The following is a 179,166-nucleotide window of genomic DNA, read 5'->3' as shown; positions in this document are numbered from 1 at the left end:
GAGCGCGATGCGACCGGGTTGTATTACTACGGGTTCCGCTATTACGCGCCGTGGCTGGGCCGCTGGCTCAACCCGGACCCGGCCGGCACTGTTGATGGACTGAACCTGTTTCGGATGGTAAGGAATAACCCGATCACTCTTAAAGACTCAGAGGGACTGCTACCGATTTACCCCGTTCTTGGATCGTTTCTTAATGATATTTTTCACGATAGCGCCTATGCCCGGATTGGTAGCTACTTAGTCAAGCCAGGCCAATCTGTAGATTATGCCCCAATAGCTATCTGGGATAAACGAATGTACGCGGGTACGGCAAGTCGGCATATGGGAATTCGGCCAGCAGCAGAAGTAGGATTTCCTGACTTCGCGGGTGAGATTTCGGGTAAAGAAATCACCAATGATTCTGGTCATTACAGACCGCCAGCCGGCGCAGGACAAGAAATCCCTGAAGGGTACACATATAAAGAAAAGCACATTGGGGAGGCAGACTCTTATATCCGCCTCACCATGTTTTCATCTCCCGATGAATATATTGCAAAGGTGACTGAGTTCAGATCGCTCAATAACGATCGCACAAAAGCAGAGGGAGTATTAGCATTCCTGGAAGAACACTCACTATATGAGCGGGCAAGTGCTGCCGCATTTACTTATGAGAACATGCATATTACTGGGCTGTTTAGAACAGCTGGTATCGATATTGAGAAAAGCTTTGGAGAAGTACTTTCTGACTTTAAAGAAAGTCTTGCGGGAGTTGAACAATCATCTGCCTTTTTTGGAGCAACAGGTGAACGTATCGCGAAAGCAGGAATTTTAACTAAAAAAATTGAGACGATGTCAACAATAGAGGCGAATGACAGTACCGCTCCCGGCAAACCTTATTCTATGTTTCAAGAACTTATTGAGCCAAAACCAAAACCTGCTACAGCAGTCGCTATGGCAGCGAGTAATACTACTGCGGCCAGTTCGTTAACCGCCGCCTCAGGCAAAAAAAGTTTTCTTAAATCGTTATTTAAGCGTACTGGTACAAAAAAATAGGATAAATCACGGGATGGGTACCACAAATTACTTTTAGGTTCTGTACGAAAAGGACTGTCGCAAACCCCGCATGGCACGAGCTAATGAGACCATCGCCGCAAAACCTGTCACGAGTTTGTCAAAGCGCGTAACGATGCGGCGGTTCTCTTTCAGCCACCCGAACATGGGCTCAATGATATTGCGCTGCCGGCATTTGGGGCGATCGAACAGCCTGGGCAAGCCCGGCTTGGGTTTGCGCTTCATGCTGCGCCGCGGGATCACTGGTTGCATTCGATAACGATCACAGTAACGGCGCAGAGCTTCAGCATCGTATCCCTTGTCGGCCAACAGCCATCGCCAGCGTTTGCGAGGACGGCCGCGCACGCTTGGGATGTAAGCCTCATCCAGTAATGGTTGAGCGTAGGTAATATCGCTGGCTTTCCCGCCTGACAGCAGGAATCGCAACGGCACACCATTGACGTCGCACAGCATGTGGATTTTGGTCGTCAGAGCGTGCGAGGAAGTGCAATCTCCTTACGAACGCTTTAGCTGGACTATGACGCCGAGGACAACGGTCTATGCCCGGACGACCGTCCTATGGCGCTTTCACCTGCTCGATTTACCTCTCATGCAGATTACAGCGAGAAAAATGCATGTCGTATTGTGCGTCTCAACGACACACTACATGATTCGAGATGTTGCTCCATCACTCGCCCCCCCAACGGCCGAGGCTGGTCCACAAGATGGGGGCAATAGGGGGGGCGATAAACGGATCGGGTCAGGCATCTTGCAAATCAGATCGGCGCCTTTCTCCGCCAGCATCAACACCGCCGCATGGGTATTGCCCGAGGTGACGTTAGGAAAATCGACGCGTTCCCGCAGGCAGAGACACAACCTCATCGCAGTGGGCACAAAACGCGTAACGAACCTTACCGTCGTCGGGCCAGTACATAATTGGGATGGGCATCGAAGTTTGTTGCGCATTGAGTGCAGTTGACATTCTGAACCCAAAAATGGTGTAGAACGAGCTCATCACCTGAACTATGGTACTCACCTATTTGACGCCCCACTCCTTGAGCGCTTCGAACACGGGCTGCAGATCTGGCATTTCGAAAGCGTCTAACTCAAGCTGGCTGACCGCACACGCTACTGGATCGACATCGCAACCATGTACGCTTGCGCCGAGGCGTGAGGCCTCGAACACCGAGGTTCCTCCTCCCACAAAAGGGTCGAGCACTGTGTAGCCTCGTAGGTCAGCATCACCGTAGTAAAGTGACTCGAAATCTTCACCGGGTGGGCTCGTCACGCCAATCAGCAAACTGCGAAAGACGGACGGCAGACGACGGGCAAACCATTTGTGGGCGGTGTAAATAGGTCTTGGTCGGCGGCCGTCACGCAGCGCAAAGCGCACTAGCGTCTCGACCGGAATCTCGTCCGCTTCAGCGAGCGTTAAAGAGGGTATGGATAGGCGTTTTGAGGCGGACTGGGGCGGACTGGGGCGGAGCAAATGCTGCGTCTTGAGTGCTTACATCACGCACTAATAATTCTCGCTTTAAAAATGAAGCAACCAAGACTAGCCAATACAACTGCTGGATAGGACGTCACCTGTCCCGCATGCCGCTCGCAGTCCAACAATAACCGTCGATTTTATCCTGAAGGTCGCTATGGGTCACGGTTAGCTTCAGAATATCTTCACTTGGTCCCACAGTGTTGCCCAACCACAGGCATTCCGACCTTGATCTGAGTCCGCTCGATCCCGATCCGACAGCCACAATCACCGAGTGCGTTGACGATCATTCAATAGCTGATCGATGACCGGCTGCTAAGAAATCGGCTTCGAATCTCAGATTTCCCTGCGTATCGCTTAGCTCGGCAACCTCAATCATCCTTATCCAAGCTAACAAACTTATCCAGCCACTCACTGGTCCACAGGATCGAGAACGTCGCGGCCAACATCGAAAAAATCGCATAAATAAAGATAAGAAAACCGATGAACCAAGCTAAAGGAGTGGCCCATGCCATGATCCAATAGAACCAATCAGGCATACCCGGCAACTCGAAGTATAAGGACTTACACACTATGGCGTAGATCAGAGATAACACTTGGAGAACAACGAAATGCACGAATGTGGAAATCATGCGGACGAATGGTGACGGCCCACCATTGCTCCCAGGGCCGGATATAAATTTGCTAAATTTAGAGTCCATGCCAAGCAGGACAGCAAGGCCCGCTAAAGTGAAGCCGAGCATGGTGGGCACTGAAGCGATAACCGTATCCCACCACGCTGGCGCCCGCCACACATTAAAGCAGGCCAGCGCGACCACTACAGATAGGCCAAAATAGAGTGAATTAACAACCGCCTTGATGCCACCGTAATATTTCCAGTAGCGCCCCCAAAGCGTAAAAGTATTGGCATAAGACTGCTTTATTTCTTCAAACATATCCTCACCTCGGCATCAGCTCCCGTGCGGCCTGAACCAGAGCTTCCCGCTCAGCTTGAAGGTCAGGATTGAAGGTCACCGGCACTGTCATGGGCATGCTTTCTGTAGAGAGCTTTATGACGGAACCTTCTACATCGCGCCCCTTGGCATAAACCTTGCCATTGGACGCGGCAACATCCGCTAGGGCTTTGAGCTCAGCATCCGGTTGCAAGCCTTCAGGATTAGCCTCGACCAGGATGACAATTTCCTTCTTTGCATTCAGCCGGCGCAAACGCTCTTGCATTTCTACGTCCAAACCGGCTAAGTCATCTGGATTTGGCTTATTAATTTCCATTTCTAACCGAGAAATGCGAGGAATCGAGAAAATTTGCTCGGTAGAGTCTATCCGTGGCTCGACGGTCACGGTCAACGGACCAAACTCAGCAAGCACCGCCGACTCAGAGGCGCCCTCGAAAAATTTTTTCAGCAGTCCAGGAGATAACGCATCGGATCCGCTACGCGACACGTAAAATAGCCTGTGTTTGCTGGGAAAAAACGCATATTGAAACCTTTTGAAATGCGGCTTCAAATTTTCTGGAATGACAATCCCACTGACGTCGTTCCTAGAAGCCATTTCCATGCTCAGGGTATTGAACCAATCCTCCGCAGCATTGAGCTTTAGAAACTTGAAGATTTCCCCGACATAGACATCGCCTTCCTCGCCCTTGAACACGGATCCCAACATGACCGCGTCGTCCCCACGAACTTTAATGTCCAGCTTGTTCGCATGAATTGTCCTCAACAGGTTGATGTAAAGTCCCTGAGAGTGAGGGTGCAGCACCAAATTCAGGCAGCTGACCTCCAGCTTGCGATCACGAGAGTAATTTTCACCAGCCGACTCACGAGTTTTGCTCATAACAGCCAACACCGTCCATGATTACGAGGATTGCCAACGCAGTTCCACAGCATCCCAGAAATGATAGCAAAATGCATCTACTACCCAGCTGCGGAGGCTTCTTGGTCCCTGATACCTTGAAACTAGCGAAACCGGTACCGTCATAACCGTCACCAGCCAACATATCAGTGTTGGACCGCCGGCATATTTGTCACCAATCGATGCTTTGGTTCTTGCTGGAGGGAACGACATCCGCCTTGGTGCCAGCGCGCGAACCGGTAGCGCGACGCCGCTTTTTGCCCTCCATCTGCATGATTTGCAGGGGGCTGGGCTGCACCTCTTCCAACAACGAACTCAGGCGTTCTAGTTCGCCGAGCGCGCGTAAAACGGCGATCAGATTGATCAGGGTCCCTTTGCCCTGACTGAGTAACAGATGCAACGTCTGCCGGCTGATCGCCGCATTTTCGGCCGCCGCTTCCAAGCTAATGTTGCGCTTCAACCTCAGCGTTTGCAGGCGCGCGCCGATGGTTTCCGCGAGAACTTGATCCGATTGCGCGCGAAGTCTCATAGCGTCAGCATTCCTAGACATTAACTGGCAATTTCACACTTTACGTCAACAATTCTAGACAGTACAGGAGACGTACCTGATCTGCCCATTACCACTGCAGTTCTGTCGTTAATACCGACATGCCACACACTGCGGGGGCCGATTCGTTCAGCTCAGCAGCATTGGCGATGAGGCGCTAAAACTGAGCTCAGTTTGCCCTGCCGTACCGCACACCGAGCTGTTCCGGGTACAAGATGTTGATGAAGCTTGAGAAATTTGCATTCTCAAACCTGTTAAACCGCTGACTTCCAGCGGAAAATCACCACGTTTACATCTGTAATAACGTAGGCGTAGCTCAGTACGAAATCGTTACACGCGCAGTCATGTTTATTAATCCGGGTGACGCCCCTAATCACCAGACAATGCGTCAGTGTCCAATTGCTGTAAGCTATCTGCTGACTCAAAAAAATCTTTTACATTTCTCATCACTTCTACAGGCGTAGAAAGATTTATCAATTGATCAATCCCTGGTGTTAGCACCGGCAACCAAGCCTCCATTTCAACTCGCATAATTGTTTTTATGTATTTTTTAGTAACCTCCAAATCCGAGTGCCCTAGCTGCTGCCTAAGCTGCTCATGAATATCATGAGCGTATGCCAAGTTAGGCTTCAAACCGTGGACTTTAAAATAATTATAAATTATATATGTAGCATAGGTATGTCGCAAAAAGTGGGGAACAATACGTCTACCTAGAATTTCAGAAGCATTTCTAAATGCTAGCCAAACATCATGTGAAGAAATCACTTTACCTTTTGCGTTAAGCCAAAGCGGAGCAATATCTTTGCTCTCATTTTTTTTTAAATAAATCTCTCCGCGACCTTTGTGAAAACTACGAATATATTGTTCATGCACAATTTTCAGCGCATCTGTCAACACTATACAGCTTAACAAGCGCTTCCCGCCTTTAGGAATATAAATCATTTTCTGAAAAACTACTTTCCGATGCAGGAGTTCTGGATACCTCAGCCAATTTTTATTCCTTGCGTCGGGCCCGAGCGGCATCTGAAGAACTCCGCCGATACGTAAACCTGTTGTGAGCATCACAAAGGCAATCATCTCATACACAGGATCAATCTTCCTAAGCTCTGAAGCTAGCGCGCTATAATCGACGGAATTCAATATGCAATCTTTATAGTCAGCAACAATCTCCACAGACTCGAGCCCAGGATCCGCTGCTATCAAGTTAGAGCTCTTCCAAAATGAAGCTGACGACCCTGCAGGAACATTCTTTAGGATTTTAGTCGGAAATACCATCATATGCGGGACCCCCTCTAAGTCACACCACTCGTAGAAAGAGCGCCAAGTACGATAATACAAATTTAATGATTGAGGTTTTACCTCGCGCTGAAGAAGTGCTTTTTTAAGAAGCGCAACATAGGGATCGAAAGTCAACTCATCAAACCTGAGCTGTACGTCGATACAATAATCAAATAAAATTTTCATATGATTATATATGTTAATTATTGTCTGCGGTTCTCGCCGACCGCCCTTTTTCTTATATGTGCTCCGCAAATGAATCAGAAACCGGGCTAAAGGGTAATGTATTCTGCCGCCAACATGAGGGATGGGCGTACCATCTGTATGCGTTACAAATTCTAAATACACAATTCCACCTCAAGACTCAACAACGCAGATTCCAAATCTCATCAAAGACCTCAACATCATCAGAAAAGGCAGGGAATTCCAGCGACTCGTACATAACTTTGAGCAAGTCATTACAAACTTGCTTGGATCGCGATCTGGATGAGTTTCTAGCAATAACAGTACTTAAGGAGCCGTGAAATACGACAGCAATCGTTCTAACATTAGTTTCAGAATGAGCCAAAGCTAACAGCTCATATCGATCAGCACGGGTTAAATTGCATGCGTCAAAGATCACGACTAGTCTACCGCTCCCTGCAAAACTTGAACTCCACGAGCTTTTCCCGCAACCAGGTACCCCAACCGTAATAAATAAATCCTTCTCTAACGGCCTGGCAAGAAACTCCCTCAATTGATTCACTGCCATCACCCATGATTGTTTACGAGAGAGTGGGTCTGACCCTTTCTGCAACGCATCGGGGCTGATAACAACTGGCTTAATACTAAACTGGCGAACTGAATACCTATCAAGTTTTTTAATAGACTCCAATTGGCGTATTTGAAAAAGCATTTTTTCATTTGCCAACCTTGCATCAGTTAATATTTTTTCTAACCGAAATTTTTCCTTCGTCAAATTTATATTACTTTCAACTAAATCATAGTTCTCAACCAGTGATGCCTTTAGCTTATCTTTTAAACTTAATGAAACATTGACTTCAATCGCTTCGCGCGTCGAGAGTTTGAAGCTTTTGATCTCTCGACCAAAATCTGCCCACGCTTGCTTGAGTTTTTCATCAGGAGTATTAATTACGCCATAAAAATATTTTCTATCTATACCGCATTGTCTGGAAACTGCAGAAATTGTAACTATCTTTCCCCTCCCATCAAACTCTTTTTGCATATCAATAAAAGCTTGTTTTGCAAAGGATAATTTTTCATATAGATTACTCATTTAACTTTGGCCAACACCGGAGTGTACCTATCGACAAAATCCTTAGCCATCCCAACAAAGTGAACGTTGCTTGTATAATTTTTTAGTGCTCCACCCACTAACTCTCGGTAAAACTCCAAAGACTGCTCAAGCTGCCTTGACATGCTTTCAGTCACCAAACAATTAGAGCAGTCCAAACCAACACACTTATCAACGAGCGGTATCCCATTAGTATCTCCTACATTGAGAGCTGAATTAGATCCAGTATTCCTAATCATCTTCGCACAAGGTTTTTCCTCTTCATCATCGGGATCAAAGACGCATATAGCGAGAGGCGTTAGCAGAAAATGCACTGAACCCTGTAGAGCACGCTCCTTTAAATATTGTTCCATTGTCGTCCCCAGCGCATCTCCTGTAAGGCCTTCAAATATTGCGGCAGAATTAATACCCTGTTTCATTTTGTCACCGGCCCCACCGGCCAACTTATCTTTTTGAATAGAATTAGCAATTCCACCTATCAGAGATAACGATTGCTGCACCAACATTTCCTGCCGCGCGCTTTTGATCAGCTGATTATTACGAAGATAGAGTTCCGTCATAGCGAGCGACTTGTGTGAGAATAAACGCATCACAAGCAGCGGGCCGAGTACAGGACTATTCAATACAAACCACCCAGCTATGGTCTTTCGAAATTGGTGCGGATGAGGTCGATAAGACACGCCTGCATTCTTTGCGAATGAAACGGTATAGTTCCATATCGATTGACTCGAGACTCTTCCGGTGGTTGCTCCACTATCATTTCGCGCTTGCAAGGGTGCGACAAGGAAATCTTTACGTCGTTTAGTTGAACCCAACACCTCCAACACACGAACGGCATCATATGTTATTTTAGGAACTGGTATCGTAACAATTTGGCCTTGAACATATTCATTGCTTGTCTTGCTTATTATCACTGTCATTCTGTAAAACTCGTCAACCCCCATTGAGTAATCCGGAACGCAACATCCCAATCGCAAATCCCTCAACTCTCCACTGCGCATACCGGTTGTAAACAAAATAATAGTAATGGCAGCCTGCTGTATATATTTAATACTATACCCAGCCTGCTCTTGCCGAAGCGAATATGTAAACTTACTTGCATCCGAAGGACTTGTGTACTTTTCAAATATCAAGTCGAACGGTAATTGCTCACCAAGCTCTTCTACCGATACACCCTGAGCTTTACATTCCTTGTAAAAAGCAAACCTACTAACAAAGTGACCTATATTTTTTCTTAGAATCACCTCATGCACAATTTTATGATACGCAAAGAGAGAAGATGAAAATTTCTCTATATAGTTAATCGCTGTATTTGCCAAAGGAAATGCATAGTCTAGTGGAATTGGCAGCCAGCCCGAATCATCCTCTGGCGAGGAGGTAATTGACTGAGGTATTACATCAGATATTAGATTTCCTACGAAAGGGTCTTCAGGAAGCTTGAGAAAAGATGGCAGATAATTAGGTATAGCCGATATTCTCCACCACTCTTGAAGCAACCTAACTTTATCTCTCTTGGTATTAAGATGTTGATCATACGCATTTACTTGAGAAAAAAAATCATCAAAGAACTCTGTGTGCGTTTCAGCCATACTTCTGAAATGGCCACCCTCACAAGGAGCAATCAAAAATCCTTTCTTAGCGATCCAGGCTATCATCTGCTTACCGGAGTCATAAACGTTCTGCACTCTGCGGGCTGACCGCTCCTTAACGGAGTTTTGTCCTAATAGATTGCTTAGAATAAGCTTCAAAAGTAGCAGCAATGGTAGATTCCCTCTATCGCCCCCTCCTATCGCGCGTTCGAAATACATTGGATTTCTAGCCCCTTCGAATCGGCAATCCCAAACATTATCGCCAAAGCTACTTAAGTGACTAACTTTCAAATTATTAAATTTATGTTCAATCTCTCTCAAAGTCCTCCATTGAAAATCATTAGATTCAGCCTCTACATTAGAAACGGTTGTCGCTTCAATATTAAACTCAGTTTGAAAATTCATTCCCCGCCCCAGACACTAACAATTCAGGCAGCATAACGCTTCCACTTTCGGCATGTTCGATAGCGCTTTCAACTGCGCCTCTATCCGACCAAGTCTTCAGAACATCTTCGGCACGAGCCAACTTCCTACCATATTGTGCCTCCCAAATATCAATAGGCATCATCGTCTTTATTTTTTTGTATTGGGTAATTCGCTTTGCAATTCTAGGCAAATGAACTTCGAAAACTCGACTTTGAGTACACCCCAGACACATATCATATTCAACACAGCCGTTCAAAACTCTATCCGGTGCACCTTCGTAATCAGGTGTATTTGGGGCCGCGCACGCGGCATATAAACCCGCTACCTCATCGACCTGACCCCCAACCACTTTTTCGCCTCTAAACTTTCGAGCCTCTTCAACATATCTGAGTTGCAGAGAAAAAATCCCGACATCAGTGACATTTTTAGAAGCACCTAATGCCATATAACTACCTAAAGTAGTATCAAACTTCTTATGATCCAACGCAAAAGCCAAAGACTCGCTTAATTCTTTATAGTTTTGACTTTGCGCTACAGCTTTAAAAAGTTCTCTCGATGCAAAAACCTTTCGAAACCGACGTGAATCTAATGTCATCAACTGTTGCCTTACTAATTCCCCATTAGAATCGACACTGACATCCCATATTTGATGTCGAGCGAGAAAGGCCCTACAGCCCTTTAAGAATGATAATGGACCAAACGAGTCCACCTCTCCTTCTCCAACATATAGCCACATGCTATCTTTGTGTGACTCTACTGCACTATTTCCTAACGGTTCAACATACCAAAGCAAAAATTGCAGAATGGGATAAACCCCCTCATTAGATATCTTAATATAAGTATCTTCGGCCACAGCAATCCCCCGTCCTTTCCCACGTTTTTTATAGCCTCTAACCCAGCACTTATCGGATGAAAGTGGATCCTTACATTCTGTGGGTGGCACTAACGACCCTCTAACTTTTTGCTTGCTTTTCCAAGACATAACAGTTTCTTTATTTTTGCCAGAAAATATCAAAAAAAGAAGAAAAAAAGGCAGTAATGAGTCACGCGTGGGGACCTGCTTCTCAGTCATCCGCTTAAACAACAAAGCGTGTCCAACTGCGGAAGTAGAAGTTATAATCGGCACACTATTAAGAAAACTATCACGATCTAATTCCGAATTTCTGAATATCTTTTCTCCCAATCTATTTAACTTTTTCTTATCTGCAGGACTTGGAAAAAACCCATCAACTTTCGCATTTCTAAAGGATGTACTTTCCAAAAATAGTTTAGGCAACCTTCTCCAATCGTATATACCTAGCTTTTCTTGCCTCCCCAACAAATCCTGAGCAAAAAAATCAAAATCTGCAGCCGCCACCATTATCTGCTGTACATCACTGATACAGGCACTGATCAACTGATACATAACAGCATCACTATATGAAGGTAAATGCTCAGGGCTGTCATACGAATATACAGGCATTGTAAACTTAGCGGGTAAATTCTTAGTCCCTGAAATTCTTTCTACAACTCGACACACTGATCTGTATTGCCTCGCTTTCTCTCGACTTAGTTTTCTTTGAGATTTTAAATATGATCGCCACTTACAAAAAAGCTCAAAATCACAGTCCAATGAATTATTTAGCGGCACATTATTTTTTTTGCAAAATCCAAGAAACTCTCCGACTGCGCTGCGTAAGCTGTCACTAATAGAGCGGGTGGGAAGCGATTCAAGGCATATAGTTTTCAAGGCTTGCGCAAACACTTTTACTGCCCACGGAAAGTCATCCAAAAATGCCGAATAAAAGAATCGATTCGGGTTATAGCGCTTGTTCTTTAGGAACCGCTCAGACACATTCTTGCTGTCTACAGTGAGAGAAACAGCTTGATCTTTTTCACCGGAGTTTTTAGGTAACCATTCCCAGCTAGTAGAGAAGGGGTAAAGCCCCTCATCATCTTTTGTCTCAAAACGCTTTTGTATGAGATCGAGCTCAATTTCTTGCGTTATATCGATTGTTAACCGCTTGCGGCCCATCGGAAATCCTAGATCAACATTTCACAGTAATATAACTTTATGAGCCAGGGCGCCAAGCCCGGCCACGGTGGCATCCTGCCCAAGCACAAGGTCACCAAAGAAATCGCCGAAACCCGCGGCATCCTGATGGGCGAGGACTGCGTGTCACCCTCGCGCCACACGGCGTTTTCAACGCCGATCGAAATGATGCATTTCATCGCACAACTGCGTGAGTTGTCCGGCGGTAAACCGGTGGGCTTCAAGTTCTGCCTCGGCCATCCGTGGGAGTTCATGGGCATTGCCAAGGCCATGCTGGAAACGGGCATCCTCCCGGACTTCATCGTGGTCGATGGCAAGGAAGGCGGCACCGGCGCCGCGCCCGTGGAGTTCACCGACCACATCGGCGTGCCGATGCGCGAAGGCCTGCTATTCGTGCACAACACCCTGGTGGGCCTGAACCTGCGGGACAAGATCAAACTCGGCGCCAGCGGCAAGATCGTCAGCGCCTTCGACATCGCCAGCGTGCTGGCCATCGGTGCCGACTGGGCCAACTCGGCACGCGGCTTCATGTTCGCCATCGGTTGCATCCAGTCGCAGAGCTGCCACACCAACAAATGCCCGACCGGCGTCGCCACCCAGGACACCCTGCGCCAGCGCGCGCTGGTGGTGCCGGACAAGGCCCAGCGCGTATTCAACTTCCACCGCAACACCCTCAAGGCCCTGGCGGAAATGCTCGCTGCCGCCGGCCTCGAACATCCGTCGCAGTTGTCGGCCAAGCATCTGGTGCGACGCATGTCGGCGACCGAGATCAAGCTGTTCTCGCAGCTGCACGTGTTCCTCAAGCCGGGGGAATTGCTGACTGGCGAAGTGAACGGCGAGTTCTACTCGCGGATGTGGCAGATGGCCCGGGCCGACAGTTTCGAGCCCAACGAGGTAGCCGCCGCCTGACTCTGTAGGAGCTGCCGCAGGCTGCGATCTTTTGATCTTCGCCCGTCACCACCGCAGCGTTTTGCTCCGGGCCGGCTCCTTCATCACGATAAAACCGTAATCGCCAATCAGGTAAATCCGGTAGAACTGGCTGTCCACCAGCGCCGGATAGCCCTGATAACCAACCCGCGTCGCATTGCGCCGCTCGCGCTCCGCCACCACATTGGTGATGCCCGCTTTCGGCAGGTTCTCGGCCAACATGTAGAAATCGGTATTGAGCAGATAGTGCAGCACCGGCAGTTGTTTGAACGAGCCTGCCGCCGCCACCAACCAATAGTCGGAGTAAGTCACCGAGAGGTAGATCCGCCTGGCCTCGCGCAGCGACTGATGGTTGGCGATGTCATACGCAAGGCTGGCCAGTGCCGTGGACGCAAAGGTTTTCTGCATCGTCAGCACCCGGCCATAGGCGAACGACAATGACAGCATGGCCAGCAGCGGAATGATCAACAACAGTGGCAGTCGCTCATGAATCGACGCCAGCGCCAGATGGCTCAAATAGCACAGCAACACCAGCAGCACGGCGAAGCCCATCAAGGTGCGGGCGCCCTCATTGAAGTCGCGAAAAAACAGCGCGACACCGGACACCAGCAGCGTCACCACCGGCAATGTCAGCAAGCACATCAGGCCGATCAACAGCTTCTTCGGCCCGTCGTCCTGACGCGCCGCTACGTTCAGACCCAGCCGCACCGCCCCGGCTATCGCCACCAACAGCAACCCGCCGAACACCCAGAGCCATCCGCCATGGAACAGCAGCACGACTTTCTCCAGGACCCGGTCAATGTTGATCTGGATCTGCAATAAAGGATGCGCCGTCCATTCCAGCAGCAACGTGCGATTGGAGTCCATGAACGGATAAGCGCTGACGCTGTAGATCAACCCGCCGAGGATGACCTGGGCGGCTTTCCAGCCCAGCAGGTCGCGCCATGGCACCGGGGCGGTTTTATCGTTGGCAGCCCTGAGCAATTCCAGGCAACACAGACCCAGGAACACATTCAGGCTGATCTGATACAACCCCAGCGCCAGTGCAATCAGAAACGAAGGCACCAACCATTGCACGCCGCGCCACGGGTGACGAAAGGTGATGGCGTAAATCACCGCCACCAGACTCAGGGTCGTGGTGGGACCGTCGTATTGATAGGACAGGTTCTGCAGGAAGAACGGGTTGTACCAGAGCGGCAACAGCACCAGGCAACAAGCAACGGTCGGCTGGCGAAAATAATGGAAGGTCAGGCTGGTCAGCGCGGCCGCCATGGCCAGCGTGGCGATCAACAGGGGCAAGGGAAAGATGTTCGGCGCCGCATGGCTGAAGGTCAGCGCGTTGTAGAACAGCTGGGCGAAGAGTCGGCCCTGTTCGGACCAGGCCATGCCCGCCGCCAGCGAGCGCCAGTTGTCATCGATGTAGGGATAATCCGCGAGGATCAACGGCAGGACATACACCAGGGTGGCGAGCAGAAAAAACCGCCAGACCTGATGCCGGCTGAGCTCGCGAACGAAAAAGTCGCTGAACCGGCCCATGCTAGTGCCCGCCCCGGTCTTTGCCGCCGACGATGTCCTTGATCACATAACGCGGCCGGTGCTTGGCCTCGATATAGATGCGACCGATGTATTCGCCGAGGATGCCGATGCCGATCAGTTGCACGCCACCGAGAAACAGGATCGCGGTCATCAGCGACGGATACCCGGGGACGTTGTTGCCGAAGAAAATCTTGTCCAACACCATGTACACCGCGTAAAACACCGCGAAAATCGAAATGCCGCCACCGACATAGGTCCACAAGCGCAGCGGCACGGTGCTGAACGAGGTCACCCCTTCCAGCGCCAGGTTCCACAGCTTCCAGCCATTGAACTTGCTGCTCCCCGCCACCCGCCCTGCCCGCTCGTACTCCACCACCACGGTGTTGAACCCGGCCCACGACAACACGCCTTTCATGAACAACTGGTGCTCGGGAAGGGAACGGATCACGTCGACCACCTTGCGATCCATCAGCCGGAAATCCCCGACGTTTTCCTCGATCCGGGTGTAGGCGATGCGATTGAGCACGTGGTAGAAAATCGACGCGCTGTGGCGCCTGAGGTAGCCGTCGACGTCCCGATTGCGGCGCTTGGCGAGCACCACATCGGCACCCTTCTGCCATTGCTCGACCAACAGCGGGATGACGCTGATCGGGTCCTGCAGGTCGACATCCATGGGAATCACGGCATCGCCGCTGGCGTGCTCCAGGCCGGCAAACAGGGCCGGTTCCTTGCCGAAGTTGCGCGAGAAATTGATCAGCAGCACCTGCTCATCCGCCTCGGCCAGTGCCGTAGCCTGTTCGGCCGTGCGGTCGGAGCTGCCGTCGTTGATGAAGACGATTTCAACCTCGGCATCGCCCAGTTTCAACTCGCGACGCACCGCCAGGTAAAACAGGTTGATCGACTGCTCCTCGTTGAATACCGGGACGATGAGCGAGATTTTCATTGATCACGCTCGCGAAACACCACGTATTTGGAATACAGGAAGCCAAACACCAGGCTCAACGCGGAAAACAGCACGACGGTGAGCAGGCCATGCAGGCGCCACACATCACCCAGGTGACCGACGCCCAGGCTCAGTGTCCCCATGCCCAGAAGAAACAGCAGATAACCGGCGATCGAGGCACTGGCGGCAAAGGTAAATTGCGCGTTCATGTAGAAGGAAAACGACGCAGCCACGCAGAAGGCGCTCAGGTTGCTGATCGCCTGACTGAGGCCGGCCGCCACGCTCAACAGGAAAAAGATCTGCCAGTGAATCAGGGTGTTGGCGACCCCGATCACCGTGTAACTGGACAGCCCTTTCCACAACAGTCTCATGTGAGGCTCCCGTTTCAGGAACGTTGCACCCATAAAGTATTTGAGCCTGTCTACTGTCAGAAATCGCAGATTTTTGAACCTTTCAGACCAGCGGTTGAGCCTTGGAGCAACGCCCGAGACATCCGGTAATATCCCGGTTTTGCAATTCCCTGCGAATCACGCCACCCTGCGCGCCGCCGACTTGGCGCGCGGCCCTTTGCGCCCGCAGCCAATCCCATTTTCACTCGCTGATACGAGCCTGCTGTCATGACGTTAGCGCGCGATCACCGGATCGACTTTTTTCGTGGCCTGGCACTGATCTTCATCTTTTGGGATCACGTGCCCCACAACCCATTGGGGCAAATCACCCTGCGTAACTTCGGTTTCAGCGATGCGGCCGAGGTTTTCGTGTTTCTGGCCGGTTACGCCGCGGTGCTGGCGTACGGCAAAGTCCTGGCGCGCGAAGGCTTTCTGATCGCCTGCGTGAAGATCCTGCGCCGGGCGTGGGTGCTCTACGTGGTGCATATCTTCCTGCTGGCGATGCTGATGGGCATCGTGTTTTTCGCCAACAGTCACGTGGAAACACGGGATCTGGTGGAGGAAATGGGCATGCATCATTTCATCAGCAACCCTCAGCAGGCCCTGATCGATGAACTGCTGTTGCGCTTCAAGCCGAACCTGATGGACCCGTTGCCGTTGTACATCGTGCTGCTGGCCGGGCTGCCCCTGGTGCTGCCGATACTGGTGCGCAAGGCCTGGGTGGTGGTCGCGATGTCAGTGGCGTTGTACCTGATGGTGCCACTGGCGGGCTGGAACCTGGCGGCCATCAAGGACGGCGTCTGGTACTTCAACCCGGTCGCCTGGCAATTGCTGTTCGTGCTCGGCGGCGCCGCTGCGATTCACAGCCAGCGCCCGCGCTTGCCCGAGACCCGCCCATTGGTACGCCAACCCTTGTTTGTGAGTGCGGCGCTGTATGTCGTGGTCGCGGGGGTGTTGACCGTCCTGTGGCGTTGGCCGGACCTGCACGATGCCGTGGTGCCGGCGAGCCTGCAAAACTTCTTCTACCCCATCAGCAAGACCAACCTGTCCCCCGTGCGCCTGCTGCACTTCCTCGCACTGGCCTACGTCACGGCGAAACTGATTCCCGACAGCGGATGGACACAAAACTGGCTGGCACAGCAAAGCTGCCGCATGGGCCGCTTCTCGCTGGAGATTTTCTGCCTGGGCGTGCTGCTGGCGCCCCTGGCGGACATGGTCAACGCCCTGACCGACGATGCGTTTGCCATGCAGATCTTCACGGCGCTGGTGGGTGCCGGGTTGATGGCGTTGCTGGCAACCTGGCTTGAGTTCAACAAGCGTTTGAACCAGCCAATCAAAAGATCGCAGCCCGGCATGTCCTTGTAGGAGCTGCCGCAGGCTGCGATCTTTTGATCTTCAAAAAAGCCCCGGTCAAATGGACCGGGGCACATTCACGAAACCGAACGCACCGCACCCTGCGACACATTGGTCGGTTGCAGCTTGAACACATAGAACAACACCGTCAGCAGCACCAAAAACGCAGGCCCCACATACAACGCCACGCGGGTGTCCGGGAAATACGCCATCAGGCCGACCACCAGCACCAGGAACGCCAGCGCCAGGTACGAACTGACCGGGTACAGCCACATGCGATATTTCAGGCCGGCCGCTTCGCTGGCGCTCAGGCCTTTGCGGAACTTGAGCTGGGCCAGCAGGATCATCACCCAGGTCCAGATCGCGCCGAAGGTGGCAATGGCCGTCACCCAGACAAACACCTTTTCCGGCACCAGATAGTTCAGCAATACGCCCAACAGCAACGCGCCAATCGACAGCAGCAGTGCACGACGCGGCACGCCGTTGCTCGAGGTCTTGGCAAAGCCGGCAGGGGCCTGGCCGTTCTGCGCCAGGCTGTAGAGCATGCGCCCGGTACTGAAGATGCCACCGTTGCAGGACGACAACGCCGCCGTGATCACCACGAAGTTGATGATGCCGGCAGCGGTCTTGATACCCAGACGCTCGAAGGTCATCACGAACGGACTGCCCTGGGTACCGATTTCATTCCACGGGTAGATCGACAGGATCACGAACAACGCACCGACGTAGAACAGCAGAATCCGCCAGAACACCGAGCCGATGGCGTTCGGAATGGTCTTCTGCGGGTTCTTCGCCTCACCGGCGGTCAGGCCGATCATCTCCACGCCGAGGTAAGCGAACATCACCATTTGCAGGGACATCAACACGCCTTGCACGCCGTTGGGCATGAAGCCGCCGTGGGTCCACAGGTTGGAAATCCCCAGGGCCACGCCGTCGTTGCCGAAACCGAAGGCGATGATGCCGATGCCGCCGAACACCATCGCAATGATGGTGACGATCTTGATCAAGGCAAACCAGAACTCGAACTCACCGAAAGCCTTGACCGCGATCAGGTTGATCGAACCCATGCTGATCAACGCAGCGAGCGCCCAGATCCAGCGCGGTACATCGGGAAACCAGATACCCATGTACACCGCCACGGCCGTGATTTCCGCGACGCAGGTCACCAGCCACAGGAACCAGTAGTTCCAGCCGGTCAGGAAGCCCGCCAACGGGCCCAGGTAGTCTTGGGCGTAACGGCTGAACGAGCCGGCAACCGGGTTGTGCACGGCCATCTCGCCGAGGGCGCGCATGATCACCAGGATCGCCAGACCGCCGATGATGTAGGACAGCATGATGGCCGGGCCGGCCATTTCGATGGCCTTGGCCGAGCCCAGGAACAGGCCGACGCCGATACAGGCACCGAGTGCCATCAGGCGAATATGCCGCTCGCCGAGTTCACGTTTGAGCGGACCGCCCTGAGCGGTCTCGCCTTGGGGCAGGTGATTGCCTACAGGCATGGGGGACAACCTCGTCTTGTTATTGGATATGACCACCGAGTGGCGAAGCGAAGGCCGATAAGCCATCGCTTCCCGAACCGGCCCTGCCTCGTGGGCAACGCCGTCCTGTAGGAAAAACCCGCAAGATCAGTGGGAAAAGCGGCGCCGAGTATTGCACAACAATGGTGCAACGTCATGCCCCTGCAAAAGCCTGGAAAGCTCTAACTCAGGTGTTTCAGACAGCCACCCTACTGTGGCGAGGGAGCTTGCTCCCGCTCGACTGCGCAGCAGGCGCAAAACCGGAAAGTCGGATCATCCAGACAAATCGCACTTACCGGGCTGGGGGCCGCTTCGCAGCCCAGCGGGAGCAAGCTCCCTCGCCACAACAGCGCTACCCGGATCCGAATCCTTCAATGAGTTGGGAGATTTCACTCAGCCAATACAGGTTCAAGCAGGAAAACGAGGAGCTAGCGTCCTTAGACAACAGTTAAAGGACGCAACGGAATGCACCCACATCCAAACTCTCATCGACTGCGTTACGGACGGTACTCAGAACCAGGTCGGGGCTATCTGATAACCGCAGTCGTGCATCAGCGCCGCCGAATATTCGCAAACTGGCGGGTTGGACGCCTTTTGGTTGAAGAGCTCAGGCGAGCCCATGATCAAAAATGGGTCGATTCGATGGCTTGGGTCATCATGCCGGACCACTTCCACTGGTTAATCCAGCTTGAGCAGCAAACGCTGGCGCGACTCATGCAAGCCATCAAATCCCGGAGCACCCTCACCATCAACCGGGCACTGAACGAAAGTGGAGCCTTCTGGCAATCCGGCTACCACGACCGGGCCATTCGCGATGGAGAGGAGCTTCTACCGTTCGCCCGTTACATTGTTGCCAATCCACTCAGGGCTGGGCTTGTGGATAAAATTGGCGACTACCCGCTCTGGGATGCGTGCTGGCTCTGAATAGAGCTCCCAATGTCTGCTCCTTTTTGTGGCGAGGGAGCTTGCTCCCGCTCGGCTGCGCAGCAGTCGTAAAACCAGAGAACCAGATCAACCGGACGAATCGCATTTATCAGGCTGGGGGCCGCTTCGCAGCCCAACGGGAGCAAGCTCCCTCGCCACAGGAAACGGCAATAACCCGACATTTTGCCCTTCACATTTTTTTCACCCTCGCCAACCACCGTCTAAGCTTCAGACAAGTCCGATCAATCTGCGTGAATGGATCAATCGACTATGGGCGCTTTGTGGCAAACCGATTCGAGTAAAACCGTGGTTCCGACTGAGAGTGTGGATGAAGCGCCTATACCTGAAAAACCCCGTCGTTCCAGGCACGGATGGGGAGCGTTCTGGCTATTGCTGTTGATTATCGCGATTGTCGTGGGGTTGGCCGCCATGAGGGAGATGCGCACCTCGAGGTTCCAGGCCCGGGAAGTCAGCAAATATGCCGCCTCCCTGAACTATGAGCTCAAACCCGGCCCCAGCGATGCGATTCGCTATCCGGGCGACGGCCCGTTCGATCGGCGCCTGGGCTACAGCTCGCTGGATGAGTTCCTGCCGCGCCTGATCAAGCGCAATTTCGTCGTTGAGGCGCAAACCCGCTTTTCTCCAGAGCTGTTGAAGTACACCGACAAGGGCCTGTTCGTGCCTTATGCCGAGAAAATCCAGGCCGGGCTGTCGATCACCGATTGCCGCGCAGCGCCGCTGTACCAGTACAACTACCCGCAACAGCTTTATTCAACCTTTGCCTCGATCCCGCCGGTGGTGGTCAACAGCCTGCTGTTCATCGAGAACCGCTTCCTGCTCGACCCCAGGCAGCCGCTGGCCAACCCGGCGGTGGACTGGCCGCGGTTCGGCATGGCGGCATGGTCCCAGTTGGCCAAGATGTTGCACGTGCCCGGCCAATCCGCCGGTGGCAGTACCCTGGCCACGCAACTGGAGAAGTACCGGCATTCCCCCGATGGCTTGACGGTCAATGGCGCGGAAAAAATTCGCCAGATGATTTCTGCCACCGTGCGCGCCTATCAGGCTGGGCCTCAAACCCTGGAAGCGCGGCAGAACGTGGTTCGCGACTACCTCAACAGCGTGCCGTTGTCAGCCGTACCGGGCCACGGTGAAGTGCATGGCATGGCTGAGGGTTTGCGTGTGTGGTACGGCTCCGATTTCGATAGCGCCAACAAGGTGCTGAACAGCCAGGCAACGGATCCAAAGACCATGGCGGAAAAAGGCCTGGCCTTGCGTGAAGTGCTGTCGTTGATGATTGCGCAGCGCCGCCCGTCGCATTACCTGACCAAGGGCCATGATGAACTGGCCGACCTCACCGACAGCCATATTCGTCTGCTGGCGCAAAACCATGTGATCGACGCCGAGTTCGCCGCGGCTGCCCTGGCCAGCAAAGTGACCTACCGCGACTGGGCCACCCAGCCGACCATGCAACCGATCGAAACCAACAAGGGCATCAGCGTGGCGCGCAGCCGTCTGGCCGGCATGCTCAATCGCCCGCTGTATGACCTCGACCGCCTTGACCTCTCCGCCACCAGCACACTGCAAGGCGAGTTGCAATCCGAGGCCACCGCGTACCTGAAAAAGCTCGCCGACCCTGAGTTTGCCACGCAAATCGGCCTGATCGGCGAACGCCTGCTGACCACCACCAGCACCACCCAGGTGCGCTACAGCTTCACTTTGTTCGAACTGACACCGGACGGCTCGCGGGTTCGGGTACAGACCGACAGCACCGACCAGCCTTTCGACATCAATGAAGGCAGTAAACTGGAACTGGGTTCCACCGCGAAAATGCGCGTGCTGACCACCTACCTGCAAATCATCGCCGAGCTGCACGACAAATACGCCGGCATGGCCGTTCCGGAACTGAAGAAAGTCGAGGTGCCGGATCAGGACCGCCTGAGCCGTTGGGCGGTTGATTACCTGATCGAAAACAAGGACCGCGACCTGCAAAAAATGCTCGGCGCCGCCCTGGACCGCAAATACTCCGCCAGCCCCGGCGAGGCGTTTTTCACCGGGGGCGGCCTGCATGTGTTCCACAACTTCCGCAAGGAAGACAACGGCCGGATACCGACCCTGCGCGACGCCCTGCGCGAGTCGATCAACCTGCCGTTCATTCGTCTGATGCGTGACCTGGTGCGCTACACCACCTACTCCGGCCCGAACAGCAGTGCCGAACTGCTCAAGGACGACCGCGACCCGCGGCGCCAGGAATACCTGGCCGAATTCGCCGACCGCGAGGGCACTTCGTTCCTGCTCAAGTTCTGGAAGAAGTACAGGAACAAGGACACCCAGGAACGGCTCGAAACCTTCCTGGACAGCATGCGCCCGACGCCGATCCGCATGGCCGCCGTCCATCGCTACCTGCTGCCACAGGCCAGCCAGGAAAGCTTCAACGCCTTCGTGCGCTCGCACCTGACGGGTGCCAAGCTCACGGAAAAACTCACTGACGAACGTCTCGTGCGGCTCTACGAAGCCTACGGTCCCGGCGCCTACGACTTGCCGGACCAGGGCTTCATCGCCAAGGTTCACCCGCTGGACCTGTGGATGATGGGCTACTTGCTCAATCACCCCGACGCCAAGTGGGGCGACGTCGTCAAAGCCAGCCAGTTCGAGCGCCAGGAGGTCTACAGCTGGCTGTTCAAAAGCCGGCACAAGGGCGCTCGTGACAGTCGCATCCGCACCATGCTGGAGATCGAGGCATTCCTCGACATTCACCAGCGCTGGCAGAACGTCGGTTATCCGTTCGACCACCTGGTGCCGTCGCTGGCCACCGCCATCGGCAGCTCTGGCGACCGCCCTGCGGCCCTGGCCGAATTGATCGGCACCATCCTCAACGATGGCGTGCGCATGCCGACCCTGCGTATCGACAGCCTGCATTTCGCCGCGCACACACCCTATGAAACCCAGTTGATCAATGACCCCGACGTCGGCAAACGGGTGATGCCATCGGAAGTCGCCACGGCCATGCGCGAAGCCCTTTCGCAAGTGGTGGATGCCGGTACGGCCAAACGCGTGTCCGGCAGTTTCAAACTGGCCGACGGCAGCCCGCTGGCGATGGGCGGCAAGACCGGCACCGGTGACAACCGCATCGAGGCCATCGGTTCGGGCGGGCGGATCCTGAGCTCCAAATCGCTCAACCGCACGGCCACGTTCGTGTTCTACATCGGCGATCACCATTTCGGCACACTGACGGCGTTCGTGCCGGGCCGCTCGGCGGAGAGCTTCACCTTCACCTCGGCGTTGCCGGTGCAGGTGCTCAAGGGCATGGCGCCGATCCTGACGCCGTACCTGCAACCCGGCACCCACACGATGTGCCAGCCAACCGCGGCAACCGAGGCAACTGCCCGCCGCTAGGCATGGATCGGCAGATACGCACGCGTGGCAGTAACTATGTATTTTTCACTCTTGATTTTTACCGGGTTCGGGGCGCAATCGACGTCGTTCCGAACCGGTTTTTGCGCTTTTTTTGGGGGCTACCGCCGGCCTAGTCTGATCGCTCCATCCATGATCAACGGACGATCAGGCAATGCCCCACCCACATCGAATTTCAGACCCGGATCAAAGCATTCACTTCGACCTGGTGAAGCAGGCCATTCCCTCCTGGCTATCAGAGGCTTCACTCCCCCGTATCAACGCACTGAAAACTGACCGGGTAAGCATTCCCGACTGGCAGGCTGACGCCGCAAAAGCGTTACAGGAGCGTTTGAAACAGGGGATCAAGCTCGGCTGGAGCGCGCAAAATGATGTCGATAGAGCGTTCAGTAAACTGCAGGATGTCTACGCCTTCGCCAAACCCTTGTTGCAACAGGCACTGAACGAACGTTTCGGCGTTGAAGATGACGTCGAAGAGACCTGGTTGCGACTGTATGCACCGGCAGAAACGTCATGGTGGGTGCATGATTTTTCCGGCGGAACCACCAGCCGTACCGTCTCGCTGCTGGATGCCGCCCTGCACAATTTTTCCCGTGACGAGGCGTTCACCCAGGACTCCGAATTCATCACCCGCCCCGACGAACGCGGGCATTTCAGCGTGGTACAACTCAAGCACAAGCTGAGTATCGAGCAGTTCAAGTCGCTGTGCCGCGAACTGGATATCGGCACCCGTTACCAGCAACATCTGAGGGATTTTCTGCTGCCGGATAACCCGGTGGCCAGCAACGTCCTGCGCCACAAAGTCAGCCTCAGCCACAAGACCGCGCTCAACATCGCGGCGCATATGGCGCTGATGAAAAACGACATCGGGCAGGACGCCTTTGACCTGGTGCAGGGACTGCTCGATGACCGCAAGAACCTGCGCTGGAGCGGCCGCTCCGTCGACTGCTACAACCTGTCGATGATGGACATTCACCTGACCGGCATCGTGCTGATCGCCCCTGATGCCAACACCGCGACCGATCCCGTGCCCGTGATCGCCTATGTTCCCCAGGACCCGCAGCACCCGCTCAAGCAGTACCCGTCGTCGCTCGAATTCATGGCCGAACTGACACGCCAGCTGCGCGATGCCAGCGCCCCCGGCAGCTACCAGCAATTCTTCAGCCAGTTCGTGCCCCATCAGCAGCGCGGGCATTTCTTTGCCGGGTTGAACGACCGACTGAGCAAGGTCAAATGGCAACCGGCCCCGGCCGGTTCCAACTTGCCGAGCTGGCGGGACACGCCGGTGGATAACCCCAACCTGCAATTTCACCTGTCGAGTGTCAGGAACGATCGGGACACTGTTTTCAACGGCGATCTGTGGGGTTACTTCCACCGACAAAAAATCAACAAGGTACTCAACGACGCGCAGGACATCGCGATTTCCACCGAGTACGCCGACCGCATGGCCCGCTGGGCCTGGTGGGACAACCTGGAGAAAATGCTCTCGGACATTCTCAATGCCGCATTGCTGGTGGTGACGCCACTGGTGCCCGGCATGGGTGAACTGATGCTGGCGTACACCGCCTATCAACTCACCGATGAGGTGGTCGAGGGCCTCGTCGATCTGGCCGAAGGCCGCGTCGCCGAGGCCGGCGAGCAAGCCATCGGCGTGCTGCAAAGCGTGGTGCAACTGGGTGCGTTCGCCGCGGGAGGCGCGATCGGCAACGCCGCAAGGGCGCAACTCTCGCCGTTTTTCGAAAGCTTGAAACCGGTGCAGTTGGCGAACGGCGAGACCCGTCTGTGGAACCCTGACCTCAGCCCCTATCAGCGAACCGACGTGGATTTACCCGCGCACGCCCGGCCCGATGCACAGGGTCTTCACCAGCATCAGGGCCGGCGCATCCTGCGCCTGAACGATCAACACTTCGAAGTGCTGGAAGATCCGCTCACCGGACAACAGCGCATCCGCCATCCGCAGCGTTTCGATGCCTACGCACCGACCCTGCGCCACAATGGTCACGGGGCCTGGGTCTGCGAAACGGAAAACCCGCGCGAGTGGCAAGGCTCGACCCTGATGCGGCGCCTCGGCCACAGCGTCGATGGTTTCAACGATGAACAACTGGAACAGATTCGCCAGATCAGCGGCACCCATGAGGCCGCCCTGCGGCGGATGTACATGGACAGCTCGGCACCGCCGCCATTGCTGACCGATACCCTGCAACGCCTGGGTTCACCGCTGCCGGCCAGCACCCCGCTACCCGCCGACACCCTTGCGCTGTTCAGCGAATTCCCCGACCTGCCCGACACGGTGGCACAAGGCATTCTCGCTAACGCCAGCGCCGCGGAACGTCAACAGATCGAACAGAAAAAGCGCCTGCCGCTGCGCCTGAAAAGCCTGGCGCGGGAACTGCAATTCGAGACGCAATCGGTACGCGCCGCCCATGGTCTGTACGATGACGCGTTGATCAACATCGACACGGAACGCCTGGTGCTCGGCACCTTGCGCATCAACAGCGACACCTTCGGTGGGCTGCGCGTCGAGATCAGGGAAGGCGCATTCGACGGTGAACTGCGCGGCAGCGCGGGGCCCGAGAGCGCTGCGCGGGTCCGGGTGTTGATTCATGATGACGCGGGAAAATATGAGGTGCGTGACGGGTCGAATCAGCCGATCCATGCAGCGGATGGTTTTTTCGAAGCCTTGCTGCAGGCGACCGCGCGCAATGGGCAAAACGCGCTGGGCTACGGGCCGGGCGATGGCGAACGCTTCAGGCAGTGGATCATGGTCAAGATCGAGCCTGCCAGCGAACGACGTACGATACTCGCCGCGCCGCCCATCCGCGCCGTGCCCGAGCTCGAAACACTGCTGCTGCTGAGAGGTGCGTTTACCAGTCGGGCCGGCGAAACCCTGCACGAGCGTATCCTGGACCTGCACGAGGATTTCAGTGAGCGCGAAGTCGACGCCTTCGCCAATGCCCTGATCGCCAAAGGTGAGCCGATGCAAGCCATCGAGCAGCGGGAAAACGATCTTGATGAACTGCGCATAATCCTCAATCGCTGGGAATACCAGCAGGAACCCGCCTGGGGGCCGGGCAGCAATGCTTTTCGTGATCAAGGCGGCCAACATATCGCCGATTGCCTGCGCAGGAGCTTCGAGCGAAAGCACAGGGACATCGGCAACCGTAGCGACCCGGACAGCTACGCGCTGGATCTCTCTACCGATATGCAGCTCCTGAACCTGGAAACCTGGTGGTCAAAACGCCCGCCGGAGCTGCAAAAATTCCTCGACAGGATCACGGTCCTGAAACTCGCCAACACGCGGTTTTCCAGCGAGGCGAACGGCTTGCTCAACGCCTTCCCGAACCTTCGCGAACTCAGCGCCAGACGTTGCGACCTGACAAGTCTTCCACACAGCATCGGTTCCCTGCACCGCCTGGAACGCCTGCAACTGAGCGATAACACGATCGTGCTGGAGGCCGGCGCCGTCAAACAGCTCAAGGACCTGACCTACCTGGAAATCCTCCGGCTCGACGCTAATCCGCTGGGGTTGCCGCCAGACATCAGCCGCATGCCAAGGCTGAAAGTCGTGGGCCTGAAAAAAACCGGCCTGACGACTTGGCCCGAAGGCACGCTGGCGAAAACCAGACCGCGCGGCTTCTTGCTGGACCTGCGGGAGAACCCCGTCGAGCTGATCCCCGAAGTCGTCCCCGGCTCGGCACACGCCTGGGTGATCGCGCGGACCCGACTGGATGTCGCCAGTCTGTCGGAGCTGAACCAGCTGCGATACCAGGAAGTCCGCCGCTCACTGAATTTGCCGCCGGAGCCCCTCGTGGCCTCCCCCAATCCGACAAACGTGACCGTCATCGCCACCGATCCGAACAACTGGACCGATGTGCCCGGCTGGGGAATAGACCGGCAGACCCACTGGCTTGAACTGACCGACGACCCGCAATCCCATCGGTTCCTGAGCGTGGTGCACGCAACGAGAAACTCCGCCGACTATCGACTCAGTGACGAATCCCGCAACCAACTAGGGCAGCGCGTGGTGCGCATGCTCGATGCCGTCTACATCGACACCGCACTGCGGGAAAAGCTCTACACCATGGCCATCGCCCCGGTCGATTGCGCCGATGCCGGGGCGCAGTTGTTCAACAACATGGGCATTCAGGTGCTCGTATCCGAGGCTTACTCCTACTCCACGGACCCCGCGGAGCTGGAACGCAAACTGGTCACCCTCGCCCGAGGCGCCGCGCGACTGGAGCATGTCAACGAGATTGCCCGCGCCGATGTCGCCAGTCGTGGCGGTAACCCGGACGATGTCGAGGTCTATCTGGCTTACCAGACCGGCCTGGCTGATCGCTTGCAGCTGCCCTGGCAATCCGAAGGCATGCTGTTCAGGCCGGTGTCCGGTGTCACCGACGCCATGATCGATCAGGCGTACCACACGGTTCTGGCGCTGGGTGAAGGTGATGGCCTGGTGAACAAAATGCTTGAGCAGGCATTCTGGGAAACCTGGCTGGGTGAAACCTTCCCGATTCAGATCGAGGCGAACAAACGGGAGTATCTGAACAAATACGAGTTGCTGGAGACCTTGCGATCCACCCAGCGCGAATGGGTTGAATCCGCACAATTGACCGACGTGGAACGAGCGGCACTGCGCAACAGGCTCAAAGATCTGGCCAACCAGCTGCCGGTCCCCGAGTCGGTTGTCTTTGCCGATGAACCGATAAGTGAAGCGAACTTCGACCGGTTCCTCGTCGATCTGTGGGACGGCGAAAAAGAACTGTCCAGGCGTTTGACGCGCGCGGCGTTGAGCAGGGCCGGGTTGTAATAGCGGTTGCAGCGTGAGGCAAACCTGACGGCATACAGTGCGCTCAGGTTTGCCGCAGCCACGTCAGATTTCCGAATCCCAGATCACATAAACAGGGCTGGAATAGCGGCTTGCCACGCCAGGCCGCAACATCTGTTCCACCCAAACTGGCGGGATTTCGAAATGCAACGTGCCAGGTGCCCGGTCCACATAAAAACCGGGTTTGAACCGCAGGGCATTCTCCGGACCCGGCCGCAATAGCTGGCGCCGGACCGGTTGCCCGGAGAGGTCGGTCAAGCCGGCAGGCAGGCTGACGCTGACGTGCACCGCGACTCGACGATTTTCGGCAGGATTATCAATCGCACATTCAGTCCTCTCATTTATGCTGACGCCACATCTCAGCTGCATCTTGAAATGCGATGAGGCGGAAATATTGAAAGTCTGGTCGCGGAACAACGTCACCGGGCGGCGCCCTGCCGCCAGCCAGCTTTGCCAGCCACCGGCCGGCACCAATTGGACTTTCTCACCGCCAGGAGGAATATCGACCTTGAGCGTGTGCTGGACATCAAGGACGAAATTCAGCGTCAGGTCGGGATCATCGGGCACCATCACATCGCCCATATCGAAGTCGCCATTGGGACCTACCCGGTAACTCAGGCTCCCTGTGTAGAGCCCCGACGACATCCCGAGCGGGTTCGGCGTCCTCAACTCGTAGGCAAAATCCAGATACTCGTAGGACATCGCCGGAATCTCGAATTGGACCAACTTGACGCAGTCCGCTTCGACCGGGGTTTTCCAGAAAAATCGATAATGGCTGTCCGTGTAAGCCCCCACGCCACTGTACTGGCAGGGAGGTGACGGATTCACCCAACTGCCGAGCGTCCCTCCGGACCACAAACGCCGATGACCTTCCAGCGCAGACGGTGCGCCCGTGAGATTGGCGGCGGTATCACTCAGGGAATATTGAGATCCGAAGCCGGCGATACGCACCTCGACTTTCTCGGTATCTCCCGTATCGGCGTTGGTCACCGTCAATGCACGCCACTGCGCGGGCACCCTGAACATCGCGTTTCTGCGTGGTGCGGCATTGGGTTGCAAGGCATTGGTCGATTGGAAACGCATGGGCAGGCGGATGCTGAAGGTCTCGTTGTCCTGACACTGACTGGGATAATCCGCGCAGTAACCACTGACCGGGGTCTTGTTGACGAAGATGTTTCGCTGCGGATTCGCCGAATCCGGCGTGAACAACGCTCTGATTTCCTGATGCGCAGCATCGGCCGAGGGCGCCACAAACAACGCCAGCAAGCACAGCCAGCCCGGCAGACAAGTATTGAGATTCATGAAAGCTCTCTCCGATATTACAACGAATGGCCGGGATCAAGGCGCCGCCGCACTGAAGACCAGATTCACGTTGCCGTAGTAGCGACCCGGCTTGTACCCGCCTGCGGGCACCTGCGGCTGGATCTGCAGGGCAAAGCGTCCGCCCGCGACAGCCTGCTCGCGCGAAAGCACTTCAAGGGGTTGCGGGTCGTGGCTCAACGTCTTGCCGTTGAAGCTGACGTGCAAGTAGATGTTCTGCTCGTCGCGGCCGTTGGACAGGTAGGGCTCGCTCTCCAGCCGCGCGTGGATGGCGCTGGTGTCGTGCTTGACGTCGAAGTTCTTGCGCAGTCCTTCCAGCGTCGAGGTGTGGATGTTCCACGGCAGAACTTGCTCGCGATGAATCCAGTCCGACTCGGCCGGTATCACGTAGAAACCCAAGGTCGGGATATCCACCGACACTTCGAATCGGTGCTCTTCGCGAGCGGCGAATGCGGGGGAACTCATCAGTGCCGCGACGCCTGTCCACAGGGCGATGGCCGATAGCTTGATCATTTCAGGTACCTGTTACGTCAAAAAAAGCGGCGGGCAACGGCGGCCACGTGCCGGTGGTTACTGGCTGGCGATGTGCAAGGCCTTTTTCGATGCGCCCTCGACCAGGTTGAAGCGGTATTCGCGTCCCGGCTTCTTGTCGAACGCGAACTCTTTTCCCGCGCGTATGTGGTGCTTGGTGGTGGGTTCGCACTCGTTTTCCTGCTTGATCGAGCAGTTGCGGAATTCGTCGACCACCACCGACGTGTTGCCGTTGTTGCGAATGCGATAAGTGCTGGCGCCGTTCTCGATCAGGCTGTCGTACCGGCTGTTGTTCGGCCTGACGAAGAACACCGTGCCAAACCCGGTCATGACATTGACGCCGGCCGAGAGGTTTTTTTTGTAGTCCTCGCGCTCGTCGCTGGACACCGCGAATTCGTCTTCCTTTTCCGGCACCACCGGGATGAAGCGCACGCGGAAATAGCGCTCGGTGTCGCGCTCGCCCATGAATAACAGCCGCGTGCCCTGCATGCCGTTGGCCGGAACGATCAGGCGCGCGGGGCTGGCCATCAGGCCGTCGCGCGATGTCGCGCCCGGGTCGCTTTTGACCGGCACTTCGCTAGGGGTGCCCTCGGCGTCGTAGACGATTTCCAGAATGTTGACCTTGACGAAGGCCGTGCTGTCACCGCTGTTGAACACGCGCTTGAGGTAGGTGCTTTTATCGCCATCCAGATAGTCGTACACCGTTCCGACATTGATTTGCGGCCCGGCCTGAAGCCCCAGGGAAAACCCGCTCAAACCCACCATTAGCAACAAACGTTTCATAACCTTAAAATCCCACGACATTGAACACAGTGCTGGCTCGTTTTTTTGATGCGCAGCCCGTCAGACTTCCGAATCCCAGATCACATAAACAGGGCTGGAATAGCGGCTGGCCACCCCAGGCCGCAGCATCCATTCCACATAATTGGGAGGAATCTCGAAATGCAACGTGCCAGGTGCCCGGTCCACGTAAAAACCGGGTTTGAACTGCAGGGCATTCTCCGGACCTGGCAGCAATCGCTGGCGCCGGACCGGTTGTCCGGAGAGGTCGGTCAAGCCGGCAGGCAGGCTGACGCTGACGAACACCGGGGCTCGACGATTCTCGGCAGGATTAGTAATCGCACATTGGGTCCTCTCATCCATGCTGACTCCACATCTCAGCTGCATCTTGAAATACGATGAGGCGGAAATATTGAAAGTCTGGTCGCGAGACAACGTCACCGGGCGGCGCCCTGCCGCCAGCCAGCTTTGCCAGCCACCGGCGGGCAACAACTGAATCTTTTCGCCACCGGGCGGAATGTCGACTTTGAGCTCATGCTCTACGTCGAGGCGGAAGTCCAGGACGATGACGTCATCATTCGGGACCATGACGTCACCCAGGTCAAAGTCCTGATTCGGCCCTATTCGAAACACATGCTGCCCCGTGTATTGACCCGATACCATTTCCAGGGGGTTGGGAGTAATGAGCTCGTACGTGAAGTCGAATGTTTCGTACTTGAAGGGCTGGGGAATGTCGAACATCGCTCGCTTGGCGCAGATGCCCGCGTCAATCGGATGCCTCCAGAAACTGTTGAACCCGATGTCGTTGCCCGCACCCGCCAGGCCTGTGCATGGGGGCCCGGCATAACTCCAGATCCCCCCTGCAAAAAGATAATTGTGCCCTGCCCCGTTCGTCAGCACTGGCGCGGGCAGCGGTAGCGTGTAAGCCACACCCATTCCGGCAACGCGAAATTTCACGACCTGCGGCGGGGCGGTCGGATGAGTGACGGTAATCGTCTCCCACTGCGATGGAATATTGAACATCGCGCCCTGCCGCTCATTGCTATGGCCGCCCTGAATGGTCGAATTCGAATGGGATTGAATGGGCAAACGCAGACTGAACAAATTGGTAGCTTGGCATTGACTCGGGTTATCAAGACAAAAACCACTTAATGGGGTCCTGTTCTTGAATTCGTTGAATTGAGGATTTGCAGGGTCCGGTTTGAACACCGCCCTGATTTCCTGAGTGACGGCCTCGGCGGATGAAGGCAACAACACCATCAACACACCCAGGAGGGTGAAGCGGCTCATTAGCGAGCCCGTTGTTCCTGACATATGCATCATTGATCCAACCCTCGAAATTCTTTGCATCGGCTGTCGCTCAACCTGACTTCTGCGTGCTGAAACCGGCATCCGCCAACGTATCCGGCGAGCAGCGCAGATCGCCGATCATCAACACGTTGTTTTCACTACGGTGCTTGTCGGTATCGAGCCGGAACTGGCACAGCAACTGGTCGGCGTAGCGCACTTCCAGCGTCGGCGAACCGGCGTTCATTTCCATCGAGAAAAAGCCGTCGACTTCACTCACCCCACGACTGGCGTGGTTGATCACGTGGTGGCCCTTGAGCGGCCGGCCTTGTGGGTCAACGAGACGTCCGAGCACGGTCAGGGTTTTCATCACATAGACCTTGCGGTACTCCACGCCACCCTTGTTCAGGTGATAACGGGTGCGTGCCGGCTCGATGCTGGCCGCTGGCGCGTGATTGCCGTCGAAATCGAAGCTCACGGAGCTGTTCCTGTAGGCTGTCAGCGGAATGAAGTTGCGCCCCGGACGCAATGCCGCGCTGCCACCGCTGAGGTCGTCGGCGCGTAACGCAATGCCGTCGATATCGGACTCGACATCGACAATCATCCCGGCCCCCCGTCCTTGATGCTGACTGGTCAGGGCCATGCGTTGGCCGCCGACGACCACGGTGCTGTCCAGGTTCAGGCCGCCGGTGAAGTTGTCGTTGAACGAGGAGCGCTGGATAAAGCCGTCGCCGTTGATCGCGTCGGTACGAAAGTTCGCCAGGCTCGACAGGCCGACGCCGTAGGTGTCGGTCAGCGCAGTCACCGCGACACTCTGCAGGATGTGGTCTTGCAGGTCTTTGCGATAACCGAGCGAGGCGTTGGTGTCGCGACTGCCATCACGGGCGGTGCGGCTGCCGATGCTCCCGGAAACCTGTTGACCCGGCCCGCCGAGCGCCATGCTGATGCTCAGGTCGACCCCGCGATTGCGCGCGTCGCCGCTGCTGTAGCTGCCGGGACGATCGAACAGTGACAACCGCCAGCTGGCGTCGCTGCCCAGCAGCATGGTGCGTTGCGTCCAGCCCAGATCGGCGCCGACGCCTTCGACGTTGCCCTCACTGTGGGAGACCCGCGCGTTGAGCGAACTCTTGCGGCTGATGCGGTGGTTCAGCGCCAGCGATGAATTGCTGGTCTCGCCGGTGAACACATTGCGTTGGCGCACGCGGGTGCCGTCGGGCAGCGTTTCGAAGGTGTTGGTGGTGTCGAGCCAGCTGCGGTTGTGGCTCACCACCAGACTGCCGGAACCATAGTTGTAGAGCGCTTGCAGATCGGCGCCGGTGCCGTGGTCTTCGGTCTGGTACAGATTGGCATAGAGGCTGACGCTGTTGGCCAGGCTCCAGTCGATGGAACTGCCGTACTGCAGCGTGTTGCGCACCTGACGTGCCGAGAGCCCGAGGATGACCCGTGGGTGCAGCAGGTAATTGATCGCGGCACCCGCCGTCGCATCGCCACTGTCCTGTTGATCCCAGTTGCTCAGCAGTTTGCTTTCCTGGCCGGCGAACAGGTTGTAGCGCCAGCGCTCCTCAACGTTGCGCCAGTTGGTCGGTTTGTAGATCAGCTCCTGAGTGGTCGAGGTGACCTGGCCGTCCTCTATCAAGCGCACTTCCACATCGTAGATGCCGCCGGGCAACGGGCGGGTATCGAGGGTTTGCAAACCGGCGGGCACCGCTTGGGTGTTGAGCAGCAGACCATCGCGATAAATCTCCACCGACGCCTGGCGATTGGCAGTGACATAGATCGGATAAACGCTGGGTTTGGGGCTGTCGATTGCCAGGCTGTCGGAACTGCCGTACATCACGCCCACGGCGGTGTCGGGGCTGGTGCCGAACGAACGGGGCTGGCGGCTCAGGCCCTCGGAATTGGGGGTGAAGTAGCCCAGGCGGAAAAAACTGCCTTGCAGTTCGCGCTGGGTGTAGAGCTCGTGTACGGCGTGATAGGTCTTGTCGTCCGGCCCGCCAAGGCGTGCCAGTTGCATGTTGAAGGTCTGGCTCCAGTTGCCCAGGCTGCCGCTGGCCTCCAGGCCATAACGTCCGCCCAGGTCCTGACCCTGGCCGCCGTTGAGATTGAGTTGGTTGCGCACCATCAGGCCGCTGCTGCCGCCTTCGGGCTGGTCGTAGAAACGCTTGGCCTCAGTGTCGCGCTCGGCGTTTTCGGTGACGATCGACAGCAGTGAGTTTTCCAGGTTGTAGTGCACCGCCAGCATCTGCTCGGGGCATTGGCCGCTGCAGGTGCCCAATGCCACGCCGGGTTTCAGAATGCTGGCCCAGGTGTCGCGTTCGCCGACGCTGAATCGGCTGTCGCTGGTGTCGGTGAATTCGAGCAAGGTGACCCGGTCATCGCGGGATAACACGATCATCGCCTCGCCGAGGGGTTGTTGATCGAGCTCGATCCGCACGGCCAATGGCACATCGAAGAAATGCTCCTCGAAATCGGCCGGCAGACCCTTGGCCTGGGCCAGTAAACTTCGAGGCGTATTATCAACGGAAGTCGGCGCCGCAAATGCGCTGCTACATAACAGCAACGCAAGCGTTGCCGCGATGGGCGTCATCGGGAACATGAACAAATACTCTGATTACAAGGAAGTCAAAGCCCGGTCGGCAAACTGGATAGTTTGCCGACCGGTTACGTTACTTTGAGCAAGTAAACGTTTTACCGTCGCAGTTGTTACTTATACGGAAGGTTCAACGACCAGCATGACGACACCGGTGTAATCACCCGCATCAGGTTTACCGCCCAGCGCACTGATCTTGAACGGTGCGCGATAGCGGACGTTGGATTCAGCTTCGCCAACAACTTCCTGTGAAGTGGTGGTCAGCGTCTTGCCGTTGAGCTCGACTTTCAAGTCGATGGTCTTGTTCCCGGCGATCAATTTCGGCACGCCTTCCAGACGGGCGTTCACCTTGCCGGCGGTGTGCAGCACATCAAAGTGCCCGTCGACGGTCTTCATGGAGTCAGTGCCCGGGTTGTAGCTCATGTCCTGGTCTTTGTTGACCAGGTCCGAATCAACCGGCACCGCGTAGAAATCGTCGGATGGAACATGGGCCACAATGCTGATGGAGTGCTTGGCTTCGGTGGCGGCAAACGCCATCGAGGAACTCAGTGCCAGAACAGCCAGAGGAGCAGCGAATGCGATTTTCTTGAACATCTTTCAGTACCTGTCGTTTAAATAAAATGATCTAAGTATTGAAAGTTTCGCTGAAGCAAAACAGTCACGAGCAGTGATGTTCCAGCGCAACTTTCAACGCCGAAAGATGATCGTTCAAAGAATCTGGAAAGTAAGCAGGCAAGTTCCTCAAAGGGCGTAGCCAAAGTGCTGCGACAGCGGCAAGAAGAATACAGGAATATTGATAAAGTCACTGTTCGACTGTCAGATTCAGACTACATAAAGCCAATACACTGGCGACTAAGGTCGACAACGACACAGTAACTTCTGTAGGAGGGATATTACAAAACCAATGTTTTAAGGCGTGAATCGTCAATTTAGAGAGTTAACACTAATTTCAACTTGTTCGCCTGTTTTAAAAGCCTTTTTCGGCGCCGCGAAAGCGCCATTTTCAGTGGCGGTTTCGCCTGGCGTGGTGATCAGCCGTTGGTCGGGGGGTCTTGCGAACCAGTAAAGATATATCTTAAGTTGTATCTAAACACGACGAGAGAGAACGTAAAAATGAGAGACCATCATTCCCCCCACCGCGAACACGGCGACGGCCGCGACGGCTTCGAGAAACGCCCTGGTCGCGAACGCGGTGGTCGTGGCCCGCGAGTATTTGCCCCCGGCGACCTGAAATTGCTGCTGCTGGCGTTGATCGCCGAACAGCCGTGCCACGGCTACGACCTGATCCGCCAGATCGAAGGCATGTTCGACGGCGCCTACAGTCCAAGCCCCGGCGTGATCTACCCGACCCTGACGTTTCTTGAAGAAAGCGAATTGATTACCGGCGACGCCGAAGGCGGGAAAAAACGCTACAGCGTGACCGACGCCGGACGCCAGTCCCTGACCGAGCAAGCCGTCGCCCTTGAAGGTGTGCGGGTGCGCATCGATGTCAGCAAGCGTTCGTTGCGTGGCCATGATCGCCCGGCCGAAATCCACGAGGCGGTGCACAACCTGCGCCATGCCCTGCAACTGCATCACGGCCGCTGGAGCGCGGAAGAAATCCAGCGCGTCGCAGCCCTGCTCAACAACACCGCCAAAGCCATCGTCGACGGCCCGGCCGTTCAACCCGTTCAGGAGAAAGCCGAATGACTGAAGTGATCACGCAATCCATTCACCGCGTCATGCACGAAATCAAACGCCGTCGCCTGGAAGTGTTGCGTGTGGTCGACCTGACCCCGCGCATGCGCCGGATTACCCTGGGCGGGCCGGAGCTGGCGGGCTTCGTCAGCCTGGGTACGGACGATCACGTCAAACTGTTGTTCCCGCAGAACGCCGAGCAGACTGCGGCACTGGAAACCCTGGTGCTGGGCGCCGGCAAGGACAACGGCCCGCTGCCCGAGATGCGCGACTACACGCCGCGCCGCTATGACCTGACCACCCTGGAACTGGACATCGACTTCGTGCTGCACGGCGACGGCCCGGCCTCGACCTGGGCCGAACAGGCCAAACCGGGGCAGTTCCTGCACATCGGCGGGCCGCGGGGTTCGATGATCGTGCCGGACATGTTCGACAGCTACTTGCTGATCGGCGACGAAACCGCCCTGCCCGCCATCGCCCGGCGGCTCGAAAGCCTGGCGGCCAACCGCCGTGCGCTGGTGATCGTGGAAGTGGAAAACGGCAAGGAGCAGCAAGTGCTGGAAAGCGCTGCCGAGGTCAATGTGATCTGGGTGCTGCGCGAAGGTGGCAAGGACAATCTGCTGACCACCCTGCGCCAGATCCAGGTGCCGGCGGGCAGCCTGTACGCGTGGGTGGCGACGGAGAGCAAGGTGTCGCGGCAGATTCGTCGGGTGTTGCTCGATGAGCATGGGTTGGATGAGCAATTCGTCAAAGCGGTGGGTTACTGGCGGCTGGATGACACTGACGAGGAGTGACCACCGTACCTGTGGCGAGGGAGCTTGCTCCCGCTCGGCTGCGAAGCAGTCGCAAAATCAGCAACCGAAGTTATCCAGACACAACCCGGTTGCAGGTTTTAGCACTGCTGCGCAGTGCAGCGGGAGCAAGCTCCCTCGCCACAAAAGTGCCTACATTCGAGCGCGCCACCGATCCAGCCCCACCACCCACAACGCAATCACCACAAACCCCGCCAACAATCCCCCGGCGTTGATGAACACCTGTGGATAACCCAGTTTGTCCACGTCAATGAACGGGTACGGGTAAGTCGCCAGCAAATGCCCGCGCAGCAACGAATAGGCGAAGTACACCAGCGGATAAATCACCCACAACGCGGTATGCCCCCAGCGCAACGAGCCTTTCGGTACGCAGAACCACCAATACCCCAGGAACAGCAGCGGCATGACGTCATGCATCAGCTCATCGGCCAGCCATTGCCAGCCTTCGGGATGCCATAGATGGCGAAGCAACACGCTGTACGCCAGGCCGACGACAGTGATGCTCACAGCAACGCCACTCATGACCCAGGGCTGTAAGAACCAGCGTCGCGCGGCGGACTCGCGGGACGTCAGTTCACAGGTCAGCACCGTCGCCACCAGGGTGTTGCTCAACACGGTGAAATAGCTGAAAAAACTCACCAGCCCACCGATCAGACTGGCCCCCAGCGTCCAGCGCGAATAGAAAATCAGGTACATCTGGATGCTCAATCCCGCCCAGCCGAGCATGGCAGCCACGACCACAAAACGGCGGCGCAACGCGCACTGATTGACCATGTTCAGAGCGGTCGTTTGGTGCGCATCAACTTCACATACAGGCGTTCGACCTTCTCCCGCGCCCACGGGGTTTTACGCAGGAACGTCAGGCTCGACTTGATGCTCGGGTCGCTCTTGAAGCAGCGGATATCGATGCGTTCGGCCAGCCCCGACCATTCGTAGTGTTCAACCAGGGCGTTGAGGATTTGCTCCAGCGTCACGCCGTGCAGCGGGTCGATGTTGTGTTCGGTCATGCCGGGCCTTCAAGCAGAGTGGGAATTGGAAGTCGCGCACCTTACGTTAAATGTAGGTGAAACGGAAAAGATCGCAGCCTTCGGCAGCTCCTACATTGGAATGCGATCTCCCTGTAGGAGCTGCCGAAGGCTGCGATCTTTTGTCACTGTTACCAAATCCGAAAGGCTGCATGTCAGCAAAAGCACTTTCTCTATTTGTAACAGATCATTATCCTTGCGCCCGCTTTAGCTGAAACGCTTCTGCTAGCCATTTCTTCCGTTTATCCCCAGAAAAAGATCAAGAATTTCTTCTCTATGCCTGATTTCCAGCTTTCGAAAGACAGCGCTGTCTTCAAACCTGTTGCCTGCCGAAAAACCTTCAACCTGATAGGCGGACTCACCGCTTTGGGCCTTGCCACTTGCGCTCACTCGGCTCCGGCCTTCGATAGCGACTCACCGTGGATGCTCGGCGACTGGAACGGCACTCGCAGCGAACTTGCGGAAAAAGGCTACGACTTCAAAGTCGACTACACCGGTGAAATGGGCAGCAACCTGCACGGCGGTTACGACAACGACCGCACAGCCCGCTACAGCGACCAGTTCGGCCTGGGCACCCATCTGGACTTGCAGAAAATCCTCGGCTGGGACGACGCCGAGTTCCAGCTGACCATCACCGAACGCAGCGGCAACAACATCAGCAACGACCGCATCAACGACCCGCGTGTCGGCGGCTTCACCTCGGCCCAGGAAGTCTGGGGCCGCGGCCAGACCTGGCGCCTGACGCAGATGTGGTATCAGCAGAAGTTCTTCGACGAAAAACTCGACATCAAGGTCGGCCGTTTCGGCGAAGGCGAAGACTTCAACAGCTTCCCCTGCGACTTCCAGAACCTGGCGTTCTGCGGCTCCCAGGTTGGCAACTGGGCGGGCGACATCTGGTACAACTGGCCGGTCAGCCAGTGGGCGATGCGGGTCAAATATCACCTGACGCCAGAGCTTTATGCACAGGTCGGCGCGTACGAGCAAAACCCGTCGAACCTGGATCGCGACAACGGCTTCAAGCTCAGCGGCAGCGGCACCCAGGGCGCGGTCCTGCCGGTGGAGCTGGTGTGGACGCCGAAACTCAACGGCCTGCCGGGTGAATACCGCGCCGGTTACTACTACAGCAGCGCCAACGCCACCGATGTCTACAAGGACAGCAACGGCCAGCCTGCCGCCCTGAGTGGCGAAGCCTACCGCAGCGCCTCGAGCAAGCACGGCATGTGGCTGGGCCTCCAGCAGCAAGTCACCAGCCTGGCCAGCGATCATTCCCGCGGCCTGAGCCTGTTCGCCAACGGCACGATGCACGACAAGAAGACCAATGCCATCGACAACTACGTCCAGGCCGGTCTCGTCTACAAAGGTCTGTTCGATGCCCGGTCCAGGGACGACATCGGTTTTGCCATGGCCCGCGTCCACGTCAACCCGGCCTATCGCAAGAACGCCGAGGCGACCAACCAGGCCAATGCCGTTTTCGACTACGACAATCCGTCCTACCTGCCGCCCCAGGACACCGAATACAGCGCCGAACTCTATTACGGCGTGCACGTGACCAACTGGCTGACCGTGCGCCCGAACCTGCAATACATCCGCCATCCCGGCGGCGTGAACGAGGTCGACGACGCGCTGATCGGCGGGATCAAGGTCCAGTCGTCGTTCTAAAAAACACCGCAAACCCCTGTAGGAGCGAGCTTGCTCGCGATGGTCGTCAACGATAACGCTGCGAGCCTGACTCCCCGCGGCGTTCTCGGGTTTTTCGCGAGCAGGCTCGCTCCTACAGGGATTGCGTCAACCACACCGGTTTTATGAACCCTGCCCGCGCCGGATCGTCATCTACAGTGAACTGGCGCAGGACTACTTGAAACATCACGGAGAATCACACTATGAGCACTGATGGTGCCTTGGGTCGAAGCCGTCTGTTGCCGACCCTGCTCGGCATACTGCTTCTGCTAATGGGCCTGGCCATGCTGGCCGGGGGGATCAAGCTGAGCATGCTCGGCGGGTCGTTGTACTACCTGCTGGCCGGCATCGGCATCGCTTTGAGCGGCGTGTTGCTGATCGCCGCCCGCCGCGCGGCGCTGGGCCTGTACGCACTGGTGCTGTTCGCCAGTACTGTCTGGGCGCTGTGGGAAGTCGGCCTCGACTGGTGGCAACTGGTGCCGCGCCTGGCGCTGTGGTTCGCCCTCGGCGTGGTGATGCTGCTGCCGTGGTTCCGTCGTCCATTGCTGATCAACGGCCCTGCCCCTCTGGGTACGGGCGCCTTGAGCGTGGCCGTGGTCCTGGCCGGTGTCACCGCCGTGGCCAGCCAGTTCACCCACCCGGGCGAGACCTTGGGCGAACTGGGCCGCGACACCGCGGACATGACCAGCACCGCGCCGCAGATGCCCGAAGGCGACTGGCAGGCCTATGGCCGCAGCGAATTCGGTGACCGCTACTCGCCGCTCAAGCAGATCACCCCGGCCAACGTCGGCAAGCTGCAAGAAGCCTGGCGTATCCAGACCGGCGATCTGCCCACCGCCGATGACCCGGTGGAACTGACCAACGAAAACACCCCGCTCAAGGCCAACGGCATGCTCTATGCCTGCACCGCCCACAGCAAGGTGCTGGCGCTGGACCCGGACACCGGCAAGGAACTGTGGCGTTTCGACCCGCAGATCAAGAGCCCGGTGGGCTTCAAGGGCTTCGCCCACATGACCTGCCGTGGCGTGTCGTACTACGACGAAGCGGCCTACGCCCAGTCTGAAAACGCTGCCTCCGCCGTGATTTCCGAGGCCGGCAAAGCCGTCGCCCAGGCCTGCCCGCGTCGTCTGTACCTGCCAACCGCCGATGCACGCCTGATTGCACTCAACGCCGACACCGGCAAGGTCTGCGAAGGTTTCGGTAAAAACGGCGTGGTTGACCTGACCCAAGGCATCGGCCCGTTCACCCCCGGTGGCTACTACGCCACCTCGCCGGCAGCGATCACCCGTGACCTGGTGATCATGGGCGGCCACGTCACCGACAACGAGTCGACCAACGAGCCCTCCGGCGTGATCCGTGCCTTTGACGTACACGACGGTCATCTGGTGTGGAACTGGGACAGCAACAATCCTGACGTGACCGAACCGCTGCCAGAAGGCGAACACTACAGCCGCAACTCGGCCAACATGTGGTCGCTGGCCAGCGTCGACGAAAAACTCGGCATGGTCTACCTGCCACTCGGAAACCAGACCCCTGACCAGTGGGGCGCAGACCGCACCCCGGGCGCCGAGAAGTTCAGTGCCGGCCTGGTCGCGCTGGACCTGGCCACCGGCAAGGTGCGCTGGAACTACCAGTTCACTCACCATGACCTGTGGGACATGGACGTCGGCAGCCAGCCAACCCTGCTGGACATGAAGACCGCCGACGGCATCAAGCCGGCCGTGATCCAACCGACCAAGCAAGGCAGCCTGTACGTCCTCGACCGTCGTGACGGCACGCCGATCATCCCGATCAAGGAAATCCCGGTTCCGCAAGGCGCCGTGAAAGGTGACCACACCGCGCCGACGCAGGCCCGTTCGGACCTGAACCTGCTGGCCCCGGAACTGACCGAAAAAGCCATGTGGGGTGCCAGCCCGTTCGACCAGATGCTGTGCCGCATCCAGTTCAAGGAATTGCGCTACGAAGGCCAGTACACCCCGCCATCGGAACAGGGCAGCCTGATCTATCCGGGTAACGTCGGCGTCTTCAACTGGGGCGGCGTTTCGGTCGACCCGGTTCGCCAGATGCTGTTCACCAGCCCGAACTACATGGCCTTCGTCTCGAAAATGGTGCCTCGCGCCGAAGTCGCAGCCGACAGCAAGCGCGAAAGCGAAACAGCGGGCGTGCAACCGAACACCGGCGCACCTTACGCGGTGATCATGCACCCGTTCATGTCGCCGTTCGGCGTACCCTGCCAGGCGCCGGCCTGGGGCTATGTAGCCGGCATCGACCTGACCACAGGCAAAGTCGTGTGGAAACGCAAGAACGGCACCAGCCGCGACAGCTCGCCATTGCCTATCGGCCTGCCACTCGGCGTGCCAAGCATGGGCGGTTCGATGGTCACCGCCGGCGGCGTCGGCTTCCTCAGCGGCACGCTGGATCAATACCTGCGCGCCTATGACGTCAATACCGGCAACGAGCTTTGGAAAGCGCGCCTGCCGGCTGGCGGTCAGGCTACGCCGATGACCTACACCGGCAAGGACGGCAAGCAGTACGTGCTGTTGGTCGTCGGTGGCCACGGCTCGCTGGGCACCAAAATGGGTGACTATGTGATTGCGTACAAACTGTCCGAGTAAGTTTCAGCGGCAGTAAAAAAAGGCGACGCCCGTGAGGACGTCGCTTTTTTTGTGGCCGCAGATTTCACATCACCCCCGCCCCCCTGTGGGAGCGAGCTTGCTCGCGATAGCGGTCTGACAGTCACTTCAAGGGTGTCTGTCATGCCCCCATCGCGAGCAAGCTCGCTCCCACAGAGGATAGTGTCGCCGCAAAATCCAGCTAACCTGTCTCTGCGCTGAACACGCCTTCGAAACACTGCATTGCAGAAAATGACCGTTGAAACCACCGCCAACCTGCCCCATCTAAGACCCATACCCATTGTGCAGGTGCCCCCATGAGCGACCAGCAAGAATTCCCCGAAGACCCGAGCGAATACGCCGATCCGCAAAGCGCTCCACAGCACAAACCCGGCAAAGGCCTGGCCCTGCCCGGCCAGAACCTGCCGGACAAGGTCTACATCATCCCGATTCACAACCGGCCATTCTTCCCGGCCCAGGTCCTGCCGGTCATCGTCAACGAAGAGCCGTGGGCCGAAACCCTCGACCTGGTGGCCAAGTCCGAACACCACTCCCTGGCCCTGTTCTACATGGACACGCCCCAGGAGGATCCGCGCCACTTCGACACCTCGGCCCTGCCGCTCTACGGCACCCTGGTCAAGGTGCACCACGCCAGCCGCGAAAACGGCAAACTGCAATTCGTCGCCCAGGGCCTGACCCGTGTACGTCTGAAAACCTGGCTCAAGCACCATCGTCCGCCGTACCTGGTGGAAGTCGAATACCCGCACCAGCCCACCGAGCCGACCGACGAGGTCAAGGCCTACGGCATGGCGCTGATCAATGCGATCAAGGAACTGCTGCCGCTCAACCCGCTGTACAGCGAAGAGTTGAAGAACTACCTCAACCGCTTCAGCCCCAACGACCCGTCGCCCCTGACCGACTTCGCCGCCGCGCTCACCTCGGCCACCGGCAGTGAACTGCAGGAAGTGCTCGACTGCGTACCGATGCTCAAGCGCATGGAAAAAGTCCTGCCGATGCTGCGCAAGGAAGTCGAGGTTGCGCGTCTGCAAAAAGAGATTTCCGCCGAAGTTAACCGCAAAATCGGTGAACATCAGCGCGAGTTCTTCCTCAAGGAGCAACTCAAGGTCATCCAGCAGGAGCTGGGCCTGACCAAGGACGACCGCAGCGCCGACCTCGAACAGTTCGAGCAGCGGCTGGTGGGCAAAGTCCTGCCGGCGCAGGTGCAGAAACGCCTCGAAGAGGAAATGAACAAGCTGTCGATCCTCGAGACCGGTTCGCCGGAATATGCGGTCACCCGCAATTACATCGACTGGGCGACCTCGGTGCCGTGGGGCGTGTACGGCGAGGACAAACTCGACCTCAAGCACGCGCGCAAGGTGCTGGACAAACACCACGCCGGCCTCGACGACATCAAGGACCGCATCCTCGAATTCCTCGCAGTCGGCGCCTACAAAGGCGAGATCAGCGGCTCCATCGTGTTGCTGGTCGGCCCGCCGGGCGTGGGCAAGACCAGCGTCGGCAAATCCATCGCCGAATCCCTGGGCCGGCCGTTCTACCGCTTCAGTCTTGGCGGCATGCGCGACGAAGCCGAGATCAAGGGCCATCGCCGTACCTACATCGGTGCGCAGCCGGGCAAGCTGGTGCAAGCGCTGAAGGACGTCGAAGTGATGAACCCGGTGATCATGCTCGACGAGATCGACAAGATGGGTCAGAGCTACCAGGGCGACCCGGCCTCGGCCTTGCTGGAAACACTTGACCCGGAACAGAACGTCGAATTCCTCGACCACTATCTGGACCTGCGGATGGACCTGTCGAAGGTTTTGTTCGTGTGCACCGCCAACACCCTCGACTCGATCCCCGGCCCGTTGCTCGACCGCATGGAAGTGATTCGCCTGTCGGGCTACATCACCGAAGAAAAAGTCGCCATCGCCAAGCGTCACCTGTGGCCCAAGCAGCTTGAGAAAGCCGGCGTGTCCAAGGGCAGCCTGAGCATCAGCGACAGCGCGCTCAAGGCGCTGGTCGACGGCTATGCCCGTGAAGCCGGCGTGCGCCAACTGGAAAAAAACCTCGGCAAGCTGGTGCGCAAAGCGGTGATGAAACTGCTCGACGAGCCGAAAGCGGTGATCAAGCTCGGCCCGAAAGATCTCGAAGCGTCGCTCGGCAAACCGGTGTTCCGCAACGAGCAGGTGCTGGCGGGGGTCGGCGTGATCACTGGCCTGGCCTGGACCAGCATGGGCGGCGCGACCCTGCCGATCGAAGCCACGCGCATCCACACCCTCAACCGTGGGTTCAAGCTCACCGGGCAACTGGGTGACGTGATGAAAGAGTCGGCGGAGATCGCCTACAGCTACGTCAGCTCGCACCTGAAGTCCTATGGCGGCGATCCGAAGTTCTTCGACGAAGCCTTCGTCCACCTGCACGTGCCGGAAGGCGCCACGCCGAAAGACGGCCCGAGCGCCGGCGTGACCATGGCCAGCGCCCTGCTGTCGCTGGCGCGCAACCAGCCACCGAAAAAAGGCGTGGCCATGACCGGTGAGCTGACGTTGACCGGGCATGTGCTGCCGATTGGCGGGGTGCGCGAGAAGGTGATTGCAGCGCGGCGGCAGAAAATTTTCGAGCTGATCCTGCCGGAGGCCAACCGGGGTAATTTCGAGGAGCTGCCGGAGTATCTGAAGGAGGGCATTACCGTGCACTTTGCCAAGCGCTTTGCGGATGTGGCGAAGGTGTTGTTCTGATGCTCTTGTAGCGCCTGCACCACCGCTATCGCGAGCAGGCTCGCTCCCACAGGATTGAGTCGGTCACAGAATTTGTGTACCCCCTTAATCACTGTGGGAGCGAGCCTGCTCGCGATGGCGTCTTCCCTGACACCGCCGTACAGGCTGACCGTCACACTTTGTCTCATCTTCAGTTATGCTCGCCGTTCGTCGCCAACGCCGGAGCCACTGATCTCATGTCCCCCACTCGCCTGCTTGTCCCCCTCGCCCTCGCCTTGCTGGCCGCGTGCGCCACGCAACCTGCACACAACGTGACCGTGGAAAAACAGAGCGAATGCCCGGTGAAACTCAGCAACGGGCAAAACCTGATCCTGACCCTGCCGAGCAACCCGACCACGGGTTATCGCTGGGCGATCCAGGATTCCGCCGGCGGCGTACTGCACGCCTTGGGGCCAGAGGTGTATCGAAATCCGGAAGATGCCGGCATCGTCGGTTCGGCCGGGGTTTCGACCTGGCGCTTCCAGGCTTTTGCAACCGGCACGGGACGTCTGCGCCTGACCTCGCAACAGCCGTGGGCGCCGGAAGTGCTGCCGGTGGACTCGTTCGACTGCGCGATTTCGGTTAACTGACCGTGGGCTGGCTGATTCTGGCGCTGATGGGCGCGGTGACCTTTCTTTATGGCCTGAGCGTGCATGCCTCCATGCTGTGCCTGCTGGTCAAGCCGCTGCCGGTGCTGGCCTTGCTCGGCTGGCTGCACGACGCACCACCCGGCGAGTATCGGCGCTGGATCAGCCTCGGCTTGATTTTCTCCTTGGTCGGCGACGTGTTGCTGGCTTTGCCGGGGGACCTGTTCGTGTTCGGCCTCGGCGCCTTTCTGGTCGCCCACCTGGCGTATCTGAAAGCCTACTTGAGCGATTGCCGGCGCCTGGCTCTTTTACCCCTGATCATCGCCCTTGGCGTGGGTGCGGTGCTGTTGGGGATTCTGATTTCTCATGGACTGGGGCCACTGCTGGTTCCGGTGATCGTCTACGGCCTGGCGATCAGCGCCATGCTCTGGCGCGCACTGGCCCGGCTTGGCAGTGATGTGCCCAAGCGTTCAGCCTTGCTGGCTGCCGGTGGTGCGGTGGCGTTTGTGTTTTCGGACAGTGTGATTGGCATCAGCCGTTTTGTGGTGCCCTTCGATGCGGCGCCCTACGTGATCATCCTCAGCTACTGGCTGGGGCAGTGGGGCATTGCCGCTTCCGCGTTTGGTCAGAAAGCGCGTTAAACAGATCGCAGCCTGTGTAGGAGCTGCCGCAGGCTGCGATCTTTTGATTTGGCGGTTTATCAGACAACCCGCGCATCCCCGCGCCAACTTGGCTAAAATGCCGGCCTTTTCACCGATACCGCTGGAACCGCCGTGAGCAAAGAACCCGATCGCCTTTTCGCCCAGCCTTTGGCCCAGGTGCCTGACTTCGCCTTTAACGAGGACGTGGTGCGGGTGTTCCCGGACATGATCAAGCGCTCGGTGCCGGGCTATCCGACCATCGTCGAAAACCTCGGCGTGCTCGCCGCGCAGTTCGCCCAACCGGGCAGCGTGCTCTACGACCTGGGCTCGTCCCTGGGTGCCGTGACCCAGGCCCTGCGCCGGCATGTGCGCACCGACGGTTGCCGCGTCATCGCTGTGGATAACTCCGCCGCCATGGTCGAGCGCTGCCGCGAATACCTCAATGGCCAGGACTCGATGTTCCAGGAGTTGCTGCCGGTCGAGGTGATCGAGGGCGACATCCTGGCGCTGGAGTTCCAGCCGGCCTCGGTGGTGGCGTTGAACTTCACCCTGCAATTCATCGCCCCGGACCAACGCACCGCGCTGTTGACACGTATCCGTCAGTCGCTGTTGCCCGGCGGTGCCCTGATCCTCTCAGAGAAACTACGTTTCGAAGACGAGCAGGAACACGCGTTGCTCACCGACCTGCACATCGCCTTCAAACGCGCCAACGGCTACAGCGAGCTGGAAATCGCCCAGAAGCGCAGCGCCATCGAAAACGTCATGAAGCCCGACAGCCTCGAAGAACACCGCGAACGCCTGCTGGCCGCCGGGTTCTCGAAAGTCGTGCCGTGGTTCCAGTGTCTTAACTTTGCCTCGTTGATTGCCCTGCCATGATTGATCTGTCTCCCCTCGCCCGCCGTCTGGCCGGCACGCCGCTGGCCGAATGGGCCAACACCCTGCAGGCGCAACTCGACAAGAAAATGGAAAAGGGCCATGGCGACCTGGAGCGCTGGCAAAGCGCGCTGGACGCCCTGCCAAAGATCCAGCCGAGCGAAGTCGATTTGCTCAACGGCCTGAAGCTGGACACCGATTGCGACGATGATACCCGCGCGCAAATGCGTTCCGCGTTGATGGGCCTGTCGCCGTGGCGCAAGGGACCGTTCGACCTGTTCGGTGTGCACGTCGACACCGAATGGCGCTCGGACTGGAAGTGGTCGCGGGTCGCCCCGCATCTGGACCTTGCGGGCAAGCGCATCCTCGATGTCGGCTGCGGCAACGGCTACTACATGTGGCGCATGCTCGGTGCCGGTGCCGACAGTGTGATCGGTGTCGACCCGAACTGGCTGTTCTTCTGCCAGTTCCAGGCGGTGCAGCGCTACCTGTCCGAACCGAACGCCTGGCACCTGCCCTTCCCGTTCGAAGACCTGCCGCCGAACCTCGAAGGCTTCGACACGGTGTTTTCCATGGGCGTGTTCTACCACCGCCGCTCGCCCATCGAGCATTTGCTGGCGCTGAAGGATTGCCTGGTCAAGGGCGGTGAGCTGGTGCTGGAAACGCTGGTGGTCGAAGGCGACAAGCACCAGGTGCTGGTGCCGGAAGACCGCTACGCGCAGATGCGCAACGTATGGTTCCTGCCGTCGGTGCCGGCGCTGGAGTTGTGGCTGCGACGTGCCGGGTTCAGCGATGTAAAGTGCGTGGATGTGAGCACCACTACCGTCGAGGAACAGCGTGGGACGGAGTGGATGAAGTATCAGTCGCTGAGTGACTTCCTGGATCCCGAGGATCACAGCAAGACGATTGAAGGGCTGCCGGCGCCAATGCGGGCGGTGATCGTCGCGCGCAAGTAAAAAGCAAGATCAAAAGATCGCAGCCTTCGGCAGCTCCTACATTCGTATCGCGATCCCCTGTAGGAGCTGCCGAAGGCTGCGATCTTTTGACTTCAAGCACCACTACCGTCGAGGAACAGCGGGACGGAGTGGATGAAGTATCAGTCGCTGAGCGACTTCCTCGATCCCGAGGATCACAGCAAGACGATTGAAGGGCTGCCGGCGCCGATGCGGGCAGTGATTGTGGCCCGTAAATAAAAGCAGGATCAAAAGATCGCAGCCTTCGGCAGCTCCTACATGATCCCCTGTAGGAGCGAGCCTGCTCGCGATGGACTCAAGAACACCGCGGGGAACCAGATTGCCCGCGTAATCGTTCACGACCATCGCGAGCAGGCTCGCTCCTACAGGGGGTCTGTGTTTAGTCTGAAGGTTTGGCGCGCCGAGCCTTGAAGAACTCGCTCAACACAGCCCCGCATTCCTCCGCCAACACCCCCCCCTCATGCAACACCCGGTGATTCAAAAAGCCCTGGGTAAAGAACTGCCCCTGGCTCTGCACAATCCCCGCCTTCGGCTCCAGCGCGCCATACACCACCCGCGTGATCCGCGAGTGCACGATCAGCCCGGCGCACATGCTGCACGGCTCCAGCGTCACATACAGCGTGCTGCCGGGCAGGCGATAGTTGCTGACAGCCTCGGCAGCGGCGCGAATCGCGACCATCTCGGCGTGGGCGCTGGGATCGCTGGTGCTGATCGGGCAATTGAAGCCACGCCCGATGATCTCACCGTCCTGCACCAGCACCGCGCCCACCGGCACTTCGCCCAGAGCCGCGCCTTGGGCGGCCAGGGCCAGGGCTTCACGCATGAATTCGCGATCACGGCTGCGGTCGATGATGGCGGTGGGACGAATCTGACGCATCACGCCACCTCGATGGCGGCCATCAGGCCGGTTTCCATGTGATCGATCACATGGCAGTGGAACATCCAGACCCCGGGGTTATCCGCCACCAGCGCCACTTGCGCGCGCTCGTTCTTGCCCAGCAGATAGGTGTCGGTGAAGTACGGAATCACCTTGTGCCGGTTCGAGGCGATGACCTTGAAGCTCATTCCGTGCAGGTGAATCGGGTGCTGATACTGGGTCATGTTCTTCAATTCGAAAATGTAGCTCTTGCCCTTTTCCAGCTTGGCGATCGGGCGGTCGGCGCAGGTCTTGTCGGTGATATCCCAGGCCTTGCCGTTGATCTGCCACAGGCTCGGCGGTTTGCCGTTGTCGACGTTGACCGACACCGAGCCGACCCATTCGAAATTGAAGTTGAGTTTCACGGCATTGGCCAGGTCCGGCTCGGCAATCGGGTTGGCCGGCAGCGCCGGCGGCCATTCGCTCGGTGCGTCGGTATTGGCCACTGAACGCAAGGTACCCAGGCGCACCGGGCCATTGCGCAAGGACAATTCTTCACCGGCCGGCGGCGCCTTGATCGCCAGGCAAATACGCATGCCGGGGCCGAGCCAGTATTCCTTGCCCAGCGGGCGCGGTTCGATGGGGTTGCCGTCCAGCGCGTAGATCTGCGCTTCGACGCCGGGAATGTTCAGGCGATAGGTCAGGGTGTTGTCGAGATTGAGAATGCGCACCCGGGTGATCTGCCCGGCCGGCAGGTCGATCACCGCCTGCGGCACACCGTTGATGGTCGCCAGGCGCCCCGCCGTGCCGCCACGGGCCGCTTCCCGGGGAATGCTGAACTCGACGAAATTGCCGACCTCGTCGACATGCCAGCTCTTCAGGCTCAGGGTTTTTTCGTACTTGAAACCGGTGGGCTCGCGCTCTTCGATGATCAGCGGGCCAACCAGACCACGGCCAAGCTCTTCGCTGCTGTTCACATGCGGGTGATACCAGTAGCTGCCGGCATCCGGCACGCGGAACTTATAGTCGAAGTACTCGCCCGGCAACACCGGCAATTGCGAGACGTACGGCACGCCGTCCATTTCCAGCGGCAGGCGGATGCCGTGCCAGTGAATGGTGGTGGCGACCGGCAAGTGGTTGATGAAGCGCACCCGCAGCCATTCACCCTGACGCACCCGCAACTCGGTGCCCGGCGCTGACGGGCCGAAGGCCCAGGCCTGGGTCTTGTGCCCGGCCACCAACTCCACGTCCAACGGCGCCGCTATCAGCTCATAGTCGTGACCGGCATCCGCATCGGCCATCTTGCCCAGCCAGTAGCGCGACGCACCACCGGCTCCCACGCCAACCACCACAAGACCGGCCAGACCACCGAGTATTTGTCGACGGGAAAAGGACATTAACCAACCACCTCGCGAATCGGACAGGCCCCGGGGACCCGCAAAAGGCGAATACGATACACCTGCGATTGCGAAACAGTAAGGGCAGCGCGGCGGACGGACGCAGATGGCCTTGTCTCTACACCCATTCCGCGGACAAAGAGACATAACTATGCAGTGCATTTTCATCGAACGAGGGCAGCATCCTCGGCATTCGAATTCTCAAGGAAAGAGAGTGCAATGAACCCGACACAAACCCGCCCGCTGCCCAACGCCGCCGACAAGGCCGCCCTCAAGGCGATCGCCACTATCGTGATCCAGACCTGCCCGAGCCTGCAGGACACAGCCCACGAAGTCGCCAGCAATTTGCTGAAGAAGTACCACGTCACCGGCCTCGATCCGGACAAGGTCTATTTCCACCGTTTCGACGCTTCCCAAAGCAGCTCGAAAGCCTTCACTGGCTGGGAGCATGTGCACGCAACGCCAACGTCGACCATGACCCTGACGCAACTGGTGATCCAGCGCTTCCGTGTCGGCGACCAGGACAACGCCGACCTGCTCGACGTGTATGGCGGCTTCTACACCGCCGGTCCCAACGCCGGTACGTTCAACGAAAGCAACGAAGTGCGCCTGCATGGCAACGAAGTGCTGAAGGACTTCTGGAGTATCAATTTCAGCTCGCTGTACGAGGAGCGTCTGACCACTTTCTGGAAAGACTGCGGCGACGATTTTCGCACCCTGGCCAAGTGCAACTTCCTCATCAAAGCCGTGCAGGCGCGGGACAAAAGCCAGTTGAGTGACGAGGATTTCCAGTTCATCACCCAGGCCGTCATTGGCCCGATCACCTGGCCCGTCAACCTCGAGATGCTGCAAGCACAACACCCTTGCACCGGCAGCGTTCGCAGCCTCGATGTCGCGGGCTACGTCGCCATCAATGCGCTACGCGTTGTCGCGCCCAAGGGCCGGCAGATCGTTTACCTGCCCGGTGAGATCAATGCATTCAAGGTGTTGGAAACCGCGACGGACATGCACTTCTGGGTGTTGCAGCAGATGAACAAGAAAGAAGTGCGCCAGCAGTTCATGACGCACTTCTCCCAGGCTGACCGGCAGGCACTCGACGAGAACATCACCGACCTCATGAATCGGCTTGTGAGCACCTGGGGCCAGTACGACCATCACCTGATCAACCAGGAGGATCAGGTCGTCAGCGGTGATGCCTTCACCTGGTTACGCGACTCGACCAAAGACGCGATGTTCGCCGAAGCCGCGCTCTCGCTGACCTCCAATGGCGATCTGCGCAAAAAACTCTGGCTCGGCTACCTCAGCGCCGGTGTGAAAGTCTTCGGCCCGATGGCGGTGGTCGGTTGGCCGGTCGCCCTGCCCGTGATCGGCGCCAGCATCGCCAGCATCGGTCTGAACATCGATCAGGCGGTGAATGGCAAAACCGCGCAAGAGCGCAAGGCCGGTATCCTCGGTGCGGTGCTCAGCGGCATTGATTTGCTGTTCAACCTGCTCGTCCTCAAGGGCCCGGGCTCGCTGGAGGAAGTCGGCCCTGAAATCGAAGCCGCCGAAGCCAAGGAAATGTCCGACCTGATTGATTCGACCAAACCCACGGTTGAGCCAACACAGATCGACACCGCTCGTAACGACCTGATTCGCGATGCCAACGCCTGGTATGAACTCAATCCTCCGGCGCCCCGCCTGCCGGTGACTGCAGCGGCGCAGATCACAACGCCAGCCGAGTTGCTCGACAGCGCATTTGCGGAAAAACCGGGGCTGATCATCGGAGAAAGCCGCGGCAGTATCGGCAGCAAACAATGGCTGATCGACAACATGCCCGCGCTGGCCCGGCGCGGAGTGAAGACGCTTTACCTGCAGGAGCTGCTGACAAACGTCAATCAGCTTGATCTGGACACCCTCGCCCGTACCGGTGAGATGCCCGCAGAACTGGACACCTACCTGAAGAAACTCGACCTCAAGGCAGGTAACGATCCCGAAGGCAGATTCAACCTCAGGCAGCTGGTGAGAACGGCCAACGCCCAGCGAATCAGGGTACAGGCCATCGATATGTCGAGTACCTATGACATCAACAGAAACACCTTCGATCCGGAACCGGACCGGCAAATGGCCAGGAGTTTTTTCGCCAGCCAGGTCATCCGCCACAACCAAGCGATCAATGGTTCCGCCAACTGGGTGGCGTTGGTGGATCGGGAAAACCTGTCGACCTTCAGGGGCTATCGCGGTATCGGCGAACAGACCGATGCCCTGAGCATCCGCATCGATGATGTAAAACCTGGCGCCGCGCAGCCCATCACGACGGACCCCGGGCTGGCCATGGAGTACGCCGACTATCCGCATTCCCCAGCGGTTGAAGTCGAAGGCCAGGCCGATCCCGGCAGCATCCCGTCGCTGATCAAGGGCGATTGGCGCGTGCAGATGGAAACCCCATGGGCCTACAGAACGCCACAGGACCTGCGGGCGCTGTTGCCGGAACCGGGAATGTTCACCTTCCAGCGCTACCGCAGCAGCGTGCTGGTGGTGTATCGCAACGCCGATGGGCAAATGGCCGACAGTGTCATCCGCTCGACACCCGGAGGAAGGATCAATCTGGATACCCCGCTCGCACCGACCTACGAGTCCATGACGGTGGATAGTTACGAGGAACTGAAACAGGCACTGATCGCAAAAGGCATGCGGCCAATGGGCTGGCCGGTACTTCAAGACGTGGCACAGGCGCTGCCCGACATCCCGCAACCGGCCATTCCCTCCAACTGGCAAGCCAATGAGCTGCTTGAAGGTGAAACGATGGTTGATGAGCCCGGAAAATTCCAAGGCATTTATCGACTCAACTCGAACCCTTCAACCGCCATCATGCTCGATCACACGCCCTATTACGTTCGTTGGGAAGCCGACCTCAACGGCGGCGGGCACTGGGCAGTCATCGACCCGGAAAACCCCCACGCGTTCTCCAACTCGATCCCTGTGCGTCTCAACGCCGAGGGTGAATGGCAAACCCTGCCACGGGTTGGGCTCAACGGTGGTGGCAAGACACCTGTGCTGCGCCTGCCCGCCTCGGAGTACGACATGCCCGAGCAGTTGAAGGCCGAACTTAAAAGCGGTGCGAACGGCCAGGACGACCAGTCGTTGCGCGACTTCTACGACAGCCTCGACGAGCACGATCCCTACCGTGATTTCAAGACCATCAGAAAACGCCTGCATCGTGATGCCGTGCGCTTTTACGCCGAGCTTCAACTGCCCGCACGTCCGCCGATCCCGGCGCTTGCTCCCGAGGCCAGTGCCGAAGAGATCATCGCAAAAACCCTCGAACATGCCCGAGGCCTGGTGATCGGCGAAAGCCACGGCTCAATCGCCAGCAAACAGTGGCTGATCGAGAACATGGAACTGCTGGCCAACAAGAACGTGAAGACCCTGTACATGGAACACCTGCTGACAGATTTCCATCAGGCGGCGCTGGATACGTATTTCGAAACAGGGACGATGGCGAAAGACTTGGAGAGCTACCTTAACGCACTCGATGTCGGCAACATGACCGATCCGCTGGGGCGCGACACGTTTCTGCAACTGGTCAAACAGGCCCGTCGTTTCAAGATTCGTGTGCAGGCCATCGATTGCATGGCGAGCTACCGGCTCAATGGCATGGAGAAGGTCGGGGCCCTGGAGCCTGCCGTTGAGCCAACGGCACGGCAGAAAATGATGAACTACTACGCCCGCTCGATCATTCGCAGCGACCAGGCCTTGCGTGGCGCACACAAGTGGGTGGCGTTGATGGGCAACTCCCACTCCAACACCTTCGAAGGTGTGGCGGGGGTCAGCGAACTGGAAGAAGCCATTGGCGTTCGCGTTGAAGATGTCGCCGAAGGAGCTCCGGTGGGCATCGAGGCCGACCCGGGAAGAATCCTGCCGCTGGGCGGAACCGCGTTCGATCGCAGCGCTTTGGTCAAAGGTGATTTGCTCCTGCGAATGGCAACGCCATGGACCGCGCAGACTATGGCGGAAATCGAAGCGGCCTTGCCCCAGCGCGGGATGTACACCTTGAAACTGCAACCGCGCATGACCTTCCTGGTTCACCGCAGCCGCAGCAATGCAATCGTGCGCACGCTCATCAAGGACGATAACGGCCGCTTCTACATCGAACGCCCCGAATGGCCTTCGATCAATGGCAAACGCTTTAGTAGCATGAAAGCGCTATTGAATGGGCTGGATCAAATGGGCATGACGCTGGCCGGCTGGTCGAAACCGCTGTAACCGGCGCATAAAAAAACCGTGTGAAATCGGATTTCACACGGTTTTTGTGTTCCAGCCTTCAGAACATCAAGGCTGGCGCGGGATCATTCCCACTCAATGGTCGCCGGCGGCTTGCTCGACACGTCGTAGGTGACGCGGGAGATGCCTTCGATTTCATTGATGATGCGGCCGGATACGGTTTCCAGCAGTTCGTAAGGCAGGTGTGCCCAACGTGCGGTCATGAAGTCGATGGTTTCCACGGCACGCAGGGCCACGACCCAGGCGTAACGACGGCCATCGCCGACCACGCCAACCGATTTCACTGGCTGGAACACCACGAAGGCCTGGCTGACCTTATGGTACCAGTCGGCCTTGCGCAGTTCTTCGATGAAGATGTGGTCGGCGCGACGCAGCAGGTCGGCGTATTCCTTCTTCACTTCACCGAGGATACGCACGCCCAGGCCCGGGCCCGGGAACGGGTGACGGTAGACCATGTCGTACGGCAGGCCCAGTTCCAGGCCAAGACGACGGACTTCGTCCTTGAACAGCTCGCGCAGTGGCTCGACCAGTTTCAGGTTCATTTCTTCCGGCAGGCCGCCCACGTTGTGGTGCGACTTGATCACGTGGGCCTTGCCGCTTTTCGCGCCAGCCGACTCGATCACGTCCGGGTAGATGGTGCCCTGGGCCAGGTACTTGATGTTGTCCAGCTTGCAGGATTCGGCATCGAACACGTCGATGAAGGTACGGCCGATGATCTTGCGCTTCTTCTCCGGATCGGCTTCGCCGGCCAAGTTGTTGAGGAACTGGTCTTCGGCGTTGGCGCGGATCACCTTGACGCCCATGTTCTCGGCGAACATGGCCATCACTTGCTCGCCTTCGTGCAGGCGCAGCAGGCCGTTGTCGACGAACACGCAGGTCAGCTGGTCGCCGATGGCCTTGTGCAGCAGTGCGGCAACCACGGACGAGTCAACACCGCCGGACAGGCCGAGCAGAACGTTGTCGGTGCCGACCTGGGCGCGAACCTGGGCGATGGCGTCTTCAGCGATCTTCGACGGGGTCCACAGCGCTTCACACTCGCAGATGTCGAGGATGAAGCGCGACAGGATGCGACCGCCCTGCTTGGTGTGGGTCACTTCCGGGTGGAACTGCACGCCGTAGTAGCGACGCTCGTCGCTGAACATGCCGGCGATCGGGCAGCTCGGAGTGCTGGCCAGGATGTGGAAGTCTTCCGGCATCCGGGTGACCTTGTCACCGTGGCTCATCCATACGTCGAGGCCGAACAGGCCGTCGGCGTCGATGTGGTCTTCAATGCCGTCGAGCAGACGGCTCTTGCCGACCACGTCTACGCGGGCGTAACCGAACTCACGCAGCTCGGAACCTTCAACCTTGCCGCCCAGTTGCTCGGCCATGGTCTGCATGCCGTAGCAGATACCGAAGACAGGTACGCCCAGGTCGAAAACGGCTTGCGGGCAGCGAGGGCTGTTGGCTTCGTGAACCGACTCCGGGCCACCGGCGAGGATGACGCCTTTAGGAGCGAATTCGCGGATCGCATCTTCGTCCATGTCGAACGGGTGCAGTTCGCAATACACACCGATTTCACGCACGCGGCGGGCGATCAGCTGGGTGTACTGGGAACCGAAGTCGAGGATCAGGATGCGGTGAGCGTGAATGTCGAGGGCCATGATTCAGTCTCGTCTAAAAAATTCGGAAACAGTCGTGATTCAGAAACAACTCGGGGCTGAATAAAACAGCCCCGGTCGTTAATTTTTTGCTGGAAGGCTCAACCTACGCGGTAGTTTGGCGCTTCCTTGGTGATCTGCACGTCGTGAACGTGGGACTCGGCCATGCCGGCGCCGGTGATCCGCACGAACTCGGGCTTGGTGCGCATCTCTTCGATGTTGGCGCTACCGGTGTAGCCCATCGAGGAGCGCAGGCCGCCCATCAACTGGTGGATGATCGCGCTCAGGGTGCCCTTGTACGGAACACGCCCTTCGATGCCTTCCGGAACCAGCTTCTCGGCGCCTGCCGAGGAGTCCTGGAAGTAACGGTCGGAGGAACCCTGGGCCTGGGACATGGCGCCCAGCGAACCCATGCCGCGATAAGCCTTGTAGGAACGGCCCTGGAACAGTTCGATCTCGCCCGGCGCTTCTTCGGTACCGGCGAACATCGAGCCCATCATCACGCAGGACGCACCGGCCACGATGGCCTTGGACAGGTCACCGGAGAAACGGATGCCGCCGTCGGCGATCAACGGCACACCAGTGCCTTCGAGGGCAGCGGCGACGTTGGCGATGGCACTGATTTGCGGTACGCCGACACCGGCGACGATACGGGTGGTGCAGATCGAGCCAGGGCCGATACCGACCTTGACCGCGTCAGCGCCGGCTTCGGCCAGCGCCTTGGCGGCAGCGCCGGTGGCGATGTTGCCGCCGATGACCTGCACTTCAGGGAAGTTCTGCTTGACCCAGCGAACGCGGTCGATCACGCCTTTGGAGTGACCGTGAGCGGTGTCGACCACCACCACGTCAACGCCGGCGGCGACCAGGGCGGCAACGCGGTCACCGGTGTCTTTACCGGTACCGACTGCAGCACCCACGCGCAGACGACCTTGATCGTCCTTGCTGGCCAGCGGGTAAGCCTTGGCTTTTTCGATGTCGTTGACGGTCATCATGCCCTTGAGGGCGAATTTTTCGTCGACGATCAGCACGCGTTCGATGCGGTGCTTGTGCAGCAGTTCACGCACATCGTTCTTGTCGGCGCCTTCCTTGACCGTGACCAGACGCTCTTTAGGCGTCATCACTTCACGGACAGTGGCTTCCAGACGGTTCTCGAAACGCACGTCACGGGAGGTGACAATGCCGACCAGGTCGCCATTGTGCAGCACCGGAACGCCGGAGATGTTGTGCATGCGGGTCAGTTCGAACAGTTCACGCACAGTAGCGTCGGCGACGATGGTGATCGGGTCCTTGACCACACCGGCTTCGTAACGCTTGACCTTGCGCACTTCGGCAGCTTGCTGCTCGATGGTCATGTTCTTGTGGATGATGCCGATACCACCTTCCTGAGCCATGGCAATTGCCAGACGGGCTTCAGTGACGGTGTCCATGGCAGCGGAGACCAGTGGAATATTCAGCTCGATGCCACGGGTAAGGCGGGTCTTGAGACTGACTTCGTTAGGAAGCACCTCGGAATAACCGGGCACTAGGAGAATGTCGTCGAATGTCAGAGCTTCTTGGCTGATACGCAGCATCGCGGGGGCTCCCGAGCGGGAAAATGGAAGCGCGCCATTATAGTCAGACACCCCCTCGGGTTCAATGTAAAACTCTGACTATTATTGGCATTACTGACATACGGGGATTAATGCCCGAATCTACGGTATTCACCACGTTCCTGTAGGAGCTGCCGAAGGCTGCGATCTTTTGACTTTGACTTTCAGAAACAAGATCAAAAGATCGCAGCCTTCGGCAGCTCCTACAGTCAGAGTTCGACTTTGACCCAACTGACTGGCTGATCGAGCCAATCGGCGAATTCGTCGAGAAAGCTCTGTTTGAACCCGGCTTCGGCCCAGTTGTTGAAGATGAATCCGAGGTTGGAGAAGCCGCATTCCTGCAGGAACAGAAAGCCGTTGATGTCGTCTTCATGCCCGCATTCCGGGCAGGTGAAGTTATCGGTGCGCCCCGGCATCCAGTCTTCCAGGCTTTCGAACAGCGCTTCACCGACTTCCTTGCGACACTCGGCGCAGCCGGCTTCTTCAAGGAAACCCTTGGCTGGCGTATAGATGCAGCGCTTGGTAATGATCTCCAGGCCATTGACCGGCTCGCCGAACGGCAGGGCTTCGGGGTGCAGGACCACTGCGCGGGCACCGTCGGCGATGGCATGGGCCATGCGATTGCCGGTGCGGCCGCAGGTGGTCAGCTCTTCCTGGATGATGTTCTTGCGCACCAGCCAGCGCACAACGGCCCGGGCCCGGGGCTCGTGCACCGGCAGGGTGGAGATTTTCGGGACGATGATGCTTTGGGAATTCATGGGGTACAGGCCTGGAGCATTGATAAATGACCTGTAGGAGCGAGCCTGCTCGCGATGGTCGTTAACGATAACGCGGGGAGTCTGGTTCCCCGCGGTATTCTTGAGTCCATCGCGAGCAGGCTCGCTCCTACAGGTAAAGCAATGGTGCGATGCCTATAGAAGGTATAGGCCCGCCATAGCTGTTTTTACAACTCCACGACAACCGCCTGCGAAGCACGGGTCGCCTTGGCGCGGGCGGCTTCGATCGACTCGTCGCGCGCCAGGGCCACGCCCATGCGGCGCTGGCCGTTGACTTCAGGCTTGCCGAACAGGCGCAGCGCGGTATCCGGCTCGCTCAAGGCGGCGCCCAGGTTGGCGAATGCGGTCTGGGTCGACTGCCCTTCCACCAGAATCACCGCCGAAGCCGATGGCCCGAACTGACGGATCAACGGGATCGGCAGGCCGAGAATGGCCCGTGCATGCAGGGCGAACTGCGACAGGTCCTGAGAAATCAGGGTCACCAGGCCGGTGTCGTGCGGGCGCGGCGAGACTTCGCTGAACCACACCTGATCACCCTTGATGAACAATTCGACGCCGAACAGACCACGGCCACCCAGGGCTTCGGTCACGGCTTTGGCGACGCGTTCGGATTCAGCCAGGGCAATCGGACTCATGGCCTGCGGCTGCCAGGATTCCTGATAGTCGCCCTTCTCCTGACGGTGACCGACCGGCGCGCAGAAGGTGGTGCCGCCGACGTGACGCACGGTCAGCAGGGTGATTTCGTAGTCGAAATCGATGAAGCCTTCGATGATCACCCGACCTTTACCGGCACGGCCACCTTCCTGGGCGTAGTCCCAGGCTTTCTGCACATCATCGACGCTGCGCAGCAGGCTCTGGCCCTTGCCCGAGGAACTCATGACCGGCTTGACCACGCACGGGAAACCGAGGTCTTCGACGGCCTTGCTGTAGTCCTCGAAGGTGTCGGCGAAGTGGTACGGCGAGGTCGGCAGGTCCAACTCTTCAGCGGCCAGGCGACGGATGCCTTCGCGGTTCATGGTCAGTTGCGCGGCGCGGGCGGTCGGGATCACGGTGAAGCCTTCAGCCTCCAGCTCCACCAGGGTCGCGGTGGCGATGGCTTCGATTTCCGGGACGATGAAATGCGGCTTCTCGGCCTCGATCACGGCACGCAGGGCAGCGCCATCCAGCATGTTGATCACGTGGCTGCGGTGCGCCACCTGCATGGCTGGCGCGTTGGCGTAGCGATCCACGGCAATCACTTCAACGCCCAGGCGTTGCAGCTCGATCACCACTTCCTTGCCCAACTCGCCACAGCCACACATCAATACGCGGGTCGCGGTGGGCGACAATGGAGTTCCGATACGGGTCATCTGAAGGTCCTCAAGAAGCGGATCATCGAGGGAAGCACGCTTCCCATGGGGAGAAAGCGCGGCATTTTACATGAACTTCAGCTGACGACAGCCTGTTTGCGCAGGCGCCAGGCCATGATCAGCCACACGGCGGTGACCCCGGCGAATTTCGAACCCAGGGCGGTGAGGATCACTCCCGGGGTCAGGGCGTCGATCATGCCGAAAAAGATAAAGGTATCGAGGGGAATGCTCAGGGCCGAACTTATCCACAGGCGATCATGCAGCGGGCGCTTGGTGATGCTGAACACCAACCAGTCGATGCACTCGGAAACCGCGAACGCCGTGGCGCTGGCCAGGGCGATGGACGGATCGGAGGTGGCGTAGGACAACACCAGCGCCACCAGCATCGCCACGAGGGCGCCATGCCCGAAACGGGTTTGCACCATGTCGCGCAGGATAAACACCAGCCCGCCCCAGGCCGACCAGATGATGTCCAGGTGGGGGGCAGTGGAGAAGGCGAAGTTGATCAGCACGACGCTACTGATGTAGGTGATCAGGAAGAGCATGGGAGTACCTGTCAATTTGGCGCACAGGGTACCGTAGGAGCGAGCCTGCTCGCGATGGTCGTTAACGATAACGCGGGGGAATCTGGTTCCCCGCGGTGTTCTTGCGTCCATCGCGAGCAGGCTCGCTCCTACAACTGCGGTTTTGCCCCGATCATCCACACCAACCCACTGGCCTTGGCCCGCTCATGACACAACCCCAGCACCGTGCGCCGTTCGTCGTTGGTCATGCGGCTCCAGCGGGTGATTTCCTCAACCGTACGCTGGCAACCGGTGCAGATATCATCGTCATCCAGCGCACAAATGCTCACGCAGGGCGATGCCACCGGGCGTTCGGGGGTGCTCATTCTTCCTGCTCAGCCAGATCGCGGGCATAACGCTGCGAGTTGTGCACATAGTGGGCTGCGCTGGCCTCCAGCATCCTGATTTGCGGCTCGGTCAATTCGCGCACCACTTTGCCGGGTGATCCCATGACCAGCGACCCGTCCGGAATCTCCTTGCCTTCGCCGATCAGCGAATTGGCGCCGATGATGCAGTTCTTGCCGATCTTCGCGCCATTGAGAATCACCGCGTTGATGCCGATCAGGCTGTTGTCGCCGACGGTGCAGCCGTGGAGCATGGCGTTGTGGCCGATGGTCACGCCGGTGCCGATGGTCAGCGGATAGCCCATGTCGGTGTGCATCACGGTGCCGTCCTGGACGTTGCTGTTCCTGCCGATCAGGATCAACTCGTTGTCGCCGCGCAGCACGGCGTTGAACCAGACGTTGGCGCCCTCTTCCAGCTTGACCTTGCCCACCAGCACGGCATTGGGGGCGACCCAGCTCTGTGGATGGGTTTCGACACGGGCGTCGCCCAGGCGGTATTTCATTGTTGTTTTCCTCAGGGCTCGGGCAGTGCCATTCGAACGATGGCTTCAGGTATTGATAAAGCTTTTGGGAGGTTGATGCAGGCTGATTTTGGCGTCATACAGCAGGTTGATCAACTCGACGATCATGATCGCCGTCAGCCCCCAGATCTTGTATTCGCCAAAGCGATAGCTCGGCACGTACCAGCTGCGGCCCTGATAGTCGATACGATGGGTATGTTCGCGGGGGTCCTTGCGGAAGAACTCCAGGGGCACGCTGAACACTGCGGCGATCTCGGCATCGTTGGCCCGGTATTCGACAAAATCCGGGATCACCCCGACATAGGGCGTGACCATGATGCCATGCAGGCTGATCAGCGGGCTGAGCGGGCCGATCACCTCGACCAGCCCCGGCGGCAGGCCGATCTCTTCCTCGGCTTCACGCAGGGCGGTGAAAATCAGGTCGGGGTCTTCGGGGTCGCGGCGACCACCGGGGAAGGCGACTTCGCCGCCATGGGTCGACAGGCCGCTGGCACGCAGGGTCAACACCAGCTCAGGCTCGTCACTGCGGGTGATGGGCACCAGCACTGCGGCCTCGGGAAAACGACGATCGGTCTCCAGTGTGCGTGGAGTGTGGTTACTAACCCGATGCAGTAGCTCGTCCAGCATGAGTGTTCTCGATTTGTGCCTTACCCGGCATCATGCACCAATCGCTGCGGTCGCCCAACCCCCGCAACCGCCCCATGTCGCGAAACGACAACTTGCCGACCGGCACTGCCGCACGCCAAGATAGGCGCAGCATTCAGGAACCCCAGCATGAAATTTTGCAGCCAGTGCGGTAACCCGGTGACCCAGCGCATTCCCGAAGGCGATTCGCGCCTGCGTTTTGTCTGCGACAGCTGTCAGGCCATTCACTACCAGAACCCCAATATCGTCGCCGGCTGCGTGGCGACCTGGGGCAGCAAGGTGTTGCTGTGCCGGCGGGCCATCGAGCCGCGCCGCGGCTACTGGACCCTGCCCGCCGGTTTCATGGAGAACGGCGAGACCATCGAGCAGGCCGCCATTCGCGAAACCGCCGAGGAAGCCTGCGCCCGGGTGCGCAACCTGAGCATCTATACCCTGATCGATGTGCCGCACATCAGCCAGGTGCATGTGTTCTTCCGTGCCGAGCTTGCGGACCTGGATTTTTCTGCCGGCCCCGAGAGCCTGGAAGTGCAACTATTCGACGAAGCGGACATTCCTTGGGATGAGCTGGCTTTCCGCACGGTGGGCCGTACCTTAGAATGCTTCTTCGCTGACCGGCGGACCGAGGTCTATCCCGTACGGTCTGAATCGATCCCGCCGTTGGTGCAGCCTGCCATTACCTGAATTCAGATTCGGCATCTTTGCAGGCGCTAAAAGATCGCAGCCTTCGGCAGCTCCTACAAAAACATCTATAAATAAATAGTCGCGACACCTCCTGGGGAATCGTTTCAATGCGCTGGTTGCTTGCCCTGTTCTGTTTGTCGTTCGTCGCGGTGTCCCAGGCTTCTGCCCTGGAACCCCTGGACGGCAAGGTCATCGAGAAAATCCTGGTTCTCAAGTCGTCCCATCAATTGCAATTGATCAATGACGGCAAGCCGCTCAAGACCTATCGCATTTCCCTGGGCAAGCGTCCCAAGGGGCCGAAACTGATGGAAGGCGACAAACGCACCCCGGAAGGCCTCTACTGGGTCGACTGGCGCAAGGTCAGTGATAAGTTCAACCTGGCGATGCACATTTCCTACCCGAACATCAGCGACTCGGCCCGCGCCCGTCGTGAAGGCGTCGAGCCCGGCGGCATGATCATGATCCACGGCACCCCGGACACCGAAGACACACCGGAAGACCTGTTCCACACCCTGGACTGGACCGACGGCTGCATCGCCATGCGCAACATGGACATGCGTGAAGTCTGGAACCTGGTGCCGGACGGCACGATGATCGAAATTCGTCCGTAATTCCCTCGACCATTGGTCGGCATCAAAAAATAAAATCAAAAGATCGCAGCCTGCGGCAGCTCCTACAGGGTTGATACCAATCTCACCTGTAGGAGCTGCCGCAGGCTGCGATCTTTGTCGTTTTAAAGCCTACCGCTAATACCACTTCAAACCACCCCACCTCCAGCCGGCCACAATCAGCCAATTCTTGTAAAACACCCGCGTTGACATGGTATGCAAGTGGTATTAGTTTCGCCTCACAACCGGGCGACAACAATCCTATATCCGCATCGGACAATGCCTACATGAACGACCTACAGGCCCTGCGCCCCGACGACACCCAACCCACGCCGTTGTACCTGCAACTGGCACGCAATCTGGAAGCGGCGATCCATGCCGGCCAGTGGAAAGCCGAACAGGCCATGCCGTCGGAACGCCATCTGAGCGAGACCCTGGGCATCTCCCGCGTCACCGCCCGCAAGGCGCTGGAAGTGTTGTTCGGACAAGGCCTGATCCGCCGTAACCAGGGCTCCGGCACCTTCATCACGCCGCGCCTCGAACAACCGTTGTCGCGTCTGTCCGGCTTCAGTGAAATGCTCCGCCTCAAGGGTTTCGTGCCAGGTTCGCAATGGCTGGAGCGGGAAATCACCCTGCCGACCCACGAAGAGCTGATCCGCCTCGGCCTGTCGCCCAACGACAAGGTCGCGCGGCTCAAACGCCTGCGCAAGGCCGACGACACCGTGATGGCCATCGAGATGAGCACCCTGCCCGCCTCGATCATTCCCAAGCCGCAATCGGTGGGTGATTCCCTCTACGAATTCCTCGACGGCATCGGCAAACCGGTGGTGCGCGCCTTGCAGCACATCCAGGCGATCAACGCCTCGGACGAGTTCGCCGCGCTGGTCGGCATCGCCCCCGGCACCGCGATGCTGCTGATGACCCGGGTCGGCTACCTGGAAGACAACACGCCCATCGAAGTCACCGACACCTATTGCCGCAACGACTACTACGACTTTGTGGCCGAACTGCGTCGCTGACAAAACAGCCGGTCGCGAAAAACCGAGATCCCGACATGTCCGAAGACAACATCCTCACCGCCCGCGGCTGGGTTCGCGGCCGACTGGTCCACGCCCACGGCAAGGTCGTGTCCATCGAAGGCGTCCCCTGCGATCCGGCGGACAACGACCTGCCTTATCTGCTGCCGGGTTTCATCGACCTGCACGTTCACGGCGGTGGCGGCAAAGACATCATGGAAGGCACGCCCGCCTTTGAAACCATCACCCGTACCCATGTGCGCTTCGGCACCACGTCGCTGCTGGCCACCACCATGACGGCGCCGAGCGAAGAGATCGCCAGCGTGCTCAAAGCCGTCGGCGAATTCTGTGAGCAGCGGCCACAAGGCTGCGCGCGGGTGCTCGGCGTGCACCTCGAAGGCCCCTACATCAACCCCGGCAAGCTCGGCGCGCAACCCAACTTCGCCCACACCGCGTTGATGGCCGAGGTCGAAGCGTACCTGGCACTGGCGCCGATCCGGGTGATCACCATTGCCCCGGAAATCGCCGGTCACGATGCCTTGATCCGCGACCTCAGCCGCCGCGGCATCCGCATGCAGATCGGCCACACCCTGGGCAGTTACGAGGAAGGCGTCGCGGCGCTGGAGGCCGGTGCCAGCAGCTTCACCCACCTCTACAACGCCATGAGCCCGCTGCATCACCGCGAGCCGGGGATCGTCGGCGCTGCACTGGCCCATGCCAAATACGCCGAACTGATCCCGGACTTGCTGCACGTGCACCCCGGCGCCATCCGCGTCGCCCTGCGCTCGATTCCGTGCCTGTACTGCGTCACCGACTCGACCGCCGCCGCCGGCATGCCCGACGGCGAGTACAAGCTCGGCAGCCACACCGTGACCAAGTGCCTGGGCGGCGTGCGCCTGCCCGACGGCACCCTGGCCGGCAGCACCCTGACCATGGATCAAGCCTTGCGCAATCTGGTGAAAATCGGCCTGCCCATCGCCGAAGCCTCGCAGCGCCTGTCGCAATTCCCCGCCGACTACCTCGGCCTCACCGAACGCGGGCGCCTGCAACCGGGGGCCTGGGCTGACTGCGTGCGGCTGGATCGCTCACTGAAACTGACCGCCGTCATGGTCGAAGGAGAAGACATTGACTTCAAAAATGCTTGAAGAGGCGCTGTCCTCGTTCGAGGCCGTGCAAGCCCAATTGCAAAAACTCGACCCGCAGATGATCGAGATCGCCGGACGCCTGCGTCGTCAGCCGCCGCAAGTGGCCATGACCGTGGCGCGCGGAAGCTCCGACCACGCCGCCAGCTACTTCGCCTACCTGACCATGCAGTTGCTGGGCATCCCGGTGGCGTCGTTGCCGATGTCGGTGGTGACCATGCAGCAGGCGCCGCTGAAGGTCAGCGGCCAGGTGGCATTCGCCTTCTCGCAATCGGGGCAAAGCCCGGACCTGGTCAACAGCCTGCGCCTGTTGCGCAAGCGCGGTGCCTTGAGCATTTCGCTGGTCAATGCCGAAGACTCGCCGCTGGAAGCTGCCTGTGAGTTCAGCCTGCCGTTGTGTGCCGGCACTGAAAGCAGCGTCGCCGCGACCAAGAGTTTCATCGCCACCCTGAGCGCCAGCGCGCGGTTGATCGGGCACTGGAAGGAAGACGCCGAACTGCTCGAGGCTGGTTTGGCCTTGCCCGACGGCCTGCGCAACGCCGCGCAACAGGACTGGAGCCCGGCCATCGAGGCCTTGCGCGATTGCCAGCGGCTGATGGTGATCGGCCGTGGTGCCGGTTTTGCCATCGCCCAGGAAGCAGCGCTCAAATTCAAAGAGACCTCGGCGATCCAGGCCGAAGCCTTCAGCAGCGCCGAAGTCCGCCACGGCCCGATGGCCCTGATCGGCGACAACTATCCGCTGCTGGTGTTTGCCCCACGGGGCGCCGAACAGGCCGGTCTGCTGAGCCTGGCCGCCGACATGCGCCAGCGCGGCGCCCGTGTCCTGCTGGCCGCGCCGGATGACGTGCTCGAGCGCGACCTGACCCTGACCCGCGCCGAACACCCGGCCCTCGACCCGATTCTGGCGATCCAGAGTTTCTACGTGATGGCCGCCGGCCTGGCCGTGGCCCGCGGCATGGACCCGGACCAGCCGCGGCACTTGAGCAAAGTCACCCGCACCCACTGATGACCGGTGCCACGTGTGTAGGAGCTGCCGCAGGCTGCGATCTTTTGATTTTGTTTTTGAAGATCAACAGATCGCAGCCTGCGGCAGCTCCTACAAAAGCGTCCGAAGCGAACCTTTATTTGATGAGACCGAGCCATGCATAACAACAATAAAGAGCTGACTTTAAGCGCCCCGCTCAGCGGCCCGGTGCTCACGCTCGCCAAAGTCCCGGACCCGGTGTTTGCCAGCGGCGCCATGGGCGACGGCATCGCCATCGATCCGCTCAACGACACGCTCCACGCCCCCTGCGCGGGTGTGGTGGTGCATGTCGCGCGCACCGGTCACGCGCTGACCTTGCGTGCCGACAACGGCGCGGAATTGCTCCTGCACCTGGGCCTCGACACGGTCGAGCTGCAGGGCCAGGGCTTCTCGATGCTGGTCAAGGAAGGCGCGCGCGTCGCCAACGGCCAACCCCTGCTGCGCTACGACCTGGACAAGGTCGCGCAACAGTGCAAAAGCCTGATCAGCCTGCTGATCCTCACCAACAGCCAGGACTTTCAGGCGCGGCCCATCACCCTCAAATCGGTGAAAGTCGGTGAGCCGCTGCTGCACATCATTCGTCGACAGACATCGACCGCAGAGGTCGATGTCGAGTTTGCCGGCGCAGAGATTGTCGGCCTCGTGCGCATTGCTCACCGTGGCGGCCTGCACGCGCGGCCGGCGGCGTTGATCCGTCAGACCGCACAAGGTTTCAAAAGCAAATCGCAGCTGCACTTCGCTGGCAAGTCGGCCACCTGCGACAGCCTGATCGGCCTGATGGGGCTGGCCATCGGCGAACAGGCGGAGGTTCGGGTCAGTTGCCAGGGCCCGGATGCCGAAGCCGCATTGCAAGCCTTGCTCACCGCGTTATCCACAGCCCTGGCCGAAGACAGTCACGCCGCCGCCCCACCGACGATCGCCCAACGCAATCGCCCCGCCGAAGCCGGTGTGTTGCACGGTGTCTGTGCGGCGCCCGGCCTGGTCGGCGGGCCGCTGTTTCGCCTGAATGCGATCAGCCTGCCAGTGGACGCCGGCCAGCATGATCCGCAACAGCAACGCCAGGTTCTGGACGCGGCACTGGGCCAGGTGCGCAGCGAAATCGACCACACCCTGGCCCAGGCGAAAAAACACAAGGACAGCGCTGAAGAGGCCATTTTCGCCGCGCACCTGGCGCTGCTCGAAGATCCGGCCTTGCTCGACGCTGCCCGTCAATTCGTCGACCAGGGCACGGCCGCGACCTATGCCTGGAGCCAAGCCATCGACGCGCAATGCGAAATGCTCCAGCAAACCGGCAGCACATTGCTCGCCGAACGCGCCAACGACCTGCGCGACCTCAAGCAACGGGTGCTGCGCGTATTGCTCGGCGATACCTGGCATTACGACGTGCCAGCCGGCGCCATCGTCGCGGCCCATGAACTGACGCCCTCCGATCTGCTGCAACTGAGCCAGCAAGGCGTCGCCGGGCTGTGCATGGCCGAGGGCGGTGCGACCTCCCACGTAGCGATTCTGGCCCGGGGCAAAGGCCTGCCGTGCATGGTCGCACTGGGCTCGACGCTGCTCGATCAGCAACAGGGGCAACCGGTGGTGCTGGACGCCGACGGCGGCCGCCTCGAACTGACACCCGGCACACAGCGCCTGGCCGACGTGCGCCAGCTGCAACAGCAACAGCAACAACGCCGGGCCGAACAACAGGCCCAGGCGCACACACCGGCGCTGACCACCGATGGCCTGCGCATCGAAGTCGCCGCCAACGTGGCGTCCAGCACGGAAGCGGCAGACGCATTGGCCAATGGCGCCGACGGCGTCGGCTTGCTGCGCACCGAATTTCTCTTCGTCGACCGCCATACCGCCCCGGACGAACAGGAACAACACCAAGCCTATCAAGCCGTGCTCGATGCCATGGGCGACAAGTCGGTGATCATCCGCACCATCGACGTCGGTGGCGACAAGCAACTCGATTACCTGCCACTGCCCGCCGAGGCCAACCCGGTGCTCGGCCTGCGCGGCATTCGCCTGGCCCAGGTCCGCCCGGAACTGCTCGACCAGCAACTGCGCGCGCTGCTGCACCTGAGCCCGTTGTCACGCTGCCGGATCCTGCTGCCGATGATCACTGAGGTCGATGAACTGCTGCACATCCGCCAGCGCCTCGATGCCTTGTGTACCGAACTGGGCCTGGCGCAGCGCCCGGAGCTGGGGGTGATGATTGAAGTGCCGGCCGCCGCGCTGCTGGCCGAGCAACTGGCCGAACACGCGGACTTCCTGTCCATCGGCACCAACGACCTGTCGCAATACACCCTGGCCATGGACCGCGACCATGCCGGGCTCGCCGCACGCGTCGATGCGTTGCACCCGGCCCTGCTGCGGTTGATCGCCCAGACCTGCGCCGGTGCGGCGCAGCACAAGCGTTGGGTCGGTGTCTGCGGGGCACTGGCGTCCGACCCTCTGGCCACGCCGGTGTTGATCGGCCTGGGGGTCAGCGAGCTGTCGGTGAGCCCGGTACAGATCGGTGAAATCAAGGACCGCGTGCGTCATCTCGACGCCAGCGAATGCCGGCGCATCAGTCTGGGCCTGCTCAAGCTGAGCAGCGCCAGCGCCGTGCGTCATGCCTGCCACCAGCACTGGCCTCTGAGCTAGCTCTTTACAAAAGAAGAACAAAAATCCAGGGAGATCCGCCATGTACCAACTTTTCATTGAAGGCCTGCAACGCCTCGGCCGCGCGCTGATGCTGCCGATCGCGATCCTGCCGATTGCCGGCCTGCTGCTGCGCCTGGGTGACACCGACCTGCTGAACATCGCGATCATCCATGACGCCGGCCAGGTGATCTTTGCCAACCTGGCGATGATTTTCGCCATCGGCATCGCGGTCGGTTTCGCCAAGGACAACAACGGTACGGCGGGGCTTGCCGGGGTGATCGGTTACCTGGTGATGATCGCCACCCTCAAGGTGCTCGACCCGAGCATCAACATGGGCATGCTCGCCGGTATCGTCAGCGGCCTGATGGCCGGCGCGCTGTACAACCGCTTCAAGGACATCAAGCTGCCGGAATACCTGGCCTTCTTCGGTGGCCGACGGTTCGTGCCGATTGTCACCGGGTTCGCCGCCGTGGGCCTGGGCGTGGTGTTCGGCTATATCTGGCCGCCGATCCAGCACGGCATCAACAGCTTCGGCACGCTGATGATGGAGAGTGGCAGCATTGGTGCGTTCGTCTTCGGCGTGTTCAACCGGTTGCTGATCGTCACCGGCCTGCACCATATCCTCAACAACATGGCGTGGTTCGTGTTCGGCAACTTCACCGACCCCACCACCGGTGCGCTGGTCACCGGTGACCTGTCGCGCTACTTCGCCGGCGACCCGAAAGGCGGCCAGTTCATGACCGGCATGTTCCCGGTGATGATCTTCGGCCTGCCCGCTGCGTGCCTGGCGATGTACCGCAACGCCCTGCCGGAACGGCGCAAGGTGATGGGCGGGATTTTCCTGTCGATGGCCCTGACCGCGTTCCTGACCGGCGTGACCGAGCCGATCGAATTCGCCTTCATGTTCCTCGCGCCGCTGCTGTTTCTGCTGCATGCGTTGCTGACCGGCCTGTCGATGGCCGTCACCAATGCGCTGAACATTCACCTGGGCTTCACGTTCTCCGGCGGCTTCATCGACATGGTGCTGGGCTGGGGCAAGTCCACCAACGGCTGGCTGGTGTTCCCGGTGGGCCTGGCGTATGCCGTGATCTATTACGTGGTGTTCGATTACTGCATCCGTCGTTTCGACCTGAAGACACCGGGCCGCGAAACCAGCGTTGCCGCCCCACAGGTAGCGGTGGCCGACAATGAACGCGCCGGGGCTTACATCAAGGCCTTGGGCGGCACCGAAAACCTGATCACCGTCGGTGCCTGCACCACGCGGTTGCGCCTGGACATGGTGGATCGCAACAAGGCCTCGGATACCGATCTGAAGGCGCTCGGCGCCATGGCCGTGGTGCGTCCGGGCAAGGGCGGGAGTTTGCAGGTAGTGGTCGGGCCGATGGCCGATGCGATTGCCGATGAAATTCGCCTGGCGATGCCGGCGCTGGGGCGTGCCATCGTGTCGTCGCCGGCAGCAGAAATCGACGCGCCTCCACCCGCCACCGTGGCAACACCCGAGGCGCAGCAATGGCTCAATGCACTGGGGGGTGGCGACAATGTGCTGCAACTCGACTGCATCGCCATGACGCGCATTCGCCTGCAACTGGCCAATGGCAAGGCGTTGTCGGAGTGTGATTTGAAAGCGTTGGGTTGCCAGGGTGTGAGTCAGCTGGAAGGCGGGATCTGGCATCTGTTGATTGGCGACAAGGCGCCGAGTTTGAGTGATGCGCTGGAAGCGTTGGTCAATCGCAGCGAGGTCAGTGCCAAGGTTTGATCGACGACGTACACATTGTAGGAGCTGCCGAAGGCTGCGATCTTTTGATTCTGTTTTTAAGATCAAAATCAAAAGATCGCAGCCTTCGGCAGCTCCTACAGCGGGTATTTCATTTCAGCAGCGGAGGATCAGAAATCCTCCAGGCGCCACACTTCATAAGCCGGTGTCTCGTAGGGGTGGCTCTGTTTCAGAGCCGCCACCACCGAGCGAATCAACTCATCGGCCACTACCAGCTCGACTTTCCATTCCTCGACCTGTTCGACCTGCCCTGCCTCGCCAATGAACGGCTGACTGCCGTCCAGTGGACGAAACTGGCCCAGACCCAACACCTGCCATGCACAGTGGTCGTAAGCACCGATCCGTCCGCCACCGGCGGCGAATACGGCGCTTTTCACGTCTTCGACGTGACTGGTTGGAACAAAAAAGCTGAGCTTGTACACGGCGCTTAGTTCACCCACACACGAGCATTACGGAACATACGCATCAGCGGTGCATCTTCGTTCCAGTCATCCGAACGCCACGAGTTCTGCACGGCGCGGAACACACGCTCCGGGTGCGGCATCATGATGGTCACGCGACCGTCGCGGCTGGTCAAACCGGTGATCCCGCGCGGCGAGCCGTTCGGGTTGGCCGGGTAGCTTTCGGTGACCTTGCCGTGGTTGTCGACGAAACGCATCGCCACGCAACCGGACAGATCGGCTTCCAGCAGTGCTTCTTCGCTGGCGAACTCTGCATGACCTTCGCCGTGGGCGATGGCGATCGGCATGCGCGAACCGGCCATGCCCTGCAGGAAGATCGAGTTCGACTCCTGGATCTGCACCATGGCAACACGGGCTTCGAACTGCTCGGAACGGTTGCGCACGAAGTGCGGCCAGAACTCGCTGCCCGGGATCAGCTCGTGCAGGTTGGACATCATCTGGCAACCGTTGCACACGCCGAGGGTGAAGCTGTCGTTGCGCTCGAAGAAGCCCTGGAACGCATCGCGGGCACGGCTGTTGAACAGCGCGGATTTCGCCCAGCCTTCACCGGCACCCAATACGTCGCCGTAGGAGAAGCCGCCGCAAGCGACCATGCCCTTGAACTCATTCAGGTCGACACGGCCGGCCAGAATGTCGCTCATGTGCACGTCGATCGCGTTGAAACCGGCGCGGTCGAACGCAGCCGCCATTTCCACCTGACCGTTGACGCCCTGCTCACGCAGCACGGCAACCTGTGGGCGGATGCCTTTCTTGATGTAAGGCGCGGCGATGTCCTGGTTGATGTCGTAGCTCAGCTTGACGCTCAGGCCCGGGTTGTCTTCTTCCAGCAGCACGTCGAACTCTTGCTCGGCGCAGTCGGCGTTGTCACGCAGGCGCTGGATCTGGTAGCTGGTCTCGGCCCACTGACGCTGCAGCAGACGACGCTGGCCTTCGAACACGGTGTCGCCGTTGAAGGTGATGCTGATCTCGCCGTTGTTCATCGGCTGACCGACCACCGATACGCAATCACCCAGACCGGCAGCACTGAACTGCGCGAGGATGTCCGGGGTGGCGTCCTGGCGAACCTGGATCACGGCACCCAGTTCTTCGTTGAACAGGATGGCGGCGATGTCGGCGGAGGTTTCCGCCAGGCCGTCGAGGTTCAGGCTCAGGCCGCAGTGACCGGCGAACGCCATCTCGACAACGCTGGTCAGCAGACCACCGTCGGAACGGTCGTGGTAAGCCAGCAGGTGACCGTCGGCGTTGAGGCCCTGGATCACGGCGAAGAAGGCCTTCAGGTCTTCGGCGTCGTCGACGTCCGGAGCCTGCTTGCCGAGCTTGCCGTGAACCTGCGCGAGGATCGAGGCGCCCATGCGGTTCTGGCCGCGGCCCAGGTCGATCAGGATCAGGTCGGTGGTGCCCTTGTCCATGCGCAGTTGCGGGGTCAGGGTCTGGCGGATGTCAGTCACTGGCGCAAAACCGGTGACGATCAGGGACATCGGCGAAGTGACGGACTTGTCCACGCCTTCATCGTTCCAGCGCGTGGCCATGGACATCGAGTCCTTGCCCACCGGAATGGTGATGCCCAGCTCAGGGCACAGTTCCATGCCGACCGCTTTCACGGTGTCGTACAGACGCGCGTCTTCGCCCGGGTGACCGGCAGCGGACATCCAGTTCGCCGACAGCTTGATGTCGGAGATCTTGCCGATGCGCGAGGCCGCGATGTTGGTCAGGGTTTCGCCGATGGCCATGCGGCCCGACGCCGGAGCGTCCAGCAGTGCCAGCGGAGTCCGCTCGCCCATGGCCATGGCTTCACCGGTGTAGACGTCGAAACTGGTGGCGGTGACGGCAACGTCGGCCACCGGCACCTGCCACGGGCCGACCATCTGGTCACGGGCCACGAGGCCGGTGATGGTGCGGTCGCCGATGGTGATCAGGAAGCTCTTGCTGGCCACGGCCGGGTGATGCAGGACGCGCTCGACGCAGTCGGCAATGTTCAGGGTCGACGGATCGAAGTCGTCGCCCAGCTCGGCTTCACGCACCACCGAACGGTGCATGCGCGGCGCCTTGCCCAGCAACACTTCCAGTGGCATGTCCACCGGGCTGTTGCCGAAGTGGCTGTCGGTGACGGTCAGTTGCGGCTCGGCGGTGGCTTCGCCGACCACGGCAAACGGGCAACGCTCACGTTCGCAGATCGCCTTGAAACGCTCGAAGTCAGCCGGGCCGACCGCCAGAACGTAGCGTTCCTGGGATTCGTTGGACCAGATTTCGTGCGGGGCCATGCCCGGTTCGTCGTTTGGAATGTTGCGCAGTTCGAAACGGCCACCGCGGTCGCCGTCGTTGACCAGTTCCGGGAAGGCGTTGGACAGACCGCCCGCACCCACGTCGTGGATGAAGCTGATCGGGTTCTTGTCGCCCAGTTGCCAGCAACGGTCGATGACTTCCTGGCAGCGACGTTCCATTTCCGGGTTTTCGCGCTGTACCGAAGCGAAGTCCAGGTCCGCCGAGCTGGTGCCGGTGGCCATGGAGGAAGCCGCGCCGCCACCCAGGCCGATCAGCATCGCCGGGCCGCCGAGCACGATCAGCTTGGAGCCAACGAGGATCTCGCCTTTCTTGACGTGTTCTTCGCGGATGTTGCCCATGCCGCCTGCCAGCATGATCGGCTTGTGGTAGCCGCGAACTTCGTCACCGTGCGGGGTGGTGATCGATTGCTCGAAGGTACGGAAGTAGCCGGTCAGGGCCGGACGACCGAATTCGTTGTTGAACGCGGCGCCGCCCAACGGGCCTTCGATCATGATGTCCAGCGCGGTAACGATGCGCTCAGGCTTGCCGTACGGCACTTCCCATGGCTGTTCGAAGCCCGGGATCTGCAGGTTGGACACGGTGAAACCGGTCAGGCCGGCTTTCGGCTTGGCACCGCGACCGGTCGCGCCTTCGTCGCGGATCTCGCCACCGGAACCGGTGGATGCGCCCGGGAACGGGGCAATCGCGGTCGGGTGGTTGTGGGTCTCGACCTTCATCAGGATGTGCACCGGTTCCTGCACCGCGCCGTACTGGCGGGTTTCAGGGTCCGGGAAGAAGCGACCGGCCACGGAACCGACGATCACCGAAGCGTTGTCCTTATAAGCCGACAGGACACCTTCGCTGTGCATCTGGTAGGTGTTCTTGATCATGCCGAACAGGCTTTTTTCCTGGCTCTCTCCGTCAATGTCCCAACTGGCGTTGAAGATCTTGTGACGGCAGTGCTCGGAGTTCGCCTGGGCGAACATCATCAGTTCGATGTCATGCGGGTTGCGCTTCAAGCCGACGAAGGCGTTGACCAGGTAGTCGATCTCGTCTTCGGCCAGGGCCAGGCCCAGCTCGGTGTTGGCTTTTTCCAGCGCAGCGCGGCCGCCACCCAGCACGTCGATGGCGGTCAGGGGTTTCGGTTCGGCGTGGCTGAACAGGCCGGCGGCCTGTTCGAGGTTGCCCAGGACGATCTGGGTCATGCGGTCGTGCAGACCGTCAGCGATCAACCGGGCTTCAGCGTCGCTGAACTGGCCGGCCACGTAGAACGCGATGCCGCGCTCCAGGCGCTGGATTTTCGCCAGGCCGCAGTTGCGGGCGATGTCGCTGGCCTTGCTCGACCACGGCGAGATGGTGCCGAAACGCGGCAGTACCAGAAACAGACGACCGGTCGGTTCTTGTACCGGAACGCTTGGACCGTACTTCAGAAGGCGCGCGAGCACCTGCTGTTCGTCGCCGGTCAGGACGCCGGTAACTTCGGCGAAGTGAGCGAATTCAGCATACAGGCCGCTGACAGCCGGAACCTTCTGGCTCAGTTGCTCAAGGAGCTTGCTGTGGCGAAAGGCGGAAAGGGCAGGAGCGCCGCGCAGGATCAACATCTTCGGGACAGCCTCGGGAAGGGGTGTGCTTTGAGGCCGTGCATTCTAGCCTAAACAGCCCGCGACATCACCCGAAACGCTACGCACGGTTGCACTCGGGTGTCGATCTGTGTTTCTGCCCCGAAAGTCAGGTTAACCGGGCGTATGACGACAGCTTATTTTTACTGTAACAAAACGCAGACAAGGCCCGTTCCTGCGGGGTTTCGGCCGAATTTGTGATCTCTAGCAGACTCGCCCTTCACTGTCGAGATATGGCGCCCGTGGTCCTTTGCGTATACTGCGCAGATGTTTTTCCCAATGGCTTTGCGTCCGCGGTACGCCAAATGGCTGATCGCAACCGGACTCTTCCTGATGCTCGGTGCCTGTGTTGATAAACCCAACACGCTCGAGCGCGTAAAGGAGGATGGTGTGCTGCGGGTGGTTACCCGAAACAGCCCCGCCACCTACTTTCAGGATCGCAACGGTGAAACCGGCTTCGAATACGAGCTGGTGAAGCGCTTCGCCGACGATCTGGGGGTCGAGCTCAAGATCGAGACCGCCGACAACCTCGATGACCTGTTCAACCAGGTCGGCAAGCCCAACGGCCCGGTGCTGGCGGCGGCCGGCCTGGTCAGCAGCGAAGAACGCAAGAAGCAGGTGCGCTTCTCCCACTCCTATCTGGAAGTCACCCCGCAGGTCATCTACCGCAATGGCCAGTCACGGCCGACCGACGCCAAGGATCTGGTGGGCAAGAAGATCATGGTGCTCAAGGGCAGCACCCACGCCGAACAACTGGCAAAGCTGAAACAGAAATTTCCCGGCATCGAATACGAAGAGTCTGACGCAGTCGAGGTCGTCGATCTCCTGCGCATGGTTGACGAAGGCCAGATCGACCTCACGCTCGTCGACTCCAACGAAGTCGCGATGAACCAGGTGTACTTCACCAACATCCGGGTCGCCTTCGACCTCGGTGACGCCAGCAACCAGAGCTGGGCCGTCGGGCTGGGCGACGACAACAGCCTGCTCAACGAAATCAACGACTACCTCGACAAGGTCAAGAAAAACGGCACCCTGCAACGCCTCAAGGATCGTTACTACGGGCACGTCGACGTGCTCGGCTACATGGGCGCCACCACCTTTGCCCAACACTTGCAGCAACGCCTGCCCAAGTACGAACAGCACTTCAAGTCGTACGCCAAGAAGGAGAAAGTCGACTGGCGCCTGCTGGCGGCCATCGGCTATCAGGAATCCCTGTGGCAACCGGCCGTCACGTCCAAGACCGGTGTGCGCGGCCTGATGATGCTGACCCAGAACACCGCGCAGGCCATGGGCGTGTCCAACCGCCTCGATCCGAAACAAAGCATCATGGGCGGCGCCAAGTACCTGGCCTACATGAAGGACCAGCTCGACGATTCGATCCAGGAACCGGACCGTACCTGGTTTGCCCTGGCGGCCTACAACGTCGGCAGCGGCCATCTGGACGACGCACGCAAACTGGCGGCCAAGGAAGGACTGAACCCGGACAAATGGCTGGATGTGAAGAAGATCCTGCCGCGCCTGTCCGAGAAGAAGTGGTACAGCAAGACCCGCTACGGCTACGCCCGCGGCGGCGAACCGGTGCATTTCGTGGCGAACATCCGTCGCTACTACGACATCCTGACCTGGGTAACCCAGCCGCAGCTTGAAGGCGACCAGGTCGCCGAGGGCAAACTGCTGGTGCCGGGGATCGACAAGAGCAAGCCGGCGCAGGAGCCAGCCCCGCTTTAAAACAAAAGATCGCAGCCTTCGGCAGCTCCTACAGGTGCACACATAACCCTGTAGGAGCTGCCGAAGGCTGCGATCTTTTGATCCTAGCCCTTCAAGGCAGCCGCCAGAATCAGCGCCTTCATCTCCGAAACAGCCGACTTGAAGCCAACGAACAACGCATGGGCCACCAGCGCATGCCCGATGTTCAGCTCATTGATGCCCTTGATCGCCGCCACGGCTTCAACGTTGTGATAATGCAGGCCATGCCCGGCATTGACGATCAGGCCCTGAGCCAGGCCGAAGGCCACGCCATCGGCGACACGCTTGAGTTCTTCGGCGACTTCGGTCGGTGTCTCGGCATCGGCATAACGCCCGGTGTGCAGTTCGATGGCCGGGGCGCCAACACGGCGCGAGGCTTCGATCTGACGCTCGTCGGCGTCAATGAACAGTGACACTTCGGAGCCGATCTTCGACAGGCGCTCGACCGCCGCCTTGATCCGCGCTTCCTGCCCCGCCACATCCAGTCCGCCTTCGGTGGTCAGCTCCTGACGGGTTTCCGGCACCAGGCAAATGTGCGCCGGGCGGATGCGTTCGGCGAACTGCATCATTTCTTCGGTGATGCCCATTTCGAAGTTCATGCGGGTTTGCAGCACGTCCTTGAGCACCAGAACGTCGCGCTCCTGAATGTGCCGGCGGTCTTCGCGCAGGTGCACGGTGATGCCGTCAGCGCCCGCCTCTTCCGCGTCCAGCGCTGCCTTGACCGGGTCCGGATAACGGGTGCCCCGGGCCTGACGCAGGGTGGCAACGTGGTCGATGTTCACGCCAAGAAGAATACGGGTGCTGGTGGTCACGGAAAGCGCTCCAGAAGAAGAGAAAGTTCGGTGCACAGCATACGGTGTGATCAGGGCTTGCGAAACAGCTCGCGACTGACAAGTGGACGGCCGCCCAGGTGAACGGCCAACGCCTGGCGCATCAAGCGTTTGGCGGCAGACAGAGCGCCAGGGGCAGACCAGTCGGCCTCAGCCATGGCCAGCAGTTCGGTGCCGTTGAACAGACCCGGTTGCAGCAGGTAGACACGTTCAAGCCCGGCATCCACTTGCAAACGGTAGAGGCCGTCCGGTGCGATGGGCTGATCGTGAATATCAGTCGTCAGGGAAAACCCGTAGCCAAGGTCATCGAGCAAACGCCATTCGAAGGAGCGCAGCAAGGGCTCCAGGGGTCGACCTTCGGCCAGGGCCAGCAAGGTGGCGGCGTAATGATCGAACACCGAGGGGAGCGGATCTTCAGCGGGCAACAGGCGAATCAGCAGTTCATTGAGGTAAAGACCGCTGAACAGCGCCTCGCCATTGAGCCAGGTGGAAACACCGGCACTTTCCATGCGCCCGACGTTCTTCAGCTCGCCCTTGCCCCGGAACTCGACTTCCAATGGCACGAACGGCCGCGCCAGCGTCCCGGCCTTGCCCCGCGCACTGCGCAACACCGCCCGCAGCCGGCCTTGCGGCGTCAGGAAATCCACCAGCGCACTGTTTTCACGGTAGGCGCGGGAGTGCAGGACGTAGGCGGGTTGGGCGAGGGGCGGAGTTGAGGACATGGCAATCAGAATTCTCAAGATAGGAACACGGTCTTACAAACACCCCAAAACCAATGTGGGAGCGAGCTTGCTCGCGATTGCGGTCTGTCAGTCAACATTGACGTTGAATTTCAGGTCCTCATCGCGAGCAAGCTCGCTCCCACAGGGTTTCTCTGGTGTATCAGGAACCGAGTCTTACAGGTCGCCGTAACCCAGCGAACGCAACGCACGCTCGTCATCGGACCAGCCGCCCTTAACCTTGACCCACAGGTTGAGCATGATCTTGGAGTCGAACAGCAGCTCCATGTCCTTGCGCGCTTCGGTGCCGATACGCTTGATGCGCTCGCCCTTGTCGCCAATGATGATTTTCTTCTGGCCATCGCGCTCGACGAGGATCAAGGCATGGATGTGCAGGGTCTTGCCCTGCTGCTTGAACTCTTCGATCTCGACGGTGATCTGGTACGGCAGCTCGGCGCCCATCTGGCGCATGATTTTCTCGCGCACAAGCTCGGCGGCGAGGAAACGGCTGCTGCGGTCGGTGATCTGGTCTTCCGGGAAGAAGTGATCGTTTTCCGGCAAGTGCTCGGCAATCACCCGCTCCAGTGCATCGAGGTTGTGCCCGTGTTGCGCGGAAATCGGCATGATCTGCGCATTCGGCAGCTGCTCCTGCAACCAGCTCAGGTGCGGCATCAGCTCGGCCTTGTCTTCGATGCGATCGGTCTTGTTCAGCGCCACGATCAGCGGGCCGGTCACGTACTGGACGCGCTCGAGCACCATCTGGTCCTCTTCGGTCCACTTGGTGCGGTCGACCACGAAGATCACCACGTCGACGTCTTTCAACGCAGCCGAAGCGGTCTTGTTCATGTAGCGGTTCAGGGCCTTCTCGCCACCCTTGTGCATACCGGGGGTGTCGACGTAGATCGCCTGCACGTCGCCCTCGGTCTTGATACCGAGCATGTTGTGACGGGTGGTTTGCGGCTTGCGCGAGGTGATCGCCAGCTTCTGACCCAGGATGTGGTTCAGCAGCGTGGACTTGCCCACGTTCGGACGGCCGACGATGGCAACATAGCCACAGCGCGTTGCGTTTGTATCAGTCATTGCCATTCTCCACACCCAGGGCAATCAGTGCTGCGGCGGCCGCTACCTGTTCGGCAATACGACGGCTCACACCCTGACCTCGGCTTTTTTCATTCAGTAAGATGATTTCGCATTCGACGAAGAACGTCCGGCAATGCGGCTCACCTTGGATATCCACCACTTCGTAACGCGGCAGCTCACAACCACGGGACTGCAGGAACTCTTGCAGGCGGGTCTTCGGATCTTTGTTGGTGTCGACCAGCGTCAGGCCTTCGAACTCTCCGGCCAGCCAGGCGAGCACACGCTCGCGGGCCACTTCCATGCCGGCATCGAGGTAGATCGCACCGATCAGCGCTTCCAGGGCATCGGCCAGAATCGACTCGCGACGGAAACCGCCGCTTTTCAACTCGCCGGAGCCCAGGCGCAGGTACTCGCCCAGATCGAAACCACGGGCCAGTACGGCCAGGGTCTCACCTTTCACCAAGCGCGCGCGCAAACGCGACAACTGGCCTTCGCGGGCCAGCGGAAAACGCTCGAACAACGCCTCGCCGGCGACGAAGTTGAGGATGGCGTCACCGAGGAATTCCAGGCGTTCGTTGTTACGCCCGGCAAAACTGCGGTGGGTCAGGGCCAGGACCATCAGTTCCTGATCCTTGAAGGTGTAGCCGAGCTGACGCTCTAGACGGCTTAAGGAGACGCTCACGGTTTACCCACGCTGAGTTCGTGGTTCGATTGCACTGCCATCGCCGTGAGGCGGCGCAGGCTTGGGACAATTAACGCTGTGTTCAAAAATAACGTCCTGAATATCATTGGCTTCATGCTTTTTTCCGTCACCTTCTTCAGGTTCCAGAAATGCATTCGGCGCTGTGTTCAACAGCGCCGTGTTTGATTACTTGATCAGGCCAACCCGCGAGAAATTCGGCAGGTGACTGAGTTTGGGTTCCGGCCAGCTCATCCAGACCGCGAAGGCCTTGCCGACGATATTCTTGTCGGGAACCATGCCCAGCAGATCCTTGGGAATGCTCGGATCATCCCAGTAGCGACTGTCGTTCGAGTTGTCGCGGTTGTCGCCCATCATGAAGTAGTGCCCGGCCGGCACGGTCCACGAATGGTCCGGCATGGCGCGGTAGCGACTCATCTCCTTACGGATCATGTGCTCGGCGGCACCGAGTTTTTCCTTGTAGAGCTCGGCGCTGCCCAGCGTGCCCGGCTCGGAGCCGACCAGTTGCTCGGCAATCGATTGACCGTTGACGAACAGACGCTTGTCGGCGGTGTAGCGAACCGTGTCGCCCGGCAAGCCAACCACACGCTTGATGTAGTTGACGTTCGGATCGCTCGGGTAGCGGAATACCATCACATCGCCGCGCTGCGGATCACCGACTTCGATGACTTTCTTGTCGATCACCGGCAAGCGGATCCCGTAGGAAAACTTGCTCACCAGGATGAAGTCGCCGACATCCAGGGTTGGCTTCATCGAACCGGAAGGAATCTGGAACGGTTCCACCAGGAACGAACGCAGCACCAGCACGATGAACAACACCGGGAAGAACGACTTGCCGTATTCGACCAGCAGCGGCTCTTTGTTCAGCTGCTCGACCACGACCATGTCAGGCTGGCTGACGCTGCCCTGATAGGAAGCGATGGCGGCACGCCGACGCGGGGCCAGGATCAACAGATCGAGCAACGCCAACAGGCCGCAGACAAATACGGCGATGACCAGCAACAGCGGGAAATTTAGTGACATAGGACCTAACTATCCAACCTGAGCACTGCAAGGAAGGCTTCCTGTGGAATTTCCACGTTGCCGACCTGCTTCATGCGTTTCTTACCGGCCTTTTGCTTTTCCAGCAGCTTTTTCTTACGGCTGACGTCACCACCGTAGCATTTGGCCAATACGTTCTTTCTGAGCGCCTTGACGGTTGTCCGCGCCACAATCTGCCCGCCAATGGCGGCCTGGATTGCCACGTCGAACATCTGCCGAGGAATCAGATCCTTCATCTTCTCGGTCAGCTGGCGACCTTTGTAGTGCGAATTGTCACGGTGCACGATCAGCGCCAGGGCGTCGACCTTGTCTCCGTTGATCAGCACGTCCAGTTTCACCAGGCTGGCCGATTGGTAACGATCGAAATGGTAGTCCAGAGAAGCATAGCCGCGACTGGTGGATTTCAGGCGATCGAAGAAGTCCAGCACCACTTCGTTCATCGGCAAGTCGTAGGTCACTTGTACCTGAGAGCCGAGGAACAGCATGTCGACCTGTACACCGCGTTTTTCGATGCACAGGGTAATGACGTTGCCCAGGTGCTCTTGCGGCACAAGAATATTGGCGCGCACGATCGGCTCGCGCATGTCTTCGATGGCAGACAGGTCCGGCAGCTTCGACGGGTTATCGACGTAGATCGTCTCGCCGGTCTTGAGCAGCAGCTCGAAGATTACCGTCGGCGCCGTGGTGATCAGGTCCAGGTTGTACTCGCGCTCCAGGCGCTCCTGGATGATTTCCATGTGCAGCATGCCGAGGAAACCGCAACGGAAGCCGAAGCCCAGGGCGTCGGAGCTTTCCGGCGTGTATTGCAGCGACGAATCGTTGAGGGTGAGTTTTTGCAGCGCCTCGCGGAAATCTTCGAAGTCGTCGGAGCTGACCGGGAACAGGCCGGCGTACACCTGCGGCTGAATGCGTTTGAAGCCCGGCAGTACGTCGACGTCCGGCGTCGAGCTCAAGGTCAGGGTATCGCCCACTGGCGCACCGTGAATGTCCTTGATGCTGGCGATGATGAAGCCCACTTCGCCGGCCTTCAGGTCAACGGTCGGGGTGTGTTTCGGGTTGAATACACCGACGCTGTCCACCAGGTGGATCTTGCCGGTGGACTTGACCAGGATCTTGTCGCCCTTCTTCACGCGGCCGTGGCGCACGCGCACCAGGGAGACAACGCCCAGGTAGTTGTCGAACCAGGAGTCGATGATCAACGCCTGCAGCGGATCTTCGATGTTGCCGGTCGGCGCCGGAATGGTGGTCACCAGGCGCTCGAGCACTTCATCGACGCCCAGACCGGTCTTGGCAGAGCAAGTGACCGCGTCGGTGGCATCGATGCCGATGATTTTTTCGATTTCTTCCTTGACGCGCTCCGGATCGGCCTGTGGCAGGTCGATCTTGTTCAGCACCGGCATCACTTCCAGGCCCTGCTCGATCGCCGTGTAGCAGTTGGCAACCGACTGCGCTTCAACGCCTTGACCGGCGTCGACCACCAGCAGCGCGCCTTCACAGGCCGCCAGCGAACGGCTGACTTCATAGGTGAAGTCGACGTGGCCGGGGGTGTCAATGAAGTTCAGCTGGTAGTTGATACCGTCTTTGGCTTTGTAATACAGAGTAACGCTGTGCGCCTTGATGGTGATCCCGCGCTCGCGCTCGAGGTCCATGGAGTCCAGGACCTGGGCTTCCATTTCGCGCTCGGCCAGGCCGCCACACATCTGGATGAAGCGATCGGCCAGCGTCGACTTGCCATGGTCAATGTGGGCGATGATGGAGAAATTGCGGATATGACTCAAATCACTCACGGATCAACACTCAAAAAGGCTGCAGGCATAGCCCGCCGAAAAATAGCCGGGAATTGTACCTGATCCACGGCACTAGCGTCACGTTCGCAGGTCAGACGGCACCTACAAAAACGCCCCGGTCTTGCGACAAGGGCGTTTTCTATCGTCAAAGCGCTCGGAAAAAACCCGCCATCAACCGGCCCGGCGCAGCAGCCAGAGCCCGGCCACGGCACAAATACCCGCCGGCACCAGCACTGAAAGCAAGGGTGGGAAGCCGAACACCTGGCTCGAAGGGCCCAGCAGATCCTGAACGATGCGGAAGGTGAAGCCCACCAGCACGCCGGTGAACACCCGTTGACCCAGGGTCACCGAACGCAGCGGACCAAAGATGAAGGAAATCGCCATCAACACCAGAGCGGCAGTCACCAGCGGCTGCAACACCTTGACCCAAAATGCCAGCCAGTAGCGGCTGTTGTTCAACCCCTGGTCCGCCAGGTAGTGGATATAACCCCACAGACCGCTGATCGACAGCGACTCTGGCACCATGACCACCGTGCTCAGCAATTGCGGACTCAAGGCCACGTTCCAACGCTCGACCGGGGTCGACACCACTTCAGTGCTGCGTTCGTGGAACACCGTGGTCGTGACGTCCGTCAACTGCCAGTGATCCGTGTCGAACTCGGCACGCTTGGCAAAGCTCGCCGAGAGCATGTGGCGCTCGTTGTCGAAACGGTAGCGGGTCACGCCGTACAGGATGCCGTTAGGCTGCACCGAGTTGACGTGAATGAACTCATCACCCTGGCGGTGCCACAAACCGTGCTTGGCGCTTTGTGCATCGCCGCTGCCCTGGGCCAGCGAGCGATTGGCCTGCGCGGCGGTTTCAGCGGGCGGAGCGACGTACTCGCCAATCAGCAAGCCAGCCAGCATCAACACCAGCATCGGCTTCATGACCGCCCAGACGATCCGGCCGATCGACACACCGGCGGCGCGCATGATCGTCAATTCACTGTTGCTGGCCAGAGTGCCCAGGCCGATCAGGCAACCGATCAGCGCGGCCATCGGCAGCATTTCGTACATCCGGCGCGGCGCGGTCAACAACACATAACTCAGCGCATCGACCAGGGTATAGGTGTCGCTGATTTCACTCATCTCGTCGATGAAGGCAAACAGTGTCGCCAGACCAAGAATGATCCCGAGCACCGCCAGAATCGCCATGAACACGCTGCTACCAATGTAGCGATCCAGCTTAACCACGAGCTACCTCCAGCGCGTTGCGGCGACTCGCCCTCATCAAACGCAAGGGTTCCCAATAGAGCAAGCCCAGGCCAATGGCCAGGAAAATCCCGTGCACCCACCACAAACCCACCACCGCAGGGATCTTGCCCTTGTCGAGGGCACCGCGGGCGGCAATCAGAATGGTCAGATAAGCCATATAGAGAAGAATCGCCGGCAGCAATTTGAGGAAGCGGCCCTGACGCGGGTTGACCCGCGACAGCGGCACCGCCATCAAGGTCACGATGAACACCAGCAATGGCAGCGAGATGCGCCATTGCAATTCGGCGCGCATGCGAATGTCTTCACTGCCGATCAACGTACTGGTCGGCATCGCATCGCGGTCGGTGACTTCGTCGCTGACTTCCGGTTTTGGCAGCAACACACCGTACTCGTCGTACTTGATCGCCCGGTAGTCGGCCTGCCCCGGACTACCGTCATAGCGATAGCCGTTATCCAGGATCAGGTAGCGGTTGCCGTCCGGGCGAATTTCCTGACGCCCCTTTTCCGCCACCAGCACAGAAATTCCGCGATCCTTGTTGTTGGAACTGATGTTCTTTTGCGAGATGAACACGCCACCCAGGTTCACGCGATCATCCGACATGCGCTCGGTATAGGTGACCCGGGTGCCGTCACGCAGGGACTGGAAGCGCCCCGGCTCCAGGGTATCGAATTCGGTGAGGGCATCCTGCTTGTTCAGCAGCAACTGAAACTGATTGGCCCCCTGTGGCGCCAGGCTCAGGCTCAGCCACGCGACGACGAGTGCAACCAGGGTGGCCGGAAACATCGTCATCCAGACCAGCCGCTGCTGGCTCATGCCGGTGGCCGAGAGCACGGTCATTTCGCTTTCGAGGTACATCCGCCCGTAGGACAACAGGATCCCGAGAAACAGCCCCAGCGGCAGGATCAGCTGGAGGAACCCCGGCATGCGAAAGCCCATGATCAGGAACAACGAGCCCGGATCCAGCAGGCCCGAGGCGGCCTGGGCGAGGTATTTGATGAAGCGACCGCTCATGATGATGACCAGCAGCACGGCGCTGACGGCGCTCAAGGTCAACAGGACTTCGCGGGACAGATAACGGAAGACGATCAAACCAGACACTCCAGGGTTGTCAGGCTAAGGCGGCCAAACAAGCAAACGTATCGGACAGCCCGCAAGACAGAACCGCCGAAAAAAGATGGCGCATTATCCTGTGATTGGGTGCGCCTGTCACTGCGCAATGCATTGGGCAGGTGTAGGAGCGAGCTTGCTCGCTATGGTCGTCAATGATAACGCGGGGAGCCTGAAGCCCCGCGGTGGTCTCGGGTTCATCGCGAGCAAGCTCGCTCCTACAACAGGGCCGTCAATTCCATGAAGATCGTACAACCGAGGGTTGTCAGCCGCCGGTAGCGAGGTTCAAACTGCGGCCTTTGTCGCCGGTCGATCCTGGCGCCTTTCTTTATATAAGCAATCGACGCACATAAGGTGTCGGGCGCATGCGTGATAACCATCAATTCAGGGACCCGGACATGGAACTGGTTGTAAAAAGCGTCAACCCCGAAACGTTGAAGACCGCCACTCTCGTGGTCTCCGTCGGCGAAGGCCGCAAGCTCGGCGCCGTTGCCAGACAACTCGACGAACTGAGCGGCGGCGCGATCAGCGCAGTGCTCAAGCGCGGCGACCTGGCCGGCAAGGTTGGCCAGAGCCTGTTGCTGCACAGCCTGCCGAACCTCAAGGCCGAGCGTGTGCTGCTGGTGGGCATTGGCAAGGACGACGAGCTGGGTGACCGCCCGTTCCGCAAAATCATCGCCGGCATCCTCAATACCCTGAAGGGCCTGGGCGGCAGCGACGCGGTACTGGCCCTCGACGAAGTCGTGGTCAAGGGTCGTGACAGCTATGGCAAGACCCGCCTGCTGGCCGAAACCCTGGTGGACGGCGAATACAGCTTCGAGCAGTTCAAGAGCCAGAAAGCCGATCCCCGCGCCCTGAAGAAAATCACCCTGCTGACCATCAAGGCCGCCCAGGCTGAAGTTCAGCGCGCCGTGGCCCACGCCACTGCCATCGCCAACGGCATGGCCTTCACCCGTAACCTGGGCAACCTGCCGCCGAACATCTGCCACCCGACTTTCCTCGGTGAGCAGGCAAAAGACCTGGGCAAGGAATTCAAGGATCTGAAAGTCGAAGTCCTCGACGAGAAGAAGATCAAGGCGCTGGGCATGGGTTCGTTCTACGCCGTAGGCCAGGGCAGCGCCCAGCCGCCACGCCTGATCGTCATGCAATACAACGGCGGCAAGAAATCCGAGAAGCCGTATGCGCTGGTCGGTAAAGGCATCACCTTCGACACCGGCGGCATCAGCCTCAAGCCAGGCGCCGGCATGGATGAAATGAAGTACGACATGGGCGGTGCCGCCAGCGTGTTCGGCACCCTGCGTGCCGTGCTGGAACTGAAGCTGCCGATCAACCTGGTGTGCATCCTGGCCTGTGCCGAGAACATGCCGAGCGGCAACGCTTCGCGCCCTGGCGACATTGTCACCACCATGAGCGGCCAGACCGTGGAAATCCTCAACACCGACGCCGAAGGCCGTCTGGTGCTGTGCGACGCCCTGACCTACTCCGAGCGCTTCAAGCCGCAAGCGGTCATCGACATCGCGACCCTGACCGGTGCCTGCGTGGTCGCCCTGGGTTCCCACACGTCGGGCCTGCTGGGCAACAACGACGAACTGATCGGCCAACTGCTGAGCGCCGGCAAGGCTGCCGACGACCGCGCCTGGCAACTGCCGCTGTTCGATGAGTATCAGGAACAGCTGGACAGCCCGTTCGCCGACATTGCCAACATTGGCGGCCCGAAAGCCGGCACCATCACCGCCGCCTGCTTCCTGTCGCGCTTCACCAAGAACCTGAACTGGGCGCACCTGGACATCGCCGGCACCGCCTGGACCAGCGGCGGCAAGGACAAGGGCGCCACTGGCCGTCCGGTTCCTTTGCTGACCCAATACCTGCTGGACCGCGCCAAAGCCTGAAACCAATGACCCTGGGGGGCATTGCTTTCGGGCAGTGCCCCCCCAGGGCTCAGGAACCGCAATGACCAAAGTCGACTTCTATATCCTGCCCAGCGCTGATCCTTCGGCACGCCTGGATTTCGCCTGCAAGCTCACCGAAAAAGCCTGGCGCATGGGTCACCGCGTCTACCTGCATTGCAGCGATGCCACCCAACGCAACGATCTCGACGCACGTCTCTGGACGTTCAAGGGTGAAAGCTTCGTACCCCACGGCCCCGCCGAAAACGAACCGGATGGCTTGATTGTCCTGGGTCTGGGTGACGATTGCGGTCAGCATCAGGACTTGCTGGTCAATCTCGACCTGAAAGTCCCGGCCTTCGCCCAGCGTTTCGCCCGCGTGGCGGAAGTGGTGGTGGAAGACCCGACGATTCGCCAGGCCGCGCGGGAGAGTTTCCGTTTCTACCGCGAACAGGGCTATCCTCTGCAAGATCACCGTTTACAGCGACTCTGAGCCTTCCAATGGACACTCCAAAACCGCTGCAACAGTCCGCGCACCTGCTGGACGACCTTGAGTCGATCCGCCAATTGCTCGGCGATGACAACCTGCAACCGCCCCTGCTGACCGACACGGTCGAGGAAGGCGATCAGGAACAGATTCCCATGTTGTTCGACGCAGTCAGCGAGCCTTCGCCGCCCGTCGAACCGACAGCCCCCGCCCCGATCGTAGAACCGGTCATCGCTGCTGCGCCGGCACCTGCCGTCAGCAAGAACCCGGATGACCTATTGCACCTGGACAGCGAACTGCGCGCCGCCGCGCAGTTGATCATGCAAGACGTGATCGACGATTTCGCCCCGCACATCGAGACCGAAATCAAACGCCGCCTCAGTGCGCGACTTGAGCGATTGTTGAGCCAGTACAACGATTGACCGCATACCGCTCCTTGTAGGAGCTGCCGCAGGCTGCGATCTTTTGCTTTTTCAAGATCAAAAGATCGCAGCCTTCGGCAGCTCCTACACAGTCAGGTACTCAGGTAACGCCCAATCAACGCAATCCCGCTGGCCAGCACCAGCCACGTCACCAGGCGCACGAAGGCCTCGCGAGACATCCGCATCGTCAGGCGCCGCCCGATCCACAACCCCAGCGCCATCGCCGGCAACAGACACACCGCCAGCACCAGCAACGGCAAATCGGCATACACCCCGGCAATAGCAAACAGACTCAAACGCACCACCGTGCTGCAACTGATCAGCGCACTCTGGGTCGCCCTTGCCGCCTCCTTCGGCAACCGACTGTTCAGATAGATCGCATACAGAAAGCCGCCGCTGCCAAACAACGCGCCAAACATCCCGCCCACCGTCCCCATCGGCAGAGCCCACACGGCAGACAACTGCGTCGGACGGGTTTTGACCCACAGGCTGTAGATCGCATAGACGCTGATAAACAGCCCCATCAACAGCAACAACAGATCGGACTTCAGGTTAAGCAGGAAGATCACCCCCAGCGTGCAGCCCACCGCCATGCAGGGCAACAGCCGCAACAGCTCCGGCCGGGCGACATCCCGCCGCGAAGGCAACAGGTTGCCGAATGCCGCGACAAAATCGAGCAACACCAGCAACGGCACGATCTTCGAGAGCGGCATGAACAGAATCAGAATCGGCCCGGCGATCAACGCCGTACCGAACCCGGCGATGCCGAACACAATGTAGGCCAGGGCGATACCTGTCCCGATCACCAGCCAATCCATGGCGCCGAAGGGCCATTGGTTTAACAACTCAATCACGTACACCATCCCTGTAGGAGCTGCCGAAGGCTGCGATCTTTTGATTTTGCTTTCCAAGATCAAAAGATCGCAGCCTTCGGCAGCTCCTACAAGGGGTCGTGCATTCGGTTGGAGAATGCCTTTATCATGCGCCCCATGATTAAAGATCCCTTTGCAAGACTCGGCCTGGACCGCGAAGTCCTGACCGTCAGCCAGCTCAACGGCCGCGCGCGAGTGTTGCTCGAAGACGTGTTCAGCAACATCTGGGTAGAAGGCGAAATCTCCAACCTCGCCCGCCCGGCGTCCGGCCACGTGTATTTCACCCTCAAGGACAGCGGCGCCCAGGTGCGTTGCGCGCTGTTCCGGCAGAACGCGGCACGGGTTCGCCAGGCCTTGAAGGACGGGCTGGCGGTCAAGGTGCGCGGCAAGGTCTCGTTGTTCGAGGGGCGCGGTGACTATCAACTGATCCTCGACACCGTGGAGCCGGCCGGCGATGGCGCCTTGCGCCTGGCCTTCGATGCACTCAAGGAAAAGCTCAGCGCCGAAGGCCTGTTCAGTGCCGAGCGCAAGGTCCCGCTACCGGCGCATCCGCAACGCATCGGCATCATCAGTTCGCCCACCGGCGCGGTGATCCGCGACATCATCAGTGTGTTCCGCCGTCGCGCACCGCAGGTGCAGTTGACGCTGATCCCCACCGCCGTCCAGGGCCGCGAAGCCACCGCACAGATTGTCCGCGCCCTGAAACTGGCGGATGCCCGCGGTTTCGATGCCCTGATCCTGGCCCGGGGCGGCGGTTCGCTGGAAGACCTCTGGTGTTTCAACGAAGAAGCCGTGGCCCGCGCCGTGGACGCTTGCGTGACACCGATTGTCAGCGCGGTCGGCCATGAAACCGACGTGTCGATCAGCGACTTCGTGGCCGATGTTCGCGCACCCACCCCTTCCGCTGCCGCCGAATTGCTGGCACCGGACTCCAGTGACCTGGTGCGTCGGGTCGAGAGCCTGCACCGCCGGTTGGTGATGCGCATGCGTGACCGTTTGATGCGCGACCGCCTGCGCCTGGAAGGTATCTCTCGCCGCCTGCGCCATCCCGGCGAGCGCCTGCGCCAGCAAGCGCAACGCCTGGATGACCTGGACATGCGTATGCGCCGCGCGTTCGAGCGTAGCCTCAACACCCGTCGCGAACGCTTGATCCGCCTGGAAACCCGTCTGGCCGCACAACATCCGGGCCGGCAACTGGCAATGTTGCGCCAGCGCCTCGACAGCCTGGCCGAACGCCTGCCGCGCGCCATCCGCGAAGGGCTGAAGAACCGCCGCCTGCAGTTGCACAGCCAGATGCAGACCCTGCATGTGGTCAGCCCGCTGGCGACCCTCGGCCGCGGCTACAGCATCTTGCTGGACGAGCGCGGCAATGCGATCCGCAACGCTGCGCAAACCCATACCGGCCAACGCCTGAAGGCCAAGCTGGGCGAAGGCGAACTGCAAGTGCGGGTCGAAGACAACCACCTGACGCCTGTCACCCTTTCTTTATTGGACTGATCCATGCCGCGTTTCCTGGCTCCATTGCTGTTGCTGCTCCTGACCTTCAACGCCCACGCCGACAGTTACATCACCCGCCTGTTGAACAAACCGGTGCCGGGCGGCGTGGCGGTGGTGGATCTGGGCCCGTCCGCCCAGGCGCCAAAAGCCAGTTATCAAGGCAAACCCGTGCTGGTCGTGAAGGAGCAGAACAACTGGCTGGCCATCGTCGGCGTGCCGCTGACGGTCAAGCCGGGAGCCCAATCGATCAGCAGCGGCGGCCGTCATCTGAATTTTACGGTTGGCAACAAGAAATACCCGGAACAGCGCATCACCCTGAAAAACACCCAGCAGGTCAATCCGGACCCGGAAAACCTCAAGCGCATCGAGCGTGAACTGGCCGAGCAGATTGCCGCTTACCGCACGTTCAGCCCCAATACGCCAAGCAACCTGCTGCTGGACAAACCGGTGAACGGTCCGCTGTCGAGCAAGTTTGGCGTGCGGCGCTTCTTCAACGGTGAGGAGCGTAATCCTCATTCGGGCCTGGATTTCGCGGTGGGCGCCGGCACACCGATCAAGACCCCGGCCGCGGGCAAGGTGATCCTGATCGGCAACTACTTCTTCAATGGCAATACGGTGTTCGTCGACCATGGCCAGGGCTTCATCAGCATGTTCTGCCATATGTCGAAAATCGACGTGAAAGTGGGGCAACAGCTGGCCCGGGGTGGTGTGGTTGGCAAGGTCGGGGCGACCGGCCGGGCGACAGGGCCGCATATGCACTGGAACGTCAGCCTGAACGATGCGCGGGTCGATCCGGCCATATTCATTGGTGCGTTTCAACCTTGATTATTGCGTAAGGCAGCTGACGCCATCGCGAGCAAGCTCGCTCCCACAGTGTCCGTGTTCACGCAGATCCAATGTGGGAGCGAGCTTGCTCGCGATGGCAATTTCACGGGCACCGAAAGTCGTCCAGCCCTGCCCCGCACCAATTGCGCACCGCCTGAACCTCGCGCAAAAAACAAGATCATCGCAACCATTTGAAGCAATAAAATCTCGATAAACACCAGCCCACGAGTATTCCTCTCAATTTTTTTCGACTGCTTGCCATCCTTCCCCCTCGCGGTTAGGGTTGAAGGCATGAAAACCTCTCACACCCTCATTCAGCTCCGCCAGCACAGCAGCCTGTGCCTTGTCAGTGCACGACTGCCGGGCTGAATCGTGGTGCCTCGTCCCAAGCGTCAGTCCAAGAACTTTTGATCCACCGGCAGGCCGCCTTTTTTCGGCCCACACAATAAGGATTTCCCGATGAGCATGCTCAAAGACCCGTCTTCGAAATACCGCGCGTTCCCGACCATCGACATTCCGGACCGCACCTGGCCATCGAAAACCATCACCGCCGCACCGATCTGGTGCAGTTCCGACCTGCGCGACGGCAACCAGTCGCTGATCGAGCCGATGGACGCGGTCAAGAAGCTGCGCTTCTGGAAAACCCTGGTGCAGGTTGGCGTGAAGGAAATCGAAGCGTCATTCCCGGCCGCCTCGCAAACCGACTTCGACTTCGTCCGTACCCTGATCGAAGGCAACCACATCCCGGACGACACCACCATCCAGGTGCTGACCCAGGGCCGTGAAGACCTGATCGAGCGCACCTTCGAATCCCTGCGTGGCGCGAAGAAAGCCATTGTTCACCTGTACAACGCGACCTCCCCTTCCTTCCGCCGCATTGTCTTCAACCAGGACAAGGACGGGGTCAAGGCCATCGCCGTGAACGCCGCCAAGCTGTTCGTCAAATACGCAGCCATGCAGCCGGACACCGAGTGGACCTTCGAATACTCGCCGGAGACCTTCAGCGCCACCGAACTGGAGTTCGCCAAGGAAGTCTGCGACGCGGTCATCGAGGTCTGGAACCCGACGCCCGAGCACAAGATGATCCTCAACCTGCCGGCCACCGTCGAATGCGCGACCCCGAACATCTATGCCGACCAGATCGAATGGTTTGGCCGTCACATCAACCGTCGTGACAGCGTGATCATCAGCCTGCACACCCACAACGACCGTGGCACCGGCGTTGCCGCCACCGAACTGGGCCTGATGGCCGGCGCCGACCGCGTCGAAGGCTGCCTGTTCGGCAACGGCGAGCGTACTGGCAACGTCGACCTGGTGACCGTGGCCCTGAACCTCTACACCCAGGGCGTGAACCCTGAGCTGGACTTCTCCGACATCGACGGTGTGCGCAAAGTCGTCGAAGAGTGCAACCAGATCCAGGTACACCCGCGTCACCCGTACGTCGGCGACCTGGTGCACACCGCGTTCTCCGGCTCGCACCAGGACGCGATCCGCAAGGGCTTCGCCCAGCAGAAATCCGATGCCTTGTGGGAAGTGCCGTACCTGCCGATCGACCCGGCTGACATCGGCCGCAGCTACGAGGCGGTCATCCGCGTCAACAGCCAGTCGGGCAAGGGTGGCATCGCCTACCTCCTGGAGCAGGAATACGGCATCAGCCTGCCACGTCGCATGCAGATCGAATTCAGCCAGGTCGTGCAGCGTGAAACCGACCGCCTGGGCCTTGAGATGACCGCCCAGCAAATCCACGCGCTGCTGCACAGCGAGTACTTGCAGGCCAACACCCCGTACGCGCTGGTCAGCCATCGCCTGCAGGAAGAAAATGGTCACAGCTCCGTCGAAGTGGAAGTGGCCAGCAAAGGCCAGGGTGAGACCAACCTGCACTGGCGCGGCAAGGGCAACGGTGCCCTGGAAGCGCTGGTGGCCGGGCTGCCGATCCCGGTGGAGATCATGGACTACAACGAGCACGCCATTGGCGCGGGCACCAATGCCAAGGCCGCGGCCTACATTGAACTGCGCGTGAACGGCGAACGTGCGGTGCACGGCGTCGGCATCGATGAAAACATCACCACCGCCAGCTTCAAGGCCCTGTTCAGCGCGCTGAACCGCTCGTTGAGCCAGCCGGAAGCGAAAGCGGCGTAAGACTTTGCTGCAATGCAAAAGGCCCCGGGGTTTGCACCTCGGGGCCTTTTGTTTGCCTGTCCGTTTTTATGTTGTTTGTCCCGGCCCCATCGCGAGCAAGCTCGCTCCCACATTGTCCGTGTTCACACTAACCACTGTGGGAGCGAGCTTGCTCGCGATGGGGCCCCGTCAGACAGAAAAGATTTCAGGTGAACTCGAAGGTATCGGCATCCAGATTCGCCGGAAACCGCGTGCGATAAGCTTGAAGGTCTGCGGCATTCAGAATGACCTGAAACACCCCATCCGCCTCGCCTGCGCTAAGCAACGTCTCACCCTGGAAATCCAGCACCTGGCTGTCACCGGTATAGGCAAAGCCCTTGCCATCTGAACCAATACGATTCACCGCCGCCACGTAGCACAGGTTCTCGATCGCCCGCGCCGGCAGCAAGCGGTTCCAGTGCTGGCGCCGCGCACCCGGCCAGTTCGCGGTGTACAGCAGCAGATCCGTGTCCTGAGCGTCACGACTCCACACCGGGAAGCGCAAGTCGTAGCAAATCAGCGGTCGCACGCGCCAGCCCTTTAACTCGAACTGCACCTGGCGCTCGCCAGGGGTGTAGTGGTTATGCTCACCGGCCATGCGGAACAGGTGGCGCTTGTCGTAATGCAACACCTCGCCATCCGGGCGTGCCCATAACAGGCGATTGCGATGACTGCCGTCGGCGGCCTGGATGATCACGCTGCCGGTAATCACGGCATCAAGTCTTGCCGCCTGAACCCGCAGCCACTTGCTGGTGGGGCCGTTTTCCGATTCCGCGAGGGTCTCGGACTCCATGGAAAACCCGGTGGTGAACATCTCCGGCAGAATGATCAGGTCAGCGCCGCGAGCCTGCTCCAGCAATGACTCGAAATGCTCCAGGTTGGCCTGACGGTCGTGCCAGGCCAGGGAGGTCTGGATCAGCGCCACGGTCAGGTTCGGCAATGCACTCAGATCACGCATAGTTTTTCCGCCGCTTCACGCAGGGTCTCCTCACGCTTGGCGAAGCACAGCCGCACCAGACGCTGCCCTTCAGGCGGTGTCTGGTAGAACACCGAGATCGGGATACTGGCCACACCATGCTCGCGAGTCATCCACAGGGCCATCTCGACATCATTGAGGTCCGGGCGGATCTGCGAGTAATCGACCAACTGGAAATAGGTGCCGGAAACCCGGGTGAAACTGAAACGCGACGGCACCAGCAGATCGCAGAACAGATCACGCTTGGCCTGATAGAAGTCCGGCAGCTCTTCGACGTGTTCCGGGTGTTCAGCCATGAAGTCGGCCAAGGCATATTGCAGCGGCGTCACACCACAGAAATTGACGTACTGGTGCACCTTGCGCAATTCCGCCGTCAGGGCCGGCGGCGCAACCACGTAGCCGGTTTTCCAGCCGGTGACGTGGTAGGTCTTGCCGAACGAGCTGACCACGAAAGCACGCTGATACAGCTCTTCATGGGCCAGCACGCTGACATGGGGCACACCGTCATACACCAGGTGTTCGTAGACTTCATCACTGATCACATAGATGTCGCGATCGCGGATCAAGGCGGCCAACTGATCGAGTTCGGCACGACTGATCAATGCGCCACTGGGATTGTGCGGGGAGTTGAGAATGATCATCCGCGTGCGCGGACTCAGTGCCTGGGCAAGCTTCTCGAAGTCGATACTGAAATCGTTCAAGCCCAGTTGTACGTGCACGCAACGACCGCCGGCCAGCTCTACCGAGGGCTCGTAGCTGTCGTATGCCGGATCAAACACGATGACTTCGTCGCCGCTGTGGATAACCGCCTGAATGGCACAGAAAATCGCTTCGGTCGCGCCAGGGGTGACCGTCACTTCAGTATCCGCATCCACCTGCGTGCCATAGCTGCGGGCGATCTTCACCGCAATCTGCTGACGCAACACCGGCAGCCCGGTCATCGGCGAATACTGGTTATGGCCACTGGCGATATGCCGGCCAACCGCATCGCACAGGGCCTGCGGGGCCGCGAAATCGGGAAAGCCCTGGGACAGATTGAGCGCGCCGGTCTGTGCCGCGAGCTGAGACATCTGCGTGAAGATGGTGATGCCGACATTCGGCAGCTTGCTGGTGATCATCGGTGGTTCCCTGCTCTACACCCGGCTCTACGGCGGCGCGGGGGAGTCCGAGGATAGCCCAAACGGCGCCCATAAAAAAAGGGCGCTCTGGTGAGCGCCCTCTTTCTGACCGGGCCTTGTAGGAGCTGCCGCAGGCTGCGATCTTTTGATCTTGTCTTTAAAGCAAAATCAAAAGATCGCAGCCTTCGGCAGCTCCTACAAAAGCGGTCGATAGGCCTTCAGGAATCAGCGCTTGTCGCGGCGCTTCTTGTCGGCTTTCTTGTGGTGCGACATCAAACGACGCTTCTTGTTGACCTGACGGTCGGTGAGCGTGTTCTTGTTGCCTTCGTACGGGTTCTCGCCGCCCTTGAACTCGATGCGGATCGGCGTACCGACCAGCTTCAGGACACGGCGGTAAGTGTTTTCCAGATAGCGCACGTAGGACTTCGGCACCTTCTCGATCTGGTTGCCGTGGATCACGATGATTGGCGGGTTTGCACCACCGAGGTGGGCATAACGCAGCTTGATCCGGCGGCTGTTGACCATCGGTGGCTGGTGCTCGCTGACCGCGTCTTCGAGGATCTGGGTCAGGCGGCTGGTCGGCCAACGGGTAACCGCGGACTTGAACGAGTTCTGTACCGACGCGTAGAGGTTGCCCACGCCGGTGCCGTGCAAGGCCGAGATGAAGTGGATATCGGCGTAGTCCACGAAGAACAGCCGACGTTGCAGCTCGACCTTCACGAAGTCGCGCTCGCTCGGCGTCATGCCGTCCCACTTGTTGATCGCGATGACCAGCGCACGACCCGATTCAATGGCGAAGCCCAGCAGGTTGAGGTCGTGATCGACCACGCCTTCGCGGGCGTCCATCACGAAGATCACCACGTTGGCGTCTTTGATCGCCTGCAGGGTTTTGACCACGGAGAACTTTTCGACTTCTTCGTGGATCTTGCCGCGCTTGCGCACACCGGCCGTGTCGATCAGCGTGTACTTCTCGTCGTTACGTTCGAACGGGATGTAGATACTGTCGCGGGTGGTGCCGGGTTGGTCGTAGACGATGACCCGGTCTTCACCGAGCATGCGGTTGACCAGGGTCGACTTGCCGACGTTCGGACGGCCGATGATCGCGATCTTGATCCCGTCTTTTTCGCTTGGGCCAGGAATGCGCTTGGCTTCCTCGCCTTCGGCGACGACCTCATCCTCTTCGCCTTCCTGCGGCTCATCTTCGTCACGCGGGAATTCACTCAGTGCCGCTTCCAGCAACTGGGTGATACCACGGCCGTGAGCACCGGCGATCGGGATCGCATGGCCCATGCCCAACGGGGCGAATTCGGCGCGGGCCATTTCCGGGTCGATGTTGTCGACCTTGTTGGCCACCACGTGGGAACGCTTGTTACGTTTGCGCAAATGCTCGGCGATCATCTGGTCGGCGGCGGTAAAACCGGCCTTGGCATCTACCAGGAACAGAACGACATCGGCTTCTTCGATGGCCAGCAGCGACTGCTCGGCCATCTTTTCGTCCATACCGTGTTCGTCACCGGAGATACCGCCGGTGTCGATCAGAATGTAGGAACGCCCTTGCCACTTGGCCTCACCGTACTGGCGATCACGGGTCAGACCGGACAAGTCGCCGACGATGGCGTCACGAGTCCTGGTCAGGCGGTTGAACAAGGTGGACTTGCCGACGTTCGGTCGGCCCACCAGGGCGATTACGGGAACCATGCGGCTCTCCACTTCGTTATTTCAGAAAATACAAAAGCCGCTGCGAGGCAGCGGCTGGTGCTCGGGGCAACACTGCGCGCTTGTCTGTGGGAGCGAGCCTGCTCGCGATAAACGCAAAGGCACCGCGTTCATTCAGGACGCAAACGTTATCGTTGACGTCCATCGCGAGCAGGCTCGCTCCCACATTCATACCCACAAGTGAAGCAGCCTGGGGTGGTTAACCCCAAGCATAGTCAAACCTTTACTTGATGGTCAGGGCTTCCAGTTTGCCGCTGTTGCCATACACATAAATCGTGTCACCCACCACCAGCGGACGGGCACGCAGGCCGTCGCTGTCGATGCGCTCGCGGCCGACGAATCGACCGTCCACCTGACTCAGCAGGTGCAGGTAACCTTCCAGGTCACCGACTGCAACGTAGCTGGAGAACACTTCCGGGGCCGACAGTTGACGGCGGGCCAGCGAATCGTTGCTCCACAGGGCTGTGGTGGAACGCTCGTCGACGCCTTCAACGGTACCCGAAGACAGGCTTACATAAACGGTGCCAAAGCCCTGGGCGACACCGGCGTAGCTGGAAGCATCACGCTGCCAGAGCTGACGGCCGCTTTGCAGGTCCAGAGCGGCAACGCGCCCCTGATAGCTGGCGACATACAGCGTCTCGCCCGACAGCAGCAAGCCACCGTCGATATCGACCACGCGCTCCAGTTCCGAACGACCTTGCGGGATCGCTACACGCTGTTCCCACACCGGTACGCCGTTGGAGATGTCCACGGCAACCACTTTACCGGTCGACAGGCCAGCCACCGCGAGGCGGTTGGTCACGATCGGCGCACTGGTGCCCCGCAGGGTCAGAACCGCAGGCGTGCTGTCATAGATCCAGCGACGATTACCGGTGGAGGCATCCAGGCCGATCAGGCGATCGTCCTGGGTCTGAACCACCACAACGTCACCGTTGTTGGCTGGCGGTGCAAGCACTTCGCTGGACACGCGAGCGCGCCACTTTTCTTCACCGTTGATCGCGTCCAGAGCAACGATTTCACCCTTGATCGTACCGATCGTGACCAGACCGTAACCAACGCCGACAGCGCCGGAAACAGGCAGCTCGAGATCTTTCTTCCATTTGACGTCGCCCGTGCGGCGATCCATCGCCATCAACACGCCAGTGACGTCGGCGGCATAGATGGTATCGCCATCGATGGCCGGAACCAGCATGTTGTAGGTTTCGCCCTGACCGTCACCGATCGAACGACTCCACTGCTTTTGCAGAACCACTTCTTCCTTGAAGTCGACCAGTTCGGCCGGAGGCAGTTCTTTTTTGCTGTTGCTGCTGCAACCCGCGGCCAAAATGGCCAGGGCCAGCAATGCTGCATGTTTCCAACGAATCACGTCACGCATCCCCTTTGGCCAGGTCGTCCAGCTTGATTTGCAGGCCACCGACCGCCGCTTCATCCGACAGTGCCGCCTTGGCTTTTTGATACGCCGCGCTCGCCTCGTCGGTACGCCCCAACTGCACCAGCAGGTCGCCCTTGAGTTCTTCGCGAGTGGCCAGGAATGCCTTGTCGGCATCGCCTTCGAGCAGCTTCAGGGCTTCGTCGGCCTTGTTCTGCGCGCCGAGTACCTGGGCCAGACGCTGACGGGCAATTTCACCCAGCGCCGGGTTGGCCGGTTTGGCGACAATGGCTTTGAGCTCGGTGGCCGCGTCGTCCAGCTTGCCGCTGTCGACCGCTACCTTGGCCACGAACAGGCTGCCGTACTGCGCGTAGGCGCTGCCGCCGTACTCGCTGTTGAGCTTGCCGGCCAGGTCCGAAACACGGGCCGCATCAGGCTTGCCGTCAGGCGTCAGCGTGGTTTCGAGCAATTGCTGATAGAGAATCGAGGCGCCTTGCGACTGATTGCTCTGATACTTGTGGAACGCCTGCCAGCCGAACACGATGACCAGCGCCAACAGGCCGCCAGTGACCAGGGGCTTACCGTTGCGTGACCACCATTCCTTCAGTTCCATCAAATGTTCGTCTTCGGTACTCGACACCCCAATACTCCTTAATCGCTAATTCGGCTGTTTAGACAGCTTCAACCCTGCACGACGCAGGTGGCCAGGTGCGCTGCAAGCGCATCCCAGGCAATGCTTTGTTGTTCGCCCTGGCCACGCAGGGGTTTGAAACCTACCACTTGCTGGGCCATTTCGTCGTCACCGAGGATCAGCGCGTACAGCGCACCGCTCTTGTCGGCCTTCTTGAACTGGCTTTTGAAACTGCCGGCGCCGGCATTCACTTGCAGGCGCAGGTTGGGCAACTGGTCACGAACGCGCTCCGCCAGGGTCAGCCCGGCGAGCTCGGCGGCTTCACCGAAGGCGCAGAGGTAGACGTCAACCTGCCGGGAGATCTCTTCCGGGATCTGCTCCAGGGTTTCCAGCAACAGCACCAGGCGCTCGATGCCCATGGCAAAACCAACGCCGGCGGTCGGCTTGCCGCCCATCTGCTCTACCAGGCCGTCGTAACGACCACCGGCACACACGGTGCCCTGGGCGCCGAGTTTATCGGTGACCCATTCGAAAACGGTTTTGCTGTAGTAATCCAGCCCGCGAACCAGCTTCGGGTTGATCACGTAAGGAATGCCGGCGGCATCCAGGCGAGCCTTGAGGCCCTCGAAGTGCACGCGGGATTCTTCGTCGAGGTAGTCGGCCATCTTCGGCGCATCGACCAATACCGCCTGGGTGTCGGCGTTCTTGGTATCAAGAACCCGCAGCGGGTTGGTTTTCAGGCGACGCTGGCTGTCTTCGTCGAGCTTGTCCATGTGCGCCGAGAGGTATTCGACCAGCGCTTCGCGATAACGGCCGCGGGATTCGCTGGTACCCAGGCTGTTGAGCTCGAGCTTTACCGCATCGCGGATGCCCAGCTCGCCCCACAGGCGCCAGGTCAGCACGATCAGTTCGGCGTCGATGTCCGGACCGTCGAGGTTGAACACTTCGACACCGATCTGGTGGAACTGACGATAACGGCCTTTCTGCGGACGCTCGTGGCGGAACATCGGGCCGATGTACCAGAGTTTCTGAACCTGGCCACCGCCGGTGATGCCGTGCTCCAGCACCGCGCGCACGCAGGCCGCTGTGCCTTCAGGGCGCAGGGTCAGGGAGTCGCCGTTGCGATCGTCGAAGGTGTACATCTCTTTTTCGACGATGTCGGTCACTTCACCGATGGAGCGCTTGAACAGCTCGGTGAACTCGACGATCGGCATGCGGATCTGCTTGTAACCGTAGTTATCCAGCAGGCGCGAAACCGTGCCTTCGAAATGACGCCACAGGGGGGTCTGTTCGGGCAGGATGTCGTTCATGCCACGAATGGCTTGCAATGACTTGCTCACTTTAAATCCTTAAATTCGTTCGGCTCTTCAGTCAGGTTCAGCCGCGCGCAATTACGGCAGCGTCAGCTTCGACCTTTTCGGCCGCTTTCTGACGGATCAAGCGTTCAAGCTCATCCACCAGATTGTCATTCGTCAGTTTCTGCGACGGCTTGCCGTCGATGTAAATCAGGTTTGGCGTGCCGCCGGTCAAGCCGATATGGGCTTCCTTGGCTTCGCCCGGGCCGTTGACCACGCAACCGATCACCGCGACATCCAGCGGCACCAGCAAATCCTCGAGGCGCCCTTCCAGCTCGTTCATGGTCTTGACCACATCGAAGTTCTGCCGCGAGCAGCTCGGGCAGGCGATGAAGTTGATGCCACGGGAACGCAGGTGCAGGGATTTGAGAATGTCGTAGCCGACTTTCACTTCCTCGACCGGGTCGGCCGCCAACGAGATGCGGATAGTATCGCCAATCCCTTCGGCGAGCAGCATACCGAGGCCCACGGCGGATTTCACCGTGCCTGAACGCAAACCACCGGCTTCGGTGATGCCCAGGTGCAGTGGCTGGACGATTTCCTTGGCCAGCAGGCGGTACGCTTCGACGGCCATGAACACGTCGGAGGCTTTCACGCTGACCTTGAAGTCCTGGAAGTTCAGGCGTTCAAGGTGCTCGACGTGACGCAAGGCAGACTCGACCAGCGCAGCTGGCGTGGGCTCGCCGTATTTCTTTTGCAGGTCTTTTTCCAGGGAGCCGGCGTTCACGCCGATACGGATCGGGATCCCGCGGTCACGGGCAGCATCGACCACCGCGCGCACGCGGTCTTCGCGACCGATGTTGCCCGGGTTGATCCGCAGGCAATCGACACCCAGCTCGGCGACGCGCAACGCGATGCGGTAGTCGAAGTGGATGTCGGCGACCAAGGGGACTTTGACCAACTGCTTGATCTTGCCGAAGGCCTCGGCGGCGTCCATGTCCGGAACGGAAACCCGCACGATATCGACGCCGGCCGCTTCCAGGCGATTGATTTGCGCGACCGTGGCCGCGACGTCGTTGGTATCGCTGTTGGTCATGCTCTGCACAGCGATAGGCGCATCGCCGCCAACAGGCACGTTACCGACCCAGATCTTGCGGGATTCGCGACGTTTGATTGGAGATTCGCCGTGCATGACTTATTGACCCAACTTCAGGCGAGCAGTCTCGCCACTGGTGAACGGAGCGACATCGACTGGCTGGCCGTTGTAGCTGACCTGGGCGCCACGGGCAAAGCCCAGGCGTACGGAAAACGGTGGTTTGCCATTGACCGCCAGGCTGTCGCCTTTGCGTTTGAGACCGCTGAACAGCACCTTGCCGCTACCGTCGGTCACTTGTGTCCAGCAATCGGAGGTGAACTGCACCTGAACCTGGCCTTGACCGGCCACCGGTGCGGCAGGCGCTGGCGCAGGAGCCGCAGCGGCTACCGGTGCAGTCACCGCAGGGACCGGGGCGGCAGGCGCTGCCGGAGCCGGAGTTGCCGGGGTCACCGGCGCTGCGACAACGGGCGCGGTAGTGTGCGCAGGTGCGGCTGGCGTGGTCGGCGCTGCCGGGGCGGCCGGCGCAGTCACTTGAGCCTGTTCCGGCGCTTCAGCCGGAGCCTCGGCCTGTGGCAATGCGAGAGCAGTTCCGCCTTCGGTCTGACCTTCCACGACGGCCTGGTCTTCCGGCTCGTCCAGCGGATGAATCTGTGTGGTACCGTCGGCGCCTTCGACTTCTACGTGCTCTGGTGCCAGCCCGATCAGGTCCTTGGTGCGCATCGAGGTCTGATCCTGCCACCAGACGAAACCGCCACCGATCACCGCGACCAGCAACAGCAGGCTGACGATTCGCAAAATGGTGTGGGAAACCCGGACCGGCTCTTCGATACGACCCAGGCTGTGAACATTGCTGCCCTGGGAATCGGTACCGGTGGATTGATCGAATTGCTGGACCAGAACGGCCTGGTCCATACCGAGCAATTTGGCATAGGCGCGAATGTAACCACGGGCAAAGGTATGCCCGGGCAGCTTGTCGAAAGCGCCGGCTTCCAGATTGCTCAAGGAAGTGGTGGTGAGGTTGAGCTTGAGGGCCACTTCGGCCAGCGACCAGCCATTGCTTTCGCGGGCCTGGCGCAAAGTCTCACCGGGATTAACGCGATTCGCTGCTACAACTTCGGGATGCGCCGCTTTCATCATTGCTCCGACAGGTATTGCTGATATTCCGGCGTACCGGGATAGAGTCTTTTTAGTTGCAGGCCTTTACTTGCAGCCTTGTCGCGATCTTCGAACACTTTTGCCAGCCGAACGCCGAGCAATAGACTACGTGCATTTTGCTCGGAGAGCTGGCTGAAACGGTCGTAATAATCTCGCGCGGGCACATAATGCCTGTCTTCGTAAGACAACTCAGCCATTTCCAGCAATGCACGAGGTTGTTGCCGGTTCAGGCGCAGGGCTTTTTCCAGTTGCTGCTGGGCCAGATCACGCTGGCCGAGCATCGCAGCGGTCATGCCCAGGTTCTCGAACACCCGCGAACGCTCAGGATACAGCGTATCGGCAGCGGCTTGTTCAAAGCGCTCGTAGGCTTCGGTGTAACGTTTCTGCTCGAAAAGAAAGCTGCCGTAATTATTGAGGATTCGTGCATCGCCCGGACGGGAAGACAGTGCCTTGCGAAAATGCTCGTCGGCCAACTCCGGCTCCATCTCGGCCTGGAACACCAGCCCCAGCGCCGCGTTGGCATCCGGGTCGGAGCCATCGAGTTCCAGGGCTTTTCTCAGCGGAACCTTGGCGCGCTCGGTCATGCCTTGTTGCAAATAGCCGATACCGAGCTGCACGTATGCCTCACGCGCTTCATCACGGCCCTTGCTGGTCTTCATCGGATTGTAATCACCCGAAAGCACGCAGCCAGCACACAGGCTGGCCAACAGCAAAAGCAGCGCAAAGCGCAGGGACATAGAGATCCTCTCTTAATTGTTGTTCGCAGTGCTCGAAGCAACATCGCTGTCGGCGCTCAATTCACGCACGGCGATATAACGTTCGCTGCGACGGGTGCGATCCAGCACCTGCCCTACCAATTGACCACAGGCGGCGTCGATGTCTTCACCACGGGTGGTGCGGACGGTGACGTTGAAACCGGCATGATGAAGCTGATCCTGGAAACGACGAATGGCGTTGTTGCTCGGACGCTCGTACCCGGAATGCGGGAACGGGTTGAACGGGATCAGATTGATCTTGCACGGGATGTTCTTGAGCAGCTCGATCATTTCCACGGCGTGCTCAAGCTTGTCGTTGACGTCCTTGAGCAAGGTGTACTCGATGGTCAGCACACGCTTTTCGCCCAGGGACGACATGTAGCGCTGGCACGACTCGAGCAGCATCTTAAGCGGATACTTCTTGTTGATCGGCACCAATTGGTTACGCAATGCGTCATTCGGTGCGTGCAGGGACAACGCCAGGGAGACGTCGATGTGCTTGGACAGCTCATCGATCATCGGTACCACGCCGGAGGTCGACAGGGTCACGCGGCGCTTGGAGATGCCGTAGCCCAGGTCGTCCATCATCAGATGCATGGCCGCGACGACGTTGTCGAAGTTCAGCAGCGGCTCACCCATGCCCATCATCACCACGTTGGTGATGGCACGGTCGACGGTTGCCGGGACGCTGCCAAAGGATTTGTTGGCAATCCACACCTGGCCGATGACTTCGGCGGCGGTGAGGTTGCTGTTGAAGCCTTGCTTGCCGGTGGAGCAGAAACTGCAGTCCAGGGCACAGCCTGCCTGGGACGAAACGCACAAGGTGCCGCGTTTGCCCTGGGGAATGTACACGGTCTCGACGCAGCTGCCGGACGCCACGCGCACCACCCACTTGCGGGTGCCGTCGCTGGAGATGTCCTCGCTGACCACTTCCGGACCACGGACCTCAGCAACAGCCTTGAGCTTTTCGCGCAAGGCCTTGCTGACGTTCGTCATGGCATCGAAATCATCGACACCAAAGTGGTGAATCCATTTCATTACCTGACCGGCACGGAAACGCTTCTCCCCGATTGAGTCGAAGAATTTTTCCATTTCCAGCTGAGTCAGACCCAGCAGGTTAGTTTTTACAGTCGATGTAGTCATGGATTCACCTTCACTCTTAAGCCAATGCTTAGCGAGTGGTTACTTCAGTAGCTGCGAAGAAGTACGAGATTTCGCGAGCGGCAGCGGCTTCGGAGTCCGAACCGTGTACGGCGTTGGCGTCGATGGAGTCAGCGAAGTCAGCACGGATGGTGCCGGCAGCAGCTTCTTTAGGGTTGGTAGCGCCCATCAGCTCACGGTTCAGAGCGATAGCGTTTTCGCCTTCCAGAACCTGAACGACAACCGGACCGGAGATCATGAAAGCAACCAGGTCGTTGAAGAAACCACGAGCGCTGTGCTCAGCGTAGAAGCCTTCGGCTTCGGCTTTGGACAGTTGCTTCAGTTTCGAAGCTACAACGCGCAGGCCGGCTTTTTCGAAACGAGTGGTGATCTCGCCGATCACGTTTTTAGCAACGGCGTCAGGCTTGATGATGGAGAAAGTACGTTGAACAGCCATGGTGTAACTCCAGAAACGGTAATTTACGAAAAATTAAACCCGCGAATTATACGCGGGTTCTTGGGTATTGCCTAACCTGCGGCGTGGCTCAGTCGCGTTCTTCGATCCAGTGGGCCTGAATGGCCTCCAGGATCTTTTCGCCACAATGCTCAGGCATGTCGTCGAAATCGGGTAATTCCATTACCCATTTGCGCAGATCGACGAAGTTGACCGACATAGGGTCCACGTCGGGCTTGCTTTCGGCCAGCTGGATCGCGATCTCCAGCACATCAGTCCACTTGAGTTTCATGACAATTCCTTGAATCAGTGCGGCGCTTCGGCGGCGTGGTTGAGCGAGTACTTCGGAATTTCGACCGTCAGGTCTTCGGTACCGACCTTGGCCTGGCACCCCAGGCGGGACTCGCGCTCAAGACCCCAGGCTTTATCAAGGTAGTCTTCTTCCAGCTCGTCGGCCTCTTCCAGCGAGTCGAAACCCTCGCGGATGATGCAGTGGCAGGTGGTGCAGGCGCAGACGCCGCCACAGGCGCTTTCCATCTCGATGTGGTGCTCATGGGCCAGTTCGAGGATGGAAACCCCCGTCTCAGCCTCAACAACCATGCCTTCGGGGCAAAACTTCTCGTGTGGCAGAAAAATGACCTGCGGCATCGTTATTCCTCAATCTCATTCAGGTTGCGCCCCGCCAGCGCGGCTTTCACCGTCGAGTCCAGGCGGCGGGCAGCAAAGGCGTCGGTCACTTGCGACAGACGCTTGGTCTGCTGCTCGATGGCGTAACCATCGGTACCTTTCATCAGTTCGGTCAGCTCCTGCACCTGCAGATCGATGACCAGGCGCTCTTCGGCGTCGAGCAAGCGCTCGCCATCGGCCTCCAGAGCGGCCTGCACGGCCTCGATCAGACGCTGGGCGTCGACCTGCTGTTCGCGCAGCACACGGGCAACCTTGTCGTCATTGGCGTGCTGGAACGAGTCCTTGAGCATTTTGGCGATTTCGCCGTCGGTCAGGCCGTAGGACGGCTTGACCTGAATGCTGGCTTCGACGCCCGAACCCAGTTCGCGAGCGGAAACACTGAGCAGACCGTCGGCATCGACCTGGAAGGTCACGCGAATCTTCGCCGCACCTGCCACCATTGCCGGGATACCGCGCAGTTCGAAGCGCGCCAGGGAGCGGCAGTCGCTGATCAGCTCGCGCTCGCCCTGCAACACGTGGATCGCCATGGCCGACTGGCCATCTTTATAGGTGGTGAAGTCCTGGGCGCGAGCGACGGGGATGGTGGTGTTGCGCGGAATCACCTTCTCCATCAGGCCGCCCATGGTTTCCAGGCCCAGAGACAACGGAATCACGTCGAGCAGCAGCAGTTCGCCACCATCGCGCTTGTTACCGGCCAGGGTATCGGCCTGGATCGCAGCACCGATGGCGACCACTTGATCCGGGTCGATTTCAGTCAGGGGCTGGCGACCGAACGCTTCGGCGACGGCTTCGCGAACGCGGGGCACGCGAGTCGAACCACCGACCATGACCACGGCGTGCACGTCTTCCAGCTCGATACCGGAATCACGTACCGCACGACGGCAGGCTTTGAGGCTGCGCGCGACCATCGGTTCGATCAGCGCATTGAAGGCTTCACGGGTCAGCTCGGCTTTCCAGTCGCTATAGGCAACTTCGACGGCCGCCGCATTGGTCAGGGCTTCCTTGGCCGCACAGGCGGTTTGCAGCAAGTTGCGCTGCGCACCTGGATCAAGGTCGGCGGACAGACCGGCGCTCTCAATGATCCAGCCAGCGATCGCGTGGTCGAAGTCATCGCCGCCCAGGGCGCTGTCGCCGCCGGTGGCCAGGACTTCGAAGACACCGCCGGTCAGGCGCAGAATCGAAATATCGAAGGTACCGCCGCCCAGGTCGTAAATGGCGACCAGGCCTTCGGCATGCTGATCCAGACCATAGGCCACAGCAGCAGCGGTCGGCTCATTGAGCAAACGCAGCACGTTCAGGCCGGCCAGCTTGGCCGCGTCCTTGGTGGCTTGACGCTGAGCGTCGTCGAAATAGGCCGGAACGGTGATCACCGCTCCCACCAGTTCACCACCCAGGGTTTCCTCGGCGCGCTGGCGCAGGACCTTGAGGATATCGGCGGACACTTCGACCGGGCTTTTCGGGCCCTGGATCGTGTCGATGAACGGCATGTGCGACTCGCCGCCGACAAAGCGGTAGGGCAGTTGCTCGCCCAATTGCTTGACGTCGGACAGACCCCGACCCATCAAGCGCTTGACCGACAGCACGGTGTTCAAGGGATCGGTGGCGGCAGCCAGCTTGGCGGATTCGCCAACCTCGACGCGATCGGCGTGATAGCGCACGGCAGACGGCAGGATAACCCGCCCTTGCGCGTCAGCCAGAGGCTCGGAAAGTCCACTGCGCAATGCAGCGACCAGCGAATTGGTAGTGCCCAAGTCGATCCCCACAGCCAGACGACGCTGGTGCGGTTGAGGACTTTGGCCGGGTTCGGCGATCTGCAGTAGGGCCATCGTTATCAGGACTTATCTGTATATCAGGCGTGCGACCGGAGCGGCACTGGGTTAATCGTCGAGGCGCTCTTCTAACTGGCGCACTTCGTAGGTGAGCTTGTCGAGGAACTGCATGCGCCGCATCAGGCGTTCGGCCCGTTCACGTTGCGCGGCATCGTTCCAGCAAGCTGCGAAGTTTTGGTTCAGTTCATCCTGGGCAGCCTTCAGGCGACGCTTGAAGACGGCAACGCCATTGAGATCGGCGCTGTCCTGCAGGTCTTCGAGCTCTTCACGCAGCTCCATCTGCTGCAGAAGGAACTCCGGATCATGCACCGTGACCTCCAGCGGCAGCTCGCCACCATTCAAGGCGAGCAGGTAACGCGCGCGCTTGGGTGGACTCTTGAGCGTCTGATAGGCCTCGTTGAGGCTCGCGGATTGCTCCAGCGCCAGCCGCTGCTCGCGCTCGGAAGCGTCTGCAAAGCGGTCCGGATGAACGCCGCGCGCCAACTCACGGTAGCGCGTAGCCAGCTGATCGAGATCCAGATCGAAACTCGGTTGCAGCTCGAATAAAGCGAAATGACAAGGAGTACCCACGACAAGCCTCAGATGTTGAAGCTTTCGCCGCAGCCACATTCACCGCGCACGTTGGGGTTGTTGAACTTGAAGCCTTCGTTCAACCCTTCCTTGACGAAATCGAGTTCGGTGCCGTCCAGGTAGGCCAGGCTTTTCGGGTCGATAATCACTTTTTCGCCATGACTTTCGAACACCTGGTCCTCAGCAACCACCTCGTCGACAAACTCCAGCACGTAGGCAAGGCCGGAACAGCCCGTGGTGCGAACACCCAGACGAATCCCTTCACCCTTGCCGCGCCCGTCGAGGGAGCGTCGCACGTGCTTGGCCGCCGCTTCTGTCATGCTGATAGCCATCGTTGACTCCTTACTCGTCGCCAAATGCTTAGATCAAGCCTTTCTTCTGCTTGTAGTCGCGAACAGCCGCCTTGATGGCGTCTTCAGCGAGTACCGAGCAGTGGATTTTCACTGGCGGCAGGGCCAGTTCTTCAGCCAGCTGGGTGTTCTTGATGGTTTCCGCTTCGTCCAGGGTCTTGCCCTTCATCCACTCGGTGGCGAGGGAGCTGGAAGCGATAGCCGAACCGCAGCCGTAGGTCTTGAACTTGGCATCTTCGATGATGCCGGCGTCGTTGACCTTGATCTGCAGGCGCATCACGTCGCCGCACGCCGGAGCGCCGACCATGCCGGTGCCGACATCAGGATCTTCCGCGTCCATCTTGCCGACGTTGCGCGGGTTTTCGTAGTGGTCGATGACCTTTTCGCTGTAAGCCATGATTCTCAATCCTCACTCATCAGGGCCGCTCTTGAGACCCTGTAGTTGCGCTGCATTTACCGCCGCGCTGCTACAGGACCTGTATCCGGCGGCTTCTATCGTTAGTGTGCCGCCCACTCGATCTTCGAGATATCGACGCCGTCTTTGTACATGTCCCACAGCGGCGACAGAGCGCGCAGCTTGGTTACGGCCTCGCAGACTTTCTGCGCGGCGTAGTCGATTTCTTCTTCGGTGGTGAAACGGCCGAAGGTGAAACGGATCGAGCTGTGAGCCAGTTCGTCGTTGCGGCCCAGGGCGCGCAGTACGTACGAAGGCTCAAGGGATGCCGAGGTGCAGGCCGAACCGGACGACACCGCCAGATCCTTGAGCGCCATGATCAGCGACTCGCCTTCAACGTAGTTGAAGCTCAGGTTCAGGTTGTGCGGAACGCGGGCGGTCAGGCTGCCGTTGACGTACAGCTCTTCCAGGTGCTCGACCTGCTTGTAGAAACGGTCGCTCAGGGCCTTGATGCGCACGTTCTCGGCAGCCATGTCTTCCTTGGCTACGCGGAACGCTTCGCCCATGCCGACGATCTGGTGGGTCGCCAGGGTGCCGGAACGCATGCCACGTTCGTGGCCGCCACCGTGCATGGTCGCTTCGATACGTACGCGCGGCTTGCGGCTTACGTACAGGGCGCCAATGCCTTTAGGACCGTAGGTCTTGTGGGCGGAGAACGACATCATGTCGACTTTCAGCTTCTGCAGGTCGATCTCGACCTTGCCGGTGGACTGAGCGGCGTCGACGTGGAACAGGATGCCCTTGGAACGGAGCAGTTCGCCGATCGCTGCGATGTCGTTGATGGTGCCGATTTCGTTGTTCACGTGCATGACCGAAACCAGGATGGTGTCGTCGCGCAGTTCGGCTTCGATCATCTCAGGCGTTACCAGGCCATCGGTGCGAGGCTCGATGTAGGTCACTTCGAACCCTTCACGCTCCAGTTGGCGCATGGTGTCCAGGACAGCCTTGTGCTCGATCTTGGTGGTGATCAGGTGCTTGCCTTTGGTGGCGTAGAAATGTGCCGCACCCTTGATTGCCAGGTTGTCGGATTCGGTGGCACCGGAGGTCCAGACGATTTCACGCGGGTCGGCGTTGACCAGGTCGGCGACCTGACGACGGGCGTTTTCAACGGACTCTTCAGCTTTCCAGCCGAACACGTGGGAACGGGACGCCGGGTTACCGAAGTTTCCGTCGACCAGCAGGCATTCACTCATCTTTTGCGCGACACGCGGATCAACCGGGGTGGTCGCAGAGTAATCAAGGTAAATCGGCAATTTCATGGACTATCTCCTAAATCAGGCTGGCTGGCGTGCCGCTAGCTCTTTGGCTGTCATTCGACGGCGGACGCTTCAATCTTGTCCAGGCGTGGCACCTTGCTGTTGCAACGGCGCTGGTCCTGACGCTGGGCTACTTCTTGCACCTCACGGCGAGTCACAAGGTCAGCCAAGCTGATACCGCTCAGAAATTCGTGAATCTGCAGGCTCAGGTCGCACCACAAGTGGTGGGTCAGGCAGGTGTCGCCTTGATGGCAATCACCCTGCCCCTGGCATTTGGTGGCATCGACCGATTCGTTCACCGCATCGATCACCTGGGCGACCTGGATGCCCTGCATGTCGCGGGACAATTGGTAGCCACCGCCCGGACCACGCACGCTGGACACCAGATTGCTGCGGCGCAATTTGGCAAAAAGCTGTTCGAGGTAGGACAGGGAGATGCCTTGGCGCTCGGAGATATCGGCCAGGGACACGGGCCCGTGCTGCGCGTGCAACGCCAGGTCAAGCATGGCGGTCACGGCGTATCGGCCTTTTGTAGTCAGTCGCATGGACAATTACCACGGAGTTCGGAATGAGGCGAGTATGCAATTCCCGAGTATTTAAGTCAACTATAAGACCTAGTACTTTAGTCGGGATTACCCGCAAAGAGCGGGCGCATCATAGCAGGGTCTGCGGCTTAATGGCACACCGCTTAGCGCAGCGCCATTACCCAAATACGACCCCCGACCCCTGTAGGAGCTGCCGCAGGCTGCGATCTTTTGACTTTGATTTTTAAAAAACAAGATCAAAAGATCGCAGCCTTCGGCAGCTCCTACACAAAGGCGTCAGCTGGCTTGGGTCTGGTCTTTATCTTTTACGCAGGCGAAGTCTTCTTCGCGCAGCTCAGGCAGATCTTTCGCACAGTAATTACTGCCCAGATCCTTCAACGCCCCGCACATCCCCTCCAGACGCCCATCGACCGCCTGCAAGTGGTCGAGCAACTGGTTGATGGCGCGAGCCACCGGGTCAGGCATGTCTTCAGTCACGCCGTAGGCATCAAAACCAATCTTCTCGGCCATGGCCTTGCGCTTGGCATCCTGCTCTTCGTCGGATTTGACGATGATCCGCCCCGGAATCCCGACCACGGTCGCCCCCGGAGGCACTTCCTTGGTCACGACAGCATTGGAACCCACCTTGGCGCCGGCACCGACAGTGAACGGGCCGAGCACCTTCGCGCCCGCCCCGACCACGACGCCATCACCCAGGGTCGGATGCCGCTTGCCCTTGTTCCAGCTGGTGCCGCCCAGGGTCACGCCCTGGTAAATAGTGACGTCGTCGCCGATCTCGGCAGTTTCACCGATGACGATGCCCATGCCATGGTCGATGAAGAAACGACGACCGACCTTGGCCCCCGGATGAATCTCGATCCCGGTCAGCCAGCGACCGAAGTTCGACACCAGCCGCGCCAGCCACTTCAGGTCCGCGCGCCACAACATCGCCGACAAACGGTGAATCCAGATGGCGTGCATGCCGGGGTAGCAGGTCAGGACTTCAAAAGCGTTACGCGCCGCCGGGTCTCGATGGAATACGCTCTGGATATCTTCACGCAAACGCTCAAACATCATTAATCCTTCCGCTTTAGAAGCTCACCACGGGCCGCTTTCTGGGTTTCCGTGAGGATGCCACGCAAAATATTCATTTCCGCCCGGCTGACCGAGCTGCGTCCGTACAACCGGCGCAGGCGCGCCATCAAGTGCCGTGGTTTTTCCGGATCGAGGAATTCGATGGCCACCAGGGTTTGTTCCAGGTGTTCATAGAATCGCTCCAGCTCGTCCATGGTCGCCAGCTCAGCGCTTTTGACCGAAGCCACCTCTTCCTTCTCGACCTTGCTTGGCTGGCCTTGGGCGGCCAGCCAGGACATGCGCACTTCATAGCTCAACACCTGCACCGCTGCCCCAAGGTTCAGCGAACTGAACTCAGGGTCGGATGGGATGTGCACGTGATAATGACATCGCTGCAGCTCTTCGTTGGTCAGGCCGGAATCTTCACGACCGAACACCAGGGCGATTTCCGCGCCCTGCCCGGCTTCCTCGACCACCTTCGTACCGCATTCGCGGGGATCGAGCAGCGGCCAGGGAATGCGCCGGTCGCGGGCACTGGTACCCAGCACCAGGTTGCAGCCGACCAGGGCATCTTCCAAGGTGGCGACGACTTGCGCGTTTTCAAGGATGTCACCGGCACCGGAAGCACGGGCGTCGGCTTCGTGATGCGGGAACTGACGAGGCTCGACCAGCACCAGCCGCGACAAGCCCATGTTCTTCATGGCACGCGCAGCCCCGCCGATATTGCCCGGATGGCTGGTATTGACCAGGACGACACGAATGTTATGCAGCAAGGGAGGCGCTCTCGAACACGATAATCGGGAGCGGAATCTTACAGCTGAAGCTACCGTTAAGCCATGAAAGCGAACGTCGTCCTTCTCCTGTAGAAACTTTCTGATAGAATGCCCGGCTTTCTTTAACAACCTTAGGTGACACATCCATGCAGCCCATGCTGAATATCGCGCTGCGCGCCGCCCGCAGCGCCAGTGAATTGATCTTCCGCTCCATCGAGCGCCTGGATACCATCAAGGTCGACGAAAAAGACGCCAAGGATTACGTATCCGAGGTGGATCGCGCCGCCGAACAGAAAATCATCGACGCCCTGCGCAAGGCGTACCCGAATCACTCGATCCTGGGTGAAGAGACCGGCATGCACGCCGGCACCGGCATCGAAGGCGAAGAGTACCTGTGGATCATCGATCCGCTGGACGGCACCACCAACTTCCTGCGCGGCATTCCTCACTTCGCTGTCAGCATTGCCTGCAAATACCGCGGTCGCCTGGAGCACGCTGTTGTTCTGGACCCGGTTCGCCAGGAAGAATTCACCGCCAGCCGTGGTCGCGGCGCTCAACTGAACGGACGTCGCCTGCGCGTCAGCGGTCGCACCAGCCTGGACGGCGCCCTGCTGGGTACCGGCTTCCCGTTCCGTGACGAGCAGATGGACAACCTCGACAACTACCTGGGCATGTTCCGCGCCCTGGTTGGCCAGACTGCCGGCATCCGCCGCGCAGGTTCCGCGAGCCTGGACCTGGCCTACGTGGCTGCCGGCCGCTTCGACGCCTTCTGGGAGTCGGGCCTGTCCGAGTGGGACATGGCTGCAGGCGCCCTGCTGATCCAGGAAGCCGGCGGTTTGGTGAGCGACTTCACCGGCGGTCACGACTTCCTCGAGAAAGGCCACGTCGTTGCCGGTAACACCAAATGCTTCAAGGCAGTTTTGACGGCGATCCAGCCGCACCTGCCGGCCTCGCTGAAGCGCTAAGCTTCCCGCGACAGAAAAAAGCACCCTTCGGGGTGCTTTTTTTATGCCTGCAATTCGACCTGGCTTGCTGGCGATCCGACCTGACATTGACCATTGATGCCGACTGCTACACCTCACCCCTGTAGGAGCTGCCGAAGGCTGCGATCTTTTGATTTTAAAAATCAAGATCAAAAGATCGCAGCCTTCGGCAGCTCCTACATTCGAAATCAGCTATTTGCGGGCACAAAAAAGCACCCCGCAGGGTGCTTCTTTTTTATCCAGATCACTGACCCTGCTGATTCTCCGACAGGATCAACTTGCCTTCCTTATCCACCGGAATCTGATTGCCCGGATCACGATCCATGCGCACCTTGCCTTCCTTGCCGTCCAGCGAATACCGCACGTCGTAACCTACAACCTTGTCACTGATGTCGTTGACCGTGTTGCAGCGGGTCTGGGTCGTGGTGTAGGTATCACGCTCTTGCATGCCTTCCTGCACCTTGTTGCCGGCATAACCACCACCGACAGCACCCGCGACCGTGGCGATCTTCTTGCCGGTGCCGCCACCGATCTGGTTACCCAGCAAACCACCTGCCAATGCACCGACCACCGTACCGGCGATCTGATGTTGATCTTTCACCGGCGCCTGCCGGGTGACCGTTACATCCTTGCACACTTCACGTGGAGTCTTGATTTGTGTCTTGACCGGCTCAACGGCGAGTACTTGTGCGAACTCAGGACCGCTTTTAACCAGGCTGTAGGTGGCCACAGCGCCCCCGGCAGTCACACCGACAGCACCCAGTACAGCACCAACCAGCATCGACTTGTTCACATGAACCTCCTGGACCATCACATGCGGAACGTGTCCGCGCTTCTCCCAGCCTTGGAGCACAAAAAAAGGCGCGAGTTCAACTCGCGCCTTTTTTGGACTACATCGCAGAGAGAAACTTCCCTCAAGGACGGTCGTCGACTTCCTTCTCGGTGTTGGCAGGAGGAATCAGGTCTTCAGTGCTCAGGTTCAGCCAGATCAGCACCACGTTCGCGATGTAGATCGACGAGTAGGTACCCGCCAGAACACCGATGAACAGGGCGATGGAGAAACCGAACAGGTTGTCGCCGCCGAAGAACAGCAGGGCCGCGATCGCCAGCAAGGTGGAGATCGAAGTCGCCATGGTCCGCAGCAGGGTTTGCGTGGTCGAGATGTTGATGTTCTCGATCAGGCTGGCCTTGCGCAGTACGCGGAAGTTCTCACGAACCCGGTCGAATACCACGATGGTGTCGTTGAGCGAGTAACCGATGATCGCCAGTACCGCCGCCAGCACCGTCAGGTCGAAGGTGATCTGGAAGAACGACAGGATACCGATGGTCACGATCACGTCGTGGATCAGGGACACGATCGCACCGACCGCGAACTTCCACTGAAAGCGGAACGCCAGGTAGATCAGGATGCCGCCCAGCGCCATCAGCATGCCGAGGCCGCCCTGGTCGCGCAGTTCTTCACCCACCTGCGGGCCGACGAACTCGACACGCTTGACCGACGCCGGGTTCTCGCCGCCGACCTTCTGCAAGGCGTCAGCGACCTGGTGACCCAGTTGCGGGTCTTCGCCCGGCATGCGCACCAGCAGATCGGTGGTTGCACCGAAGTTCTGCACGATGGCTTCGTGATAACCCGCGGTCACCAGTTGCTCCCGCACCTTGGTGACATCGGCCGGACGCTCGTAGGTCAGCTCGATGAGCGTACCGCCGGTGAAGTCCAGGCCCCAGTTCATGCCCTTGTGGAAGACACTGAACAAGGCCAGTGCGGTAAGGAACAATGTGACGCCGAACGCAAAGTTGCGAACGCCCATGAAGTTGATTGTACGTAACATGGCAGCCCCTTAAATCCACAACTTCTTGAAGTCACGACCGCCGAAGATCAGGTTGACCATCGCGCGGGTCACCATGATGGCCGTGAACATCGAGGTAAAGATCCCGAGGGACATGGTCACTGCGAAGCCCTTGACCGGGCCGGTGCCCATGGCAAAGAGGATGCCGCCGACCAGCAAGGTGGTCAGGTTGGCGTCGAGAATCGCGGTGAAAGCCCGGCCGAAGCCTTCGTTGATTGCGCGCTGCACGGTCATGCCGGCGGCGATCTCTTCACGGATCCGCGAGAAGATCAGCACGTTGGCGTCGACCGCCATACCCATGGTCAATACGATACCGGCGATACCCGGCAGGGTCAGCGTTGCACCCAGCAGCGACATCAGCGCCAGCAGCATCACCATGTTCACCGCCAGAGCGACGGTGGCAATCAGGCCGAAGAAGCGGTAGATGGCCATGATGAACAGCGAGACGAACAGCATGCCCCACAGCGACGCATCGATACCCTTGGTGATGTTGTCGGCACCCAGGCTTGGACCAATGGTGCGTTCTTCAGCAAAGTACATCGGTGCAGCCAGACCACCGGCACGCAGCAGCAGCGCCAGCTCGGACGACTCGCCCTGGCCGTTCAGGCCGGTAATACGGAACTGGGCGCCCAGCGGCGACTGGATGGTCGCCAGGCTGATGATCTTCTTCTCTTCCTTGAAGCTCTGGACCGGCACGTCTTTCTCGACGCCGTTGACCACTTGCTTGGTGTAAGTGGTGACCGGACGCTGCTCGATGAAGATCACCGCCATGCTGCGACCAACGTTCGAACGGGTCGCACGGCTCATCAGCTCGCCGCCGTGGCCATCCAGACGGATATTCACTTCTGGCCTGCCGTGCTCGTCGAAGCCGGCCTTGGCGTCAGTCACCTGGTCACCGGTGATGATCAGGCCGCGCTCGATCAGCGCAGGAGGACGGCCGCCTTCACGGAACTCGAAGGATTCGGAAGTGGCTTTCGAAGCACCCGGCTCAGCGGCCAGACGGAACTCGAGGTTGGCCGTCTTGCCGAGGATACGCTTGGCTTCGGCGGTGTCCTGCACGCCCGGCAGCTCAACCACGATGCGGTTGGCGCCCTGGCGCTGGACAATCGGTTCGGCAACACCCAGCTCGTTGACGCGGTTACGTACCGTGGTCAAGTTCTGCTTGATGGAGTATTCGCGGATTTCCGCCAGCTTGGCCGGGGTCATCGCCAGACGCAGCACCGGTTGACCATTGAGGTCGGCCGGAACAATGTCGAAATCGTTGAAGTTCTTGCGGATCAGCACACGGGCCTGTTCACGGCTGTCTTCATCAGCGAAGCCCAGCTGGATGGCACCATTGAGTTGCGGCAGGCTGCGATAGCGCAGCTTTTCTTTACGCAGCAGGCTCTTTACATCGCCTTCGTAGACTTTCAGACGTGCATCGAGGGCTTTGTCCATGTCCACTTCCAGCAGGAAGTGCACACCACCGGACAAGTCCAGACCCAGCTTCATCGGGTGCGCAGCGAGGTTGCGCAGCCATTGCGGGGTGGTTTGTGCCAGGTTCAATGCAACGACGTAGTCATCACCCAACGCCTTGCGTACAACGTCCTTGGCCGGCAGCTGGTCTTCAGCCTTGGTCAGGCGAATCAGCCCGCCCTTGCCGCCCTCTGCCAGCGTGGCAGCCTTGACGTTGATCCCGGATTCCTTGAGCGCAGCGCTCACGCGATCCAGATCAGCCTGATTGACCTGCAGCGCAGTGCTTGCACCGCTGACCTGAATGGCCGGGTCATCAGGATAAAGATTGGGAGCGGAATAAATCAGACCGACCGCCAGCACCGCCAGGATCAGAATGTATTTCCACAGAGGATATTTGTTCAGCATCACGCCGCCCGTTTATGACGCGGGGCGCCTTGCGCGCCCCGTCGATTGAAAATGAAGTTGAAACTTAGATCGCTTTGAGCGTGCCTTTTGGCAGCGTCGCGGCGATGGCGCCTTTCTGGAATTTCATTTCGACGGTGTCGGAAACTTCCAGAACGACGAAATCGTCGGCCACTTTAGTGATCTTGCCGGCGATGCCGCCAGTGGTCACAACTTCGTCGCCTTTTTGCAGGCTGCTCAGCAGGTTTTTCTGCTCTTTGGCGCGCTTGGCCTGTGGACGCCAGATCATCAGGTAGAAGATGACCAGGAAGCCGACCAGGAAAATCCACTCGAAACCGCCGCCCATAGGGGCTGCCGCAGGTGCTGCAGCGTCTGCCATGGCATTAGAGATAAAAAAGCTCATTTAGCACTCCAGTTGCAAATGTTGAATCTTGGGGTCAGGAAACTCAGTCCAAAGGCGGAACAGGTAACCCGCGTTTGGCATAGAAGGCATCGACAAAGGCGGCCAATGTACCCTGTTGAATAGCCTCGCGCAAACCAGCCATAAGCACTTGATAATGACGCAAGTTATGGATGGTATTGAGCATGCTTCCCAGCATTTCGCCGCACTTGTCCAGGTGATGCAGATAAGCGCGGGAGAAGTTCTGGCAGGTATAGCAATCGCAGGTCGGATCGAGCGGCGAATCATCATGGCGATGGAACGCGTTTCGGATCTTCAGCACGCCGGTATCGATGAACAGATGCCCATTGCGGGCATTACGGGTTGGCATCACGCAATCGAACATGTCCACACCGCGGCGCACACCCTCAACCAAGTCTTCCGGTTTGCCAACGCCCATAAGGTAACGAGGTTTGTCAGCCGGCATCATGCCCGGCAGGTAATCCAGCACCTTGATCATCTCGTGCTTGGGCTCGCCCACCGACAGGCCGCCAATGGCCAGGCCGTCGAAGCCGATCTTGTCCAGGCCTTCCAGGGAGCGCATGCGCAAGTCCTGGTGCATGCCGCCCTGAACGATGCCGAACAGCGCCGCGGTGTTGTCGCCATGGGCTTCTTTCGAACGCTTGGCCCAACGCAGGGACAACTCCATGGAAATACGCGCGACGTCTTCATCAGCCGGGTACGGCGTGCATTCGTCGAAAATCATCACGATGTCCGAGCCCAGGTCACGCTGGACCTGCATCGACTCTTCCGGGCCCATGAACACCTTGGCGCCGTCGACCGGGGAAGCGAAGGTCACGCCCTCCTCCTTGATCTTGCGCATGGCGCCCAGGCTGAACACCTGGAAACCGCCGGAGTCGGTCAGGATCGGGCCTTTCCACTGCATGAAATCGTGCAGGTCGCCGTGCTTCTTGATCACTTCCGTGCCCGGGCGCAGCCACAGGTGGAAGGTGTTGCCCAGAATGATTTCAGCGCCAGTCGCCTCGATATCCCGTGGCAGCATGCCCTTGACCGTGCCGTAGGTGCCCACCGGCATGAAGGCCGGGGTCTCGACGGTACCGCGCGGGAAGGTCAAACGACCGCGACGAGCCTTGCCATCAGTGGCCAGCAGCTCGAAAGACATACGACAGGTGCGACTCATACTGTTTCCTCTGGGCCGCTTGGAGCGGGATTACGGGTGATGAACATCGCATCACCGTAGCTGAAAAAGCGGTAACCGTTGTCGACCGCGGCTTTGTAGGCAGCCATGGTTTCCGGATAACCGGCAAACGCCGAAACCAGCATCAACAGCGTGGATTCGGGCAAATGGAAGTTGGTGACCAGGGCATCGACCACATGAAACGGCCGGCCAGGGTAAATGAAAATGTCTGTATCGCCGCTGAACGGCTTGAGCACGCCATCGCGCGCCGCACTTTCCAGCGAGCGCACGCTGGTGGTCCCCACGGCCACCACGCGACCACCGCGAGCACGGCACGCAGCGACCGCATCGACCACATCCTGGCCGACTTCCAGCCACTCGCTGTGCATATGGTGGTCTTCGATCTTCTCGACCCGCACCGGCTGGAACGTACCCGCGCCGACGTGCAAGGTCACGAACGCCGTCTCGACGCCCTTGGCGGCAATCGCCTCCATCAGCACCTGATCGAAATGCAGCCCCGCCGTCGGCGCCGCCACTGCGCCCAAACGCTCGGCGTAGACGGTCTGGTAACGCTCGCGGTCGGCGCCTTCATCCGGGCGGTCTATATAAGGAGGCAACGGCATGTGCCCGACGCGATCGAGCAGCGGCAACACCTCCTCGGCAAACCCCAGCTCGAACAACGCATCGTGACGCGCCAGCATCTCGGCCTCGCCACCGCCGTCGATCAGGATCTTCGACCCAGGCTTGGGCGACTTGCTGGAACGCACATGGGCCAGCACGCGATGACTGTCCAGCACCCGCTCCACCAGGATTTCCAGCTTGCCGCCGGAAGCCTTCTGGCCAAACAGCCGCGCCGGAATCACCCGGGTATTGTTGAACACCATCAAATCGCCGGGGCGCAAATGCTCCAGCAAATCAGTGAATTGACGGTGTGCCAGGGCGCCGCTGACCCCATCCAGGGTCAACAGACGACTATTGCGACGCTCGGCCAAAGGATGGCGGGCAATCAGCGAATCAGGGAGCTCGAAAGTAAAGTCAGCAACGCGCATGATGGGGTTCGTCTAGCAGGGCCGGGAAGTCTAGCGGAATTATCAAAAATTCTCCATGTACCTGATTGACCAGCGGTTATCTCATCTCTATACTTCGCCGCCATTGAGCCCTGATGGCGGAATTGGTAGACGCGGCGGATTCAAAATCCGTTTTCGAAAGGAGTGGGAGTTCGAGTCTCCCTCGGGGCACCAAAATTAAGAAAGGTCTTGCTTAGCAAGGCCTTTTTTTTCGCCCAAAGAAAAGCACCTGCCCCCACCGACAAACGCCCCGACAACGCACCAACCTGTAGGAGCTGCCGAAGGCTGCGATCTTTTGATCTTGCCTCTCTTCGACCCTCCTCGCCGGAAGAACATTTCACAAGGATTCCCCCCATGGAATTGCACCTGGAAACCGTCGCCCTCTTCTCCCTCAAACTGGCTTATGAATCGGAAGGCCAGAGCCCGATCTTGCGGGATGATTTGGTGATGGGGGATTACCAGCGGGATGTGTTTGAGTTGCTGGTGCGGCGAGGGGATGTTGAGGGGATTCAGGTGAAGGTGGGTGAGTGTGTGGGGTTGGCGTTGGAGGCGGTTGGGGGTGTGGATAAGCCGTTGGGGCGGGAGTTGGGGAGGTTGGCGGGGGAATTTGCCGGGATTCAGATGATGGAGGAGCTTGATGCACCGCTCGTTGCGCTCAAGGATTATCTGAAAGAGATTCAATGAAGGTAAGGGGTGGCCTAAAAAGTGAACATGTCCAATAGGCGGACCAACGCTGGTCACCACATCTCGATCCCGCCTGATCAAGAGTTTTCATTCGTATGATCGCTGCTTGGATGATCGACTGCATCTCACTCAAAACGCAGTCGAGACAGGCAGTGAGCAATATTGACATTCTTCTGTAGCCAAAAACGGCCAAAGGCAGGAACTCGAAGTCGTCGGCAAAAATATTGGCGACTTTCCCGAAGCTGCGGACGGCCGTTGATATATTTAGTGGCCTAGTGATAGCGTTACGATTCTGTCTCAGGTATCGCACAGGGAATAGTTCATGATCGAAGGCAATGTACTAAAAAGCGTAGCGCGCATTTACGCGGAGGCTAGAGGTGCCAAGAAAGTATATTTTGTTGTCGATGCTAAGGGTGTAGTGGGCGACAACCTTTTCAAGCTCGGTTTAGATAAGCTTGAGCGGGATGGCGATGCAGCTCTCCCGAGCAATGTAGGCAGAATAAGCGATTACAATATAAGCGGGAAGGAAATTAAGAGGAGAGACCTTCCCATGATCAAAAAAGCCATACCAACTTATCGAACGTGGAAAGACTGGCATGGCCGAGAGCACTCTGGCGTACAGCATCGAATCATGGATGTTTACCCTATAGATTTTCTTCCCGCTCCGACAGAACGAATCATCCTAAAAAACATCGATGGTGAGTTGTATTTCGCAACTCGCGAAATTGATTTTGATGAGGATAGTGAAGGCGCTGCCCTGCACTTGGCAAATCTAATGCTTGAATGCTTTGGTAAATTCAAGATATTTGACATAAAAGACCACAAAATTGCCGACGTGCCTATCCGCCAGCTTCAGTGGGAAGTACTTCCACCAGGTAAGTATCCATGGAATGATGCTAAAGGGTATATTGAACCACATCTTCAAAGGTTAACTGCCTCTGCAAAAGGTGTCATTGAGCACCGCATGAGACTACTTTCTCAATATGAACCGGATTTTCTAGCAACCGGTCGAGGTGGCTATTCTGGATACTTCGTATTTGGATTTTCCAAGAAGAAGGCATATTTTCTCGAAAGCATACATCTAAATAACGCCACATATGTGTTCGGTCATGACTGGGAAGAACTCTCTTCTTTGAGCAAGGACGAAATTATAAATGGCGAATACGAGCACGATAGAACCATTCACGACAATCGATGGGACTATAAGATTCGTCAGTTACTTCGAGGTCAAGGCGAGATAAACTTCAAATAAAAATATTTAACGGGAGCCACGACTTTTCTATGATTCTCTCTACTACTCACAAAAATGCAAGCCCCCGGCTCCCAATAAAACCCAACCTTAGATAGGTTCCAAGAAACTGTTTTTAGTCCACCACATTAAACACTAGAGAGCAAAAATTGAGAAATTGGCTAAAAACGATTTTATTTGTCTCATCCTTCTCTCCAGCACTTTTAGTGATTGGAGGTGTCCGGTATTATTCAACCGGAACCATAGATGCTTTAGTTATCCAGCTTGTCATTATTTCAATATTAGGAATTGCCCTGCCATTCTTGATACTAGCATGGCTAAGAGCGGAGGCTGAAAGCATTAGCTTCAAGGCTAAAAAAGTAGAGTCAGCGGACTATTTCTTACTTGTTTTTATCGCAAGCTATCTGGCCCCCATCGCAATGAAAATGGCCGAGATCGATTTTATAATGTCCCTCTTGTTTATTAGCGTGACATTTATTGCAGGGTGGCTTATTTCAAACATACCATCCCACCCAGTGCTGTACTTGTTTAAATTCAGATTTTATAAAGTCGAGTCTGATGAGGGCATGGTTTACACCCTAATAACCAGAAGACAAATACTAAGCCCAAAAAACATAAAGACCGTGAAAAAAATATCTAACGGAATGTTAATGGAGTAATGCCGTAATGCTAAATCTTTTTGCGCTAACAAATAATCCAGCCAAGAGAATAGTAAGATTCATCCTGTCAAACCCAGTGCAGGTCGATCTGACTAGATACATCAAAGACCAAGAAACCGCATTCGATGAGGCAGAGCAAGAGATTGAGTTCGACGGGAAGTACAAACCGGACCCAGGCGAAGTACTTTACATTGATAACTATGACGACATTGACGATTTAAAGTCGGCCGTAGAAAATCCGCTAGGTGTAGATGAGGTAGAACCAACAGAAGATTTTTTTAACGAGATAAAAGCGCTCTTTACTGGGTACACCAACCAAGCCGGACACATCAAAGTTTTGGTGCAAAATTTTGATCGCAGAAAAATCATATCAACCAATGGTCTTTCTATATTCCACTCTGCCAACGTGTATAAAAAAATTGAAGGCATAGGATTAACCGTCGACTATAAGCTCGCTGCGACCCTGGAAGAGGGACACCTTAAATTCTTTAGCTTTCATGCTGCACGACAAATATTTGATCTAAGTGAATATTATAAAGTTGCGACAGATGATGACGTCAAAGACTTTGCCGCGTTAAATATCATCAAAGCAGCAAGCACTGATCACCTTCTTGAACTTTCTGACTCTTGGGTAAGAAGGAAGATCTCCCTAATTCAGCAAAGTGGAATTCTTCAAAACGTTCCAATCAATGAAATGAAGGCGGTTGCAATCGAGTTCAACATCCCATTCATGACAACTACGGAAGACACAATAGAGCTAATAGTTATTCCGGACAACAAGTCAGATCTAAAAAAGCTTTTGAGATTTCTGGATGAGGATTACTACAAATCTCCACTTTCAAAAACAAACTTCATAACAAACTCAAAGCGTATCGCTGACAATCGGGCATAATACTTAACATTGTCCGCGCTGAGCTTAGGCTGGGTAAAAATCGTTTTAGAACTGCTTTATGGTAAGGACGAAATATGGGGCAGATTTATTAAAAAAATAAATCCGCCCCCTTTTTCATGGAAAGAGGTCTGAACTGACCGAGACCAATTTCGGCAGCGCGCAGACGATGATTTGAATGCTGATGCTGCTCATTGCGCCCAAGGGTTACTTGAAATATTTCGTGAATACACTTAATAAATCCGCCCCAACTCCGTCCATATGAAGCAGCTTAATGCCCCTCTCATTGGGCTCAAGAATTACCTGAAAGACATTCAATGAGTGATGGCGGCGGCCTAAAAAAGAGAGCGCCCGATAGGCGGACAGACGCAGATCGCCACGTCTTATACAATAATAAATCTGAGCCCTTTTCCAGCTCACTTCCCCACTCTACCTTATGCTTACTGCAACAAGTTTATACCTAAAAGCTGACGCCCATTCTTTTCGATAAATAGGCGAGCTTGCTTGATCCCCGCTGTCAATTCAGCTTCACTAATTTCATGAGCACGATGAATTATCCCATCCCTTCTACTTATCAGCGACCTTAGCGCCTCTACTTGGGATAGTCGCTCTCCTGCACCCAACTGACCAATTCTTCTTAGTGCATCTTGGTACGATGAAAGTGCTTGGCGTAAACCGATGGTATCAGCACCATTGTCTCGATAAGCGGAAAGCCCAAGATCCTCTCTAATGTCAAATAGCCCGTATAGAAACATTTCAACCGAATGCACGGCTGCAATCGCCGCCAGCCGCCGATTATTAGCTCCACTTTCTGTCTGTAAGTGCTCAGCTCTACGAAAAAAGTCCCTCGACATAAGTAAAAACCCATCCACCTGCGTCAAAATCTCGCCCTTCTTAACGAGATATTCGAGCACCAAACTGGTAACGAAGTCTTCACCCCACGGAATAGACTCCCACCCCGAGTCTTCGTTCTGTTGTTCAATTAGCCATATTTCGCCTCGCTCGAGAATATGCACAAGGTCTGTCGATAGATCTGAGCGACGGATTGCCTCTAAGGCAAAAACGGTAGAGACCGTATCGTCTTCACTTCCAATGTAGCGAGGCCACGCACCTGATTCGCCAGAAACCTGGTTGACAAACCAATTAACCGCTTGGCGTATTCTGTGGTGATAGCGGTCATCACCAAGGCGCTGTAAAGCGACAACAGCTTGTGTCGTACCACGAACCCCGATTGTTTGAGTGCCTTCCGCGTCAACTAGTTCCCAATATCCAGCAGCATGTTGCCGCTTGGTCAGCCGGTCTATAAGCACCTCAATTTCGCGACGTAACTCAATAGTTAAGTGACGGCTCCTTGAACACAATATTAAAGACATACTTAGCTGCTCAACTGAGCTTTGATCGTCCGCTCCAAGGCGCGTTATTAGTGCACGACACCTTTCGGTGGTAGTCGCGAGAAGCAAGCGTTCGGTGGGACTACCATAAGTGTCAATGAACCAAGCTAATGAGAAGCAGGCAACTGATCTCTCCTCATTTTCAGCGTCATCCGCTTCATCATCGACTACCAACTGTCTCAGAACAGCTTCAAGCGCAGCACGGCCTTCAGGCGTTCGACGTTCAATGCCCAAAAGAGGGTAAAGGGCCGGCGTTGGCCGTTCAATCAACCTGGCGGGCAACATGGCCATCGCCTTATCTATAGAAGGAGGAAAAGTATCGAGCTCCAGTAATAGTTCTCGTCTTGCGTGTCGGTTCCTTTCTCTACACGCCTCGATGTACTCGGTTGAAATTTGCTGCAAAGAACGACGGACGGGTTCTGGTGCTGCCAGCATCAATAAGGCGGGAGGAATTTCCTGATCCTTGATCGCCCAATGAGTACGATAGCGTTCAAACTGCTCAATACCCATTTCATCTGCAAACGCCAGAACGGCATTGCGATCTAAGTAGGTTCGCTCCGGATCCGGCTCAAATGAGAACTCGAGATCCCGCCCTCGACGAGTGATACCTCTTAAGCGACCGTGGCGTACCTGAAGATGATTTTCGCCATCTGCCCCAACTTCATACATTAGGAGCGTAGGGATCTGTTCAAGGCGTACCAAGGATTCAGGATTGGCGAGAGAAATAGCTTGCGCCTCTACTCCGCTGTACTCCTTGAAGCGATCTACGGAGAAGGTCAACCGCTGCCGCTCCCACCATTCATCATTGCCAGAAACGATTAGGTTGTACATGAAACCTCCGCTGCTCTGCATCCTGTGGATTGAGCGTTGCCAACAAATAAACTTGCATGCCGTATATATTGTCAAGTTCTATGCTTGAGGCCTACCGGAAGATAGACGGTGAGAAGATAGAATGCCTAATTTCAATGACGCGACGTACTTTTCCCTTTAATTCAAAGGACCACTTCTCAAAGAGAGTGGACAGGTCACAAAGCGTCCTTAAGCTAGGGCCTTTCGAAGGTTGCAGGAAAAGGTTCTGCACGATAACCTCCCACCGTCGCTGCCAATTCAGCGACCGGGTGTGAGAGCCCGAAACAATCAAGGCGCAAAGCGCCCCAAAACCTGTCGTGGCGTTTTTTTTCGTCTGCGATATGGCTTTATGGCGGCTGTGCGTGGGAGACCTTTGGGTCTACCGGTTGCCTTGATTGCCGGTTTCTCACCCCGCGCACGGCTGTCACCCAAGCCTGTGAGAAGGCTCGTGGCAGCTCCTCAAATCAAGGATGTTGACCATGACCAAGACAAATCCGTTTGAAATTTGGCTTTTCTCTCTATGCGATTCCCAATCGCGTAACGCCCTCCCCCATTGCCTCTCCATCCTCGGAGGTGGGCAATGACTGAACAATCTGAACTCAAAACCATCGGCCTGACACCGGCCATTTACTGCGCGGATCAAGCGCTGTTTCATGTCACTCGCGGGGTTCCTCTTGGCGATGCGTTGTCCATGGCCTCCGATTTTCTGTTCCTGGCCAAGACGCTCACTGAAGATGCCGCTTATGCCAGAGATACCGACCGTCACGCCTGGGCGGCGCATTATCTGACTTCGATGAGCAAGGCGTTGGTGGATGATGCGGTGAAGGTGCTGATGCGGGATCGGGATAATGAAGTGGCGTCCAAGCGGGCTGGGGCTACGGCTTAGGGGTAGTGGGCGACGCGCCGGGATCGATTTTGGTTTCAAGCGTCAGGCGTGACGTTGTAGGGGCGGGCTTGGTTGCGGTGGGCGGGGGTATTCAGTGGGACATGTGGATGCCTTGGGTTTTTCGCGAGCGGGCTCGCTCCTACAGGGGGTTGTGGTTCAGTTCTGGGTTTTGTGTTGGCTGGGCTGGCGCCTTCGCGGGCAAGCTCGCTCCCACAGGGGGGTGCGGTGAGCTGACAGGCGTTGTTTGGACCCAGTGGGTTGTGATTTCGGTGCACCTTCGGCATTGAGGGTGGCTGGGCTGGCGCATTCGCGAGCAGGCTCGCTCCCACAGGGTTAGCGGCGTACTTCAGCGCATCTGCTCCGTAGAATTGTCCTTGGTTCTGATGCTTCTTCTCACCGGTAATGCTTGTTATACATCAGCCATCGACAGGCCCTTTGAGCATTAGGCCAGTGTGTGAACGCCCCGTGCACCACTCATCTAGACTTAATGGATAGTCGTAGGCAGAACCGAGCACGTCGCTTTGGTGCAGGTCGATCAATAGCGGCGTGGCAAGCTGCCTTTTATGCCCAGTAGAGGTGCGACGAAGATCGTGCCGGGCACAACAAGATGCCCGCTCAGGGTGCCCTGGCCAACGGCCAAATTGCCACGATACCGTGACGTGGTGTGAGTGCCGCAGCCGACACTTTCGGACGACCGACGACCTTCTGGTTTGTCCGTGACCGTGAGGATTGCTGAATGCCTGATGAGATGTTGCACCTGCCTGTGGTCAACAGTTTGCTGGAGCGCCACAAGGGCTCTGCGGGTGCGCTGTTGCCCATTCTTCATGATATTCAGGAGCGCATTGGGTACGTCCCCGATGTCGCCGTCCCCGAGATTGCCCATGCCCTGAACCTGAGCCAGGCCGAGGTTCGTGGGGTGATCAGTTTTTACCATGACTTCCGTACTGCGCCGCCTGCGCGGCATATCCTGCGGCTGTGCCGCGCCGAGTCGTGCAAGAGCCGTGGCGCCGAGCAGTTGGCGGCGCAGTTGCGTGAGCGTCTGCAACTGGATGACCACGGCAGCAGTGCCGATGGCAGCATCAGTTTGCGGCCGGTGTATTGCCTGGGTGCCTGTGCCTGTTCGCCCGCTCTGGAACTGGACGGCAAGGTGCATGCGCGGCTGAGCGCCGAGCGTCTCGATGCCTTGCTCGACGCTTGCCGGGAGGACGCGTGATGCCGACTCTTTATCTGCCCTGTGATTCGCTGGCCCGAGCGGTGGGCGCCGACGAGGTCTCCACGGCGCTGATCACTCAAGCCAGGGAACGCAATCTGCCGCTGGAACTGCAGCGCACCAGCTCGCGCGGCCTGTACTGGCTGGAACCATTACTGGAAGTAGACAGCCCGCAAGGTCGTATCGGCTTCGGGCCGCTGACTGCCGCCGATGTGCCGTCGGTGCTTGATGCGCTGCAAGGCGAGCCGTCCGCTCATCCACTGGCCTTGGGCCTGGTGGAAGAATTGCCGTATCTGAAGACTCAACAACGCTTGCTGTTCGCCCGCGCCGGCATCACCCGGCCGCTGTCGCTTGACGATTACCGGGCCCATGGCGGTTTCGAAGGTTTGAACAGGGCCGTCGCCCTTGGCGGCGAGCAGACCGCGACGGCGGTGTTCGATTCAGGCCTGCGTGGCCGTGGCGGTGCGGCCTTCCCCGCCGGGATCAAATGGCGCACGGTGCGTGCGACCGAAGCGGCGCAGAAGTACATCGTGTGCAACGCCGACGAAGGCGACTCCGGCACCTTTGCCGACCGTATGTTGATGGAAGGCGACCCTTTCCTGCTGATCGAAGGCATGGCCATTGCCGGTCTCTGCGTCGGCGCCACCTACGGCTACATCTATGTGCGCTCGGAATATCCGGATGCCGTGGCCACCCTGCGCAACGCGCTGCAGATTGCCCGGGAGAACGGTTACCTGGGCGCCAATGTCGGCGGCAGCGGTCAGGCCTTCAATATGGAAGTGCGCGTCGGCGCCGGTGCGTACATCTGCGGTGAGGAAACCGCGCTGCTGGACTCGCTCGAAGGCAAGCGCGGGATCGTCCGCGCCAAGCCGCCGATTCCTGCCTTGAAAGGGCTGTTTGGACAGCCGACCCTGGTGCACAACGTGCTGACCCTGGCCTCGGTGCCGCTGATTCTGGCCAAGGGTGCGCAGTTCTATCGCGACTACGGCATGGGCCGCTCCCTGGGCACCATGCCCTTCCAGCTGGCGGGCAATATTCGTCATGGCGGACTGGTGGAACGGGCTTTTGGCCTGTCGCTGCGGGAGCTGGTGGACGACTACGGCGGCGGTACCGCGAGTGGCCGACCGCTGAAGGCTGCGCAGGTGGGTGGCCCGCTCGGTGCCTGGGTGCCGCCGTCGCAATTCGACACGCCGCTGGATTACGAAGCCTTCGCCGCCATCGGTGCGATGCTCGGTCACGGTGGTGTGGTGGTGGCTGACGACACATTGGACATGGCCCATATGGCGCGCTTTGCGATGGAGTTCTGCGCCGAGGAATCCTGTGGCAAATGCACGCCGTGCCGCATCGGCTCGACCCGTGGCGTCGAGGTGATCGACCGTCTGTTGGCCGCACCGGACGCGAGCGGTCGCGATGAGCAGGTGATCATCCTCAAGGACCTGTGCGACACCCTGCAATACGGTTCGCTGTGCGCGTTGGGCGGCATGGTTTCCTTTCCGGTCGCCAGCGCCCTCAAGCACTTCCCCGCCGACTTCGGCTTGCAGCCCTCGGAGGCCGAGCAATGATTACTCTCTTCGACCCGAACACCGATATCGACCTCGGCACTCCTTCCCGTGAGAGCGAGGTGCAAGTCACCCTGAGCATCGACGACCGTAGCATCAGCGTGCCCGAAGGCACCTCGGTGATGCGCGCCGCCGCGCTGCTGGGCACCACCATTCCGAAACTCTGTGCCACCGACAGCCTGGAAGCCTTCGGCTCCTGCCGCATGTGCCTGGTGGAGATCGACGGCATGCGCGGTTATCCGGCGTCCTGCACCACGCCGGTTACTGAAGGCATGAGCGTGCACACCCAGACGCCGAAGCTCGCGACCCTGCGCCGTAACGTCATGGAGTTGTACATCTCCGATCACCCGCTGGACTGCCTGACCTGCTCGGCCAACGGCAACTGCGAGCTGCAAACCGTGGCCGGTCAGGTCGGCCTGCGGGAGGTGCGTTACGGCTATGAAGGCGACAACCATCTGGCCGACGTGAAGGACAAATCCAATCCCTATTTCGACTACGACCCGAGCAAGTGCATCGTCTGCAACCGCTGCGTGCGCGCCTGCGAAGAAACCCAGGGCACCTTTGCCCTGACCATTACCGGGCGCGGTTTTGAATCCCGGGTGGCCGCCGCCGGTGGGGATAACTTCCTCGACTCGGAATGCGTGTCCTGCGGCGCCTGTGTACAGGCCTGCCCTACTGCGACCCTGATGGAAAAAAGCGTGGTCGAACTCGGTCAGCCAGAACGCAGCGTGATCACCACTTGCGCCTATTGCGGCGTGGGCTGTTCGTTCCGCGCCGAGATGAAAGGCGACCAGCTGGTGCGCATGGTTCCGGACAAGAACGGCCAGGCCAACCACGGCCACTCCTGCGTCAAGGGGCGCTTTGCCTGGGGCTACGCCACCCACCCGGATCGCATCACCAAGCCGATGATCCGCAAGCACATCAACGACCCATGGCAGGAAGTCAGCTGGGATGAAGCGGTGACTTACGCCGCCAGCGAATTCCGTCGGTTGCAGCAGAAATACGGCCGCGACTCCATTGGTGGCATCACCTCCAGCCGCTGCACCAACGAAGAAACCTATCTGGTGCAAAAACTGGTGCGTGCGGCCTTCGGCAACAACAACGTCGACACCTGCGCGCGGGTCTGCCACTCGCCGACCGGTTATGGCTTGAAGCAAACCCTGGGCGAGTCCGCCGGCACCCAGAGTTTCGACTCGGTGATGCAGGCCGACGTGATCCTGGTGATGGGCGCCAACCCCAGCGACGCCCACCCGGTGTTCGCCTCCCAGCTCAAACGCCGCCTGCGTGAAGGTGCGCGACTGATCGTCATCGATCCACGACGCATTGATCTGGTGGACTCGGTGCATGCCCGCGCCGAATACCATTTGGCCCTGCGCCCGGGCACTAACGTCGCCATGCTCAATGCGCTGGCTCATGTCATTGTTACTGAAGGCCTGCTCAACCAAGCCTTTATCGACGCCCGTTGCGAGGGCAGCGATTTCGCCAACTGGAGCGAGTTCGTCAGCCGTGCGGAGAACTCGCCGGAAGTGCTGGGCGCCATCTGCGGTGTGCCCGCTGCCGACATCCGCGCCGCCGCCCGTCTGTATGCCACGGGTGGCAACGCGGCGATCTACTACGGCCTCGGCGTCACCGAACACAGCCAGGGCAGCACGGCGGTCATGGGCATCGCCAACCTCGCGATGGCCACGGGCAACATCGGCCGCGAAGGCGTGGGCGTGAACCCGTTGCGGGGGCAGAACAACGTGCAGGGTTCCTGCGACATGGGCTCCTTCCCCCACGAGTTGCCTGGTTACCGGCACATCTCCAACGAGGTGGTACGGGCGCAGTTCGAACAGGCGTGGAACGTCACCCTGCAACCCGACCCGGGCCTGCGCATTCCCAACATGTTCGAGTCGGCCCTGGCCGGCAGTTTCAAGGGCCTGTATTGCCAGGGCGAAGACATCGCCCAGAGCGATCCGAATACCCAGCACGTCACCGCTGCTTTGTCGGCCATGGAGTGCGTGGTGGTGCAGGATATTTTCCTCAATGAAACCGCCAAGTTCGCACACGTGTTCCTGCCGGGCGCCTCGTTCCTGGAAAAGGACGGCACCTTCACCAACGCCGAGCGGCGCATCTCCCGGGTGCGCAAGGTCATGGACCCGCTGGGCGGCAAGGCCGACTGGGAAGGCACCGTGGCCCTCGCCAATGCCCTGGGCTACCCGATGAACTACAAACACCCATCGGAAATCATGGATGAAATCGCCAGCCTGACACCGACCTTCACCAACGTCAGCTACACCGAACTGGACCGCCACGGCAGCCTGCAATGGCCGTGCAACGCCGCGGCGCCGGACGGTACGCCGACCATGCACATCGAGGAATTCGTGCGCGGCAAGGGGCGTTTCATGCTCACCGGCTACGTGCCCACCGAGGAGAAGGTCAACACTCGTTATCCGCTGCTGCTGACCACCGGGCGCATCCTCAGCCAGTACAACGTCGGCGCCCAGACCCGGCGCACCGACAACGTCGCCTGGCACGACGAAGACCGCCTGGAAATCCACCCGACCGACGCCGAGAGCCGTGGCATCAACGAAGGTGACTGGGTCGGCATCGGCAGCCGCGCCGGGCAGACCGTGCTGCGTGCGCGGATCACCGAACGGGTCGCCCCGGGCGTGGTGTACACCACCTTCCACTTCCCGGAATCGGGGGCCAACGTGATCACCACCGACAACTCCGACTGGGCCACCAACTGTCCGGAGTACAAGGTCACGGCCGTGGAAGTCAGCCGCGTTTATCACCCTTCGGAGTGGCAAAAGCGCTTCCAGGAGTTCAGCGATGAACAGCATCGTCTGCTCAAGGACCGGGCCCGTGGCGCCAAAGCGGAGGTACGCCGATGAGTACGGACAACCTGATCAAGATGGCCAACCAGATCGCCCAGTACTTTGCCAGCCAGCCGGACCAGCAACAGGCAGTGCTCAGCGTGCGCAATCATCTGCAGATGTACTGGGCGCCGAGCATGCGCAAGGAATTGCTGGCCTGGCAGACGGAGCATAAAGGGGCGGAACTGCACCCGCTGGTGCAGGCGGCGGTGAGTGGGGCGGGTTGGGAGGCTTAGCCTGCTGACTGCAAAAAAACTGTGGGAGCGAGCTTGCTCGCGATGAGGGCTTAACATTCAGCATTTTTGCTGGCTGATACACCGCTATCGCGAGCAAGCTCGCTCCCACAGGGGATTTGTGCCGGGGTTGGGATTTGGGCTGGCCAGGCTACACCCTACTCCTCACCCTTCCTCGCGGCCGTCACCGTCACTTCAATCGCCCGGACACTGATCGCCGCGAACGTCGCCGTCATCAGCACCCCATTGAACCCCAGCAGGATCGCCAGCACCCGTGACACGCCCAGTTTGGGCACCAGTTCTCCGTAGCCGATGGTCAGGCCGGTCACGAAGGCGAAGTAGACGCCGTCATACGGGCTCCACCCTTCCAGGTGGGCGATGATGAGGCCGAACGCAATGATCACGAGCAGCAGTATCGAGAAGATCGGCCACACCACTTTGAAGTAGAACCAGACGGCCTTGTAGAACTCGTGGCGGACGTTTGATGCACGGGCAAGGTTCATGTCGTGGGCTTCCTGGGGTTTGACTGGTGCACGGCGGTTCAATACCCCGTTCAGCTTGGCACAAGCGCTGAAAACTGCGACCAACGGGGCGTTATCTCTGGCCAGGACTATGACAAAGATGACGCCAAGCGGGCTATCCGGAAACCGCCCGCTGCTGGTGGATTCCTGTAGGAGCGAGCCTGCTCGCGATGGTCGTTAACGATAACGCGTGCTTCCTGGTTGAACGCGGCGCTCTCCAGTCCATCGCGAGCAAGCTCGCTCCCACAAAAAAATGGCCATCATCGGGGGTGATGCCAGGTTTATCCCTCAGTTCGCTTCGCTTTCCCGAATCAGTTTCTTGTTGATCTTGCCAACACTGGTCTTGGGGATTTCGGCGACGAACTTGAACTGCTTGGGGATTGCCCATTTGTTGATGCGGCCGCCGTCGACGAAGGCTTGCAGGTGCGTCTCCAGAATCTTGCGATCCAGGTATTGCCCCGGCTCGCACACCACCATCGCCATGGGGCGTTCGCCCCACTGCTCATCAACGATACCCACCACCGCGACGGACATGACGCCCGGGTGTTCGCTGATCAGGCTTTCCAGTTCCAGGGAGCTGATCCACTCGCCGCCGGTCTTGATCACGTCCTTGATGCGGTCCTTGATTTCCACGCCGCCCTGTTGGTCGATCGAGGCCATGTCGCCGGTGTGCAGCCAGCCGTTGTGCCACAGCTCCGCGCCTTTGTCCGGGGCTTTCAGATAGCCCTGGGTCAGCCACGGCGCGCGCACCACGATCTCGCCCAGGGACTCGCCGTCATGGGCCACGTCGTTTCCCTCGGCGTCGATGATCTTCAGGTCGACCATCGGCACCGGCGTGCCGGTCTTGATGCGGATCGGCAGTTGGGCTTCGGCGGATAGCTGAAGGTCTTCGTCGCGCAGGTAGGTCAGGCACAGCAACGGGCAGGTTTCCGACATGCCGTAGCCGGCGTGCACCACCATGCCTTTGGCGCTGGCTTCACTGGCGATGCCGAGGGTCAGCGCACTGCCGCCGAGGAGCATTTTCCAGCCGTCGAAACGGGTCGCCTTGCCTTCCTCACAGTTGAGGATCATCTGCAGGATGGTCGGCACGCAGTGGGAGAAGGTCACCTTCTCTTCGCGGTACAGCTTGACCAGGCTGTTGGGTTCGTAGCGGCCAGGGTAGACCTGCTTGATGCCCATCAGCGTCGCGACATACGGCACGCCCCACGCATGTACGTGGAACATCGGCGTGATCGGCATGTACACATCGTCGGAACGCAGCAGCGGCTGGCCCTGATAGACGCCCAGGGTGCCGACGGCATTCAGGGTGTGCAGCACCAGTTGCCGATGGCTGAAGTACACGCCTTTCGGGTCGCCGGTGGTGCCGGTGGTGTAGAACAGCGTGGCGACCGAGTTCTCGTCGAAATCCGGGAAATCGTACTGGTCCGGGGCCAGGGACAGTAACTGCTCGTACTCACCGAGCACCGGCAGCGAGGTCGCGGTCGCCTCGTCATCGGTAAGCTGCAGGTAGCCTTTTACCGTTTCCAGCCGTCCGTGGATCTGTTCGACCAGGGGCAGGAAGTCGTCATGCACCAGCACCAGGTCATCCTCGGCGTGGTTCATGGTGAACAGCACCTGCTCCGGCGACAGGCGAATGTTCACCGTGTGCAGCACCGCGCCGATCATCGGCACCGCGAAGAAGCATTCCAGGTAGCGATGGCTGTCCCAGTCGAGCAGGGCCACGGTGTCACCGGCCTTGACCCCGGCCGCCGTCAGCGCATTGGCCAGGCGGCGGATGCGCTGGTTCAGCGTCTGGTAGCTGTAGCGCAGTTTGTCGGCGTAGACGATTTCCCGGCCCGGCTCGTAACGCACGCCGGACAGCAGCAATTGCTTGATCAGCAAGGGATAGGCATAAGCGCCGTCGGCAGGCGGAATTATTTTTGTTTTCAGCATGGTTGGAGTTCCTTGTCCTTCGATCAGAACTGATCGGCTTTCAGCTCGTAGAGGCAGTCACTACCGGCCTTGACCGATGCGCTCAACGAGTGGATACGCGGCAGCAACCGGGCGAAGTAGAAACGCGCGGTGGCCAGTTTGCTGGTGTAGAAATCGTCTTCGGCATCCCCGCTGATGACGGCCTTGGCCATGCGCGCCCACATGTAGGCGTACGCGGTGTAGCCAAACACGTGCAGGTACTCGACCGAGGCCGCGCCGATTTCATTCGGGTTGCCCTGGGCCCGGTCCAGCAGCCACGCGGTCAGCTCGTCGAGGGTGTCCACGGCGGCATTCAGCGGCTTGGTGAACTCGTCGAGCTCCGCAGCGGCGTTAGCGGTAAAGTTGCGGATCTCCGAGGCGAACAAGCGGTAGAGCGCCCCGCCGCTGCCGACGATCTTGCGCCCGGCCAGGTCCAGGGACTGGATGCCGTTGGTGCCTTCGTAGATCTGGGTGATGCGCACGTCGCGCACCAGTTGCTCCTGGCCCCACTCGCGAATGTAGCCGTGGCCGCCGAAGACCATCTGACCGTGCAAGGTGGTTTCCAGGCCCATGTCGGTGAGGAACGCCTTGGCCACCGGGGTCAGCAGCGCCACCAGTTCCTGCGCACGATTGCGCGTGACTTCGTCTTCGCTGTACCTGGCCGTGTCCAGTTGCAACGCGACGTAGCTGGAGAACGCACGGCCGCCTTCGTTCAAGGCTTTCATGGTCAACAGCATGCGGCGCACGTCCGGGTGCACGATGATCGGGTCGGCGGCCTTGTCCTTGTTCTGCGCACCGGTCGGCGCACGGCTTTGCAGGCGGTCGCGGGCGTACGCGACGGCGTTCTGATAGGAACGCTCGCCCTGGGCCAGGCCCTGGATGCCCACCCCCAGACGCTCGTAGTTCATCATGGTGAACATCGCCGCCAGGCCTTTGTTCGGCGCGTCGACGATCCAGCCGGTGGCGCCATCGAAGTTCATCACGCAGGTGGCGGAGGCCTTGATGCCCATCTTGTGTTCGATGGAGCCACACGACAGCGCATTGTTTTCACCCAGCGAACCGTCGGCGTTGACCAGCACCTTGGGCACCAGGAACAGCGAGATGCCCTTCGGCCCTGCCGGTGCATCCGGCAGGCGCGCCAGTACCAGATGGATGATGTTCTCGGTCAGGTCGTGGTCGCCGCCGGTGATGAAGATCTTGCTGCCGCTGACCTTGTAACTGCCATCGGCCTGGGGTTCGGCCTTGGTGCGAATCAGGCCCAGGTCGGTGCCGGCATGGGCTTCGGTCAGGCACATCGAACCGGTCCAGGTGCCGGCGTACATGTTTGGCAGATAGCGTTGCTTGAGCTCTTCGCTGGCGTGGGCCTTGATTGACAGGCAGGCACCGGCGGTCAGCATCGGGTACAGGCCGAACGACAGGCTGGCCGAGTTGACCATCTCTTCGACCTGCGCCGAAATCGCCTTGGGCATGCCCATACCGCCGTACTGCGGATCACCGCCGACACCGACCCAGCCGCCCTCGGCGAAGGCTTGATAGGCCCCGGCAAAACCCTCTGGCGCGGTGACCGAACCATTGCTCCAGGTACAGCCCTGTTCGTCGGTGGCGCGGTTCAAGGGTGCGATGACTTCGCCAGTGATCTTGCCGGCCTCTTCGAGGATGGCAGCGGCAGTTTCTTCATCGATCACGTCGGCCAGGCCGGGCAAACTGGCCCAGAGCCGGGACACCTGGAAAACCTCGTTGAGTACGAAGCGCATGTCGCGCAGGGGAGCTTTGTATTCAGACATCTTGGCTTACTCGGAAGTGGTCAGGGCATGGGGCATGCCCGGACGTTCAGTGGATTCAGTGTTTTCGGCGGCAGTCTCAGAACCCGGCTGAGGGGCCCGTTCGCGCAGCAGGAAATACGACAGGGCCGGAATCAGGATCAGCGCACCGAGCATGTTCCACAGGAACATGAAGGTCAGCAGGATGCCCATGTCGGCCTGGAACTTGATCGGCGACCAGACCCAGCACACCACGCCGGCGGCGAGGGTGATGCCCACCAACCCGACCACCCGGCCTGTGAAGGACACGGCGTTGCGGTAGGCCTGGGACAGCGGCAGGCCCTGGCGCTGGAAGTGCAGTTGCACGCTGAGCAGGTACAGGGCGTAGTCCACGCCGATGCCGACGCCGAGGGCGATCACCGGCAGGGTCGCGACTTTCACGCCGATGCCCATGGCCACCATCAAGGCTTCACAGAGGATCGAGGTCAGCACCAGCGGCAACAGCGCCACCAGCGTCGCCCGCCAGCTGCGGAAGGTGATCAGGCAGAACAGCGTCACCGCCGCGTACACGTACAGCAGCATGGTGTGATTGGCTTCGCGCACCACGATGTTGGTCGCCGCCTCGATACCGGCGCTGCCGGCGGCGAGCAGGAACTGGCGATCGTCGCTGCTGTTTTCCTTCGCGAATTTGTCGGCGATGGCGACTACCGCATCGAGGGTTTCGGCCTTGTGATCCTTGAGGAACGCGATCACCGGCATCAGCGAGCACTCGGTGTTGAACAGCTCCGGGGAGTTGACCGAGGCTTGCTGCGCGGCGTAGTTGAGTACGTCCTGGTTGCGCTGGATGCTGTTGAGCTTGGGGTTGCCTTCGTAGGTGCCGGCGGTGATCTGCCGTACCGCGTTGACCAAGGACGCGGTGGCCTGCACGCCCGGATACTGTTGCAGTTCCCAGGCCAGGCGGTCGGCGAGCACCAGGGTCTTGTAGTTCAGGCAGCCTTCCGGCGCGGTCTTGATCATCACCGCGAACAGGTCGCTGGACAGCGCGTAGTGCTGGGTGATGTAGGCGTTGTCGCGGTTGTAGCGCGAGTCGGCGCGCAACTCCGGCGCACCGCTTTCCAGGTCACCGATCTTCAGGTTGAGGCTGACCACATAGCCGCCAATACCCATCAGCACCGCGACCAGCACGGCACCGGTGGCCCACTTGGCGGTGGTGAAGCGGTCGAGCGCGTCCCACAACCGGCCGAAGCCTTTGTGCTTTTCGGCGCGGGTGTCGATTTTCAACGCGCGCTCGGCGGCCTTGGCGCCAACACCGACATAGGACAACGCCACCGGCATCAGCAACAGCGAGGTGAAGATCAGCACCGCGACGCCGATGCTGGCGGTGATCGCCAGGTCCTGGATCACAGGGATATCGATCAGCATCAGCACCGCAAAGCCCACGGCATCGGCGAGCAACGCGGTGACGCCGGCGATGAACAGACGGCGGAAGGTGTAGCGCGCGGCGATCAGCTTGTGGGTGCCGCGGGCGATGTCCTGCATGATGCCGTTCATCTTCTGCGCGGCGTGGGACACGCCGATGGCGAAGATCAAAAACGGCACCAGCACCGAGTACGGATCGATGGCGTAGCCGAGCCAGGCGACGATGCCCAGTTGCCAGACCACCGCGACCAGCGAGCAGCCGACCACCAGCAAGGTGCTGCGCACGCAACGGGTGTAGGCGTAGATGATGGCCAGCGAGGTGACCACCGCCAGACCGAAGAACATCATCACCTGAATCAGGCCGTCGATCAGGTCGCCCATGAGTTTGGCGAAGCCGATCACCCGCACCTTGTAATGGCCGGTGCCTTCCACCCCGGATTTACGCGCAGCGCTGTCGCCGGCGTATTCGATCTTGTCGCGCAACTGCTCTTCGAGCATCTGCGAGAACGCGTGGTAGTTGATGCGCTGGCCACCGGCGGCGGCTTTATCCAGCAGCGGCACGATCAGCATGGTCGACTTGAAGTCGCTGGCCACCAGGCTGCCGACAATGCCGGCGCGGGAAATGTTCTGGCGCAGCTGTTCGATCTGTTCAGGCTGCCCTGAATAGGTGTCGGGCATCACCGGGCCACCCTGGAAACCGTCCTCGGTGACTTCGGTCCAGCGCACCGCCGGGCTCCACAGCGACTTCATCCAGGCGCGGTCGACGCCTTCGGTGAGGAACAGTTGGTCGTTGACCTGCTTGAGTACGTCGAGGTATTCGGGATCGAAAATATCGCCCTGGGTGTTCTCCACCACCACCCGCACCGAGTTGCCCAACCCACGCAGGGAAGCGCGGTTTTCCAGGAAGTTCTGGATGTACGGCTGGCTCTGCGGAATCATCTTTTCGAAGCTGGGACGCAGTTCCAGGCGCGTCGCCGCCATGTAGCCGAGCACCACGGTGGCCAGGGCCATCAGTAGCATGAACAGCGGACGGAAGTTGAACACCAGGCGTTCCAGGCGGTTACCGGAGCGGTGGTCGAAATCACGCAGATCGCGGATCACCGGCATGGCGTCTTGTTTGATGTTGCCCATGTCTGGGTTCTCGCTCTTAGGGTTCGAGGGCTGGATCGGCGGACAGAGTCCGGGCACCACGGCTTCCCGCCAGCACCAGGGCGCCGTCGGTGGACTGGGCAGCGCCGGCGACCGGCGTCGGTGCCGGTTGCCGTACCAGATGCATCTGCGCGCCCGTCCCCTGGCTGACCAGCATCTGCCCGCCCTGGGTGAACAAGCGATAATTGCCACGGGCATCGATCAGGCCCGCGGTGATGCTGACGCGCAGGCCGCTGTCCAGCGCAGTCCAGCTCTGGCCGCCATCGGTGCTGCGCAGCACGTTGCCGCGCAGGCCGTAGACCAGCACTTCGCCAGGCTTGCCGAGCACGCCGAAGAAGCTGCCCTGATACGGCGTCGGTACGGCATTGAAGCGTTGGGCGTTGTCGTCCCACTTGAGCAACAGGCCTTGCTCGCCGGCGATGTACAACGCGTCGCCGGTGGAGGCGATGGCGTTGAGGTGGAAGCCCTGCGGGTTGTCGGTGCGATCCTGGAAGGGCGTCCAGGTCTGGCCGCCGTCGTCGGTGCGCAGGATCAGGTTGAACACGCCGACCACATAGCCGGTTTTTTCGTTGGCGAACCAGACGTCGAGCAGCGGTTTGTCCGCGCCCTGATCGACTAGTCGTTGGCCTTCCATAGCCAACTGGGGCCATTGCTCGTTGCCCGGCTCGGCCTTGGCCAGCGCCGAGTAATGCTTGATCAGCAATTCGCCGATCTGGCGACCGTCGAGTTGCTTGTTCCAGGTCGCGCCGGCGTCGCTGCTGTGCAGCACCACGCCATCATTGCCCACCGCCCAGCCTTGGGCTGGCGTTGAAAAATTCACGGCGGTGAGATCGGCGCTGACCGGCACGGAGGCCTGCTGCCAATGCTGACCGGCATCATCGGAAAACAGAATATGGCCACGCTGGCCGACGGTAATCACACGCCCGCCGGCGCGGGTCATGCCGGACAACGGGCTGTTGATCGCCAAGGCACTGGCCCTGGCGGGCAGGTCCAGTACATCGACGTATTCGGCTGCCTGGGCGATGCCCTGCGACAGGCCGAGCACAACACCGAACGCCAAACGCAAAATATTATTTTTATACGAACACATGCTGCGTCCTCTTCGGAAAACCGCGTCGAGGCACACTTGCGTGTGCCTGACGGTAAAACCTCACGCCGTGCAGGTCATGTGGGAGCGAGCCTGCTCGCGATGGACGTTAACGATGACGCGTGCTTTCTGGATGCCCGCGTCGCCCTCTGGTCCATCGCGAGCAAGCTCGCTCCCACAGTGGATCGTGGCTTAGCGAATGCCGGCGCCTGCCAGCGATTCCGAAGACCACTGCGCCTTGGAGAGCGGCTCGATGTACTTGATGCCGCCGTAAGGACCGACCACACCGTTGATGTTGTACGAACCACCGACCAGGTCGTAGATCATGAAGGGCGTCGAGTCCGGAACCTGCTTGTCATAGCTCTGGCTCAGGAAGGCGAAGGAACCGCGATAGAGCTGACCACGGGCGTCATATTGATCCGAGGCCAAAGCGGTCCAGCTGTCTTCGTCGAGGTAGAAGCGGCGCTTGGCGTAGATGTGACGGGCACCGGCCTTGAGGTTGCCTTCGACGACCCACACGCGGTGTTTTTCCCAACGCACGAAGTCCGGCGACAGGTGATTGGCGGTGGTCAGCGACTTCGGATCCTGGACGTAGGTCAGCTTGTAGGTGTTGTAGGGCACGATCATTTCCTGCTTGCCCACCAGCTTCCAGTCGTAGCGGTCCAGCGCACCGTTGAACACGAACACGTCATCGTAGGTGCCCGCGCCGGCGGTACCCGGGTTAGGCGTGTCGTAGGCCAGGCTCGGCGCCAGTTTCACCCGACGCTGACCCGGCAAGTACTGCCAGGCGCGACGTGGCTGTTGCAACGGGTTGGCGGCGTCCTTGAGCATGATCGCCTCGCCGGCACGGCGCGCAGGGCCGGTGTACGCCAGCTTCATCTGGTAGTACACGTCGGCGCTGCTGATCGGCTGCGAGAGGTTTTCATAGATCGGGTAGGAGATGTTCGCCTGCCCTGTGGTCGCCAGGCTCGGCACACCGGCGGAGTCGACGTTCCAGGAGTCGTACTTGGAACTGATGCTGACGCCCTGGTAGCGCAACAGGAAGTTCCACATCGCTTCGTTGCCCGACTGCGGAATCGGGAACGGAATGCCCGGCAACACGTTGTCGATGGCCAGGCCACCTTCGAGGGACTTGGCGCCGCTGGCGTTCTTCACGCCGTTGTCCAGAATCGCTTGAGGCAGCGAAACGGTGCGGTGCGTCGGGAACACGTCGACACGGAACGTCGGGAAACGCTTGGCCAGTTCTACCGTGGTTGCCGTGAGCATGCCCTTGTATTGATCGACGTTCTTGCCGTCGATCACCACCAGCGGTTTTTCACTGGCAAACGGATCCGGGCGCATGCTGTCGCCGGCTTTGAAGCTGGCCGGCGCAGTGGTCAGGCCACCGTTGTAGGCGGGGATGGAGCCATCGGCGTTCCCGGCTTTTTCGGCGCCCACCAGCGTCAGGCTGGTGCCCAGTTTGGCGGCTTCCTGGGCTGAAACAGCGGCCTGTGCCTGGGCGGCGAAGACCATGGCCAGCGAGGCGGCCAACACGGTTTGTACAAATTTCATCTTGTTATTCTCCTGCTTGCATTGAGCAAATCAGTGGTGAATCAGAATGTTGTTTTCATCGTCAGGTACACGGCGCCACGGTCCTCGGTCGTGGCACCACCGCCGGAGAAGGACGAGTAGCCGCCGGCGTAGCAGGCGTAGTTTTCGTTGCCGCTGAAGGCGTTCGGGGTGGAGCCGTCGCCGCCGTTCGGGCCGGTGCTCACGCCGCTGACGTTGCACTTGTCGGTCTGGCCGAAGGAGTCCACGTACTTCAGGTCGACAAAGTATTTGTTGTACACAATGGCGCCCACGCCCACGGCATAGTTGCCGGTGTCCTTGGCCCCGCCACCGGAGACCGGCGACACACCGTCGAGACCAACGTTGACGGACATCGGTGCGTTGAGATCGACACCCGGGAAAACCTGGTACCAGGTCGGTGTGAAGTTGACTGCCAGACCCCAGTTGTCACGGGTCGGCGCGTCGATGCCGCGATAGCTGTCCTTGCCCTTGTAGAGCGCTTCGTTCTTGCTATCGAGCTTGAGCAGGTTGCTGTAGTACAGCTCGGCCAGCACGGTGGCCTGATCGAACACCGGGGTTTTCGGCAGGGTCATCAGACCGTTGAGTGTCCAGTGCAGGGTGTCGCCTGTGGCGCTCATGCTGTCGCCGCGGCTCGGGGTGTCGTAGACCACACCGGTGGCGTCCGTACGGGCAGGCAGCAGACCCAGACCTTGACCCAGGCCCAGCGGGCTGCGGGTGCTGACGATCGCCGGGATACTGGCCAGCGGCATGTTGTGGCGAACGTTCAGGTCCGAACCGACGCTGATCCCGCCGACATCCTTGGACAGGCTCAGGCCAAGGATCTTGATGTTGTCGGCATAGGCCAGTTGATAGGTGGCGGTGTCCAGCGAATTGAGGGTGTTGATCACCGCAGGCACTTGCCCCGCCGGACGGGTGCCGTTCGGGTTGGCCGAGGTAATGCCCCTGGCGTCCAGATAGGCTTGCGGCAGGATTTCCGAGGTTTCGCGGTAGTAAACGCCGAGGGTGCCATCCAGCCACGCCGGCGACCACTTGGCCATGACGCCCCAGTCGCCGCTGTCATGCGGTGTCAGGTCCTTGCCACGACGCACATTGGTCAAGGCGTTGCACGGCGCCAGGCCACAACCCAGCGGGCTGCCCGGTACCACGGCGTTGGTGTTGCCCAACAGGAACGATTGCGCGCCGAAGCCGACCAGATCGGAACCACCGTAATAGGTGCCCGCTTCCGGCAGGCGCGCGGCATCCCAATTGAGGAAATACTGGGCACCCACGGTCAGCTCGGGATTGACGGTGAACGTCATCGACAGCTGGTTACGCGGAACGAACAGTTCCTTGGCCTCGGTACCCGGCGACGCGGCAAGCTTGGCCAGGTCGAGGCCGGACTGGCCATAGCTGACCGAGTGCACCGGGTTGAGAATGGTCTCGCCCCAGAACACGTTGTGCTGACCGGCCTTGGCGCTGAACATCGACTCCTCGCCCACTTCGGTGCTGTAGAACACGAAGGCATCGAGGATTTCGCCCGAAGGACCGCTGTAGTAGCGCTGGGCATAGTTGCTCAGGTGCGGACTGCCGTTGCCGACGTTGTCACGGGTGACCCCGGCCAGGCGCGGGTCGTTGGCAATCAGGCCCGAACGCGCATCGTTGCCGTTGACGAACGGGTTGGAATTGGAACCGGTGTTGTCATAGGCCTTGTCGTACCAGCTGGCGGCGCTGACGCGAAAGCCCATGGCGCTCTTGTAGACCACGTCCATTTCGGTCAACAGGTCGATACGGTTGGTGATGTTGGTGCCGGCCTTGCGGAAGTTGTAGTCGCCGTCGTTGTTGTTCGGCGTTCCCAACATGCGTTTGTCGGCGCTTTCGGTGCGCACGCCGTAGTTGTACTTGATGGTGTTATCCACCCGTACGTTCCAGTCCGGATTCCCCGTCTCGATTTCGGCCCCATGGGCCACCGGTACGGTTGCCGCGAGAATGGCCGAGGCCAGCAAGGTGTAGCGTGGAGCGGTGAAGCCGTGACTCTTGTTGTTGTGCATTGCGTTGTCTCCGCCTTTTTGTATTTGTTTTTAGCGCAGCCGCCCTCACGCAAGCCTCTTCGGGTTTGCGTTTAAGGAATGAGGGCAAATGCCGGTGGCGTACTGCCAGTCCAGCTCCTTGTACTAGCGGTCCAGCTCCAGGATGAGTGCTTCGGCTTGCGGCCAGTGGCCAAATCCTGCGGCCGGATTGAGGTGACCGACATCGCCCAGATTGAGCAATTCGGCGCCCCAGCCTTCTGCCATGCGGGTGACCGCAGGCAGCGTGGCAAGGTGATCGTTGGTGCTGCCGGCCACGATGCTGCGAAATGGCAGCGGGCCTTGTGGCAGAGGATTCCAGCCCTGGCTACGCAGGGTTTCGGAAGATGGATAGTTTGCCGGCCAGACCGCATCGAGGTCCGGTGGCGCGGCCAGCAAAGCGCCCTTGATCGGACGGCTGTAGTGCGCAGCCCAGTGTGCGACCATCAGTACGCCGGCACTGTGGGCCACCAGAATCACCGGCCCGTCGATCTGCTCGAGTTCGTGCTGGATGGCCCGCACGCGAGCCATGCAATCGAGCTTGTCGGTCTCCAGCGGCGGGACGCTACGCACGTTGCTCAGCCTGGCTTGCAGCAACGTTTGCCAATGTTCGGCCACGTGCTCGCGCAGACCTGGAACGATCAGAACGGTGGCGGCAGTTTGCAGTTTGTCCACGGTCAACACCTTCGCTTTCTCGATAACTCGACTGGCTGTTTTCGCCAGGGGCTTTTTGTAGGGTCGACATTAAATTGAGCCCACCCGAAGCGCTTTACATTGGACGTCAGGCACTTTTCTTTTGATGACAAATTGTCGGACACTCAGACGCGTGACCGCCGGTCTAAAAACCCCGCAGGTTGGCGCAGGGTCACTGTAATCAACGGATGAGCGCTGATGGCTCCATGCAGCGTAGAAGATGGGTGAGCGCACAGCATGAAAACCATCGACGACATGACAACTGTTCAACTGTTGATACGCTGGATATAGTCGCCACGCTCACGCCAATCACCACCGGCACAGGGAAGCCCTCGCATGACCAAGCTTGTTCGCGCCGCCGTCTTGACCAACTACCTTGAGGTCACCCAGTACCTGGGTTTCAACCCGCGCGACGTGCTGGCCGCTGTCGGCCTGAGCAGGGCCCAACTGCAAGCCCCTGAACACCGCATCCAGATCGATGCCGCCGTACGCCTGCTGGAAGACTCCGCCGCCGCCAGCGGTTGCCAGACCTTCGGCCTGAGCATGGCCGAGTCGCGCCAGCTCTCGGACTTCGGCGTGGTCAGCCTGTTGCTCAGCCACCAGCGCACCCTGCGCGATGCCTTGCAGGTCGTGGTGGATTACCGACACCTGATGAACGACTCGCTGGCCATCTTCATCGAAGAGGCCGGCAAGATGGTGATCATTCGCGAAGAGGTGGTCACCGAAACGCCCATGCCCAGCCGCCAGGCCACGGAGCTGGCCATCGGCGTGATGTTCCGGCTGTGCTCGGCCCTGCTGGGCTCACACTGGCATCCCTACAGCGTCAACTTCATGCACCAGGCACCGGACAACCTGCACCTGCACCGCCGGTTGTTTGGTTGCAAACTGGAGTTCGGCAGTGAGTTCAATGGCATCGTCTGCCCCGACATCAGCCTCGACATGACCAACCCCAACGCCGACCCTGCCATGGCCCGCTACGCCCAGAGCTACCTCGACTCGCTGCAGGGCCACGAAGGCACCTCGATGCTGTTCGAAGTACGCAAGGCGATCTACCTGCTGCTGCCCATGGGACGCGCCACCATCGAACAGGTCGCCCAGAGCCAGGGCATGAACGTACGCACCCTGCAACGCCGCCTCAAAGACGACGGCTGCGCCTTCAACGACGTGATCAACGACGTGCGTCGAGATCTGGTGCTGCGTTACCTGGACAACCCGAACTACTCGCTGAGCCGGATTGCCGACATGCTTGGCTATTCGATGGCGAGTTCGTTTACGCGGTGGTTTATCAGCCAGTTCGGGATGCCGCCGGCCTCATGGCGGGCGCAAAAACAATCCACGGCAAAACCTGGCCCGAAAGAATCCTGAGTCGAGCACACACATGTAGGAGCCGGCTTGCCGGCGATGGACTCCAGTGCGCCGCGTCATCCAGTTCACCCGCGTAATCGTTAACGACCATCGCTGGCAAGCCAGCTCCCACAAGGGACCGCGCCCACGCTCAAACTGTAGGAGCCAGCCTGCTGGCGATGGACTCAAGCGCACCGCGTTCATCCAGTTCACCCGCGTAATCGTTAACGACCATCGCTGGCAAGCCAGCTCCCACAAGGGACCGTGCCCACGCTGAAACTGTAGGAGCCAGCCTGCTGGCGATGGACTCCAGTGCGCCGCGTTTATCCAGTTCACACGCGTTATCGTTGACGACCATCGCTGGCAGGCCAGCTCCTACAGGGGACCGCGTTTATCCAGTTCACCCGCGTTATCGTTAACGACCATCGCAGGCAAGCCAGCTCCCACAAGGGACCGTGCCCACGCTGAAACTACTGTAGGAGCCAGCCTGCTGGCGATGGACTCAAGTACGCCGCGTTCATCCAGATCTCACGCGTTATCGTTAACGACCATCGCTGGCAAGCCAGCTCCCACAAGGGCCAGGCCCACGCTGAAACTGTAGGAGCCAGCCTGCTGGCGATGGACTCCAATGCGCCGCATTGAACCAGGTCACACGCGTTATCGTTGACGACCATCGCTGGCAGGCCAGCTCCTACAGGGGACCGCGTTCATCCAGTTCACCCGCGTCATCGTTCACGACCATCGCTGGCAGGCCAGCTCCTACAGGGGACCGCGTTTATCCAGCTCATACGCGTTATCGTTGACGACCATCGCGGGCAGGTCAGCGCCTACAAGCGACCGCGTCCGAGTCCAAACCTGTGAAAGCCCCCAAAAAAAACGGCGACTGCTGGTACAGTCGCCGCGAAAGACCGGTGTTTGTGACACCGGTCGAGAGCCCCACGGCATGAGGAGTCAACGCCGTGTGGCCCTGCCATAAAACCTGTGCGTGACGAGGCGTTCAGAGCCCCCAGCGCAGCAGCAACAACACCAGCACGACGAGGAACACCGTCTCCCCCACCATCAGCAGGATCGGCTTGATCCCGACCGCCGCCAGCTCACGCAAGCGGGTCTTCATGCCCAGGGCACTGATGGAAATCACCAGGCACCAGCGCGACAGTTCGTTGACCGTGCCTTGCACCGCAGGCGCTATCCATCCGGTGCTGTTGATGCAGGCCAGGATCAGAAAGCCGACGGCGAACCACGGCAACAGCGGCGGGCGCTTGCCGGTCGGATCGGCGCCTTGCATGCGGGTGATCATCGCGGCGGTGACGATCACCGGCAGCAGCATGGCAACGCGCATCAGCTTGACCACCGTGGCCGTGTCGCCGGTCTCGGTCGACATGCTGTAGCCGGCACCGACCACCTGGGCCACGTCGTGGATCGTGGCGCCGAGGAACACGCCCGCCACCTGCGGCGACAACTGCAGCCAGTTGGCGATCATCGGGTAGACGATCATCGCCAGGGTCGACAGCGCCGAGACGCCGATCACAGTGAACAGTGTGGCGCGCTCTTTCTGCGGATGGTTCGGCAGCGCCGCTGCCAGTGCCAGGGCCGCCGAAGCGCCGCAGATGGCGGTCGCGCCGCCGGTGAGCATGCCGAATAGGCGCTGGAAACCCAGGGCCTTGGCGGCAATCACAGACACGCTGATGGTCACTACCACCAGGATCACCACCAGCGCTATCGGCTTCCAGCCCAGCGCGGCCATTTGCTCCAGGGTGATGCGCATGCCCAGCAGCGCCACGCCAATGCGCAGCACCGTGCGGGCGGTGAACTCGATACCGGCCTTGCACGGGCCGTCATCGGCGAGAAAATTCAGGGCCATGCCCAGCAGCAAGGCGAACAGCATGACCGGCGCACCGTAGTGCTCGGACAGGAACGACGCGGCGGCCGCCACGATCAGGCTGACGATAAACCCCGGTGCCAGTTCGCGCGTGCGACTGTGGATGCGGGTGAGAGCAATGGCGCTCATGGCGCGGCCTCCTCGGAAACGATGACGATAAACGCCTGGCCGTCGATGATCTCGACCGGGTAGTTGGTGACTTTGACTTGCCTGGAGTTGAGCAAGTAGCCGCTGTGCAAATCGAAGCGCAGGCCATGGGCGCAGCATTGAATCACCCGGCCCTCAAGGCGCCCGCCACAGAGCGAAGCGCCCTGATGCGGGCAGCTGTCGTCGATGGCAAACAGCTGCCCGTCGACGTTGAACAACGCCAGGCTTTTGTCCTCGAATTCGAACAGCGCCCGGCCACCGGCCTGCGGGTGTTTGCCGGCAGGCACGGGAATGCGCCGGGTCATGCTGGCTGCCGCTCGCGATCACTTTCCTTGAGGGCCTCGTTCATGGCCCCGAGCAGCGCCTGAGCAGGTTGTGCACCGATCACCGTCATGCGGTTGTCGAACTTGAAGCTCGGCACGCCACTGGTCGCGCCGGGAGATCCTTCGAACGGTGTGGCATCGCCCTTCAGGCAATCGAGCAGCCCTTCCGGAGCGACGCCGCAGGAGCGGGCAATGGCCAGCAAGGTCTCGCGGCAACCGAGGTTTTCGCGTCTCAGGAAATAAGCGGCGAACAGTCGTTCGAGCAGCATTTCACGCTGACTGGCATTGCCCAGTTCGCTGACACGCTCGAACAAGCGATGGGCGTCGGCGGTGTTCGGCATCGTCTCGATACGGCTGAGGTCGATGGCCAGGCCGACCGCACTGGCAGCCTGCTGTACCTGGGCCTGGCGCATGGTCATGGCGTCGGCATTGCCCAGGCGCTTGCGGTAGAAATCGGCAAAGGGTTCACCCTCTACCGGTATCTGAGGCAACAACTGCACGCCATGCCACACCGTGGTGATCTGCACATCCGGGTGACGACTGCGAAACTGCACCTGCGCATGCTCCAGTTGGCGTTTACCGATCAGGCACCAGGGGCAGATAAAATCGAAAAACACATCAATACGTAAACGACGACTCACAACTTCACCTCTAAACCCGCTTCACCGACAGGGTCAGGCACGCTCTGACCCTGAAGCCGGGCAATATCTTTGTGGTAATGACACTTGGCATAAAAGAACACCGCCGCCGCCGCGAGGCTGACCAGTGGCACCAGTTGAAACGCGGCATGCAGACCGATGAGGTCGGACACCCGGCCGGTGATGAACGGTCCCGGTGCCAGCCCCAGCATGTTGTTGGCCAGAGTCAGCGTGGCGAACGCCGTACCGTGCACCGAGTAATGGGTCAGGTTGGCAACCATCGCACCGGCGGGGCCGGTGGTGCCGGTGGCAATCGCCATGCCCAGGCAGATCAGCAGCAGTTGCACTGGCCCTGCCTGCAAGGCAAACGCGGCCGACAACAGCAGGCAACTGCCCAGGCAGAAACCGATGGCCAGGCTGACCTTGCGCTCCGGCGAGTTGCGACACAGGCGATCGCTGAGCATGCCGCACAGGATCATGCCCGCACCGCTGCACAACACGATGATCGCCGCCATGCCGCCGGCCTTGTCGGTGGGCATGTCGTAGTAGCGATTGAGGTAGCTGGGAATCCACACCATCACCGTGCCGCCGACGAACAACTGCAAGCCGCTGGCGATGTAGGTCGACACCACCGAACGGCTGGACCACAGCGTGCGCAGCGGACGCTTGACCGCGGCAGCCGTCTTGTTCGCAATCTGCGCGGCACGTTGTGGCGCAATGCGCGCTTCCTTGACGATGAGCGGATAAAGCATCGCCAGCACCAGGCCAAACAACGACATGCCGGCGAACGACCAGCGCCAGCCCAGCTTGGCGGCAATCGCACCACCCAACGCCATGCCCAACACCGAACCGAACATCCCGCCCGCCATGAAGGCACTGGCCAGGGTGGCCCGCATGTGTTTGGGGAACACCGAAATCACCACCGCGATGCCCACGCTGCCGTAGGCGGCTTCGCCGACACCGACCATGAACCGTGCGATGAACATCTGCTGGTAGTCCTGCGCCAACGCGCAACCCAGGGTCGCCACGCTCCACAGGAACGCCATCAGCGCCAGGCTCTTGACCCGGCCGAAGCGGTCGGCCATCAACGACAGGGGAAATGTCAGCAGGCCGACCATCAGAGCAACGATGCCGCTGAGCAGACCCAGCTGTCCGTCGCTCAACGCCCACTCAGTCTTGAGCAGGGGGAATACCGCGTTCAGTACCTGACGCGACATGTAATCGGAAATCAACAGGCCGAACGTCAAGGCAAAGACGATCCAGGCATATTGGCGCGCAACGCCGACTCCGCTGGAGTCGTCATCGTCAGCGGCTATTGGGTGAAAGGCCATGCAGCCTCCTCAAGAGCTTTGTTTTATTTTTGTTATCAAGCGTGTAACGGTCAGGCGGACGAGAGGTCACGGCCTCTCGTCCCGACCCTCGGTCAACCGCGTTGCGGTACACCTTTTTGCCCAGCCTTGCGGTTGGGGGCCATGCCGTTGGCCAACAGGGTTTCTTCGATGGTTTCGTACTGCACGCCGATGCGGTAGATCTCGCGGGCTTCTTTGCCGGTGGCGATTTCGCGGCCCAGTTCGTGGGCGATGCGCACGGTTTGCTGGATCTGCGCCACCGAGCCGAAACGATCGCCCTTGTGATCAATGATAGTGTCTTCATTGCCCACGCGCGGGTGCATGCCCATGGCCATCGACATGGTGTTGAATGGCATGACGTTCTTGAGCAGCGATTCGGAGGTCAGGGTGCAACCGTCCGGCGCGCGGTGGATGAAGTTGAAGAAGTTGAACGGGTTCGGGCCGTCGAAGCCGCCGCCGATGCCGATCCAGGTCAGGTTCAGCGGGCCCTTGTAGATACCCCTGCGCACCAGGCGCTCGAGGGTTTCCATGGCGTGCATGCCGGTCAACTGGAAGTGCGGCTGGATGCCGTTGTCCATCAGGCGCTTGAGGTGCTCGGCAACCCAGGCAGGGCCGGCCGGTACGGTCATTTCGCTGTAGGCGGCCTGGGTCAGCGGATTGGCCAGGGAAGTGCCTTCCAGGTACTCCGGATACAGCAGCTCCATGATGTTCATCTGGGTGGTGTTGATCGCCACGGTGACCTGATCCGGCTTGGGGGTCAGCTCGGCCAGCATGTGGCGGGTGTCGTCGGACAGCCACTTGGCCGCTTCGCCATCGCTTTCCGGGGCGAAGGAAATCGAACCGCCGACCTGGATGATCATGTCCGGCACGGCTTCACGCACACCGGCGATCAGCTCGTTGAATTTCGACAGGCGCTTGGAGCCCTTGCCGTCCAGTTCACGCACGTGCAAGTGCAGCACCGTGGCGCCGGCTTCATAGCATTCGACCGCTTTCTGGACTTGCTCGTCCATGGTCAGCGGGATGTCTTCCGGGAAGTCTTCCGGCATCCACTCCGGGCCGTACGGGGCCACGGTGATGACTACCTTTTCCATGTTTTCCGGGTGCAGCGAGTCGTCGAAGAATTGCATGGTCTACTCCAGTTCTTATGCCAGTTCTTATGATTGTCCCGCCCACCCGGGGTCGTGCCGGGTAAGCGTGCTTACGAGTGCGAATGCAGGTGGCGTTCGATCAGAACGTCTTGTCGCCGATGATCCCGGCACGTTCCATCTTGCGATGGCAGGGCGGGTAATCCATGACGGCGTAATGCTGGGTACTGCGGTTGTCCCAGATGGCGATGCTGTTCGGCTTCCAGCGCCAGCGCACCTGATACTCAGGGATGTACGCCTGACTGATCAGGTAGCGCAGCAACTCGCCGGCGCCAGGGTTGGCGTCCTGGCCGAAGCGCACCCGCTCAGGGGTGTGGTAGTTGCTGAAGTGGGTGGTGAACGCGTTGACGAACAGCACCTTCTCGCCGGTTTCCGGATGGGTGCGCACCACCGGGTGTTCGGCGTCCGGGTACATCGCCTTGAGCGCCAGGCGTTTTTCAATCGGCATCGCCGCACCGAAGCTCGCTTCGATGCTGTGGCGGGCACGCAGGTCGGCGATCTTGACCTTTACGTCTTCCGGCAAGTTCGCATAGGCCTGGACCATGTTGGTCCACATGGTGTCGCCGCCCACTGGCGGGCATTCCACGCAACGCAGCACGCAGCCCATCGGCGGTGCTTCGCGCCAGGTGGCGTCGGTATGCCAGGCGTTTTCGTAGCGGTCCATCGGCTGGTCCGGATTCTTGTAGATCCGCACCAGTCCCGGATGATCCGGATCACTGCCGGCCACCGGATGATCTTCCAGCTCGCCAAAGCGCCGGGCGAAGGCCACGTGCTCGGCGCGGGTGATGTCCTGATCGCGCAGGAACACCACGCGGTGCTTGAGCAACTGGGCACGAATCTCGGCAAACAGACCGTCGTCATGCACCGCTTCGGCCAGGTTGACGCCGATCAGTTCGGCGCCAATGCTGCAGGTCAATTGTTCGACTTTCATGGCTGGCCGCTCCTTAAACGACGAAAATCGAAGAACCGGTCGTCTTGCGCGATTCAAGGTCGCGATGGGCCTGCACCGCGTCCTGCAAGGCGTAGTGCTGGTTGATCTCGATCTTGATCCGGCCGCTGCCGACGTGGTCGAACAACTCGCCAGCCAGGGCGGCTTTTTCGGCCGGGTCGCTGATGTAGTTGGCCAAGGCAGGACGGGTCAGGTACAGCGAACCTTTCATCGCCAGCATCACCGGGTCGAACGCCGGGATCGGTCCGGATGCGGTACCCACGCAGACCATCAGGCCACGGGGTTTCAACGAATCCAGCGAACCCATGAAGGTGTTCTTGCCAACACTGTCGAACACCACGTTGACGCCCACGCCGTCGGTCAGTTCGCGAACGCGAGCGGCGACGTCTTCATGGCTGTAATTGATCGTATGGTCACAACCGTGAGCCCGGGCGATTTCCGCCTTTTGCTCGGTCGAAACCGTGCCGATCACGTTCAGGCCCAGCAACTTGGCCCACTGCGAAACGATCAGGCCGACACCGCCGGCAGCGGCGTGCAGCAGGATGCTGTCGCCGGCCTTGAAGTCGTAGATGCGGCGCATCAGGTACGAAGACGTCAAACCGCGCATGGTCATGGCGGCGGCGGTTTCGAAGCTGATGGTTTCCGGCAGTTTGATCAGCGGCGCGGCCGGGATCAGGCGCTCGGTGCTGTAGGCGCCGAGGGTATTGAGAAAACCGGTGTAGGTGACGCGGTCACCGACTTCGACGTTGGTGACCCCTTCACCAACGGCCTGGACCACGCCGGAAGCCTCGACGCCCATGCCATTAGGCATAGGAATCGGATAGGTACCATTACGGAAATAGGTGTCGGCGTAGTTCAAGCCAACCGCCACATGACGGAGACGAACCTGGCCTGGACCGGGTTCGCCGACTTCGACGTCCTCGTAACGTAGAACTTCGGGACCACCGGTTTCATAAAAGCGTACGGCTTTGGCCATTTTTCTTATTCTCCAATCTGCAATATGGGCGTGTTGCATCGAATTGCGCTGATTGGACTGTAGGACGAGGCCTGTTGTGACGCTTCTCATCAGGCGACAATGGCTTTTCATTTCATGACAGGCGGGGCCGCTCCCTCCTTGCCGTCGTTCGGCTGGTCAGTGGTTTTTTCGTCAACGGCCGGTGTTTGCGGGCTACCGAATCCGGCCTTGGCGTTTTCGGCCTTGCTCTTGTGGATATCGCAGCCCTCCAACTCGCTGACCTGGGTGCAACCGGACTGCTCAAGCTGTTTGCGGTACTTGTCGTTGATGGCATGGGCCGGGGATTGGGCGACGAGCAAGATGGCCAATGCCGGCAGGATGATTTTGTACATGTGTTCCTCCCTCCCACTGAAATAATGCCGACACACGGCGCAGCAGACTCACTCTAGCCTGCCTCGTCGTCACCTGCGCTATCATCGCCCGCCTCGATGCCCCAAGAGCCTTGACCCCGGATGTCCGAAACACTGCCACTGCCCGATGATCACCCAGCCCTGCCGCCGGTCCTGGCGGGCCCGCTGCTGCGGCGCCTTGAGCCCACGCGGCTGGTGTTGTGGCTGGTGGGGTCCCGGGCGCTGGCACTGACCTTGCGCCTGCAGGGCGTCGGAGACATCCGCCTCGATCACGGGCAATGCACGGTGATTGCCGCAGGGGCTCATGCCTTTGTGCACTTGATCGACGTACCACTCGATTGCGCCCTGCCCTGCGACGTCTCGATCGACTACGACCTGCTGATCGACGGTGCAGAACACGGCATCGCCGACTGGGCGCCGCACCTGCTGTACGGCGATGCCCCTTGCCCGAACTTCGTCCTGCGCGCACGGGTCGATCAGTTGCTGCACGGTTCTTGCCGCAAGCCTCACCACCCGGCGGCAGACGGCTTGCTCTGCGTCGACCGGTTGCTGGCGCAGGAACATGCAGCCAAGGACCGCCCGGCACTGCTGATGATGACCGGTGATCAGGTATACGCCGACGATGTCGCGGGGCCGATGCTGCGGGCGATTCACGCCTTGATCGAGCGCCTGGGCCTGTTCGGCGAACACCTCGAAGGCGCCGTGGTCAGCGACAGCGCCAGGCTCTACGAGCATCCGGCCAGTTACTACCACCGAGCGGATCTGCTGCCGGCGCTGCAAAGCAATGAAACCCTGCGCGAGCGTTTCTTCGGTGGCGCACGCAAGCCGATCTTCACCAGCAGCAGTGCCGACAATCACCTGGTGACCTTCGCCGAAGTCATGGCCATGTACTTGCTGGTCTGGTCCCCAGTGCCCTGGACCCTGATCGCGCCCCAGGCACCGACGCTGACACCGGAACGGCTCAAGCGCTACGCCCTTGAACAGACACGCATCGATGCCTTCACGGCCGGCCTTGGCAACGTCGCGCGGGCACTGGCGCATCTGCCGACGCTGATGATTTTCGACGACCACGACATCACCGATGACTGGAACCTGTCCGCCCAATGGGAGGAAACGGCCTACGGCCATCCGTTCTCCCGGCGCATCATCGGCAACGCACTGCTGGCGTACATGCTGTGCCAGGGCTGGGGCAATAATCCGGATGCCTTCGCTGCCGTGCTGGAGAAGGCCGCCGCGTTGAGCGCCAGTGGCGATGACCGCTACCTCGATAGCGCGGTCCAGGACGACTTGATCAATGACCTGCTGAAATTCCAGCACTGGCATTACGTGCTGCCGACCACCCCGGCCATGGTCGTGATCGACACCCGCACCCGGCGCTGGCGCAGCGAAATGAACCTCAAGCAGCCTTCCGGCCTGCTCGACTGGGAAGCCCTGAGCGAACTGCAACAGGAACTGCTGGACCACCCGAGCGCGATCATCGTTTCACCGGCGCCGATCTTTGGCGTCAAACTGATTGAAACCGTGCAGCGGGTCTTCAGCTGGTGCGGATATCCACTGCTGGTGGACGCGGAAAACTGGATGGCCCATCGCGGCGCGGCCCAAGTGATCCTGAACATTTTCCGCCACTCGCGCACCCCGGGTAACTACGTGGTGCTGTCAGGCGATGTGCACTACTCCTTCGTCTACGAAGTGCTGATCCGCCACCGCAAGGCCGGGCCACGCATCTGGCAGATCACCAGCAGCGGCATCAAGAATGAATTCCCCCCCACCCTGCTCGAATGGTTCGACCGCCTCAACCGCTGGCTGTACTCACCACGCTCGCCACTGAACTGGCTGACCAAACGTCGACGCATGCGCATCGTGCCGCATGTCCCGGAACACGCCGAAGCTGGAGAGCGGCTGTGGAACTCGGCGGGGATCGGGCAGGTGTTCTTTAATGAAAAGGGTCAGCCGCAGGACATTTTTCAACACAACGCCAATGGCTCACCAAAGACACGAATGGTTGCGCCGGAGGGTGAGTACTAAAGGTATAACCCCTGTGGGAGCGAGCTTGCTCGCGATGGCGGCGTATCAGTCGACATCGATGTTGGCTTTGAGTCAGTCATCGCGAGCAAGCTCGCTCCCACAGTGATCCTCGTCAGGCACATAGGTAGAGGCAACTCGGCATGAACCTCACCCGCACCCTGATCATCGGCAACTCCGGCTCCGGCAAGAGCTGGCTGGCGCAGCGGCTAGCCCAGCAATTGCGTGAGCCCTGGACCGATCTCGACCGGATTCACTGGCTGTCGGACGAACACAGCATCCCCCGCCCCCGCGCCGAAGCATTGGCCATGGCACGGATCGCGGCCGACGAGCAACGCTGGGTAATCGAAGGCGTTTACGGCTGGATCATCAGCGAAATCCTCCACCGCGCCACGGCCTTGATCTGGCTGTGTGTCGATGACGAGGAATGCATCGCCAACATTCACCAACGGGAAACACAGGATGACGAACGGTTGGTGGCAATGCTGGAGTGGGCGGGCAGCTACCGCAAGCGTGATGAATCAAGCGGATTTGCTGCGCACCAGCGGTTGTTCGAAGATTTTGATGGCTCGAAGATCCACCTGCATGATCGGGCTGAAATCGCGGACTTCGCTACACAAATAACGCCCCCGTAGGAGCTGCCGAAGGCTGCGATCTTTTGATCTTGATTCTGCTGTCGCAGCTCCGCCACAGATCAAAACAAAAAGATCGCAGCCTTCGGCAGCTCCTACACACGCAGGTGTTTCAATTCTCTTTCACCACACCACTCACCCCCCTGACAATCATCTCCACCTCCCGCCCATCAAGCGTCAGCGGCGGTAGCAGGCGAATGGTTTTCCCCCGCGTGACGTTGATCAGCAAGCCATGATCCCGCGCAGCGATCAGGCTCAGGTCGCGGATCGGTTGCTTGAGTTCGATGCCGATCATCAGCCCCTGACCACGGATCGCCATGACGTTCGGGCTGCCCGCCAACTCAGTGCGCAATCTGTCGAGCAGCCGCGCGCCCTGGAGCCGTGCGTTTTCCAGCAGCCCTTGTTCCTCAACGATATCCAGCACGGTGCAACCAACGCGGCAGGCAAACGGATTACCGCCGAAGGTGCTGCCGTGGCTGCCCGGCGTGAACAGTTCGGCCGCCTTGCCACGGGCCAGGCAAGCGCCGATGGGCACGCCGTTGCCCAGGCCTTTGGCCAGGGTCATGACGTCCGGAACGATGTCTTCGTGCTGAAAGGCAAACCACTGCCCGGTGCGGCCGATGCCGGTCTGGATTTCATCGAGCATCAACAACCACGAGCGCCGGTTGCACAGCTCGCGCACGGCCTTGAGATAGCCCGGTGGCGCCAATTGCACGCCGCCTTCGCCCTGGATCGGTTCCATCAGCACCGCCACGATCCGCGAACCGTAAGCCTGTTGCACCTGGTCCAGCGCATCGAGATCGCCGAACGGCACTTTGACGAAATCTCCCGGCAACTGATTGAACCCCAGGCGCACCGCCGGGCCGTCGCTGGCCGATAAGGTGCCGAGGGTGCGGCCATGGAACGCGTTCTCCATGACCACCACCAGCGGTTGTTCGATACCTTTGTGCCAGCCATGCAGCCGGGCGATTTTCAGTGCGGTTTCGTTGGCTTCGGCCCCGGAGTTGTTGAAAAACGCCCGGTCCATGCCCGCCAGCCGTGTCAGTTTTTGCGCCAGCCGTTGTTGCCAGTCGATGCTGTAGAGGTTCGACGTGTGCAGCAGTAACCCGGCCTGCTCGGTGATGGCGGCGACGATTTTCGGATGGGAGTGGCCGACATTGGTCACCGCCACACCGGCGACTGCATCCAGGTATTCGCGACCGGCCTGATCCCACAGGCGAGTGCCCAGGCCCTTGTTGAAACTCAGGGCCAAGGGTTGGTAAGTGCTCATCAGGCAGGCGGCGGTCATGACGTCAAGCTCCAGCAAGGGTCGGTGTTTTTGCAGTATGGTTAGCCACCTGAGCTGGATAAACGCTGTAAAACTTCAATCATTTTAAAGCCGAGCTTGATAATGGATTTGTTCCAGGCAATGAGCGTCTACGTGAAAGTGGTGGAGACCGGCAGCATGACCGCCGCCGCTTTGCAGTGCGATATGTCCACGACCATGGTCGGCAACCACCTCAAGGCCCTGGAGCAGCGCCTGGGCGTGCGCCTGCTCAACCGCACGACGCGGCGTCAGCGGCTGACCGAGTTCGGCGTCGCGTATTACCAGCGTTGCCTGGAAGTGCTGGGGCTGGTGGCCGACTCCGAGCGTCTGGCCGAGCAGGCCCTTGACGAACCGAGCGGGACGCTGCGCATCACCGCTCCCCTGACCTTCGGCACCGAACGCCTGGCGCCGGCACTGAGTGAGTTCAGCCGGCAAAACCCGCGGGTGAAACTCGACGTGGTACTGACCAACCGGCGCCCGGATCTGCTGGAAAACGGACTGGACGTAGCCTTTCGCCTCGGCGCGCTGGAGCCCTCCAACCTGATCGCCCGCCCGCTGATCGACTACACCCTGACCATGTGCGCGTCACCGGACTATCTGGCCCGTCGCGGCACACCGCAAACGCCTGAAGACCTGCGACACCACGACTGCCTGTCCTTTGCCTATCCGGCCGGGGATGACTGGCAATCGGTGCAAAAGGAATGGCGCCTGGCCGGGCCCGAGGGCGAAGTCAGCGTGGGGGTCGGCGGGCCGATGCTGATCAACAGTTCCGCCGGTTTGCATCAGGCGGCGCGGACCGGCATGGGCATCGTGATGATGCCCGACGCACTGGTCGAGCAGGACCTCAAGGACGGAAAACTGTTGGCCTTGATGCCCGATTACTGCCCGCCCAGCCGGCCGATGCACCTGGTCTATGCCCAGGATCGCCACCGTTTGCCGAAACTGCGACGCTTCGTCGAATTCGCCGTACAGATGTGGGGCAAGCACTAGTCGGCCGAACAGGCCATGCACTAATCTGCTGACAGGCGAGTCACTGGCAAGGAGAGCTCAGATGGGCGAAGCATCGAATATCGAACCGTTGAAGTTCAATGTCGAAGACATGAGCGACGGCATGCTGCACACCATTCTCGAGCTGGTCAGCGACGGCATTTGGGACTGGAACGCCAACACCGGTTTCGTCTACCGCACGGCGCGCTGGTACGAGATGCTCGGCTATACGCCTCACTCTCTGGACAACAACGTGCTGACTTGGGAAAACGTCATCCATCCCGATGACTACCCACGCGTCATGGCCCTGTTTGACGACTACCTGAGCCAGCGTGCCTGCGGTTATCAGGCCGAATATCGCTGCCGCATGCAGGACGGCAGCTACTTGTGGATAGAAGACCGCGGCCACATCCTGGCGCGCAATGCCGATGGTTCGGTAGCACGGATGATTGGCGCGCACCGCAGCATTGAAGACAAGCGCCAACTGTTCGAGGCGCTCGAACGACGCAATCACTCCCTGGAGGCGTTGATCGAAGAACGCACTCAGGAGTTGTCACGGGTCAATCACCAATTGCAGCTGCAGCTCGAAGAAAACCGCAAGCTGGCGCAAACCGATGCGCTGACCGCCGTTGCCAATCGCTATCGACTCGAACAGGTCCTGCCCCAGGCCTGCGACCGCGCCCAGCGCTTTCGTGAACCCCTGTCCTTGATCGCCATGGACATCGACGACTTCAAGACCATCAACGATCACTACGGCCATGCCTTGGGCGATGCCGCGCTGGTGCATGTGGTCGAGAACGTCAAACGCTTCGTGCGCGAGGGCGACCTGCTGGCCCGTTGGGGCGGCGACGAGTTCATCATGACGCTGCCCAACACCCCGTTGGCCGAAGCCCGGACCCTCGCCGAGAAGATCCGCCACGGCCTTGCGGACTTGCTGCCCGTGGGAGACTTTCAGGTGACCATGAGTTTCGGCGTGGTCCAGCGCTTTGAGGAAGAACAGCAGACTGGCCTGATGGCACGGGCCGATCAGGCGCTGTACCGCTCGAAAATCGCCGGCAAGAACGTGATCTCGGGATAACCCCTTACCTCCCCGCCTTCACCAGCACCGGTTGCTCCTGATAGCGATCCGGGTACAGCTGCTTGAGCTGCGCCACTTTCGGTAGATCGTTGATGACGATGTAGGGATAGGTCGGATGTTCAGTGAGAAAGTCCTGATGTTCCTCCTCCGCCGGGTAGAAGCCGTTGTAGCTTTCCAGCCGGGTCACGATTGGTTTGTTGAACGACTTGGCAGCGTCGAGCTGGGCAATGTAGGCCTGGGCGACTCGTTGCTGTTCGCTGCTCCTGGTAAAGATCGCCGAACGATACTGGGTACCGGTGTCCGGTCCCTGGCGATTGAGCTCGGTCGGGTTGTGCGCCACCGAGAAGTAGATTTGCAGCAAGGTGCCGTAGCTGACCTGAGCGGGATCGAAAGTGACTTCGACCGACTCCGCATGGCCGGTATTGCCGTCGCTGACGCGCTCGTATCGTGCGGTATCGGCCGCCCCGCCCGCGTAACCGGAGACGGCGTTTTTCACGCCTTTGACATGCTGGAACACCCCTTGGACACCCCAGAAGCAGCCGCCGGCGAACACGGCGGTTTCGCTGCGGGCCTGGGTGGTTTCGTCGAGGGCCGGCGGTGGAATGACCACCGCTTCTTCGGCACCACCAAAGGAGAAGGCCGAGCATTGGCTGATGATGCCGGCAGCGGCCAGCCCCAACAATGTACGGCGCCAGGTGAACAGGGTTTTCATGAAATGGACTCCTGAAAAAAACAAGGGCAATCAGCCGAAGGTAAAGGCGTAGGCCGATGCGCCCGGATCAAGAAACTCGATGCTGAAGGTCCGGTCTTGCACACCACCGCTCTGGCGCACCAGTTGATACAAACGCTGCTCGGTCACGGTGCCGCTGCCATCGGGGGCCACGTCCATACCGTGGTCGTCACCCGGTGCCCTGCCATCGATCAGCACCTTGAAGCGCACCGGCTTGCCATCGACGCCGGGGCCCAGCACCAGATGCAAGTCACGGGCGTGGAAGCGGTAGACGATGCGGCTGTCCGTTGTGCTGGCGGTGGCTCGCTCAGAGCCGACATGCCACTGACCGCCCAGGCTCCAGTCGTTGAGCGCCAGTTGTGCAGGCGGGTTGTAGGTGGCGACCTTGTCCGGTACCAGCGCGGTTTGCGGCACGAAATGCTCGGCACGCTGGTAGCCGACATAGGTTTCCGGCGACTGCACTTCGCTGCTGTCCGGCGCCATTTGCACGCCATCGGCCTTGGCCTCGATCAGCCCGTCCGACACCTTGCCGCCCGCCTCACGCAGCAGTTGCTGGATGACCCGCTCCGACTCGGCGTAGGCGCCTTCGCCGAAGTGGTGATATCGAATACGGCCCTGGGCGTCGGCAAAGTAATGTGCCGGCCAGTACTCGTTGTTGAAGGCGCGCCAGATCTTGAACTCGTTATCGATGGCCACCGGGTAGTGGATGCCCAGGTCCTTCATGGCTTTGGTGACGTTGTTGACGTCACGCTCGAAGGCAAATTCCGGCGCATGCACGCCGATCACCACCAGGCCCTGATCGCGATACTTCTCGGCCCAGGCTTTCACATAGGGCAGCGAGCGCAGGCAGTTGATGCAGGAGTAGGTCCAGAAATCCACCAGCACCACCTTGCCTTTCAAGGCCTGGGCATCGAGGGGTGGCGAGTTGAGCCATTGCACGGCGCCCTCCAGTGGCGGCAGGTTGCCCTCAACCGACAAGGTGCCCGGGGATTTCTCGGCCACTTGCACCGCGCCCCCGGTAGTCGAGTTCTGCGCCATCATCGCCCCGCTGTTACTCGGTAACTTTCCGGAAAGTTTCTCCACCAACGCTTGCTCGATACCGCCGGTAGACGCCGTGGAAAACCGCGCCAGAATCCCCGTGTCCAGCCCCAGGGCAATCGCCGCCACGCCGGCCAGCATCGCCGCGCCCAGGCCGCGACGGAGCCATTCGCCCGCGCCGATCGAGCGTTTCATCGCCGTGAAAACCTTGCCGCCCAACAGCAACGCCAGCGCGAGGGAAGTGGCAGCCCCCGCGGCATAAGCCAACAGCAAAAAGGTGGTCTGGATGCTCGCGCCTTGCAACGCCGCACCGGTCAGCAGCAGGCCCAGGATCGGCCCGGCGCAAGGTGCCCACAGCAGGCCGGTGGCGACGCCTATCAGGAACGAGGCACCGGGACGTGGCCGCGCATCGGCGCCCGCCGCTTCCGACAATCGACTGCCCGCTGCCACCAGCGGCCGGGTCAGGCGTTCAGCCAACTGCGGCAGCAGCAACGTGAGACCGAACAAAGCAACGAACACCAGCGCCAGCCAGCGCCCGTACTGATTGAGCTGCACCACCCAGCCACCGCCCACCGCGGCCAATGTGGCAACCAGCGCGAAGGTCAGCGCCATCCCGACCAGCAGCGGCAATCCACTTTTGACGAAGGGTTGGCCGGTGCGGGCGAAGACAAACGGCAACACCGGCAGAATGCACGGGCTGACAATCGTCAGCACACCACCGAGATAAGCGAGGACCAGCAGCCACATGGCGTTTACCTGCAAAAAGTGAGTGGAAGGGAATCACACCGTCTTCGGCACGAATTTCATCGCCAGGCCGTTCATGCAGTAGCGCAGGCCGGTGGGCTTCGGGCCGTCATCGAAGACATGGCCCAGATGCCCGCCACAGCGCCGGCAGTGCACCTCTTCGCGGACCATGCCGAACGCACGGTCCTGACGGGTCGCCACGGCCTTGTCCAGCGGTGCCCAGAAGCTCGGCCAACCGGTGCGGCTGTCGAACTTGGTGGCCGAGGAAAACAGCGGCAGGTCGCAACCGGCACAGGCGAAAGTACCGTCGCGGTGCTCGTTGTTCAGCGGGCTGCTGTAGGCCCGTTCGGTGCCCTCCTCGCGCAGGATGTCGTACTGTTCGTCGCTGAGGATCGCGTGCCATTCGCTGTCGCTGTGGGTCACTTCGAACGCCTCGGCTGCGCTGGCCTCACTGATCAAGGCCGAGCCTGTGGAAAACTTCGGCAACAGGCCGATCGCCAGGGCTGCAACGCCCAACCCGCCGCCCGCCAGAAGAAATTGCCGTCGTGAAAACATGCTCGCCTCCAAAATTCCAGGGGTGTTTCATGCAACACAGCCTAGGCTTTGGGTGATCGCCAAATCCTCACGGGAAGTTAAACAATTCGTGATAACTCGGCCCCCGAAAAACCCGCACAATGGGTATGCCCTTAAATGACTTCACTGACTTCACTGTAGGAGCTGCCGCAGGCTGCGATCTTTTGATCTTGATCTTTAAAAACAGGATCAAAAGATCGCAGCCTGCGGCAGCTCCTACGGTGAGTGGCATTACGCACAATGCGCTGAAGGATTGACCTGGATGGAACAGACCAAACGCGTCCTCGTGGTCGAGGACGACCAGCACATCGCCGACCTGATCTGCCTGCATCTTCGCGATGAGCAGTTCGAGGTGGTGCACAGCGCCGATGGCGATGAAGGCATGCGCCTGCTGCAGCAAGGCAACTGGGATGCACTGGTCCTCGACCTGATGCTGCCCGGTGTCGACGGCCTGGAAATCTGCCGCCGCGCCCGGGCCATGGCGCGCTACACGCCGATCATCATCACCAGCGCGCGCTCCAGCGAAGTGCACCGCATTCTCGGCCTCGAACTGGGCGCCGACGACTACCTGGCCAAGCCCTTTTCCATGCTCGAGCTGGTGGCCCGGGTCAAGGCGTTGCTGCGCCGGGTCGATGCCATGGCGCGCAACCTGAAGATGGACGCCGGCAGCCTGCTCACCGACGGCCTGGCGATCGACCCGATCACCCGCGAGGTGTCCCTCGACGGACGTCGCCTGGACCTCACGCCCCGGGAGTTCGACTTGCTGTACTTCTTCGCCCGCCAACCCGGCAAGGTGTTTTCGCGCATGGACCTGCTCAACGCCGTGTGGGGCTACAGCCACGAAGGCTACGAGCACACGGTCAACACCCACATCAACCGCCTGCGCGCCAAGATCGAGACCGATCCGGCGCAGCCCGTACGCATCCTCACTGTGTGGGGCCGCGGCTACAAATTCGCCACCGGGGAGGAGCCGCAGCCATGAGGCTGACCCTGACGCAACGCCTGTCCCTGGTGTTCGCCGTGCTGCTGCTGGTGTGCTGCGGCACGTCGGCGTGGATGCAGGTGCGCTCCAACCAGATGCATGAACAGGAAGTGGTGCAAGGCTTGTCCCGCGACCTGGCGCAGCACATCGCCAGCGACACGGTGCTGATGGACACCCAGGGCCTGATGCCCAATGCCGTGCGCGATTTGTTCAGCAAGCTGATGCAGGTCAACCCCAGTGTCGAGGTGTACCTGCTCGACACCGAGGGCAAGATTGTCGGCAGTGCCGCGCCCGAGGGCCGGATCCGTCGGGAGCGGGTCGACCTCGCGCCGATCCAGCGCCTGCTGCGGGGCGATCCGCTGCCGATTCCCGGCGACGACCCGCGCAGCGTCGATGTGCGCAAGGTGTTCAGCGCAGCACCGCTGAAGGTGGATGGCAAGCCGGTGGGCTATCTCTACGTGGTGCTGCTCGGTGAGGATCACGACCGCCTGGCCGAACGCGGTGCAACCAGCGCGGCGCTCAACACAGCGCTGCTGTCCATCGGCCTGGTGGCATTGCTGTGCCTGATTGCCGGCCTCACCGCATTTGCCCTGATCACCCGGCCGTTGCGGCGCTTGACCGAAACCGTGAGCCAGTTCGACATCGATGGCGTACCGGTCACGCCGGCCCTCCCCGTCGCGGTGGAAAAAGCCGCCAGCCACGATGAAATCGCCGTGCTCGATGCCGCGTTCCGGCAGATGCAGGCCCGCCTGGGCGAACAATGGCGTTCGTTGACCCGCCAGGACCAGGAGCGCCGCGAACTGGTGGCGAACATCTCCCACGACTTGCGCACGCCGCTGGCCTCGCTGCACGGCTATCTGGAAACCCTGTCGCTCAAGGACGCCACGCTCTCCCCTGCCGACCGCCGTCGCTACCTCGGCATCGCCCTGGACCAGAGCCGCAAGGTCGGTGGTCTGGCGCAGTCGCTGCTGGAACTGGTGCGGCTGGAACACGGCTTCGTGCAACCGGTGCTGGAGCGTTTTTCCCTGACCGACCTGGCCCAGGACATCTTCCAGAAATTCGAACTCACCGCCGAAGCGCGCCAGGTCGAACTCAAGGCCACGTTCGCGCCAAACATCTCGGCGGCCTGCGCGGATCTCGGGTTGATCGAGCGGGTGCTGACCAACCTGTTCGACAATGCCCTGCGCCATACACCGCCAGGTGGAGACATCGAGCTGGGCCTGCGCCCGCAAGGGTCATTCATCGAAGTCACGGTCAGCGACACCGGCCCGGGCATTGCCCCGGAACTGCGCGAAGGTTTGTTCCTGCGCCCGTTCAACATCGGCGGCGCACGGCGTGATGGCGGGCTGGGGCTGCGGATCGTGCATCGCATCCTGCAATTACACGGGCGCGAGATTCAGTTGATCGATGTGCCGGGGCGGGGGGCGACCTTTCGGTTTTCGTTGCCGATCGATGAAGAGACAGCGTCGGCGTTGGCGGTGCGGTCGATGAACCTCAATACTCCGAGGCAGGCCTGACAGACCGAGGTGCCTGCATCGCGAGCAAGCACGCTCCCACAGGGTTTTCGGGTGTTCACAGATTTTGCGTACACCCACTAACCCTGTGGGAGCGAGCTTGCTCGCGATGAGGCAGGCACAAACAACCCGAGATTCCGATCAGTCCCGATACCCCGGCGCCACACGATCCAGCATTCGCAACAACGCCGCCCACGCCAGTTGCATGGCATCCGGATCGTTCAACTCGCCCTCATCCAACGGCCGCCCCGGATCATTGAACTGCCGCTCGGTGTGCGCGCAGACCTCGTGCGACGGTAGAACAACTTCACCGGCAGCCTGCGCCGCCAATTGAATGTCGCAAGCCTTTTCCAGGTAATACATACGCATGAACGCCTGCCCTACCGTCTCGCCCACCGTCAGCAAGCCATGGTTGCGCAGCATCATCACCGGCTTGTCGCCCATGTCCGCCACCAGCCGTTGTTGCTCACTCAAGTCCAGCGCTACGCCTTCATAATCGTGATAAGCGACGCGACCGTAGAACTCCATGGAAATCTGGTTCACCGGCAACAACCCGCACTTCAACGCCGCCACCGCGCACCCGGATTTGGTGTGAGTGTGCAGCACGCACTGCGCGTCTTCCCGAGCGCCATGGATCGCACTGTGAATCACGAAACCCGCCGGGTTGACCGGGTACGACGATGGCTCCACAGCGTGGCCATCGAGGTCGATCTTCACCAGGTTCGACGCGGTGATTTCGTCGAACATCAGCCCGTAAGGGTTGATCAGAAAGTGATGCTCCGGCCCCGGAATGCGCACCGAGATGTGGGTGAAGATCAAATCGGTCATGCGAAAGTGCGCAATCAGGCGGTAGCAGGCCGCTAACTCTTCACGCAGACGTTGCTCTGTCGATGTCATACCCCGGCAACCTCTTTCACAGTGCAATCTTCCAGCCCTTGCCCCAATGCCTCCCAGCCATCGAAATCCCGGCGAGCGATGAATACCAGGCGTGTGGCGTTGGTATGAGCGTCATCCAGTGCCGGCAGAAACTGACTGCGGGTGCCGACATGTTGCAGCCAGTGCGCCGTGCTGCTCGGCGTCAGCAGCACCAGGCCTTTGACCCGGAATACATCGCTGGGCAGCGCCCTCAACCAGCCACGCAAGCACTCGACATCGAGGGCCGCGTTGCTCTGCCACAACCAGCTGCTGAACATCTCGCCGTGATCGCCATCGGACACCCGGGTCAGCGGTTTCTGGGCCCGAGGCTCAAGGTCCAGATCGGTATCCAGCCACAACGCATCGGGCAACTCGGCTTGCACACTTTCATGCACACGCGTCCGGGCGCCCAGTGCATCGCGCAACGCCTGCAACTGCGCCTCATCGACCAGATCGGTCTTGTTCAGCAACAGCAGGTCGGCAGCGGCCACCTGCGCCCGAGCCAGGCGCGCGTATTCACCGTCGAGTTGCAGATGGCGGGTGGCGTCGACCACGGTGATGACCATGTCCAGTTGCATCTGGCTGCGCAGTTGCGGGTAGGCCAGGGTTTGCACGATGCGCTGCGGGTCGGACACACCGCTGCACTCGATGACGATGCGCTCCAACCTTGGTTCAAGCTGCGCCAGGCTGGCGAGTTGCGCCAGCAGGTCTTCCTGCACCGTGCAGCAGATGCAGCCGTTTTGCAGGCTGTACACCGCGTCGGTGACTTCGGAAACGATGGCCGCATCAATGTTCAGCTCGCCGAAATCGTTGACGATCACCGCCAGCCGACTGCCTTCGGCACGGCGCACCATGCGGTTGAGTAGTGTGGTTTTACCGGCACCGAGAAAACCCGACACCACGGTCACGGCGATACGTGGGGAAGTCATTCTGCCTTGCCCTCCAGCACCGGTGGTTCGCCTTGCCAGACGGCTTTGAGGCCGACGGTTTCCAGCGTTGAGTGGCGGTCGTAGACCAGTTGCCCTTCAACGAAGGTCAGCAGCACCTGGGTCTTGTGGATGTAGTTGCGTGCCGGTGCAGCGAACAGGTCACGGTCGATGACGATCAGGTCCGCCGACTTGCCCACTTGCAGGCTGCCGGTGCTGTGCTCCAGGCCCATGGCCACGGCACCGTTGCTGGTGATCACGGTCAGCGCCTGTTCGAGGCTGATCGGGTCACCGAAGCAGGCCGGGTCGTCGTTCCACGGGTTCTGCCGGGTGATCATGGTTTCCAGCGCCAGCCACGGGTCGATGGACGCCACCGGCCAGTCGGTGCCCATCACCGCAGTGCCACCGGCGGCGAGCACGCCTTTGAAATCGTAGATGCGCTTGAGGCGTTCCTGGCCGTATCCGGAACGTGCGCCGCTGGCGAACGGCGTCGGGTACCAGGCGGCCGGGGAAAACTCGGCGATGACATTCAGTTCCTTGAAGCGCGGCAGGTTGCCGGGGTGCAGCAAGGTGCTGTGGGCGCACTGGTGGCGTACACCGCTGAAACCGTTGCGACGACGGGCCTCGGCCACGGCATCGAGGAACACGTCGGAGGCGCCGTCGCCGGTGCAGTGGGCGATCACGCGGATGCCCTTGCGGTCCATGTCCACCACCATGTCGGTGATGTGTTCCGGGGTCAGGTTGAGCTTGCCGCGCCAGCTCGATTCCTGCGGCCACGGGGTCAGCAGGTACGAAGACTTCGGCTCCACGGTGCCGTCGAAGTGGAACTTCACCGCGTTGGCGCTCAGGCGCGCGCTGCGGTAATAGTGACGCTCACCGGCCAGCAGCTCCCAGCGACGACGCACCGGGAAGATGTCGTCCTGCCAACTGATCGCCGCTTCGATGCGCACCGTCAGTTCGCCGCTGTCGTCGAGTTCCTTGAGGGCCTGCAAACGCTGTTCGCAGACGTGCACGTATTTGCTCGCCGTGACGCCGCGCGAACTCTGGAAGTGCACGCCATCGCGGTAGGCGCGGCGCAGCACGCTGACCGGTGTCGGTGGCATCGCGGCGTGGATCATCGCGTAGGCACCGTCGATCATCAGGCCGGTGGGTTCGCCGCTCAGCTCGTCACGCTCGAAATAGCCATTGCGTGGGTCGGACGTGTGGCGGTCGATGCCGGCCAGCTCCAGGGCCTTGGAGTTGACCATCATGGTGCCCCACATGCGGTCGAGCAGTGCCACCGGGCGGTCCGGCATGACGCTGTCGAGCCACTCGCGGCCCGGGGTCAGGCCGGCCTCGCGGAAGGTGTAGCGCACCCAGTACTGGCCGTAGATCCAGCCGTCGCCAGGATGACTGTCGGCATAGGCGAGGATGCTTTCGCGCAACTGTTCCGGGGTCGGGTCTTCGATGCCGACGTCGAGGTCATCGGCGTAGCGCGGCGCCAGCGCGAGGTCGGGGTGCGTGTGCATGTCGTGCAGGCCCGGCATGCAAAATGCGCCTTGCAGGTCGTGCACGCGGGTGTTCGGGCCCTTGAACATCTCGATCTGGCCGAGGCCGGCGACTGCGATCAACTTGCCGTCGCGGATGGCCACGGCCTCGGCCCACGGGTTGGCCGGGTCCTGGGTGTAGATGCGACCGTTGGCCAGGATCAGGTCGGCGTAGGTCCCCTGCACGGAATGGGTAGAGGAAAAGTTATCGGACTCAGCCATGTAAGCCACCTTTGAGTTCAGGAGATTGAAAGGTCGGCCGGACGTTGTGCGTGTCGGCGACCTGAAAAAATTGTTGTTGTTTTAGTCAGCCAGAAACATTGCGGCGTCGACCTCGATCATCACCGGCTCATCGCTGCTGCCGAGTTGTCCCAGCAGCTCGCGCAAGCCGCCCAGGTCGCGTGCCCGGTGATGGCTGACGTGGCAGCTTTGCGCGAGGGCGGCGAAGTCCGGCGTGAGGATGTCCACCCCCAGCAACGGCACCGCCTTGGCGTTCATGTAGTCGCGGATTTCGGCATAGCTGCTGTTGTTCCACAGCAGCAGGATCACGCCGACGCCGGCCTCTTTGGCGGCGATCAGTTCGGCGCTGGAAAACTGCAAGCCACCATCGCCGACCAACGCCACCACCGGGCGCAAGGGTTGGGCCAGCTTGGCGCCAATGGCGGCGGGCAAACCGTAGCCGAGGGTGCCGTAGCCGCTGCCGGCGTTGAACCAGCTGTTGGGGGTTGGCGCCCGGTAGCCGAGGGCGCCCTGGTACACCGGTTGGGTCGAATCGCCGACGATCAGTGGCTGCGGCAAGTGATCGCGCAGCGTATCGAGCAGCGCTTGCATACGGGATTGTCTGGCGCTCCAGCCGGCGTGCTCGAGGGCGTTGACCTTGCTCACTCGCTCAGCCGCCCAGGCTGGATCGGCCTGGCGCTGCGGCAGGCGATCGAGCAACAACAGCAAGCCTTGACCGGCATCTCCCAGCAAGCCAACCGTGGCCGCTTGTACGCCGAGTATTTGCATGGGATCGATGTCCAGGCGAATCAGCGGTGCCTTGAACTGCACAGGGCCAAGACCGAAAAAGTCGTAGTCGGTTTCCCCCAGCTCTGTGCCGACGGCCAGCACCAGGTCGGCCTCGGCAAACAGTTCGCGACCATGGGTCGAGGACTGCACACCGTCGAGCAATAATGGATGTTCGGGGGCCAGTAAACCGCGGGCGTTGGTGGTCAGCGCCACGGGGGCCTGCAGGCGTTCGGCGAGTGCGGTCAGGGCCTCACTGGCCCGGCGCGCACCGCCACCGGCGAGAATCAACAGACGCTTGGCGTTGTTGATCAGGGCCACGGCGTCATCGATGGCTTCCGGCGCCGGGACCGGCGCGGCCGGCAATGAACGCGCACGCAGGTCCAGCCCGTCGGCAGACATCTCCAGCACATCCAGCGGAATCTCGATGTGCACCGGACGCGGCCGCGTACAGCCAAACAAGGCAAAGGCCCGTGCCAGCACTTCCGGCAATTGCGACGGATGTTGCAGCGTATGGCTGAAGGCGCAGACCCCGGCGACCAGCGCGCGCTGATCCGGCATTTCATGCAGGTGACCATGGCCCAGGCGCAGGTGTTCGCGACGGTTGCAGGTGGAAATCACCAGCATCGGCACCGAGTCGGCATAGGCCTGGCCCATGGCGGTGATGATGTTGGTCATGCCCGGTCCGGTGATGATGAAGCACACCCCGGGCTTACCGCTGGCACGGGCATAACCGTCGGCCATGAACCCGGCGCCCTGCTCGTGGCGCGGGCTGATGTGCTTCAGGCGACTGCCGTGCAGGCCACGATACAACTCGACGGTGTGCACGCCGGGAATGCCGAAGACGGTTTCAACACCATAGCCTTCCAGCAACTGAACGAGCGCCTCGGCACAACGGGTCATGCAGCACCTCTTGGATAAGGGGCCAGCTCGGCCCAACGACGAATGGGGCTAGTATTGTTGAATCAACCGATACAACAATCGATTTTTTTTGGCCTGACTGTTCGATTTACGTCACCATATAAGAGAGCTGTGGCGAGGGAGCTTGCTCCCGCTCGGCTGCGCAGCGACCGCAATGGTGGGGGCCGCTGCGCGCCCCAGCGGGAGCAAGCTCCCTCGCCACAGGGGTTCAGCGTTTGCCTGTTTCTCAACTTTCAACGGGATGATTTATGCGTTTTCCTTCGATGACAGCCCTTCGTGCGCTGGATGCGGTTGCCCGTCTGGGCAGCGTGTCGGTCGCGGCCCGTGAACTGAACCTGACTCGCAGTGCCATCAGCCACCAGATCAGCAAGCTTGAGGAGTGCGTCGGTTTCGCCCTGACCGAGCGCATTGGCCGAGGCATCGGCCTGACGTATCAGGGCGAACGCTATGCGCGGGAAGTGCACGGGATTCTGTTGAACCTGCTCGACGCCGGACAGTTGGTCGACGACCAGGAAATCTCCGGGCGGCTATGCGTCAGTTGCGCGCCGGGGTTCGCCACCTATTGGTTGTGTCACCACATCGGTGCTTTTTTGCGGCAGTACCCGCAAGTGCAGTTGCAACTGGTTTCCCCGCGCACGCCGGACGACACCAACAACCACAACGTCGACCTGTTCATCGCCTACGGGATTGGCGACTGGCCGGAAATGAATGTTGAAGAGATTGTGGCTTTGCGCTTCTTCCCGGTGTGCAGCCCGCGGCTGATCAACGCCTTGGGCGGCCTGAAAAGCCCGCAGGAACTGAGCAGCTACCCCTTGCTGCACATGACCGACTACTCGGACTGGCGCGTGTGGCTGACCGCCGCGGGGGCTTCCGGGGTCAATGCGACGAGCGGCATCCTGTTCTCCGATGCGCACTGCGCCCAATCCGCGTGCATTGCCGGCCAGGGCATCGCCATCGGTGACAACCTGATCAGCGGTGATGCGTTATCCAAGGGTTTGCTGGTGCGCCCGTTCGACATCACCATCGATTTGCACCGTGGCTACTACCTGGCGGCAGACCCGCAAAAGGCCGACCGCGCCGTGGTCCAGGCCTTCAGCAACTGGGTCAAGACCCAGCTGCAATCATCCCGCCAGACCTGGCAGGACACCCTGTAAAAGCTCACTGAATTCCCCTGTGGGAGCGAGCTTGCTCGCGATGAGGCCACCACAGTCACCTTTGATGTCGCCTGATAATTCGCTATCGCGAGCAAGCTCGCTCCCACAGGGTAGAAGCTCTATTGCGGGGCCTCTGACCGATGCGGAATACGCAGCTTATTTGTTCAATAAAACTAACCAATACGAGCAAAATAATTCCATTGATGTAGCGATATTTTTAACAATAATAAGCCCAAAGCCCATTTCGGATTCGCATCCGTCCTCGTACGTCTTATGGGCAATAAAAAGAGGAACCTCATTGTGTCCAGCCGTTCAGCGATCCAGCTCAGCGCTCAAGGTATCAGCCAGTATTACGGCCGTTTCGCGGCGCTGGATAACGTCGATCTCGACGTTCGCCAAGGTGAATTTCTTACCCTGCTGGGTCCGTCCGGCTCGGGCAAAACCACCTTGCTGATGATTCTGGCCGGCTTCCTCAGCCCGACCTCGGGCAAGCTGATGGAGCAAGGCGTCGACATCATCCGGCGCTCCGCCGAGAAGCGGAACTACGGCATGGTGTTCCAGGGTTATGCGCTGTTCCCGCACATGAGCGTGGCCGACAACGTGGCCTACCCGCTGCGCATCCGCAAAGTCCCCGTTGAAGAACGTAATCGTCGGGTCAAGCACATCCTCGAAGTGGTCGGCCTCAGTGCGCATATGCACAAGAAGCCCGCCGAGATGTCCGGTGGTCAGCAGCAGCGCGTGGCGATTGCCCGGGCGCTGGTGTTCGAGCCGGAACTGCTGCTGCTCGACGAGCCACTGTCGGCACTGGACAAGAACCTGCGCGAACAACTGCAAACCGAGCTGCAACGCATCCACCGTCAGGTCGGCACCAGTTTCGTGTTCGTCACCCACGACCAGAACGAAGCGTTGGCGCTGTCCTCGCGCATCGCGATCTTCAACCACGGCAAGCTGACCCAGGTCGACACCCCGGAAAATATCTACAACCGCCCCGAGAGCCGTTTCGTCGCCGAGTTCCTGGGCAAGATGAACCTGTTCCCGCTGGACAACCTGACCCGCAACGGCCAGAACGCCAGCGGCCGCTGCGGCACCAGCGTATTGCATGCCCAGGCGCCGAACGCACTGAGTGCGGCACCGATCGTGCTGGCCGTACGCCCGGAGCACATGGAATTGCACAGTGAGTGCCCGACCCGGGACGGCTACAACGTGATGCCCGCGCAACTCACCGACAAGGTCTATCAAGGCTCCAGCACCCACCTGTCACTCAAGGTCGGCGGCGACACGCTGCCGATCAACCTGTCCGTACCCGGCAATCACCCGGGCGCGTCGATGCCCAGCGGCGCGCCGGTGTGGCTGAGCTGGCCGGTGCAGCAAAGCTTCCTGCTTCAGGCCTGAACCCCCAAAAAACTGCGTCACAAAGCTCTCTTCCAATGACAACAAAAAGGCCGGTGCCCACGCAGGCACCTGCCGACTGAGGACTTGCCCATGCGCCAGGATCACCAACAAGACTGCATCGAAGTGCTTATCGACAAGGCCCGCGACGGTCAGATCAACCGCCGCACCTTCATTCAGGCCATGGGCCTGCTGGCCGCGGTGCCATTGGCGCTGCGCAGCGGCATCAGCTGGTCGGCGGACAAGCCGCTGGTGGTGGTCAACTGGGGTGGCGACGCCCTGAACGCATTCCGTTCGGCATGGACCGACACCTTCACCAAGAACACCGGCATCCAGGTGCGCATCGACGGTGCCGGCCCGACCGAAGGGGCAATCCGTTCGCAGCTGGCAAGCGGCCAACCGAGCTGGGACGTGGTCGACGTCGAGAGCTACAGCGCCATCGTGCTGGGCCGGGAAAAGATCCTGCAGCCACTGGACTACAACACCATCAAGCGCGATCAGGTAGCCCCGGCGCTCTCCTCCGACTTCGGCATCGCCAGCTACCAGTTCAGCTACGTGATGGCCTGGGACAGCGAAAAATTCGGTGAAAACGGGCCCAAGACCTGGGCCGATTTCTGGGACGTGAAGAAATTCCCCGGCAAGCGCACGCTGTACAAGTGGATGAACGGCATGCTCGAAGCGGCGTTGCTCGCCGACGGCGTTCCGGCTGACCAGCTGTACCCGCTGGACGTGCCACGGGCCCTGAAGAAGATCGACGAGATCAAGCCTCACGTCCTGTCGTTCTGGAGTTCGGGGGCCGAGAGCCAGCAATTGATGGTCGACGGCGAAGTGTCGGTGGGTGCGATCTGGCACACCCGCGCCAAGCTGCTCAGCGAAGACACCGACAATCGCGTGCGCTGGAGCTTCGACAACGGCTTCATCAACTCCAGCAGTTGGGCGGTATTGAACGGCAACCCGGGCGGCACTCAACCGACCATGCAGTTCATCCAGCAAGCCTTGCAGCCTGAAGGCCAGCTCAAGCTGTTCGAACTGCTGGGCAACGGGCCTTCCAACAGCGCCACGGAGAAGCTGATGTCGGCCAAGCAACTCGAAGCCAACTGCGCCTCTGAAGAAAACCTGAAAAAGCAGATCGCTCTCAACGCCCAGTGGTACGCCGACAACTACTCCAAAGCCCTGGAAGAGTACCTGACGCGGCTGTCCAAGTGAGCCTGAGACCATGACCACCACCCTGACCTCGACCCTGACCGCCCCCAAGCCCCGCTTCAGCTCGCCGGGCCTGGAGCGCGGCCTGCTGCTGTTTCCGCTGCCGGTGTTGCTGCTGGTCTTCTACGTGCTGCCGTTCCTCGGCGTGGTCGGCTGGAGCTTCTCGCTGCCGACGCCGGGCATCGAGCAGTACCAGCGCATCGCCACGGACCCGGCGATCCACGAAATGCTCTGGCGCACCTTGCGTCTGTGCCTGACCGTCAGTGGCCTGGCCTTGATGATCGGTTACCTGCTGGCCTACTGCTGGGTGTTCAGCCCGCCGTTCTGGCAGCGCGTGGTGGAGATCTGCATCTTCATTCCGTTCTGGATTTCCGTGCTGGTGCGGGCTTTCGGCTGGTTGATTGCCCTGCGCAGCAACGGCGTGCTCAACAACGGCCTGATGGGCATGGGGCTGATCGACCAGCCGCTGCAACTGAGCCGCAATGAGATAGGCGTGGTCATCGGCATGCTCCACGTGATGATCCCGTACGCGGTGTTCCCGCTGCTGTCGACCATGCGTCAACTCGACCAGCGTGTGCTCATGGCCTCGCGCGGCCTCGGGGCCGGTGCCTTGCGCACCTTCTGGCAAGTGCTGCTGCCGCAGACCCTGCCGGGCATTCTGGGCGCGTTCATCATGGTTTTCGTGTTCTGCCTGGGCTTCTTCATCACCCCGGTGCTGTTGGGTGGCGGGCAAACGGTGATGATCGCCGAGTACGTGTTCCTGCAAATGTTCCAGACCAGCAACTGGGGCCTGGGCGCGGCACTGAGCGTGGTGTTGCTGGCCCTGGTCAGCGCGCTGATCTGGGTGCTGTTGAAAATGACCCGCGTCAACCGACTGGTAGGCTGAGATCACTATGAATACCCATCGCACAAGCCTGAGTACGCGGCTGTTGGCCGTGGTCGCCATGGCCTTCATGCTGTTCCCGCTGCTGACGGTCATTCCGGTGTCGTTCACCAGCAAGCGCTTCCTGTCGATGCCCGAAGGCAACTGGTCGCTGCGCCACTACGAAGCACTGGTGAGCAACCCGGACTGGGCCCACGCCATCAGCCAGAGCCTGACCATCGCCTTCGCCACCAGCGTCATCGCCACCTTGCTGGCCGCGAGTTTCAGCCTCGGCATCTGGTACATGCGCTCGAAATGGGCCACGGCCCTGATCGGCCTGGTGCTGTTGCCGATGGCGATCCCGCCGGTGATTTCCGCGCTGGTGCTGTACTTCATGGAGACCAAGCTCGGTCGCTTCGCCCCCGGCATGGGCTACGACACCCTGACCGGCGTGGTGATTGCCCACGTGATCATGGTGGTGCCGTACGGCGTAGTGACCATGCTGGTAGCCCTCAGCCAGATCGACCGGCGCATCGAACTGGCCTCGCGCAACCTTGGCGCCAGCCTGATGCAGACCACGTTCATGGTGATCCTGCCGAACCTGAAACTGGGTCTGGCCTCCACCGCGTTGTTGGGGTTTGCCCTGTCCTGGGAAGAAGTGGCGGTGACGCTGTTCATCACCAGCGTCAACGTCGACACCCTGCCCAAGCGCATCTGGAGCGGCTTGCGCGATAACGTCGACCCGAGCGTCGCGGCAATCTCGGTGTTGCTGATCTCGCTGACGTTGCTGGTGTTGATCGGACGGCTGGTGGTTCAGCATCTGGCGGATAAACGGGCGCAGAAACTCCTGCATCCGTAACTGAATACGCGCCCCTGTAGGAGCTGCCGCAGGCTGCGATCTTTTGATCTGAAAAAAACAAGATCAAAAGATCGCAGCCTGCGGCAGCTCCTACAGGGGCTTCGTCTATTGGGCCGTGACAACGCGGTCCCGGTCCAATAGATTAGGCGGCCTGAAAAAGCCGCCGGGCTTTCTCGCCCCTATTCAAGCTGAAAAAAGTAGTGAAATTTCAATGTCCGATTCCAACACCGCTGAATCCGTAGTCACCTTGTCGTCCAAAGCGGAATACGAAAACTCCATCAATCTTTCACAACACGTACCCCAGGCGAAAACCATCAGCGAGATGGTGCTGGACGCGTTCCAGTCCACCCGCGAAAGTGACCAGATCCGCGAACTGCGCGCCGCCATTCGGCAGGCCCACGACAGTTTCGACGACGACAAGGCCTATGAACTGATGGGCCAGCTCAAGCAACTCAAGGACGCCGAAGCCGCCGACATCGCCGCGCTGGAAGACCTGAGCAGCAAGTTCCCGATCAGCCGCATCCTCTCCAGCTTCAAGGACGACCCGGCGTTCCAGGAAATCGTCTACGGCCTGGCCCTGAAGGTGCTGAACCAGACGCACCAGGCCATCAGCAACCCGAGCGGCGGCAAGAGCAAGGCCGCCAAGGCCAAGAAAGAAGTCGAAGTGTTCACCATCAGCAAGGACGGCATCAGCGTCACCCTGCCGCTGCGCACCCCGCGCTCGCGCCTCAGCGTCGACCGTGAAGCCCTGGAGTTCCTCGGTTTCACCTTCGTTGGCGAAGGCGAAGAGGCGGAACTGGAAAGCGAGACGTTCCTGGACAACAGCGGCGCCGAGCAAGCGGTCAACCGCAAGAACATCATCACCGCCCTGCAACAGCAGACGGCGTTCGATGGGTACAGCATCGCTGCGCAGTAATACTTGCAGGTGTGTAGAGGGGGCTTGCCTGTGGCGAGCGAGCTTGCTCGCGCTGGGCTGCGAAGCAGCCCCAAAACCTGTCATCACATCTTTTCAGGCGCACCGCATTCACCGAGTTTACGACGGCTTCGCCGTCGAACGGGAGCAAGCTCCCTCGCCACAGGTCACTCACTGACTCAAATAAGAGCCCTGCCCTAGCGCAGGGCTTTTTATTGCCCGTGATTCGGGCAAAACCGCGATTACTCTTCCAGTATCGACGCAGAACAACACTTCCCTTCACCCATGAGCACCACGGGTCCGCCTGCGGGGAGCGTCAACTCACTTTCCAGCCCAGACCTCGGTGGTGCAACTGCTGAGGTCATCATGAACACGACCCCTTTGTATCGCCAATTGGCCAATCACTATCTGGACGCTATCCGCAGCGGCATCTTGAAAACCGGTGAGCGCTTGCCCTCGATCCGCCTGATGATGGAAAAACACGCCGTCAGCCTCTCGACCGCAGTGCAGGTGTGCCGGGAACTGGAAGACTGCGGCGTGCTGGAAGCCCGACCGCGTTCCGGCAACTACATTCGCCAGCCCGACACCTTGCCCAGGCCCGCCCCGGTTGCCTCCGCGCCAGCGCTGGATACCAGCGCCTATGTCGGCATTCATCAACAGGTCTCGACGGTGCTCAAGGCCAGTCAGCGCGCAACGATCAAGGTCAATTTCGCCAGCGCCTACTGCGCGCCGGAGCTTTATCCGCTGAAGACCCTGCAAGACAACATGATCAAGTCACTGCGCTACGACACCTGCCTGCTCGGCGCCGCGGGCTCGACCTGCGGCAACAGTGCATTGCGCCACCTCCTGGCGCGGCGGGCGCTGGCCAGCAAGACCCACCTGGCCCCCGAACGGATCGTGATCACCAACGGCGCCACCGAAGCGATCAACCTGGCCTTGCGTGCGGTCACCCGTCCCGGCGACACCGTGGCCGTGGAGTCGCCGACCTTCTACGGTCTGCTGCAAATTCTCGAAAGCCTGAGCCTGCGGGTACTGGAAGTCCCGGCCTCGGCCCACACCGGGCTCAATCTGGCGGCCCTGGAGCTGCTGCTGCAGGGCCCCGAACAGATCAAGGCGTTGATCGTCATTCCCAACCTGCAAAACCCGCTGGGCAGCATCATGCCCGACGCCAACAAGGCACGGCTGGTGAAACTGTGCGCCGAATACGACACCGTGCTGATCGAGGACGACACCTACGGCGACCTGGTGGACACCGAGCAGCCGCTGTCCACGCTCAAACATTGGGACCGCACCGACAATGTGATCTATTGCGCCTCGCTGAACAAAACCCTGGCACCCGGCATGCGCCTGGGCTGGATCAGCGCCGGGAAATGGCACGACCGTGTGGAGATGCTCAAACACACGCAGTCGCGGGGGTGCGAGCTGATATCGCAACTGGCGGTCAGCGAATTCATGCGCACACCGTCTTATGAACGTTACCTGCGACGGTTGAGGAAAACCCTGACCGTACAACGCGAGCAGATGAGCACGGCGATCGCCCGCTATTTTCCCATCGGCACCAGCGTGACTCATCCGCAAGGCGGTACGTTGTTATGGGTGGAATTGCCTCGCCGGCATTCATCCATGGCGTTTTTTCACGAAGCGCTGAAGGTCGGCATCCAGATTTCCCCTGGGGATATCTTTTCCAACACCGAACGTTTCGATCACTTTGTGCGCATTGGCTGCGGCGCGCCGTATTCGCCACGGATCGATGAGGCCTTGGCGACCTTGGGCAACATTCTAAAAAACCAGTACTAACCACAATCCCCCCCCTGTAGGAGCTGCCGAAGGCTGCGATCTTTTGATCTTGAAAATCAAAAGATCGCAGCCTTCGGCAGCTCCTACAGGGGGTGCGGGATTTACCGGGGGGGTTGGTGCAGGCAAATGATATGCGGGTCGTCATTCCAGTGCGGGAAACGCTCGGCGATCAGCGGGTCGTGGCCGGGGATGACGTGGTCCTGGCCATCGGCCAGGCGGTCGATCTCGGTGAAGGCTTCGAGGGTTTGCGCCAGGTCATCGAGGATCGGAAACGGACTGCGCTCACGAATGTTGACCCACAGGTGCGCGGCATCCGAGGCCAGTACAATCCAGCCGCGCTCAGTATTCACCCGCACCACCTGGCTGCCGGGCGTATGCCCGCCCACCGGATGCAAGGTCACACCGGGAAGCACCTCGACGACTCCACCGTGCAGACGCATCCGCCCTTCGAACAGCGGCGGCAGCGCCGACATCACGTCCTCGACTTCGTAGGTTTTGTTCACCGTGCGATGGGACATTTTCGGCCCGGTGCAAAAACGCAGTTCCGCTTCCTGCAAATGCACGGTCGCCTTCGGGAATAGCCCGAGGTTGCCGGCATGGTCCCAATGCAAATGGGTCAGGATCAGGTGTTCGACCCGGGCCGGATCGATGTCCAGCTGCCGCAGGG

At 59.8% G+C, this 179,166-nt stretch carries 147 protein-coding genes, 1 tRNA gene and 3 pseudogenes (1 of these 151 cut by a window edge); 56 read left to right on the top strand and 95 right to left on the bottom strand.

What is annotated here, in order from left to right:
- On the top strand, positions 1 to 1,032 hold a 1,032-nt coding region (locus AC3WJW_RS11130), incomplete at its 5' end, for an RHS repeat-associated core domain-containing protein (RefSeq protein WP_493726014.1).
- A gap of 33 nt (positions 1,033 to 1,065) precedes the next feature.
- On the opposite strand, the pseudogene AC3WJW_RS11125 reads toward AC3WJW_RS11130, so the two are convergent.
- From AC3WJW_RS11125 to AC3WJW_RS11085, 9 genes and pseudogenes are all read right to left on the bottom strand, one after another.
- Positions 1,066 to 1,533 (bottom strand): annotated as a pseudogene (locus tag AC3WJW_RS11125) (IS5 family transposase); the annotation flags it as partial.
- Positions 1,534 to 2,065: 532 nt separating this feature from the next.
- On the bottom strand, positions 2,066 to 2,422 hold the full coding sequence (locus tag AC3WJW_RS11120; protein WP_493726013.1) for a hypothetical protein: 357 nt from the start codon (positions 2,420 to 2,422) through the stop codon (positions 2,066 to 2,068).
- 467 nt (positions 2,423 to 2,889) lie between these two features.
- Positions 2,890 to 3,453, bottom strand: coding sequence for a hypothetical protein (locus tag AC3WJW_RS11115; protein ID WP_493726012.1), 564 nt, complete (start codon positions 3,451 to 3,453; stop codon positions 2,890 to 2,892).
- Between the two features lie 4 nt (positions 3,454 to 3,457).
- On the bottom strand, positions 3,458 to 4,348 hold the full coding sequence (locus AC3WJW_RS11110; RefSeq protein WP_493726011.1) for a DUF4747 family protein: 891 nt from the start codon (positions 4,346 to 4,348) through the stop codon (positions 3,458 to 3,460).
- 190 nt (positions 4,349 to 4,538) lie between these two features.
- Positions 4,539 to 4,895: an XRE family transcriptional regulator gene (locus AC3WJW_RS11105; RefSeq protein WP_493726010.1), complete on the bottom strand. Its 357-nt coding sequence runs from the start codon at positions 4,893 to 4,895 to the stop codon at positions 4,539 to 4,541.
- A gap of 387 nt (positions 4,896 to 5,282) precedes the next feature.
- Positions 5,283 to 6,377, bottom strand: a complete 1,095-nt coding sequence (locus tag AC3WJW_RS11100) for a site-specific integrase (protein ID WP_493726009.1) — start codon at positions 6,375 to 6,377, stop codon at positions 5,283 to 5,285.
- A 178-nt stretch (positions 6,378 to 6,555) separates the two neighbouring features.
- Complete coding sequence (locus AC3WJW_RS11095) at positions 6,556 to 7,467, bottom strand: hypothetical protein (protein WP_493726008.1); 912 nt, start codon at positions 7,465 to 7,467, stop codon at positions 6,556 to 6,558.
- Positions 7,464 to 9,479, bottom strand: coding sequence for a tyrosine-type recombinase/integrase (locus AC3WJW_RS11090; protein WP_493726007.1), 2,016 nt, complete (start codon positions 9,477 to 9,479; stop codon positions 7,464 to 7,466). The genes AC3WJW_RS11095 and AC3WJW_RS11090 overlap by 4 nt, the downstream gene beginning before the upstream one ends.
- Complete coding sequence (locus tag AC3WJW_RS11085) at positions 9,463 to 11,514, bottom strand: hypothetical protein (protein ID WP_493726006.1); 2,052 nt, start codon at positions 11,512 to 11,514, stop codon at positions 9,463 to 9,465. Before AC3WJW_RS11085 ends, AC3WJW_RS11090 begins: the two co-directional genes overlap by 17 nt.
- A 39-nt stretch (positions 11,515 to 11,553) precedes the next feature.
- Between AC3WJW_RS11085 and AC3WJW_RS11080 the strand changes: the two are divergent.
- Positions 11,554 to 12,441, top strand: a pseudogene (locus AC3WJW_RS11080) (glutamate synthase-related protein); the annotation flags it as partial.
- 45 nt (positions 12,442 to 12,486) lie between these two features.
- On the opposite strand, the gene AC3WJW_RS11075 reads toward AC3WJW_RS11080, so the two are convergent.
- The 3 genes from AC3WJW_RS11075 to AC3WJW_RS11065 are packed head-to-tail and all read right to left on the bottom strand — an operon-like array spanning position 12,487 to position 15,309.
- Positions 12,487 to 13,995, bottom strand: coding sequence for a glucosyltransferase domain-containing protein (locus AC3WJW_RS11075; RefSeq protein ID WP_493726005.1), 1,509 nt, complete (start codon positions 13,993 to 13,995; stop codon positions 12,487 to 12,489).
- Position 13,996: 1 nt separating this feature from the next.
- A complete protein-coding gene (locus AC3WJW_RS11070) occupies positions 13,997 to 14,938 on the bottom strand; it encodes a glycosyltransferase family 2 protein (RefSeq protein ID WP_493726004.1) in 942 nt (313 codons plus the stop codon).
- On the bottom strand, positions 14,935 to 15,309 hold the full coding sequence (locus AC3WJW_RS11065; RefSeq protein WP_493726003.1) for a GtrA family protein: 375 nt from the start codon (positions 15,307 to 15,309) through the stop codon (positions 14,935 to 14,937). The genes AC3WJW_RS11070 and AC3WJW_RS11065 overlap by 4 nt, the downstream gene beginning before the upstream one ends.
- Before the next feature lie 246 nt (positions 15,310 to 15,555).
- On the opposite strand from AC3WJW_RS11065, the gene AC3WJW_RS11060 reads away from it, so the two are divergent.
- Positions 15,556 to 16,692, top strand: coding sequence for an OpgC family protein (locus AC3WJW_RS11060; protein ID WP_493726002.1), 1,137 nt, complete (start codon positions 15,556 to 15,558; stop codon positions 16,690 to 16,692).
- Between the two features lie 65 nt (positions 16,693 to 16,757).
- Here AC3WJW_RS11060 and AC3WJW_RS11055 read toward each other — a convergent pair whose 3' ends face one another.
- Positions 16,758 to 18,179 carry an amino acid permease gene (locus AC3WJW_RS11055; RefSeq protein ID WP_104450743.1) on the bottom strand — a complete coding sequence of 474 codons (1,422 nt, stop codon included), beginning with the start codon at positions 18,177 to 18,179 and terminating at the stop codon, positions 16,758 to 16,760.
- 483 nt (positions 18,180 to 18,662) lie between these two features.
- On the opposite strand from AC3WJW_RS11055, the gene AC3WJW_RS11050 reads away from it, so the two are divergent.
- The 3 genes from AC3WJW_RS11050 to AC3WJW_RS11040 all read left to right on the top strand — a co-directional run bounded on the left by AC3WJW_RS11050 (position 18,663) and on the right by AC3WJW_RS11040 (position 27,342).
- Positions 18,663 to 19,121, top strand: a complete 459-nt coding sequence (locus AC3WJW_RS11050) for an REP-associated tyrosine transposase (protein ID WP_493726001.1) — start codon at positions 18,663 to 18,665, stop codon at positions 19,119 to 19,121.
- A gap of 270 nt (positions 19,122 to 19,391) precedes the next feature.
- A complete protein-coding gene (locus AC3WJW_RS11045; RefSeq protein WP_493726000.1) occupies positions 19,392 to 22,514 on the top strand; it encodes a transglycosylase domain-containing protein in 3,123 nt (1,040 codons plus the stop codon).
- A gap of 172 nt (positions 22,515 to 22,686) precedes the next feature.
- On the top strand, positions 22,687 to 27,342 hold the full coding sequence (locus tag AC3WJW_RS11040) for a dermonecrotic toxin domain-containing protein (protein ID WP_493725999.1): 4,656 nt from the start codon (positions 22,687 to 22,689) through the stop codon (positions 27,340 to 27,342).
- Between the two features lie 63 nt (positions 27,343 to 27,405).
- Here the strand turns inward: AC3WJW_RS11040 and AC3WJW_RS11035 are convergent, their stop codons facing one another.
- From AC3WJW_RS11035 to AC3WJW_RS11010, 6 genes are all read right to left on the bottom strand, one after another.
- A complete protein-coding gene (locus AC3WJW_RS11035; RefSeq protein ID WP_493725998.1) occupies positions 27,406 to 28,662 on the bottom strand; it encodes a hypothetical protein in 1,257 nt (418 codons plus the stop codon).
- A gap of 36 nt (positions 28,663 to 28,698) precedes the next feature.
- Positions 28,699 to 29,193, bottom strand: a complete 495-nt coding sequence (locus AC3WJW_RS11030) for a CS1 type fimbrial major subunit (protein ID WP_493725997.1) — start codon at positions 29,191 to 29,193, stop codon at positions 28,699 to 28,701.
- A 57-nt stretch (positions 29,194 to 29,250) separates the two neighbouring features.
- A complete protein-coding gene (locus AC3WJW_RS11025) occupies positions 29,251 to 29,994 on the bottom strand; it encodes a molecular chaperone (RefSeq protein WP_493725996.1) in 744 nt (247 codons plus the stop codon).
- Positions 29,995 to 30,054: 60 nt separating this feature from the next.
- Positions 30,055 to 31,281, bottom strand: a complete 1,227-nt coding sequence (locus AC3WJW_RS11020; RefSeq protein WP_493725995.1) for a hypothetical protein — start codon at positions 31,279 to 31,281, stop codon at positions 30,055 to 30,057.
- 70 nt (positions 31,282 to 31,351) lie between these two features.
- Positions 31,352 to 33,874: a CS1-pili formation C-terminal domain-containing protein gene (locus AC3WJW_RS11015; RefSeq protein WP_493725994.1), complete on the bottom strand. Its 2,523-nt coding sequence runs from the start codon at positions 33,872 to 33,874 to the stop codon at positions 31,352 to 31,354.
- A gap of 111 nt (positions 33,875 to 33,985) precedes the next feature.
- A complete protein-coding gene (locus AC3WJW_RS11010) occupies positions 33,986 to 34,462 on the bottom strand; it encodes a CS1 type fimbrial major subunit (protein WP_102699083.1) in 477 nt (158 codons plus the stop codon).
- Positions 34,463 to 34,981: 519 nt separating this feature from the next.
- Between AC3WJW_RS11010 and AC3WJW_RS11005 the strand changes: the two genes are divergently transcribed.
- Positions 34,982 to 35,557: a PadR family transcriptional regulator gene (locus AC3WJW_RS11005; protein ID WP_493725993.1), complete on the top strand. Its 576-nt coding sequence runs from the start codon at positions 34,982 to 34,984 to the stop codon at positions 35,555 to 35,557.
- Positions 35,554 to 36,339: a siderophore-interacting protein gene (locus AC3WJW_RS11000; protein WP_493725992.1), complete on the top strand. Its 786-nt coding sequence runs from the start codon at positions 35,554 to 35,556 to the stop codon at positions 36,337 to 36,339. The genes AC3WJW_RS11005 and AC3WJW_RS11000 overlap by 4 nt, the downstream gene beginning before the upstream one ends.
- Before the next feature lie 150 nt (positions 36,340 to 36,489).
- Here AC3WJW_RS11000 and AC3WJW_RS10995 read toward each other — a convergent pair whose 3' ends face one another.
- Both AC3WJW_RS10995 and AC3WJW_RS10990 read right to left on the bottom strand, forming a co-directional pair.
- Positions 36,490 to 37,131, bottom strand: coding sequence for a Pr6Pr family membrane protein (locus AC3WJW_RS10995; protein ID WP_493725991.1), 642 nt, complete (start codon positions 37,129 to 37,131; stop codon positions 36,490 to 36,492).
- A 2-nt stretch (positions 37,132 to 37,133) separates the two neighbouring features.
- Positions 37,134 to 37,364 (bottom strand): VF530 family protein, encoded by a 231-nt coding sequence (locus tag AC3WJW_RS10990; protein ID WP_007975135.1) that lies wholly within the window; start codon positions 37,362 to 37,364, stop codon positions 37,134 to 37,136.
- 294 nt (positions 37,365 to 37,658) lie between these two features.
- Between AC3WJW_RS10990 and AC3WJW_RS10985 the strand changes: the two genes are divergently transcribed.
- The 8 genes and pseudogenes from AC3WJW_RS10985 to AC3WJW_RS10950 all read left to right on the top strand — a co-directional run.
- A complete protein-coding gene (locus AC3WJW_RS10985) occupies positions 37,659 to 39,041 on the top strand; it encodes a carbohydrate porin (protein WP_493725990.1) in 1,383 nt (460 codons plus the stop codon).
- A 221-nt stretch (positions 39,042 to 39,262) separates the two neighbouring features.
- A complete protein-coding gene (locus AC3WJW_RS10980; RefSeq protein WP_493725989.1) occupies positions 39,263 to 41,674 on the top strand; it encodes a glucose/quinate/shikimate family membrane-bound PQQ-dependent dehydrogenase in 2,412 nt (803 codons plus the stop codon).
- Positions 41,675 to 41,988: 314 nt separating this feature from the next.
- Positions 41,989 to 44,406 (top strand): endopeptidase La, encoded by a 2,418-nt coding sequence (lon, locus tag AC3WJW_RS10975; protein WP_493725988.1) that lies wholly within the window; start codon positions 41,989 to 41,991, stop codon positions 44,404 to 44,406.
- Between the two features lie 215 nt (positions 44,407 to 44,621).
- Complete coding sequence (locus tag AC3WJW_RS10970; RefSeq protein WP_458547429.1) at positions 44,622 to 45,014, top strand: protease inhibitor I42 family protein; 393 nt, start codon at positions 44,622 to 44,624, stop codon at positions 45,012 to 45,014.
- Positions 45,015 to 45,016: 2 nt separating this feature from the next.
- A complete protein-coding gene (locus AC3WJW_RS10965) occupies positions 45,017 to 45,652 on the top strand; it encodes a lysoplasmalogenase (protein ID WP_493725987.1) in 636 nt (211 codons plus the stop codon).
- Positions 45,653 to 45,784: 132 nt separating this feature from the next.
- On the top strand, positions 45,785 to 46,528 hold the full coding sequence (gene cmoA / locus AC3WJW_RS10960) for a carboxy-S-adenosyl-L-methionine synthase CmoA (protein WP_015093665.1): 744 nt from the start codon (positions 45,785 to 45,787) through the stop codon (positions 46,526 to 46,528).
- On the top strand, positions 46,525 to 47,481 hold the full coding sequence (cmoB, locus tag AC3WJW_RS10955) for a tRNA 5-methoxyuridine(34)/uridine 5-oxyacetic acid(34) synthase CmoB (protein WP_493725986.1): 957 nt from the start codon (positions 46,525 to 46,527) through the stop codon (positions 47,479 to 47,481). The genes cmoA and cmoB overlap by 4 nt, the downstream gene beginning before the upstream one ends.
- 95 nt (positions 47,482 to 47,576) lie before the next feature.
- Positions 47,577 to 47,718 (top strand): annotated as a pseudogene (locus AC3WJW_RS10950) (DUF1698 domain-containing protein); the annotation flags it as partial.
- Between the two features lie 160 nt (positions 47,719 to 47,878).
- On the opposite strand, the gene tadA reads toward AC3WJW_RS10950, so the two are convergent.
- Together tadA and AC3WJW_RS10940 are read right to left on the bottom strand one after the other, a co-directional pair.
- Positions 47,879 to 48,376 (bottom strand): tRNA adenosine(34) deaminase TadA, encoded by a 498-nt coding sequence (tadA, locus tag AC3WJW_RS10945; RefSeq protein WP_493725985.1) that lies wholly within the window; start codon positions 48,374 to 48,376, stop codon positions 47,879 to 47,881.
- Positions 48,376 to 49,752 (bottom strand): multicopper oxidase family protein, encoded by a 1,377-nt coding sequence (locus AC3WJW_RS10940; protein ID WP_104450759.1) that lies wholly within the window; start codon positions 49,750 to 49,752, stop codon positions 48,376 to 48,378. Before AC3WJW_RS10940 ends, tadA begins: the two co-directional genes overlap by 1 nt.
- Before the next feature lie 219 nt (positions 49,753 to 49,971).
- On the opposite strand from AC3WJW_RS10940, the gene AC3WJW_RS10935 reads away from it, so the two are divergent.
- On the top strand, positions 49,972 to 53,997 hold the full coding sequence (locus tag AC3WJW_RS10935) for a membrane-targeted effector domain-containing toxin (RefSeq protein ID WP_493725984.1): 4,026 nt from the start codon (positions 49,972 to 49,974) through the stop codon (positions 53,995 to 53,997).
- A gap of 83 nt (positions 53,998 to 54,080) precedes the next feature.
- Here the strand turns inward: AC3WJW_RS10935 and guaA are convergent, their stop codons facing one another.
- The 8 genes from guaA to AC3WJW_RS10895 form a co-directional block, all read right to left on the bottom strand.
- On the bottom strand, positions 54,081 to 55,658 hold the full coding sequence (guaA, locus tag AC3WJW_RS10930; RefSeq protein ID WP_007973927.1) for a glutamine-hydrolyzing GMP synthase: 1,578 nt from the start codon (positions 55,656 to 55,658) through the stop codon (positions 54,081 to 54,083).
- A gap of 98 nt (positions 55,659 to 55,756) precedes the next feature.
- Entirely contained in the window at positions 55,757 to 57,226 is a 1,470-nt protein-coding gene (gene guaB, locus AC3WJW_RS10925; protein ID WP_095964851.1) for an IMP dehydrogenase, read from the bottom strand.
- A gap of 227 nt (positions 57,227 to 57,453) precedes the next feature.
- On the bottom strand, positions 57,454 to 58,002 hold the full coding sequence (locus AC3WJW_RS10920) for a hypothetical protein (protein WP_007973932.1): 549 nt from the start codon (positions 58,000 to 58,002) through the stop codon (positions 57,454 to 57,456).
- Between the two features lie 185 nt (positions 58,003 to 58,187).
- Entirely contained in the window at positions 58,188 to 59,369 is a 1,182-nt protein-coding gene (gene purT, locus AC3WJW_RS10915) for a formate-dependent phosphoribosylglycinamide formyltransferase (protein WP_007982831.1), read from the bottom strand.
- Positions 59,370 to 59,446: 77 nt separating this feature from the next.
- The gene (locus AC3WJW_RS10910; RefSeq protein ID WP_104450762.1) at positions 59,447 to 59,914 is read right to left on the bottom strand and encodes a VUT family protein; all 468 of its coding nucleotides are present in this window, start codon (positions 59,912 to 59,914) and stop codon (positions 59,447 to 59,449) included.
- 128 nt (positions 59,915 to 60,042) lie between these two features.
- Entirely contained in the window at positions 60,043 to 60,258 is a 216-nt protein-coding gene (locus tag AC3WJW_RS10905; protein ID WP_493725983.1) for a DUF1289 domain-containing protein, read from the bottom strand.
- On the bottom strand, positions 60,255 to 60,779 hold the full coding sequence (locus AC3WJW_RS10900) for a gamma carbonic anhydrase family protein (protein ID WP_493725982.1): 525 nt from the start codon (positions 60,777 to 60,779) through the stop codon (positions 60,255 to 60,257). Before AC3WJW_RS10900 ends, AC3WJW_RS10905 begins: the two co-directional genes overlap by 4 nt.
- Before the next feature lie 45 nt (positions 60,780 to 60,824).
- Positions 60,825 to 61,424 (bottom strand): CoA pyrophosphatase, encoded by a 600-nt coding sequence (locus tag AC3WJW_RS10895; RefSeq protein WP_429385650.1) that lies wholly within the window; start codon positions 61,422 to 61,424, stop codon positions 60,825 to 60,827.
- Between the two features lie 147 nt (positions 61,425 to 61,571).
- On the opposite strand from AC3WJW_RS10895, the gene AC3WJW_RS10890 reads away from it, so the two are divergent.
- From AC3WJW_RS10890 to nagE, 7 genes are all read left to right on the top strand, one after another.
- Positions 61,572 to 62,123, top strand: a complete 552-nt coding sequence (locus tag AC3WJW_RS10890) for an NUDIX hydrolase (protein ID WP_102699100.1) — start codon at positions 61,572 to 61,574, stop codon at positions 62,121 to 62,123.
- Between the two features lie 107 nt (positions 62,124 to 62,230).
- Positions 62,231 to 62,734: a L,D-transpeptidase family protein gene (locus AC3WJW_RS10885; RefSeq protein WP_007973946.1), complete on the top strand. Its 504-nt coding sequence runs from the start codon at positions 62,231 to 62,233 to the stop codon at positions 62,732 to 62,734.
- Positions 62,735 to 63,018: 284 nt separating this feature from the next.
- Positions 63,019 to 63,750, top strand: coding sequence for a GntR family transcriptional regulator (locus AC3WJW_RS10880; RefSeq protein ID WP_493725981.1), 732 nt, complete (start codon positions 63,019 to 63,021; stop codon positions 63,748 to 63,750).
- A gap of 35 nt (positions 63,751 to 63,785) precedes the next feature.
- Positions 63,786 to 64,892, top strand: a complete 1,107-nt coding sequence (gene nagA, locus AC3WJW_RS10875; RefSeq protein WP_493725980.1) for an N-acetylglucosamine-6-phosphate deacetylase — start codon at positions 63,786 to 63,788, stop codon at positions 64,890 to 64,892.
- Positions 64,873 to 65,895, top strand: coding sequence for an SIS domain-containing protein (locus AC3WJW_RS10870; protein ID WP_218501162.1), 1,023 nt, complete (start codon positions 64,873 to 64,875; stop codon positions 65,893 to 65,895). The genes nagA and AC3WJW_RS10870 overlap by 20 nt, the downstream gene beginning before the upstream one ends.
- A gap of 135 nt (positions 65,896 to 66,030) precedes the next feature.
- A complete protein-coding gene (gene ptsP / locus AC3WJW_RS10865; protein WP_493725979.1) occupies positions 66,031 to 68,547 on the top strand; it encodes a phosphoenolpyruvate--protein phosphotransferase in 2,517 nt (838 codons plus the stop codon).
- Positions 68,548 to 68,587: 40 nt separating this feature from the next.
- On the top strand, positions 68,588 to 70,303 hold the full coding sequence (gene nagE, locus AC3WJW_RS10860; protein WP_493725978.1) for an N-acetylglucosamine-specific PTS transporter subunit IIBC: 1,716 nt from the start codon (positions 68,588 to 68,590) through the stop codon (positions 70,301 to 70,303).
- A gap of 128 nt (positions 70,304 to 70,431) precedes the next feature.
- Here the strand turns inward: nagE and AC3WJW_RS10855 are convergent, their stop codons facing one another.
- Both AC3WJW_RS10855 and purL read right to left on the bottom strand, forming a co-directional pair.
- Positions 70,432 to 70,743, bottom strand: a complete 312-nt coding sequence (locus AC3WJW_RS10855; protein ID WP_489318492.1) for a YqfO family protein — start codon at positions 70,741 to 70,743, stop codon at positions 70,432 to 70,434.
- A gap of 5 nt (positions 70,744 to 70,748) precedes the next feature.
- Entirely contained in the window at positions 70,749 to 74,645 is a 3,897-nt protein-coding gene (purL, locus tag AC3WJW_RS10850; RefSeq protein ID WP_493725977.1) for a phosphoribosylformylglycinamidine synthase, read from the bottom strand.
- Positions 74,646 to 74,930: 285 nt separating this feature from the next.
- Here purL and mltF point away from each other — a divergent pair, with 285 nt between their 5' ends.
- Positions 74,931 to 76,391: a membrane-bound lytic murein transglycosylase MltF gene (mltF, locus tag AC3WJW_RS10845; protein WP_102674868.1), complete on the top strand. Its 1,461-nt coding sequence runs from the start codon at positions 74,931 to 74,933 to the stop codon at positions 76,389 to 76,391.
- Positions 76,392 to 76,474: 83 nt separating this feature from the next.
- Here the strand turns inward: mltF and pdxJ are convergent, their stop codons facing one another.
- The 8 genes from pdxJ to lptF all read right to left on the bottom strand — a co-directional run bounded on the left by pdxJ (position 76,475) and on the right by lptF (position 84,910).
- Positions 76,475 to 77,221 (bottom strand): pyridoxine 5'-phosphate synthase, encoded by a 747-nt coding sequence (gene pdxJ, locus AC3WJW_RS10840; protein ID WP_429391344.1) that lies wholly within the window; start codon positions 77,219 to 77,221, stop codon positions 76,475 to 76,477.
- A 50-nt stretch (positions 77,222 to 77,271) separates the two neighbouring features.
- Positions 77,272 to 77,961: a DNA repair protein RecO gene (gene recO / locus AC3WJW_RS10835; protein ID WP_429391345.1), complete on the bottom strand. Its 690-nt coding sequence runs from the start codon at positions 77,959 to 77,961 to the stop codon at positions 77,272 to 77,274.
- Positions 77,962 to 78,135: 174 nt separating this feature from the next.
- On the bottom strand, positions 78,136 to 79,038 hold the full coding sequence (gene era / locus AC3WJW_RS10830; RefSeq protein ID WP_493725976.1) for a GTPase Era: 903 nt from the start codon (positions 79,036 to 79,038) through the stop codon (positions 78,136 to 78,138).
- The gene (gene rnc, locus AC3WJW_RS10825; RefSeq protein WP_007973960.1) at positions 79,031 to 79,720 is read right to left on the bottom strand and encodes a ribonuclease III; all 690 of its coding nucleotides are present in this window, start codon (positions 79,718 to 79,720) and stop codon (positions 79,031 to 79,033) included. The genes era and rnc overlap by 8 nt, the downstream gene beginning before the upstream one ends.
- Before the next feature lie 186 nt (positions 79,721 to 79,906).
- Positions 79,907 to 80,761, bottom strand: coding sequence for a signal peptidase I (lepB, locus tag AC3WJW_RS10820; RefSeq protein ID WP_015093643.1), 855 nt, complete (start codon positions 80,759 to 80,761; stop codon positions 79,907 to 79,909).
- Positions 80,762 to 80,766: 5 nt separating this feature from the next.
- On the bottom strand, positions 80,767 to 82,566 hold the full coding sequence (gene lepA / locus AC3WJW_RS10815; RefSeq protein ID WP_007973962.1) for a translation elongation factor 4: 1,800 nt from the start codon (positions 82,564 to 82,566) through the stop codon (positions 80,767 to 80,769).
- 171 nt (positions 82,567 to 82,737) lie between these two features.
- Positions 82,738 to 83,799 (bottom strand): LPS export ABC transporter permease LptG, encoded by a 1,062-nt coding sequence (lptG, locus tag AC3WJW_RS10810; protein ID WP_493725975.1) that lies wholly within the window; start codon positions 83,797 to 83,799, stop codon positions 82,738 to 82,740.
- On the bottom strand, positions 83,792 to 84,910 hold the full coding sequence (lptF, locus tag AC3WJW_RS10805) for an LPS export ABC transporter permease LptF (RefSeq protein ID WP_493725974.1): 1,119 nt from the start codon (positions 84,908 to 84,910) through the stop codon (positions 83,792 to 83,794). The genes lptG and lptF overlap by 8 nt, the downstream gene beginning before the upstream one ends.
- A gap of 416 nt (positions 84,911 to 85,326) precedes the next feature.
- On the opposite strand from lptF, the gene AC3WJW_RS10800 reads away from it, so the two are divergent.
- The 3 genes from AC3WJW_RS10800 to AC3WJW_RS10790 all read left to right on the top strand — a co-directional run bounded on the left by AC3WJW_RS10800 (position 85,327) and on the right by AC3WJW_RS10790 (position 87,723).
- Positions 85,327 to 86,817, top strand: a complete 1,491-nt coding sequence (locus AC3WJW_RS10800; RefSeq protein ID WP_493726024.1) for a leucyl aminopeptidase — start codon at positions 85,327 to 85,329, stop codon at positions 86,815 to 86,817.
- Positions 86,818 to 86,878: 61 nt separating this feature from the next.
- Entirely contained in the window at positions 86,879 to 87,307 is a 429-nt protein-coding gene (locus tag AC3WJW_RS10795; protein ID WP_493725973.1) for a DNA polymerase III subunit chi, read from the top strand.
- 8 nt (positions 87,308 to 87,315) lie between these two features.
- Positions 87,316 to 87,723 carry a DNA polymerase III subunit chi gene (locus AC3WJW_RS10790; RefSeq protein ID WP_429391351.1) on the top strand — a complete coding sequence of 136 codons (408 nt, stop codon included), beginning with the start codon at positions 87,316 to 87,318 and terminating at the stop codon, positions 87,721 to 87,723.
- A gap of 92 nt (positions 87,724 to 87,815) precedes the next feature.
- Here the strand turns inward: AC3WJW_RS10790 and AC3WJW_RS10785 are convergent, their stop codons facing one another.
- Positions 87,816 to 88,583: a sulfite exporter TauE/SafE family protein gene (locus AC3WJW_RS10785; protein WP_493726023.1), complete on the bottom strand. Its 768-nt coding sequence runs from the start codon at positions 88,581 to 88,583 to the stop codon at positions 87,816 to 87,818.
- Between the two features lie 129 nt (positions 88,584 to 88,712).
- On the opposite strand from AC3WJW_RS10785, the gene xseA reads away from it, so the two are divergent.
- The 3 genes from xseA (at position 88,713) to leuA (ending at position 93,056) form a co-directional block, all read left to right on the top strand.
- On the top strand, positions 88,713 to 90,092 hold the full coding sequence (xseA, locus tag AC3WJW_RS10780) for an exodeoxyribonuclease VII large subunit (RefSeq protein ID WP_008053235.1): 1,380 nt from the start codon (positions 88,713 to 88,715) through the stop codon (positions 90,090 to 90,092).
- A 3-nt stretch (positions 90,093 to 90,095) separates the two neighbouring features.
- The gene (locus AC3WJW_RS10775; RefSeq protein WP_126049495.1) at positions 90,096 to 90,917 is read left to right on the top strand and encodes a peptidoglycan DD-metalloendopeptidase family protein; all 822 of its coding nucleotides are present in this window, start codon (positions 90,096 to 90,098) and stop codon (positions 90,915 to 90,917) included.
- Between the two features lie 459 nt (positions 90,918 to 91,376).
- On the top strand, positions 91,377 to 93,056 hold the full coding sequence (leuA, locus tag AC3WJW_RS10770) for a 2-isopropylmalate synthase (RefSeq protein WP_102699116.1): 1,680 nt from the start codon (positions 91,377 to 91,379) through the stop codon (positions 93,054 to 93,056).
- A gap of 184 nt (positions 93,057 to 93,240) precedes the next feature.
- Here the strand turns inward: leuA and AC3WJW_RS10765 are convergent, their stop codons facing one another.
- The 21 genes from AC3WJW_RS10765 to trmJ all read right to left on the bottom strand — a co-directional run bounded on the left by AC3WJW_RS10765 (position 93,241) and on the right by trmJ (position 112,296).
- Entirely contained in the window at positions 93,241 to 94,032 is a 792-nt protein-coding gene (locus AC3WJW_RS10765) for an amidohydrolase (RefSeq protein WP_493725972.1), read from the bottom strand.
- Positions 94,020 to 95,168, bottom strand: a complete 1,149-nt coding sequence (locus tag AC3WJW_RS10760) for a pyridoxal phosphate-dependent aminotransferase (protein WP_493725971.1) — start codon at positions 95,166 to 95,168, stop codon at positions 94,020 to 94,022. The genes AC3WJW_RS10765 and AC3WJW_RS10760 overlap by 13 nt, the downstream gene beginning before the upstream one ends.
- Positions 95,169 to 95,393: 225 nt before the next feature.
- Positions 95,394 to 96,866: a ribosome biogenesis GTPase Der gene (gene der, locus AC3WJW_RS10755; RefSeq protein WP_493725970.1), complete on the bottom strand. Its 1,473-nt coding sequence runs from the start codon at positions 96,864 to 96,866 to the stop codon at positions 95,394 to 95,396.
- Positions 96,867 to 97,107: 241 nt separating this feature from the next.
- Entirely contained in the window at positions 97,108 to 98,259 is a 1,152-nt protein-coding gene (gene bamB, locus AC3WJW_RS10750) for an outer membrane protein assembly factor BamB (protein WP_493725969.1), read from the bottom strand.
- On the bottom strand, positions 98,252 to 98,893 hold the full coding sequence (locus AC3WJW_RS10745) for a tetratricopeptide repeat protein (RefSeq protein ID WP_102699120.1): 642 nt from the start codon (positions 98,891 to 98,893) through the stop codon (positions 98,252 to 98,254). The genes bamB and AC3WJW_RS10745 overlap by 8 nt, the downstream gene beginning before the upstream one ends.
- A 41-nt stretch (positions 98,894 to 98,934) precedes the next feature.
- A complete protein-coding gene (gene hisS / locus AC3WJW_RS10740) occupies positions 98,935 to 100,224 on the bottom strand; it encodes a histidine--tRNA ligase (protein WP_007973994.1) in 1,290 nt (429 codons plus the stop codon).
- 37 nt (positions 100,225 to 100,261) lie between these two features.
- Positions 100,262 to 101,371, bottom strand: coding sequence for a flavodoxin-dependent (E)-4-hydroxy-3-methylbut-2-enyl-diphosphate synthase (ispG, locus tag AC3WJW_RS10735; protein ID WP_003185136.1), 1,110 nt, complete (start codon positions 101,369 to 101,371; stop codon positions 100,262 to 100,264).
- Positions 101,372 to 101,374: 3 nt separating this feature from the next.
- Complete coding sequence (locus AC3WJW_RS10730; protein ID WP_493725968.1) at positions 101,375 to 102,409, bottom strand: RodZ domain-containing protein; 1,035 nt, start codon at positions 102,407 to 102,409, stop codon at positions 101,375 to 101,377.
- Positions 102,409 to 103,167, bottom strand: coding sequence for a type IV pilus biogenesis/stability protein PilW (gene pilW, locus AC3WJW_RS10725; RefSeq protein ID WP_493725967.1), 759 nt, complete (start codon positions 103,165 to 103,167; stop codon positions 102,409 to 102,411). The genes AC3WJW_RS10730 and pilW overlap by 1 nt, the downstream gene beginning before the upstream one ends.
- A 12-nt stretch (positions 103,168 to 103,179) precedes the next feature.
- On the bottom strand, positions 103,180 to 104,328 hold the full coding sequence (gene rlmN, locus AC3WJW_RS10720) for a dual-specificity RNA methyltransferase RlmN (RefSeq protein WP_493725966.1): 1,149 nt from the start codon (positions 104,326 to 104,328) through the stop codon (positions 103,180 to 103,182).
- Between the two features lie 28 nt (positions 104,329 to 104,356).
- A complete protein-coding gene (gene ndk / locus AC3WJW_RS10715; protein ID WP_007903599.1) occupies positions 104,357 to 104,782 on the bottom strand; it encodes a nucleoside-diphosphate kinase in 426 nt (141 codons plus the stop codon).
- An 88-nt stretch (positions 104,783 to 104,870) separates the two neighbouring features.
- Positions 104,871 to 105,071 carry a Fe-S cluster assembly protein IscX gene (gene iscX / locus AC3WJW_RS10710; RefSeq protein WP_007973999.1) on the bottom strand — a complete coding sequence of 67 codons (201 nt, stop codon included), beginning with the start codon at positions 105,069 to 105,071 and terminating at the stop codon, positions 104,871 to 104,873.
- Between the two features lie 14 nt (positions 105,072 to 105,085).
- On the bottom strand, positions 105,086 to 105,427 hold the full coding sequence (fdx, locus tag AC3WJW_RS10705) for an ISC system 2Fe-2S type ferredoxin (protein WP_015093626.1): 342 nt from the start codon (positions 105,425 to 105,427) through the stop codon (positions 105,086 to 105,088).
- Between the two features lie 2 nt (positions 105,428 to 105,429).
- The gene (gene hscA, locus AC3WJW_RS10700; RefSeq protein ID WP_493725965.1) at positions 105,430 to 107,292 is read right to left on the bottom strand and encodes a Fe-S protein assembly chaperone HscA; all 1,863 of its coding nucleotides are present in this window, start codon (positions 107,290 to 107,292) and stop codon (positions 105,430 to 105,432) included.
- Positions 107,293 to 107,343: 51 nt separating this feature from the next.
- Positions 107,344 to 107,865 (bottom strand): co-chaperone HscB, encoded by a 522-nt coding sequence (gene hscB / locus AC3WJW_RS10695; protein ID WP_102699125.1) that lies wholly within the window; start codon positions 107,863 to 107,865, stop codon positions 107,344 to 107,346.
- An 8-nt stretch (positions 107,866 to 107,873) separates the two neighbouring features.
- A complete protein-coding gene (gene iscA, locus AC3WJW_RS10690; protein WP_007974004.1) occupies positions 107,874 to 108,197 on the bottom strand; it encodes an iron-sulfur cluster assembly protein IscA in 324 nt (107 codons plus the stop codon).
- A 28-nt stretch (positions 108,198 to 108,225) separates the two neighbouring features.
- Positions 108,226 to 108,612, bottom strand: a complete 387-nt coding sequence (iscU, locus tag AC3WJW_RS10685) for a Fe-S cluster assembly scaffold IscU (RefSeq protein WP_007974006.1) — start codon at positions 108,610 to 108,612, stop codon at positions 108,226 to 108,228.
- 101 nt (positions 108,613 to 108,713) lie between these two features.
- Positions 108,714 to 109,928, bottom strand: a complete 1,215-nt coding sequence (locus AC3WJW_RS10680; RefSeq protein ID WP_008057730.1) for an IscS subfamily cysteine desulfurase — start codon at positions 109,926 to 109,928, stop codon at positions 108,714 to 108,716.
- Between the two features lie 50 nt (positions 109,929 to 109,978).
- Complete coding sequence (gene iscR / locus AC3WJW_RS10675; protein WP_007974010.1) at positions 109,979 to 110,470, bottom strand: Fe-S cluster assembly transcriptional regulator IscR; 492 nt, start codon at positions 110,468 to 110,470, stop codon at positions 109,979 to 109,981.
- 276 nt (positions 110,471 to 110,746) lie between these two features.
- Positions 110,747 to 111,523 (bottom strand): serine O-acetyltransferase, encoded by a 777-nt coding sequence (gene cysE / locus AC3WJW_RS10670; RefSeq protein WP_015093624.1) that lies wholly within the window; start codon positions 111,521 to 111,523, stop codon positions 110,747 to 110,749.
- A 2-nt stretch (positions 111,524 to 111,525) separates the two neighbouring features.
- Positions 111,526 to 112,296 carry a tRNA (cytosine(32)/uridine(32)-2'-O)-methyltransferase TrmJ gene (gene trmJ, locus AC3WJW_RS10665; protein WP_007974014.1) on the bottom strand — a complete coding sequence of 257 codons (771 nt, stop codon included), beginning with the start codon at positions 112,294 to 112,296 and terminating at the stop codon, positions 111,526 to 111,528.
- Positions 112,297 to 112,442: 146 nt separating this feature from the next.
- Here trmJ and suhB point away from each other — a divergent pair, with 146 nt between their 5' ends.
- Entirely contained in the window at positions 112,443 to 113,261 is an 819-nt protein-coding gene (gene suhB, locus AC3WJW_RS10660; protein WP_007974015.1) for a type III secretion system regulator SuhB, read from the top strand.
- A gap of 262 nt (positions 113,262 to 113,523) precedes the next feature.
- Here the strand turns inward: suhB and AC3WJW_RS10655 are convergent, their stop codons facing one another.
- From AC3WJW_RS10655 to queA, 6 genes are all read right to left on the bottom strand, one after another.
- Positions 113,524 to 114,072, bottom strand: coding sequence for a glycine zipper 2TM domain-containing protein (locus AC3WJW_RS10655; protein ID WP_104450787.1), 549 nt, complete (start codon positions 114,070 to 114,072; stop codon positions 113,524 to 113,526).
- 121 nt (positions 114,073 to 114,193) lie between these two features.
- Positions 114,194 to 115,108 (bottom strand): protein translocase subunit SecF, encoded by a 915-nt coding sequence (secF, locus tag AC3WJW_RS10650; RefSeq protein ID WP_218476261.1) that lies wholly within the window; start codon positions 115,106 to 115,108, stop codon positions 114,194 to 114,196.
- A gap of 9 nt (positions 115,109 to 115,117) precedes the next feature.
- Entirely contained in the window at positions 115,118 to 116,986 is a 1,869-nt protein-coding gene (secD, locus tag AC3WJW_RS10645; RefSeq protein ID WP_102702728.1) for a protein translocase subunit SecD, read from the bottom strand.
- A 64-nt stretch (positions 116,987 to 117,050) separates the two neighbouring features.
- Positions 117,051 to 117,386 (bottom strand): preprotein translocase subunit YajC, encoded by a 336-nt coding sequence (gene yajC, locus AC3WJW_RS10640; protein WP_007956696.1) that lies wholly within the window; start codon positions 117,384 to 117,386, stop codon positions 117,051 to 117,053.
- Positions 117,387 to 117,429: 43 nt separating this feature from the next.
- Positions 117,430 to 118,545 carry a tRNA guanosine(34) transglycosylase Tgt gene (gene tgt / locus AC3WJW_RS10635; RefSeq protein ID WP_162130301.1) on the bottom strand — a complete coding sequence of 372 codons (1,116 nt, stop codon included), beginning with the start codon at positions 118,543 to 118,545 and terminating at the stop codon, positions 117,430 to 117,432.
- Between the two features lie 14 nt (positions 118,546 to 118,559).
- A complete protein-coding gene (gene queA, locus AC3WJW_RS10630; protein WP_007982725.1) occupies positions 118,560 to 119,609 on the bottom strand; it encodes a tRNA preQ1(34) S-adenosylmethionine ribosyltransferase-isomerase QueA in 1,050 nt (349 codons plus the stop codon).
- 107 nt (positions 119,610 to 119,716) lie between these two features.
- On the opposite strand from queA, the gene AC3WJW_RS10625 reads away from it, so the two are divergent.
- The 5 genes from AC3WJW_RS10625 (at position 119,717) to AC3WJW_RS10605 (ending at position 123,111) form a co-directional block, all read left to right on the top strand.
- Positions 119,717 to 119,801: transfer RNA gene (locus tag AC3WJW_RS10625), tRNA-Leu, on the top strand.
- 180 nt (positions 119,802 to 119,981) lie between these two features.
- Entirely contained in the window at positions 119,982 to 120,311 is a 330-nt protein-coding gene (locus AC3WJW_RS10620; RefSeq protein ID WP_493725964.1) for a hypothetical protein, read from the top strand.
- Between the two features lie 322 nt (positions 120,312 to 120,633).
- Entirely contained in the window at positions 120,634 to 121,563 is a 930-nt protein-coding gene (locus AC3WJW_RS10615) for a hypothetical protein (RefSeq protein WP_493725963.1), read from the top strand.
- Positions 121,564 to 121,709: 146 nt separating this feature from the next.
- Positions 121,710 to 122,219: a KwaA family protein gene (locus AC3WJW_RS10610; RefSeq protein ID WP_493725962.1), complete on the top strand. Its 510-nt coding sequence runs from the start codon at positions 121,710 to 121,712 to the stop codon at positions 122,217 to 122,219.
- Positions 122,220 to 122,226: 7 nt separating this feature from the next.
- A complete protein-coding gene (locus tag AC3WJW_RS10605) occupies positions 122,227 to 123,111 on the top strand; it encodes a Kiwa anti-phage protein KwaB-like domain-containing protein (protein ID WP_493725961.1) in 885 nt (294 codons plus the stop codon).
- 437 nt (positions 123,112 to 123,548) lie between these two features.
- Here AC3WJW_RS10605 and AC3WJW_RS10600 read toward each other — a convergent pair whose 3' ends face one another.
- Positions 123,549 to 125,330 (bottom strand): prenyltransferase/squalene oxidase repeat-containing protein, encoded by a 1,782-nt coding sequence (locus AC3WJW_RS10600; RefSeq protein ID WP_493725960.1) that lies wholly within the window; start codon positions 125,328 to 125,330, stop codon positions 123,549 to 123,551.
- A 598-nt stretch (positions 125,331 to 125,928) separates the two neighbouring features.
- On the opposite strand from AC3WJW_RS10600, the gene AC3WJW_RS10595 reads away from it, so the two are divergent.
- The 5 genes from AC3WJW_RS10595 to AC3WJW_RS10575 all read left to right on the top strand — a co-directional run bounded on the left by AC3WJW_RS10595 (position 125,929) and on the right by AC3WJW_RS10575 (position 132,097).
- Positions 125,929 to 126,234, top strand: coding sequence for a DUF3077 domain-containing protein (locus tag AC3WJW_RS10595; protein ID WP_454238130.1), 306 nt, complete (start codon positions 125,929 to 125,931; stop codon positions 126,232 to 126,234).
- A 736-nt stretch (positions 126,235 to 126,970) separates the two neighbouring features.
- Complete coding sequence (locus AC3WJW_RS10590; protein ID WP_493725959.1) at positions 126,971 to 127,447, top strand: formate dehydrogenase subunit gamma; 477 nt, start codon at positions 126,971 to 126,973, stop codon at positions 127,445 to 127,447.
- Positions 127,447 to 129,006 (top strand): formate dehydrogenase beta subunit, encoded by a 1,560-nt coding sequence (locus AC3WJW_RS10585; RefSeq protein WP_493725958.1) that lies wholly within the window; start codon positions 127,447 to 127,449, stop codon positions 129,004 to 129,006. Before AC3WJW_RS10590 ends, AC3WJW_RS10585 begins: the two co-directional genes overlap by 1 nt.
- Positions 129,003 to 131,879: a formate dehydrogenase subunit alpha gene (gene fdhF, locus AC3WJW_RS10580; protein WP_493725957.1), complete on the top strand. Its 2,877-nt coding sequence runs from the start codon at positions 129,003 to 129,005 to the stop codon at positions 131,877 to 131,879. Before AC3WJW_RS10585 ends, fdhF begins: the two co-directional genes overlap by 4 nt.
- Positions 131,876 to 132,097, top strand: coding sequence for a formate dehydrogenase subunit delta (locus AC3WJW_RS10575; RefSeq protein ID WP_493725956.1), 222 nt, complete (start codon positions 131,876 to 131,878; stop codon positions 132,095 to 132,097). Before fdhF ends, AC3WJW_RS10575 begins: the two co-directional genes overlap by 4 nt.
- Positions 132,098 to 132,252: 155 nt before the next feature.
- On the opposite strand, the gene AC3WJW_RS10570 is transcribed toward AC3WJW_RS10575, so the two are convergent.
- The 8 genes from AC3WJW_RS10570 to AC3WJW_RS10535 all read right to left on the bottom strand — a co-directional run bounded on the left by AC3WJW_RS10570 (position 132,253) and on the right by AC3WJW_RS10535 (position 144,266).
- Positions 132,253 to 132,597, bottom strand: a complete 345-nt coding sequence (locus AC3WJW_RS10570) for a potassium channel family protein (RefSeq protein ID WP_428609461.1) — start codon at positions 132,595 to 132,597, stop codon at positions 132,253 to 132,255.
- A 306-nt stretch (positions 132,598 to 132,903) separates the two neighbouring features.
- Positions 132,904 to 134,547 (bottom strand): fatty acid--CoA ligase, encoded by a 1,644-nt coding sequence (locus tag AC3WJW_RS10565; RefSeq protein ID WP_493725955.1) that lies wholly within the window; start codon positions 134,545 to 134,547, stop codon positions 132,904 to 132,906.
- A 23-nt stretch (positions 134,548 to 134,570) separates the two neighbouring features.
- The gene (locus AC3WJW_RS10560; RefSeq protein WP_493725954.1) at positions 134,571 to 136,349 is read right to left on the bottom strand and encodes an acyl-CoA dehydrogenase C-terminal domain-containing protein; all 1,779 of its coding nucleotides are present in this window, start codon (positions 136,347 to 136,349) and stop codon (positions 134,571 to 134,573) included.
- Positions 136,350 to 136,355: 6 nt separating this feature from the next.
- Positions 136,356 to 138,875 (bottom strand): efflux RND transporter permease subunit, encoded by a 2,520-nt coding sequence (locus tag AC3WJW_RS10555; RefSeq protein WP_493725953.1) that lies wholly within the window; start codon positions 138,873 to 138,875, stop codon positions 136,356 to 136,358.
- 16 nt (positions 138,876 to 138,891) lie between these two features.
- Positions 138,892 to 139,983: a WD40/YVTN/BNR-like repeat-containing protein gene (locus tag AC3WJW_RS10550; protein WP_493725952.1), complete on the bottom strand. Its 1,092-nt coding sequence runs from the start codon at positions 139,981 to 139,983 to the stop codon at positions 138,892 to 138,894.
- 189 nt (positions 139,984 to 140,172) lie between these two features.
- Complete coding sequence (locus AC3WJW_RS10545; RefSeq protein ID WP_102702188.1) at positions 140,173 to 141,531, bottom strand: DUF1329 domain-containing protein; 1,359 nt, start codon at positions 141,529 to 141,531, stop codon at positions 140,173 to 140,175.
- Between the two features lie 41 nt (positions 141,532 to 141,572).
- Entirely contained in the window at positions 141,573 to 143,576 is a 2,004-nt protein-coding gene (locus AC3WJW_RS10540) for a DUF1302 domain-containing protein (protein ID WP_493725951.1), read from the bottom strand.
- A 123-nt stretch (positions 143,577 to 143,699) separates the two neighbouring features.
- Positions 143,700 to 144,266: an RBBP9/YdeN family alpha/beta hydrolase gene (locus AC3WJW_RS10535; protein ID WP_015093602.1), complete on the bottom strand. Its 567-nt coding sequence runs from the start codon at positions 144,264 to 144,266 to the stop codon at positions 143,700 to 143,702.
- Between the two features lie 354 nt (positions 144,267 to 144,620).
- On the opposite strand from AC3WJW_RS10535, the gene AC3WJW_RS10530 reads away from it, so the two are divergent.
- Positions 144,621 to 145,649: an AraC family transcriptional regulator gene (locus AC3WJW_RS10530; protein WP_493725950.1), complete on the top strand. Its 1,029-nt coding sequence runs from the start codon at positions 144,621 to 144,623 to the stop codon at positions 145,647 to 145,649.
- A gap of 976 nt (positions 145,650 to 146,625) precedes the next feature.
- Here the strand turns inward: AC3WJW_RS10530 and AC3WJW_RS10525 are convergent.
- From AC3WJW_RS10525 to AC3WJW_RS10490, 8 genes are all read right to left on the bottom strand, one after another.
- The gene (locus tag AC3WJW_RS10525; protein ID WP_007979219.1) at positions 146,626 to 147,636 is read right to left on the bottom strand and encodes a YeiH family protein; all 1,011 of its coding nucleotides are present in this window, start codon (positions 147,634 to 147,636) and stop codon (positions 146,626 to 146,628) included.
- Positions 147,633 to 147,959 carry a Rieske (2Fe-2S) protein gene (locus tag AC3WJW_RS10520; RefSeq protein ID WP_015093598.1) on the bottom strand — a complete coding sequence of 109 codons (327 nt, stop codon included), beginning with the start codon at positions 147,957 to 147,959 and terminating at the stop codon, positions 147,633 to 147,635. Before AC3WJW_RS10520 ends, AC3WJW_RS10525 begins: the two co-directional genes overlap by 4 nt.
- Entirely contained in the window at positions 147,956 to 148,618 is a 663-nt protein-coding gene (locus AC3WJW_RS10515) for a DsbA family oxidoreductase (protein WP_493725949.1), read from the bottom strand. The genes AC3WJW_RS10520 and AC3WJW_RS10515 overlap by 4 nt, the downstream gene beginning before the upstream one ends.
- Positions 148,615 to 149,946, bottom strand: a complete 1,332-nt coding sequence (locus AC3WJW_RS10510) for an MFS transporter (RefSeq protein WP_493725948.1) — start codon at positions 149,944 to 149,946, stop codon at positions 148,615 to 148,617. The genes AC3WJW_RS10515 and AC3WJW_RS10510 overlap by 4 nt, the downstream gene beginning before the upstream one ends.
- A gap of 92 nt (positions 149,947 to 150,038) precedes the next feature.
- Positions 150,039 to 151,091 carry a beta-keto acid cleavage family enzyme gene (locus tag AC3WJW_RS10505; RefSeq protein WP_007979210.1) on the bottom strand — a complete coding sequence of 351 codons (1,053 nt, stop codon included), beginning with the start codon at positions 151,089 to 151,091 and terminating at the stop codon, positions 150,039 to 150,041.
- Between the two features lie 100 nt (positions 151,092 to 151,191).
- Entirely contained in the window at positions 151,192 to 152,040 is an 849-nt protein-coding gene (locus AC3WJW_RS10500) for a TauD/TfdA dioxygenase family protein (RefSeq protein ID WP_493725947.1), read from the bottom strand.
- Between the two features lie 13 nt (positions 152,041 to 152,053).
- Positions 152,054 to 153,034 carry a quinone oxidoreductase family protein gene (locus AC3WJW_RS10495; RefSeq protein ID WP_015093595.1) on the bottom strand — a complete coding sequence of 327 codons (981 nt, stop codon included), beginning with the start codon at positions 153,032 to 153,034 and terminating at the stop codon, positions 152,054 to 152,056.
- A 107-nt stretch (positions 153,035 to 153,141) separates the two neighbouring features.
- Positions 153,142 to 153,405: a hypothetical protein gene (locus AC3WJW_RS10490; protein ID WP_493725946.1), complete on the bottom strand. Its 264-nt coding sequence runs from the start codon at positions 153,403 to 153,405 to the stop codon at positions 153,142 to 153,144.
- Positions 153,406 to 153,525: 120 nt separating this feature from the next.
- Between AC3WJW_RS10490 and AC3WJW_RS10485 the strand changes: the two genes are divergently transcribed.
- On the top strand, positions 153,526 to 155,448 hold the full coding sequence (locus AC3WJW_RS10485; protein ID WP_493725945.1) for an alkaline phosphatase D family protein: 1,923 nt from the start codon (positions 153,526 to 153,528) through the stop codon (positions 155,446 to 155,448).
- Between the two features lie 140 nt (positions 155,449 to 155,588).
- Positions 155,589 to 156,080, top strand: coding sequence for a P-loop NTPase family protein (locus tag AC3WJW_RS10480; protein WP_493725944.1), 492 nt, complete (start codon positions 155,589 to 155,591; stop codon positions 156,078 to 156,080).
- 109 nt (positions 156,081 to 156,189) lie between these two features.
- On the opposite strand, the gene AC3WJW_RS10475 is transcribed toward AC3WJW_RS10480, so the two are convergent.
- Positions 156,190 to 157,365, bottom strand: a complete 1,176-nt coding sequence (locus AC3WJW_RS10475) for an aspartate aminotransferase family protein (RefSeq protein WP_493725943.1) — start codon at positions 157,363 to 157,365, stop codon at positions 156,190 to 156,192.
- Between the two features lie 102 nt (positions 157,366 to 157,467).
- Between AC3WJW_RS10475 and AC3WJW_RS10470 the strand changes: the two genes are divergently transcribed.
- Both AC3WJW_RS10470 and AC3WJW_RS10465 read left to right on the top strand, forming a co-directional pair.
- Positions 157,468 to 158,373 (top strand): LysR family transcriptional regulator, encoded by a 906-nt coding sequence (locus tag AC3WJW_RS10470; protein WP_493725942.1) that lies wholly within the window; start codon positions 157,468 to 157,470, stop codon positions 158,371 to 158,373.
- A 61-nt stretch (positions 158,374 to 158,434) separates the two neighbouring features.
- Positions 158,435 to 159,448 (top strand): sensor domain-containing diguanylate cyclase, encoded by a 1,014-nt coding sequence (locus AC3WJW_RS10465; RefSeq protein ID WP_493725941.1) that lies wholly within the window; start codon positions 158,435 to 158,437, stop codon positions 159,446 to 159,448.
- Positions 159,449 to 159,452: 4 nt separating this feature from the next.
- Here the strand turns inward: AC3WJW_RS10465 and msrA are convergent, their stop codons facing one another.
- From msrA to msrB, 3 genes are read right to left on the bottom strand one after another with little or no spacing between them, the layout of a single operon-like run.
- Positions 159,453 to 160,160, bottom strand: coding sequence for a peptide-methionine (S)-S-oxide reductase MsrA (gene msrA, locus AC3WJW_RS10460; RefSeq protein ID WP_493725940.1), 708 nt, complete (start codon positions 160,158 to 160,160; stop codon positions 159,453 to 159,455).
- Positions 160,161 to 160,190: 30 nt separating this feature from the next.
- Entirely contained in the window at positions 160,191 to 161,963 is a 1,773-nt protein-coding gene (locus AC3WJW_RS10455; RefSeq protein WP_493725939.1) for a cytochrome c biogenesis protein DipZ, read from the bottom strand.
- A 33-nt stretch (positions 161,964 to 161,996) separates the two neighbouring features.
- The gene (gene msrB / locus AC3WJW_RS10450; RefSeq protein WP_493725938.1) at positions 161,997 to 162,515 is read right to left on the bottom strand and encodes a peptide-methionine (R)-S-oxide reductase MsrB; all 519 of its coding nucleotides are present in this window, start codon (positions 162,513 to 162,515) and stop codon (positions 161,997 to 161,999) included.
- A gap of 280 nt (positions 162,516 to 162,795) precedes the next feature.
- Between msrB and AC3WJW_RS10445 the strand changes: the two genes are divergently transcribed.
- Positions 162,796 to 163,515: a response regulator transcription factor gene (locus AC3WJW_RS10445; protein WP_258684129.1), complete on the top strand. Its 720-nt coding sequence runs from the start codon at positions 162,796 to 162,798 to the stop codon at positions 163,513 to 163,515.
- Positions 163,512 to 165,032, top strand: coding sequence for a sensor histidine kinase (locus tag AC3WJW_RS10440; RefSeq protein WP_493725937.1), 1,521 nt, complete (start codon positions 163,512 to 163,514; stop codon positions 165,030 to 165,032). Before AC3WJW_RS10445 ends, AC3WJW_RS10440 begins: the two co-directional genes overlap by 4 nt.
- A 138-nt stretch (positions 165,033 to 165,170) precedes the next feature.
- Here AC3WJW_RS10440 and AC3WJW_RS10435 read toward each other — a convergent pair whose 3' ends face one another.
- From AC3WJW_RS10435 to AC3WJW_RS10420, 4 genes are all read right to left on the bottom strand, one after another.
- Positions 165,171 to 165,926: a class II aldolase/adducin family protein gene (locus AC3WJW_RS10435; protein WP_493725936.1), complete on the bottom strand. Its 756-nt coding sequence runs from the start codon at positions 165,924 to 165,926 to the stop codon at positions 165,171 to 165,173.
- Complete coding sequence (locus AC3WJW_RS10430; RefSeq protein WP_493725935.1) at positions 165,923 to 166,873, bottom strand: CobW family GTP-binding protein; 951 nt, start codon at positions 166,871 to 166,873, stop codon at positions 165,923 to 165,925. Before AC3WJW_RS10430 ends, AC3WJW_RS10435 begins: the two co-directional genes overlap by 4 nt.
- Positions 166,870 to 168,618, bottom strand: a complete 1,749-nt coding sequence (locus tag AC3WJW_RS10425; protein WP_493725934.1) for an amidohydrolase — start codon at positions 168,616 to 168,618, stop codon at positions 166,870 to 166,872. Before AC3WJW_RS10425 ends, AC3WJW_RS10430 begins: the two co-directional genes overlap by 4 nt.
- Positions 168,619 to 168,699: 81 nt before the next feature.
- Positions 168,700 to 170,304 carry a 5-guanidino-2-oxopentanoate decarboxylase gene (locus AC3WJW_RS10420; protein WP_493725933.1) on the bottom strand — a complete coding sequence of 535 codons (1,605 nt, stop codon included), beginning with the start codon at positions 170,302 to 170,304 and terminating at the stop codon, positions 168,700 to 168,702.
- Positions 170,305 to 170,570: 266 nt separating this feature from the next.
- Between AC3WJW_RS10420 and AC3WJW_RS10415 the strand changes: the two genes are divergently transcribed.
- The 7 genes from AC3WJW_RS10415 to AC3WJW_RS10385 all read left to right on the top strand — a co-directional run bounded on the left by AC3WJW_RS10415 (position 170,571) and on the right by AC3WJW_RS10385 (position 178,499).
- Positions 170,571 to 171,476: a LysR substrate-binding domain-containing protein gene (locus AC3WJW_RS10415; protein ID WP_493725932.1), complete on the top strand. Its 906-nt coding sequence runs from the start codon at positions 170,571 to 170,573 to the stop codon at positions 171,474 to 171,476.
- Positions 171,477 to 171,776: 300 nt separating this feature from the next.
- Positions 171,777 to 172,868, top strand: coding sequence for an ABC transporter ATP-binding protein (locus AC3WJW_RS10410; protein ID WP_493725931.1), 1,092 nt, complete (start codon positions 171,777 to 171,779; stop codon positions 172,866 to 172,868).
- Between the two features lie 90 nt (positions 172,869 to 172,958).
- On the top strand, positions 172,959 to 174,071 hold the full coding sequence (locus AC3WJW_RS10405; protein WP_218501122.1) for an ABC transporter substrate-binding protein: 1,113 nt from the start codon (positions 172,959 to 172,961) through the stop codon (positions 174,069 to 174,071).
- A gap of 10 nt (positions 174,072 to 174,081) precedes the next feature.
- Positions 174,082 to 174,954, top strand: a complete 873-nt coding sequence (locus tag AC3WJW_RS10400) for an ABC transporter permease (RefSeq protein WP_095965821.1) — start codon at positions 174,082 to 174,084, stop codon at positions 174,952 to 174,954.
- A 7-nt stretch (positions 174,955 to 174,961) separates the two neighbouring features.
- Positions 174,962 to 175,789, top strand: coding sequence for an ABC transporter permease (locus tag AC3WJW_RS10395; protein WP_493725930.1), 828 nt, complete (start codon positions 174,962 to 174,964; stop codon positions 175,787 to 175,789).
- 211 nt (positions 175,790 to 176,000) lie between these two features.
- Positions 176,001 to 176,705: a hypothetical protein gene (locus AC3WJW_RS10390; RefSeq protein WP_493725929.1), complete on the top strand. Its 705-nt coding sequence runs from the start codon at positions 176,001 to 176,003 to the stop codon at positions 176,703 to 176,705.
- A gap of 363 nt (positions 176,706 to 177,068) precedes the next feature.
- Positions 177,069 to 178,499, top strand: a complete 1,431-nt coding sequence (locus AC3WJW_RS10385) for an aminotransferase-like domain-containing protein (protein ID WP_493725928.1) — start codon at positions 177,069 to 177,071, stop codon at positions 178,497 to 178,499.
- A gap of 101 nt (positions 178,500 to 178,600) precedes the next feature.
- Here the strand turns inward: AC3WJW_RS10385 and AC3WJW_RS10380 are convergent, their stop codons facing one another.
- Positions 178,601 to 179,166 carry the 3' portion of an N-acyl homoserine lactonase family protein gene (locus AC3WJW_RS10380; RefSeq protein ID WP_493725927.1) on the bottom strand. The gene runs 235 nt beyond the window's last position, so only the last 566 of its 801 coding nucleotides appear in the window; its start codon lies off the right edge, out of view — the gene reads right to left on this strand; it ends in the stop codon at positions 178,601 to 178,603.

Source organism: Pseudomonas sp. GW821-FHT07G06 (genome assembly GCF_058986625.1).
This window is presented reverse-complemented; position numbering and strand designations above follow the sequence as displayed.

Bases quoted from the DNA above. Each gene is read 5' to 3' on its own strand.
- AC3WJW_RS11115 (WP_493726012.1), bottom strand. From the start codon at position 3,453: ATGTTTGAAGAAATAAAGCAGTCTTATGCCAATACTTTTACGCTTTGG.
- AC3WJW_RS11110 (WP_493726011.1), bottom strand. From the start codon at position 4,348: ATGAGCAAAACTCGTGAGTCGGCTGGTGAAAATTACTCTCGTGATCGC.
- AC3WJW_RS11105 (WP_493726010.1), bottom strand. From the start codon at position 4,895: ATGAGACTTCGCGCGCAATCGGATCAAGTTCTCGCGGAAACCATCGGC.
- AC3WJW_RS11100 (WP_493726009.1), bottom strand. From the start codon at position 6,377: ATGAAAATTTTATTTGATTATTGTATCGACGTACAGCTCAGGTTTGAT.
- AC3WJW_RS11095 (WP_493726008.1), bottom strand. From the start codon at position 7,467: ATGAGTAATCTATATGAAAAATTATCCTTTGCAAAACAAGCTTTTATT.
- AC3WJW_RS11090 (WP_493726007.1), bottom strand. From the start codon at position 9,479: ATGAATTTTCAAACTGAGTTTAATATTGAAGCGACAACCGTTTCTAAT.
- AC3WJW_RS11085 (WP_493726006.1), bottom strand. From the start codon at position 11,514: ATGGGCCGCAAGCGGTTAACAATCGATATAACGCAAGAAATTGAGCTC.
- AC3WJW_RS11075 (WP_493726005.1), bottom strand. From the start codon at position 13,995: ATGGGCCGGTTCAGCGACTTTTTCGTTCGCGAGCTCAGCCGGCATCAG.
- AC3WJW_RS11070 (WP_493726004.1), bottom strand. From the start codon at position 14,938: ATGAAAATCTCGCTCATCGTCCCGGTATTCAACGAGGAGCAGTCGATC.
- AC3WJW_RS11065 (WP_493726003.1), bottom strand. From the start codon at position 15,309: ATGAGACTGTTGTGGAAAGGGCTGTCCAGTTACACGGTGATCGGGGTC.
- AC3WJW_RS11060 (WP_493726002.1), top strand. From the start codon at position 15,556: ATGACGTTAGCGCGCGATCACCGGATCGACTTTTTTCGTGGCCTGGCA.
- AC3WJW_RS11055 (WP_104450743.1), bottom strand. From the start codon at position 18,179: ATGCCTGTAGGCAATCACCTGCCCCAAGGCGAGACCGCTCAGGGCGGT.
- AC3WJW_RS11050 (WP_493726001.1), top strand. From the start codon at position 18,663: ATGCACCCACATCCAAACTCTCATCGACTGCGTTACGGACGGTACTCA.
- AC3WJW_RS11045 (WP_493726000.1), top strand. From the start codon at position 19,392: ATGGGCGCTTTGTGGCAAACCGATTCGAGTAAAACCGTGGTTCCGACT.
- AC3WJW_RS11040 (WP_493725999.1), top strand. From the start codon at position 22,687: ATGCCCCACCCACATCGAATTTCAGACCCGGATCAAAGCATTCACTTC.
- AC3WJW_RS11035 (WP_493725998.1), bottom strand. From the start codon at position 28,662: ATGAATCTCAATACTTGTCTGCCGGGCTGGCTGTGCTTGCTGGCGTTG.
- AC3WJW_RS11030 (WP_493725997.1), bottom strand. From the start codon at position 29,193: ATGATCAAGCTATCGGCCATCGCCCTGTGGACAGGCGTCGCGGCACTG.
- AC3WJW_RS11025 (WP_493725996.1), bottom strand. From the start codon at position 29,994: ATGAAACGTTTGTTGCTAATGGTGGGTTTGAGCGGGTTTTCCCTGGGG.
- AC3WJW_RS11020 (WP_493725995.1), bottom strand. From the start codon at position 31,281: ATGAGCCGCTTCACCCTCCTGGGTGTGTTGATGGTGTTGTTGCCTTCA.
- AC3WJW_RS11015 (WP_493725994.1), bottom strand. From the start codon at position 33,874: ATGTTCCCGATGACGCCCATCGCGGCAACGCTTGCGTTGCTGTTATGT.
- AC3WJW_RS11010 (WP_102699083.1), bottom strand. From the start codon at position 34,462: ATGTTCAAGAAAATCGCATTCGCTGCTCCTCTGGCTGTTCTGGCACTG.
- AC3WJW_RS11005 (WP_493725993.1), top strand. From the start codon at position 34,982: ATGAGAGACCATCATTCCCCCCACCGCGAACACGGCGACGGCCGCGAC.
- AC3WJW_RS11000 (WP_493725992.1), top strand. From the start codon at position 35,554: ATGACTGAAGTGATCACGCAATCCATTCACCGCGTCATGCACGAAATC.
- AC3WJW_RS10995 (WP_493725991.1), bottom strand. From the start codon at position 37,131: ATGGTCAATCAGTGCGCGTTGCGCCGCCGTTTTGTGGTCGTGGCTGCC.
- AC3WJW_RS10990 (WP_007975135.1), bottom strand. From the start codon at position 37,364: ATGACCGAACACAACATCGACCCGCTGCACGGCGTGACGCTGGAGCAA.
- AC3WJW_RS10985 (WP_493725990.1), top strand. From the start codon at position 37,659: ATGCCTGATTTCCAGCTTTCGAAAGACAGCGCTGTCTTCAAACCTGTT.
- AC3WJW_RS10980 (WP_493725989.1), top strand. From the start codon at position 39,263: ATGAGCACTGATGGTGCCTTGGGTCGAAGCCGTCTGTTGCCGACCCTG.
- lon (WP_493725988.1), top strand. From the start codon at position 41,989: ATGAGCGACCAGCAAGAATTCCCCGAAGACCCGAGCGAATACGCCGAT.
- AC3WJW_RS10970 (WP_458547429.1), top strand. From the start codon at position 44,622: ATGTCCCCCACTCGCCTGCTTGTCCCCCTCGCCCTCGCCTTGCTGGCC.
- cmoB (WP_493725986.1), top strand. From the start codon at position 46,525: ATGATTGATCTGTCTCCCCTCGCCCGCCGTCTGGCCGGCACGCCGCTG.
- tadA (WP_493725985.1), bottom strand. From the start codon at position 48,376: ATGCGTCAGATTCGTCCCACCGCCATCATCGACCGCAGCCGTGATCGC.
- AC3WJW_RS10940 (WP_104450759.1), bottom strand. From the start codon at position 49,752: ATGTCCTTTTCCCGTCGACAAATACTCGGTGGTCTGGCCGGTCTTGTG.
- AC3WJW_RS10935 (WP_493725984.1), top strand. From the start codon at position 49,972: ATGAACCCGACACAAACCCGCCCGCTGCCCAACGCCGCCGACAAGGCC.
- guaA (WP_007973927.1), bottom strand. From the start codon at position 55,658: ATGGCCCTCGACATTCACGCTCACCGCATCCTGATCCTCGACTTCGGT.
- guaB (WP_095964851.1), bottom strand. From the start codon at position 57,226: ATGCTGCGTATCAGCCAAGAAGCTCTGACATTCGACGACATTCTCCTA.
- AC3WJW_RS10920 (WP_007973932.1), bottom strand. From the start codon at position 58,002: ATGAATTCCCAAAGCATCATCGTCCCGAAAATCTCCACCCTGCCGGTG.
- purT (WP_007982831.1), bottom strand. From the start codon at position 59,369: ATGACCCGTATCGGAACTCCATTGTCGCCCACCGCGACCCGCGTATTG.
- AC3WJW_RS10910 (WP_104450762.1), bottom strand. From the start codon at position 59,914: ATGCTCTTCCTGATCACCTACATCAGTAGCGTCGTGCTGATCAACTTC.
- AC3WJW_RS10905 (WP_493725983.1), bottom strand. From the start codon at position 60,258: ATGAGCACCCCCGAACGCCCGGTGGCATCGCCCTGCGTGAGCATTTGT.
- AC3WJW_RS10900 (WP_493725982.1), bottom strand. From the start codon at position 60,779: ATGAAATACCGCCTGGGCGACGCCCGTGTCGAAACCCATCCACAGAGC.
- AC3WJW_RS10895 (WP_429385650.1), bottom strand. From the start codon at position 61,424: ATGCTGGACGAGCTACTGCATCGGGTTAGTAACCACACTCCACGCACA.
- AC3WJW_RS10890 (WP_102699100.1), top strand. From the start codon at position 61,572: ATGAAATTTTGCAGCCAGTGCGGTAACCCGGTGACCCAGCGCATTCCC.
- AC3WJW_RS10885 (WP_007973946.1), top strand. From the start codon at position 62,231: ATGCGCTGGTTGCTTGCCCTGTTCTGTTTGTCGTTCGTCGCGGTGTCC.
- AC3WJW_RS10880 (WP_493725981.1), top strand. From the start codon at position 63,019: ATGAACGACCTACAGGCCCTGCGCCCCGACGACACCCAACCCACGCCG.
- nagA (WP_493725980.1), top strand. From the start codon at position 63,786: ATGTCCGAAGACAACATCCTCACCGCCCGCGGCTGGGTTCGCGGCCGA.
- ptsP (WP_493725979.1), top strand. From the start codon at position 66,031: ATGCATAACAACAATAAAGAGCTGACTTTAAGCGCCCCGCTCAGCGGC.
- nagE (WP_493725978.1), top strand. From the start codon at position 68,588: ATGTACCAACTTTTCATTGAAGGCCTGCAACGCCTCGGCCGCGCGCTG.
- purL (WP_493725977.1), bottom strand. From the start codon at position 74,645: ATGTTGATCCTGCGCGGCGCTCCTGCCCTTTCCGCCTTTCGCCACAGC.
- mltF (WP_102674868.1), top strand. From the start codon at position 74,931: ATGTTTTTCCCAATGGCTTTGCGTCCGCGGTACGCCAAATGGCTGATC.
- recO (WP_429391345.1), bottom strand. From the start codon at position 77,961: ATGTCCTCAACTCCGCCCCTCGCCCAACCCGCCTACGTCCTGCACTCC.
- era (WP_493725976.1), bottom strand. From the start codon at position 79,038: ATGACTGATACAAACGCAACGCGCTGTGGCTATGTTGCCATCGTCGGC.
- lepB (WP_015093643.1), bottom strand. From the start codon at position 80,761: ATGTCACTAAATTTCCCGCTGTTGCTGGTCATCGCCGTATTTGTCTGC.
- AC3WJW_RS10800 (WP_493726024.1), top strand. From the start codon at position 85,327: ATGGAACTGGTTGTAAAAAGCGTCAACCCCGAAACGTTGAAGACCGCC.
- AC3WJW_RS10795 (WP_493725973.1), top strand. From the start codon at position 86,879: ATGACCAAAGTCGACTTCTATATCCTGCCCAGCGCTGATCCTTCGGCA.
- AC3WJW_RS10790 (WP_429391351.1), top strand. From the start codon at position 87,316: ATGGACACTCCAAAACCGCTGCAACAGTCCGCGCACCTGCTGGACGAC.
- xseA (WP_008053235.1), top strand. From the start codon at position 88,713: ATGATTAAAGATCCCTTTGCAAGACTCGGCCTGGACCGCGAAGTCCTG.
- AC3WJW_RS10775 (WP_126049495.1), top strand. From the start codon at position 90,096: ATGCCGCGTTTCCTGGCTCCATTGCTGTTGCTGCTCCTGACCTTCAAC.
- leuA (WP_102699116.1), top strand. From the start codon at position 91,377: ATGAGCATGCTCAAAGACCCGTCTTCGAAATACCGCGCGTTCCCGACC.
- AC3WJW_RS10765 (WP_493725972.1), bottom strand. From the start codon at position 94,032: ATGCGTGATCTGAGTGCATTGCCGAACCTGACCGTGGCGCTGATCCAG.
- AC3WJW_RS10760 (WP_493725971.1), bottom strand. From the start codon at position 95,168: ATGATCACCAGCAAGCTGCCGAATGTCGGCATCACCATCTTCACGCAG.
- der (WP_493725970.1), bottom strand. From the start codon at position 96,866: ATGGTTCCCGTAATCGCCCTGGTGGGCCGACCGAACGTCGGCAAGTCC.
- bamB (WP_493725969.1), bottom strand. From the start codon at position 98,259: ATGCGTGACGTGATTCGTTGGAAACATGCAGCATTGCTGGCCCTGGCC.
- ispG (WP_003185136.1), bottom strand. From the start codon at position 101,371: ATGCACGGCGAATCTCCAATCAAACGTCGCGAATCCCGCAAGATCTGG.
- AC3WJW_RS10730 (WP_493725968.1), bottom strand. From the start codon at position 102,409: ATGAAAGCGGCGCATCCCGAAGTTGTAGCAGCGAATCGCGTTAATCCC.
- pilW (WP_493725967.1), bottom strand. From the start codon at position 103,167: ATGTCCCTGCGCTTTGCGCTGCTTTTGCTGTTGGCCAGCCTGTGTGCT.
- rlmN (WP_493725966.1), bottom strand. From the start codon at position 104,328: ATGACTACATCGACTGTAAAAACTAACCTGCTGGGTCTGACTCAGCTG.
- ndk (WP_007903599.1), bottom strand. From the start codon at position 104,782: ATGGCTGTTCAACGTACTTTCTCCATCATCAAGCCTGACGCCGTTGCT.
- iscX (WP_007973999.1), bottom strand. From the start codon at position 105,071: ATGAAACTCAAGTGGACTGATGTGCTGGAGATCGCGATCCAGCTGGCC.
- fdx (WP_015093626.1), bottom strand. From the start codon at position 105,427: ATGCCGCAGGTCATTTTTCTGCCACACGAGAAGTTTTGCCCCGAAGGC.
- hscA (WP_493725965.1), bottom strand. From the start codon at position 107,292: ATGGCCCTACTGCAGATCGCCGAACCCGGCCAAAGTCCTCAACCGCAC.
- iscA (WP_007974004.1), bottom strand. From the start codon at position 108,197: ATGGCTATCAGCATGACAGAAGCGGCGGCCAAGCACGTGCGACGCTCC.
- iscU (WP_007974006.1), bottom strand. From the start codon at position 108,612: ATGGCTTACAGCGAAAAGGTCATCGACCACTACGAAAACCCGCGCAAC.
- AC3WJW_RS10680 (WP_008057730.1), bottom strand. From the start codon at position 109,928: ATGAAATTGCCGATTTACCTTGATTACTCTGCGACCACCCCGGTTGAT.
- iscR (WP_007974010.1), bottom strand. From the start codon at position 110,470: ATGCGACTGACTACAAAAGGCCGATACGCCGTGACCGCCATGCTTGAC.
- cysE (WP_015093624.1), bottom strand. From the start codon at position 111,523: ATGTTTGAGCGTTTGCGTGAAGATATCCAGAGCGTATTCCATCGAGAC.
- suhB (WP_007974015.1), top strand. From the start codon at position 112,443: ATGCAGCCCATGCTGAATATCGCGCTGCGCGCCGCCCGCAGCGCCAGT.
- secF (WP_218476261.1), bottom strand. From the start codon at position 115,108: ATGTTACGTACAATCAACTTCATGGGCGTTCGCAACTTTGCGTTCGGC.
- secD (WP_102702728.1), bottom strand. From the start codon at position 116,986: ATGCTGAACAAATATCCTCTGTGGAAATACATTCTGATCCTGGCGGTG.
- yajC (WP_007956696.1), bottom strand. From the start codon at position 117,386: ATGAGCTTTTTTATCTCTAATGCCATGGCAGACGCTGCAGCACCTGCG.
- tgt (WP_162130301.1), bottom strand. From the start codon at position 118,545: ATGTCTTTCGAGCTGCTGGCCACTGATGGCAAGGCTCGTCGCGGTCGT.
- queA (WP_007982725.1), bottom strand. From the start codon at position 119,609: ATGCGCGTTGCTGACTTTACTTTCGAGCTCCCTGATTCGCTGATTGCC.
- AC3WJW_RS10620 (WP_493725964.1), top strand. From the start codon at position 119,982: ATGGAATTGCACCTGGAAACCGTCGCCCTCTTCTCCCTCAAACTGGCT.
- AC3WJW_RS10615 (WP_493725963.1), top strand. From the start codon at position 120,634: ATGATCGAAGGCAATGTACTAAAAAGCGTAGCGCGCATTTACGCGGAG.
- AC3WJW_RS10605 (WP_493725961.1), top strand. From the start codon at position 122,227: ATGCTAAATCTTTTTGCGCTAACAAATAATCCAGCCAAGAGAATAGTA.
- AC3WJW_RS10600 (WP_493725960.1), bottom strand. From the start codon at position 125,330: ATGTACAACCTAATCGTTTCTGGCAATGATGAATGGTGGGAGCGGCAG.
- AC3WJW_RS10595 (WP_454238130.1), top strand. From the start codon at position 125,929: ATGACTGAACAATCTGAACTCAAAACCATCGGCCTGACACCGGCCATT.
- AC3WJW_RS10590 (WP_493725959.1), top strand. From the start codon at position 126,971: ATGCCTGATGAGATGTTGCACCTGCCTGTGGTCAACAGTTTGCTGGAG.
- AC3WJW_RS10585 (WP_493725958.1), top strand. From the start codon at position 127,447: ATGCCGACTCTTTATCTGCCCTGTGATTCGCTGGCCCGAGCGGTGGGC.
- fdhF (WP_493725957.1), top strand. From the start codon at position 129,003: ATGATTACTCTCTTCGACCCGAACACCGATATCGACCTCGGCACTCCT.
- AC3WJW_RS10575 (WP_493725956.1), top strand. From the start codon at position 131,876: ATGAGTACGGACAACCTGATCAAGATGGCCAACCAGATCGCCCAGTAC.
- AC3WJW_RS10570 (WP_428609461.1), bottom strand. From the start codon at position 132,597: ATGAACCTTGCCCGTGCATCAAACGTCCGCCACGAGTTCTACAAGGCC.
- AC3WJW_RS10565 (WP_493725955.1), bottom strand. From the start codon at position 134,547: ATGCTGAAAACAAAAATAATTCCGCCTGCCGACGGCGCTTATGCCTAT.
- AC3WJW_RS10560 (WP_493725954.1), bottom strand. From the start codon at position 136,349: ATGTCTGAATACAAAGCTCCCCTGCGCGACATGCGCTTCGTACTCAAC.
- AC3WJW_RS10555 (WP_493725953.1), bottom strand. From the start codon at position 138,875: ATGGGCAACATCAAACAAGACGCCATGCCGGTGATCCGCGATCTGCGT.
- AC3WJW_RS10550 (WP_493725952.1), bottom strand. From the start codon at position 139,983: ATGTGTTCGTATAAAAATAATATTTTGCGTTTGGCGTTCGGTGTTGTG.
- AC3WJW_RS10545 (WP_102702188.1), bottom strand. From the start codon at position 141,531: ATGAAATTTGTACAAACCGTGTTGGCCGCCTCGCTGGCCATGGTCTTC.
- AC3WJW_RS10540 (WP_493725951.1), bottom strand. From the start codon at position 143,576: ATGCACAACAACAAGAGTCACGGCTTCACCGCTCCACGCTACACCTTG.
- AC3WJW_RS10530 (WP_493725950.1), top strand. From the start codon at position 144,621: ATGACCAAGCTTGTTCGCGCCGCCGTCTTGACCAACTACCTTGAGGTC.
- AC3WJW_RS10525 (WP_007979219.1), bottom strand. From the start codon at position 147,636: ATGAGCGCCATTGCTCTCACCCGCATCCACAGTCGCACGCGCGAACTG.
- AC3WJW_RS10520 (WP_015093598.1), bottom strand. From the start codon at position 147,959: ATGACCCGGCGCATTCCCGTGCCTGCCGGCAAACACCCGCAGGCCGGT.
- AC3WJW_RS10510 (WP_493725948.1), bottom strand. From the start codon at position 149,946: ATGGCCTTTCACCCAATAGCCGCTGACGATGACGACTCCAGCGGAGTC.
- AC3WJW_RS10505 (WP_007979210.1), bottom strand. From the start codon at position 151,091: ATGCAATTCTTCGACGACTCGCTGCACCCGGAAAACATGGAAAAGGTA.
- AC3WJW_RS10500 (WP_493725947.1), bottom strand. From the start codon at position 152,040: ATGAAAGTCGAACAATTGACCTGCAGCATTGGCGCCGAACTGATCGGC.
- AC3WJW_RS10495 (WP_015093595.1), bottom strand. From the start codon at position 153,034: ATGGCCAAAGCCGTACGCTTTTATGAAACCGGTGGTCCCGAAGTTCTA.
- AC3WJW_RS10490 (WP_493725946.1), bottom strand. From the start codon at position 153,405: ATGTACAAAATCATCCTGCCGGCATTGGCCATCTTGCTCGTCGCCCAA.
- AC3WJW_RS10485 (WP_493725945.1), top strand. From the start codon at position 153,526: ATGTCCGAAACACTGCCACTGCCCGATGATCACCCAGCCCTGCCGCCG.
- AC3WJW_RS10480 (WP_493725944.1), top strand. From the start codon at position 155,589: ATGAACCTCACCCGCACCCTGATCATCGGCAACTCCGGCTCCGGCAAG.
- AC3WJW_RS10475 (WP_493725943.1), bottom strand. From the start codon at position 157,365: ATGACCGCCGCCTGCCTGATGAGCACTTACCAACCCTTGGCCCTGAGT.
- AC3WJW_RS10470 (WP_493725942.1), top strand. From the start codon at position 157,468: ATGGATTTGTTCCAGGCAATGAGCGTCTACGTGAAAGTGGTGGAGACC.
- AC3WJW_RS10465 (WP_493725941.1), top strand. From the start codon at position 158,435: ATGGGCGAAGCATCGAATATCGAACCGTTGAAGTTCAATGTCGAAGAC.
- msrA (WP_493725940.1), bottom strand. From the start codon at position 160,160: ATGAAAACCCTGTTCACCTGGCGCCGTACATTGTTGGGGCTGGCCGCT.
- AC3WJW_RS10455 (WP_493725939.1), bottom strand. From the start codon at position 161,963: ATGTGGCTGCTGGTCCTCGCTTATCTCGGTGGTGTGCTGACGATTGTC.
- msrB (WP_493725938.1), bottom strand. From the start codon at position 162,515: ATGTTTTCACGACGGCAATTTCTTCTGGCGGGCGGCGGGTTGGGCGTT.
- AC3WJW_RS10445 (WP_258684129.1), top strand. From the start codon at position 162,796: ATGGAACAGACCAAACGCGTCCTCGTGGTCGAGGACGACCAGCACATC.
- AC3WJW_RS10440 (WP_493725937.1), top strand. From the start codon at position 163,512: ATGAGGCTGACCCTGACGCAACGCCTGTCCCTGGTGTTCGCCGTGCTG.
- AC3WJW_RS10435 (WP_493725936.1), bottom strand. From the start codon at position 165,926: ATGACATCGACAGAGCAACGTCTGCGTGAAGAGTTAGCGGCCTGCTAC.
- AC3WJW_RS10430 (WP_493725935.1), bottom strand. From the start codon at position 166,873: ATGACTTCCCCACGTATCGCCGTGACCGTGGTGTCGGGTTTTCTCGGT.
- AC3WJW_RS10425 (WP_493725934.1), bottom strand. From the start codon at position 168,618: ATGGCTGAGTCCGATAACTTTTCCTCTACCCATTCCGTGCAGGGGACC.
- AC3WJW_RS10420 (WP_493725933.1), bottom strand. From the start codon at position 170,304: ATGACCCGTTGTGCCGAGGCGCTCGTTCAGTTGCTGGAAGGCTATGGT.
- AC3WJW_RS10415 (WP_493725932.1), top strand. From the start codon at position 170,571: ATGCGTTTTCCTTCGATGACAGCCCTTCGTGCGCTGGATGCGGTTGCC.
- AC3WJW_RS10405 (WP_218501122.1), top strand. From the start codon at position 172,959: ATGCGCCAGGATCACCAACAAGACTGCATCGAAGTGCTTATCGACAAG.
- AC3WJW_RS10400 (WP_095965821.1), top strand. From the start codon at position 174,082: ATGACCACCACCCTGACCTCGACCCTGACCGCCCCCAAGCCCCGCTTC.
- AC3WJW_RS10395 (WP_493725930.1), top strand. From the start codon at position 174,962: ATGAATACCCATCGCACAAGCCTGAGTACGCGGCTGTTGGCCGTGGTC.
- AC3WJW_RS10390 (WP_493725929.1), top strand. From the start codon at position 176,001: ATGTCCGATTCCAACACCGCTGAATCCGTAGTCACCTTGTCGTCCAAA.
- AC3WJW_RS10385 (WP_493725928.1), top strand. From the start codon at position 177,069: ATGAACACGACCCCTTTGTATCGCCAATTGGCCAATCACTATCTGGAC.